The sequence below is a fragment of the Burkholderia sp. Ac-20345 genome, from assembly GCF_017104825.1.
GTDB classification, from domain to species: domain Bacteria; phylum Pseudomonadota; class Gammaproteobacteria; order Burkholderiales; family Burkholderiaceae; genus Burkholderia; species Burkholderia lata_B.
The window spans coordinates 1-225,617 of record NZ_JAAGPO010000002.1 but is presented as its reverse complement, the minus strand read 5'-3'; the positions used below and the strand labels follow the sequence as shown (position 1 = coordinate 225,617).

The 225,617-nt window shown below is 59.8% G+C and carries 230 protein-coding genes and 1 pseudogene; 185 read left to right on the top strand and 46 right to left on the bottom strand.

Going from position 1 to position 225,617, the window contains the following annotated elements:
• From G3O06_RS02210 to G3O06_RS02155, 12 genes are all read left to right on the top strand, one after another.
• A partial coding sequence (locus G3O06_RS02210; protein WP_205814791.1) for a DEAD/DEAH box helicase occupies positions 1 to 1,156 on the top strand: 1,156 nt, incomplete at its 5' end.
• A 371-nt stretch (positions 1,157 to 1,527) separates the two neighbouring features.
• Positions 1,528 to 2,280, top strand: a complete 753-nt coding sequence (locus G3O06_RS02205) for a hypothetical protein (RefSeq protein ID WP_205814790.1) — start codon at positions 1,528 to 1,530, stop codon at positions 2,278 to 2,280.
• A gap of 72 nt (positions 2,281 to 2,352) precedes the next feature.
• Complete coding sequence (locus G3O06_RS48835) at positions 2,353 to 3,093, top strand: hypothetical protein (protein WP_241019454.1); 741 nt, start codon at positions 2,353 to 2,355, stop codon at positions 3,091 to 3,093.
• A gap of 220 nt (positions 3,094 to 3,313) precedes the next feature.
• On the top strand, positions 3,314 to 3,589 hold the full coding sequence (locus tag G3O06_RS02195; protein ID WP_205814789.1) for a DUF4031 domain-containing protein: 276 nt from the start codon (positions 3,314 to 3,316) through the stop codon (positions 3,587 to 3,589).
• 8 nt (positions 3,590 to 3,597) lie between these two features.
• Complete coding sequence (locus G3O06_RS02190; protein WP_205814788.1) at positions 3,598 to 4,299, top strand: hypothetical protein; 702 nt, start codon at positions 3,598 to 3,600, stop codon at positions 4,297 to 4,299.
• A gap of 170 nt (positions 4,300 to 4,469) precedes the next feature.
• Positions 4,470 to 4,931 (top strand): hypothetical protein, encoded by a 462-nt coding sequence (locus G3O06_RS02185; protein WP_205814787.1) that lies wholly within the window; start codon positions 4,470 to 4,472, stop codon positions 4,929 to 4,931.
• A gap of 152 nt (positions 4,932 to 5,083) precedes the next feature.
• A complete protein-coding gene (locus G3O06_RS02180) occupies positions 5,084 to 5,269 on the top strand; it encodes a hypothetical protein (protein ID WP_241019461.1) in 186 nt (61 codons plus the stop codon).
• Between the two features lie 120 nt (positions 5,270 to 5,389).
• On the top strand, positions 5,390 to 5,737 hold the full coding sequence (locus tag G3O06_RS02175; RefSeq protein WP_205814785.1) for a hypothetical protein: 348 nt from the start codon (positions 5,390 to 5,392) through the stop codon (positions 5,735 to 5,737).
• An 86-nt stretch (positions 5,738 to 5,823) separates the two neighbouring features.
• Positions 5,824 to 5,973, top strand: a complete 150-nt coding sequence (locus G3O06_RS02170; RefSeq protein WP_205814784.1) for a hypothetical protein — start codon at positions 5,824 to 5,826, stop codon at positions 5,971 to 5,973.
• A gap of 338 nt (positions 5,974 to 6,311) precedes the next feature.
• Complete coding sequence (locus G3O06_RS02165; protein WP_176000337.1) at positions 6,312 to 6,530, top strand: hypothetical protein; 219 nt, start codon at positions 6,312 to 6,314, stop codon at positions 6,528 to 6,530.
• 113 nt (positions 6,531 to 6,643) lie between these two features.
• Entirely contained in the window at positions 6,644 to 8,491 is a 1,848-nt protein-coding gene (locus G3O06_RS02160; protein WP_205814783.1) for a hypothetical protein, read from the top strand.
• Between the two features lie 298 nt (positions 8,492 to 8,789).
• Positions 8,790 to 10,436, top strand: coding sequence for an ATP-binding protein (locus G3O06_RS02155; RefSeq protein WP_205814782.1), 1,647 nt, complete (start codon positions 8,790 to 8,792; stop codon positions 10,434 to 10,436).
• A gap of 157 nt (positions 10,437 to 10,593) precedes the next feature.
• Here G3O06_RS02155 and G3O06_RS02150 read toward each other — a convergent pair whose 3' ends face one another.
• Entirely contained in the window at positions 10,594 to 10,983 is a 390-nt protein-coding gene (locus G3O06_RS02150; RefSeq protein WP_205814781.1) for an HU family DNA-binding protein, read from the bottom strand.
• A gap of 240 nt (positions 10,984 to 11,223) precedes the next feature.
• Between G3O06_RS02150 and G3O06_RS02145 the strand changes: the two genes are divergently transcribed.
• The 15 genes from G3O06_RS02145 (at position 11,224) to G3O06_RS02075 (ending at position 25,114) form a co-directional block, all read left to right on the top strand.
• Complete coding sequence (locus G3O06_RS02145) at positions 11,224 to 12,021, top strand: phospholipase D-like domain-containing protein (RefSeq protein ID WP_241019453.1); 798 nt, start codon at positions 11,224 to 11,226, stop codon at positions 12,019 to 12,021.
• Positions 12,022 to 12,352: 331 nt separating this feature from the next.
• Positions 12,353 to 13,123 carry a hypothetical protein gene (locus G3O06_RS02140; RefSeq protein WP_176000342.1) on the top strand — a complete coding sequence of 257 codons (771 nt, stop codon included), beginning with the start codon at positions 12,353 to 12,355 and terminating at the stop codon, positions 13,121 to 13,123.
• A 174-nt stretch (positions 13,124 to 13,297) separates the two neighbouring features.
• A complete protein-coding gene (locus G3O06_RS02135) occupies positions 13,298 to 13,810 on the top strand; it encodes a hypothetical protein (protein ID WP_176000343.1) in 513 nt (170 codons plus the stop codon).
• Positions 13,800 to 14,591: a hypothetical protein gene (locus G3O06_RS02130; protein ID WP_205814780.1), complete on the top strand. Its 792-nt coding sequence runs from the start codon at positions 13,800 to 13,802 to the stop codon at positions 14,589 to 14,591. Before G3O06_RS02135 ends, G3O06_RS02130 begins: the two co-directional genes overlap by 11 nt.
• Entirely contained in the window at positions 14,572 to 15,264 is a 693-nt protein-coding gene (locus G3O06_RS02125; RefSeq protein WP_205814779.1) for a hypothetical protein, read from the top strand. The genes G3O06_RS02130 and G3O06_RS02125 overlap by 20 nt, the downstream gene beginning before the upstream one ends.
• A 262-nt stretch (positions 15,265 to 15,526) precedes the next feature.
• Positions 15,527 to 16,765: a site-specific DNA-methyltransferase gene (locus G3O06_RS02120; RefSeq protein WP_137962520.1), complete on the top strand. Its 1,239-nt coding sequence runs from the start codon at positions 15,527 to 15,529 to the stop codon at positions 16,763 to 16,765.
• 6 nt (positions 16,766 to 16,771) lie between these two features.
• Positions 16,772 to 18,859 carry an EAL domain-containing protein gene (locus G3O06_RS02115; RefSeq protein WP_241019452.1) on the top strand — a complete coding sequence of 696 codons (2,088 nt, stop codon included), beginning with the start codon at positions 16,772 to 16,774 and terminating at the stop codon, positions 18,857 to 18,859.
• Entirely contained in the window at positions 18,856 to 20,358 is a 1,503-nt protein-coding gene (locus G3O06_RS02110; protein ID WP_241019451.1) for a 3'-5' exonuclease, read from the top strand. Before G3O06_RS02115 ends, G3O06_RS02110 begins: the two co-directional genes overlap by 4 nt.
• A 151-nt stretch (positions 20,359 to 20,509) precedes the next feature.
• Positions 20,510 to 21,391 carry a DUF5131 family protein gene (locus tag G3O06_RS02105; RefSeq protein ID WP_205814778.1) on the top strand — a complete coding sequence of 294 codons (882 nt, stop codon included), beginning with the start codon at positions 20,510 to 20,512 and terminating at the stop codon, positions 21,389 to 21,391.
• Positions 21,392 to 21,421: 30 nt separating this feature from the next.
• The gene (locus G3O06_RS02100) at positions 21,422 to 21,835 is read left to right on the top strand and encodes a hypothetical protein (protein WP_205814777.1); all 414 of its coding nucleotides are present in this window, start codon (positions 21,422 to 21,424) and stop codon (positions 21,833 to 21,835) included.
• Between the two features lie 52 nt (positions 21,836 to 21,887).
• Positions 21,888 to 22,166, top strand: coding sequence for a hypothetical protein (locus G3O06_RS02095; protein WP_205814776.1), 279 nt, complete (start codon positions 21,888 to 21,890; stop codon positions 22,164 to 22,166).
• 237 nt (positions 22,167 to 22,403) lie between these two features.
• Positions 22,404 to 23,552 (top strand): hypothetical protein, encoded by a 1,149-nt coding sequence (locus tag G3O06_RS02090; protein WP_205814775.1) that lies wholly within the window; start codon positions 22,404 to 22,406, stop codon positions 23,550 to 23,552.
• 263 nt (positions 23,553 to 23,815) lie between these two features.
• On the top strand, positions 23,816 to 24,358 hold the full coding sequence (locus G3O06_RS02085; protein WP_241019450.1) for a DUF1643 domain-containing protein: 543 nt from the start codon (positions 23,816 to 23,818) through the stop codon (positions 24,356 to 24,358).
• Positions 24,358 to 24,786 carry a hypothetical protein gene (locus G3O06_RS02080; RefSeq protein ID WP_205814773.1) on the top strand — a complete coding sequence of 143 codons (429 nt, stop codon included), beginning with the start codon at positions 24,358 to 24,360 and terminating at the stop codon, positions 24,784 to 24,786. The genes G3O06_RS02085 and G3O06_RS02080 overlap by 1 nt, the downstream gene beginning before the upstream one ends.
• The gene (locus G3O06_RS02075; RefSeq protein ID WP_205814772.1) at positions 24,773 to 25,114 is read left to right on the top strand and encodes a hypothetical protein; all 342 of its coding nucleotides are present in this window, start codon (positions 24,773 to 24,775) and stop codon (positions 25,112 to 25,114) included. Before G3O06_RS02080 ends, G3O06_RS02075 begins: the two co-directional genes overlap by 14 nt.
• 33 nt (positions 25,115 to 25,147) lie before the next feature.
• Here the strand turns inward: G3O06_RS02075 and G3O06_RS02070 are convergent, their stop codons facing one another.
• The gene (locus G3O06_RS02070; protein WP_205814771.1) at positions 25,148 to 25,546 is read right to left on the bottom strand and encodes a hypothetical protein; all 399 of its coding nucleotides are present in this window, start codon (positions 25,544 to 25,546) and stop codon (positions 25,148 to 25,150) included.
• Positions 25,547 to 25,768: 222 nt separating this feature from the next.
• Here G3O06_RS02070 and G3O06_RS02065 point away from each other — a divergent pair, with 222 nt between their 5' ends.
• From G3O06_RS02065 to G3O06_RS01990, 16 genes are all read left to right on the top strand, one after another.
• Positions 25,769 to 26,041 (top strand): hypothetical protein, encoded by a 273-nt coding sequence (locus tag G3O06_RS02065; RefSeq protein WP_176000352.1) that lies wholly within the window; start codon positions 25,769 to 25,771, stop codon positions 26,039 to 26,041.
• Positions 26,042 to 26,173: 132 nt separating this feature from the next.
• Entirely contained in the window at positions 26,174 to 26,902 is a 729-nt protein-coding gene (locus G3O06_RS02060; RefSeq protein ID WP_205814770.1) for a hypothetical protein, read from the top strand.
• Positions 26,903 to 26,976: 74 nt separating this feature from the next.
• Positions 26,977 to 27,408 carry a hypothetical protein gene (locus G3O06_RS02055; RefSeq protein WP_205814769.1) on the top strand — a complete coding sequence of 144 codons (432 nt, stop codon included), beginning with the start codon at positions 26,977 to 26,979 and terminating at the stop codon, positions 27,406 to 27,408.
• 30 nt (positions 27,409 to 27,438) lie between these two features.
• Positions 27,439 to 27,906 (top strand): hypothetical protein, encoded by a 468-nt coding sequence (locus tag G3O06_RS02050; RefSeq protein ID WP_205814768.1) that lies wholly within the window; start codon positions 27,439 to 27,441, stop codon positions 27,904 to 27,906.
• A 63-nt stretch (positions 27,907 to 27,969) separates the two neighbouring features.
• Entirely contained in the window at positions 27,970 to 28,686 is a 717-nt protein-coding gene (locus G3O06_RS02045) for a hypothetical protein (RefSeq protein WP_241019449.1), read from the top strand.
• Between the two features lie 660 nt (positions 28,687 to 29,346).
• Positions 29,347 to 29,832, top strand: coding sequence for a hypothetical protein (locus G3O06_RS02040; protein WP_205814767.1), 486 nt, complete (start codon positions 29,347 to 29,349; stop codon positions 29,830 to 29,832).
• A gap of 140 nt (positions 29,833 to 29,972) precedes the next feature.
• Positions 29,973 to 30,155 carry a hypothetical protein gene (locus tag G3O06_RS02035; RefSeq protein WP_205814766.1) on the top strand — a complete coding sequence of 61 codons (183 nt, stop codon included), beginning with the start codon at positions 29,973 to 29,975 and terminating at the stop codon, positions 30,153 to 30,155.
• 316 nt (positions 30,156 to 30,471) lie between these two features.
• Positions 30,472 to 30,708, top strand: coding sequence for a hypothetical protein (locus tag G3O06_RS02030; RefSeq protein WP_025496473.1), 237 nt, complete (start codon positions 30,472 to 30,474; stop codon positions 30,706 to 30,708).
• Positions 30,709 to 30,917: 209 nt separating this feature from the next.
• On the top strand, positions 30,918 to 31,172 hold the full coding sequence (locus G3O06_RS02025) for a hypothetical protein (protein ID WP_205814765.1): 255 nt from the start codon (positions 30,918 to 30,920) through the stop codon (positions 31,170 to 31,172).
• Positions 31,173 to 31,267: 95 nt separating this feature from the next.
• A complete protein-coding gene (locus G3O06_RS02020; RefSeq protein ID WP_205814764.1) occupies positions 31,268 to 31,771 on the top strand; it encodes a hypothetical protein in 504 nt (167 codons plus the stop codon).
• A gap of 309 nt (positions 31,772 to 32,080) precedes the next feature.
• A complete protein-coding gene (locus tag G3O06_RS02015; RefSeq protein WP_205814763.1) occupies positions 32,081 to 32,341 on the top strand; it encodes a hypothetical protein in 261 nt (86 codons plus the stop codon).
• A gap of 334 nt (positions 32,342 to 32,675) precedes the next feature.
• On the top strand, positions 32,676 to 33,200 hold the full coding sequence (locus G3O06_RS02010) for a hypothetical protein (RefSeq protein ID WP_205814762.1): 525 nt from the start codon (positions 32,676 to 32,678) through the stop codon (positions 33,198 to 33,200).
• A gap of 247 nt (positions 33,201 to 33,447) precedes the next feature.
• The gene (locus tag G3O06_RS02005; protein ID WP_241019448.1) at positions 33,448 to 33,840 is read left to right on the top strand and encodes a hypothetical protein; all 393 of its coding nucleotides are present in this window, start codon (positions 33,448 to 33,450) and stop codon (positions 33,838 to 33,840) included.
• 222 nt (positions 33,841 to 34,062) lie between these two features.
• Entirely contained in the window at positions 34,063 to 34,515 is a 453-nt protein-coding gene (locus tag G3O06_RS02000; RefSeq protein WP_205814761.1) for a hypothetical protein, read from the top strand.
• Between the two features lie 142 nt (positions 34,516 to 34,657).
• Positions 34,658 to 34,945, top strand: coding sequence for a hypothetical protein (locus tag G3O06_RS01995; RefSeq protein ID WP_205814760.1), 288 nt, complete (start codon positions 34,658 to 34,660; stop codon positions 34,943 to 34,945).
• A 133-nt stretch (positions 34,946 to 35,078) separates the two neighbouring features.
• Complete coding sequence (locus tag G3O06_RS01990; protein ID WP_205814759.1) at positions 35,079 to 35,525, top strand: hypothetical protein; 447 nt, start codon at positions 35,079 to 35,081, stop codon at positions 35,523 to 35,525.
• A 134-nt stretch (positions 35,526 to 35,659) separates the two neighbouring features.
• On the opposite strand, the gene G3O06_RS01985 is transcribed toward G3O06_RS01990, so the two are convergent.
• From G3O06_RS01985 to G3O06_RS01970, 4 genes are all read right to left on the bottom strand, one after another.
• Positions 35,660 to 35,920: a hypothetical protein gene (locus tag G3O06_RS01985; RefSeq protein ID WP_205814758.1), complete on the bottom strand. Its 261-nt coding sequence runs from the start codon at positions 35,918 to 35,920 to the stop codon at positions 35,660 to 35,662.
• Positions 35,898 to 39,056 carry a helicase-related protein gene (locus tag G3O06_RS01980; RefSeq protein WP_205814757.1) on the bottom strand — a complete coding sequence of 1,053 codons (3,159 nt, stop codon included), beginning with the start codon at positions 39,054 to 39,056 and terminating at the stop codon, positions 35,898 to 35,900. Before G3O06_RS01980 ends, G3O06_RS01985 begins: the two co-directional genes overlap by 23 nt.
• The gene (locus G3O06_RS01975) at positions 39,053 to 39,877 is read right to left on the bottom strand and encodes a hypothetical protein (protein WP_205814756.1); all 825 of its coding nucleotides are present in this window, start codon (positions 39,875 to 39,877) and stop codon (positions 39,053 to 39,055) included. Before G3O06_RS01975 ends, G3O06_RS01980 begins: the two co-directional genes overlap by 4 nt.
• Before the next feature lie 113 nt (positions 39,878 to 39,990).
• Positions 39,991 to 40,815, bottom strand: a complete 825-nt coding sequence (locus G3O06_RS01970) for a hypothetical protein (RefSeq protein WP_205814755.1) — start codon at positions 40,813 to 40,815, stop codon at positions 39,991 to 39,993.
• Between the two features lie 329 nt (positions 40,816 to 41,144).
• Here G3O06_RS01970 and G3O06_RS01965 point away from each other — a divergent pair, with 329 nt between their 5' ends.
• The 12 genes from G3O06_RS01965 (at position 41,145) to G3O06_RS01910 (ending at position 50,583) form a co-directional block, all read left to right on the top strand.
• Positions 41,145 to 41,786, top strand: a complete 642-nt coding sequence (locus G3O06_RS01965) for a hypothetical protein (RefSeq protein ID WP_205814754.1) — start codon at positions 41,145 to 41,147, stop codon at positions 41,784 to 41,786.
• 10 nt (positions 41,787 to 41,796) lie between these two features.
• Positions 41,797 to 41,997: a hypothetical protein gene (locus G3O06_RS01960; RefSeq protein ID WP_025496801.1), complete on the top strand. Its 201-nt coding sequence runs from the start codon at positions 41,797 to 41,799 to the stop codon at positions 41,995 to 41,997.
• Position 41,998: 1 nt separating this feature from the next.
• Positions 41,999 to 42,856 (top strand): hypothetical protein, encoded by an 858-nt coding sequence (locus G3O06_RS01955; RefSeq protein WP_205814753.1) that lies wholly within the window; start codon positions 41,999 to 42,001, stop codon positions 42,854 to 42,856.
• Between the two features lie 206 nt (positions 42,857 to 43,062).
• Complete coding sequence (locus G3O06_RS01950; RefSeq protein WP_205814752.1) at positions 43,063 to 43,800, top strand: A24 family peptidase; 738 nt, start codon at positions 43,063 to 43,065, stop codon at positions 43,798 to 43,800.
• A gap of 178 nt (positions 43,801 to 43,978) precedes the next feature.
• Entirely contained in the window at positions 43,979 to 45,766 is a 1,788-nt protein-coding gene (locus G3O06_RS01945; protein ID WP_205814751.1) for a PRTRC system ParB family protein, read from the top strand.
• A gap of 112 nt (positions 45,767 to 45,878) precedes the next feature.
• Positions 45,879 to 46,361 carry a PRTRC system protein E gene (locus G3O06_RS01940; RefSeq protein WP_205814750.1) on the top strand — a complete coding sequence of 161 codons (483 nt, stop codon included), beginning with the start codon at positions 45,879 to 45,881 and terminating at the stop codon, positions 46,359 to 46,361.
• Positions 46,362 to 46,373: 12 nt separating this feature from the next.
• Entirely contained in the window at positions 46,374 to 46,586 is a 213-nt protein-coding gene (locus G3O06_RS01935; RefSeq protein ID WP_021158830.1) for a PRTRC system protein C, read from the top strand.
• A gap of 130 nt (positions 46,587 to 46,716) precedes the next feature.
• Positions 46,717 to 47,859 (top strand): hypothetical protein, encoded by a 1,143-nt coding sequence (locus G3O06_RS01930; protein ID WP_205814749.1) that lies wholly within the window; start codon positions 46,717 to 46,719, stop codon positions 47,857 to 47,859.
• 1 nt (position 47,860) lies between these two features.
• Positions 47,861 to 48,601, top strand: a complete 741-nt coding sequence (locus G3O06_RS01925) for a PRTRC system protein B (RefSeq protein WP_205814748.1) — start codon at positions 47,861 to 47,863, stop codon at positions 48,599 to 48,601.
• The gene (locus G3O06_RS01920) at positions 48,601 to 49,239 is read left to right on the top strand and encodes a PRTRC system protein A (protein ID WP_205814747.1); all 639 of its coding nucleotides are present in this window, start codon (positions 48,601 to 48,603) and stop codon (positions 49,237 to 49,239) included. Before G3O06_RS01925 ends, G3O06_RS01920 begins: the two co-directional genes overlap by 1 nt.
• A complete protein-coding gene (locus G3O06_RS01915) occupies positions 49,229 to 49,984 on the top strand; it encodes a PRTRC system ThiF family protein (protein WP_205814746.1) in 756 nt (251 codons plus the stop codon). The genes G3O06_RS01920 and G3O06_RS01915 overlap by 11 nt, the downstream gene beginning before the upstream one ends.
• A 161-nt stretch (positions 49,985 to 50,145) precedes the next feature.
• On the top strand, positions 50,146 to 50,583 hold the full coding sequence (locus tag G3O06_RS01910; protein ID WP_205814745.1) for an SET domain-containing protein-lysine N-methyltransferase: 438 nt from the start codon (positions 50,146 to 50,148) through the stop codon (positions 50,581 to 50,583).
• Positions 50,584 to 50,589: 6 nt separating this feature from the next.
• Here G3O06_RS01910 and G3O06_RS01905 read toward each other — a convergent pair whose 3' ends face one another.
• From G3O06_RS01905 to G3O06_RS01885, 5 genes are all read right to left on the bottom strand, one after another.
• On the bottom strand, positions 50,590 to 51,909 hold the full coding sequence (locus tag G3O06_RS01905) for a DUF1173 family protein (RefSeq protein ID WP_205814744.1): 1,320 nt from the start codon (positions 51,907 to 51,909) through the stop codon (positions 50,590 to 50,592).
• Between the two features lie 88 nt (positions 51,910 to 51,997).
• Positions 51,998 to 52,510, bottom strand: coding sequence for a hypothetical protein (locus tag G3O06_RS01900; RefSeq protein ID WP_205814743.1), 513 nt, complete (start codon positions 52,508 to 52,510; stop codon positions 51,998 to 52,000).
• 1,336 nt (positions 52,511 to 53,846) lie between these two features.
• Entirely contained in the window at positions 53,847 to 54,875 is a 1,029-nt protein-coding gene (locus tag G3O06_RS01895; RefSeq protein WP_346779477.1) for an autoinducer binding domain-containing protein, read from the bottom strand.
• Positions 54,876 to 54,886: 11 nt separating this feature from the next.
• Positions 54,887 to 56,878: a diguanylate cyclase gene (locus G3O06_RS01890; RefSeq protein WP_205814741.1), complete on the bottom strand. Its 1,992-nt coding sequence runs from the start codon at positions 56,876 to 56,878 to the stop codon at positions 54,887 to 54,889.
• A gap of 66 nt (positions 56,879 to 56,944) precedes the next feature.
• Positions 56,945 to 57,307, bottom strand: a complete 363-nt coding sequence (locus tag G3O06_RS01885) for a hypothetical protein (protein WP_205814740.1) — start codon at positions 57,305 to 57,307, stop codon at positions 56,945 to 56,947.
• 1,224 nt (positions 57,308 to 58,531) lie between these two features.
• Between G3O06_RS01885 and G3O06_RS01880 the strand changes: the two genes are divergently transcribed.
• Genes G3O06_RS01880 through G3O06_RS01870 form a run of 3 tightly spaced genes read left to right on the top strand, consistent with a single transcriptional unit; the run spans position 58,532 to position 59,546 of the window.
• Positions 58,532 to 58,804: a hypothetical protein gene (locus G3O06_RS01880; RefSeq protein ID WP_205814739.1), complete on the top strand. Its 273-nt coding sequence runs from the start codon at positions 58,532 to 58,534 to the stop codon at positions 58,802 to 58,804.
• On the top strand, positions 58,795 to 59,259 hold the full coding sequence (locus tag G3O06_RS01875) for a hypothetical protein (protein WP_205814738.1): 465 nt from the start codon (positions 58,795 to 58,797) through the stop codon (positions 59,257 to 59,259). Before G3O06_RS01880 ends, G3O06_RS01875 begins: the two co-directional genes overlap by 10 nt.
• A complete protein-coding gene (locus tag G3O06_RS01870) occupies positions 59,256 to 59,546 on the top strand; it encodes a hypothetical protein (RefSeq protein WP_205814737.1) in 291 nt (96 codons plus the stop codon). The genes G3O06_RS01875 and G3O06_RS01870 overlap by 4 nt, the downstream gene beginning before the upstream one ends.
• Before the next feature lie 174 nt (positions 59,547 to 59,720).
• Here G3O06_RS01870 and G3O06_RS01865 read toward each other — a convergent pair whose 3' ends face one another.
• Positions 59,721 to 59,987, bottom strand: a complete 267-nt coding sequence (locus G3O06_RS01865; RefSeq protein WP_205814736.1) for a hypothetical protein — start codon at positions 59,985 to 59,987, stop codon at positions 59,721 to 59,723.
• A 38-nt stretch (positions 59,988 to 60,025) separates the two neighbouring features.
• Here G3O06_RS01865 and G3O06_RS01860 point away from each other — a divergent pair, with 38 nt between their 5' ends.
• The 4 genes from G3O06_RS01860 (at position 60,026) to G3O06_RS01845 (ending at position 63,749) form a co-directional block, all read left to right on the top strand.
• The gene (locus tag G3O06_RS01860) at positions 60,026 to 60,796 is read left to right on the top strand and encodes a hypothetical protein (protein ID WP_205814735.1); all 771 of its coding nucleotides are present in this window, start codon (positions 60,026 to 60,028) and stop codon (positions 60,794 to 60,796) included.
• Between the two features lie 232 nt (positions 60,797 to 61,028).
• Positions 61,029 to 61,667 carry a hypothetical protein gene (locus tag G3O06_RS01855; protein WP_205814734.1) on the top strand — a complete coding sequence of 213 codons (639 nt, stop codon included), beginning with the start codon at positions 61,029 to 61,031 and terminating at the stop codon, positions 61,665 to 61,667.
• 148 nt (positions 61,668 to 61,815) lie between these two features.
• Positions 61,816 to 62,598, top strand: coding sequence for a hypothetical protein (locus G3O06_RS01850; RefSeq protein WP_205814733.1), 783 nt, complete (start codon positions 61,816 to 61,818; stop codon positions 62,596 to 62,598).
• A 140-nt stretch (positions 62,599 to 62,738) separates the two neighbouring features.
• A complete protein-coding gene (locus G3O06_RS01845) occupies positions 62,739 to 63,749 on the top strand; it encodes a site-specific integrase (RefSeq protein WP_205814732.1) in 1,011 nt (336 codons plus the stop codon).
• Between the two features lie 329 nt (positions 63,750 to 64,078).
• On the opposite strand, the gene G3O06_RS01840 is transcribed toward G3O06_RS01845, so the two are convergent.
• From G3O06_RS01840 to G3O06_RS01810, 7 genes are read right to left on the bottom strand one after another with little or no spacing between them, the layout of a single operon-like run.
• The gene (locus G3O06_RS01840; protein ID WP_205814731.1) at positions 64,079 to 64,306 is read right to left on the bottom strand and encodes a hypothetical protein; all 228 of its coding nucleotides are present in this window, start codon (positions 64,304 to 64,306) and stop codon (positions 64,079 to 64,081) included.
• 30 nt (positions 64,307 to 64,336) lie between these two features.
• Complete coding sequence (locus tag G3O06_RS01835; protein WP_205814730.1) at positions 64,337 to 65,455, bottom strand: type VI secretion system ImpA family N-terminal domain-containing protein; 1,119 nt, start codon at positions 65,453 to 65,455, stop codon at positions 64,337 to 64,339.
• A 2-nt stretch (positions 65,456 to 65,457) separates the two neighbouring features.
• The gene (tssG, locus tag G3O06_RS01830; RefSeq protein WP_205814729.1) at positions 65,458 to 66,525 is read right to left on the bottom strand and encodes a type VI secretion system baseplate subunit TssG; all 1,068 of its coding nucleotides are present in this window, start codon (positions 66,523 to 66,525) and stop codon (positions 65,458 to 65,460) included.
• Positions 66,525 to 68,414 (bottom strand): type VI secretion system baseplate subunit TssF, encoded by a 1,890-nt coding sequence (tssF, locus tag G3O06_RS01825; RefSeq protein WP_205814728.1) that lies wholly within the window; start codon positions 68,412 to 68,414, stop codon positions 66,525 to 66,527. Before tssF ends, tssG begins: the two co-directional genes overlap by 1 nt.
• A 38-nt stretch (positions 68,415 to 68,452) precedes the next feature.
• Positions 68,453 to 69,010, bottom strand: a complete 558-nt coding sequence (gene tssE, locus G3O06_RS01820) for a type VI secretion system baseplate subunit TssE (RefSeq protein WP_205814727.1) — start codon at positions 69,008 to 69,010, stop codon at positions 68,453 to 68,455.
• The gene (locus G3O06_RS01815) at positions 69,003 to 69,854 is read right to left on the bottom strand and encodes a type VI secretion system accessory protein TagJ (protein ID WP_205814726.1); all 852 of its coding nucleotides are present in this window, start codon (positions 69,852 to 69,854) and stop codon (positions 69,003 to 69,005) included. The genes tssE and G3O06_RS01815 overlap by 8 nt, the downstream gene beginning before the upstream one ends.
• The gene (locus tag G3O06_RS01810) at positions 69,851 to 70,513 is read right to left on the bottom strand and encodes a TagK domain-containing protein (protein ID WP_205814725.1); all 663 of its coding nucleotides are present in this window, start codon (positions 70,511 to 70,513) and stop codon (positions 69,851 to 69,853) included. Before G3O06_RS01810 ends, G3O06_RS01815 begins: the two co-directional genes overlap by 4 nt.
• 547 nt (positions 70,514 to 71,060) lie before the next feature.
• Here G3O06_RS01810 and tssH point away from each other — a divergent pair.
• The 19 genes from tssH to G3O06_RS01710 all read left to right on the top strand — a co-directional run bounded on the left by tssH (position 71,061) and on the right by G3O06_RS01710 (position 101,603).
• Positions 71,061 to 73,742, top strand: coding sequence for a type VI secretion system ATPase TssH (gene tssH, locus G3O06_RS01805; protein WP_205814724.1), 2,682 nt, complete (start codon positions 71,061 to 71,063; stop codon positions 73,740 to 73,742).
• 39 nt (positions 73,743 to 73,781) lie between these two features.
• Positions 73,782 to 74,324: a type VI secretion system contractile sheath small subunit gene (gene tssB, locus G3O06_RS01800; protein ID WP_205814723.1), complete on the top strand. Its 543-nt coding sequence runs from the start codon at positions 73,782 to 73,784 to the stop codon at positions 74,322 to 74,324.
• A gap of 27 nt (positions 74,325 to 74,351) precedes the next feature.
• Positions 74,352 to 75,845 (top strand): type VI secretion system contractile sheath large subunit, encoded by a 1,494-nt coding sequence (gene tssC / locus G3O06_RS01795; protein WP_205814722.1) that lies wholly within the window; start codon positions 74,352 to 74,354, stop codon positions 75,843 to 75,845.
• Positions 75,846 to 75,942: 97 nt separating this feature from the next.
• The gene (locus G3O06_RS01790; RefSeq protein WP_205814721.1) at positions 75,943 to 76,428 is read left to right on the top strand and encodes an Hcp family type VI secretion system effector; all 486 of its coding nucleotides are present in this window, start codon (positions 75,943 to 75,945) and stop codon (positions 76,426 to 76,428) included.
• Between the two features lie 80 nt (positions 76,429 to 76,508).
• Positions 76,509 to 77,012, top strand: coding sequence for a type VI secretion system lipoprotein TssJ (tssJ, locus tag G3O06_RS01785; RefSeq protein ID WP_205814720.1), 504 nt, complete (start codon positions 76,509 to 76,511; stop codon positions 77,010 to 77,012).
• 31 nt (positions 77,013 to 77,043) lie between these two features.
• Positions 77,044 to 78,390 carry a type VI secretion system baseplate subunit TssK gene (tssK, locus tag G3O06_RS01780; RefSeq protein ID WP_205814719.1) on the top strand — a complete coding sequence of 449 codons (1,347 nt, stop codon included), beginning with the start codon at positions 77,044 to 77,046 and terminating at the stop codon, positions 78,388 to 78,390.
• Positions 78,391 to 78,441: 51 nt separating this feature from the next.
• Positions 78,442 to 79,704 (top strand): type VI secretion system protein TssL, long form, encoded by a 1,263-nt coding sequence (gene tssL, locus G3O06_RS01775; protein ID WP_205814718.1) that lies wholly within the window; start codon positions 78,442 to 78,444, stop codon positions 79,702 to 79,704.
• A gap of 25 nt (positions 79,705 to 79,729) precedes the next feature.
• The gene (gene tssM / locus G3O06_RS01770) at positions 79,730 to 83,791 is read left to right on the top strand and encodes a type VI secretion system membrane subunit TssM (protein ID WP_205814717.1); all 4,062 of its coding nucleotides are present in this window, start codon (positions 79,730 to 79,732) and stop codon (positions 83,789 to 83,791) included.
• An 18-nt stretch (positions 83,792 to 83,809) separates the two neighbouring features.
• Positions 83,810 to 85,075, top strand: coding sequence for a type IVB secretion system protein IcmH/DotU (gene icmH, locus G3O06_RS01765; RefSeq protein WP_205814716.1), 1,266 nt, complete (start codon positions 83,810 to 83,812; stop codon positions 85,073 to 85,075).
• 39 nt (positions 85,076 to 85,114) lie between these two features.
• A complete protein-coding gene (locus G3O06_RS01760; RefSeq protein WP_205814715.1) occupies positions 85,115 to 85,366 on the top strand; it encodes a PAAR domain-containing protein in 252 nt (83 codons plus the stop codon).
• Positions 85,367 to 85,385: 19 nt separating this feature from the next.
• On the top strand, positions 85,386 to 88,148 hold the full coding sequence (gene tssI / locus G3O06_RS01755; RefSeq protein WP_205814714.1) for a type VI secretion system Vgr family protein: 2,763 nt from the start codon (positions 85,386 to 85,388) through the stop codon (positions 88,146 to 88,148).
• Complete coding sequence (locus G3O06_RS01750; RefSeq protein WP_205814713.1) at positions 88,145 to 89,335, top strand: hypothetical protein; 1,191 nt, start codon at positions 88,145 to 88,147, stop codon at positions 89,333 to 89,335. The genes tssI (G3O06_RS01755) and G3O06_RS01750 overlap by 4 nt, the downstream gene beginning before the upstream one ends.
• Before the next feature lie 28 nt (positions 89,336 to 89,363).
• A complete protein-coding gene (locus G3O06_RS01745) occupies positions 89,364 to 90,224 on the top strand; it encodes a hypothetical protein (RefSeq protein WP_205814712.1) in 861 nt (286 codons plus the stop codon).
• Between the two features lie 2 nt (positions 90,225 to 90,226).
• Positions 90,227 to 91,381 carry a hypothetical protein gene (locus G3O06_RS01740; protein WP_205814711.1) on the top strand — a complete coding sequence of 385 codons (1,155 nt, stop codon included), beginning with the start codon at positions 90,227 to 90,229 and terminating at the stop codon, positions 91,379 to 91,381.
• A 2-nt stretch (positions 91,382 to 91,383) separates the two neighbouring features.
• Positions 91,384 to 94,119: a type VI secretion system Vgr family protein gene (tssI, locus tag G3O06_RS01735; RefSeq protein WP_205814710.1), complete on the top strand. Its 2,736-nt coding sequence runs from the start codon at positions 91,384 to 91,386 to the stop codon at positions 94,117 to 94,119.
• 47 nt (positions 94,120 to 94,166) lie between these two features.
• A complete protein-coding gene (locus tag G3O06_RS01730; protein WP_205814709.1) occupies positions 94,167 to 98,879 on the top strand; it encodes an RHS repeat-associated core domain-containing protein in 4,713 nt (1,570 codons plus the stop codon).
• Positions 98,880 to 98,892: 13 nt separating this feature from the next.
• The gene (locus G3O06_RS01725) at positions 98,893 to 99,321 is read left to right on the top strand and encodes an NTF2 fold immunity protein (protein WP_205814708.1); all 429 of its coding nucleotides are present in this window, start codon (positions 98,893 to 98,895) and stop codon (positions 99,319 to 99,321) included.
• Positions 99,322 to 99,362: 41 nt separating this feature from the next.
• Positions 99,363 to 99,797: a hypothetical protein gene (locus G3O06_RS01720; RefSeq protein ID WP_205814707.1), complete on the top strand. Its 435-nt coding sequence runs from the start codon at positions 99,363 to 99,365 to the stop codon at positions 99,795 to 99,797.
• A gap of 1,524 nt (positions 99,798 to 101,321) precedes the next feature.
• Positions 101,322 to 101,603: a hypothetical protein gene (locus G3O06_RS01710; protein WP_205814705.1), complete on the top strand. Its 282-nt coding sequence runs from the start codon at positions 101,322 to 101,324 to the stop codon at positions 101,601 to 101,603.
• A gap of 106 nt (positions 101,604 to 101,709) precedes the next feature.
• On the opposite strand, the gene G3O06_RS01705 is transcribed toward G3O06_RS01710, so the two are convergent.
• The 7 genes from G3O06_RS01705 to G3O06_RS01675 form a co-directional block, all read right to left on the bottom strand.
• Positions 101,710 to 101,898: a hypothetical protein gene (locus G3O06_RS01705; protein WP_205814704.1), complete on the bottom strand. Its 189-nt coding sequence runs from the start codon at positions 101,896 to 101,898 to the stop codon at positions 101,710 to 101,712.
• A gap of 13 nt (positions 101,899 to 101,911) precedes the next feature.
• Positions 101,912 to 102,274 (bottom strand): hypothetical protein, encoded by a 363-nt coding sequence (locus tag G3O06_RS01700; protein WP_205814703.1) that lies wholly within the window; start codon positions 102,272 to 102,274, stop codon positions 101,912 to 101,914.
• Positions 102,264 to 102,764: a hypothetical protein gene (locus G3O06_RS01695; RefSeq protein WP_205814702.1), complete on the bottom strand. Its 501-nt coding sequence runs from the start codon at positions 102,762 to 102,764 to the stop codon at positions 102,264 to 102,266. Before G3O06_RS01695 ends, G3O06_RS01700 begins: the two co-directional genes overlap by 11 nt.
• 56 nt (positions 102,765 to 102,820) lie before the next feature.
• Positions 102,821 to 103,891 (bottom strand): hypothetical protein, encoded by a 1,071-nt coding sequence (locus G3O06_RS01690; protein WP_205814701.1) that lies wholly within the window; start codon positions 103,889 to 103,891, stop codon positions 102,821 to 102,823.
• Positions 103,888 to 105,000, bottom strand: a complete 1,113-nt coding sequence (locus G3O06_RS01685; RefSeq protein ID WP_205814700.1) for a toxic anion resistance protein — start codon at positions 104,998 to 105,000, stop codon at positions 103,888 to 103,890. Before G3O06_RS01685 ends, G3O06_RS01690 begins: the two co-directional genes overlap by 4 nt.
• 17 nt (positions 105,001 to 105,017) lie before the next feature.
• Positions 105,018 to 105,782, bottom strand: coding sequence for a toxic anion resistance protein (locus G3O06_RS01680; protein ID WP_205814699.1), 765 nt, complete (start codon positions 105,780 to 105,782; stop codon positions 105,018 to 105,020).
• Between the two features lie 244 nt (positions 105,783 to 106,026).
• A complete protein-coding gene (locus G3O06_RS01675; RefSeq protein WP_205814698.1) occupies positions 106,027 to 106,839 on the bottom strand; it encodes a hypothetical protein in 813 nt (270 codons plus the stop codon).
• 168 nt (positions 106,840 to 107,007) lie between these two features.
• On the opposite strand from G3O06_RS01675, the gene G3O06_RS01670 reads away from it, so the two are divergent.
• The 4 genes from G3O06_RS01670 to G3O06_RS01655 all read left to right on the top strand — a co-directional run bounded on the left by G3O06_RS01670 (position 107,008) and on the right by G3O06_RS01655 (position 114,545).
• Positions 107,008 to 108,288, top strand: a complete 1,281-nt coding sequence (locus tag G3O06_RS01670; RefSeq protein WP_205814697.1) for a site-specific integrase — start codon at positions 107,008 to 107,010, stop codon at positions 108,286 to 108,288.
• 162 nt (positions 108,289 to 108,450) lie between these two features.
• Positions 108,451 to 109,695, top strand: coding sequence for a hypothetical protein (locus G3O06_RS01665; RefSeq protein ID WP_205814696.1), 1,245 nt, complete (start codon positions 108,451 to 108,453; stop codon positions 109,693 to 109,695).
• A 2,483-nt stretch (positions 109,696 to 112,178) separates the two neighbouring features.
• Complete coding sequence (locus tag G3O06_RS01660) at positions 112,179 to 113,678, top strand: RepB family plasmid replication initiator protein (protein WP_205814695.1); 1,500 nt, start codon at positions 112,179 to 112,181, stop codon at positions 113,676 to 113,678.
• Positions 113,679 to 114,260: 582 nt separating this feature from the next.
• On the top strand, positions 114,261 to 114,545 hold the full coding sequence (locus G3O06_RS01655) for a hypothetical protein (protein ID WP_205814694.1): 285 nt from the start codon (positions 114,261 to 114,263) through the stop codon (positions 114,543 to 114,545).
• Here G3O06_RS01655 and G3O06_RS01650 read toward each other — a convergent pair.
• The 4 genes from G3O06_RS01650 to G3O06_RS01635 all read right to left on the bottom strand — a co-directional run bounded on the left by G3O06_RS01650 (position 114,508) and on the right by G3O06_RS01635 (position 119,381).
• Positions 114,508 to 114,750, bottom strand: coding sequence for a hypothetical protein (locus G3O06_RS01650; protein WP_205814693.1), 243 nt, complete (start codon positions 114,748 to 114,750; stop codon positions 114,508 to 114,510). The genes G3O06_RS01655 and G3O06_RS01650 overlap by 38 nt on opposite strands.
• A gap of 120 nt (positions 114,751 to 114,870) precedes the next feature.
• Positions 114,871 to 115,911, bottom strand: a complete 1,041-nt coding sequence (locus tag G3O06_RS01645) for a ParB/RepB/Spo0J family partition protein (protein ID WP_205814692.1) — start codon at positions 115,909 to 115,911, stop codon at positions 114,871 to 114,873.
• Entirely contained in the window at positions 115,904 to 116,695 is a 792-nt protein-coding gene (locus G3O06_RS01640) for a ParA family protein (RefSeq protein ID WP_241019447.1), read from the bottom strand. Before G3O06_RS01640 ends, G3O06_RS01645 begins: the two co-directional genes overlap by 8 nt.
• Positions 116,696 to 117,974: 1,279 nt before the next feature.
• Positions 117,975 to 119,381 carry a replication initiation protein gene (locus tag G3O06_RS01635; protein WP_241019446.1) on the bottom strand — a complete coding sequence of 469 codons (1,407 nt, stop codon included), beginning with the start codon at positions 119,379 to 119,381 and terminating at the stop codon, positions 117,975 to 117,977.
• A gap of 995 nt (positions 119,382 to 120,376) precedes the next feature.
• Here G3O06_RS01635 and G3O06_RS01630 point away from each other — a divergent pair.
• Positions 120,377 to 120,580: a hypothetical protein gene (locus G3O06_RS01630; protein WP_205814691.1), complete on the top strand. Its 204-nt coding sequence runs from the start codon at positions 120,377 to 120,379 to the stop codon at positions 120,578 to 120,580.
• 136 nt (positions 120,581 to 120,716) lie between these two features.
• Entirely contained in the window at positions 120,717 to 121,295 is a 579-nt protein-coding gene (locus G3O06_RS01625; protein ID WP_205814690.1) for a DUF882 domain-containing protein, read from the top strand.
• Positions 121,296 to 121,306: 11 nt separating this feature from the next.
• Here the strand turns inward: G3O06_RS01625 and G3O06_RS01620 are convergent, their stop codons facing one another.
• The gene (locus G3O06_RS01620; protein ID WP_205814689.1) at positions 121,307 to 122,209 is read right to left on the bottom strand and encodes a PD-(D/E)XK nuclease-like domain-containing protein; all 903 of its coding nucleotides are present in this window, start codon (positions 122,207 to 122,209) and stop codon (positions 121,307 to 121,309) included.
• A gap of 124 nt (positions 122,210 to 122,333) precedes the next feature.
• Between G3O06_RS01620 and G3O06_RS01615 the strand changes: the two genes are divergently transcribed.
• The 6 genes from G3O06_RS01615 (at position 122,334) to G3O06_RS01590 (ending at position 127,748) form a co-directional block, all read left to right on the top strand.
• Positions 122,334 to 122,735, top strand: a complete 402-nt coding sequence (locus G3O06_RS01615) for a hypothetical protein (protein WP_205814688.1) — start codon at positions 122,334 to 122,336, stop codon at positions 122,733 to 122,735.
• A 112-nt stretch (positions 122,736 to 122,847) separates the two neighbouring features.
• Positions 122,848 to 123,486, top strand: coding sequence for a hypothetical protein (locus tag G3O06_RS01610; protein ID WP_241019445.1), 639 nt, complete (start codon positions 122,848 to 122,850; stop codon positions 123,484 to 123,486).
• Between the two features lie 65 nt (positions 123,487 to 123,551).
• Positions 123,552 to 124,820, top strand: coding sequence for a hypothetical protein (locus tag G3O06_RS01605; RefSeq protein WP_205814686.1), 1,269 nt, complete (start codon positions 123,552 to 123,554; stop codon positions 124,818 to 124,820).
• Positions 124,821 to 125,120: 300 nt separating this feature from the next.
• A complete protein-coding gene (locus G3O06_RS01600) occupies positions 125,121 to 125,732 on the top strand; it encodes a hypothetical protein (RefSeq protein WP_205814685.1) in 612 nt (203 codons plus the stop codon).
• Positions 125,729 to 126,418 carry a polymer-forming cytoskeletal protein gene (locus G3O06_RS01595; RefSeq protein ID WP_205814684.1) on the top strand — a complete coding sequence of 230 codons (690 nt, stop codon included), beginning with the start codon at positions 125,729 to 125,731 and terminating at the stop codon, positions 126,416 to 126,418. Before G3O06_RS01600 ends, G3O06_RS01595 begins: the two co-directional genes overlap by 4 nt.
• A gap of 139 nt (positions 126,419 to 126,557) precedes the next feature.
• A complete protein-coding gene (locus tag G3O06_RS01590; protein ID WP_241019444.1) occupies positions 126,558 to 127,748 on the top strand; it encodes a hypothetical protein in 1,191 nt (396 codons plus the stop codon).
• Positions 127,749 to 127,804: 56 nt separating this feature from the next.
• Here the strand turns inward: G3O06_RS01590 and G3O06_RS01585 are convergent, their stop codons facing one another.
• Genes G3O06_RS01585 through G3O06_RS01575 form a run of 3 tightly spaced genes read right to left on the bottom strand, consistent with a single transcriptional unit; the run spans position 127,805 to position 130,834 of the window.
• Complete coding sequence (locus G3O06_RS01585; RefSeq protein ID WP_025647481.1) at positions 127,805 to 128,203, bottom strand: hypothetical protein; 399 nt, start codon at positions 128,201 to 128,203, stop codon at positions 127,805 to 127,807.
• A gap of 42 nt (positions 128,204 to 128,245) precedes the next feature.
• A complete protein-coding gene (locus G3O06_RS49915; protein ID WP_205814683.1) occupies positions 128,246 to 130,087 on the bottom strand; it encodes an ATP-dependent helicase in 1,842 nt (613 codons plus the stop codon).
• A 3-nt stretch (positions 130,088 to 130,090) separates the two neighbouring features.
• Positions 130,091 to 130,834 carry a hypothetical protein gene (locus G3O06_RS01575; protein WP_205814682.1) on the bottom strand — a complete coding sequence of 248 codons (744 nt, stop codon included), beginning with the start codon at positions 130,832 to 130,834 and terminating at the stop codon, positions 130,091 to 130,093.
• 676 nt (positions 130,835 to 131,510) lie between these two features.
• On the opposite strand from G3O06_RS01575, the gene G3O06_RS01570 reads away from it, so the two are divergent.
• The 15 genes from G3O06_RS01570 to G3O06_RS01500 all read left to right on the top strand — a co-directional run bounded on the left by G3O06_RS01570 (position 131,511) and on the right by G3O06_RS01500 (position 148,206).
• Positions 131,511 to 131,774, top strand: coding sequence for a hypothetical protein (locus G3O06_RS01570; protein ID WP_205814681.1), 264 nt, complete (start codon positions 131,511 to 131,513; stop codon positions 131,772 to 131,774).
• On the top strand, positions 131,771 to 132,394 hold the full coding sequence (locus G3O06_RS01565; RefSeq protein ID WP_205814680.1) for a hypothetical protein: 624 nt from the start codon (positions 131,771 to 131,773) through the stop codon (positions 132,392 to 132,394). Before G3O06_RS01570 ends, G3O06_RS01565 begins: the two co-directional genes overlap by 4 nt.
• A 58-nt stretch (positions 132,395 to 132,452) precedes the next feature.
• Positions 132,453 to 133,568 carry an AAA family ATPase gene (locus G3O06_RS01560; RefSeq protein ID WP_205814679.1) on the top strand — a complete coding sequence of 372 codons (1,116 nt, stop codon included), beginning with the start codon at positions 132,453 to 132,455 and terminating at the stop codon, positions 133,566 to 133,568.
• A gap of 2 nt (positions 133,569 to 133,570) precedes the next feature.
• Positions 133,571 to 134,176, top strand: a complete 606-nt coding sequence (locus tag G3O06_RS01555) for a hypothetical protein (protein ID WP_205814678.1) — start codon at positions 133,571 to 133,573, stop codon at positions 134,174 to 134,176.
• 10 nt (positions 134,177 to 134,186) lie between these two features.
• Complete coding sequence (locus G3O06_RS01550; RefSeq protein ID WP_205814677.1) at positions 134,187 to 135,215, top strand: hypothetical protein; 1,029 nt, start codon at positions 134,187 to 134,189, stop codon at positions 135,213 to 135,215.
• 16 nt (positions 135,216 to 135,231) lie between these two features.
• Complete coding sequence (gene ssb / locus G3O06_RS01545; protein ID WP_025584639.1) at positions 135,232 to 135,705, top strand: single-stranded DNA-binding protein; 474 nt, start codon at positions 135,232 to 135,234, stop codon at positions 135,703 to 135,705.
• 112 nt (positions 135,706 to 135,817) lie between these two features.
• Positions 135,818 to 136,045, top strand: coding sequence for a hypothetical protein (locus tag G3O06_RS01540; RefSeq protein WP_205814676.1), 228 nt, complete (start codon positions 135,818 to 135,820; stop codon positions 136,043 to 136,045).
• Between the two features lie 401 nt (positions 136,046 to 136,446).
• Positions 136,447 to 139,287 (top strand): ribonucleoside-diphosphate reductase subunit alpha, encoded by a 2,841-nt coding sequence (locus G3O06_RS01535; protein ID WP_205814675.1) that lies wholly within the window; start codon positions 136,447 to 136,449, stop codon positions 139,285 to 139,287.
• A gap of 80 nt (positions 139,288 to 139,367) precedes the next feature.
• A complete protein-coding gene (locus tag G3O06_RS01530; protein ID WP_205814674.1) occupies positions 139,368 to 140,441 on the top strand; it encodes a ribonucleotide-diphosphate reductase subunit beta in 1,074 nt (357 codons plus the stop codon).
• A gap of 86 nt (positions 140,442 to 140,527) precedes the next feature.
• Positions 140,528 to 140,962 carry a hypothetical protein gene (locus G3O06_RS01525; protein ID WP_205814673.1) on the top strand — a complete coding sequence of 145 codons (435 nt, stop codon included), beginning with the start codon at positions 140,528 to 140,530 and terminating at the stop codon, positions 140,960 to 140,962.
• Positions 140,963 to 141,383: 421 nt separating this feature from the next.
• Positions 141,384 to 142,712 (top strand): hypothetical protein, encoded by a 1,329-nt coding sequence (locus G3O06_RS01520; protein ID WP_205814672.1) that lies wholly within the window; start codon positions 141,384 to 141,386, stop codon positions 142,710 to 142,712.
• A 212-nt stretch (positions 142,713 to 142,924) separates the two neighbouring features.
• Positions 142,925 to 144,025: a DUF3150 domain-containing protein gene (locus G3O06_RS01515; protein WP_205814671.1), complete on the top strand. Its 1,101-nt coding sequence runs from the start codon at positions 142,925 to 142,927 to the stop codon at positions 144,023 to 144,025.
• Positions 144,026 to 144,082: 57 nt separating this feature from the next.
• Positions 144,083 to 146,236: a VWA domain-containing protein gene (locus G3O06_RS01510; protein ID WP_205814670.1), complete on the top strand. Its 2,154-nt coding sequence runs from the start codon at positions 144,083 to 144,085 to the stop codon at positions 146,234 to 146,236.
• Positions 146,237 to 146,295: 59 nt separating this feature from the next.
• Positions 146,296 to 147,369 (top strand): primase-helicase zinc-binding domain-containing protein, encoded by a 1,074-nt coding sequence (locus tag G3O06_RS01505; RefSeq protein WP_205814669.1) that lies wholly within the window; start codon positions 146,296 to 146,298, stop codon positions 147,367 to 147,369.
• A gap of 132 nt (positions 147,370 to 147,501) precedes the next feature.
• Positions 147,502 to 148,206 (top strand): hypothetical protein, encoded by a 705-nt coding sequence (locus tag G3O06_RS01500; RefSeq protein WP_025647493.1) that lies wholly within the window; start codon positions 147,502 to 147,504, stop codon positions 148,204 to 148,206.
• Here the strand turns inward: G3O06_RS01500 and G3O06_RS01495 are convergent.
• Positions 148,154 to 148,834 (bottom strand): helix-turn-helix transcriptional regulator, encoded by a 681-nt coding sequence (locus G3O06_RS01495; RefSeq protein ID WP_205814668.1) that lies wholly within the window; start codon positions 148,832 to 148,834, stop codon positions 148,154 to 148,156. The two genes, G3O06_RS01500 and G3O06_RS01495, sit on opposite strands and share 53 nt — an antisense overlap.
• 466 nt (positions 148,835 to 149,300) lie before the next feature.
• Here G3O06_RS01495 and G3O06_RS01490 point away from each other — a divergent pair, with 466 nt between their 5' ends.
• The 32 genes and pseudogenes from G3O06_RS01490 (at position 149,301) to G3O06_RS01335 (ending at position 182,869) form a co-directional block, all read left to right on the top strand.
• Positions 149,301 to 149,513: a hypothetical protein gene (locus tag G3O06_RS01490; RefSeq protein WP_235996278.1), complete on the top strand. Its 213-nt coding sequence runs from the start codon at positions 149,301 to 149,303 to the stop codon at positions 149,511 to 149,513.
• A gap of 2 nt (positions 149,514 to 149,515) precedes the next feature.
• Complete coding sequence (locus tag G3O06_RS01485) at positions 149,516 to 150,070, top strand: FlhC family transcriptional regulator (protein WP_025647500.1); 555 nt, start codon at positions 149,516 to 149,518, stop codon at positions 150,068 to 150,070.
• Positions 150,071 to 150,290: 220 nt separating this feature from the next.
• Complete coding sequence (gene mobH, locus G3O06_RS01480; RefSeq protein ID WP_205814667.1) at positions 150,291 to 152,459, top strand: MobH family relaxase; 2,169 nt, start codon at positions 150,291 to 150,293, stop codon at positions 152,457 to 152,459.
• Positions 152,456 to 154,345, top strand: a complete 1,890-nt coding sequence (gene traD, locus G3O06_RS01475; protein WP_205814666.1) for a conjugative transfer system coupling protein TraD — start codon at positions 152,456 to 152,458, stop codon at positions 154,343 to 154,345. The genes mobH and traD overlap by 4 nt, the downstream gene beginning before the upstream one ends.
• A gap of 35 nt (positions 154,346 to 154,380) precedes the next feature.
• Entirely contained in the window at positions 154,381 to 155,004 is a 624-nt protein-coding gene (locus G3O06_RS01470) for a hypothetical protein (protein ID WP_205814665.1), read from the top strand.
• Between the two features lie 44 nt (positions 155,005 to 155,048).
• Complete coding sequence (locus G3O06_RS01465) at positions 155,049 to 155,642, top strand: DUF4400 domain-containing protein (RefSeq protein ID WP_303294256.1); 594 nt, start codon at positions 155,049 to 155,051, stop codon at positions 155,640 to 155,642.
• 129 nt (positions 155,643 to 155,771) lie between these two features.
• The gene (locus tag G3O06_RS01460) at positions 155,772 to 156,824 is read left to right on the top strand and encodes an ATPase, T2SS/T4P/T4SS family (protein ID WP_205814663.1); all 1,053 of its coding nucleotides are present in this window, start codon (positions 155,772 to 155,774) and stop codon (positions 156,822 to 156,824) included.
• A complete protein-coding gene (locus G3O06_RS01455; RefSeq protein WP_205814662.1) occupies positions 156,763 to 157,134 on the top strand; it encodes a TrbC/VirB2 family protein in 372 nt (123 codons plus the stop codon). Before G3O06_RS01460 ends, G3O06_RS01455 begins: the two co-directional genes overlap by 62 nt.
• Positions 157,135 to 157,144: 10 nt before the next feature.
• Positions 157,145 to 157,465 carry a VirB3 family type IV secretion system protein gene (locus G3O06_RS01450; protein WP_042975973.1) on the top strand — a complete coding sequence of 107 codons (321 nt, stop codon included), beginning with the start codon at positions 157,145 to 157,147 and terminating at the stop codon, positions 157,463 to 157,465.
• Entirely contained in the window at positions 157,459 to 159,993 is a 2,535-nt protein-coding gene (locus G3O06_RS01445; RefSeq protein WP_089454650.1) for a type IV secretion system protein VirB4, read from the top strand. The genes G3O06_RS01450 and G3O06_RS01445 overlap by 7 nt, the downstream gene beginning before the upstream one ends.
• The gene (locus tag G3O06_RS01440; RefSeq protein ID WP_205814661.1) at positions 159,986 to 160,747 is read left to right on the top strand and encodes a conjugal transfer protein; all 762 of its coding nucleotides are present in this window, start codon (positions 159,986 to 159,988) and stop codon (positions 160,745 to 160,747) included. Before G3O06_RS01445 ends, G3O06_RS01440 begins: the two co-directional genes overlap by 8 nt.
• Positions 160,748 to 160,774: 27 nt before the next feature.
• The gene (locus G3O06_RS01435) at positions 160,775 to 161,560 is read left to right on the top strand and encodes a conjugal transfer protein (protein WP_205814660.1); all 786 of its coding nucleotides are present in this window, start codon (positions 160,775 to 160,777) and stop codon (positions 161,558 to 161,560) included.
• 158 nt (positions 161,561 to 161,718) lie between these two features.
• Positions 161,719 to 162,933, top strand: coding sequence for a type IV secretion system protein (locus G3O06_RS01430; RefSeq protein WP_205814659.1), 1,215 nt, complete (start codon positions 161,719 to 161,721; stop codon positions 162,931 to 162,933).
• Between the two features lie 37 nt (positions 162,934 to 162,970).
• Positions 162,971 to 163,261 carry a hypothetical protein gene (locus G3O06_RS01425; RefSeq protein WP_205814658.1) on the top strand — a complete coding sequence of 97 codons (291 nt, stop codon included), beginning with the start codon at positions 162,971 to 162,973 and terminating at the stop codon, positions 163,259 to 163,261.
• A 64-nt stretch (positions 163,262 to 163,325) separates the two neighbouring features.
• Positions 163,326 to 163,472 carry a hypothetical protein gene (locus G3O06_RS01420; RefSeq protein WP_155836362.1) on the top strand — a complete coding sequence of 49 codons (147 nt, stop codon included), beginning with the start codon at positions 163,326 to 163,328 and terminating at the stop codon, positions 163,470 to 163,472.
• The gene (locus tag G3O06_RS01415; protein ID WP_241019442.1) at positions 163,469 to 165,415 is read left to right on the top strand and encodes an ATP-binding protein; all 1,947 of its coding nucleotides are present in this window, start codon (positions 163,469 to 163,471) and stop codon (positions 165,413 to 165,415) included. Before G3O06_RS01420 ends, G3O06_RS01415 begins: the two co-directional genes overlap by 4 nt.
• A 208-nt stretch (positions 165,416 to 165,623) precedes the next feature.
• The gene (locus tag G3O06_RS01410; protein WP_205814657.1) at positions 165,624 to 166,322 is read left to right on the top strand and encodes a type IV secretion system protein; all 699 of its coding nucleotides are present in this window, start codon (positions 165,624 to 165,626) and stop codon (positions 166,320 to 166,322) included.
• Positions 166,322 to 167,089, top strand: coding sequence for a TrbG/VirB9 family P-type conjugative transfer protein (locus G3O06_RS01405; RefSeq protein ID WP_205814656.1), 768 nt, complete (start codon positions 166,322 to 166,324; stop codon positions 167,087 to 167,089). The genes G3O06_RS01410 and G3O06_RS01405 overlap by 1 nt, the downstream gene beginning before the upstream one ends.
• Entirely contained in the window at positions 167,086 to 168,414 is a 1,329-nt protein-coding gene (locus G3O06_RS01400; RefSeq protein WP_205814655.1) for a TrbI/VirB10 family protein, read from the top strand. The genes G3O06_RS01405 and G3O06_RS01400 overlap by 4 nt, the downstream gene beginning before the upstream one ends.
• 4 nt (positions 168,415 to 168,418) lie before the next feature.
• Positions 168,419 to 169,930, top strand: a complete 1,512-nt coding sequence (locus G3O06_RS01395; RefSeq protein ID WP_346779476.1) for a TrbG/VirB9 family P-type conjugative transfer protein — start codon at positions 168,419 to 168,421, stop codon at positions 169,928 to 169,930.
• The gene (locus G3O06_RS01390) at positions 169,927 to 170,406 is read left to right on the top strand and encodes a TcpQ domain-containing protein (RefSeq protein ID WP_205814654.1); all 480 of its coding nucleotides are present in this window, start codon (positions 169,927 to 169,929) and stop codon (positions 170,404 to 170,406) included. The genes G3O06_RS01395 and G3O06_RS01390 overlap by 4 nt, the downstream gene beginning before the upstream one ends.
• A 303-nt stretch (positions 170,407 to 170,709) precedes the next feature.
• Positions 170,710 to 172,479, top strand: a complete 1,770-nt coding sequence (locus G3O06_RS01385) for a hypothetical protein (RefSeq protein ID WP_241019441.1) — start codon at positions 170,710 to 170,712, stop codon at positions 172,477 to 172,479.
• Positions 172,476 to 173,777 (top strand): hypothetical protein, encoded by a 1,302-nt coding sequence (locus tag G3O06_RS01380; protein ID WP_205814652.1) that lies wholly within the window; start codon positions 172,476 to 172,478, stop codon positions 173,775 to 173,777. Before G3O06_RS01385 ends, G3O06_RS01380 begins: the two co-directional genes overlap by 4 nt.
• Before the next feature lie 4 nt (positions 173,778 to 173,781).
• Positions 173,782 to 174,363 carry a hypothetical protein gene (locus G3O06_RS01375; protein WP_205814651.1) on the top strand — a complete coding sequence of 194 codons (582 nt, stop codon included), beginning with the start codon at positions 173,782 to 173,784 and terminating at the stop codon, positions 174,361 to 174,363.
• 65 nt (positions 174,364 to 174,428) lie between these two features.
• On the top strand, positions 174,429 to 176,282 hold the full coding sequence (locus tag G3O06_RS01370) for an ATPase, T2SS/T4P/T4SS family (RefSeq protein ID WP_346779475.1): 1,854 nt from the start codon (positions 174,429 to 174,431) through the stop codon (positions 176,280 to 176,282).
• 27 nt (positions 176,283 to 176,309) lie between these two features.
• Positions 176,310 to 177,461 (top strand): hypothetical protein, encoded by a 1,152-nt coding sequence (locus tag G3O06_RS01365; RefSeq protein ID WP_205814650.1) that lies wholly within the window; start codon positions 176,310 to 176,312, stop codon positions 177,459 to 177,461.
• 192 nt (positions 177,462 to 177,653) lie between these two features.
• Entirely contained in the window at positions 177,654 to 178,250 is a 597-nt protein-coding gene (locus tag G3O06_RS01360; RefSeq protein WP_241019440.1) for a type 4 pilus major pilin, read from the top strand.
• A gap of 213 nt (positions 178,251 to 178,463) precedes the next feature.
• Positions 178,464 to 179,981, top strand: coding sequence for a hypothetical protein (locus tag G3O06_RS01355; protein WP_205814648.1), 1,518 nt, complete (start codon positions 178,464 to 178,466; stop codon positions 179,979 to 179,981).
• Positions 179,982 to 180,049: 68 nt separating this feature from the next.
• Complete coding sequence (locus G3O06_RS01350; protein WP_205814647.1) at positions 180,050 to 180,337, top strand: hypothetical protein; 288 nt, start codon at positions 180,050 to 180,052, stop codon at positions 180,335 to 180,337.
• A gap of 50 nt (positions 180,338 to 180,387) precedes the next feature.
• The gene (locus G3O06_RS01345; RefSeq protein WP_205814646.1) at positions 180,388 to 180,852 is read left to right on the top strand and encodes a transposase; all 465 of its coding nucleotides are present in this window, start codon (positions 180,388 to 180,390) and stop codon (positions 180,850 to 180,852) included.
• The gene (tnpB, locus tag G3O06_RS01340) at positions 180,852 to 181,205 is read left to right on the top strand and encodes an IS66 family insertion sequence element accessory protein TnpB (RefSeq protein WP_205814645.1); all 354 of its coding nucleotides are present in this window, start codon (positions 180,852 to 180,854) and stop codon (positions 181,203 to 181,205) included. The genes G3O06_RS01345 and tnpB overlap by 1 nt, the downstream gene beginning before the upstream one ends.
• 63 nt (positions 181,206 to 181,268) lie before the next feature.
• Positions 181,269 to 182,869, top strand: a pseudogene (locus G3O06_RS01335) (IS66 family transposase).
• 182 nt (positions 182,870 to 183,051) lie between these two features.
• On the opposite strand, the gene G3O06_RS01330 reads toward G3O06_RS01335, so the two are convergent.
• The 4 genes from G3O06_RS01330 to G3O06_RS01315 all read right to left on the bottom strand — a co-directional run bounded on the left by G3O06_RS01330 (position 183,052) and on the right by G3O06_RS01315 (position 185,453).
• The gene (locus tag G3O06_RS01330) at positions 183,052 to 183,477 is read right to left on the bottom strand and encodes a lytic transglycosylase domain-containing protein (protein ID WP_205814795.1); all 426 of its coding nucleotides are present in this window, start codon (positions 183,475 to 183,477) and stop codon (positions 183,052 to 183,054) included.
• Positions 183,477 to 183,890, bottom strand: coding sequence for a hypothetical protein (locus G3O06_RS01325; RefSeq protein WP_205814644.1), 414 nt, complete (start codon positions 183,888 to 183,890; stop codon positions 183,477 to 183,479). Before G3O06_RS01325 ends, G3O06_RS01330 begins: the two co-directional genes overlap by 1 nt.
• A gap of 70 nt (positions 183,891 to 183,960) precedes the next feature.
• Entirely contained in the window at positions 183,961 to 184,386 is a 426-nt protein-coding gene (locus G3O06_RS01320) for a hypothetical protein (protein ID WP_205814643.1), read from the bottom strand.
• Between the two features lie 11 nt (positions 184,387 to 184,397).
• Positions 184,398 to 185,453 carry a PRTRC system protein D gene (locus G3O06_RS01315; protein WP_205814642.1) on the bottom strand — a complete coding sequence of 352 codons (1,056 nt, stop codon included), beginning with the start codon at positions 185,451 to 185,453 and terminating at the stop codon, positions 184,398 to 184,400.
• Positions 185,454 to 186,967: 1,514 nt separating this feature from the next.
• Here G3O06_RS01315 and G3O06_RS01310 point away from each other — a divergent pair.
• From G3O06_RS01310 to G3O06_RS01285, 6 genes are all read left to right on the top strand, one after another.
• Positions 186,968 to 188,452, top strand: a complete 1,485-nt coding sequence (locus G3O06_RS01310) for a site-specific integrase (protein ID WP_205814641.1) — start codon at positions 186,968 to 186,970, stop codon at positions 188,450 to 188,452.
• Positions 188,433 to 189,227: a hypothetical protein gene (locus G3O06_RS01305; RefSeq protein ID WP_205814640.1), complete on the top strand. Its 795-nt coding sequence runs from the start codon at positions 188,433 to 188,435 to the stop codon at positions 189,225 to 189,227. Before G3O06_RS01310 ends, G3O06_RS01305 begins: the two co-directional genes overlap by 20 nt.
• A 588-nt stretch (positions 189,228 to 189,815) precedes the next feature.
• Entirely contained in the window at positions 189,816 to 190,388 is a 573-nt protein-coding gene (locus G3O06_RS01300; protein ID WP_205814639.1) for a hypothetical protein, read from the top strand.
• Positions 190,389 to 190,414: 26 nt separating this feature from the next.
• Entirely contained in the window at positions 190,415 to 190,903 is a 489-nt protein-coding gene (locus tag G3O06_RS01295; protein ID WP_205814638.1) for a hypothetical protein, read from the top strand.
• A 1,100-nt stretch (positions 190,904 to 192,003) separates the two neighbouring features.
• Positions 192,004 to 192,501 carry a hypothetical protein gene (locus G3O06_RS01290; RefSeq protein WP_205814637.1) on the top strand — a complete coding sequence of 166 codons (498 nt, stop codon included), beginning with the start codon at positions 192,004 to 192,006 and terminating at the stop codon, positions 192,499 to 192,501.
• A 162-nt stretch (positions 192,502 to 192,663) separates the two neighbouring features.
• Positions 192,664 to 193,365, top strand: coding sequence for a hypothetical protein (locus G3O06_RS01285; RefSeq protein WP_205814636.1), 702 nt, complete (start codon positions 192,664 to 192,666; stop codon positions 193,363 to 193,365).
• A 133-nt stretch (positions 193,366 to 193,498) separates the two neighbouring features.
• On the opposite strand, the gene G3O06_RS01280 is transcribed toward G3O06_RS01285, so the two are convergent.
• Positions 193,499 to 193,861: a hypothetical protein gene (locus G3O06_RS01280; protein ID WP_205814635.1), complete on the bottom strand. Its 363-nt coding sequence runs from the start codon at positions 193,859 to 193,861 to the stop codon at positions 193,499 to 193,501.
• A gap of 14 nt (positions 193,862 to 193,875) precedes the next feature.
• Positions 193,876 to 194,118 (bottom strand): hypothetical protein, encoded by a 243-nt coding sequence (locus G3O06_RS01275; protein WP_205814634.1) that lies wholly within the window; start codon positions 194,116 to 194,118, stop codon positions 193,876 to 193,878.
• A 214-nt stretch (positions 194,119 to 194,332) separates the two neighbouring features.
• On the opposite strand from G3O06_RS01275, the gene G3O06_RS01270 reads away from it, so the two are divergent.
• The 15 genes from G3O06_RS01270 (at position 194,333) to G3O06_RS01200 (ending at position 205,108) form a co-directional block, all read left to right on the top strand.
• Positions 194,333 to 194,917 (top strand): hypothetical protein, encoded by a 585-nt coding sequence (locus G3O06_RS01270; RefSeq protein ID WP_205814633.1) that lies wholly within the window; start codon positions 194,333 to 194,335, stop codon positions 194,915 to 194,917.
• A 114-nt stretch (positions 194,918 to 195,031) separates the two neighbouring features.
• Positions 195,032 to 196,312, top strand: a complete 1,281-nt coding sequence (locus tag G3O06_RS01265; protein WP_205814632.1) for a hypothetical protein — start codon at positions 195,032 to 195,034, stop codon at positions 196,310 to 196,312.
• A 47-nt stretch (positions 196,313 to 196,359) separates the two neighbouring features.
• A complete protein-coding gene (locus G3O06_RS01260) occupies positions 196,360 to 197,241 on the top strand; it encodes a hypothetical protein (RefSeq protein WP_205814631.1) in 882 nt (293 codons plus the stop codon).
• Complete coding sequence (locus G3O06_RS01255; protein ID WP_205814630.1) at positions 197,231 to 198,247, top strand: Lar family restriction alleviation protein; 1,017 nt, start codon at positions 197,231 to 197,233, stop codon at positions 198,245 to 198,247. The genes G3O06_RS01260 and G3O06_RS01255 overlap by 11 nt, the downstream gene beginning before the upstream one ends.
• A gap of 183 nt (positions 198,248 to 198,430) precedes the next feature.
• Complete coding sequence (locus tag G3O06_RS01250) at positions 198,431 to 199,729, top strand: hypothetical protein (protein ID WP_205814629.1); 1,299 nt, start codon at positions 198,431 to 198,433, stop codon at positions 199,727 to 199,729.
• Positions 199,726 to 200,289: a flagellar transcriptional regulator FlhC gene (gene flhC / locus G3O06_RS01245; RefSeq protein WP_205814628.1), complete on the top strand. Its 564-nt coding sequence runs from the start codon at positions 199,726 to 199,728 to the stop codon at positions 200,287 to 200,289. The genes G3O06_RS01250 and flhC overlap by 4 nt, the downstream gene beginning before the upstream one ends.
• 49 nt (positions 200,290 to 200,338) lie before the next feature.
• Positions 200,339 to 201,760, top strand: coding sequence for an N-6 DNA methylase (locus G3O06_RS01240; protein ID WP_205814627.1), 1,422 nt, complete (start codon positions 200,339 to 200,341; stop codon positions 201,758 to 201,760).
• A 199-nt stretch (positions 201,761 to 201,959) separates the two neighbouring features.
• Positions 201,960 to 202,169, top strand: coding sequence for a hypothetical protein (locus tag G3O06_RS01235; RefSeq protein ID WP_205814626.1), 210 nt, complete (start codon positions 201,960 to 201,962; stop codon positions 202,167 to 202,169).
• A gap of 56 nt (positions 202,170 to 202,225) precedes the next feature.
• Positions 202,226 to 202,531, top strand: a complete 306-nt coding sequence (locus G3O06_RS01230) for a hypothetical protein (RefSeq protein ID WP_205814625.1) — start codon at positions 202,226 to 202,228, stop codon at positions 202,529 to 202,531.
• 63 nt (positions 202,532 to 202,594) lie between these two features.
• Positions 202,595 to 202,885 (top strand): hypothetical protein, encoded by a 291-nt coding sequence (locus tag G3O06_RS01225; protein WP_205814624.1) that lies wholly within the window; start codon positions 202,595 to 202,597, stop codon positions 202,883 to 202,885.
• Between the two features lie 19 nt (positions 202,886 to 202,904).
• Positions 202,905 to 203,165 (top strand): hypothetical protein, encoded by a 261-nt coding sequence (locus G3O06_RS01220; RefSeq protein ID WP_205814623.1) that lies wholly within the window; start codon positions 202,905 to 202,907, stop codon positions 203,163 to 203,165.
• A 26-nt stretch (positions 203,166 to 203,191) separates the two neighbouring features.
• Positions 203,192 to 203,611 carry a hypothetical protein gene (locus G3O06_RS01215; RefSeq protein WP_205814622.1) on the top strand — a complete coding sequence of 140 codons (420 nt, stop codon included), beginning with the start codon at positions 203,192 to 203,194 and terminating at the stop codon, positions 203,609 to 203,611.
• 17 nt (positions 203,612 to 203,628) lie between these two features.
• Positions 203,629 to 204,030: a hypothetical protein gene (locus G3O06_RS01210; protein WP_205814621.1), complete on the top strand. Its 402-nt coding sequence runs from the start codon at positions 203,629 to 203,631 to the stop codon at positions 204,028 to 204,030.
• Positions 204,031 to 204,205: 175 nt separating this feature from the next.
• Positions 204,206 to 204,565: a hypothetical protein gene (locus G3O06_RS01205; protein ID WP_205814620.1), complete on the top strand. Its 360-nt coding sequence runs from the start codon at positions 204,206 to 204,208 to the stop codon at positions 204,563 to 204,565.
• Between the two features lie 99 nt (positions 204,566 to 204,664).
• Positions 204,665 to 205,108 (top strand): hypothetical protein, encoded by a 444-nt coding sequence (locus tag G3O06_RS01200; protein WP_205814619.1) that lies wholly within the window; start codon positions 204,665 to 204,667, stop codon positions 205,106 to 205,108.
• A gap of 20 nt (positions 205,109 to 205,128) precedes the next feature.
• Here G3O06_RS01200 and G3O06_RS01195 read toward each other — a convergent pair whose 3' ends face one another.
• The 5 genes from G3O06_RS01195 to G3O06_RS01175 form a co-directional block, all read right to left on the bottom strand.
• On the bottom strand, positions 205,129 to 205,395 hold the full coding sequence (locus G3O06_RS01195; protein WP_205814618.1) for a hypothetical protein: 267 nt from the start codon (positions 205,393 to 205,395) through the stop codon (positions 205,129 to 205,131).
• A gap of 113 nt (positions 205,396 to 205,508) precedes the next feature.
• Positions 205,509 to 205,934 carry a hypothetical protein gene (locus G3O06_RS01190; protein WP_241019439.1) on the bottom strand — a complete coding sequence of 142 codons (426 nt, stop codon included), beginning with the start codon at positions 205,932 to 205,934 and terminating at the stop codon, positions 205,509 to 205,511.
• Complete coding sequence (locus tag G3O06_RS01185; RefSeq protein WP_205814617.1) at positions 205,888 to 206,847, bottom strand: SOS response-associated peptidase family protein; 960 nt, start codon at positions 206,845 to 206,847, stop codon at positions 205,888 to 205,890. Before G3O06_RS01185 ends, G3O06_RS01190 begins: the two co-directional genes overlap by 47 nt.
• 274 nt (positions 206,848 to 207,121) lie before the next feature.
• Positions 207,122 to 207,448, bottom strand: coding sequence for an H-NS histone family protein (locus tag G3O06_RS01180; RefSeq protein WP_205814616.1), 327 nt, complete (start codon positions 207,446 to 207,448; stop codon positions 207,122 to 207,124).
• A 512-nt stretch (positions 207,449 to 207,960) separates the two neighbouring features.
• Positions 207,961 to 209,058: a hypothetical protein gene (locus G3O06_RS01175; RefSeq protein ID WP_205814615.1), complete on the bottom strand. Its 1,098-nt coding sequence runs from the start codon at positions 209,056 to 209,058 to the stop codon at positions 207,961 to 207,963.
• Positions 209,059 to 209,439: 381 nt separating this feature from the next.
• Between G3O06_RS01175 and G3O06_RS01170 the strand changes: the two genes are divergently transcribed.
• The 24 genes from G3O06_RS01170 to G3O06_RS01050 all read left to right on the top strand — a co-directional run bounded on the left by G3O06_RS01170 (position 209,440) and on the right by G3O06_RS01050 (position 225,321).
• Entirely contained in the window at positions 209,440 to 209,805 is a 366-nt protein-coding gene (locus tag G3O06_RS01170) for a hypothetical protein (protein WP_205814614.1), read from the top strand.
• A gap of 30 nt (positions 209,806 to 209,835) precedes the next feature.
• Positions 209,836 to 210,417: a hypothetical protein gene (locus G3O06_RS01165; RefSeq protein ID WP_205814613.1), complete on the top strand. Its 582-nt coding sequence runs from the start codon at positions 209,836 to 209,838 to the stop codon at positions 210,415 to 210,417.
• A gap of 92 nt (positions 210,418 to 210,509) precedes the next feature.
• The gene (locus G3O06_RS01160) at positions 210,510 to 211,154 is read left to right on the top strand and encodes a hypothetical protein (RefSeq protein ID WP_205814612.1); all 645 of its coding nucleotides are present in this window, start codon (positions 210,510 to 210,512) and stop codon (positions 211,152 to 211,154) included.
• Positions 211,148 to 211,390, top strand: coding sequence for a hypothetical protein (locus tag G3O06_RS01155; protein WP_205814611.1), 243 nt, complete (start codon positions 211,148 to 211,150; stop codon positions 211,388 to 211,390). Before G3O06_RS01160 ends, G3O06_RS01155 begins: the two co-directional genes overlap by 7 nt.
• 10 nt (positions 211,391 to 211,400) lie before the next feature.
• Entirely contained in the window at positions 211,401 to 212,141 is a 741-nt protein-coding gene (locus G3O06_RS01150) for a hypothetical protein (protein ID WP_205814610.1), read from the top strand.
• A 17-nt stretch (positions 212,142 to 212,158) separates the two neighbouring features.
• Positions 212,159 to 212,812, top strand: coding sequence for a hypothetical protein (locus G3O06_RS01145; RefSeq protein WP_205814609.1), 654 nt, complete (start codon positions 212,159 to 212,161; stop codon positions 212,810 to 212,812).
• Between the two features lie 54 nt (positions 212,813 to 212,866).
• Positions 212,867 to 213,079 carry a hypothetical protein gene (locus tag G3O06_RS01140; RefSeq protein WP_205814608.1) on the top strand — a complete coding sequence of 71 codons (213 nt, stop codon included), beginning with the start codon at positions 212,867 to 212,869 and terminating at the stop codon, positions 213,077 to 213,079.
• 26 nt (positions 213,080 to 213,105) lie between these two features.
• Complete coding sequence (locus tag G3O06_RS01135; protein WP_205814607.1) at positions 213,106 to 213,249, top strand: hypothetical protein; 144 nt, start codon at positions 213,106 to 213,108, stop codon at positions 213,247 to 213,249.
• A 55-nt stretch (positions 213,250 to 213,304) separates the two neighbouring features.
• Positions 213,305 to 213,586, top strand: coding sequence for a hypothetical protein (locus G3O06_RS01130; protein ID WP_205814606.1), 282 nt, complete (start codon positions 213,305 to 213,307; stop codon positions 213,584 to 213,586).
• Entirely contained in the window at positions 213,583 to 214,005 is a 423-nt protein-coding gene (locus G3O06_RS01125) for a hypothetical protein (RefSeq protein WP_205814605.1), read from the top strand. Before G3O06_RS01130 ends, G3O06_RS01125 begins: the two co-directional genes overlap by 4 nt.
• Positions 214,006 to 214,060: 55 nt before the next feature.
• Positions 214,061 to 214,420 carry a hypothetical protein gene (locus tag G3O06_RS01120; RefSeq protein WP_205814604.1) on the top strand — a complete coding sequence of 120 codons (360 nt, stop codon included), beginning with the start codon at positions 214,061 to 214,063 and terminating at the stop codon, positions 214,418 to 214,420.
• A gap of 200 nt (positions 214,421 to 214,620) precedes the next feature.
• Positions 214,621 to 215,199: a hypothetical protein gene (locus tag G3O06_RS01110; RefSeq protein WP_205814603.1), complete on the top strand. Its 579-nt coding sequence runs from the start codon at positions 214,621 to 214,623 to the stop codon at positions 215,197 to 215,199.
• Between the two features lie 106 nt (positions 215,200 to 215,305).
• A complete protein-coding gene (locus G3O06_RS01105; protein ID WP_205814602.1) occupies positions 215,306 to 215,671 on the top strand; it encodes a hypothetical protein in 366 nt (121 codons plus the stop codon).
• 15 nt (positions 215,672 to 215,686) lie between these two features.
• Positions 215,687 to 216,310, top strand: a complete 624-nt coding sequence (locus G3O06_RS01100) for an NADAR family protein (RefSeq protein WP_241019437.1) — start codon at positions 215,687 to 215,689, stop codon at positions 216,308 to 216,310.
• Positions 216,311 to 216,423: 113 nt separating this feature from the next.
• A complete protein-coding gene (locus tag G3O06_RS01095; RefSeq protein WP_205814601.1) occupies positions 216,424 to 216,771 on the top strand; it encodes a hypothetical protein in 348 nt (115 codons plus the stop codon).
• Between the two features lie 116 nt (positions 216,772 to 216,887).
• On the top strand, positions 216,888 to 217,100 hold the full coding sequence (locus tag G3O06_RS01090) for a hypothetical protein (protein WP_176000154.1): 213 nt from the start codon (positions 216,888 to 216,890) through the stop codon (positions 217,098 to 217,100).
• Between the two features lie 156 nt (positions 217,101 to 217,256).
• Positions 217,257 to 218,513, top strand: a complete 1,257-nt coding sequence (locus G3O06_RS48830) for an HNH endonuclease signature motif containing protein (RefSeq protein ID WP_241019436.1) — start codon at positions 217,257 to 217,259, stop codon at positions 218,511 to 218,513.
• A 208-nt stretch (positions 218,514 to 218,721) separates the two neighbouring features.
• Positions 218,722 to 219,012, top strand: a complete 291-nt coding sequence (locus G3O06_RS01080; protein WP_205814600.1) for a hypothetical protein — start codon at positions 218,722 to 218,724, stop codon at positions 219,010 to 219,012.
• Between the two features lie 278 nt (positions 219,013 to 219,290).
• A complete protein-coding gene (locus G3O06_RS01075; RefSeq protein ID WP_205814599.1) occupies positions 219,291 to 219,695 on the top strand; it encodes a hypothetical protein in 405 nt (134 codons plus the stop codon).
• Positions 219,696 to 219,703: 8 nt separating this feature from the next.
• Complete coding sequence (locus G3O06_RS01070; protein WP_205814598.1) at positions 219,704 to 220,090, top strand: hypothetical protein; 387 nt, start codon at positions 219,704 to 219,706, stop codon at positions 220,088 to 220,090.
• Complete coding sequence (locus tag G3O06_RS01065) at positions 220,087 to 220,629, top strand: hypothetical protein (RefSeq protein WP_205814597.1); 543 nt, start codon at positions 220,087 to 220,089, stop codon at positions 220,627 to 220,629. Before G3O06_RS01070 ends, G3O06_RS01065 begins: the two co-directional genes overlap by 4 nt.
• 64 nt (positions 220,630 to 220,693) lie before the next feature.
• Positions 220,694 to 222,745, top strand: a complete 2,052-nt coding sequence (locus G3O06_RS01060; RefSeq protein WP_205814596.1) for a hypothetical protein — start codon at positions 220,694 to 220,696, stop codon at positions 222,743 to 222,745.
• A gap of 6 nt (positions 222,746 to 222,751) precedes the next feature.
• Positions 222,752 to 223,984, top strand: a complete 1,233-nt coding sequence (locus G3O06_RS01055) for a hypothetical protein (protein ID WP_205814595.1) — start codon at positions 222,752 to 222,754, stop codon at positions 223,982 to 223,984.
• A gap of 290 nt (positions 223,985 to 224,274) precedes the next feature.
• Positions 224,275 to 225,321 carry a hypothetical protein gene (locus G3O06_RS01050; RefSeq protein ID WP_205814594.1) on the top strand — a complete coding sequence of 349 codons (1,047 nt, stop codon included), beginning with the start codon at positions 224,275 to 224,277 and terminating at the stop codon, positions 225,319 to 225,321.
• The last annotated feature ends 296 nt before the right edge of the window (positions 225,322 to 225,617 follow it).

Genomic DNA, 225,617 nt, shown 5'->3' with positions numbered 1-225,617 from the left:
CATTTTCCGGATCAGCCAGATCTTCGGGTGGACCGATATTTTCGCGACGGACTACTTCCGCGCGATGATTATCGATGAACCGCAGAGCCTGCGCACGGGTACGGGCACGGCGAAGGGCGGGGCGGCAAAGGTACTCTACGAGCACACGCTCTACCATCTCGGCCTGACGGCTACGCCAATCTACAACTACGGCGTCGAGATGTGGAACGTTATGCAGTTCATCGACGACACGGTGCTCGGCTCGTACGCGGATTTCTGCCGGGAGTGGGTCGACAACAACGGCCACATTACCGATCCGAAGGCGCTCGGCACGTATCTGCGCGAACAGCATGTCATGCTGCGTCGCCTCAAGTCGGACGTCGGTCTGGAACTGCCCAAGGTATCCAGGATCGTCGAGTACGTCGACTACGACGCGAAAGCGGTGGAGTCGATCGAGGAAATGGCAAGGCGGCTCGCGATTCGGGCAACGACAGGCGCATTCGTCGAGCGTGGCCAGGCTGCGCGCGAACTGGACATGATGGTCCGGCAGGCGACTGGCGTTTCCAAGGCGAAATCCGTCGCGCAGTTTGTGCGCCTCATGGTAGCGGCCGGAGAGCCGGTGCTGCTGATGGGCTGGCATCGAGCCGTGTACGACATCTGGCTGGAGGAGCTGAAGGACCTCCGCCCGGCGATGTACACCGGTAGCGAGACAGCGGGGAAGAAGAATGCCGAGAAGGACCGATTCATGTCGGGCGACACCGACGTGATGATCATGTCCCTGCGCTCCGGCGCCGGCGTGGACGAACTGCAGCATCGCTGCTCCGTTGTGGTGTTCGGCGAGCTCGACTGGTCACCGGGTATCCACCAACAGGTGATCTGGCGGCTTGACCGGGAAGGACAGGAGAATCCGGTTACCGCTTTCTTCCTGGTGTCAGAGGAAGGCAGCGATCCGCCGATCATGGACGTGCTCGGAATCAAGGCGAGCGAGGCTCGCCAGATTGTCGATCCGCATCTTGGCGTCGAACGCGTCGACGACGACATGAGCAACGTGATGCGCCTTGTCGAGCGCTACCTCGCGAAGATGGGAGGCAGGGCGAAGGTAACCGCTACCGTCGCCGCCGAGGACAATCAGCCGCCGTCGACGATGCCGACTGAGCAGGAAGAACTCTTCAACTGACCGGCGGGTTCCGAAAAGGAATTTGTATGGTCGCGCAGGGTGTCCGCGGAAATCCGGTCGACGCTGGCTGATCGGGTTACGCGCACTTGATTGCCCTCATCGAGGGTGCTTCCCATCAGGAATTTCTTGGTCAAATTTCCGCTATAATTCTCACCAGCTTTCCAGCCGGTAGCTTGGTCCGTTATCCAGCCAGGCACGTCAGTGCCATCTTCACGCCTGCACAGGGCTCCTCTCCGGTTACCCCGGCGGGGCTATTCAGCACGTTTTGCGAGTTCAGCACCGGTCGGTGCACGGATTCGTCATGCCTTTTTCATTCACCCCATAGGGACGCGTATCCCTATGGGATGTGCTCCCTTCATCAGGAGCACCACATGAAAATTGACTTTGATCTTGTCCGGTTGCTCGGTCCCACGGGCGTTGTTCCGGACAACCAGATCAACGCCTGGCCGCCGGACGAATTGCAGATGCGAGTTGGTATTCCGCACCGCGGAGGCAAACTCGCCATCCACGCATTCAACAGCGGTTATCCGGTCATGGTTTCCGCCAACGCGTTCTTCAACCATGAGACTGGGCAGTTCGACATCCCGCAGTACTCGCCGCTGCAGGATCTGGATGTCGCACTCGATTCGGCCGGCTTCGTCGCGATGATGAACTTCAAAGCGAAGGGCCGGCAGAACGGCGTCGGAGGTATCTATCCCTGGACTAGCGACGAATACGCTGCGAGTCTCGACCTGACGATGGAAGTGTGGGCGCGGCATAGCTGGCTCGCACCGCCCGCGCTCCTCGGGCTGGGCTCAGTTTGTCGACGTGACCTTTCCCATAAGAAGCATGGTCTCTTCGCGATCTTAGACGGACTGGAACCTCGTCTGCCAAAGGGGACGAAGTTGCATCTGTTTGGGGTAAAAGGCGCTGCGCTCGATCGGGTGAAGATGTACCCGTTCGTGGCCTCCTGTGACAGCATGGCGTACGACTACGGTGCCCGACGTCGTGCTTTTGCGAGTGGCATCTCTAACTCGATGGAGCATCGGTCGACCGAGATGACCAACTGGATGCAGGCGGCCGAAGCTCGCATGCGTCCTCAGGCGGGTGATCAGTTCCGCTTGTCGTTCTTGGAAGCCGCGTAAGCAGGCTTCTTTCCCTCACGGGGCACGCTCCAGTCGGGGGTGTGCTTCGACAAATCTATGGAGCACATGAATATGTCCAAGCAAGTTACTCCGCAGCAACTCGCGGAAATTGTCACGAAACTGTTGACCGGAGATTCGGGCGAGGTGGATAGCCACGAGTCGTTCAGCGGCTTCATGACCGATATAGCCAAGGTGGTCTGCGACTACTGTGGTGGCGAGGTAGTAACGGATGCGGCGCCGCTGGACGATGTGTGGTACGTCCCGATCCGCGGCAATGAGTGTCTGCCTGATGCATTCGGCGGTATCTGGCGCGACTGCGATCCTGAAGGTCAGTTGTTCGACCAGCCGGAAGAAACGGGTCAGGCAGCGGAAGTCAACCCCGCGCCGATTCCAGCCGTCCCTGTCGGCGTCAACCAGCGCAGCACGTTTGCGACCGATGGCTATCGCGATGCGAAGGCAGGACTGCCGGCCAGCGCGCCGGCCGGAGACCCGGTCTGCGTCGTCGAATACCTTGCGGGTTATCGTGAAGCAAAGCGCGAGCTCGCCCAAGTCGAATTCGAGAAGTACGATTTCGGCGATGGTGTCTCTGCGCATGGGCACGATCTATGGGAAACCGGCGACGACGCCGATTTCACCAAGATCACGTATCTCGAGTATCCGGAGGATGGCCAAGACACCGACCTGCACAAGGTGACGTTCCACGTTCGCTTCAACGCGAACGGCACGTTCACCGAGGCGTATGCCCTGGAGGTCGCGTCTGGCAACCTGATCGGTGTCCGTGCGGTCCGCGAAGAATCGATCGCATCGGTCTAACGAGGTAGCTGACAACTACGCTTGTGTGTACCCCGCCCGCCGCGGCTCCCTTTAGGGAGTCGGGCGGGCGTTTTCATTGGTGCGCCCGGATCCGTACTGGGCGAAAGCACTATCGCTTGGCGCCTGTTTCGGGAAGGCTCCGGGGAGTTGATCCCTCTACACTCGGAGGCTTCGGCCGCAGTTGTCGATGGCGGCGCGGTACCTGACAGGGAGAGATCTGATGGCCGTGTACGTCGACGATGCGGCAATCGTGTGGAAGGGGAAGCCGCGCTTTCATCTGTCTGCGGATTCGGTCGATGAACTGCATGGGTTCGCGCAGGCTGTCGGGATAAATCGATGCTGGTATCACGCGGGCGCAAGACATCCGCACTACGATATCACCGAGCCGCAGCGCGCCACAGCCATTGCAAACGGCGCAATCGCCGTGTCGCAGCGGGAATTGATGCAGGTAGCACGGCGAATCAATCGAATCTCTGTTTCGGGTAACGCCCGGTAAAGACAATTATGGATGTCACCACGATCGCGCTTCGTCTGTTCCAGAGCCAGGCGCAGATTCTCAAGGCTATCAATGGGAGCGCGATATATGGGCATGCGCGGCTGATGGCCATGCTCAGTACGGGTGTCAAGGTGGCTGACTGGCTGGAGCACGATGCCGGGGGCATGCTTGCGTTAGACCATGCCGCAGAGGTGCGACGCAGCCTTCGCCAGTCCATCGAGATGACAAGCGAGAATCTCGAATGGATTCGGGAGACTCTTCGAGCCAATGGCCGGTGGACCTTGCCGGACGGTGATTCCATGCGAAAGCTGATGGCGGATTTCGATTCGGTTTCGACCTTTCCGTCGCCTGGAGCCAATCCGGACATGGAGGTGCTGTTCAAGTTGTTCTGGGCGCAGGCGCTGACGATCGAAAAGCTTGATCATCTTGCTCAAGTTCTTCCATCGGATGGCCAAGAGGAGCGTAAGCATCTCGTACTCACTGCATTCCAGATAGCCGAGTGCATCGAAGCGAACTGCAGGCGGGCGCTCGAGGGCACGCGGCGAGGCGACCAGAAGCGGAGCTGGGTAGTCAGCATTGACGCTTTGCGCAATGTCTATGCGCGGGAGGTTCCCACATTGCGCAAAGGGCCGGGGGGGACGCCGAGCGATGCAGAGCTGATTCTGATGCTCGCAGACTGCGTACGAGAGAAGACTGAGGCTTCGATCTGATAGTTCCTGTCAGGAATTTCGGCTATACTCGAAGCCGATCATTGATCCGGTAGCTGACCGCACTCAGCCTAATAGGCCAGAAATGGCTTTCTTCACGCCGATTCGGCGTTATCCCTCGCGGGGCATTCTGCCCTGCGGGCCGTCTGCTCCGCCTTACCCAGGAGCAGAACATGTCCACCCCCGTTTTGATTTCCCGCGAACTGCTGCGGTCACTGATCACCATGTCGAAAGATCAGGTGCAGGGTCACGCCGGCGCTTCCGGCGATCTCGATCTTCCAGCTAGGAATAGCGCGATAGCCGCAGCGGAAATCCTGCACGGCCAGTCGGAGATTGCATTCTCGGATCTCAACGTCTGCCCGAGAATCGCGACGAACCACATCATGCGCGAAACGAACGATCTCCTGCAGTCCGAGGGTGACAACAACCCCTGGTGCTACTGCGGGGAGTACGAGTTCGGTTTCTTCCTGTCCGTCCCATCCGACGGGGCTGTCGAGGATTACGCGAGCCAGGGCTACCCGGTTCCGGCGGATCTTCAGGCCTTGTGGGCATGGGCGCGGGAACGCAGTTTCAGCTGGATTCAGCTCGACGCCGACGGCTCCGATGTGGATGGACTGACGGCGTACGACTGGTAGCCACGAAACGCAGGGGCTTGCGGGAGCGCTCGACATGCGTAGAGTCGAACGCGCTCGCAAGCCGTGTGCGCAACTTTTTCTTTAAGAGGAAAGTGATGAAGCAAGCAAAGTTCGGGAAGGCTCTGGCAATCGCGCTCGCTCTGAGCGTGCCCATGACGGTCGTACATGCCGAAGGCTGCATGAAGGGCGCGGTCGCTGGCGCGGTGGTTGGCCACGTCGCCGGTCACCACGCGATTCTCGGTGCGATGGCAGGTTGCGCAGTCGGTCGCCACATGGCAAAGAAGGAGCGTGAGCAGCGCGCGATGCGTGAAGCGCACTACAACGCCAACCGTCAGTAGGGCACCTGATTCCGCGATCCGTAGTGTGACGCCGTCGGCACGAGGCGTCAGTTTTTTTACCCGGAGGGGCGTATTCCCTTCGGGAGTGCGCTTCTCCTCTTTTCGACGAGGAGTAGCAAAATGCATGTTCAGTTGCAAGATGCGGCGGTTCAGGCTGCGATCATCGGGGGTTTTTTCACCCTGACATCGGCGATGATCGCTGCGGTGGCTGCGGCGGTGATCGGCAAGCGGTTCGACAATCAGCGCAAGCTGAAGTTTCTGCTGGACCGCGCCGTCCGCGATCTCGCCTTCGCCCTTGCGGTCGAGGACGAGCATTGCGCGATGCATGTCCAGGAGCGCGGTGAGTCGTTCAAGAAACGCGTCCGGGACAAAGTCCGGGAATCCGGCCTGGAGTGGTCGGGTGATTTCACGCCGGGCCGGGCCCGACACATGATCGCGCGATACGCGCAACGAAGTAACGCAGAGTAGTTTCGACACGGCTTGTGTCGGTCTGATGCCTGGGCGCCGCTGCATAGCGCCCAGGTATCACCCCTCAATCCAATCCATCGCCCATCATGAATACTGGCGAGAAAATCCAGCACCTTCTCGACTCACCCAGCACGTCGTACTGGCTGAAGAGCGCGCTCCGGGCGCTGCTCGAACGCGACGCGCTGGATGCTGCCAGCGATGCCGAGGTGCTCGCCGAGGTGATGGGGCACGGCTGAACGAAATCCTGTCCCAAGCCCAACCGGGACGCGCGTGAGCTTGACAATACCGGTTGCTTCCTAGCTGGAAATCTGCGGTACACTATGACCTGATCCTTGATCCGGTAGCTAGACCGTCACCTAGCCAATGGCCGATCCGCCCGGATCATGGCGTCATCGTTGGTCGTTCTGACCGGTTGCCGCTTGCAGCCAGATTTTCCCCACTTGGTTACCTCGACGTGCCTCCCATGCGGGAGAAGGGCGCATCCGCGTTCGGCATCGACAAGTAACCGTTTTTACCCACGCGGGTTGCAGTCTCCGCGAGGGGATTGCTCCTCGCATCTCTCAGGAGCATTGGCATGACTGTTTCTCAAACGACTTTCCCGTTGTACATCCGTTGCGCTCTCGACGTGTTCTCGTTGTCGGGCGCACGCACGAAGGCACGTTTGCGCGAGTTGCTGGACTTCTATTTCCGGTCCGCCGGCGAGCCGCTCGGTCGCGAGCGTTCCGCGGTGGAGGCTACGGCGATGTCGTTCGCAAGTAGCTACTGGAATCTGGGGGCGGCGGAAGGTTTTTGATCGCTGCAACCAGGCATCGAAGGTCACTAGTTTCACGGCCTCGATCATTCATCTATCCCTGCGGGACACACTTCCCGCAAGGGAGTGTTCTCTCGCATCAACCGGAGAACACCATGTTTGAAGAAATACTCGCGAAGATGGAAATCGTCATCGCGATCCTGATGCAGAAGATCGCAGCAGGACACGTTTTGCAGTGCGGCTATAGCGGGGGCAAGGATTCAACGTGCGTTGCGCTTCTGATGCTCGAGGCGGTACGCCGTTCGAAGACGGCCGGCGTTCCGCAAGCCCGGCACTACGTCGCGACCTCGGATACGCAGATCGAGAACCCGTCGCTGTCCAACCACCTTCACATCGCACTCGAAGAAATGAGTGCGTTCTGCGAGGACCACGAGCTGGACGTAGAGGTTCATGTCGCAAAACCTTCGCTCAGCGCGCAGTTCGTCGTTTCTCACATCGGTCGGGGAACGCTGATCCGCACACCGGAGAACGGCGTAAAGAAGGATAAGGCGAGCGGAGAAAGCAAGACTGCTCGCGCGTGCGCCTCCGATTGGAAATTGGTCCCACTCGGTCGCCTTCGTGCATTGCTTGAGCGCGAAGCTACTGGTTTCGGATACCGCGAAACCATTGTGCTGTTGGGTACGCGCTTTTCCGAGAGCCCTGTTCGAGCGGCGCTGATGTCTGAGCGTCAGGAAAGTCATCTGGAACCAACGCGGCATAAGGATGGATACCTGACTCTCTCGTGCATTGCCGACTGGGATCTCTCAGACGTGTGGGACATGGTGTCGCTGTTTTCGGATGTGCGTTTCATTCCGTTTGCCTCGCCACTGTCGATTCGCACGATCCAGCGCATGATCGATCTCTACCGTGCCGGTAACGAAGGTACCTGTGGCGTGACGATCGGCGATGGGGGAAACAAGTCGGCGTGCGGCAGTCGATTCGGCTGCGCCTTTTGTTGCGTGACCGGCGAGCGCGACAAGTCGATGGAGTCGATGATTCAGGAACCCGATCACGCGCACTTGGCAGGGCTCAATCGATTCCGGAACTATCTGCTTGCAACGCAGTGGGACATGTCGAAGCGAGAGCTAGTCGGTCGCAAGATCAGCGCGGCCGGCTATACGAGGGTGCAACCCGATGTGTATTCGTACCAGCATCGGGTGAGCTTGCTGAAGTATCTCCTGACGCTCGATGTGCTGGAGCAGGAACGTGCCGAGCAGCATCAGGCCAATCTTGCCGAAGGCATGATCGAGGATACGGAAAGCAATCGTGAGCTGTGCGAGGTGCAGTTCCAGTTCGTGACGCCTCAGCAACTCGTGGCGGTCGACTTCTTCTTGTCGATGCATCACTACTCGCCACATGCTTTTCCGGCCCTCTCAGTCTGGCACGACGTGTACACGCTGGGACGTCGCTATCATGTCCCGGTCGTTGAAACGAAGCCCAAGGTACCGATCCCGCTTCACGGATGGTACCGGGTGGGGAAGTACGATGCCGAGGCGCCCGTGGATGGTCTTCGCGACTACCTGGCAGAGCAGTGGAATCGCTTTCTCCATCCCGACCGTGTTTCCGCGTACGCCGTGACCACCAATGGTGAGCGCGTCGCGTATTTCGAGGAATGCGATCAGATGGAGGTTGACGCGGAAGAGGCTTGCGCGTTTGTGACCTGTACGTTCGATACCCGTTTCATGCTGGAGAGCCAGGTGTACCCTGCAATGTATTCGGCCCGCTTCTGGCTGAATGAAGGGATTCTCAAGCTGCCGGCTGGGATGGCTCAACGCTATCAGGAGATGGCCAAGCGCGGGCAGTACTTCGCCCGCTTGGCAGAGCGGCTGAACGTGACGCCTCGCGAACTGGATGAACACCTCATCCGCAACGCGATCAGCGACAAGGAGCACGATGCGCTGCTGAACGACGAGAAGAACGATATCTGGGATCCCCAGATGAACCTCTTCGGCGAAGCTGCCTGATCGAACGAAGCCCGCCCCATCCGCGAGGATGCGGCGGGCATTTTTTTGAGTGCGCGGTAGGGCGAACGCCTTGCCATAAACACGGGCATCTCTCCGTACGCACCTTTCCGCACGATCTGTATAATCAACGGAAGATGTACGGTAGCTGGGCCGACCAGCCTTTTTTTCTGCTGCGACTCGCTCGCAGTTTCAATGACCGACGCCTTCCCATCGAACGATGGCAGGTCATCGGTTCTACCCTCGCGGGGCATTCGATCCGCGAGGGTCGTCTGCTTCGCATTTCCTTTCCGGAGCAGATATGACCTCGAAAGTACGTGTTGCAGTCAACCAGGAAAACTTCGTCAAGAACCTGAAGTTCGCGTTCTCGAACTTCTCAACGTTCCTGGCAGAACTGATCCAGAACAGCCGCCGCGCCGGCGCCACGAAAGTGGAACTGACGTTGGAGGGCAAGACCCTGACGGTCGTCGACGACGGCCACGGGATCGCTGACTTCCAGAACCTTTTCACGATCGCCGAGAGCGGGTGGGATAATCAGACGCGATCCCTCGAAAGCCCTTTCGGCATGGGATTCACCAGTGCGCTGTTCGCGTGCGGCCAGATCCGTGTGGAATCGTGCGGGCAACTGCTGGATGCCCATACGCGAGCGCTGCTCGACATGCATGACCTGACCGTCGTGCCCGGGACCGTCACGATTGGGACGAAACTGACGTTGAGCAATTTGACCTTCGATGAGACGCGCATTAAGTCGGCGCTGGAGGCGATCGCACTGGGCTATGAGATCCCGGTGATATTCAACGGGGAGGAACTGCCGCGGCCGGAAGCCATCGACGCTGCCGAGTTCTTGCCCACGCCCATTGGGTCAGTTCTGGTGCGCGATCTCGCTGGCTTCCGGTCCAATTCCAGCATCGTGGTCTATCTCCAGGGCATTCAAGTGTCTGGCCCGGCGCATTACGGCCGGAGTGCGGCAGCGATTGTCCACCTCGACAGCACTCGTTTCCAGGCCAAACTTCCGGATCGAAATTGCCTGATCGATCAGGCCGACAAGGACGTGGAAATCAGGAAGCATGTCGAGTCACTTGTACATTCGATGCTGGTGGAAAAGCAACGCGAGTTGGACGCCGAAGCCTTCGTGAACGCATACTGGGACGCAGCGGGCAGCGTGGCGCCGGACTTGGTTCGGGATCATCCGGTTGTGCCGGCGAAGGTGCTGCTGAAGTTGGTCGAGGCGCTTTGCTTTGCAGAGTGGCACGAGATCTACGAGTACCGATACTCCAGCCCCGAACCGAAGTCGTTCCGTCGGGATGCCTTCGATCGCGGGGAATTCCGTGTAGTCCGCGGTAGCGGCTTCGTCGATCTCGAGGATGATGCCGATAGCGCAGTGCAGCGCGTCTACGCCATGCAGCAGGGTGCTCTGGTTGTTGTGGGGCAACTGCCGAAGGGGCATTGGCTTCTGAACGCCCCGCAGTTCGACGAGCTTCAGGTGACCTACGACATCGTGAACGAGGGTGCGATCGCGGGGTCCGACTATGAGGCCCACGACTTCGACATCCAGATTTGCGACTCGATCGCGATTCGCGGGATCTGGGGAGAGACCATCGTCGACAACATGGAGATTTCCGTGGCCTCGTCGGATGGAAACGGTACGGTCGAAAAGGTGACGGTCTTTACGCCACTGAACGTCGGCAGTATGGGAGTGGGTGTCCAACAATTCCAGGCCTTTTCATCCGATGACCGTGAAGACCAGGATTACCGGAAAGAGTGCATGGCTCGGTACCGCCGTTGGATCAAGCAGGCCCGTAACGTGAATCCCAGGGACTTGCTGAACGATCTGTTGGCGGATTTGTTCGTCGACACGGAGACGGTCAGAAATACGCGCTTCATCTTGGAAGTCTCGGGGACCGGTAGGCTGTCGGTCGTTGAGAAAGTCGAGGCGGTCGCTGTCTGACTGTCAGTTGTTTGATTTCGCCCGCGCATCCGCGCGGGTTTTTTTGCCTGTGCGGCGGAGGATTCACGGGGGCAAAAATTGAAAGTGTAGGCCCCCAAAAAAGCCGGACCAGGCTTGGAGCACTGGCCCGCAGATTTCCAGCGATGAATGAAATCGTTCAGGCGGCCGCGTCTTTCAGCTTCTTGAGCGCGCGAGCCTTGATCCGCACGGTCGCTGGCTTGGCCGAGAACCAGCGTTCTTCACCCGTGAACGGATCCTTGCCGAAACGCTTCTTTTTGGCCGGAACCTGCTGGACCGTAATCTTCAGCAGGCCGGACAGCGTGAACTCGCCGGCGCCCTTCTTGTGCATGGCGCCGAGGATGGTTGCCTCAAGCGCTGCGAGTGTCGCTTTCGCAACCTTCGGCTCGACGCCGGCCTGTTGTGCGACGTGCGCGGCGAGCGATGCTTTCGTGAAGGTTTCCTTCACCGGGCCGGCCGGTTTCGCGGCGGGCTTCGCCGCCTTGGTTGCCACGGATGCCTTCTTCGCGACTTTCTTTGCGGGTGCCATTCTGGAGGGTTCTCCTGTCGTTGAGGATGCGGTCGGGCGAAATGCCCGCGCGAATTGATTCTAGCGCCGCAGAAATCGTAATCCACCTCTTCAGGCACTTATTTCGAGGGGGACGTTGTGCATAAACATCGAATTTTCCCGGGCGGATCGCTGTAGCAGCCAAAGGGGAGTGAGTGTCATGCGAAAATAGCTTCCTGATAGGAAGTAAAAGGGAGGCGCGACACGCCCCCTAGAAACTGATTGGTCGGGCAGTACGATTCACGCATCTACCGGGGGAAACCCAAAGGACTATCCATGAAAAAAGTGCTCGTCTGTCTCGCCGTGGCCACCGCGCCGATGTTTGCCCACGCTGGCCTGCTCGATTCGGCGCTCGAGGACATTGGCGTCTGGCACCATTCCGACACGTCTTCGCAGTCGGCAGCAAGCAAGTTCGGCCCGAACGATGGCCACGAATACAAGAGACCGTATTCGCGTGAACATGGCGGCGTCCACAAGGCCAGCTATGGCCGCAGTGGCGACGATAACGGGAACGAGGACCAGGCGGCGCGCAATGCGCCTCATCATCGCGCCGTGATGTACCAGGCGGCGGGTACGGTCGAGCTCGGCTTCTCGCCGAACCGCGGTGCAATGGACGTCGTGATCGACGTGATCAACAGTTCCACCCGCACTCTGGATGTCGCCGCCTACGAATTCACCAACAAGCGCTACGAAAATGCGGTGCTCGCCGCGATTCGTCGCGGTGTGAACGTGCGCATTGTGGTCGACGCGAAGGAGAACCTCAACAATCCGAAGTCGATCGCCGGTGCGCTGGCGGAGGCCGGCGCGAAGGTGCGCTATGTCGACGACGCACCGTTGATGCACGACAAGTACACCATCGCTGACCGCGACACTGCGGAAACGGGCTCGTTGAACTACACGGTGCGCGCCGAGAAGTACAGCCACGAGAACGCTCGCGCCGACTGGCACAACCAGCAGGTCGCTGCGTATTACGAATCCGACTTCGAATACATGTGGGAAAACGCGCACCCGTGGCGCTGATCGGCACGAGCGTGGTATTCGAAGAGCAGGCCAAGCGAACGGGCCGAGCCGGATGTTCGGCCGCATGAGAAAGGCGCTGAAGGCTCGCCAATCCGAGCCTTCAGCGTCGCCCCAAGGATCAAAAGCGCGTCAGTCAGCATACTTCCTGACAGGAATGAAACTCGTGCTATAGTTTCCGCTGATCCAACGGCAGCTGGACCGAATCCAGCCTAAGTGGCCTCTGCGCAGGACACTGTCTACTTTACCGCTTGCCGGTAACTTTCAATTCAACCCATGTGGGGCTCGCAGCCCAGCATGGGCTCTTGCTCCACGACACCTTAGGAGCAAGAAAATGACCCACGTGAAGAACGGCTTCGGAACGGACGTTACTGCCGCATTCCGCGCGGTTGCAGAACAGGCGGCTGGTGCGTTTTGGCAGCAAGTCATGCTCGGCTTTCCCGAAGTCACCACAGGCGATTCGCTTTTGTCCGGGGAGGACGAGGGCGCCATGTATCTCTGGCTGACCGGCAAGGTTGGTGACTATCCTCAAAACGAGTGCATCGACAAGGCTCCCTCTTGTGTCGAGGCTGCTCGCGTCGATTCGGTTGTCGAAACAAGTCTGCAGGCCGCCGCGGTGGTGCTCAAGCAATCCAATCCCGAGTTGACAGAGGTTCCCGATTCGGTGCGATCGCTACTGGCGAGTTGTGTTCGCCATCAGCTTCGCTGGAACTATCCGAGCGGTGGCGAGGTTGCTGGGCACAAGCAAGCTCTCCAAGCCCAGGGTTTCCAGGTTGAAGCCTCGGGCGAATCCAATACGGAATCGGATGGTCCTGCGAATGAGTTTGCCGATACCGGCGGACTGAATTCGAGTGGTGATCAGTCACGGCCTTGCGGCGCGTCCTCCGAGCCGCTGGTTCGCGATCGTGTCGATATGGCGACCTGGAAGGATCTGGATCCCGAAGTCGCTGATCTCCCTGTCAGTACGCACGTAGGTGGCGTCGTGTCCCAGCTGCTCACGCAGTTGCAGGGCATCATCCAGACACAAACGGAAATGGAGTCCGAGTTCATCCAGCAGTTGAAGGAAATCGGCCGGCGCCAGTCCGAAATCTGGTTGTTCGGCTAACCGCCGACGAAGCGCCACGCTTTCGCGTGGTGGCTCACGAGTTCAGTCAAGTCAGTTTGCGAGTCACGCCCGCCATCCCTTCGTATGGGACGGCGGGTTTTTTTTTGAGGATGGCGGCATCCAAAACTGTCTGGAAGCCCTTGTTTTCACGCACGGCCGCTTCAGAATCGACGCATGGACATTCAGTTTGCCCCCGAACGCCAGCACCCTGTCAGGCCAGCCGCAGACAGTAGCCGAGAGCAGGGTGCTACACGGCGTCAGCCGATCTCCTCGGCGCATAAAAAGGTCTTCAAGATAGAGGATCGAACATTGACGGCTCGCGTGCATACGCCGACATGGGCGGCCCTGGGTTGGCCGCTCCATGTTGCGGTCACACTCGACCTTGGCGAGATGAAGGTGTTCCGCTCGTCCGTGAGGCTTGGTGATGCGACAGCTGACGATTTCGATGCTATTTGCTCGACAGTGCGGCTGGTGCCGTGCTGCAAGTGCGGGACGGTCACGTTTGGTGCTGCAGCTTACGAGGAGGCTGGAGACGAAGTGTGCATGCTATGCATCTGCAAGGATGCGATAGACCCTGGTTTGCTGATGGGATTGCGGCCCATCGACCAAAAGGAATACGACAAACGGTTGCTGGCCAGGATCACCGCCAACAATCGCAAAGAATCGGGAGAAGCCAGTGAGCGATAGAAATCATCTGAAAGGGCGGCGCCGTCCCGAGAGCAAGCCGGGCCATGGCGACGATGCGTTCCGGAAGGGCGTGCGCGTCGAGTTCAAGGCATATTTCGGTGGCGTCGAAGCCGGCACCCGCGGAGTGATTCGGCGGGTCGATGAATATCGGATCTCGGTCGAGGTCGGTGATCGCCGCGCCAATGTACCGCCCAAGCTGAAGCACGACGTTCTGCGTGTCGTCGATGAGAGCGAGAGTTCGCAGACCACGGTCGTGATGTCGCTGCGATGCCCTTCGTGTATGGCGTGGCACGTCGATTCGCCGGGTTGTGAGCCGGGCCCGCACAAGACGCACCGCTGCCGCGTGTGCGATCACGAGTGGACTCCGCGCGAGTTCGCGACGCATGGAACCGACGCGGCTTCGTACAGTGACGTTTTCCTGACGCGTGTGATTCGCAAGACGCTCGATACGGTTGCGCCAGACGAAGGTCTCGAAGTACAGGACCAGGACGTCGAGATGTTCCGTACCTTCCTCGAACTGCTCGAGGAGGAGGCTCATCTTCGAATGCGAGCGCGAATCGATGGATTGTGCGACGCGTCGCGTATCATCGACGCCGTCGTGCAGCACAATGAGAGCCAGTCGGCGGTTAAGCTGTCCGAGGCGGCGCTGCTGTTCAAAAACGCGATCGCAAGAAACCGTCATGGCAAGCCTGCGATTCTCCGGTCGGGTGAGGTGGATGACGTGCAGCACACGGATGCGGGCGGCGAGGAGACTTCGGAGGATGGTGACGGTGCTGTTTGAACTGAGCGACAAGGACACCGCAGCGGGCAGCGACTCGTTCGGGCCGGCCCCGACCGGTCGCGAAAAGCCCCGGGCCCGCGTGTCCCGCGCGGAGGCAGCAGCACAGCCCTCGCACGTCAGCCCATATGACGCGCTGACTGCGGCGTTGCTCAATCTCTACGAAGAGGTCAGCTCGAGCAACCGGAAGCGGATGCAGCGCGGCGGCGCCCCGGAGCACGCTGTCTCGGTCGCGACCATCGAGCGAGTGCTGGTGCCCGATTTGCTGTCCGAGGCCATTACGCTCGATGCCGGGTGCCGCGTGCGCGTCAGGATGGACGTGACTTTCAAGCCACGATCTGCGTTGAACGCTTCGCGCGGTCGGCTCGGTACCGTGCTCACCGTTGCCGAAGATGGAGAGGTGACCGTCAAGCTCGATCCGACAGGCGACCGAGCTGCAGACGTGCTCAAGTACCAGCGACTCACGCTGCTTCCTGTCTTGGACGTCAACGGAGATGTGCTGCGCGCGGTCGACGCGATTCGCCCGAGCGAGGCACAGATGGTGGCCATGATGCAGGTGTTGATTGCCGAACTGGGTGCGGGTCGCGTCAATCCTGACATGGCGCGGCGCATCCTCGTTGCGGCGAACGTCGCACTCAATCAGAACCCAGCCGCCGGCGTCGTCACGCGAAACTGACGCGGGGCAGACACGCTCATTGCTTCGCGCCTGGAAGCAATCGAACCCCAATTTCCATTTCGCTGGATCTTCTCTTTACGAGGGAAAGAGCCGGCGAATACGCACTATTTCGAAGTGGTTCCAGATAGGAATTTCTGGCCCAATCGGCGTATTGCGGGGTAACGCGCCCCGTATTCGGAAGACCTAGAAATACGCCATGACCCGGGCATGCTGAGGTTGTCGACGCCAACACGTGCGTCTTTCCCTCGAGTGATTTCAAGCGATGCAACTGGACCTCTTCTCTCACGCCGCGAGTGCTTACGCCGACGCCCCCAACGGACGGCTGACGAACGCCGAGTTCTATCAGGCGGTGGCCGAGCGCGCGAACATCGACCCTAGCGAGCTCCAGAAGAAGGGGGTAATCGGCCGGGACGGCAAGGAATATTTGACGCTCGCACATGTGCTGCGCTGGCGACAGCAGGACCTCAAGCGCATGGGAGTCATCGAGCGGGTAGCAGGCAAGCGCGGGATCTGGCAACTGACCGAGTCGGCCGGTCGCAAGATGGACGAGGCTGGACGCGCGGTTCGTCTCATAGCGTTTTCAACCAAACTGGGTGTCGCGATCTTCGGCGATTGCCGGGACGCGTTCACCGGGCTCGACGAGCCGATCCACCTGATTTTCACGTCGCCGCCGTTTCTTCTGGCCAAGCCACGAGCGTACGGGAATCCGGCGACGCTGCAGGAATACATCGACTTCATCTGCTCCGCGCTCGGCCCGCTCATGCTCCATATGGCGGCGGGCGCTTCACTGGTCATCAACCTTTCGAACGACTCGTTCGTGCAAGGCAAGCCTGCACGTTCCACGTATCTCGAACGCCTCGTCTGCGCGCTCGAAGATCGTCTCGGTCTTGTTCTCATGGATCGCGTGATCTGGAAGTCGGGGAAGGCACCGGGCCCGACGCAGTGGGCGTGCAAGCATCCGATCCAGCTTCGAACCGGTTACGAGTTCTGCTACTGGTTTTGCAATGACCCGGAAAAGGTCCGATCGAACAATCGGCGCGTGTTGCTGCCGCACACTGACCGGCATATCAAGCTGATGACGAGTGGCGGTATCCAGCACTCGGCGACCTATGGCGACGGCTCGCAGGTTCATCGGCCGGGGCAGTACGGCACGCTGACCGAAGGGCGCCTGCCGACCAACGTCATTGAGATCGGTACCGGCTGTGCGGATACGCGCGCATATCGCCGACGAGCGAACGAGCTCGGACTTCCGTTGCACGGGGCGATGATGCCGACCCGCGTGCCCGACTTCTTCATCCGCTTCCTGACGGAACCCGGCGATCTCGTGGTCGATACATTCGGCGGAACTGGCAAGACAGCGCTGGCGGCCGAACGTCTCGGCCGGCGCTGGGCAATGGCCGAAAAGATGTTGCAGTACATCCGTGGCTCCGCAACGCACTTCGAGCAGTTCGAAGGCTTCCAGATGAATCCCGCTTTGGAAGAGGTTCGATATGCCGCATAAGGACTGATGGTGATCGGTACGCAAAATGCCCTCCTCGTCGCGATGTCGATGGTCGTTGCGGCCTTCTCGTCCTACACGGCACTGGACATTAGCGGCCGAATCCGGGCGGCGCGGGACCGCGCCACAAGGATTCGGTGGCTGGCCGTCGGCACATTCGCGTTTGCGACAGGACTGTGGGCGTCTCAGTTCATCGGCATGCTCGCGTACACGCTTCCGTTTCCGGTCGGTTATAGCGAGTGGATAACCGTCCAGTCGTTCCTCGTCGCGTTGGCGATCGCAGGTTTGACTCTCGAGGTATCGACTCGGCCGTATCAGACCCGGCGCCTCATCACTATGACCGGGCTTGCGACAGGCCTGGGGATTTCCGTGGTCAGCTTTCTGGGAGTCCAGTCGCTAAGGATCGAGCCGCACGTCGAATTTTCCAAGGTGGTGTTTGTCTGTGCAGTCATTGTGGCCATCGCTGCCACGACAGCGGCACTATCGGCCCGTATTCGGCTGGTAGGAGCGGGGGCCCAACTTTCGATAGTCCGCCGCGCCATTGCGAGCATTCTGATCGGCACCGCAATCGGTGGCAGTCACTACATCGCGCTATCAGCCGTCAAGGTCTCGCCGCGCGCTGCCTCTCGTGCGATTCACGCTTTCCAACCGGATCGCAGCGGATATGCCGTCATCGTCATCTCCATCTTTGTTGTCTTCCTCACGTTGGCGCTTTCGATCCTCGAGTTCCGGCACGAGCGCGAACGCATGAACCTGACGTCCTCTCTGGACGAAGCCCGCCGGCGGCTGAGAATGCTCGCGTTGATCGACGATCTGACGTCTCTGCCGAACCGGGGAAACATATACCGACGGGTGCAGAGCGAGATAGACAAAGCGCGTGTCGAGGATTCCAATCTGCATGTGCTGTACATCAACATCGACTCGTTCAAGGTGTTCAACGAATCGTACGGGTTCGCGTTGGGCGACAGCCTACTTCGTGAACTTGGCGCCAGGCTGACCAGCGTAGCGCCCCCAGGCTGTGCGGTTGGTAGGATCGGGGGCGACGAGTTCGCGATCGCTGTGCCGGACTCAACCTCGGAACACATATTCGAATTCGCGCGGAAGCTAGTGGCGCATGCTCGACAGGGAATTCGCGTCGATACGGGCGACGTCCTCCGGGTCACATTATCGATCGGGTTCGCGGTCGGGCCGATGGACGGCGATACGGCCGATGTCCTGCTCAAGAATGCTGGGCGGGCGATGTCCGCCGCGAAATCTGCGGGCGGCAACGCTTATCGGATCTATAACCAGGACATGCAGGCGAGCCCCCTTCGGCGCTTACAGATCCAGCATGCACTTCAGGACGCGCTTGAGAGTGATGGATTCCGGCTGCATTTCCAGCCGAAGTTCGGCGGCGACGGACGGTCCATCGAGGGCGCTGAAGCTCTGATCCGGTGGACTCATCAGGACCTCGGTGTAGTTCCTCCGCTGGAATTCATTCCGGTTGCGGAGAGCGTGGGTCTCATCAACCAAATCGGGAACTGGGTCGTCGAGCAGGCCTGCATTCAGATTCGGGAATGGGACCGGGAAGGCTTACCGCCGGTTCGCCTTGCCGTGAACCTGTCGCCCCAGCAGCTAAAGCAGCAGGGGCTGGTCCAGGTGGTCAAGAGCATCGTGGAGAACCATGGGGTTGACGCGAACAGGCTCATGTTCGAGATCACGGAAACGGTGGCGATGGAGGGCGCAGAGGAAACCTCGGCAAGCATTCGGGAGTTTCAGGCGGCTGGATTCGATATTGCCATCGACGATTTCGGTACCGGCTATTCGAGCCTCGCGTACTTGCAGCGATTCAGGGCGCGGCAGCTGAAGATCGACCGTTTTTTCACGCGCGGGTTGGACGACCACGGCGACGAGGGATACGCGATCGTCTCGGCCATCATCGGGCTGGCCCACACGCTAAAGATGCAGGTAGTCGCCGAGGGTGTCGAGACACGAAGCCAGTTGGAAAAGCTTCGCGAGCTCCAGTGCGACCAGGTTCAGGGTTACCTGCTCGGCAAGCCGATGGATGCCAAAGCGTTCAAGTCGTTTCTCCGCACTCACGTGCCCGAACCGGCATGATGAAGCTCAAGCCTACGTTGGAACAGGGCGCAGCCATCGACCTGTCCATGACTGGCGCCTCATTCAAGGTCATTGCGCGAGCGGGGTCGGGCAAGACGTCGTTGCTGAACATGATCGCGACGACCAAGGGCAAGGCCCGCGGCGTCTATCTGGTTTTCGGTCGGGAGAACGCCGCGGAGGCCCGGCAAAAGCTGCCGAAGTCCGTAACGTGCAGCACATTCCATGCGCTCGCATTCCGGAGCTTGCCGCCGGGCATTACGGGCAAGATCAACAACACGACCGAAACGCTCGAGCTGCTCGGCGTCCGGATGGGCTTCAAGCCGATTGTCGTGCCGAACATCATGGGGCGCTTGGTCGAGTTGACCGGATACCACCTCGCGCAGATGGTGAACGACGCGGTAGCCCGATTCTGCAAGTCGGCTGATCTCGCCCCATCCCAGCGGCATTTGGACTGGAATCCGGTGATCGTGCCGGAGGCGATGGAGCAGGTGCAGCTTGAATTGATGCCGTACGTGCAGGCGCTGTGGGCCGAGTTCCAGAACCCGACGAGTCAGTATCGGATCAATCACGACGTTTATCTCAAGATCTGGCAATTGTCCCAACCGGAGATCGAAGCACGATTCATCCTGCTCGACGAGGCCCAGGATAGCGATGACGTGATGTTGTCGATTCTCGGAGGCCAGTACCACGCGCAGGTCATCTATGCCGGTGATCCGCACCAGCAGATCATGGAGTTTCGAGGCAGCGTCGACGCGATGCAGCGTGTCGAAGCGCCGGAGACGTGGCTCACCGAATCGTTCCGGTTTGGAAAGAGCATTGCCGACGTGTCGTCACTGGTGCTGAGAAAGCTGGGGGAGACGACGCCAATCCGCGGGCAGGATTCGATCCATTCGGTCGTGATCGACGAGACACCCGACATCGATATCCCCGTGAAAGCTGTCCTGTGCCGCACGAATGCGACGGCCGTCGCGCAGATGGCCGACGAACTGCGCGCGGGGCGGCGGGTCGCGCTACGTGCAAACATCTCCGAGATCCGGAGTTTCTGTGAGGCGGCGCGTCAGCTGATGTGCGGCGTGTCGCCGGATTCGCCGAAGTCGCTCGCATTGTTCCGCGACTGGATGGAGGTCCAGGACTACGCCGAGACCTTCGCCGGCCGGGAGATTGCTCCCTACGTGAAACTGATCGACGACCACGGCCCAGATCTGCTCGAGGAGATGGTTCGAGCGTCCGTGCCGGATCGACACGCGGACATCACGATCAGCACGGCGCACAAGGCGAAGGGGCTGGAGTTCGATTCAGTCCGTGTTGAAGGGGATTTCAAGTTTTACGTTGACAAGGAAACCAACCGGCTCGAGCTGACTGAGGAAGAGACGCGCTTGCTGTACGTGGCGATGACGCGGGCCCGGCAATGGCTCGACATCTCGCCGCTGGCTGGGAACCTCAAGATGATGCTGGCGGATGCCCGGATCATCGAATCCCCGCAGGAGTGCCTGATGTAGCGGGTCGCAATAGTAGACGTGCCGGCGGAAACACCCCCTGAATGCGGATTCTATTCAGCTTTCTGGCCCGCCGGGGTTCTGTTCAACTTCGAGTCTGCGAAGGAGCGCGGCGAATAGGCGCGCGGGCGCGGAAAAGACAGGCGAGGCAGGCATGGCAATCGAAACGGGCATTTCCTATGTGAAATCCAGCTTGAATGGCTGGATCGGCTGCACGCAGATCAGTCCGGGCTGCGATGCGTGTTACGCGATGGCAGGCGATCTCCGGTTTCATGGCGGGAAGCACTGGGGGCCAAGCGCACCGCGGCATAGGACGGCGGAGTCGAACTGGAAGAAGGCGGAGTCATGGAACCGGCAGGCGGTCGCCGCGGGTACGTTCTGGCCGGTGTTCTGGAACACCCAGGCGGACATGTTCGACAACGAAGTGCCGGACGAGTGGCGAGCCGATGCGTGGAGCCTGTTCGCACGCACGCCGAATCTGACGTGGTTGCTGGTCACGAAGCGGATCGGGAATGCAAAGCGAATGCTGCCGCCGGATTGGGGCACGGGCTATCCGAACGTCTGGATCATCTCGACGGTCGTGAACCAGGAGGAAGCCGAGCGTGACGTCCCGAAACTGGCCGAGCTGGATGCAGCCGTCAAGGGGATCAGCCACGGACCGGGGCTCGGAGCGCTCGATCTGTCCATCCAGATTGGAAGCGGGCGGCACGCGAGCAAGCGCGCAATCGACACGCTTGACTGGATCATCACCGAAGGGGAGAGCCGCCAAGGCCGTAAGCCCCGCGAATACAAGCTGGAATGGGCCGAATCGCTGGCTGAGCAGGCGAGCGAGGCGGGCGTTCCGTTCTTCATGAAGCAGATGGGGCATTTCCCGACGCGGGCCGGCGAACGGGTCAAGTTCACGGGGAAGGGGGCTGACGTCCGAGAGTGGCCGAAGACGCTTCAGCGACAGGAATTCCCGCAAGGGAAGATGCTCGTCGCGGAGCCGGAGCGTGCGCCCCGTACCGTGCTTCCAATTATCCCGATCGCGGCATGATCGGCTGAGCCATTGGAGTTCAGAATCCAGATGGAAAAACAAGCGTTGCTGCAGTCGGCCGGAGACGTCAGCGAAGAGGGGGGAACGCTGCGGACCGTCAGAACGGCGGTTAGCTGGCTGATTCCGTTAGCTATCGGGGTGGGAATTGCCATGTGGCTCTTTCACCAAGTCCGGTTCGAGCAGCAGGCAGACGGCGTGATGTCTCCGGCGGTGGCCGTTGATTTGGGCTTGATCCGCCCGGAACAGGTGGGTCATGTCGGGCAGGTCTGGTTCGTCCGGGCACAGGATGGCTGGTTTCAGTACCGCGCGGTCTACCGTGGTCTCAAGAGTAAGGAAGGCGTAATCCACGCCAGCACGCACGTGGATCTGGGCAAGTTGTGCGCAAAGATGTCACCGACGGATTGCAGGCTGCTGCATCCACGTTCCCCGCAGTTTGAACAGTGATCGGGCGCCCGTAAGGGCGGCCAATAGATAGACCGCTTTGTTGGAGTTCGAGATGGATATGTCGTTGCTGCACTATTCCCGGATGGATATGTCCGTCGAGATCATCGCCGGCCTGGTTCTGGTGGCGAGTTACTTCTTATATCGGCAGCAGTACCGGCTGGTGTGGCTGGCCGTTTTTCTCGCCATGTCCGCGTACTACACCTACGTCAGCAACGTGCCGATGCGGGCGATCCTCACGGGCATCTTCGCGCTCTATCAGGGCATCAGGATCGGCCGCTCCGAGCTGAAGGCGAAAAAAATGAACGGTGGTCCGAGAACATGGCCGAGGTAGGCGTCGGAACGTGAGCCAAGGCTGACTCTCACGATTTTCCTGACAGGAATTAAAGAATCGTGAAAAACAGCCGATAAGTTACCAGTCGAATTTCGGATCAGGGATTCCGACGAGCCACGCCACAAGGCCGCGCCGGAGTTCTATGTCCTCACATGCGATGCCCGCGTTTAAGGGGGCTAGAAACCGCGGTCTGACCTGAGATACTGGACTCAGTTGGACTTCTAACCCGGAGAGAACATGAAGAAGAATCTGATTTTGGCTTCGTTGATTGCTTCTGCGGCCCTGGCTGCTTGCGGTGGCGGCGGTGGTGGTGGCGGCAGTTCGAGCGGCGCGAGCTCGACGCAGGCGGCGCCGGTCCCGATGAACCCGTACACCAATCAGCAAGCCCCCGGCGCGTCGACCACGACGGTCACGGGCGAGGTGTACAACAGCGGTGTCACGAACGGTGCGACCGTGGCCGCGTATCTGGTCAACGCGGACGGCTCGAACGGTACGCTCATCGGCACGGCAACGACCGGCACGGACGGCACGTTCAGCATGACGCTGAATCAGGCGCCGTATGCGACGGCAAGCTACGTGCGCTTCGTGGCAACCGGCGGCACGTACACTTCGACGGCCGACAAGACGAAGCAGACGAACGGTTCGCTGGAACTCGTGACACCGTACATCACGACGGCCTTCAACAACTTCGTGATCACGCCGCTGAGCCATGTCGCTTCGCAGCGCATGACGCAGGTGGCTTCGACGGGCGGCACCCTGGCGCACGCCTACACGAGCGCTGCGGGCATGGTGCTGCCGCTGATCGGCTTTGGCGACCCGATTCTCCCGCAGGACACGAATACGGGGGGCGTGGACTACCTCGCGCTGGTGCCCGGTTCGTCGGGCGATACGTTGAACGCCTACGCAGACGCTTTGAACGCCGTTGAAGCCTACGGTGTCAAATACGATCTGCCGTCGTCGGTGGTCGAGCAAGTGCTGTCGCAGAGCCAACTGACCGGCCAAGCATCGACGACGCTGCCGAACGGCGCGGCCATCAACATCGGCCAGTGGCAGAGCGGCACGTTCAACACGTCGGCGACGTACACGCTGGCTACGCTGGAAGCGGCGAACGCGAACGTCCCGCCGTATGCGGACATGCACCAGTTCATGCTGTGGGAGTACGGCCATGCGGACTGCGCGAGCGGCAACTATACGCCGTATTTCACGCGCTTCCCGCTGGCACCGGGTGAGCCCAACCTCTTCACGTCGGGCGGCGCCTGCACGGCCTACAACGGCTACGTGTCGAACATCGACGCCAAGGTGTCGACGAACCAGCGAAGCCTCGCGCTCGTCACGGGGCCGGGCTACGTTCCGCAAACGACGCCTGTGGTCGGTGCGGGCCAGTAACCCGCCCGGCGATGTATGAAGAGCCGTCCGAAGTCCCCGGGTCTCCACCGGGGATTTTTTCTGGTATCGCGCCGAACTCACTGGTACGGCTTGTCTATACGTCGAAATCGACGCTTACATGTGGGGCGGTAACGATGCCCTATGTTCAGCATCGGCACCCCCTGAGCGGAGCCATCGGCTAGAATGATTCCTATCAAGAAGTTGAGGAACCGAAGGTAGATCGGAACCGCTACACCGCATCCCCCAAGGCCATGAAACCATCTATGGAAGTCGAGATTCCGGATTGGGTCGAGGAAAACGCCCATTTTTCGGACCCACAACATCGGGTCTGGTTGCGGCGCCGACTCGCCATGTTCGGCGTCCCAGTCGGATTCATCCTCCACAACCCCAGCCGGGCTGGGTTTGTCGAGAACGACCCAACCGTGCGGCGCGGCATTTCGTTCGCGGCCTGTGTCGGGGCGAGCGACATGATCTTCGTGAACGCGGCGATCGGTGTTGCGACTGATGCTGACAATTTGGCAGCAATGGATGATCCGATCGGGCCGATGGCCGACGAGGCGCTGCGCGTCGCAGCAGAATTTTGTTTGTCACGTGGTGGCATGCTGATCGCGGCGTGGGGTACGCCAAAAGGGAAGGCGAGCACGCGTCGCCTGATGGACTCCCGGTTCCGGGATATTCTCCGGCTCGGCTTGCCACTCCATGTGCTGCGGCTGACTGAAAGCGGATATCCGGAACATCCGGTGCGGCTTCCGGGTGATCTACGGCCGCAACCCTGGGAATACTTAATTCCCGATGTGGAGTGGTGATGGTTACGAGCAAGCTATCTAATATCGCCAAAGCGACCCGCGAACAGTGTTTCAGCACGCCGGCGCAAAGTCTGCGCACGCTATGCTGCCTCGTCAGCGTGTTCATCCTGGGGATCGCGCTTGGCACGATCGAGGGCAGTGTGGTGGTCGTTACATTCTGCATGCTGCTTGTCATGGCGATCGTGCAGGGTATGTCGAGCGAAGAAAGCCCGCTTCTCGGTCCTATCGCGGCCGTTGCCTTCGGGGTCGGCGGCGCGATCGGCCTGGTCATCGTGGCATGCGCGGAGCAACTGCCGGCGGATCGTATCGGTTGGTTCGCCGCAGCGGGTGGCGGCGCGGTGGGCGCAATCTGGTGGGTCATGCTGACGTCGAAGTGGATCCGGCGTCTGGTCTCGAACAACTCTGGAGGCAGTGGTGGATCTGATTGAACTGAAAAAGGGCGGCGCGAACGTGGCCCTTCAATTCCGCAATGGGAACCGCATCGATTTCACTGTCGGTGAGCCGGTCGGACTGAACTTTGTCGAAGGGTGGCGCGACGACCCTGATGGTCTGATGAAGCTGCTTCAAAAGGCCGTGCCGGTCTTTCTCGAGGTGGAAGCAACGCGTCGGGCATCGGGGCTGATCGCCCAACTGATGCTTGAGAAGCCCCGCGCGAATCTGATGGATCTCTACCGGACGCTTCATGCTGATCCGGAATTTTCTGCCTTCGCCAACGCAATGCTTCAGGGCTTCGTGCCGGGCAGACACGCCGACTGAAAGTGAGTTTGGCCTGGCCAGCGATGTGGCGGATCAGGCCGCTTGCTGCATTTTTTCGTCGTGTCCGCTATGCACGTCCCCTTGCATGATGCGCCGCTTGATTTCTTGCTGAGACAGGAGAATGTCCTCGGTAGGCGCCGTAGCGATCTGCGCGTCGAGCACCGCAATTGCAGTGCATGAGGCGTCGAGCGGTTCGCCACTCATGCGCCAGTTCCCGCGGCTTGGGCCACTGTCCAGCCAGCCCACAAAAGCCTCCTGCCCCTCTTTCACGATATCGATCAGATGCGGGAAATGCCCCCGTTCGCAGAGGATTAGAGCGAGGTTCAGCGCGTCGGCGACCATCTCCACTTCGGTTCTTCGCCCGGTGCCCCGCTTGATCTGGTCGAGTGCGATGTGCCAAGCGGTAGCGATCGAGATCCGCTCCTGAGACATAGGAAAGGATCCGATGATCGGGGCGAGTGCCCGAGACGCATTCGGTGGGGTCCGTTTCCGGCCGATTCCGCGTTTTTTCATCCGAGTGGTGAGCCGGCCGCACAACGCGGGATGGCGTTGATAGTTCCTGTAAGAAAACATTCTACGAGCGAACTAATCTTCTGTCTAAACCTGTCGAGACGTAGGCCGATATCACGTCTAATCTGGACTTTTCATACCTACATGGACGTTCTATACGCAGCGAGCTTCAACTTCATACCGACGGATAACCTTGGCAAGAAGATCGAAGGTGTGCCGACGCAAGTGCGTGCCTTCACGGTTACCGGCGCGACGCGCCAGAGCTGGATACTGGAAGGCGGGTTGAAGGTCAGGAAGAAGCACATGGTGCTTGAACTGAAAGAGTTCAGCACCGGGCTGTTCCGATCGCTCGATGCGGCGTGCCGCTCGATCCAGGTAAGCGGGAATAACCCCGGGGCCGAAAGAGTACGCGGTTAGGCGACGTCTTGCGCTATCTCGCGCGCTGCGATCGCTGTTCAATGGAAGGCGATCGTTTTGAGCCAACCGTGGCACGTACCGAGGATCTCAATGCCCATTCGGGAACAACCGTCCAATCTACCGATGTCTTCCTTGCCGACGCTCGAGAAAGCGCTGCACTTCGGGCGCATGAAGCGGCTGGATACCACGCGGGTTCGCGCCGCGCTCGCAATGGCTGACCGTACCAACGTGATCGACGTCCGGCGTGTCACGACGATGGTGCTTGACCGTGTCAGCCAGTACTACGACGTGGTGGGCTACTGCGCGCCGCGTGCCTCCTTCTCGAAGAGTGAATCCGAACTGCCCCGTGCGATATCAGCCGACTCCGAGGCCATCGCGCCCGACGGCGGTCGACCCATGCATGCGCGGCCTGGCCTCGATACCGATCTGACGGAGGAGAACGTCGAACGACTGTGGAAGTTCGCGGGGATGATCTCGCTCAACCTGGCATTCAACATGGCGGAGTGGGAGATCACGCGATGTGCGCCTGAGTCGCGCACGATCGTAACGGTCGCGACGAAGTTCGCTTACCGGATCTGCCAGTCACCCGAATGGACAGGGTCACCGTGGGTCAATATTCGGCGCCGGATCGGCTCGCCGGCAGTCCGCCGGATTCTAAAGTCGGCCAGGGCAGCAATTCCTGACCGCTGGCTCGTGATTCACCCTCAGACCGGGCACCCGATCCTCATGGAAGAGCAGGAATATCGGGATGCAGAGCCCAGCCTTCGTGCGAGAGCTCGCCAGTTCGACACGGAACTGCGCGTGTCACCTCCCGTGAGTGTGGCCGATCAGGCGATCCTTGAGGTAGCCGAGGCCGCTTGAGGCGAGATCGCTCTTCGGTAAACTGGGAATGATGGTCATGGCCATGACCGCATTTCGACAAGAAGAGGACAAGCATGAAGAATCTGCTGATGGTGGTCGTTGTCGCGCTTCTCGCGGCGTGTTCGCACAAGGACGAATCGGTCTCGCAGGCTCCGGAGAGCCTCGTTGGGACGTACTCGGCGCTGGACGCCGACGGGAAGTACTACGCCCGCCTGAAGGTCACGCAGGAGAACGGCAAGTACGTTTTCTACGAGATTGTCCCGTTCTCCTCGCAGCCGGGCCCGCATCTGCTCGAAGGCGACGTGGCGCCGCTTACGCAGGACACGCTGGGCAAGATCGTGAATCAGAAGATCGATTTCCCGGTGAATGGCCTCGAGGACCACTACCTCGCGATCGTGAAGGTGCCGGTGGGCTGGACGTGGAAACACTTCACGTCCAAATCGGGCTACGTGATGATCGATCGAACCGGTCCGCGCGATGTCAAAAAGTCGGACAACCAGGGTTGACGAATGAGAGAGCGGCCGCCTCGCGGTAACTTGGGATGGCAGATCGGATCGATCCTGATCGTCTGCGCGTTGGTGTTCTGCGCAGCCGCCAAGGTTGTCGTAAGAAACGAGACCGACTTCTCGAACTGGATCGACGTGCAAACGCGCGGCGTACAGGTCATGCGACAGGGCGTGGGTACGCTCGTGACGGCCGTGCGTGATCCGCGGGACAAGGTGAAAAGCGCGATCATGGTCAGCGCGTATCCGGGGACGCTGGCCGCCGCGGTTGAACTGACTCAGGGGTATCTTGCCGCGTCCCCGTTTCTGTTCCGTAGCGACACCTCGCCCAAACCTTCCGAGATCATCGTGACGTCGGCCGCGATCGAACCGGATGGCAATGTCCTGGCAGTGGCCACGGCGATGGGCGAGCATTGCAAGGTGAAGCTGCTGCTCGCGCGAAAGAAGGACTTTGTGGGCGCAGGATGGACGATAGGGGACGTGCATTGCTCCTCGAGATAGGAAGGTGTCAGTCAGCCCCGTGGGCCGCGTGAGCGGCCCATTTGCTATGCGGAGAGAAAACCCATGCTTCCCCTTGAGATTCCTGCTCCTGAAAGTCGCATTGCGCCGGCGCTCTATCTTGAGCTCCGAGAATGGCTCTTGGCCAACGACCCCGACGCGCCCCGGATGGTGGAGTGGTCCACACACCGGCGATCGCCCCCAGACTCTCCGGAGAAGATGGCAGCCGAGATTATCTGGATCGTGCTGTGCGCTGGGCGATCCGCCCAGGCGGCGCGTACGATCGAGCAAAAGGTCTGGACTGCCATTCGTGAGGGCCGACCCGTGGTGGAGGCATTTGGGTTTCGCGGAAAGGCGGCGGCCATCGAAAGGGCGTGGGCCGAGCGAGCCAACGATTTCGAGGCGCTGCAGGCGGTCCTCGCGCTGAACGATCAGGTTCGGCTCGTCGAGTGGTGCGGAGCATTGCCATGGATTGGGGATGATACGAAATTCCAGCTCGCTAAGAATTTCGGTCAGGATGTCTGCAAGAGCGACATCTGGTTGTGCCGCCTGGCGGGTCTACCCGACAAGCCGCGCCGGCCGGCACCGGTCCGATTCGAGGCATGCATGAATCTCTGCCGGCTGTTGTCGAAAGCGTCTGGTGACAGCATTGCGACCATCGACAGTGTGCTCTGGCTGGCATGCAATAAGGGCGTGCTGCAGGTCGACGTGAACGCCGGGCCCGTCCGCTTCTCACCGGGAACGATTACGCGGGCCGAAATCATTCCGGAATCGTCTGTCTAGAGATCCATTGCTCAAGTTGTGAGGGCTAGAACGGGTTGGCCAACGACGTATTCTGATTGTCATAAAACGGCGTTAAGCCATGAAGCCCGCGGCGGCAATCGGCCGGCGTGGACCATCGATCGTTGACAGGACAGGTGCATGACAGGGAACAGCGGGGCAGAGGCTTTCGGGCGCCGTGCAGTGCAGGGGGGCACGGGGCTGCCGCTAGGTAGTGACGAATGGAAAGTATTGAACGTCGTGGCCGAGTACGGAGAGATCCGAGGGACGGGCCGGGTCGGGGATCTCGCCTTCGGGAGCGTGAACGGCTCAAGGGAGGAGCGGATCATGCGCGCGTCGAAGGCACTAACCGGATTGCGTGATTACCGGTTGTTGGAGTGGTCGGACGATGATGGTTGCGCAGTAACGTGGAAGCTCGCGCCGGGCGTCCACATGACGAATCTCGCGCTCATGTTCGGGCGGGCACGGACTGGTCAAGTATAAGCTGAACTTCCTGTTGAGAAGGTTTCGACGAAACAGTATTGGCACGGTTGATGCAGAAGTGAGCAAAGTAACAGCCGCCCAGAAAAAGCGCCTGGACAGGCCGATTCAGGGGGTATTACCCACAGAGATATCCACAGTATTTGTGGATAAATATCGGAATTTTCGAGGGAGGAATCGCGCGTGGAGAAGTCCGATGTGTTTCATCAGACGTGCGTGGCGGGGCATGGATTTGAGGGAGTGATCGCGTCGACCAGCGTGCCGTTTATCTGCTGCCGATCGACCGGCGAAGGTGTGCCGCTCCACCTCGCCGTGCTGAAGCGTACGGCCGTTCCCGCTCACGATCCGGGCCCCGCGCGAGAAGGATGGTGGCTGCTTCGTGGTGAGAACGAGCTGGGAATCTTTCTGGCCGGATTCAATGCGGCGGATGCCGCTCAACTGGCGGACGAATTCGGCATTCCTACGGTGACAGCCGAACGCGATTCGCCGGCGGTCAGGCAAGAGTACTTCCTGTCGTCACCGGCATGGGATGGGCTGCGCTCATGGGTCGAGCAGGAGCAGCGCAGCGGGGCTCAGTCGGAGCATCATGCTTCAAGACGAGCCTGGTGGTACGCGCGGGCGGTGCAGCAACTCGATGTGCTCAAAAGGATCGAGGTACAGACCGGTTAGGCCGTAGCCGCGGGTTTCCGCCGGCGCTCGAAAATTGCGCCACAATAGATGACTCGCTGTCTGGCTAACCTGGCCGCGAGTAGCGCACCTGTCCGGCATGGCTGGACGGGATTTCCATACGAGTCTTACGGGAGATCACGATGGGAAGCAATCTTGGCATCTACGTGGTGATACTGCTATGCCTTGCTGCGATCGCGAGGTATGGCATCAAGAAAGGAAAGACCAAGCAAGAGGCGGTGCGAGCATTCGTAATCCTGGCTGTGGTGGCTGGGGTGCCGATCGCGGCGCAGGCAATCGGATTGCTGTTCCAGCCATTCTCTTGATCACCTGAAGGCACGAGCCGCGCGGAGGTTTCGCGCGGCTTTTTGCTGGGATGAAGCAACGCTTCCGGTCAATTGATAGCGTGAAGCTATCGAGCTTGACGGAAACATTTTGACGGATTGTTAGCTCGGTGAACAAAGGTATAGCATAGAGGGCGATTCAGGCTTGCCAACTGAGGTAGAAAATCAAGAATTTTTCGGGGCATCAGTAACCGTTTGCTGCGCGAGGCCTGCTGAACGAGCAAGAGCGGCAGGATTCAGAGCCGGGCAGGACCAAGCCCCCAACAATCACCGGCATGTACTCGGGGAGTGGTAAATCATGAATGGGTTAGTGCTTAGTTCGTCGACGCTGATTTTTGTGCTGCTGACGGTCTTTTCGCTGTCTCTCGTGATGGGCACGGAAGTGCTGCATTTTGTGGCGGCCCGCGTCAGCAACATGACGCATGCGGCCTTCATCGGCCTGCTCATCGGTCTCTATCTCTACATCGACCACAAGGGCTTCCCCGCGTGGCTCGTGGTGCACCTCCCGTCGCTAAAGAACTTCACGTTGACCTGATGCTCTGTGTGCGGAAACTTCCCATTGGGAAGTAGTCGGAGTAGAATCAAATCGCTTTCTGAGGTCTGCGGACCTTGCTGGTAGCTGGGCCATATCCAGCCTTCTCTCAAGTCTTGCCTTCGGTAGCTTGCACGTTCAGTGGTTCATCCCTCGGGGGCTTTAGTCCCTTGAGGGAGTAAGTCTTCGATTTTTTCAATCTGGAGGCTTACATGTTCCATTCCCATATGTTCTACGGTGGCCACGGTTTGGGCTCGATGGTGGCCGATGCCGTCATCCGCTCGGTGATCTACCACCTGGTCGGCGATGCCATGCGCAGTTTGGGCGGGCATGGCATCGCTTCTTCCGGTTTGTTGCTGATCGGCGTCCTGCTGATCGTCGTGGTGCTCGCTCTCTTCGTGTTTCGTTTCCTCGGTACAGCGCTTAACGCGGTTGGCCGGAGCGTTCGCGGTGGTAGCCGGTACTAGTTCGTTGACGCATTTCGCGTCGTGATTCCTTGTAACGACATGCTGCCAATGGCTACGTGCTGTTGGTCGTGGGTCATTTTTCATTGGAGGTTGATATGAAATTGTTCGCAAACATGGGCCGTGCAGTGTTCGCCATGGTGATGCTGCTCTCCCTTTGCGCTTGTGCTCAGCCGTATGGTCCCCTGACCCAATACGGAGAACCCGTCTCGAGGTCGACATCGACATACAACTCGGGCGACGCGTTGCGGAGCGGCGGTACGGCCATACTCGGGCAGCTCCTCCACGTTCGCCCGGTCATGATCGATTCGGGCTCGTCTCGCCAGTTGGGCGTGACTGCCGGCGGGCTTATCGGCACGCTGGTCGCTATGGGGCATCACAATCGCCAGGCTACGCTCATCGGCGGGGCTGTTGGCGCCGCAGTCGGCTACGCCGCGGGAAGCGTCGTCAGCAAGGTGCCGGGCGTCGAGTTGATCGTCCGTACGCAAGACAAGCGCTTGCTTACGGTCGTTCAGACCGTCGACGACGGCAGCGACTTCGCGGCTGGTCAACCGGTGGCGGTCGTGGTGGTCAGTGGTCGTTTGCGCGTCGAGCGCGTTTGACGGTAGTAGAGAAAGAGGCGGCCCGCAGCGGCCGCCTCTTTCGTTTCAGGCGCTGAAAATGAAGAGGAAATTGGGATGTCCGGAATGTCCGCAAGATTTAAATAAGCGGTAAGAATCCCGGCCGGATGCGACAAAATATGGGTTCAACATTTCGTGTACCCACACATATAATGGCCACCTTATTAAAATCAGCAGCCGGGGCGTGGTGGCGCTTAGACGCCATCAAAAGAGAAAAATGCCGACAATAATCGGAATTCTTGATGGGGAAAAGCCGGTGGATTCAATCTCGTGCACGAGGAGAGTGGATTCATGAGCGAGACAATCAAGCTCCCCGAGGGTTGGTCAATGCGCACGGATACGCCGTACGGAGTCGTCATCGATGCGCCACATGGAAGCGTCACCGTCGACGTCGGGATGCGTAACTTCACGCTCGGCGAGCAGCACGTGAAGCGATACGGCACCTATGAGCGACTGGGCTGGCGGGACAGGCTATACCGGGACGCCATCGATGCGCTCGTCACGCTCGGGAAGGAACTCGAGGAGCGCAAGCGCACCTCAGGCAGATCGTGATTGGCCCGGGCGGGCAACTCAGCGGGTGACCCACCACTTCCCAATAGGAATCAGTGCGAGTAATATACGCACATCGCTTTTCCCTGATGTCCCATGACCTTTGTGTCTGGGCGTCCGGCAGCTGGGCCGTATCTAGCCTCCTGGCAGTTGCAGCGTGTTTTTCCCTTTTTTGGGAGCACGTGAATCCTGTCTGCTTCACCCGTCGATAGCTGAACGCTTTTTCGCGTTCGACATCAGTTCTCTACACCGTTCGGTGTTCTTTCCTTTGTCACCCCTGGGGCGCTACTTTTTCCCTAGGGAGACGTGGTTGCTCCAAATTCCCTTGGAGAACCACATGTTCCAGAAATTCCTCCGCACTCGTCTCGTCTCCGTTGTCGCCCGTCAGGCGATCGAATCGAACGAAAAGCGCGTCTGGTTGATAACGTCCAGTGGCTCTCCTTACGGAAGCCACAACTTCGTCAGCTCGAAAGAGCCGACGGAGATCCTTGTGAGCTGGACTCTGGTATCAAAGCACGACTCGGACATCGTCCGTCGTCTGCAGGTATTCCAGACCACGATCAAGGGCGCATCGGCCGTGATCTTCGTGGATTCCCACGAGGATCACAAACTGCCCCGCCATACCTGGCTCAACGCAATCGGCATCAAGTCGGCTCCGACGTTCTCCGCCAAAACGAAGATCGTCGTTGCATCGACCAACGTCGAAACGCTGTACCAGGACCCGGTGAACGAAGCGCGCAAGCGCCTTCTGGATCTGGTTGAAATGGGCAAGTGGGTGTCGACGACGCCGTTGCCCAAGTCGGATCCGAGTTTCAAGCGGTTTCTGATGAAGGTTACGTCCCTCGCTACCGCTATTCGTTGATTTTCCCACCGGGGCATCTCTGTCCCGGCCGGGATGGGGATGTTCCATTCACCTCGAAAAGGAGCATCACCATGCTGACTTCTGTCAACGCGACTGTACGTTCTCACGTGATTTCGGCATCGGAATCGGTGCGTGTTTATCGTTTCAACGGGTCTGTACTCACCGATGTAAGGGTCGACGGCAAGTGGGTCACCATTTGCGTTGCTTGAAATCACGTTGTGTTGAACGCGGCTTTCCCGAGGATTGTATGGATTCTAGCTCTGAGCGCGACTGGTCGCGTCAAGCGTTGGAAACGACACCCAGTAAGGGAACCCGGCCCGCGATGGCGGGCGTGATCGATCGAGACTGGAGAATGAAAATGCGTGGCTTAAATGTCCGAGTGGAGTACGCAAAGGCGACGATTGCCAAAATCGTTGATCCGAACACCGATGCGTTGTGTTTTGCGTTGCACGAAGCGGAAGCGGAGGGGTATCGTGATTATCACGCTCGGCTCTACAGCGTGCCGGTGATGTTTGCCGATGTTCCGGGCCTCGTGACCGCGTGGCAATCCGGGCAGAACTTCGCGACGGACTGCGAGGAGTTGGAGAACTGCCCTTTGTGCGAGGCCGCACACGGCGACCCCTGCCCGGTACACGGTTGAATAACCCGATCCGGCTTCCAATTCCAGCGATGAGCGCGACTGGTGGCGTCGAGCGTTGGAAACGACATCGTCAGAAACGGGCGTGTCGAACTTCATCACCTGTGTCGCCTGTCGTAGGTGTGAAGTGGTGTTGAGTAAGGTTTGAACGTTTTCCCCACCCGGGGTATCACTATCCCGGAAGGGGTAGTGATATTCCAAATCATCCATGAAAGGAGTATCACCATGCTTCGTCTTACCCTCATGTCTGCTTCGATGTTCAAGTTCGCTGCCGCGTTCGATCGTCGTGTCAACGATCTCGTTCGTGGTATCGCTTCGTGGAATGTCATGCTGGTCTTCAGCGTCGTGTTCATGCTCGGCTTCTACCTGATCCTCGGATCGGGTGCGTACGAAGAGCACGCGAAGTTCATGCTGCTGGAAAACGGCGGCTTCACGGCGCTGCAAGTGTATCGGGACCAGGTCATCGCGCATCGTCTGCCTCTCCAGGCATTCATGCTCGAGTCGATCACGGGTCACGGCTATGCGGCCGGCGCCACGATGTTGGGCCTCGGCCTCTGGATGACGTTCGTCGTGGCTCCGCTCGTCGCCAGCATCATTTTCCTCGCCCGTTTCGAGGTTCGGATGACGCAGCGTGCGCGGATCCGGCAACGTCTCAACAAGATTCTCGCCAACGTGTAACCGTTTCGGGTTGCACGCCACGCGCAGAAGGAGAAAGCCCCGCGGGGCTTTCTCACCTCAGAAATCGATCACTTGTCCACCCACGCGGGAAACCACTTCCTGCTGGGAGTGGGGTGTCTCGCATTTCTGAAGGAGAAGTACCATGTCGCAGCAGCATCAGCATCAGCAGGATCTGTCAGGTCTTCCGGCGAAACCCGCCGAGAACTGGCAGCTTGCCCGGCAAAAGGGCATCCCGGTCGGTCCGATGGATGTGGTGGGGCGGTGTGTTGTGTTCGGCAGTGGTGGTCAAACGACTACCATCGTTGCATACGACCCGAAGTCTCGCCGTGTCCGGACAAAATCCGGGTCGGTGTACCAGCTTCTTACCCCTCGCATCACCTGCGTAGTGATCGAGCGCGGGTTGTTGCAGAAAGTCGGTTTCGAGTTGTAAAAGAACGCCGTGCTTCCCCTCGGGGACGCGGCGTTTTTTCATTGCGCAAAAAAATCTGAAAAAAGATTGCCGGTTTTTCGATGTCGTTGCCATTTCTCAGTATGGGCAATCGTGCCCGACACTGGAGATGACGATGAATCAATTTCTGCTGCGCCCGCTCAATGCCCTCGGTAGGGTCACCAACGAGCAGGTCGACCAACTGCGTGGGATTCCTGGAGTGCGTGTTTCGCGCGTCCTGACCTACATCGTCGCTGTGTGTTTCGACGGCGATGCTGCGGCGCTGCAGTCGCTTCTTGCCGGGACAGCATGGGACCCGGATCACATTGGGAAGAGCCGGACGTATCGTCTTCAGACAGTCATGTGGCCAGTCTCATCTCGGGCCGGCGCCATCAACGTTGGACCGCAACTCGACGACGTTCTTATGCAGTTTGCGATCGAAAAGAGCCTTCCGACGCGAGCCCATCTGTATCGCTATCTTGAGGCCTTTCCGCAGTTCCGGCAGGAGCTCATCGAGTTTGCGGTTTCGCTTGTCGAAGACCAGTTTCACCCTGAGCCGGTGGACCCCGGCCAGGCCGACTGACGCAAGATGCCCATCTCCTCGCGCGTACCGGTCACCACTGGTGGCGCGTCGATCGGGAGCGCTGCAAGATTCGCATACCGCAAAAAACTAACCCCGGTGATCTTGCGATCCCGGGGCTAATTCGTTTAAGGCAACTACGCTACTTCTTCGGCTGTCTGGCGATGCAGCTCGGTTACCACTGCACCTGATACTCGCCAGCCTTCAAACTCACTCTCCTTCAGTCGGTGAACGACGCGATCGAGAACCACGCGTGTGATCTCTCCCTTGTCGTCCTTGAACTGCCCGAGAATGCCGGAGATGATCGGGCTGGACTGCCCCGAACGCCGGATAACCACCGAATCCGATCCGACCGAGACGGTAGGCAGGACCGGTTTAAGCCGCGATAGGCTGGACATGCGATGTCTCCTTTTCGAGATGCTTGCGAAGGTCGTGGCTGTGAACCCCAATCAGCTCCGACAACTCACGGCAAAAGCGCCGGAAAATGACGTCCAGATGCAGGAACTCCTCATCGGAGGTCGTCGGCGTGCCCCAATCGAAGCCGGCGTTGAAGCTGTCGGCCTTGAACGAGACTACCTGCTGCATGTAGGTGTCGATCGAGTGTTCCGTGATGACGTGATGCGCCTGCACGTCCCACTCGTTTTCCCCGCGCAACGCACGCGCGATCGCCTGGCTCTCCTTGCGGGCAGACCAGCTCTTGTCAGCCAGCAGGACATCGCTGCACTGGGGAATATTGGTGCCTTCCCCGATGCTGCCATACGTCACCAGCGCGACCGGCACATCTCCCTGACGGTACTTCGATTCGAACTCGGCGTTTCGACGTTTGATCGTCTTGCCGCCGTGGATCACGACCGAATCGATGTCCCGTTTGGCGAGGTGCCGGGCAACCAGCTCCGCATTACCGGGATACCCGGTGAACATCAGTGGGCGCCGGCCGGCCAGAACCAACTCCTCGAGCTTGTCGATGCAGAACCGTTGCTTGCGCGTCAGCTCGGCATAGACCTTGGCTGCCTTCGGATGCTGCGGGAAGTTGTTCGCGATCTCCACGGCCTTGATGCGCGCGAGGATGGCCACGAGGTTGTTCCGCTTGCCTTCATCCAGTCCTGCCATGTACCAGCTCGAGAAGTCCTCCGACACGACCAGGTAGTGCAGCAGGTGGCTCATGTCGAACTCGATCAGGTGCTGGACATGCGTCGGCTCGGGAATCGTGACGCACGAAGCGACGTCCGGTTCCTTGGGCACGCGGCGCTTGACCCACGGAGCGAGCATCTGGCGATACTCCGCCAGATTGGCGATCCGGGGCACTTCACGCTTGGCACCCTTCAACTCGTCTTCGAATTCCCTGGTGACCCAGACGAAGTCGCAGAACGTGTTGAGAACACGATCGATTCCACGCTCGGCCAGCGCCATCGAATGACGCAGGCCGGGGTCGAGATAGTAGCGGCGATACCCGTAAGGCTGGGCTGCCGTACCATCGCCACCGGCGAATGCCAGAAGCCCGTGGCAGTCCCGCGGGTAATTGCCGGCGGGCGTTCCCGTGAGCGGGAAACGTCGCTTGGCCGATACCTGCCAGACTGCGCTCGACTGCTCCGTGTCGATATTCCCGAGGAAATGAGCCTCATCGGGAATGATCGTGCCGACCCGGCGCCGCAGCTTCTTGGCGTACGTGATGCGAGGATGCGCGCTCGTAAGCGGCCCCTTGAGACGATCAACCGAGATGATGTTCACCGGGCGCAGCGACTGCAGCTGCTCCGGCGACTCGATCACCTGCCAGACGGCGGGATCGAGCTTGATCTTGTCGATCTCGATCAACATCTCGTCGACGAGCGCAGACTTCAGCACGATCAGCGCACGCTTGCCGCCGAGAAGCAGGGCGATAGCGAGTGCTGCACGCGCCTTGCCGAGCGCCATCGACCACGCCACAACACCGGCACGCTTGATCGCGAGCTCGACCAGGTCATCGATCTGGTAGCCGCGGTTCAGCCACGTATCGATGCCGAGTTCCTGTATCCGGCAGCGCCACGTTGCTGCAAGGCCGGGGAACTGCATAGCGAGACCGGAATAGACCTCTTTCCACTCGCTCTGGGCTTCCGGCTGCTTCAGGTCGAATCGCGCGAGGATGTCTTCGTACGGCAGGTTGAAGGACTTCCCGTTGTGCTCGAACTGATAGCGGCCGTGCTCGACCTCGGTGAAGGTGACCTCAGTCCCGGCCTTGATGACCGGAGACCCCCAGCGCGTCGGATCGATCAGATGATCCTTCTTCGCTGTACCTTCCGTGGCCGATCCCTTTCCGCTTCCCGCCCCAGGCATTAGGACGGTGTGACGGAACGGAGCCTTCTGTCGGGCGGTAACCCGGATCTGGCGCCGCAGGTAGCCCATCAGGCCGGCTTCGACGTGCGGCGTTCCGCCGGCGCGGCCGATGTCCGAAACGAAGGCCCAGAAGCTGGCCATCGGATCGGGCTGCGCCAGGTGGATCTGCAAATCGAGTGCCCCTTGTCCCACGTACGCAACACCCTTGGGATAGCGGTGCTCGGCGTGGGGGCGGTGCGCTCCGATCCTGTCCTGGTAGATCGCGTTCAGAACCGTTGCTTCCGTCAGGCCGCACTGGAACGTGAGGCGGATCCACCGGCCGTCGTGGCACACCCGGACTGTTGAGTCACCCGTAACCGGCCGAGTGATGGCAGGCTGGGATACCTCGGCAGACAGGTGAGCGAGCGTTGGCTGGCGGCGCGCTGCGATCGTCAGATTCGGCGTCGCAACCGGTTCCTCCAGCTTGTACACGCGCTGGCGGTTCGGAGCATCGTTGCGGAGCGAGACATCGAACACGGCAACACTGACCCGCACCGTCGCATTTTCCTCCCGGAAAACATCGAGCGGCATGTCGTACAAGGCGACGAGACGCTTGAACGGATGCGATTCCTTCCCGCATGCGGTCATGAACACCTCGTCAGCCACGGTCGTCGGCAGAATCGCGACCACCCACTTCGCTGCATCCAGCGCCTGATACAGAGCATACGCATCGCTGCGCGTGCTCGTGTTCGGCCCGAACCGCCCGTACGACGTGCATTCGTACGGGGAGAGCAGGGCGCTCTGCAGGTTGATGGAGAACGGCGGGTTGGCAAGACAAAAGTCGAAATGCCGCGGCCGCACATCTTCCATGCCGGCATGGATGAACTCGTAGGTAAAGCCCGCGTTCATTGCAGCCTGACTGAGCGAGGCGATACAGCCCTCGTCGACGTCCACCCCGTACAACGAGTGGATTTCGGGGGTTGCCCAGTGCAGAAGCCGGCCACTCCCCACGCTGTTGTCCAGAACGCTGATCTTGATAGATTCACCAGCCAGGATGCGTTCCCGGGCAGCGAGCCTCTCCATCAGCGGCTCCACGAGACGCCAGCAGAACTGCGACAACGGCAGTGTCGTGAAGAACTGGCTCTGGTGAGCCTGTCGTGCTTCATGCAGGCCCGCGAGGGAGCCCGCCTTGACCGTTGTCGAACCCTTCGACTGAATCTCCAGCAGACCGTCAGCCCAGCTCATGCTGCCTCCGCGAGTTCGGTGAAGCCATACTCGCCGAGGAACAGTTGCAGCTTCTCGGAGACCTTCGCGTCGAACACGAACTCGAACCGGGAATGGAAGGTCGTCACCTTGACCTGGCCATTTTCCGGGTTTCCGAATGTGTACGACTCACGCGACTCGACGTAGCCTTGACCGAGCTGGAATTCGCGTACCAGACGGTCGAGGCTGCATTGCAGCGTGAGCATTTCGGCCCATGATGCAAACGACTTCAGTGCCAGAACTGTGCGGCCAATGGTTTCCTGGCAGCCGTACGGTAGTCGGTAGCGCTTGTCCCATTTCGAGTTCGTTGCATAAACTCCCAAATCGAGCACGATGCAGCCCTTGCGCCGAGCAATACCCGCTTCCGGTTTGATCCGGAACTCCTTCACGAGCGCCGCTCCTGCCTGCCGGAAGGCCGTCACGACACCCTGGTTGCCGCCGAATCGCGACTCCAGGCACGTCCAGAACGTGAGGGCATTGAGCTTGCGGAAGTCGCCGCCATCGCAACCGGCCGCCTCCGCGATTTCGCTCACCTCGATCTTGATCGGCGCCGCCGCACTGGGAGAAAACTCCCGCACGGCCACGTCAACCAGATGCCTCATCAGCCCCTGAGCCACGCGCTTGAGATGTTCCTCTTGCTTGTGGTCCGCGTACTCACGCAGGCTGACCATGTAGCCTTCGCAGCCGAAGAGTTCCTGTTCAGCTTTACGCAAGCGGGCGTTTTCTGCGGCATACACCGTGATTGCATTGCAGACGTCATCCCAGTATTTCTGGGTTGCGGCAACGAGGTCACGAATTTCCATGTTTTTCTCCATCAGCAAAGTGGAAAAACACATGGCCCCCAAGGGCGCATGTGTTCCCCCGGGGTTTTGGTGCTAGGCACCTCAGAGTGTCCGGCGGGAAGGCCCGCCCAGACTCAGGCTGCCATCTCTGGCAGCGTAAAGAAAAACTCGCTCAAGAAAAGGGTGAGCGGTTCAGCAACAGCAGGCTCGAACGTCCACTCAAACGACGTGTGGTATGTGACAAGCTTGATGCGACCTTCTTGCGCGTTTCCCATCAGGAACGACTCGCGGGAAACGACATCGGCAGGGTATGAAAACCGCGTCGCGATCGGCGCAAGCGCCTCGGCCAACGCCGGTTTGCCAGCCCAAGCTGCGAAGCTGATCAGCGCCGGGATCAGGTCCCGCCGCATGGTCTCGCAGTGAGACGATCCCAGCCGGATGCGAGAGCTGAATTTCTCGACGTATGCGCTCTGCGTCAGGACAAGTCGCCCGTTCTTCATCGTCATCGGCTCGTCGGCCGATATCCGAAAAGTCCTGGCGATTGCCTTGGCTCGCTTGCGGTACGCGAGCACATGACCAACCCGGTTTCCGTAGTGCTTTTCCAGTACGGCCCAAAGGCGAGTCGAACTGAAGGTTTTCGGATGACAGGGGTGACCGACTTCGAAGTTGATCTCCCTTTCCTCGATGTCCACGGGTGTGGAAGCATTGGGAGAGAAGGTCGATGCGGCGAACTTGAATACGTCATTGATGAGGGAGCTCGCTCGCTCTTCGATGCCATCTTGGGCAAGCTCAGCTGCGACTTCATCCAGAGGACGAAGCGGCGTTTCCGGAGTGGAATCGGTATTGGCGTTGCGGTATTGCCGGCCAAGCTCGATCCGTTCTCGGGCATGTCTGAGCGCGAGTGCCTTGTAGGCGGCCCAGTACTGCTCCATCCGAGCAATGAACTGCTGGGGATTCATGGGTGTCTCCAAAGAAATTTGGAGGCATCCTGCGCGCCTGAGGGGGCGGACAGGAGGCCCCCAGGGACGGCGATATGGCAGTTGAACTGCCGGGAAAATGACAGGCTAGGTACGGTCCAGCTACCGGATCAGAGATCGGGGCAAAGTATAGCAGGGAATTCCTGACAGGAAATTCGATTAAGAAAATTCGCGATATTTGCCAGTTTCAGCGCTGAAAGATGGCGGGTATGGGCCCTGTTTCCCGATAGTTCGCGAGTGCGGCCGTCAGGATAATCCGTGGGGTGCTCAATGTGACTATGCGAGCAGCACTCATCTCATTCGATATCGACATGGACTTCGACGACGAAATCACGCTCCCCAATCCGATTCGCTGGAAGGTACTTGGCCGCACGATTCCCACGAACCTGCCGCTGACGGTATTCCTGGTGATCGCCGTGCTCGTGGTGTCGTGGATGACGTATTTCGGTGTGCGCGCCGATGTCAAACTCCCGACCGGCAGAGTTCCGCCGGCCGCAGCTTCCGGACCGCAGGCGACGGCGCAGTCCCAATCGTCGTCGGGGCTTCCGAAGATCGGGAGCAACTCGTCGCTCCCGCCGCAAGGTAGCACTCAACTGCGGCGCCAGTTCTATTTCGCCTACCTGGCAGCCTGCCAGGCAAATGCCAAGGCGGGTAGGGCGCTGTTCGACAGCGACATGAACAGCCAACTGGCTAGCCAGAAGCTGAATACGGTCTTCAACATCGGAATCTCGTATTCGCGCATCGACGACACGGCGTTCAGTCTCACACTGACCGGCAATATTCCGGCGGACGTTCTCTCGTCGGCAGAGTACGCGGAGATCACGCAGTACGGCCAGCATGTGACACCGGGTTTGTGTGTCGACGTGACCAGTCAGATTCATGACATGGCAGACCAGCAGGGTGCCGGAGCGTCCTCCGGGCGCGCTGCGCCGGCGCCGAGCCCACGTTCGTAAGGGGAGCAAGATGTCCGTGATAGAAACGATGAAGGAAGAGGACGTGCGTCGCGGCCGCGAGTATCAGTGCACGGAAGAGGACTTCGGGGGCATCGTCAAGGTGACCGAGGTCGGTAGTGACATGGTCCATTACACGGGTGATGCTGACGGCTTCGCGGTGATGAGCGAGTTCGTGCGGGCCTATCGTCCGTACCACCGGAGCAAGAACTGACATGCTGCTCGGCCGGCTGCTGAACTGGAGCGCAACGACGTCCGGCGTGATCGAGCCGGAGATCTACGGCGAAGCGCGCGAGCGCTACGAGGACATCTGCCTGGAGTTGGGTATCCGCAATGCGCCCACCCTTCGGCTTGCAAAGAAGGTGACGCTTCTGAGCAAGATTGTCATCGGAGACTGGCGCCGGTCGAAATCGATCCGCGTGGCGGCGCGCAAGAGCATCCCGACCGACCATTTCTTTCTGCATGAGCTCGCGCATGCCCTTTGCCTGAAGTATGTTGGCTACCGTGGATACCACGGTGCCCCGTTTCTCGTGTTGCTCCAGTTGCTCTACGAATTCCACTGGGAAGGCGAGTTTCCGGACGTGATCACGGAAACCGTTCGTGAGGATTGGCCTCGCTACGTTTCCAGCGAGGAAAAGGGCAAGACGATTTTGGTAGCTTGGGAAACCGTCACTGCGATCAAGGCCGACCTCGAGGCGCGGGAAATATTCCGGCCGAGCGCCGACGTGCTTGCGCACGAAGTGCGCAAAGCTTTCCCCGCTCAGCTGTCGGTGCTCGAACGACGGTTCGAGCCGGCGGTGTTGCGCGACATGGTTCGGACGCAACGCGACGGACTCTTTACGCTCGCGCTCTGGTCAAGCGGCGCAGCAGCTCTGACGTTCGGTGCCCTGTATCACTTTCTCCCGAGTCCCGCGACCGCATGGCCCGGTGTCGGCTCTGGACTTCTTCTGCTGGCGGTCCTCGCGACAATCGCAGCCACGGACATGTCGAGGCGCATCAGGCGGCTTTGGGATCGGCTGGTCGATCGGTTCAGCCCGAAGGATGATGACGTCATCGGGACGCCGGAAATCTAATCAATGCTGCGGGGGTAGTAAATGTCCGTGCTGAACGGCTACGGCGATAAACGAAATCCGACGATCAGCAATCATGGCGTGGATATCGCCTCGCAGCGTGCAGACGATCTGGACGGTATGCGGTCGTGTTCGAGACCGAGGCGTTGAGCAACGAGTCGTGATTCAAATTTCCCCGGCAAGTTCGGTATCAGAATCAGGGCATTGAAATGGATGTATCGTCCATCATGGAAGCAACACTACTTGGCCTGCTGACAGGCGGATGCAGCGTAATGCTTGCGGGTTGGTTGCCGCGTTTCCTCGAAGCACACTACAGCCTGGACGAGGACCGGATCGGTGCCGGGCTGGGCGAGTTCATGAGCGCGCTTGCCTGCATGAAGCCGGCCAGCAATGAGGTTGCGTGGATCACGGGCAGCGTGGTGTGTTTGCTCTTGGGTGCGGCCGGCTTTTATGCTGAATTGGAGTGGGGCACGACAAGCCAGGCTGGCGCGTTCATCCTTTTCGCGGGTGCGCTGGCCTCGGCTGCACTTATCGACCTCGAGCACGAGATCATTCCGGACATTCTCATCATCCCGTTGCTCTGGGCCGGCCTGATCTTCAATGCGTCGGGGATGTTCGTGCCGTTGTCGTCGGCCGTGTTCGGCGCCGCGGCGGGCTATTGCTCGATGTGGGTGTTGAACTTCCTCTTCCAGATCTTCGCTGGGCAATCCGGCATGTACGGCGGGGACTTCAAGATGTTCGCGGCGATCGGCGCGTGGGCAGGATTGAGTGCGCTGGTGCCGACGTTGATCATTGCCCTCGTTGTCTTTGCGCTCACGGTCGGCGTGCGAGTGATGACGAAAAGTACAAACAGGGAAATGCCCTTCGGACCATATCTCGCAATTGGCGGCGCGGTGTCGCTGGGCCTCGGAGAAAGTGCGAGATTCTTCATTCACCTGTTGCGGTAGCACTCTTACCTCTTCTAGAATGACACCAGTTTCTCGACTGGAAGCAGTACTTTCCACGTCGAAAATCGCAGCTGGGCGTAACTAGCCAACGACGGTCATCCGTCATTTTCCAACCCGGGTGGGATCCTTGATCCCGCAGCGGGGCATGGATTCTGCCATCGTTTCATCAGGAGAATCCATGCAAGTCAGTACCGAAATTTCGCAGTCTCAATCCCTTCCGCCGGCGATCGCAGGTGACGTTCAGTCGTCGTCGAGCATCGTGGACGTTGAGGAAGGTGATGATTGCGCGCCCGAATATGAGGGTCTGGTGGTTCGTATTGGAGACGTGCGCGTGGTCTACAACCCGCGGACGTACTTCGAGCCGAAGGCAATGGCTGAACTGGCCGCGTCGATTCGGGCGCAGGGCCTCTTGCAACCTCTCCTGGTTCGCAAGATGGACGATCACTACGAGCTCATCGCCGGCGAACGACGTTTGCGGGCGGCGAACGAGGTGTACGGCCCGGACGGCGTCATTCCTGTCCTCTCCCGGTATATGACCGATAAGCAAGCGGCCTTGGCTGCTGCGACCGAAAACATCCAGCGGGAGGGAATGTCTCCCACGGAAGAATCGGCAGGGGCACTGCATGCGATGGCCCTCTACGGGGGCGATCGCGACGAGGTCGCGCGACGCATCGGCTGGTCGCGTTCGATGCTGGATAGCCGTCTGGCTCTCCAGAACTGCATTCCTGCGGTCCAGACTGCGTTGAACGAGCGAAAGATCATGCTCGGGCACGCGGAGCTTCTGGCGGCCGTGGTGAAGAAGGTTCAGGCGGAGATCCTGCCGATGATCATCGAGCGTAACATCTCGGTGGCTGATCTGAAGGCAGAGATCGCGGCGCAAGCCTTGCGCCTCGATACCGCCCGCTTCGACAAGACCGAGTGCCTCACCTGTCATCACAACTCGTCCAATCAGCGAACGCTGTTCGCTGAAGCGATCGACGACGCGCGATGCACGCAGAAATCGTGCTTCGACGCGAAGAACGACGCGCTGATCGGGTCGGTGAAGAAGAGCCTCGAAGGGCAATACCAGCGCATCCAGGTGGTGCGCCCGGGGGACAACCTCACGGTCATTGCTCTGAAGCCGGATGGCGATACGGGCGTTGGCGCCGAACAAGCAGAAGCCTGCAAGGGCTGCGCGAACTTCGGCGTGCTCATATCGGCCACGCCGGGCAAGGTCGGCCTTTCCTATCCGAACTACTGCATGGATGTCGCATGCAACAAGGAGAAGAACGCTGCCTATCTGGCCACGATCAATCCGCCGGCGGCAAAGGTGGGTTCGACCGGAGGGTCGGGTAAGACGGCGGCGGGTCAGTCAGCCAGCAAGGGTTCGTCTGCCGGCAAGGCGACGTCGAGCGCCAAGCCTGCCGTTTCCGCCGAGTCCAATCGCGTGAAGGATTATCGCGAGAAGACGTGGCGCGAAGTGGTTCGCACGGTGATGGTTCGTAGTTCGGCCAAAACCGAACTGCTGATCATCACGCTGGCGTCGATGGGGCTGTTACGCCACATCGACACCACGGCGCTGGCCGAGCAGATCGAGAAGGCTGGCGGGAAGCCGGTTGGTGCCGGTATCGGTCTGTTCGACAGCCTGACTGTTGTGGCCGGCCTCGAGGAAACGCCGCGAGGCCGCATCCTCGATCTCGTCGCGTCGTCGGTCGTGGGCGATATCCAGATGCGTGATGTCAAGGATCTCGCGACGTTCCTCGATGTGGATCTTGCCGCTCACTGGCAAGTCTGCTCGGGTCTGCTGGATGTTATGACCAAAGCCGAAATCGAGGCCCTGAGCCAGGAGATCGGTCTGAAGGAATTCCTCGGCAAGCAGTTCGCCAAGATCATGTCGGGCAAGCGCGACGAGATGATCAAGGGGCTGCTCAAGGCTGAAGGGTTCGAGTTTCGCGGCAGGATTCCTGCCGTCATGCTGCTGAAGTAAGCAGCCGTTGTCTGTTCGCTGGCCACCGTTCTGGTGGCCAGTATCCATCTTTCCGTTCGCGGGTGCTGTCCCTTGTGGGGCATGCATTCGCATTTTCATTCCAGGAGTTTTTATGTCCACGCTGTTCAAGCAGTTGCACGCTCTCGTCTGTCAATCGGACGGCGGTCTCATGATGTCGATCGTCGCAGGCAAGGCTGGGAAGATGACGGTAGCAGTGATGCCGAAGTCGAACCAGAAGGAAGCGAGCGAAAGCGGGCTTCTGACGCCGCTTGCGCTGACCGGCACGCCGGAAGAGCTCGATGCGGAGTTCGTTCGCTGTCTGGGCGAGTTCACTGGCCAGCGTCAGTCGCTCGTCGATCAGCTCGCGGTGACCACCGCGGCGCTGGAGGCAGCGAAGGGCAAGGCAGTAGCCAAGGGTAAGCCTGCTGGCAAACCGGCGGCACTGCCGGCGCCGACTGCGCAAGCTGGCGTCACGTCTGCTGCCGATCTGATGGAAGCTGACGAGGAGTCGGATGAACCGGGTAATGCTGCCTCCGAGGCAGCTCAAGCGGGTTCGACCGGCGGCCTGTTCGGTAACGCGGCGCTCGTGGGCTAAGGGGAGACGAACATGGCATTGGAAGTCTCTCTGATCAAGCGTGTCTTCATGTATCACGGCACGCAGTTCGCAGATCCTGGCCCGTCGTTGTCGATCCAGCAGGTTCAGGATGTGCTTTCCATGGCACACCCGGACATTGCAACGGCTGAGTTCGAGCAGAGCGAGGTCCGTCAGGATGGCACCGTCGTCTACAACGTCCGCCGCAAGGTGGGTCAAAAGGGCTGACCATGAAACCGGTGATGTTTGACGCCTGGCTTGCCAGGGCAAACGACTCATCGGTGGAAGCGGTCAAGGGGGCATCGGGTTCGGAAGATCCCGGTGCCCCTACGCCTATCCCACTTGAGGAGGTCTACGGATGCGCATGCATTCTGAAATCCATGATCGATCGATCGCAGCAGGATCAGCCTGCCGGCCGATTAAGTCTGATGCCGTTGGATCTGCCCATTCTTGGATGAGGTTGCCGGTGCTCGATCGGGCTATCCCGGTCGAGCAAAACAGCCAGCGGAGTCTTTGCTGGCTGGAGGCCGCCAAATCATTGCATGCGTGCGGATTGGTCGTCCCATCGGACATCGAAGGTTGGAACTCGCCGGGCAAGGTAGTCGAAGCGGCGCTGTCCCGATGGTTCGCGAAACGGACGGAGGGGGTAACGGCGATCGAGCTCGATATCTGCTTTGCTTCGGCCACCAACATGGTCGATGAAGGCTCGATGGAGGAGCCTGAAGAAGACGAGCCGAACGATCTTGGCGTATGGGTCGAAGTGTCTCGTGACCAGCCGAATTTCCGGAGTCTGCGTCGCGGATTTCTGGAGTTGGAGGGGATCGCGGAAGGGCTCGGTATTGCCGCGACGACGATTCTTTCGCTGGCTGGGCACATGATCGGTTTTACCTTCGATCATGACTACGTGACCCATTCTGCAGGGTTGCGCATCTACGGCTGGGAAGATTGCTGGCCCGATGGCACCTACGATCCGTCCGAGTTCGGACCGGAAAACGAGGATGGTTCCAGCGAGTACTTCGCCTATACAAGGCCGGCATTCGACCGGGACTGCCCGCGACGGGAACTGCTTCGGCACCCACCGATTCGCGACATGGAGAAGTTCGTTCTTGCCGTCGCGAAGCACAACGCGGCGATGGCGCCGGTGCTGGAGGACCTGGTTGGACTCGTGAAGGCGAGGCGGCATCGCGAAGCGATGTGGCCCACGCTGAGCGGGACTGACTACAACTCCATGATTCCGGCCTTTTCGCTCGCCTGGGATGCACCGGGTGAGGCAAAAGATGGGAAAGAGGACAACATTTACCGTGTTTGGGACGACTACGCCAACATGCTCCGCAACGGGGGTGAAGGGTGGGCATACGGCCTCGGCTCGGAAGTGTTGGCCTGTCGAACCCCGGAACTACTACGGGGGACTTTGAAAAGTTGGGATAGTCGTCTTCGACTGCTGAGGGCGACTGATCGCCTGCTGCATTCGATGACGGATCCCGTTATCTACGGTGGGTGACATGATCAATACGCAAGTTGTTGGTTCCGGGTCGTCATTGAAGCTGGAACACGCCATCCTCCTTTACTCACGTTCCGGGCATCCGGGAAGTGCTTCGGGGAATGGCTTTGTCACGATCAATCCTGTCCGGATTGAGAAGGGAAACGCGGTGATCGGTCCCGGGCAGCCTGCAAGCCGGGCGGCACTGGTCGACGCACTTGATCGGCTTGCCGAACGGGAGCAGACACGGGCGCTGTATCACCCGCGCCTGCTTGGACGTGGGGCGGACTATGCAGTCTGGTACGTCCCGCCCGGAAAGCGCCACCTTGCCTTCAATCACCCCTCCGTGGGAGGAAAGAAGGCGGGAATGTGCGCGTTACCGGGCCTGGTGTTCTTCCTCGTGCGCGAGGATTGGTACGTGTTCGCATATCGGGGAAAGCGACGGCCGTCCGCGCGGACGCAGCTCTACCGCGCGCCGTTTTATAACGTGTGGGCGGAGGGGCGGATCTGCGTCGGCAACATCGATCTCCCGAAGCAAGGGGCATCGGCGCCGCTGGAGCAATGGGAGGACGCGTTTTTCGGAACGTGGTTCACCCACCCGAACATCCCGGAGGCGCAGCTCCTGCGCAAGGGGGAGAACTGCGGGAAGCTGTGGAAGGCACTCCTTGCGGGAAAGCACGAGACGTTTCCGTCCGCGCTTCTGGCTCGGATGGGCATGCGACTCGAGGACGCGTTCGGGAATCTGGTTGGAGGGGGTGTCTGATGGATCACCGTGACTCGTTTCTCCAAACCACATTCCCGACGATCCCGGTGCCGCGGTTCGGCTCGCTCGAGGAACTGGCGTCGAACGGACATCGGTTCCTTGTCGGAAGCAACGGCGTGGCGCTGGAAGTCCGTCGGCCATGGCTGTACATGCGGAAGATCGCGATGAAGAATGAAAGTGGTCTTGCGCTCCCGTACGGTTCTGTGTCGGAGGTGTTCGAGCTCCGCTGCGGTCCGATTCCGCGGGAGTTGCTGATGGAGTTTGCCTGGCAGGCGAAGGCATGGGGTGAGATCGAAACGGCCGCGTGGATCACGTGGCGTGAGAGCACCCGTTCCTTCGTCTTTCGGCGACTCAGTGAGCGGACCGCGTCCGCGCACTCCGTGGTCGTTGACCGGCCGGCGCTGGATGCGGACGAGCACCTGGTTGTGGACCTCCATAGCCACGGTCTCTCGGACGCGTTTTTCAGTCCAACGGACAACGACGACGATCAGGGGGAGGTCAAATTCTCCGTGGTTGTCGGCTCTTGTCACCGTGATCGGCCGGAGGCGTTCGACGTCGTTGCGCGGCTTTGTGCGCTGGGATTGACGGTCCCTGCGAATGAGGCGTTCTCGTTGAAGGAGGTGCAGCATGCAGCGTGAGCACATGGTGCATTCTTCGCTTCTGACGAGCGAGCCGCATATCGTGGTGATTGGTGCCGGCGGTAATGGCAGTGCGATGCTGGCTTCGCTGGCGACGCTCAATCATGCGATGCAGGAACTCGGTCACCCGGGTTTTCGCGTGACGGCCGTCGACGGCGACACGGTATCCCCTTCCAATGTTGGGCGGCAGGGGTTCTATCCGTGCGATGTGGGCCAGTTCAAAACCGATGTTCTGATCCAGCGGATCAACATGGGGTTTGGCACGCGATGGGCTTCCATGCCAACCATGTTCACCGGGAATGACTCCGGTGAGCTGGACGCTGACATGGTGATTTCCTGTGTGGATTCTCGCCGCGCAAGAAGTGTTATCGCCAAGTCCTTTCAGCAAGGGTACTACGTGGATCTGGGCAACAACGCGGCGACTGGGCAGGTAGTCATCGGGGAGTTCGGAGCGCGACGTGGGAACGACTTTCGTCTGCCCCATGCCGTCGATCTCTTTCCGGAGATTGCCGATACCTCGCTTCCAGAGGACGATCAGCCATCATGCTCGATGGCTGAAGCGCTCGAGCGGCAAAACCTGTTCATCAACCGGATGATCGCGGGTTGGGCGGCCGAGTTGCTATGGCAGATGTTTCGCAACGGCAAGTTGAACTTCCACGGCAATTTCGTCAATCTGAGTTCGGGGCGTGTTGCGCCGATTCCGGTCGACGAAGAAGTGTGGTCGAGGATGGGATACAAAGCCTGACGAGAGAAGCATCACGCGGTACCGAAGCCCCGGCCTTCCATTACGGAAGAGCTGGGGCTTTTTTTCGCATTGGCGGCGCGCATGCGTGTTCGTACTCCGATATGGTAGCGAGGTTGTTTCGACGAACGTATACTCGCGAGCCAGGGAGAAAGAGGTCAAATATGCGGCGCATTGCAGTACGTCAGTCGAGTGTTCATGGACGCGGTGTCTTCGCCCTGCGTGATATCCCGGCCGGCGAAAGGATCATCGAATACAAAGGGCGGGTCATGTCGTGGCGATCCGCGATCGCGGGACACCAGAAGCTGGCGTGCGAGGACGGGCACACGTTCTTTTTCGGGCTGACCGATGGCCGGATCATCGATGGCGGCGCGGGCGGCAACAGCGCCCGATGGATCAATCACGCCTGCACGCCGAATTGCATCGCCGAGGAAGATGATGGCCGCGTGTTCATCTTCGCAAGCCATGCGATTCGAACTGGCGACGAGATATCGATCGACTATCAGTTGAGCGTCGACGGCCGGCGTACAGCCGCAGTACGGGCCGCCTATACCTGCCGCTGCCAGTCCTTGGAATGCCGTGGGACCATGCTGGCGCGGTAGAGTCGATCAGGCCGCCGTCCGCTCGATGCGGGGAGGTAGTGCCGGCATCTCGCGTGTCCTGGTCAGATCCCATTCCCAAATTTCGACGCCATTCTGCCGGTAGATGTGCTGCTTTTCGCGCTTGCGGGCATCGTATTCCTCGCGGCCCTCCACGCCGTACACTTCCATGTAGCAGCGACGCGACGCCGTGTCGTAGAGGATGAAGTCGGCCAGAACCTTCCCGTCCAGAGAATCGGTGCCGGTCTCGATCTTGACCGGCTTGGAGAAATCGCGGTTCGCCGTCACGAGCGCATCGGCGACGACTTCCTCATAGGACGAGTCGACCGGAATGAAGCGGCTCGACACGCGCATCAATCCAGCATCGAGTAGCTGGAGATGGCCGCGTGGCGTACCCTCGACGTGGAATATGCCGATCACATGGCCATGCTCCGCGTTCAGGGTGTTGAGCACTCGGCCGAACCTGCGCTGCAGACGCTGCATGAGGGGAGCTTTGCAGTAGACCGGTTGGGCGATGTGGCCAAGCTGGATCTGGTAACTGTCGAACTGTGACTCTTTCACGCCGCGCAGTGGGGCGATGATGAATAACGTCTCGCGCACCGCCGATGCAGCCTTTCCCGCGGCAATCCGATTCTGCGCGTCGATAAACTGGCGTGCGCTCGTGAAGAGTGGCTCCTGACGAGCGGCGAACTCGGCCTTGTTCTTGTCAGCGGCCGCCGGCGTGTATCGAGGCGGGATATAGAGCACGTCGGCGAGAGGGCGCTTTCCGATCTGGCCGTCCTCAACCTTGCTCATGAGCTCGTACCGGACACGGCCCCAATCCCGGTTCCATCCGGCTCGCCAGCGGTGCAGCCCGGTCTCGTTCCAGAGATACTGCAGCATGGCGAGCAGCGTAGCGCCGCGCGTCGATTCGGATGGACGGGGCGACGCCTCGATCGGATCCTTCTTTCGGACAACCGTGTCGACCTTCAGGGATACGGAAAACTGCGGGGTGATCCGGAATGTCCCGTCAGCGCCTTCCTCGAAGCACGACTTGCTCTCGGATGATTTACCGGACTCGTCCTCCGGCTCCTTGTAGAACGGACAGTCAAGATCGTGCGCCTCTCCGCCTTCTGGCCAGCCCGCGAGGAAGAATGCGGCCGCGGTGCCGGCGTGGGACTTCCGACGGATGACAAGTCGCTGGGGAGTGGAGGAATTGCAGAGACACCAGGCGTGGCCGGGTTCGATCCGCGCTTGTTCGAAATCGCGGGAATAAGAGGCGGGTGCCTCGCGCACAGCCGAAAGTCGGACGCGCTGCGAGGCAATGCGAACATCGGGATCTAAGGACATACCTCCTCCTGCCAGCCTGGAAGGCTGTTAGCCAGTCATACCGGACGTGTACTGGCAGGCCGAGAGGACGCGCGAAGCGCCCATTCGGTCAAGCCAGAGGCACGTGCGCGTTGGGATCGTATTCGCGAGCGAAATAGTTCTCGATATCCTGAACCGGCGTGCCGTACGGGAACGTCCGGGTGATGAAGCGCATTTCATCTTCGAAGGCGAGACAATACGCGCCTTCGGCCAGAATGGTGGTCGAGTTTTCGTTCAGGCTGAACGTCAGGTCGATCGCATACACAATGCGGCCGTGCGAGCGGACGTGCTTGATGAGGCCGATGGCGGTCGAGCTTTCGCGCAGAACGCTGAAGCCCCGCGCCTTAAACGGCGCGGAATGGTCGACGCCGTGAGGACCCGTGGGACAGTTCTCGCGAATCTGAGACTGTGCTGACGGCTTTGGGCGCGCCTGTTCGGTCGACGTGCGGGAGGGAGTACTGGGATACTCGAATCGAGCGGCCGAGACGACGGGCGTTCTCGACGACGAATGCGTCCGGTGCGTTTCCCTCACGCGTGAAAAGGACAACGTGGGTGCTTTGGTCAATAAGTTGTAGTTGTACATCTCGATCTATTCCCTTGTTCGAATTCGTTCCGACATAGTGAATCGGAAACAGCTTTTCGGCGGCCCATTGATGGAGCCCCGTGTCCATCTTCCGACCAGCGAACGCCACGTACTGGCAGTCTTCGCGTTTGCCGATCAAGCGTTCAAGCGTGGCCTGAACGTGAACCGCCGGCGCCGCGCTGGAACCAATTGCAAGCAATTTGAATGGTTCGCTAATTTCGCGACGTAAAATAGCTATTTCCGTTTTGACGAAAGCGGGAGGAATTCCCCATCTGCCGCAAGCGTCGAGTAAGCCAAATGGACCGAGCAGCTGAGGTTCGAGATCTGGATGGGCCTGAATTGCGTACAGTAGAGCGCTACGAAATACTCGACCCCGTATCTGTTTCCAATCACCGCGCCAAGTCTCAGGTAGTTGTCTGCTCAGCTTCTTCAACTCTCGAATCGTTGGTGCGTTGAGGACTTCCTGTCGCGCTTGTTCATCAACACCTCGGTACTTCTCGCTCTCCCAATAATGGAAGATGGATCTATACCCCTCGCGGCAACGCGTGAGGGTATCCAAAACGCCCATAAAGAAGATCTCAGTGTCTAGCATAAATCCTATTGTGTTGGCATTCCCTCCGTTGAGAAAGTCAGAATCGTCGACCAATGAGGGGGGGATTTGCCCTCCTTAGGCGATAGGCGCCATTCCTCAAGCACCGATCGCGATGGTTGATGCTGGGAAGTCGGGTCGGAGCTCGTGACGGCGGTGCTTACCTCGTCGCGTGCAAACGCGTGGCGTTGGCTCGATGGACCGCAACTGAGTTTCAGTGCTCGGTCGATGATCTTGGAGGCGCCTGTCGGCGAGGCCGCATGGTCGACGGGCCGAGGAGATTCCGCTTGCGCACTTTGCGGTGACACCATACGAACTAGCGCGCAAGTCATTGGCATGTGCGCTCCAGCAACACTACCGGCATTCATCTTGGAACTCTGGTCGAAAATTTATGGATGCTTTTGTGGATCGGGCATATCAAGGTTTCCCGCGCGGTGTGTCCGTTCGATTGTGCATCGCGCTCCAGCGAACGGACCATCCGCGAACCTCCGATCCAGTACGAACTTTCTCGCATATCCAGATACGAATTCAAGTCGGACGTTTGGTATTGAATTTGCGAAGGCAACGTGCTAGGCGACACATATAGGCGGGATTGGGGGTGGCGTTGCACGCAACGAATGGCCTATGGACGCAGACGAGGGTGCTGGAAAGTTGCCCCCCCCAGACACGTCTCCGGCCGCCGGCGAGAATAGAAGGGGGCGCTCGTTGCGAAAACCGTCGAGGAGGCGGCGAAAGCCGTGGTGTGGGTCAGTAGGTGACCAGGCCAAGTCGTTCGGCCTTTGCCACCGCGTCTCCAATTCGGTGGACGCCAAGTTTGTGATTGATTCGTTGGAAGATCGTCTTGTAGACGGTATGCACGGAGAGACCCAGCCGGTCGGCGACATGAGATGCGCCACCACCGCTGTGGAGGGTCTGCAAGGCGAGAGTCTCAGAATCTGAGAGATCCACTTGTTCCGTCGCTTTTAGGCGTGATTGAGCCACTCGCCAATCAAGAAGTTCGGCGGCTAACGCGCGCAGCAGTACCTTGTTTTCCCAAAGTTGGATCACCGCTTCGGGGTTCGGCGTTGGAGCACTGACGTAGAGAATGCCAACCACACCGTTTCCGGGCGTGTGTACCGGGGCAACGACTCCGTGATACAGGCCGTGATCATGCCCCTGGGTGATGAACCAGTGATCCGTCCGGTGAAGATGGATTCTAGATGTTACGGTCGGCTCGACATTGTATCGAGCATATTGAACCACCGGATCGTTCATGTACCAGAGCTTTGCGAGGTACTGCTGCAGCCACGATGGCCGACAGCCCACGAGATAGCGCGAATCGAGGAAATCGAACGTGCCAGTCTTATCGGCGGAAAACCTCGACCATTGAAAAATGAAGTCTCCTCCGCCAACCGCCGTGATGACAGTTCTGGCAAGCGCAAGCAGTTCGCCTTCTGTTCGACATTGAGCGATTCCATAAATCGCCTCGAGAGGCGCGCCGGGCGTTTTTACGGCACTGCTACGCTCCTGTTGATGCTGAGCCTCCACATACTTCTGGTGCATCAAAGAATAGATACGCTCAAGTCTCTGGGCATAAGGATCTGCGGTGGCGAAGTCGTATAGGTCGGCCGCATGTTCGATACCAACCACCTGAGTGAATGAGACACCATCGCCTCGAAGGCTTTGGCGATCGATGATCGAAAGCCCCTCCGAGGTTTGGTACAGACGAAGACTTACCCGTTCAGTACCGATTTGGGCACTCTCATCATGTAAAGTCGCAACGCACGAGCAGATCACGGTCAATACCTCTAGGTTTCGGTGCGTTGTGCTATAGAACCGATGGACCGATATGGGGAGAACTCACCACCGTTGATTCCCTCGAATTCGAGCTGCGGAAACTGACTTACCCATCCAGCATGGCCGCTGGTCTCGATCCCGCACACGAGCGTGGTCAGACCGAGTTCTTCACAGGTCCGCAACATGCCGCGGACTGAAGCTTCGGCAGCGCTGCTTTCGAATACTCGGGAAAACAAGCAGCGCGTCACGATAACGCCGTCGACCGTGAGAGCCGCGAAATTAGGAAAGGGCGCCGTCGCACCGAGAACGACGAGGACTTTTGCGCCGGCGTCACGGATCGATCGCAATTTCATTTCGACCTCTGGCGTCATGGAAGCGATCAGGTGCCCACAGACAGCTACTCTGATGCGACTTGCATCGAATGCATAGGTGTCCCGCCATTGGCCGATGCAACCACCAATATCGCCGCGTAACAACTGATGCGCAGTAACGTCAATGGTGACGGAGGAGTGATTTTCTGTGAGGTCGTGAAGTCGCTGGCATACGGCGGTAACAAGATGTTCACTCACCTGAACACCAAGCCCAGCCGAGTCCGCTTGTTCCATGGGTTTTTCCGCTGGCACAGGCTCTCCAGCGTCGTCTTGCCATGAGAAGCGCGCGCGAAATCCAATTTTCTGCCGGCTAGTCGCGTCGAAGATCGGCGTGTAGAACACGTCAAATTCCTTCTTGACAAGCGCGATTTGGAGCGTTTGATAGAGTTGGAGGTCGCGGTCGGCTTGTCCAGCAAGTTCGGGAGTATGACTGCAAGCGTGACTCGTCTGCCTTGCTCTGGCAATGCTCTTTGCGGCGTACATGGCCTGATCCGCACGAGTCATGATGTCGAGCTCCGAAGCATCGTCGTCACAGAACAAGGCTATACCAATGCTCATGTTGACGAGATAGCTGATGCCACTCAAGACAAAGACGACTTCAAATTCCTTCATTAAACGCGCCGCTAACGCGTGCGCCCACGATCCTGGGCTCTCGTGACGAATGGTGATCACAAATTCATCACCCCCGATTCGCATCACTTCATCACCATCAGCTAACAGGCCGCGTATACGGTTTGCGACTTTACGGATAAGCTGATCGCCGCCCTTGTGCCCGATCGAGTCGTTAATATCCTTGAAATTATTTAGATCGATGTAGAGGATCGCAAAACGATGGCGATGCTCGGTGTTGAAGAATTCACGTTTCAGAACCTCGGTCATGAAGAACCGATTCGGAAGCCCGGTAAGTGAATCCGTATTCGCGATAACGGAAAGGCGTTCTCGTGCGCGTCGCTGTTCCGTAATGTCAATACCCGAGCAGATCAGATAGCGTTCCTCTGTCCAACCAACGCTCAGTGCGAACTTGTTACGAAAGAGGAAGAGGCGTGGTCCTTTGAGCGTACTGACGACTCGTTCAACCTCAAATGAAGTGCCCGTCTGAAAGAATGCCTTGATGTTGTTCTGCGAGGCTTCCTTTTCCGCACCCACCATAAAGAGGTCCCACGCGTTTCGTCCAATTAGGTCTTCCTCCTTCATGCCTACTGCTTCCTCCGCATGTCGATTGAAGCGTTGGATCCGTCCGTCCTGATTTAGGATGACCAGAAGTGTGTTCGCCTCAGAAACGACCTGCTCTGCAAACGCTAGCGCACCTGACAAGTTTCGTGCCACGGCGGCCGAATCGGCCAATTCAGCAGCTGTTCCGGCCCAGCTAGTCTCACTGACTCGCTTACCGACGAGATGCAGCGTGGTACGACTTCCGAACGCAACGGTCTCTACGCAGAGCGCCGAAGTTACGCCCGTGATCGCGCGTATTTGTGAAGCCGTCTCATCGCCGACCTCAAACTTGAATTCCGTAACAGATGAGTCGGCCGATGAGCTGAGGAGAAGCAGGTTGTTTTCTAATGAAAACAACCAAATTGGCGTCGACGTACCGAACCTCGTATTCAGGACGGAATGATCAGTTTCGCATGTCATGTCGGAATCCGGGAGCGGATGTGCAATACGTCTGGGGGTGCGGGGGTATTGATCGACCTCGGTGCCTCAAGCCAGCTCGCCACAATTCTTGAGGGTGCTCGCAAAAGCACCAGAATCGTGCATGTCCTCGAGAAGGTGCGCGGGATCGACTGCTGCACGTCCGGACCACTGAGAGGCGTTCTCCTTTCTGCCCTCGAGCAACAGATTGAGTTCCACGCCATCGATCGCCATAGGCAGCACAACGCGCGTTTTCGTATGATCAATAGTGCGAATCACGTCGGCTTGGTGCGCGTCGAGTTTGACGGCGACAGTGACATCACCGTCGATGGACGCCAGACGAAGCGCATTGCTGTCCGGCGCAAAGTACCAACGGGCGGTGTTCCCGCCGAAGCGTGCGAAGAGAAGTTCTTGAACGTTTGCAGAGTCCATAGTCCGGGTCCTGGATGCGGTGAAAGGGCTTTCGGGTTGCGAAAGGTGCTGCGGGTGTTTACGGCGTTGTTGCACGAAACCTTTAGCCTGACTTGTGAGCTGCGGCGCGCAGGTCGTGTAAACCGCCACGGTCCCGAAAGGCAGCTGCCCAGGCTCGCCGATGCAATTGAGAGCACCCCATCGAGCTTGTCGCGCTCGCCGGACGATGAAACGCATTTCGATCGCGCCCGTATGAGCGGTGAGCTCGTTCTACCGCGTTCCAGTTGCGCGGCTACGCCGAGCACGTCGACACTCGCGCGTCATTCGTGAGGATCGACGATGAGGCCGTATCAGTTACACCGCCCGTCAGTCGCCCGCGGCTCACGCGAGGGCTCGGACGTCGCGATGTTCTATGAGCGCAATTTCCCGGTCACGTATTCGTTGCTCGACAACGTCACGGCGTTCGCGCTGGCCGCCGGCTGTGTTGTCGTCAGTCGATGCTGCCACGTTCCGCTGAGCCGACGATGGACTCCGACCACGGGCTCCCCGCTTGCTCGGCTGGACAGCGCGTCGATCGGGTTGTACAGAAGCACGAGGCGAGACGTGGGCCAGTGAAGCGGGACACCATAGACGGCGTTGACGTTGCTTGTCACGTTGCGGTATTCTGGATCCCATTCGGAGCAGCTTGTCTTCGTTTCCGATACCAGCTAGGGTCGCTAGCCAAACTCAGCAAATCGTAGTTCCTATACCGCTGCGTCGTTGATCTGATCGCGCCGCCGCGCGTCCCTTGCCTCTCCAGGCATGCTTTGGTGATGGCAGCACATATCGTTCTCGTGCTTCTCTAAGCCGGCATCTCGCAAGCTCCTTTGTGACAGTTTGGCCATCCATTCCATTTGAGCTACGAATCGTACGGACGCAAGAAGCGACCTCATCGGATCTAACCGCCGGCGGGTGGATTGCGAGGCAAAGATCACCATCATCGCGAGACGGCGAATATCAAAAGTGAGTTTTTAAAGGCAGCACCCTTACCGTTCGCTTACTGAATTCAGGTCGGGTTCGCCAATATCCCTTGATCAAGGGATATTGGCGAACCGGATCAGTCGAAGAGCACTGAACTTCGGCGCCTTATTTTTGGACGCTCTGTCCGAGATGCGAGCTGACGCTTTCAGCAAATCCCCACGGGAGATCCATTTCCCGTGCGGGGAGTGGGTCTGCCTGTGGAGTCATCACAGGAGGATCAATTTCATGCTGTTTCAAGACGTCCATAGCGCGGCTAAGCGTGCGGATGACGAAGGGGAAACCCTCGTTATGGGCTTCAAATTCGGTAAAGTGATCGGAGATCAGGGCATCGTTAAGCCGGAAGGCGACTTCCTGCGATTCCACTACGTGGAAGACCTGGAGGCACGGCTCCAAAGCTCGATCTTGCTCGATGAGGGCAAGTTCACGAGCGGCGGTTTCGCGAAAATGGTCCCAACGTCTCCGTTTGCTGGCTACTTCATGGAGGCTCAATGCCTGTAGCTCAAGCAGTTGTCAAACCCAAGACGAAGCTGTCCGGCTACAAAGCCGAACTGCAGCGTCGTGATCCGGCCGTACGGAGAGACTTCTTTCCGGCAACGACCGTGGTGATGAGCGTGCCGAACTACGACCCCGATCCGTACTACGCGACGATTAGCAAGGAGTTCGGCAAGCAGTACGAGAAGGTGCATCGCAAGATCGAACGAGAAGCTCGTGCCGTAGCCCGCGCGGAGAAGGCCGCGGTGAAGGCGCGGGAAGCGGCGAGGGCGCAGGCGAACGCGAACGCGAACGCCAACAGTCAGGCGATGTCGGAGGCTCACTCGCAAGAGCGAGCTCCTGAGCGTCAGACTGCTGAAATCCACGCGTTCATTGCTCCGGAGGAATGCACCTTTGCCTCACCGTGGGAGGACATTCCGCCGATCTCGGAAGAAGAAGCTCGTCGCTTCGCTGCACGATGAGCACCGCTCCGATGTCGTGTTGGGGCGGCCGCATCAAGCAAGGTCTCGCGACACTGAAGGCTCGACCTCTCCTGCTCGTTGAGTGGGGCGCGGCGATCTCCGGTGTAGTGGGTTCGGAAGTGTTGGCACAGAAGACGGATTACTCGCCGTACGGCTGGTTGATCTGGATTCTGTCCAATGTTCTCTGGATCACATTCGCGATCAAGCGGCGGGCCTTCGGCCTGTTGGCGATGCAGGTCTTCTACACCGTCATCTGCATTCAAGGTGCCATGAACTGGCTGCATTGATAGCTTCAACCCTTGCGGGGACCTATTCCTCGCAAGGGGCAGGTCTTCGCACTAGCTGGAGGTGTGTATGGATCTGAATCTGGTTTGGGGTTGTTTGACGGCGTTCGGTTTCCCCATCGCTCTCGCGATCGCATCCGCGTGCGAGGGCATGATGAAACCCAAGCTGTAAAACACTCACATGTTCTGTCTGGGGCCGACGTTGTCGGCCCTAATTTTTGGGCTATTCGGAAATTCGTGTGTAAAGGATAAAAAATGGAAATGACAAAAGATGAAGCAGCGGCCATTTGCAGGTTGGCCCAAAAAGGCGCGGGCGTGACGCTCAGAGACGGCAGGACTGGCGTAGTAGTTGATGCCGATGAGGACCGTGGCTGCTTGTGGGTTCTCCCGCAACAGGGGCCGCACGACATTCGAGTTTGGGCGAGCCGGGTGCAGCGATTCCACACGGTAATCCGTTGAGCCAATTTTTTGGAGAGTCGGAGATGTCCGACATTTTTCAAACGTACTTTGCGTTCATCCTGGCCAGCCTCGGCTATCCGGTCGACGATGTTCGCTGGAGTCTCGGTTACTGCCAGGGCGACGGCATGCGTTTCACCGGATGCGTCGATGCGAAGGTCGTGGCGCGTCGCCTGCTGGCCGACAAGCCGGTCTTCATGAGCCTGGTGTTCAGCGCGGTGGGAAAAGGCGAGCGGATCAACATCACCTCGAGCGAACATCGCTACGTACACGAGCACACGATGACGGCCGATCGCAGCTACGATACCGACCTGACGCTGGCGGAAGACAAGGCGATGTCGCTTCTGCTGTCTCTCGTCGAGGAGGACATCGTCAGCGTTTCGCAACGACTCCGGGATGACGGCTATGCGTGCATCGAAGCGTCGCCGAGCGACGCCAGCGTTGTTGTCGATCGCACGTTCGGCGACTTCGGATTGAAGGTCAGCGTTCAACAGGAAGAGGCGCAGTATCTGGCCGACAGCGGCGACCGGCTTTACGACCTCATCGACATGATCGAGATCGCCAAAGGTCGGCAAGGGGCGGTGATGGTCTCCGTTCAGCTCGAACATGACGGGGAAGAAGTCGGTTCGGCGCAGCTGGGTGGATTTTCCTTCACGGGCGACTGGCAGGCTCTGGCCAGTCAACGAGACTTCCGAAGCTATGTGCGCGAGCTGCTGGGCGGCGCGTGTGCGGAAGTGAGGGAGATTCTCGGTATGCAAAAGCGGGGACATCAGACCGCATTGGTCATGGCGGCATAGCTGATCCGCCCATGGTCAGGAAGGATGTATCCAGCAGTTCAAAAGCCACTCCTTGCGAGTGGCTTTCTATTTTCCGCACCAGAAATCCTGCTGAAAGTGCTTGCGAAGGAAACAGGCCGCACATTGAACATGTTTCGCGATAGCTGAGAAGCGTTCTCGGTGCGAATATCCTGGCAGGATCCTGCCCACGAGCAGGACAAATTCAAAGTACGGCCATGGATCACGCAAATATATGACGACGGCTCTACGTTCCCAGGTGGATGCAGCAACTCTCATTCGGAAGGGCTTCAGCGCGGAGGATCTGGCGCGCTGGCCGCAGAAATCCTTGCCTCAATTCATGCTCGAGGACATGGCCGACCAGGAACTGGACCTCCTGGGAATCAAGCGAGGGCATCGGGTGTACCAGCAGAGACGAAAGAGCATCCTCGAAGAACTGAGTCAGCCCCTTCCGACAATCGAACTGCCCTGGGGAAGAATCATCGCGCGTTACGACGATTCGGATTCCCCTCCCTCATTCTCTCTGGTGTTTGCCTTCAATTCCACCGACGGCTTTCCCCACCGTCAACGCCCCGGCCTTGGGAGCGAGTGCGATATCGAAGCGATCCAGTTCGCGATCGGGAAGGTTCTTGAAACGAAGTTCGCCGATATCGAGCGTGCTGGTGCCGAACTGACGGACAGCTACGTGGCGGGTGAAATTCTCAAGTTCGAGGTTCTGGACGCGACTCGGGCGAATTTCAAGGTATTGAGCGAAAGCATCGCCGACTTCGTCGAGCATTACGACATGGTTGGCATGCTCGCTGACGAGTCCGTTGTTGTGCACGGGAACGAGGCATCTGCGCGGCGCTACGTTGCTCACGGGTGGGTAGCGTAAGGCGGCGAGGCGATTTCCTAGCGAGAATTCCTGTATGGCGCCAGTGATTGAGGGCGCTTGTTTTTCATCAGTCGTTCGGCATCATTCAATGGCGGCGTGTCAAATCGAGGCACGCGAGGATCATTTCACATTGCGAAGGAATCAGGGTATGCGCGGGAAAGTGAAGGTCGTCTGGGTGGCGACCGCTGTCGCCATGGCGTCGTTGCTTACGGCATGCGGTCCGGATCCATCCATTCAGCTTCGCGCCAATGCCGAGGCCGCCGTCAAGCGGCAAATGGGCAAAGACGTCGAGCCGGCCAAGAGCTTCACAGGAATTCGCATCGCACGTGAATCCGTTGCGGAGCAGTGCGACGACTACAACGGGATCTATCACTTCTCGATGCAGAAGGCGTGCTCGGAAGAGCTGGCGTCGATGAAAGCTGCCGCAATTGGCCTGCTCCAGGATGCACTCCTTGCTGGGAACGTCGGCGCCGGCCGAGTCGCCATCGGAGCGCTGTCTGCCAATGCAACCGATGATCTCAGTGAGGATATCCGGAGCATCATCGCGCGGCCGGAGGTGGCTACAAGCATCGTCTCGACGGCCGGATCGCTCGACGGGCAAGTGACGGACCAATCGAGGACGTACGAGATGCTTGCGGCGGCCGTGTTGGTCGCGGGCCAAGGCGTGCCGGCGGATCGCGTGCGTGCCGTGCAACTCTACGACGCAGCGTGGTCGGCCGGCGAGACCTTGGCCGCGGCGATGCTCGCGAATGCGTATGTGCAGGGCAGGGACAGCGTGAACGCATACCTCTGGAGCCTACGCTGTGCGGGCGCGTGCCAAGCCGGATTGACGCCCGAAGCCGCAAGGGTTGTGCTGGAGCGATCGCTTGATCGTCAAACCGTCAGCAACATACAACAGAAGGCAATGGACCAAACCGTCTTGAATCTGTAACCGGCTAACACCAGGAGGCGGGGAATTTTTGGCGAAATTTGCGTGGGTTATATACGCTTAGGCGATTACAATCCACAACAAGGCGAATCTACGATTCGCCAAACCCCGTCTACAGGATCAGGGCCGAGGAGGGCTCGAACATGGCAGAGCCGACAGTCAACTGGGATAGCGTGAATTCAGCCGCATTTGTCGAATGGCAACGCGAGCTCGTCGACGGCCGTGGGAACCCCTTCAGTTCGCAGACGCTGAAGCAACGCGCGTCGATGTACGGCAAGTTCCTGAAATTCCTCTACGGTCGGGACGTGCCGGCCTCCGTTCTGTCGGTCGGCCCCGACGAGATACAAGCGTTTCTGTCGACGCTGGCAGGGAAGCGGGAAGCCGGTGAGGGCAATGCGCCCAGAAAGGTAGCGGCTGAGCGCGGAACCGCGCAGCGGTACGTTCGGTTGATCAACGACGTGTTCGAGCACCTGGTTGATCTCGGTCTTCGAGAGGCGAACCCCGCGGTCGCGTTGCTGGCCGAATTCAGCAAACGCACTGGAGTTCGGTCAGAAGGCAAGCTTCCCGAGTGCCTCGATTCAAAGCAGGATGCTCACCTGCGCGAGAGAATCCTTTCGATGCCAACCAACACTTGGACTGCGTGCCGAAACCGGGCAATGCTGGCGCTTTTCGCTGGGGCAGGTCTCACGCTGTTCGAAGGCATCCACATCGAACTCGAAAAGGTAGAGCTCACGAATGAGCGACTGGTCACGCCCGGTACGGCGAGCGGTTCACGCCGTGCTCACGTTGTGCCCCTCGCCGGATGGTGTGTCGAGCCTCTTACGACGTGGATCCGATGCCTTCAAGAACGGGGCGGTGAGTGGCGCTATCTGTTTCCATCAAGCGCGGGCGGCGGCGATCCCGTACCGTCAGATGAGCCGTTGGCTGAGAACAGCGTGTACTCGCTGATCAGTACCGCGCTCGAGGCGGTCGAATTCAACGGCCAAGACAGGGGCGCCGCGGTGCTTCGCAACACCTATGCCTTGCGGAACCTCATGGCTGGCACGAACCAAAACGATCTCCGCTCATGGATGGGGCTCGAGACCGACTACCAACTGTTTCGTATCGCGCGACTTCGAGGGCTATGGAGTGCCGGCGATCGCCGTCCTGTTTGATCCTTCCAAAGGGTATTCGATGCAACCTCTCTTGCTACTGGACTTGCTGGACCGCGTTCACATTCCTACATGGAGTGTCGCCGGGCTTGCCATGGGGACCTGCGTGGCTGTCGCCGCAGCGTTCTACTACCGACCGGCTGCGCCTGATACCACGCACGAGTAGCACTCACTCTTCCACATCTTATTCGCGGCATCGCGATGCTTTGCATTGTTCTCGGTGCAGGTCACTCTTTCGATCAATACCGTCCAGCTAAACGCCGGCGCGAAGAGTGCGGTGACCAACGCGGGACGGTTCCTGCACAAGTTCGCGCGAACAGGAAATCTCTACGTCAGCGGTGGGCCGGAACCGGCCTGTCCTGAATCAATATCTCATCCAGACACACCCACGTGAGCAACGCTGAAACCGCAATCGCGGCCGTGAGCACCAGCAGTCGCGAATGCGTTCGCGACTGACGCGGTTCGTTCTCGCGTGGCTTCGGCGGGAGTTCCCGGACTACTCGCTTGAGGTCACCGATGCCCGTCGAAAATTGGAACTCGGAAGATCTGTCGATTTTCATTCTGTATGATCCGTTCGAAGTTTATCGGTATCACGGACCTTCGGCCTCGTCCCATTGCGCCAGAAGGTCAGCAGGGATCGCCTTCACAGCTTCCGCGTAGCGCTTCCCGACAAACTGCTCGGCGCGCTTGAGCAAAACCGGAACCGGGCTGCTGGGCTCATGTGTCTCGAACCAGTGACGTGCCGCGTTAATCAAGGCCAGCGCCGCTTGTCGGTCGGCGGGCGCGCCATCCACGCGCGCCGCGACGGACGGCGGTTGGGTAGTGTCGAGCTGCTCGCCGTTGTGCGGCACCAGCGGGGATTCCGCCGCATGCGCTCCTGCCGTCAGGCTGCCATCGTGATCGGCGGCGCCGAAGGTGGATGTGTCAGTCGGTGGGGATTCGATGTGCTGGTCGCTTTGCTGGAGCAGCTGGAGGAGGCGGATCAGGGACGAGAAGTCGGGTAGGTACGACTCCAGATGGGCGGCGCACCACATGTTGATCGCAGCGAGGTTCGAGATCGTCTCGTCAAAGGCGGCCATGGTCGCCGGCTGCTGCAGGCGGAGATCCTGCAGCTGCTGCTCGACTGAGTCGGGTGCGATGGCGTCGGCCGGGCGTGGATGCGCGAATGCGCGCTCGACATCGCGCACCTGCAGCCGCGTGGCGGTCGACTTCATCAGCACGATTTCCCGCACGTCGGCTAGCAGGCCATCGGGGTCCGCGAGCCCCTGCAACGCATTCATCCGCATGTCCATTGCGGCCTCGCGATCATTGTCAATGCCTGCCCGTGGATGGAGGTTGTCCGGAAACGTCTGTAGCCATGTCGCGAGCAGTCCGGTTCCTTCCGCGAGGCCGACCGCACCGCCCAGGCGGGTGCGGCAACGCGTGTAGAGCGCTGCGACACGCATGTCCTTCGTGCGCAGCATCAGGCGCCGGCAGTCGCGTTCGATCTCGCTCCAGTTGAGCGGATCGGGTCCGCCGACGAACGCGCCGTACTGCACGTCCGGCCTGGGCGCAGCGCCCGCGAAGAGGACCACGAAATCGTGGTCGTATTCGAGATCCGGGCCGCAGGGCGCGCTGTCGCTCACGGGCGTGAGCCAGTCGAAGTGCGACGCGCCCGTGACCGGGGCGTGGCTGGGTTTGCCGTGCGTGGCGGATTGCTTCTTGCTCATGGTCAATTTTTGGAGTCAGTGGCGCGGCGATCGAAATGGCGCACGTAACGCTCGGGCTCGAAACGCATGCCTGTAATGGGTTTATGCGGGTCCGGACGTCCCAGCCATCCGGACCAGCCCATGCGCTGCCGGCCGCCCATCACCGCCGGTGGTGCACTCTCGGGCTTGATGCGCAGCTCGAGCTCCCATTCCAGCTCGTAGCCGACGAACGCCCGTACCCATTCCACGAGCCGCGGCAGATCCTCGCCCTGGGGCGTAAAGCGGAGATAGGCGTCGAGATCGACTGGCCCGATGACGATCCGAAACCGATGCTGACGATCCGGGGCGACGCGGCCGAGCATCGCGCCTTGTCCCATCGTCGCCGCCGCGCCAGGACGTCCCATGCGGCCACGGTCGGCTGGATCGATTTCGATCCAGTGAAACACGTGCTCCTCGATTGCGACCGGCACGCCAAAGTAGCGTTCGAGCGTCGCGCGCAAACCGTCCGGATTGCGCGACTCGCGCACGAGGTGCGGCGCCGCGGCCAGACACGCGTGTGACGGAAGGGGGCGCTGGCGACACTCACCGACGTCCTGTCCGGTGAGGCTTGCGACGTAAAACGAAAACTGCTCTTCGCCTGGTCGGTCAAGCCCTGCGGCCGACTGGGCCGAGGCCCATGCGCGATAGAACAGCGTGAAGAAGCGGTGATGGAAGATGTCGAAGAAATCAACCGTCGTCGTGTCCCGCCGACTGTCCTCGCGATCCTTCGCGATCTCGGTGACGTGGATGGGCAGCGGGCCATTGGGGCCGAGCATGCCGAGACCGAACAGACGCACTTTCAGTCGTCCGTCGGCTTCTTGCGCGCTCGCGACTTCACGCGGTGCAAAGGCCAGGCTCGGCTGCTGGCCGAGCCGGAACGGCTCGGAGCGCGGCCGGCGCGCGGTGCCGATCGGATCGATCGCTGGGTTCGCGCCGATGCGTCTCAAGAGAGACAGGAACCCGAAGCGCCACGGTTCGGCCTGCAGCCGTTCGAGCAGCTCGGGCGACAGCGTGCTGTCGCGCAGCAGCGCGGGTAGCGTGGCGCGCTTCATCACAGGACTCCGCGCGTGCCGGTGCGCACGGGCCAGCGCGCGATACGGCCGCGCTGCATCGAATGCAATTCGGTCTGCGTAAAGCTGTTGATCGAGACGTGCCGCGCGAGCCAGTGCTCGAGAATGACCCCAAAGAGATAGGGGCTCACACCCGAGAAGCCGGTTTCGTCGACCGTCAGCGCGCACTCGATGCCACGCCCAAACGTCATCGGGCCGGCCCCCGGCAGTTTGCGCGTCACCGGGCGCGTCTTCACGCCGACGAGGCTTTCCACTTGCCTGCCTTGTCCGGAATCGCCGTCCGCAAGGTATAGGCGAAGCAGATCACGCAGACCCTGGCCACCTTCACGGTGATCAAGATCGTCGAGCGGCAGGTAGTTGAAATTGAGCTGGCGGATCAGACGCCAGGCCATCTCGCGCTCGGCATACGGCGGCAACGGCGGACTCGGCGCTCGGATCAGGCCAATGCTCTCGACCGGGGCGGACTCGGCGGTCTCCAGATCGTGCACCCCATCGCGCGGCACGAGCGTGGCGAGATCGCGGTTGGTCAGGAGCGCGTCGACCGACAAGAAGCGGATGTTCTCGTTATAGGGCGCCTCTTTCTGGTCGACAAGCGAGAGAAATACCTCGGTGCCGACGTAGGGCGTGCGCGTACCGTAGCGGCGCGCCGAATCGGACACGAGCCGTCGTTCGCGTCGCGTCGAAAAGTAGCGCCCATGGTTGCCTTCATCGTTGTTCAGCGTCTGGTAGAGCGGACGGAACTCGAGTTCGGCGGACGTCGCGGCCACGCGGCCGTACACGGTCTCCACCGAGAATACCTCGTAGTCGAGGGGCGCGAGCCGCGCCGGCACCAGATGAAACTCGGTTTCGCGCGGCGAGAGCTCGATCCGGTCGGTATGCTTGCTGAAAAGGTTGATGACGGGTGTGCAGAACAGGGCGAAGCGTGACGCGTCGACCAGGTTCGCGAGCTCGGCCGGTGCGCGGTCGAGCAGCACGACGATCTCCACCTCGCGACCCTCCACTCTCGAGAGGCCTTCGGCCAGGCCGGTCAACGCGAAGAACCAGAACCGTGCCGGGCACGCGAAGTACTCGTGCAGCAGGTTGTGCCCGTGAAATTTCGTCCACGTCAACGGCAAGAGGTTCTGATCGGTGCGCAAGCCTTCGTGCTCCACCGCGTTTTGAGTGACCGCCACGGGCGGACGGCCCGATGCACCGAACTCTCCGGGTGCGCCAATCACGGAGGCGATTGCGCCGACATGCAGCAGCTCGAACAGGTGGGAGGCGACCTGCTCATCGCCGGCCAGATAGACGGGGAGCCGGTCGAGTCCCTTCAGGTCCGCGATCCGGACGTCACCCGTCGTCGCCAGCCGGAGCCGCAAGGCGCCGCGCACCTGCGTATCGGGCGGGACGTATCGCGCGAGTCCCGGAATGTCCGGCGGGATACCGGTCAGGCGGGCTTCGGTGATCGTGAGCGGCCACAGCGTCACGTCCTGTCCGCTCGTGAACTGGCACGCCGTTCTCTCTCCGTCGGGAATGCGTGCGGTGAAGGAGGTGCCACGCGCGATGCGATACCCTTTGGCGAGGTTGCCTTCGGTCCTGCCGGGGTACAGGCGCGCGACGGCAATCGACGGTGTGGGCGCGACGTAGTTCGGGTAGATCACCTCGAGCAGTCGCTCGGTAAAGCGCGGAAACTCCGCGTCGAGCTTGATCTGCATGCGTGCAGCCATGAAGCTGAACGACTCGATCAGGCGCTCGACGTAGGGGTCGGCCACTTCGCCGGCCTGCATGCCCAGGCGCCGCGCGATCTTCGGGTGAGCATGCGCGAATTCAGCGGCGAGCTCGCGCATGTAGATGAGTTCTTGGTTGTAGTAGTCGAGCAGTCGCGGGTCCATCGGAATGTTCTCGTTGTTGTCGTTGTGCCGCGCTGCGCTCAGCTGGTGCGCATGCCGGTGATTCGAATCTCGCTCGTTTCGAGATCCAGCGAGCTTTGCACCATGAATTCGAGTGGATACGGATCCATGTGAATCAGCCCGCGAACTTCGAATGCGAGGACGTTGTGATGTTCGCCGGCGGCGTCATTGCCGGGGCGAGGGGACACCACAAGGGAATCTGGAAGCAACCGCGGCTCGAAATCCGTGATGGCCTGCCGGATCATGCGCTCGACGTCGTTCCACTGGCGCGACGCGATAAAGGCTCCCGCGAGCGGCGGCACGCCAAAGTTCACTGTCGAGGCTGCCGCATGCGGATGGCGCGTGCGATCGATCTGGTCCTCGATGCTCGTCGTGTTGAGCAGATAGGCGAGGTCGCGCTGCACGATGTCCCGCATCTGCTTGCGCGTGACCGTATATTCCTCCGGAGCTTCAACCTGTCGATGCGGCGCGTCGTCGCGCAGCCGGTCGAGCAAAGTGGGCATCAGGTGCGCGTTGACCCGCCGAGGTGTCCGGACCGCGAGCGCATCCATCGGCGAGAGCTTCTTGCGCTCAGTCATCGACGTGCTCGCCAATGGTCGCGCCGTCGGCAATACGCGCGCCGAACTCGGTGTTCGCCAGCTCGAACAGACTGAAGTCGCCTTGATCCGTCGCCCAGGTCTTTTGCCCAAGTGCTGTGACGCCGGTTCGCCCGTTCTCCAGCCAGACCGTTTCGCGCCCGAGGCGCATGGCGTCGCCCCCCGTTTCGGAGCTCGGATACCGGGCCGGCATGAAGCCGTGGACGAGTGCGCCGTCGACGAGCGTGAGCGTACAGGGCGCCCACACCAAGTCGACAAGCTTTTCCGGTGGCGACACGTGCCATGCTGCGAGATCGCTGAACGGTACCCATCGGTAGTGTCCGGCGGTGATGACTTCGCAGACGGGGCCGAAACTGGAATCGCTATCGGCAATCCAGGCGGCCTTTCCTTGAGGGGTCCTGACCGCGACGTTCGGCGCGGCGTCGAGTGCGGTCTCACGTGCATCGTCGGCCTGTTCAATCTGTCCGCCGGCAGTCAAGTGAAGCGCATTCAACAACCCGTCGACCCACGCCGGCGGTTCTAGCACAAAGCCCGGGCGCTCGCTTCCCTCGACTACGAGTTTTCGCCAGCGCTCGGCCCGGATCAAGTCGCGATACACCTGCGCGGTTGACGCCTGGCCTGGCTCGAGCTTCGCCCATGTCTGCAATTGCTGGATCGCGCGCGTCCACTCACCGGTGACGCACAGCAGCTGGAACAGCGCCCAACGATGGGATGCGGTGGTCGGCTGAGCCCGCAGGCGTGCCGAGACGCGCTCGATTTGCTCGCTGAGGGGAGCCTCACCCAAGCGATGGGTGTGGGGCGTGTCGGAGGCAGTGAGCCGGGTCATCCTTCGTCCTTGCGTGAGGGGGCGGATAGCGGACTGTCCACGGTCAGCGCGTGGTGTTCGCGCCGGGTGAGCGCGGGCGGTAGAGCCGGCCCGCGTCGCGCGGCCGCTGCTTGATATTCGGGCGGGGCAAAGAGCCGCAGGATTTCCGGAACGGGTTCATCGCCGAGTGCGGCCTCGGCCTGCCCATCCAGTCGTTCGAACACGTCCTCGAGCGTGCGATTGCCAAACAGCAACGCTTCAATCGAATCGGAACCTGCGAGGTCGCCGTGCGCGTGAAGAGCGTCCTGGGGGTCCGGGCTGGCGGCATGCGCGGCTGGTTCATCCACCATCGGCGCCCACTCGGTGCTGACCGCCGCGTGCGGATCGGTCAGCGCGCGCCAATATTGCGCGTGCAACGTATCTACCAGGGCGTCGGGACTGTCGGCGGCAGCAGCGGGCGCGCGAGCCGAAGCGCGAGTATGCGCCGACGCGCTGTCCATGCTCCCGATGCCGAGCTGGTCAAGCACGTTGTCGCTGGTGCGCAGATGCCCGGCCATTTCGTCTGCCGCGAGGTCGGACCCGGCCACATCGGGGGTGCGCCACGCCTGCCTCTCGCCAAGCACCGGCTCGGTTTGCGAGAAGTCTGGTTGGCGGTGCCAGGGTAGGCGAAGGGAGCGCATCTAGATGTCCGATGACGAGGGTTCCGCATTTTAAACACGAGTACCGGTGGCTCGTCCATCGCAGTAGCAATAATCCAGAGTTCAAGTGGGGTGGTTAACGATTTTTGAGTGTCGTCAATAAATGTCAGAGATCGTCAATTGTTAAATGCGAGTCCTTTGAAAATCAACGGGTTGCGAAAATGTGTGAAAATATCAAAAATACTCAAGTCTCAATTTATCTCAAAAAACAAGGACTTAGATTAACTTCTTCTGGTGCGGAATCGTCGGTACGGCCAAGGTCGGCGTCGGGGATTACGATGCTGGCAAGAGAGAGCGCGAATGAATTGATCGCGATTCGTTCTCAATGCGATTGACATCGAGAATGCGTTGACGGCGTTTCGGTTTCGTGCGAATAATGCGGCACCAATCCGAGTGGGCCGTTTGACTCGGATCGGAGAGAGAACGATATATCGAGTGTTTTCGGTTCCATCAGGTAAGGTTTCCGTGTAGGAGTCCTGATAGGTCTGACGGGGTGCTCGGGGCATCGTAGCCAACAAAAAAGACCATCATGACCATTTCACGCCAAGCATTGTTCGGTAAGCTCGGGGTCCAGCTTTACCGCGGCATCGAATCCGCAACCAGCTTCTGCAAGTTGCGCGGAAACCCGTTCGTTGAGCTCATCCACTGGCTGCACCAGCTACTGCAGCAGCCGGACGGCGACCTCCAACGGATCGTGCGCCACGCGGACATCGACCGGGATGCGCTTGAGCGCGATTTCGCACGGGCACTGGCCGCATTACCCGCCGGCGCTAGCTCGATCAGCGACTTTTCATGGCAGATCGAATCGGCGATCGAGCGCGCTTGGGTCCTTGCGACGCTCGAATACGATGACCGCCGTGTGCGCGGCGGGTGGCTGATCGCGGCACTCGTGTCCACGCCCGACCTGCGGCGTGTGCTGCTGTCCATCTCTCCCGCGTTCGGCAAAATCCCGGCCGACGGCCTCGACGACGTGCTGCCTGCGTGGATCGCTGGCTCACCGGAGGCGGCCGACGGCCCTTACGACCATAGCGATTTGTCGCCGGCCACGCCGGGCGAGGCGTCCGGTGCGATGCCGGGTGCGCAAAAGAGCGGATCCCTCGAACAGTACTGTACGGATCTGACGGCGCGCGCTCGAGCCGGCGAGATCGATCCGGTTGTCGGCCGCGAACTCGAGATCCGCACGATGATCGACGTGCTGCTGCGTCGCCGGCAGAACAATCCCCTGCTGACCGGTGAAGCCGGTGTCGGCAAGACGGCCGTGGTGGAAGGACTCGCTCGCGCTATCGCGTCGGGCAACGTGCCGCCGAACCTCGCTGACGTGCGCCTGTTGAGCCTCGACGTTGGTGCGCTGCTCGCCGGCGCCAGCATGAAGGGGGAATTCGAGGCCCGCCTGAAGGGGCTGCTCGAAGCGGCCGCCAAGTCGGCCGTGCCGGTGATCCTGTTCATCGACGAAATCCATACGCTGATCGGCGCGGGCGGCCAGGCTGGCACGGGCGACGCCGCCAACCTGCTGAAGCCGGCCTTGGCACGCGGCACGATTCGCACGATCGGCGCGACCACATGGGCCGAGTACAAGCGGCATATCGAGAAAGATCCCGCATTGACCCGGCGCTTTCAGGTGCTGCAGGTCGCGGAGCCGTCTGAAGCCGCCGCCATCGATATGGTCCGCGGGCTCGTGCAAACGTTTTCGACGCATCACGGTGTCGTGGTGCGGGATGAGGCTATCCGCGGCGCGGTAACGCTGTCGCATCGCTACATTCCGGCGCGCCAGTTGCCGGACAAAGCTATCAGCCTGCTCGATACCGCCTGCGCGCGGGTGGCGCTGTCGCAACACGCGACTCCGCGCGAGCTCGACGACGTGCGCCAGCGGCTCGCTGCCGCGCGCGCTGAAGAGGCGCTGCTCGTGCAGGAGGCCCGTATCGGTCTGGAGGCGGACAAAGCGTTGGCCAGCGTACGCGCACGTATCGACGCGCTGGCGACGGACGAGGCCGCGGTCGAGACGCGTTGGCGTGAGCAAGCCACGGCTGCGCAAGCGTTGCTCGCAGCACGTGAGGGCACGGAGGTAGAGCACGACGATTCGCCGATGCGACTTGAGCGGCTCCGCGAGCTTGAGCGCGCGCTGGCTAACCTGCAGGGCGATGCGCCGCTCGTGTTTCCGGAGGTCGACGAGGCGATCGTGGCGGAGATCGTGTCGGATTGGACCGGCGTTCCGGTCGGTCGCATGGTTACGGACGAGGTCGCGGCCGTGCGCCGGCTGCCCGAAACGCTGGAAGCCCGTGTGATCGGCCAGACCGATGCGCTGCGCGTAATCGGCGAGCGCGTGCAGACCGCGCGGGCCGGCCTGACCGATCCGAAGAAGCCGCTCGGGGTGTTCCTGCTCGCGGGCCCGTCCGGTGTCGGCAAGACCGAAACCGCGCTGGCGCTCGCGGAGGCGTTGTACGGTGGCGAGCAAAACCTGATCACGATCAACATGAGCGAGTATCAGGAGGCCCACACCGTGTCGGGCCTGAAGGGCGCTCCGCCCGGTTATGTCGGCTATGGCGAGGGCGGGGTGCTGACCGAAGCCGTGCGCCGCCGTCCGTACTCGGTCGTCCTGCTCGACGAGGTTGAGAAGGCCCATCGCGACGTCCATGAAATGTTCTTCCAGGTGTTCGACAAGGGCTACATGGAAGACGGCGACGGTCGCCACATCGATTTCCGCAACACCACCATCCTGCTGACCAGCAATGTGGGCTCCGACCTGACTGCGAGCCTGTGCGCCGATCCGGCGCTCGCGCCGGATATGGACGGGTTGCGGGACGCGCTTACCCCCGAACTGCTCAAAGCCTTTCCGGCGGCCTTTCTTGGTCGGGTGGCGGTGGTGCCGTACCGGCCGCTGGCCGACGATGGGCTCGCCCGCATCGTCCGCTTGCATCTGGGCCGTGTCGTGAAGCGCATGGCCGACAGCCACGATATCGCGCTGACCTTCGATGACGCGGTGGTCGACTACATCGTCGGCCGCTGTCTCGTCCAGGAGACCGGCGCCCGCGTGCTCATTGGCTTTATCGAGCAACACATCCTGCCGCGCCTGTCCGCCGTTTGGCTCGACGCCTTCACGTCGAAGGCTGCGATCGCGCGCATCGCAATCGGTGTTGCCGATCCCGCTGCCGCGCCGCTGCGTGCGCTGACGTTCGATGCATCGCCTATCCATTTGGACGCGTCGCTCAACTGAGCGTCCAGTCCACTTCCCACCGTCCAGGAGAGCCTGTCCATGTCCGCTTCCAGCAGTTCGCAGAAATTCATCGCGCGCAATCGTGCGCCGCGCGTGCAAATCGAGTACGACGTCGAGGTCTACGGGTCGGAGAAGAAGGTTGAGCTTCCGTTCGTCATGGGCGTGCTCGCCGATCTGTCCGGCAAGCACCCGTCCGAGCCGCTGCCGGCCGTGACGGATCGACGATTCTTGGAAATCGATATTGACAATTTTGATGAACGCATGAAGGCCATCCGGCCGCGCGTCGCATTTGCGGTGCCGAACACGCTGACGGGAGAAGGCCAGATGATGGTCGACATGACCTTCGAGAGCATGGAGGACTTCTCACCTGCAGCGATCGCACGCAAGGTCGAGCCGCTGCGCCAGCTGCTCGAGGCACGCACGCAACTGGCCAACCTGCAAACGTACATGGATGGCAAGTCGGGTGCCGAAGCGCTCGTCACGCAACTGCTGCAGGATCCGGCGCTGCTCAAGTCGCTGGCCGCGGCACCGAAGCCCGAGCGTCACGACGACGGTGCAGCCGACCAGAACGAAGCGAACTGACCGACGGACCGATCGAGGAACACCATCATGGCGAAACAGCAAGCACAGGCCGTACAAGCGCAGGCGGGCACCCAATCCGATTTCACGCAACTGCTTGAGAAGGAATTCCGTCCGAAGACCGAGCAAGCACGTGAGGCGGTCGAATTTGCCGTACAGACGCTCGCGGAACAGGCGCTGAGCCAGTCGATCACGATCAGCGACGATGCGTACAAGAGCATTGCGGCCATCATCGCGCAGATCGATCACAAGCTCTCCGAGCAGATCAACCTGATCTTGCATCACGAGGACTATCAGGCGCTGGAGTCCGCGTGGCGCGGCCTGAACCATCTTGTCTCGAACACCGAGACCGATGAGCACCTGAAGATCCGTGTGCTGGACGTCTCGAAGACCGAACTGCATCGCACGATGCGTCGGTACAAGGGGCTGGCGTGGGATCAAAGCCCGCTCTTCAAGCAGATCTACGAGCAGGAGTACGGCCAGCTTGGCGGCGAACCGTACGGGTGCCTCGTCGCCGACTACTATTTCGACCATACGCCGCCCGATGTCGACCTGCTGGGCTCGATCGCGAAGGTCGCCGCGGCCTCGCATACGCCGTTCATCACGGGCGCGGCGCCGTCCGTGCTCCAGATGGAGTCGTGGCAGGAGCTGGCGAATCCGCGCGATTTGACGAAGATCTTCACGCAGAACCTCGAATACGCGGCATGGAATTCGCTGCGCAACACGGAGGACGCGCGCTACGTCGGTCTCGCGATGCCGCGCTTCCTCGCGCGTCTGCCGTATGGCGCCAAGACCAATCCGGTCGACGAGTTCGATTTCGAAGAAGACACGAACGGCTCGAACCATAGCCGCTACGGTTGGGCGAATGCCGCGTACGCGATGGGCGTCAATATCAACCGCTCGTTCAAGCAGTATGGCTGGTGCTCGCTGATCCGCGGCGTCGAGTCCGGCGGCACCGTCGAGAACCTGCCGTGCCACACGTTCCCGACGGACGACGGCGGCGTCGACATGAAGTGCCCGACCGAGATCGCGATCTCGGACCGCCGTGAGGCCGAACTGTCGAAGAACGGCTTCATTCCGCTCGTCCATCGCAAGAACACCGACCACGCAACCTTTATCGGTGCGCAGTCGCTGCAAAAGCCGGCCGAGTATCACGATGCGGATGCGACCGCCAACGCGAACCTGTCGGCACGTCTGCCGTATCTGTTCGCGTGCTCGCGTTTCGCGCACTACCTGAAGTGCATTGTGCGCGACAAGATCGGCGCGTTCAAGGAACGTGAGGACATGCAGCGCTGGCTGAACGAGTGGGTCATGCACTACGTCGATGCCGATCCCGTCAACTCGTCGCAGGACACCAAGGCACGCCGGCCGCTCGCGGCCGCCGAGGTGCTCGTCGAGGATGTTGAAGGCAACCCCGGCTACTACCAGGCGAAATTCTTCCTGCGCCCGCACTTCCAGCTCGAAGGGCTGACGGTTTCGCTGCGACTCGTTACCAAGCTTCCGTCGATCAAAGAAGCTGCTTGAGTTTGAGAGGTAAGCTGGCCCTTTTGGCCGCGCATTAAGCCATCACTCTCGTGGTGCGCGGCATCTTTTTATTGATTTAAGAAAAGGAGTACTACGTATGGCACAGGATATTTTCCTCAAAATCGACGGCATCAACGGCGAATCGCTCGACGACAAGCACAAGGACGAAGTCGAAGTTCTGAGCTGGGAATGGGAAATCCTTCAGGAGTCGACGATGCATGCCGGCAGCGGCGGCGGCGCAGGCAAGGCGACGGTCAAGGATCTGACGTTCGAGCACAACATCGATCGCGCGAGCCCGAACCTGATGAAGTACGCGCTGACGGGCAAGCATATCGACCAGGCGACGCTCGTGATGCGCAAGGCCGGCGGCAACCCGCTCGAGTACCTGAAGGTCACGATGAGCGACGTGATCGTCACGCGCGTGAAGCCGTCGGGCAGCAAGCTGGACGCAGAAAAGAGCCGCGAGACGGTGTCGCTGTCGTTCGCGAAGGTGAAGCAAGAGTATGTCGTGCAGAACGCGCAGGGCGGCAGCGGCGGCGCCGTCACGGCCAGCTTCGACATCAAGGGCAACAAGGAAGCGTAAGCAGGCGTTGCGCTGCGCGTCGGCACGGTTGTCTTGCCGCACGCGCAGCGCCTGCCTCCGTCTCCCAAGGTGATATCTGCATGCGTTCGATCCTGACTGCCGCCTCGCTCGCCAGCGTAACGATTCTCTCGGCCTGTGCGAGTGGCGAGCCGAAGCCCAAGGAGCCGATCCGGCTTGAGTTGACCGTCAACGCCCAGGCCGACGTCAACCCGGACGATCGTGGCCGCGCGGCGCCGATTGTCGTACGCCTCTATGAACTGAAGAACGACAACGCCTTCAAGGCAGCAGATTTTTTTACGTTGCAGACGCAGGACAAGACGGTGTTGGCGGACGATGTCGTCAAGCGCGACGAGCTGCAGCTGCGTCCCGGCGAGCACCAGACGATTGTGCGGCGACCCGCGGCGGATACGACCGCCATCGGCGTGATTGCGGCCTATCGCGACCTGCCGAATTCGGTCTGGCGGACGGTCTACACAATGCCTGCGTCGCCCGACAAGGCGTGGTACCGCATCTCAACGCCAAAGCTGAAACTGACTGTCGATCTTGAGGCCAAGGCCGTCAAGATCGAGGAAACCAAGAAATGAATCACGTCGCTCAACGAAACGGACGATACGCATGAGCTGGTACGCCAAGGTCGCCTGGCAGGAAGGGCTGTTTTTCCGTCCGCAACTGTTCCAGCAACAGGATCGCTACTTCGAGAAGTATGCGCACATGCGTGCGGCGCCGCTGTCGCCGTTCTTCTTTGGCTTTGCGCATTACGCGCTCGACCTGGAATCGCTGGCGCTGGGTAAGGTGATCGTCAAGTCCGCCGCCGGCGTCTTTGCCGACGGCTCGCCGTTTGATGCGCCGGGCAACACGCCGCTGCCGCCGCCGTTGACGATCCGGCCGGAGCACCTCGATCAAGTGATCTATCTGGCGGTGCCGGTGCGTCTGCCGAACTGCGAAGAGACGACGTTCGAGAACACGCCGGATTCGCTGGCGCGCTACCTCGTGTTCGATACCGAGTTGCGTGATACGAACTCGATTGGCCTTGCGCCCGAGCCGGTGCAGCTGTCGAACCTGCGTTTGCGCCTGATGCCCGAAAAGGAGCTCGGCGATGCGTGGATCGGCCTTGCGCTCACGCGTGTGAAGACCATTCGCGCGGACGGCAGTATCGAGCTCGACGACACGCTCGTTCCTCCGGTGTCGGGCTATGGTGCGAGCGGCTTGCTGACGAGCTGGGTCACGAAGATTCACGATCTCGCACGCCTGCGTGCGAATGCGCTTGCGCAACGGCTGGCGGGCACCGACGAGACCACTGCGAGCGCCGCGACGGTCACCGACTACCTGCTGCTGCAGATCCTGAACCGGTATGAGCCGCTGCTGCAGCACATGCTGCGCGTGCCGACCACGTCGCCGGCCGACGTCTATGCGCTGTTGATCAGCATGGCAGGCGAACTGTCGACACATCTGCGCACGGATACGCGCCGGCCGCTCGACACGCATCCGCCTTATCAGCACACGACGCCGCACCTGTGTCTGAAGCCGGTCGTCGACGATACCCATCGGCTGCTCAACGCCGTGCTGGTGCGCAGCGCGCAAAGCATCGCACTCGAAGACCGTGGCCATGGCATGCGAAACGCCGTGGTCGATCCGGTCGACATGCAGGGATTTACCGCCGTCGTGCTGGCCGTGCATGCGGCCATGCCGCCGGACGTACTGCAGCAGCAATTCCTTGCGCAAGCGAAGGCCGGCCCGTCCGACAAGCTCCCGAGCCTCGTGCGCAGCCACCTGCCGGGCATTGGCTTGCAGGCGCTGCCCGTGCCGCCGCGGCAGATTCCGTTCAATGCGGGCTATATCTATTACGAGCTGACCCAGGGTGGACCGCTCTGGGACGAAGTGGTGCGCCACGGCGGGCTCGCGCTGCACGTGGCGGGCGAGTTCCCGTCGATCAAACTCGAACTGTGGGGCGTGCGCGCGTAAGCACGAAACGGCAACCATGAATTCACGAAACGCGATCCGCTACGTCTGTCCATGAGCAATTCATCTACCGGCACCGGTGTGTCCGAGGAACGAACAGCGCCTGCATCCGTTCTCCAGCAGTCCGCTTCAACGGGCGGGACCGTCGTTCCATTTCGGGAGCGGCTCATTGCGGTCGAGCAGGCGTCCAATCCGTTGCGGGAAGCGGCACGGCCGCTCCTGCGTGCGCTCGCGGACATGCCGGACCGTCTCGCCCCCGAGGAGACCTTCGCACTTCGAGACCTTCTCGAACAGGAGGTGCGCACGTTCCAGAAGCTTTGCGAGCAGACGAACATTCGCCGCGACCACACGATCGGCGCGCGCTACTGCCTGTGCACGGCGCTCGATGAGGCGGCGACGCAGACCGCATGGGGGAAGGGGGGATCGTCCGGGATCGAATGGATCAGCAACGGCCTTGCCACCACGTTCCATGAGGACCGTCAGGGCGGCGAGAAAGTCTATCTGCTGATTGGCCGACTGCTCGCCGAACCGCGCGAGCATCAGGATTTGCTGGAAGTCATCTACGAGATTCTCAGCCTGGGCTTCGAAGGGCGCTATCGACACGAGGCGAACGGCAAGCGCAAGCACGATGCGATTCGCCAACGGCTCTACACCGAGATCACCTCGCAACGCGGGATCGCACCCACGGCGCTATCGCCTCACTGGCAGTCGGATGTGAAAGGCAAGCGGATGTCTTTCTATGATTTTCCGGTCTGGATCACCGTCACGTTGCTGTCGGTGATTCTGCTGGGTCTGTTCGGCTGGTTCAAATACGAACTCATGAGCCGCAGTGCCGCCGTGGAAAAGCAGATCGCCGATATCGGCCGGATGACGCCCCCGCCCGCACCGCCGCAATTGCATCTGAAGCAACTGCTCAAGGACGAAATCGCGGCAGGGACCGTCAGCGTCGACGAGGATGCACGTCACAGCGCAGTGACGTTCCGGGGCGATGCGATGTTTCCGCCTGGTGGCGTCACGATCAAGAGTGCGATGGCGCCGCTCGTCGCAAAAATCGCGGGGGAGATCGCGAAGGTGCCGGGTAAGGTCACCGTCCTGGGGTACACGGACAACCTGCCGATCCGTAGCCGCCAGTTCCCCTCAAACGAAGCGCTGTCGGAGGAGCGGGCGACGCAGGTACTGCAGATGCTGCAAGCAGCCGGTGTACCGGCCAACCGTCTTGAAGCAGTCGGCAAGGGCGACGCCGATCCGATTGGCGATAACCGCACTGCTCAGGGCCGCGCGCAGAACCGGCGCGTCGAGATCGTCGTCGCGCAATAGGCCAGATCTGCTTCCGGAATAGACCATGAAGAAGTTTTTGTCATTTCTCGCATCGCGCCAGTTTCTCGCGTTCCTCGCGCTGATCGTTGTCGCGCTGGTGATCTGGTTCGTCGGACCGTTCTTCGCGTTCGGTGGGCTCAAGCCGCTGGCTGGCGCCGGCATGCGGGTGCTGCTGATCGCGCTGGTGCTCGTGGGCATGTTGCTCTGGCTCGGGGGCTCGTCGACGAGCATCGTGTTCGTCGCGCTGTTGTGTCTGCTGATCTGGTATGCGGCACCCTTGCTGTCGTTCGGCCACACTGCGCCGTTCGAACCGGTGTCGGCCCGGGTCGGCGCGATTGCGCTGGTGGTGGTGGTGTTCGCGCTGTTCTGGATGTTTCGGCTTTGGCAGAAGATGCGCGAGGACGAGGCATTCCTGAAAAAAGTGCTGCGTTTCGGCGGCAAGACGGAGGAATCCCCTGCTGCATCGCGTCTGAAAAAGGTCGAAGCAATCGTCGCGAGCGCGCTGGCGCGGCTGAAATCGATGCGCACGGGGGCGCGCGGACCGGGCAAGCTGTTCCAGGGCAAGCGCTACCTGTATGAATTGCCGTGGTACATCACACTCGGTTCGCGAGGGACAGGAAAGACGAGCGCGCTGCTCAACGGTGGCTTGGCGTTTCCGATCGCCGAGCAAATGCAGCGGGCGGCCGGAACCTCGACGGGTGACGCCGCGGCCGTGGACTGGTGGCTGACCAACGATGCGGTGCTGATCGACACGGCCGGCTATTACACGCGCCATGGCACCTCGACGGCGAAGGAAGGTGAGGGGCTGGCCCCACCCTCGGATCGGCCGACAACGGCTGCATCGGGTGAGGGTAAGGCAAGCAGCGAGGCAACGAAGGCCGATGCGTCCGGCGATACCCAGCCGGCGGCCGTTGCCAAGTCGAGCGCCAATATCGTTCCGATTCGTGCCGATTCGGCTGAGCAACGCGAGGCGCTTGATCGCGCGGAATGGCTGGGTTTCCTCGGCATGCTGCGCCGCCACCGCCCCCGTGCCCCCATCAATGGCGCGCTGCTGGCCGTCGATCTTGACTCGCTGGTTGGAGCAGATGAGCAGAAACGCCTCGCAGAGGCGTCGGCGCTGCGTGCGCGACTGGGCGAACTGCGCAGTGAGCTCGGCATCCGTTTCCCGGTCTACGTGCTCATCACGAAAATGGACCGCCTGACGGGGTTTGCCGAGTATTTCAGCGGCCTGACGGCCGAGAGCCGCGCGCAAGCATGGGGTTTCACGTTGCCGTACGGCAAGGAGACGGTTGCGAAGGAAGGCTTGCGCGCGCGTTGCCGCGATGAGCTGATGCAGATGGCGGGACGGCTGTCCGGCATGATTCACACGCGCCTGCAGGATGAGGATGAGACGCACAAGCGTCGGCAGCTCGCCGCGTTGCCGGAGGAGTTCGCCGCGCTGGTCGGGCCGCTCGTCGACCTGATCGATCGGGTGTTTCTGGATTCCCGTTACGACGATACGCAGCTTCATTCGACACTTCGCGGCGTCTATTTCACGAGCGCGCAGCAAGGCGGCGGCCCCGTTGTTGCCGAGCGCGACACGGTCGTGCAACGCCTTGCGCCGAAGCAAGGGCAGGCAGTTGCCGCCGACAATGAGGGCAACCGGAGCTTCTTCCTGCACGACGTCCTGACTCGGGTCGTGTTTCCGGAAGCGCACCTTGTCAGTCCCAACTTGCGCTGGGAATACCGCTATCGGCTGCTGCGTCTGGTCGGCCATGCGCTCGCCTTGCTGCTGTTCGTCTGGCTCGCACTCGGACTGCGCGTGAGCTTTGGCAACAACAGCGACTACCTCGACGTCATTGGTCGCAAGGTCCAGGCATTGGCGGCCCGCGTGACCCAGCTGTACAAGGACCCGAAACCGGAGGCCGTGCCCGACACGCTGACCGAAGCGCGCTATTTGCCGACCTTTCCGAATCTGGACCTGTCCGATCCTGGTAGTGCATGGCGGTATGGCCTCTATACGCCACCGAACATCGTGACGGAGAGTGGTCACACCTATGATGCGCTGGAGGACAACCTGCTGGTGCCGCAAATCGTCCATCGGATGGAAGACGTGATGTCCGGTGCGATCGCCAACAAGGATCCGAAGGCCGCTTACGATGCGCTGCGCGTGTACCTGATGCTTTACGATAAGGCGAAATTCAATGCCGGCGACGTGAAGACCTGGGTGCTCGACGACTGGGCGAAAAACGACAGCGCAGCGATTTTTGGCGGTCGTGCGTCGATGATCGACCACGTGCAGCAGCTCTTCTCCGGCGACCGTGTCGTGAAATCGCCGCTCATCCGTAACGATGCGCTGATCCAGCAGGCTCGTGCGTTTCTCGACGGCAGCAACGCGACGGATCGCCTGTATCAGCGCGCGAAGGCCGCGATGCTGAAGGAGGCGCCGGACGAGTTCACGTTGCTGCGCGCGGTCGGGCCGCAGGCCGGCACCGTGTTTACGCGGGCGAGCGGCCAGCCGCTCTCGCGCGGCGTGCCGGGTCTCTTCTCGTTCGATGGTTACCGGAACCTGTTCGACAAGCGGCTTCCCGAGTTTGTGCAGATTGCGCGCGACGATGATGCATGGGTGATGGGCCGCTCGTACCTGGGCGAGGCTCAAAAAAAAACGGCTGAGATCGTGAGCACGGTAACCGGCGCGGACGATGCATTGACAGACGCAGTTCGTCGTGAGTATCTGCTGGAGTACGCGCAACAATGGGACGCGTTTCTCAACGATATCCGGACGGTGAGCGGCACGAGCCTTGCGTTCAACCTTCAGGTGCTGCGCAGCTTCGCGGCGCCTGACTCGCCGCTCGGCCGCCTCGCTCGCGCGGCCGTGCATGAAACGACCCTCACGGCACCGGTCACCGGATCGGACGGATCATTTCTGCAGAAGGCGGCCGACCAACTCAACCAGAAGGCCGACAAGGCGCTTGGCATCCGCGCATCGGAGCGTGTCGAACGCGAACTCGTCGACAACCATTTCGCCGCGCTGCGCGAGGTCGTGACGGGCAATGCCGATTCTCAGGCCGGCTCCCAAGCGGTGGCCGCCCAGGCCGGAAAGACCGGTCTCGACGGCGTGACGAACTTGTTGAACGACTACTACACGGCGCTCACGGTCTCCGACAACGCGCTGTCGAACAACAGCATGCCGCCGGCGAGTGACACGGCCGCGAAGCTCAAGATGACGGCCAACACGATGCCGGCGCCGTTCCGTGCAGTGCTGCTGCAGCTTGCCGCGGACGGTTCGCATGAGGTCAATCAGGGGATCGGTCAGCTCCTGTCGCGTCAGATGCAGGCAGTCGTCGGTGACACGTGCCGGCTCACCATCGAGGGAAACTATCCGTTCTCGCCCGACAGCAAGCGCGATGTCAGCATCGACGATTTCACCCGTGTGTTTGCGCAGGGTGGCGTGATCGATGACTTCTTTGCGAAGACGTTGGCGCCGTTCGTCGATACCTCGGCGAAGCCGTGGCGTTACAAGACACTGGCCGGCGCAACGGAACCCGTCCAGGGGCCGAGCCTTGAGCCGTTCGAGCATGCGAAAGCGATCCGTGATGTCTTCTTCAACGACCCCGGCCATAAACAGCTGACGTGGAAGGCCGATATCCGCATTCCGGAACTGGATCCGACGATCACCAGCCTGTCGCTTGACATCGACGGGCAGACGACGCTCTATCAGCACGGTCCAGTTGCACCGTTTGCAGTGACGTGGCCCGGGCCGCGCGGCGGCGTTCATACGGAAATCACTGCCAATCCTCGCATCCGTCCCGACACGTCGACAAGCGCGGCCGATGGCCCATGGGCGCTGATGCGCTTGCTCCAGAAGGGGCAGGTGATTGAAACCGCCACGCCCGGCCGTACCCGCGTCGCCTTCGATTTTGATGGGCGCAAGGCTGTGCTCGATATTGCCAGTACAGGGAGCGTGGCGAATCCGTTGACGAGCGACGTGCTGAGGACCTTCCGCTGTCCGAGTTCGATGCCGGTGTTCAACCTGTCGGATAGCGGGCCGCCCCCTGGGCTGCCGCGCGGTATGACGCCGGCGAGCCCGGCAAATGTCACCCAGTAACGGCAAGGGGCAGGCACGGTGACGACTTCGACACTCGACTCGCGAAACTACGCCGGCGTTCTGGCGTCGCCGCCGCTCAGCGCGCGACTCAAGGCGGCGGTGCAATCGGTCAATCCGTTGCTTGAATCTGCGCGCGTCTTGCTGCTCGCGCTGGCGGATACGCCCGCCGCACTGGAACCTGACGCCGTCTTGCAGCGGCGCAAGTGGCTTGAACAGGAACTGCGGATGTTTTTGCGGGTGTGTCGTGAGCTGGAGTTGCCGTCGGACCAGGTTGCGCGGGCGAGCTATTGCCTGAGCGCCGCCCTTGACGAGGCTGCGATGCAAACCCGCTGGGGCAGAGGCGAAGGGACCGGCACCGAGTGGCAGGCCAGCAGCCTCGCTGTGGCGATGGGCCATGATCGACAAGGCGGCGATCGCGTCTTCCATGTGATCGACGAGGTGCTGAACGACCCGCGCGGTCAACTCGACCTGATTGAACTGTTCCAGAACGTCCTCGATCTTGGCTTTCGTGGACGATATCGCTTTGAGCACGATGGTGCGCGACGGTTGCTGAACATTCGCGAGCGCGTGCACGGCGTGGTGATGGCAGGAGAACAGGGCGCGGAACCTGTCGACGCGCCAAATGCAGCGGTGGATCGCCTTGCCCCCGACCATCGAGGCGGCCAGTCGGTCGCATCGTCGGGACGGATGGTCGATCCATGGGTACGCCCGGCTCGCGCGCGTCGGTCACGCTGGTGGATTGTCGCCGGTGCCGTGGCAGCGCTGCTGGCGGGTGCGGGAGGCTACGCCGCAGTCAACGGATGGTTGCACACGGAGCCATCCACGCAGGCGCCGTTACCGATCGATCGGTTGGGGGAGGTGTTGCGCGAGCAACTGCGCGACGAAGTCGCCGCCGGGAATGTCGAGCTGATCCAGGACCCGATGGCCAACGCGCTGACGCTCAGATTCAACGGAATGTATGCGTCGGGCGATGTGACGGCGGCCCCGTGGTGGGCGTCCATGATGGCATCGGTCGGACGGGCCATCGCGGCCTCGCCGGCCACGATGCACGTGCTCGTCACGGGATTCACCGACAACGTGCCGGCGAACTCCGCCCATCAGGGTTCGAATCACGCGCTGTCCAAGGCCCGTGCCGAGCAGGTCGCGCAGATCTTCGCGGCGGCCGGCGTGCCGAAGGACCGCATCAGCGTGGTGGGACAGAGCGATGCCGATCCGCTGGCCGATAACGTATCGAAGGAAGGGCGGTCGAGAAACCGTCGCGTCGAAGTGACCGTGTCGAATTGATGCATGTAACGGAATCACCCATTTACATCGGAGCTGGATATGCAGGATGCGCAAGGTCGAAATATGGTGCGCCTGGGCGACACCACCGATCACGGCGGCAAGGTCGTCGAGGCGACTGACGAGTTGAAGCATCACGGCATCTCTGTCGCGCTGGATCAGCACGGGGTGATGTGTCCGAAATGCGGCGGCATTTTTCCGCTGCTGGCGACGGGTCCGCGCACGCATCGCGGTCGCCTTGTCGGCTACGTCGGTGACAAGACGGGCTGCGGCGCGACCGTGATCGGTTCGTGACCGAGGGAGAGGCTTCATCATGGTGACATTCGCCCAAGCACGCACGCTGTCGATTTCAGGCGCGGCGCTGCCCACCTATTCGACCGGCGGGCTGCCGGTGTTCGCGCCAGTGCGACTGCAGGGTAGCGAGGCGATCGGCCGGCTCGAAGCCTGCCGCTACCTGGTCACGCTGCGCACCGACGACGCGTTCGCGTTCTCGCCGAGCGTCACCGCCAACCTCGATCTGGACAAGCTCGTCGGCACCGAGGTGACGGTGTCGATCCAGCTCGAAGGCAAGGGCCAGTTCATCCCGGGGCTTGCGGGCAACGCGGGGCTCGGCAACATCGGCGCGGGCACGCGCGAGATCACGGGGCTGGTGACCGCGGCGCGCGTCGCCGGCGAGGACCGCCACTCGATCCTGTACGAGCTCGAGCTTCGCCCGTGGCTGTATCGCGCGACGCTCACGCAGGACTGCCGGATCTTCCAGGACATGAGCGTGGTGGAAATCACCGACGCGGTGCTCGCGAAGTATCCATACCCGGTCGACAAGCGCCTGGCCGGCGCGTTCCGCGGCATCTATCCGAAGCGCGACGTGCAGCGGCAGGCGTTCGAGACCGACTGGGCGTTCCTGCAGCGGCTGTGGGAGGAATGGGGCATCTGGTGGTGGTTCGAGCATGAGGGCGGGCACCAGCGGCTCGTGCTGTGCGACACGACGGGCGGGCACCATCCGCACGGCGCCGCTTACGAGACGGTGCGCTACCTGTCGGCGGACGGCAAGCGGATCGACGAGGAGCACATTCACGCGCTGTCGGTGACGAGCCGGCTCACGTCCGGCAGCGTGACGGTGGTGGACTACGACTACACGCGTCCTCGGGCGAACCTGACGGTCACCGAGGAGAATCCACGCAAGACGGCGAGCGCGGACGGCGCGGTCTACGACTGGGGCGACTACAGCCAGCCGCTGGCAGGTGCACAAGGGGTGGCAGGCCAACCGAACGACACCGAGCAGGAGTCCCGGCACCTGGCGCGCGTCCAGTTGGAGGCACGCCGCTGCGCGGGCCTGCGCGCGAACGGCCGCGGCAACCTGCGCGGGCTGACGGTGGGCCGCACGTTCGCGCTGACGGGCTATCCGCAGCAGGCGGCGAACCGGGAATACGTGGTGCTGGCGTCGACGCTCGACATCGAGGAGGTCGCGGACCGTGCCGGTGCCGGGCAGACATACCGATGTGAAGCGCAGTTCGAGCTGCTGCCGGCGAACGAGCCGTTCCGGCTCGAGCGCAGCGTGGCGAAGCCGGTGCTGAGCGGTCCGGAGAAGGCGATCGTGGTGGGGCCGGCCGGGCAAGAAGTCTGGACCGACCGCTTCGGCCGCGTGAAGGTCCAATTCCAGTGGGACCGGCAGGGCAAGCTCGACGAGCATGCCGGGATCTGGCTGCGGGTGGTGTCGCCGTGGCAGGGCGCCGATATGGGTGCGACGTTCCTGCCGCGCATCGGCCACGAAGTGGCGGTGAGCCACTACTACGGCGATCCGGACCTGCCGGTGATCACGGGCAGCCCGGTGAACGAGTTTCGTCAGCCGACGCTGGACTTGCCGGCGAACCAGGCGGTGGCGGTGCTGCGTGGCCGGGAGTTCCAGGGCACAGCGTCCGGCCACGTGGCGATCGACGATACGCAGGGGCAGATCCAGACGCAGCTTGCGAGCGACGCGGGCACCTCGTTGCTGGCGCTGGGGAACATCCGTCGGATCGTGAAGAAGACGGGCCGGGCGGACGCGCGCGGCAAGGGCTTCGACCTGCGCACCGACGACTGGGGCGTGGTGCGCGCGCTGCGGGGACTGTTCGTGTCGACGGACGGCCAGGCGAACGGCGCGGGCCAGGCGAAGGAAGCGAAGGCGGCGGTGGGCCGGCTGACGCGGGCGCGGGAGCTGCAGGAGAGCCTGTCGGGGCTGGCGCAGCAGCACGAGGCGCAGCAGCGCGACGCGGACCAGAGCGAGGTCGCGAAGGCGATCAAGGCGCGCAACGACGCGATCCGGGGCGATGCGCCGGCGGGCGAGACCGACTTCCCGGAGCTGAAGGAAGCGGATCTGGTGCTGGCGAGCGCAGCGGGTATCAGCGTGGCGGCCGAGCGTAACTTGCACGCGGCGAGCAATGAGGACGTCGCAGTGACGAGCGGGCGGCATGTGGGGCTCGCGGTGGGGCATTCGCTGTTCGCGAGCGTGTCGAACGCGTTCTCGCTGTTCGTGCACAAGGCGGGGATGGCGCTGGTGGCGGCCGCGGGCAAGGTACGTATCGAGGCGCAGACCGACGGCATCGATGTGAAAGCGAAGCAGTCGATCAAGATCGAGAGCACGACCGACAGTATCCATCTCTACGCGGCGAAGGAAATCCTGCTGCACGCCGGCAGTACGCAGATGCGTATCAGCGATCAGGGTTACACGGTGCATACCGCCGGCGAGCACACGGTCCACGCGGGCAGCCACCAGACGGTGGAGCCACAGGCCAAACCCGTGAAGATGCCGCTGACGGATATCAAGGATGCAAAGGTCGCGGAGCATTTTGTTCTCGTCGAGGGTGGCTCGGGTTGGGTGATGCCGAACCTGCGGTATCGAATCACACTGAGCGACGGGCAGGTCGTCGAAGGTATAAGTAGCGCGACCGGCGAGACATCGCTTGTGATGGGCGAGAGCATGCAGATCGCGACGATCGAGTTGATGCGCAAAGATGGATCAATCATTTCGACCCATCAGACTTCAGTGACCCGAGACGCCAAGGCGACGTTTGACTCTTCGAGGAGCGATCGAGCATGAGCAAGACCAAACTTGGCAAGCACTCGACCGCCAAAAACAACGCAGGGCAACCGACCAGCGAGAACAAGGCCGCCTTGTATCCGATTTGCAGTCCGGATAGATGGGGCCTGCGTTTTTCCGATGCGGATTCCGATCCGAAGCGCAAGGGAGCGCTTGCCTACCCAGTGGCCCGTGACTACGCAAAGCTCATGGAACCTTTGCTGACCGGAGTGCAGTGGGGCAACGCATATTACGGACCAGTCGGCAGCACGCCAAAGCTCAAGTTGCAGTGGCCGCTGGACACGAATGCGAAAAAGGGGCTTGTTGATCTGATCATGCCTGTCATGGCGGCAGCGCTGACTGCCCGGTCGCCGGATGGTGGTGGTATTCCGGTTGAAGCCGTTCCGCAGGGGATCACACTGGGCGATTCCCAGGGCGCCAGTGACGAAGACGGCCATTTCAATGCACAGGATTGGAGCTTGGTTCTTGTGTTGAGCAAACTCAAAGGACTGTTTGACGTCACGTCTGATTCAACCGACGCTGGAACGCGGTACGAAGCACTCAAAACACTGAAGGCATTCGCCGACACGATTTATCACGAGTCACGACATTGCCAGCAGTCGTTCTGGATTTACGCGTTTGTTCAGCAGCACCCCGATAATTTCCCGGGCACCCAGATCGACAAATGGCCAGGTGCTAGTACCGCAACACACAAGAATGCAATGGCGATTGCATCGCAGTCCGCGACAACGCCTATTCCCGACGATCCGCCGATGATCGCGGGCATCAAGCGTATGGCGGTCGCCCAGTACCTCTACTCGCTCAGCGTATGGCGTAGTGTGAAGGGCTTTCACCCGCTATACCTGCCGGATGACGCTTCCCTGCAGAAGGAATACGAAACGGTCCGCGCGCTCGCGGTCGACTGGCTAAAAAACGTAGGTCACGGAGGAACTCCAATTGATATCGATGGCATGGTGGCAGAACCAAACCGTTGCTCCGTGGCTTACCGGGCGAGGCCGTGGGAAAACGACGCGTTCTTCTGCGGCGACATGGCGAGCGCCTATTGGGACGAAATCGCTGGGTACGGCTTTCAAATCCATGCTGCTGACCAGTGCAGCAATGCTTATGACTTTGCCTACGCCCACCCTGAGCCGGGCAGAAACCCAGACGGCACAACAAAGCTCGGTACCAGCGGGGAGGGGCAGTGAGATGGGTGAGTCGGCAACCAAGAAGCAGATGGACGCTTCTCAGCAGGAGCAGTTGCTGCGAATTTTCGGTATTGGCCTGCAATGGTCCACTGGAGAAATTTCCTTCGATGAAGTGACGCGAAGTCTGGGGGCACCTTCTCGCTATGATGCAAATGCATGGGATGCGGGCGCTGGCAAGAGCGAATATTCCTATTTTCTGGATGGGATGACTGTAGATTTTATCTACGACAAAGCGCGGCTCGTTGACGGAAAGCCCGCAGTGAAGGAGTTGCGGATCGACGTGGACGAACACGTCCAAACGAACATACCGAAGGAGAGCTACGAAGCGCGGCTTCCACTGCATCGGCTTGTGGTTGGGGAATCGATCGACGGCGTGCGTATCGAAACATCTCCCTACTTTCTCCCGGCCGGTATCGTCGCCGCAGATAACCCGAATCGCGCACGGTTCAGCTATCGACAGGTTCTTTCGCCTGACTCGCCTTTCGACGTCTACGTCGGTGTCGACTATCTCGGCAAATTCGAGAATGACGGCCCCGAGTTTCGTAGCCTCAAAAATTCGGTGAACCTGCGTGCTATCCAGATCTATCGCGTGTATCTGACGCCCAAGGAGTTGCAGCAGCGAGAACAGGCCAAGCGGCAGAAGTATGGCGAGATGGGCCTGCGTACGGGCATGCCTTGTCCGGAGACAGGTGTCTGGCAGGGCTTCGCGGAGAACTGCACGCCGGACGTAACGGTCGTTTGGAAGGACAAGAAATTCCCGAGCGTGCGCACGTTGACCCATCAGGAGGAGCGCGATCAGCGCAGAGCCACGAACTGGGTCGATGGGCAGTGGATGTGGTTGAGGGAATTTGACGACAGCAAGCCGCACGTGAACGACAAGGGAATTTGATCATGCTGACACTGACGCAGGTGTGCACTCGGTCGATTCCGGGTGCGGTGTTGTCCGCCTGTTATTCCGAGCGAGGCCATGGGAGAACGCTGCATTCGCGTGTGGCGAGATGGCAACTGCTTACTGGAATGCACGCATGGGGCTCGGCCTTGCGACCTAAGCGCCGGATCAGTGTAGCCACGCTTATCAGTTCGCTGATTCTAAGCGCTTTCGTCGCCGAGCCGACGTGGGCTCAGGAACGGGTGGGACTGGCGAAGGGCAATGAGATGAGTGCGAGGACGGTAGGCAAGCCGATGACGGATGAGCAGCAAGCTGCACTCATGCATTTCGCCGAGATTGGCCTGAAGTGGGTCTCGGGAGAGGTCTCGTTTGATGAGGTCGTGAAGGTTTTCGGAAAACCGGACTATCAAACGGAAGACTCAAATTCGATTCAATATGCGTTTTATCCAGAAAAAGTAATGTCGGTCCGATTTACGCTGGACAAGCTGAACTTGATCGATGGAAGGCCACGCATCGGTGCGTTTTCGATCAAGGTGAACGACGGTATACATACGGACGTCCCGTATGACCGGTTCGAAAAACTAGGTCTGCGTCGCGTGGAACGCGGCGAGTCGATCGATGGAGTTCGTGCCGAACAGGGTGATTTCTTTTATCCCGCAGGTGTCGCAGATGTTAACGGCACGCGCCCACGGAACTATGCGACGTTTAGCTACCGCCTTCCGCTATCCGCCGATTCACCATTCGATGTGTATGCCGGGTTCGGCTATCTCGGCGATTGGATTAACGAGGCGAGCCGCGCCTGGACATTGAGCAATTTCCGCAATGCGGTGGATCTACGGATCTTGAACATTGCGCGCAATTATCTGACGCCGGCGGAGTTGCAGCAGCGGGAGCAGGCGAAGCGCCAGAAGTACGGCGAGATGAACCTGCGTACGGGCATGCCTTGCCCGGAAACGGGAGTCTGGCAGGGCTTCGCGGAGAACTGTACGCCGGACGTAACGGTCGTGTGGAAGGGCCGGAAATTCCCGAGCGTGCGCACGTTGACCCATCAGGAAGAGCGGGATCAGCGCAGATCCACGAGCTGGGTCGACGGGCAGTGGATGTGGTTGAGGGAATTTGACGACAGCAAGCCGCACGTGAACGACAAGGGAATATGATCATGCTGACACTCACGCAGGCGCGCACGCTGTCGATATCGGGCGCGGCGCTGCCCACCTATTCGACCGGCGGGTTGCCGGTGTTCGCGCCGGTCCGGCTGCAGGGTGGCGAGGCGATCGGCCGCCTCGAGGCCTGCCGCTACCTGGTCACGCTGCGCACCGACGACGCGTTCGCGTTCTCGCCGAGCGTCACCGCCAACCTCGATCTGGACAAGCTCGTCGGCACCGAGGTGACGGTGTCGATCCAGCTCGAAGGCAAGGGCCAGTTCATCCCGGGGCTTGCGGGCAACGCGGGGCTCGGCAACATCGGCGCGGGCACGCGCGAGATCACGGGGCTGGTGACCGCGGCGCGCGTCGCCGGCGAGGACCGCCACTCGATCCTGTACGAGCTCGAGCTTCGCCCGTGGCTGTATCGCGCGACGCTCACGCAGGACTGCCGGATCTTCCAGGACATGAGCGTGGTGGAAATCACCGACGCGGTGCTCGCGAAGTATCCATACCCGGTCGACAAGCGCCTGGCCGGCGCGTTCCGCGGCATCTATCCGAAGCGCGACGTGCAGCGGCAGGCGTTCGAGACCGACTGGGCGTTCCTGCAGCGGCTGTGGGAGGAATGGGGCATCTGGTGGTGGTTCGAGCATGAGGGCGGGCACCAGCGGCTCGTGCTGTGCGACACGACGGGCGGGCACCATCCGCACGGCGCCGCTTACGAGACGGTGCGCTACCTGTCGGCGGACGGCAAGCGGATCGACGAGGAGCACATTCACGCGCTGTCGGTGACGAGCCGGCTCACGTCCGGCAGCGTGACGGTGGTGGACTACGACTACACGCGTCCTCGGGCGAACCTGACGGTCACCGAGGAGAATCCACGCAAGACGGCGAGCGCGGACGGCGCGGTCTACGACTGGGGCGACTACAGCCAGCCGCTGGCAGGTGCACAAGGGGTGGCAGGCCAACCGAACGACACCGAGCAGGAGTCCCGGCACCTGGCGCGCGTCCAGTTGGAGGCACGCCGCTGCGCGGGCCTGCGCGCGAACGGCCGCGGCAACCTGCGCGGGCTGACGGTGGGCCGCACGTTCGCGCTGACGGGCTATCCGCAGCAGGCGGCGAACCGGGAATACGTGGTGCTGGCGTCGACGCTCGACATCGAGGAGGTCGCGGACCGTGCCGGTGCCGGGCAGACATACCGATGTGAAGCGCAGTTCGAGCTGCTGCCGGCGAACGAGCCGTTCCGGCTCGAGCGCAGCGTGGCGAAGCCGGTGCTGAGCGGTCCGGAGAAGGCGATCGTGGTGGGGCCGGCCGGGCAAGAAGTCTGGACCGACCGCTTCGGCCGCGTGAAGGTCCAATTCCAGTGGGACCGGCAGGGCAAGCTCGACGAGCATGCCGGGATCTGGCTGCGGGTGGTGTCGCCGTGGCAGGGCGCCGATATGGGTGCGACGTTCCTGCCGCGCATCGGCCACGAAGTGGCGGTGAGCCACTACTACGGCGATCCGGACCTGCCGGTGATCACGGGCAGCCCGGTGAACGAGTTTCGTCAGCCGACGCTGGACTTGCCGGCGAACCAGGCGGTGGCGGTGCTGCGTGGCCGGGAGTTCCAGGGCACAGCGTCCGGCCACGTGGCGATCGACGATACGCAGGGGCAGATCCAGACGCAGCTTGCGAGCGACGCGGGCACCTCGTTGCTGGCGCTGGGGAACATCCGTCGGATCGTGAAGAAGACGGGCCGGGCGGACGCGCGCGGCAAGGGCTTCGACCTGCGCACCGACGACTGGGGCGTGGTGCGCGCGCTGCGGGGACTGTTCGTGTCGACGGACGGCCAGGCGAACGGCGCGGGCCAGGCGAAGGAAGCGAAGGCGGCGGTGGGCCGGCTGACGCGGGCGCGGGAGCTGCAGGAGAGCCTGTCGGGGCTGGCGCAGCAGCACGAGGCGCAGCAGCGCGACGCGGACCAGAGCGAGGTCGCGAAGGCGATCAAGGCGCGCAACGACGCGATCCGGGGCGACGCAGCGGCGGGCGAGAACGACTTCCCGGAGCTGAAGGAAGCGGATCTGGTGCTGGCGAGCGCGGCGGGCATCAGCGTGGCGGCCGAGCGCAACTTGCACGCGGCGAGCAACGAGGACGTCGCGGTGACGAGCGGTCGGCACGTGGGGCTCGCGGTGGGTCATTCGCTGTTCGCGAGTGTGTCGAACGCGTTCTCGCTGTTCGTGCACAAGGCGGGGATGGCGCTGGTGGCGGCTGCGGGCAAGGTGCGCATCGAGGCGCAGAGCGACGGCATCGACATGAAGGCGAAGCAGTCGGTTGGCGTCATGAGCACCACGGACAGCATCGAGCTCCACGCGGCCAAGGAGATCGTCCTGCATGCCGGCAGCACCGAGGTCCGCATCAGCGACCAGGGCTACACGGTGCATACCGCGGGCGAGCATACGATTCACGCGGGTAGCCACCAGACGGACGGGCCGCAGGGACAAGGCGGGGGATTCCCGCCATTTCCCAAATCCGGACCTGGCCAGCTGGAAGTGTTGCGCCACTACGTAACAGATGCGCCGGTCGATAAGAACACCATCTCTGTGAAAGACAGCCTCGGCGCAGTGCACAAGGGAACGCTCGATGCATCCGGCCGCGCGATTGTGAGTGGGTTGGCACCCGGCGCGGTCAACGTGCAATACGGGCACGATCCGCACGATGCCTGGGTCATGAGCAGCTACCTGAAACAGTCCGGGTGGCAGCCGGCAGGTGCGGCCTGACACGAATCGGCCAGTCCCTCTATCCATTCCACAGTCCGAACAAGAACATGGCTGACAAACAGCAGTCCCTTCCGTCCGTCGACGCGGCGATCGTGCCGCTCAATCAGGTTCACATCGCCGATCTCGAGGCCGGGGCATCACATTTCGACAACTGGCTGCGAACGGCGAGCGGCGGCTACGTTACGCTCGAGCGCATCAAGGAGGTGTCGGCCGCAATGCCCGTTTTGGGCAACATCATTGCCGCTGTCGACGTGTGCGGCGATGTCTCGAAGCTGATCGAGAATCGGAACGTTCAGCCTCGGTCCGAAGCCGAGAAGATCGACCGGGTGCTCGATTGGGCGAACCTGGCGATCAACCTGATCGGGGTGCTGCCGATTCCACCGGGGACAGCCGCTGCTCGCATGTCGTTGCGCCCGACGCTCGGTCTGGTGCGCCAGGCCGTCAAGGCCGGCGCAAAGGATCTCGCCACTGCGTCGGTCGCCGTGATCGCTGGGCATTTCACGGCCACCCTGATGGGTGAATTGAAGCCGTTTGTCGAGCAGGCAAAGGCAAGGCTGACCGAGCTACTGAAGGAAGCGGGGAGCGAGGCCGAGAAGCGGCTACATCAGCTGGCCGACGGACTGGATGCATTGGCCTCTGGGCGCTTGACCGATCCGAATGCGAATCTCGCGGCGGCACGCCAGAAGGCATCGCGCGTTTCGGCCAGCTCGCTAATTCACGACCCGACCAAAACGCTCGGAGACCTGTTCGGCGCCGTGTGGGAGGTATACAAGGCGGGCGCGAAGGCAGAGGTGAATTTCGTCGTTTCGCTGACTCCGGATGAGGCTCGATCGACTGTCCGACATCTAGCGGCCGATATTCGCGCCAGCATCCCGGACGTCAAGAAGCGGATCCAGAGCCTGTCCAGCGACGATGTCGGTACGGTGATGTACATGCTGAACATCCTCATTCGCGCGATTCAGGTGTACGAAGACAAGAAGCATCATCTCGCTGCGACGGTCGACAGCAACAAGAGAAACCAGGCGAAGCGTAAGGAAGGGGGCGAGCAAGTTACCAATGTCGGCAAGGAGGCCAAGGCCCAGAAGCCTGGGCCCGGTTGTCTTTGCGGGATGGCCCAGCCGCCAGCGCGAGTCGGTGGTTCGATCGGCTTGGGACTCGGAGACGAGTCGTTCACGCATACGGATTTCGTATTGCCCGGAATCGTTCCGGTCGAGTGGGCGAGGACGTATCGCTCGAACTTCGATGCGCATGATGAGCAGGGGCCGCTCGGACCGCGATGGACGACGCCATATCACGTCGCATTCGAGGCGAAGGACGACGGGTTTGTCTATCACGACGCCTCGGGAAGAAGTCTCACCTACCCGGCGTTTCAGCTGGGCCAGCCACATCACGATTCAATTGAGTCTTGCACGATCACCCGTGATTCGGACGATTGCATCCGGCTCGTGCGCAGCGAAACGCTGACCGAGACCTACGAGCGGCACGGAACGCGTTTCGTGCTCGGAAAGATCGAGGACCGTTCAGGTAATGCGGTGACGCTGGAGTGGGTGGAAGGTTTGCTCGCCCGGATCAAGATGGCGGACATAGTCGCGGCGGTGACGCACGACAACGTCGGCCGCATCATGCGCGTCGCGCTGGTCGACAGCGCGGGAACGGCGAACCGCACGCTCGCGCGGTATCGCTATGACGAGGCAGGCGATCTGGTTGAGGCAAACGACGAGAATGCAGCGTCGTGGAGCTACGCCTACGTGCATCACCTTGTCACGCGTTACAGCGACCGCACTGGACGTGGGATGAATTTGGAGTGGGACGGCACGCACCTGGACGCGAAGGCGATTCACGAATGGGCTGACGACGGCACATTCGACACCCGTCTGACCTGGCACGATCAACTGCGCTTGACCTTCGTGACCGACGCGCTTGGCAATACGACCCAGCAGTACTACGACATCGACGGCTATGTGTACCGGATCGTCTATCCCGACCACACCGAAGAGTGGTTCATGCGTAACGCGGACAAAAACGTGACGCGGCACGTGTTCCCTGATGGCACTGAGGAATCGTTCACGTGGGACGGGGCAGGACAGATGACTTCGCACACGCAGCGTGACGGACGCATCGCGTATTACGTGTACGACCGGCACGGGAATTTGACGGGGTTGCAGGATCCGGAAGGTCATCGCTGGGAGCGGTACTACGACAGTAAGGGTCGCGTGACCGAGGCGCTCGACCCGCTCGGCCGCGTAACGAAGTATGAATACGATCGCGCCGGCCTGCCGGTCGCGATCACTGATCCGAAGGGCGGTACGACGAAGATCGCATGGCAGACCGACGGACAGATCGCGAGCTACACAGACTGTTCGGGCAAGACCGCCACGTGGAAATACGACGACCGCGGTCAGCTGGTTCAGCAGCAGAACGCGGTCGGCGAAATCATGCGCTACGGCTACGAGGCTGGTCAGCTTGCGTGGGTAACGCGGCCAGCGGGTTTGCGCGACACATTTGCGCGCGATGCCGAGGGCCGGCTGCTCGAACACGTGGATGCGCTGAACCGATCGACGCGTTATACCTATACGGCGGCTGGCCTGCTGGCTAAGCGACTCAACGCCCGCGGCGATTCGGTCGAGTATGGCTGGAACCGGCTTGGGCAGATCGCTACGCTGCGCAACGAAAACGGACGGGAGTATCGGTTCGGCTACGACACGGAGGGTCGTCTCACCAGCGAAACGGACTTCGACGGACGCGAAACCCGGTACTACCGTGCTGCGGGCAGCGGACTCGTGACGAATCGTCTGTACGGCGGCGTTATGCATGCGTTCGAATACGACGCGATGGGTCGGCTTGAATGCCGACGTGGTTGGTCGGCGCAGTTCACGGACCGTGGGCAAGTCTTCCTGAATCCGCAAGGTGAGGCGGCTGTCGAGAGCGAGTCGTTCAAGTACGACGGTCTGGGCCGGCTGGCGCTTGCGGTCAACGATCAATCACGCGTGCACTGCTTCTACGATCCCGTAGGAAATCTGGCGCGCGAGCACATGCACATGCGGGTCGAAGGCAACGAATACGAGTTCGTGTGGCGGCACGAGTACGACGAAGTTGGAGCGCGAGTTGCGACCATTCGGCCGGATGGCCATCGGTTGGACTGGCTTACCTACGGTTCCGGTCACGTGCATGGCGTCATGCTCGACGGGCGGACCGTTGCAAACTTCGAGCGCGACGACACGCACCGTGAGACGCAGCGCGAGCTCGGTAACGGACTGACGCAGTCGACACATTACGACGAGGCCGGGCGACTCGCGCGGCAGCTGCTGCAAGGCACGGGTGGCAAGGTGATGGAGCGGCGCTACCAGTTCGACGCCGCAGGCCAGTTGACCCAGATCACGGACCTGCGTCGCGGCGAGATGCAGTACGCGTATGACCCGATTGGCCGACTGACGCGCGCGCAGTCGTCGCTTGGGGTCGAGACGTTCTCGTTCGACCCGGCGAGCAACATCGCCGAAGCGAAGGAGCGCGACGAACACGGCATCGGCGTGTTGGGCGGGGCACGATCCGCACCGCTGCTGGACAATCTGCTGAAGGGCTATGCGGGCACACACTTCACATACGACCAGCAGGGCAATCTGAACGAGCGCATGCATAACGGCGAACGCACGGACTTCGAATGGAGCAGTCTCGGCCGGATGGTGTCGGCACGCGACCGGCACATGCACGCGACGTACACGTACGACGCGCTCGGCCGCCGGATCGCGAAGCTGACGGAGCCGCAGGTGCCCTATCTGGCGGGCGCCGGTAGTGGCTGGCGGGATGCGGAGCGTCAACGTCTGAAGCTGGAACGTGGTTACGGCTTCACATTGTACGGTTGGGATGGCGACACGCTGGCGTATGAGACGTCGTGGGAGAAACGCGAGACGACACACTACGTGTATGAGCCGGGGAGTTTCACGCCGCTTGCGCTGGCCACCGGGCCGGCGATGTTAGACGACGGCGATGTCGCCGCGTCAGCGTTTGCGCGCATCGCTTACTACCATTGCGATCAGATCGGCACACCACAGGAGGTCAGTGACGAGTCGGGGGAGGTCGCCTGGTCCGTGCGCTACAAGGCGTGGGGCGAGGCAAGAGAGGTTATCAGCGAAGCGGCACGCAAGGCAGGAATCAGTAACCCGCTGCGCTTCGTCGGCCAGTATTTTGATTCCGAGACGGGTCTTCACTATAACCGGCACCGGTACTATGATCCGAGTAGCGGACGGTTCGTATCGAAAGACCCCATCGGGCTCGCCGGCGGCATCAACGTCTATCAATACGCACCTAACCCGGTCGAATGGGTCGACCCTCTTGGCCTCTGGGGCTCGAATCCGCTTACGAAATATCGATACAACCAGAACGGCACACTCAAGAGCGCAACCGCTAAGATTCGTCCCGAGGATCTGGGCACTGGTACCACGACCAATGCAAGCTCACGCGCGGCGGCTCGGGCCTTTGGATGTGCTAGCGATGATGCTGGGCACCCGATCGCACGCAACCTTGGCGGTCTTGGTGGCGTCAAGGAAGTCTTTCCTCAAGATCCGAGCACCAATCGAGGGCCATTCAGAGATTTCGAAGGCGACATTGCTCAGCACGTGAGCAATGGCAGTAACGTGATCGTCCGGGTTGTGCCGCAGTATGGATCAGGTTCAACTCGCCCTGATTCGATTCTCTATCAAGCCAGAGTAAATGGCGTAACACACTCACAAGTATTTAAAAATCCTTGTCCGTGTTCTTGCTGAATTGGAGGTAACTATGACATCGCTTGAGCGGCTTCATGCTTTTATTGCGGATATGCTGCAATGGGAAACGACCTTCCATGCGAAACGTAGATCGCAGGAATACAGGCAGAATGCCGCTCTGCGCGAACAGAGCGATAAGGAAGCGAAGGAGAAGTTGGAGAATATTTTTAAAGAGTATCTCAGTATGAATGCACTAGAGACTAGGGCAAAGGGGCGACTAGATCTGTTGAATACCGGTCAACCTCCAGAGTTTGCGCAGCGGGTGCTGAACGATACAGAATGCAAAGTTGGAAAGGTGGTTTATATCGAAGCTCTGAACGAGAAAGATCTGGCGCCGCATCGTCGCTATGCGATAGTGATGGAAAATGATGTGCCCAAGATCGATGCAGTGTTTTCGCGTCTGAATGAAGGCGCGAAATGGGGCAAGCGACATTCAATCTGAGAGGGGCGGTCTCGAGATATGTGTCCGCGATTGGAGGTGAAATGACACCAGTTGAGCGGCTGCGGGTATTTGTTGCAGAAATGCTGGAGTGGGAAACCTCGTTTGACGCACAAAGGCGTGCGCAGCAAAGCGAGCGGCCGCAAGATGCGGCCTTTCGAGAAAAGATGATGCAAGAGAATAAAGATAAGCTTCGGAGAATATTCGCGGAGCATCTAAGTACGTCGGCTTTGGCTACGAAGGCAAACGCTCGTCTCGACACAATGGGGACGGGCCGTCCCCCAGTGTTTGCGCAGCAGGTACTGGAAGACACCGAAATTCGTTCTGGCAAGAACGTATATGTAGAAACGCTGAATGAGGGAGACATTACTCCGCGTCGACGCTACGCTCTTGTCATGGAAGACAATGAGCCGAAGATCGATACGGTTTACGCTCGGCGCGACAGTATGGGTAAGTGGGACAAGCAGGATTCCATCTAGCGGCGGCCAACGTTCAGGTTCACCTGGAACCGGCAAGTTGAGTTTCCCGAACCCGACGTGAGTCGACGGCAATGCGTGTACGAGCCGGGCAGCTTCACGCTGCTCGCGCGGGTGATAAGGCCGGCGATGTTTCACGACCGGCAAGTCGACCCGTCGGCACATACGTGCTTGCGGACTACTATTGTGATCAAATTTTCGCGGCATTCGAAAAAAATGCTTGGACGTCACGGATGATTGATGTTTGCGGTGACACTGTGGACGGGCCACTCGACGCCGCGACGCCCGTGCGGCATTTCGATCTTACTGTCAGTGGGTTCTCCCTAGCTGACTCGGTCGACGGTGAGGCGGCCGAGGATATCGTACTCACGGACTTTCTGACGCGGGCATGGCTTGAGCTGGCCAGTTCGTCGCCGACGCCGGTTCCGCGTTGCCCACATTGTGATGGGCTTCGCGTTCGGCCACGGCAATTCGGTGGTCCGAACAAGCAGCTTCCCGGGTATTTCTGTCACGCGTGTAGGCGCAGCTTTAATCGACTGACGGGCACTCCGTTTGCGCGTTTGCGGAATCAGGCAAAGGTCAACGCATTAATTCCGATGCTTTCGCGTCAGACGGCGTTGACGAACGTCACAGAGCGGATCGGCATGTCGTATGAAGGGGTCCTTTCGTGGCTCTTGGCATTTCGCAGCTACGTGCTCGAGCTTGACCCGTCGGGTGACTGGGAATCTCGGATTCGACTAGGGATTCACGCTCTCCCGCATGCACTGTGCATGCGCTGCGGCTTCGAGGGCGGGTTCCTTTCCGGTGGGTTCGATGCGCAGCGCCGTCGCCGCATCCGATGTCCTCAGTGTGGGCGTCATCGGCTACTGGATGTAACCCAACGCGAGGGACGGGCTCTCGACGCAGTCGTTGTGCGCGATTCGATTGTGCCGGCCGTTCGCCGGCGTCGAAAACACCATCCGGACATGGCCATGCCGCCCGTTCAACGGGCGGCCCGCGTGGACGACGCGACACCGAACGTTGCTGTTCGGTCGCTGCGGAAGCTCGACAGTGTTCTTCTACCAACGCGGCGTCTGCCTCGGGGGGCGGTGCAACGCGGCGAAGACGCGGTGCTTTCGGTCTTTTTGCTTGAGCAGATCGACAAGGTGCTGAGTTCGGACGCAACTCCGGTCCCGTGTCCATGGTGCGGTGGCGGCCGTACCAGTTACCATCCATATCGGCGGCCCAGCGGACTTCCTGGCTTCCGATGCCAGTCCTGCCTTGCGTACTTCACCCGCGTCTCGAATACGCCGTTGCTGCTTCCGCAGGCACGCGTACATGCGCGGCGATTCGTAACCATGCTGGGATGGCGCGAGGGCTTCGACGCGGCCGCACGTGAACTTGACCTGGGACATAAGGTGGTCAGGCGGTGGGTTCGGGCGTGGCGGCAATGGCTGATACTGCTTGATCCAAGCGGAGAGATGGAAGCTCGTGTGCGGCTAGGAGTACCACCTCAACCGCGGAGATCCTATACTTGACCGAAACGCGATGACGCATACCGATGCCGCCGATCCGGGACTGGTGCGTTCGGGATCGGAGTGCCCCTGGGTGAAATCTTACTTGGTTCGAGGGATCGATTTGACTGATCATCGTTACGTCCAGATTTCGCCCGACGTCATTTTCTCGGCCGATATTTTCACTCCCGCGTACCTCGGGTTGCCAGCGAATCGGACGAGCAACCGTGCGGAACGGGCATCTTCTGACAAACCGGACATCGATTCGCGTCAGATTGACATGTGGGCCGACGACGTCGATCACTCACCCGTGTAGAGGAGAAGGAGGCGTCTTGAACCTAGGCTCTGAGGCATTAGATAGGACTGCAAATTAGATTTTACATAACCCCAAGAAGCGAACCGTAGCCGTTCAGAAACCATGCTTAGGCGTATTCGAATTTCATGACTGCGATGATGGAACGAAGCACGACCGTGCAGTGCTCCATCGTTACCGCCTGTTCGAGCAGACCGCCGGAGTCGACCGCATTGAGCGATGCTCTGGGTAAAGTAACCGTGACGACCGCGCTCTTCAACATGACATCCACAACTTCTCGGTCTTCGGGATTGTTCATTTCGCGCTGAATCCTAATGGGAATTCCGAACCTTCGCAACCAGCCGTTCGCGTGCAGCCTGCACGGGATAGTCGGTCGTGGAGACTGTGTATCCGCCGGTGTCGTGCATCAGCGCGTCGAAGAGCGCGGGCTGATACTCCCACCGTGAAATCGTCCCATGTGCGCTGAGAAGGTCGGCGATGGTCCGTTGTGTTGCAGGCGATAGGCGGTCCCAGTTCTCGCTCAGGGCGGTGTACTCCCACGCGTCGACTTCGTGGCTCTGGTGAAAGGCACCAAAGGCGATCCCGGCCAGCGTAAAGGCGATTGGAATGGTCAAGTTTTTCAGTACCCAGTGACCGAGTGTCGGGAGGGTTCCACTAGCTGCGTCATTTTTCATAGCCGACGTACGTTCGTGTGAAGGGCCAGTAAGAGAAGGGATCGCAGCGAACAACAATCTCCCCGCCGGCCTTATGCAGAATCATCCTCGGGCCGTGCCTGCCGCGGCAGATACGATCCGTCATGTCATTGAACAGCGGGCTCTCAGTGTTCGCGCTACCGAGCGCCAGGTGGCCGTTCGCCAGCCACGCCGGATACGTTTCGGCGTTTATGAGAGTGAGGCGTTCCGCTATGGAAGCGACCGTCATCGCAATGACGGTAAAGAACACCGCAAGCAGAGCGATTGCTGCCACTTTCGCACCGCGCATTTCCCGGCGCCAGGCTCTGCGAGCCAGTGCCGGCAGAAACAGGAGCACACCGATCGCGATCGTCCAAATCAGGGTCACCCACGACTTGTCTATGATAGAAGACGATGCCGCTATCGAAAGGCAGGCGCCCCAGTAGCATTGATCGTTGATGCTGATTGTCAGCCGCTGTGAACTGTCGCTCATTAGTATCTGCAGGTATGGAATGTGACTGCGGCCAGGAAGTCCTGGCCGCACGGGCGTCATGTTAGCACTGCCTCCAACGGCTCTCGCCGATGTACGTTGCCTTCGTCGTCAAGAACGTAGTAAAACGGTTGCTCGTTGTTCACGCTTGGGAATAAGCGGAGGGCTTGCTCTAGCTGATTCCCGGAAAGATCGGAAAAGCGCATCATTCGCGTGTGCTGTTGCAGCTGGTCGATGCGCCGCAGGCGAGCCGTGATCGATTTACCGAAGCCAAGCAGACCGAGAGCGATGGCTAAAAGGATGCCACACGAAGCGAGTTGGGCGTCTTCCCAGGATTTGAACCGACGAACGCGGCCCATTGCATCTTGGACGTACGATTTTGCCCAGTTCGATCGAGGTTCTTTGAAGTATGCCTCGTCGATCGCGTATGCAACGTCGAGACGCGGCGTCAGACCAGCGTGTTGGAGCGATTCCGGGGATCTGCTCATCGTCTGCGCGAAGGCCCCCAGATGGTCGGCGCTGCGGTCGATGACGGCCAGCTGTGCCAGCACATATTGGTCAGCAACGGTCGACGGTTTTGCGAACGCCTCCCGCAGCCATTTCGTGTCCAGAGAATCAACGGCCTGCATGAAGACCTGCCGCTCGCTCATCTGCGGAGCGCTGTCACTACTAGGCGCACCACCGACCATGGAGAACATCAGCATTGGTGCCGTCAGAAGTATTCCAACTCCGACGGCCAGCTTGCCGAGCACTCTCATTCCGCCGTCTTCACCGAGGAAAATCATCGGAAGGCCGACAATGAGAGACAAAGGGGCAAGGACCTCACCTACCCCTGTTAGCATGGAAGCCATCGATTCCAACGCACCGGAAAGCGGTGAACCAGAAAACGCGGAGCCGTCCCCGCCGCTGGGCACGGCATCGGAAATATGGGCGATGATCGTTTGTGGAATGTCGAGCGAGGTGATCACGGCCACCGGCACCGCCCAATGAGCCTTGAGCCCAAAGTACACGGCCAGCCCCGCAGACACGGCAGCGGCGACACCCGCGAGCGCCCCCCACTTGACGAATTTCGACGCCCGTTTTCCGAGCGTAACGATCTCCGCGTTAAATTCGGTTACCTGTGCGCTCACGCAACCTCCCGCACGCCCTGATTCGTGAGCTTGGCACGCAGGTCGATACGCATGGCTTCGATCTGCTTTTCGGCTGTAGCGCGCTGAGCCGCGCCATTTTTCTGAATACGGATGACGTCCTGGACCGTGCTGATCAACTCGGACTGGACGGTCTGCAGCGTGTCGACGTCGATGACCAGGCGCTGGTTCGCACGGGCCGTTTCGACCGAGTTACGGTGCAGAAGGGCTGCGTTCCGCCGGAGCAGGTCGTTCGTGGTGTCGTCAATCGTCGTGGCCAGATCCACCGCGTTGCGCTGCTCATTGAGCGACAGCGCGAGCATGAACTGGCGCTTCCAGGCCGGCACTGTGATCTCGCGGATCGTGTTGAACTTGTCGACCAACATCTGGTTGTTGGCCTGGATCATGCGGATCATCGGCAGCGTCTGCATCGCGTTCTGCTGCAGAGCGGTCAGGTCGCCGATCCGCTTGTCGAGATTCGCGTTGAAGGCGTCGAGATCGGACAGTTCCTGCAGGCGGGCCGGGTCGTTGCCGACCTGTTGACGCAGATCCTCGGCCTGCTGGGTAAACTGCGCGTACTGGATCTTGCCGGCCGCGATATGGATGCCGAGCAGACGATGCTCTTCGCGCACGGCGCCGAACATCTGCTCGAGGCCTTCGTTACGTTGTGCGACGTTTTCTTGGGTGGTCTGGACCTCGGCGACAAGGCTTTCAATTTGTCCGCGCGTCGTGTCGAACTGGCCGATGAAATTGCGCGTTCGAACGCGGAACTTGTCGATCAGGGGTCCGACAACCGGAATCTTCGAGCGATTGTTGGAGAGCGCCGAGACGTTGAGCTCACGTGCGATGTTCACCACCTTCGTGAGCTTCGCGCCAGCCTCGTCGAGATCACTGTTTCTGACTTGCTCGAGCAGGCCGTCGGCGTAACGCGACGTATGATCCGCGACGTCGCGGCCGAACTCGGCGACGCTGAGTGGATTCGTAGGCTGGAGGCGAAGCGCAACCTGCTGCACTTCTGCGACATCGTCGTCACGGAGACCCAGCGCGTTGAGGTTCGAAGCGGTGAGGTCGAAGGTGGCCGCGGTCGTGCGCGTTTGCAAATCGAGTTTCATCGTCGTTCTCTCCATGGTTACTGTTTGATCCCTTCGAGGCTCTTGGCGAGGCTGGTAGCGAGCGCACGGTGCGCCTTCGTCGCCTCGTTGATCAGAGCCGAGTTCATGTTGGTGGTAGTGATCAGCGCCAGGGTATGCCGGCGCCAGACAGGCACCATGACCGAAACGGCCTCGTTGTAGCGATCCAGCATGTCGACCGCCTGGGCACGGGTCATCTTCATCTGGATGATGCTCATTTCATTCGAGGCGAGCAGGGTGGCCATGTTGGCAAGCTTGCGGGCGAATCGTTCGCGTGGCCGATCGAACTCGACAACGCCTCCCTGAATTTCGCCCGCGGCCGGATTCTCGTCGAGAAATTCACGGCCTGCCTGAATGTACAGGCGCAGCTCATCCGAATCGGCGGTATGCGTTGAGATGACTTCGTCGATCCGTTTGAGCGTGTCGCGCACGCGCTGCGCGATGCCTTCGGTATCGGAAATGAGCTCATCGAGGGACTTTCGAGCCACCTGATACCGCAACTGCCGCTCGAGCGGCTTTCCCGTCAGGCGCTCCAGCCACGTCGAGGGGCGCGAGATCCGTTCCGGATCTGCATCCTGAAGTTTCCCGACAATCTGGGCGATCCGCTCAGCAAGCTTCCCGACAGACCCGCTTTCCATCAGGTCGGATATCTCGTTGATTGCAGCGGCACCGCCGGCGGTATTGCCGTATTCCGCGATCGCGGCCGAATTGGCGAAGAGCCGCGGGAGCATTTCCGCCTTGATGTGTTCAACGCTCAGCGTCATTTACGAACTCAGTTATTGGTCGACCACCCAGCAAGGGGCGGGGAAATTTCGGGAAATTGAGTACTTCCCGTCACGAACTTAAACCCAGTCTGACACGACCCAAACCCAATTCAAGCCCCCTTATGAGGCTTTCTTGAGCGTCAAGATGTGAAAAATACCCCAGTCTGTTAACGTCAGTGCTGTTCAAGTTCTGAAGGGGAAGTGGCCGATTCCAGAGTGCCGCGTCAACCCAAACGCGCTAACTCTATTGAGAAAGTGCCCGATTTCCCAGTATCCGGCGCATCGCATCGGACTGCGTCCTTTCGACTGCGAGAGCTTTTTCCGCAGCCTCGGCCCGGGCCTTATACAGATCTCGCTGCTGGCCGAGATCCTGACGTAGCGCATCAGTCTGGAGGAGAAGATGCCGCTCAAGTCCCGAAAGGCGGGTGACGGTGGCGCTTAGATCGCCAAGTCGATCAGTCAACGCCTGGGCCTGCGCGGCGTGCTCGGTACGTTCGTTCTCGATCTGCTCGCCAGCAACTCTTGCCGCAGCTTCCGCGGTCATGGCACGGTCGAGTAGCGAGGCCCGCTGCGCTTCCAATCCGGAGATTCTGGCGTAAGCGTCTCGAAGCACCGATTCGGCCACCTGTACCCGGGTTTTCAGCTCGAGGAGTTCGTCATTGGAAATTTGCTGGCCGACGGCGATCTGCGGTACCGGCGCGGCGACAGCCGGCACCAAAGCCTGCTGGTCGACGGGGAGAGTCTGCGCGGTAGCGAGTTCGGACGTGGGCGCGGTCAGGGCGATGCCGGAAGCGTGCGCCCGCTGGATGGCCTTGCTCCAGGTCTGCGCCGACGGGCGCCGGCGGATCAGGAAGGCGTCGAGCAGCCGCTCATAGGTCGTTTGTCCGTAGATTCGACCGGTACAGCGCGTGACACCGACGATGAATTCGTCGAGAAACCGGCCGTTATCGCCGGGCGCGGCGTTCCGATCGGCAGCTTCGGCCGCGGGGATCATCCCGCGCATCTGGGCGTCGGTGAAGGAGATTCGAGGGCGAGCCACGGAATCCTCGGGAAGCATTGTACCGAGCCAGTATAGGCGGGCGCGTGAATTGAGTAAATAAAATCGTAGTTTTAACTACGATTTACATCTACTTTGCATCATTATTTGTATAATGGTGCGTTCTGTACGGATCAGGCTTTATTCGGAAAACTCTACTCTCCGCCGCTGGACAAAGCAAAAACAACCATGCCCAAAGAACTTGCGATCGAAGCCTACGTGGTCGAGCAGCTGCCCAGCTCGGCGCCGCCCAACCGAGCGACCAGTCCGATCCTGCCGCTCGGACTCACCGAACAGGAAGTCGTGATCCAGTGGCTGAAGACAAAGGAAGCTGGCGACGGCCGTCTGGCCGAGACGACGCTCGCCCAGTACGTGGTCGAGGCGCGGCGGCTCTTCTGGTATGCGCGATGGATCGACACGCCGATCTCGGAATGGACGCTCGAGGAAGCCGGCGACTATCTTGCGTTCCTGAAAGCTCCTGACGACGCTGCAATTTGCGCCGAGCGTGTCCCGCGCGGCGATGCTCGCTGGACCCCGTTCCGCAAGGCCCTGAGCACGGCATCCGCACGCCAGAGCCAGGTCATCGCCGGCAGCTTGTTCAAGTGGCTGGTGGCGGTCCAGTACCTTCGGGCCGATCCTTTTGCCGGGTATGGTCTTGCGGGAAAGAAACGTCAGCGAGGCAAGAAACAGAAGCGGTTCGTCGGTCCAGACGGCCTTGAGCTCGCCCGGGAGGCGATCGTCGGTCGGAAATTCGGCACTAACCCGGACGGCAGCGACCGAGAACCTACCGACCGCGAACGGGCGAAACAGGCTCGAGATCTTTTCGTCTTGGATCTCTTCACAAAGACCGGCTTGCGCACGTCGGAGGCAATCAGCGCGACGATGGGCTCGATCCAGTACGTGCGCTTTACCGCCGCGCAGCGGGCGAAGAACCCCGACTATCCGGAGGGCGTCTGGGTGATCGAGGTCGAATCAGGGAAAGGCGGCCTGGCACGGACGGTCTCGTGCGCTGCCGTCATGGGTAGCCTCCAGGATTATCGGCTCGCCTATGGCCTCTCCTCCCTGCCCATCACGGGCGAAACGACCCCTCTCATCCTTGGCGCCCGGCGGCGAACGCCCAAGCTCAACAGGCAGGTCAGTGACCGGGGGCTTCGCGCCCTGCGCCGGGATCTGGGAACGATCGACGGCGTCACGGACCGGTCCTCGCTGTACCGGCTGGTGAAGGCGATTTTCAAGGAGGCGCTGGCTTGGTGGGATGCTCGCGATCCTGTCGAAGCGGACAGGCTCGAACAAGCCTCCACGCACTGGCTGCGTCACAGTTTTGCCAAAAGTTTGGTCGCGTCCGGCGCCGACCTAATTACCATCGCCCGAAACCTTGGTCACGCCGACGTGAACACCAGCCTCGTGTACATCGACGACGAGGAAACATCTCGTGCGCTGGAAACTGAAAAATTGCTCTCTCGGCGATAGGAGCCGCTAGCGCCAACTGAGGTGTTGGCACCCTCCTCGGCCGACTGTTGCGACCCTTTTTGATATGGGGTACGAAATGATGCCACATTCGGCAATGCATGACATCGCAGCACAGGGCGTGGCATCCTATGTCGACGTTCCGGAAATGGTTCGGGAAATCATATGGGCAAAGCCAGCAGACGCAAGGCAGACCTCAAAAGATTGATTGAGCTTGACCAGCGCTCGCCAGGACCGAAAGGTGCCGCCAAGACTTCATCTGAGGCTTTTCCAGATGGTCTGCCGCTAGATTTCGTCGACTTATTGCGCTCGGTAAACCACCCGATGTTCCAATTCGCGGAGGTCGACCTGGCGCGCATGCGCGAGAGCGACGAGACTCCCGAAAAGATCTTTCCGCCAAACGGCACCTGCGCCGAGGACGACTTTGTTCAAGCGTGGATCATGGCCATGGCGAACCGCCCGCAGGAAAACCCGTGGGTGTTCGACCCTCGCTTGCTCGAAGCCGCCTCTCTCAACGCTCTACGCCAATATCGGTGTGTCGTCAGCTTTCTTCACGGGGGCAGCAAAACATACTATTTCAGTGCTGGCTTGACTGAGAGTTTGTCGTATACAGCGTTGAACATGCCTGCGCCGGCTTTGAAGTTGCCGGTGCCCGGATTTGTGTTTGTTTTTCGCTCTGACGCAGCTTCAGAAGCATTTCACGCGATGATCGGAACTCCGATTGACAGGGTTCACACAATAACGGTCTTTGTCCGCGAAGACACATTGAAGGAATTCGGGTTCCGACGATTGCTGATTGTCGCGTATGAACACGAGGACCACTGGGGAGGGTCTTCCAATGGGATTTCCCGGCAACTTGCAATGAAAGATGACTGGGATCTGGAACAGGCGCTCAATACTGACTGGGACAAGCCGGACATGCGCGGTACCGCCAATGTTTCAACGACTAATATTGGTTGGTCGAAGGCGCCTGATGGGTCGCTTGTCCCAGAGGACGGGGCCGTCGAGCGATTCCTCGACGAGAAAGTCCGTTTTATCAGGATGGTGGTGAATGGCATTCTTTACGTGACCTCGCGCGGAGCAGAAATCACCGAGCTACTCGCGCCCCGCCCAATCCACGCCGGAGGTCATCGGGACCACAAGTCACCGACTGGCTCGTCATCTAGCCGCCCGTACTCGCTCGTTGGCGAGAGCATCAAACACATCCCCATAGTCATCGACCCGACGGTGCATTACGACCCGAGCTCGCTGGGTAGCAAACGCGCAGTCAAGGTCCGCTTCCTTGTCCCGGGATTCTGGCGACGCCCGCCCAATAGCAGTCCGGACGCGAAAAAGGACGTTTGGGTCAGTGCACATTACCGCGGTCCCGAAATCGCTGACTTGGTCAACAATCCTTACATCGTTCGCTAACGCGGCGTCAGCAGCCCCTCGCCTCGCCCAGGGAAGCTCCCGAATTCGCACTAGGAATGCGCTCCGGACGTAATTGAGTTGCGTGTGTGTGATCAACCGAACCGCACCGTTCCGCTCGGAACGCACCGCAGCCTCGTTGACGTTCAGCAAAAAACGAAGGCACTGCAGCGGATATCATGGGAAACCTCCGGGACTGCCGGGTGGCCTATGCTTTGCCAGCGCTGCCCGTACCGGGCTAACAGATTCCCCTCATCCTGGGAGTTCGCCGGCGGACGCCATAATTCACGGCACTCCCCTTCTCCTACGGCCGGTCGATCTATACGGCGATCGCGGGCACGGCGAATTCAGGTGGAATGGGGCCATTCTTCGCGTTCTAATCGGCGCCCTTCTCTTCCTTGAAAACCGGCCAAACAGGCCGGTTTTTTTACGCCTTACTTGCTGCAGAATCGGGGTCTTCTCCTGAAGACCTGGGGTTCGGACGAATCGAAGATTCGTCCGCATCGGTGCCTGATAAGCGCCACGGCGTATATAACCCACAAAGGTGAGAAGTTTCGGGATCACTTCGCGCCAAAGAAGTCCCCCCATCCGCCCACGCTCCGGCGGCGTCGGTCGTGCGCGAACCTTTGGGTATTCTGGACCCTCGGATGCGGGCCCACGAGAAGAAGGAAGAATCCTCACTGCGCTAAAAGTGCCATCGTTAGTATTGTGAAGAGGTCGGCACGCGACGCATTCGCGAATCTGACATTCGTGTAAAGGCCTTATCCAGCATGGGTTTCGCGGCTCTCCTGTCGCCTGGCGGCTTTAAGCCCGCGGCAAATGTGCCATCGTTAGAAAGACGGCTTGTCCTCGACATACCGGCGCTGCCAATTTCCCCGCAGGCAAGGCGCTTTCGCAAATGTGCCATCGCTAGAAACTCGAGCGGCCGACAAATGTGCCATCGTTAGATAGGGTAGGCAGAACGCGCTCAGCTCACGCAGCGACTGGAAAGCCTTATCCAGCAACGGTTTGGGCTATTGTGTTGCGCGCCACGGGCTCAGATCTGGGGCTTGTTCATAGAAACCACGGGCGGTGCCGGCCTCAAATGTGCCGCCGTTAGAGAGCAAGTCCCCATCGGGCAAGCATGCCCCGGGGTCTCCGGGAGTGTTTTCCAAATGTGCCATGCTTAGATGCCTCTTACGGAACGCATCTCTGCGCCGAGACTGACATCGAAGCTCCAAGCGCAGGCACCTTGTCTAGATCCTCATAAGCCTTGTCCAGCAAGGGTTTGACGGGACTTTCACAGAGGGCACTACACGTTGCCTAGAACTGCTGCACATGTGACGACGTCCCGAATTTAACGTCAAATGTGCCATCGTTAGACAATGCAACTCTCCCTGCGCTCCAGCGGCCGGCAAGACCATCATCCTTTCGCCAAATGTGCCATGTTTAGAAACGAAGGGAGCATCCGCCCCCGCTCTAATGTGCCATCGTTAGTACGAGACTCGAAGGCCCTCCGAGGAGCTCGCAAGCCTCCCAAGCTTTCCTCAAACCCTTTGTCTATAAGGGACTTGAGGGATTTGTCCACGCTGCTGGCCATGACGAGACGCCCACTGCAGTGGCACTGACCGACCGCAAATGTGCCATTCGTAGAGAAAATTCATTGGGGCGCTCGAGCGTCACTGCGCGAGTCGCTGGGCGAGGTCTTCGCCTGAAGACACGCAGGCCGCGGGCACAAATGTGCCATCGATAGAGTGGCTCGTGAGATTAGGTTGCCTACCATCAGGCCTACGGCAGTCCCCTCCAAACCCATATCCGACACGGGTTTCGCAAATTGTGCCGTCCTGGTGTGGGTAAGGCTTTGCGGCATATCGATGCACCGCGACACCCACCCGGACGGTATATGTGCCATGGTTAGAAGACAAGCGTAGCGTGCGATGTCAGTCGGCTCGACTTTTCATGTGACGTGGATAGAGTGTTGTGTGCCGTGGCTAGTGCTGTGAGCGCCTTCGACCTCCATCTCGCCTCCTCGTCCTGTGTCCGCAAACGCTTGCCAGATAAGGCTCTCCGGCTAATGTGCCACACTTAGAAGCAACGATCTAAGCATGGCACAATTCGCGGGACTCACTCTATCCATGGAACAACAGAGGGTATCCATGGAACCGAAACCTGGCCTTGGCACCGAATTCCTCTGAACATGGCACAGGTGCATGCTGGAGATGGCACATTGAGGCACTAACGGCGGCACGCAAAAGTGCCCCAACCCACTGAATTCATTAGAATTTCTGTGGTCACCAATAAGGTTTACAAGGTTTATTCAATAAACCACAAGCAGTGTTTTTAGAAACGTTGGACACCTCAACCACATCCGTCCCGAGACCTCGCCAGGAAGGACGATTCTAACAATGGCACTGTTGGCACTAGCCGTGGCACCAACATCTCGTTGACACAGACGACGGAACCCTCTTAAATGTGCCTCAACTCAACCTCTGATGGCACATTTCCTCATGGCCAAGGCGAAGCCTTCCGCTCAGACTACTGTTGACCTGACGGAGATTGAGGTCCTGCCGGCAGAACAAACAGTCCCCGTAGCCAGAAAACGCGCGCCGCGCAAGCCGCGGGCCGTCGGCTCCTCGCAGACAAAAGTAGTTGTTGTAAAGGAAAGCTCCGAGCAGTCGGATAGACCCGTCGAGCTGCGTAAGGCGCCGGAAGCAATCACGATACGCAACATGTCGACATCTGGCGAGATCACGTTCTTGCAGCGTAAGGCGTATAACGTCATGTTGCATATCGCGCAGAAGAACCGCCAGGAGGACGAGATCACCTTTGAAGTCAGCGTGACCGAGTTCGCTTCTCTTGTCGGGCACACGAGCGCAAACAATCGTGAGTACCTCAAGGAGATAGCCCGCCAGCTTGCTTCCATTCAGGCTGAGTTCGATTTCCGTGGTGATGCGAGCGGCCAGCGAAAGAGCAGCTGGGGTATCGCCAACATGGTGGCCGAGGTCTACATCACCGAAGACGGCCAGAAAATCCGGTTCTCGTTTCCGCCGGAACTCGCAAAGAAATTGCTCGATCCGGAGATCTACAACCGTATCGACATGCGAATGCAGAACGTCTTCACGAGCTACTCGGCGCTGACCCTGTGGGAGACCGTGAGTCGTTATCACGGCTTCGCCCAACGTGAGACGTTTCATGAACACTGGACGACTTGGAGCGTACTTCTCTCCGGCTCAAAAACGGCACACAGCCAGTTTCGAGATTTCAACAAAATGCTGCTTCGCGCGGTCGATCAGGTGAACGCACACGAGCAGCGGTTCAAGATCGTTCTGCACCTCTCCAAGCGCGGCAAGAAGATGGACAAGATGTGGTTTGTCCTCGAAAACAGCGATCAGGCCCAGTTGCCGATGGAGGGCCTGCCGGCCATCGTCGGTGAAGAACTCCTCAAGCGACTACGCGCTTTCGGATTGCAGGACGAGGAGATCACGGCCACGGCGATGCGATTCGATGAAGAATATCTACTTGCGCAAGCAGACTACACCGACAAGCGCATCAAAAAGAAAGGCGCTGAGCCTGTCGCAAGCCCGAAGGCTTTTTTCATGGCTAGTGTAGAGAACAACTACGCGGACGCGCCGCGGCGCCCGCCACGCACGGCTGAAGAACCTCGCGCACCAAGCTCTCCAAAGCTGCTGCCCAAGGCGGAGCCGAGGATGACTCTGACGACGATGAAGGACGCTTACAAGAAGGCCAAGGTCGATGAAATTCGAGTACGCTTTGCGGCCCAAAGTCCCGAGAAACAGCGGGAAATCATCGCAGATGTCGAAGATGACCTGCGCAAGAACTCCTTGGCTTGGCAGCAGTACACAAAGAAGGGACTCACAAAGTTGGTGGAGGCCACGATCATCGAGCTGATTTACCAGAAAAACGTCTCAGAGCCTTCAGCGGAGGAGTTGCTCCACTTTGCGTTCGAGATTGGTGCGATCACCGCGGCCGCAGGTGCAGCCTCCTGATCGCCCGATGGCAGGTTGCGGCTCAAGCAAAGGAGAGATCAGTCTAGCCCGTTGTCGTGGTAGTTGATCTAGATTCGCCGGTGTCGGGGAGCAATTTAGATTCCTGTCAGGAACTAATTTGTTGACTTTCCAGCAAAGCTGAAAAACAATACGCACATTGTCGTACCGAGCAGCTGGAACTCGCACCCTTTCGAGCCCTTCCTAGAACGCAGATCCTCTCGGGGAGATCTTGGGAAAAGCATCAAGGCCTTTCCCAAGATTTTCTCCAAGCCCTCCGGGGTTTGCGCGCTTCCTCCGTTGCAAGCTGGATTCGGGACACGGTGCGTGCCTGGTTTTCCCGCGAGATCCCTTGGATCTTGCTCGTCCCTTGGTGGACGGCTTGCTACTTCGGTAGCCTAGAAAGTCCCCCTCGGGATTTTCCTGTCTGACGTCGTCGTTTCTGGCGACTTGTCATCTGCAGTGCCACGGCTACGGCTGTATCTCGATTTGATCGGGATACCGCTCAGGCGTGTTTTCAACCCATGCGGGGACTCGATTCCCTCGTGGGGAACGACGTCTTCGCAAGCTCCTATGGAGATTGTCATGACGAACGTCGTTATGTCGGAACGTGCCCTGCGTCGCCAAGCTATTTCGGAAGCCCACAGTCACCTCCTCGAGGTGGCTGGCAAGTATCCGGAAAAGCTGCTCGAGAACTTCCGCCGGTATCCGTCGCTCGTCGGCGATCTCTCGTGCCTCGAAGAGGTGGTGGAGATTCTGGTGGAAAAGGGTCTTGCAAAAGAGCTGACAACGCTCTGCGACGCGCCTGGAATCGGGCGTTATGCGAGCAGCGTCATCGCTCGTCTGGTTCTGATGCCGGCTCAGCCGTAATCAGTTCCCCTTCTGCTATCCGCGCAAGAAGCTCCGCATCTGCGGAGTCTTCCTGCGCGGCCAGCAGGTGGTAGTGCTCGGCGGTACGCTTAATCGCACGGTTGTAGTCGTCGACCGACGTCGGCGACAGATGGCTACCAGTGAGCACCTTGAAGAATCGAGCTTCATTCAAGGTTAGCCTCAACTTCTTTCCTAGCTGTAGCATTCCCCCTGCCCTCCTCCAACTCGACTCACACTAGCCCCCGCCTGGGGTACGCACGCCCATATCTGCCATAAGGTGGACATGTGCCCCCTCCGCGTCATCTACTTCCCGAGGCAGACCGATTCAAGCGCTCTGATCACCTTCTGCCGGGCTGGCAGTAATGATCTCCCGGACAACGGCCTCTAGGCGCGTGGCAAGCACTTGCTGCTGCTCATCCGACAGTCCGGTCAACTTGAGCTCCGTGCGGCCGTCACGGAACCGCTTCAACTGCCCAATCTCCTTCCCTTCCGCACTCGAAAACTGGACTCGCGCACTATAGTGTGATTTCGTGCGCGGCGTCGTGTCGCCTGCGTCTGCTCGCTGATTCATTTCCTGAAGACGTTTAACCGTCAGCTCGCCGGCCAGTAGCCTTTCGAGAACGTGCTCGGCGTCCTGCAATCCCTTCCGCTCATAGATCAGCTTCAGGTTATACGCATGGGCGAGACCAATCTCGGGGCACTCGGCCATTCTCCGCAGCAGGTTCTCAGGAAGGGATGTGAGTTGCAGCGTCTTGGAAATCTGAGCTTTGCTGAGATCGAGGCTCGCCGCCAAAGCCTCTTGGTCCGCGAAGATGCCCTCCTGAATCAATCGGGTCCAGGCGACTGCATCGTCGAACGGAGTTTGGGCAGTACGATCCTTGTTGATGCGGTTTGCGATCAGGTAAAGATCCTGATCGGACAGATCTTGCAGGATTTCGGCGGCGATGTACTCCTCGCCGAGGCTCTTCTTCGCCCGAAAGCGATACTCACCGTCGACAATGACATACTTGTCCGGAACGCGGTGATTACGCGTCACCTTGATCGTTTCATACTGACCGTCTCGTTTCAGTTTCACCGCGAGCGCGTCAATTTCTTCGGGGCTATAGAACGTCCGAGGATTGAACGGGTTCGACACCAACTCCGCGAGGGGCAACTGGATACGCGGGTTGACCGATGCAGTATTACCGCGTCCTCCGTAAGGTGCGATCTCTGCTGTCAGCGCCGGCGCGGGAAAGCCATTCGGAGCGGTTGGCAGGCGCAGGGCGTCCAGCCGTGCATCGACCTCGCCCTTCTCACTTCCTAACCCTTTTCGGAGCGCACTGCCCAGGCGGTTTCGAGTTTGTTGATTACGAGCTTTGTCATTCATTCTCGGAATTCTCCATCAATCCCATAATTCCCAACATTTCCAATGCTACAGACATGATTTCGTCCCGGGCCTGTTTGGTCGAGCGCTGCCCCTTGACGGTAAAGACCGTGGTCCCAGTCCCAATCGCAGTCTTATAGACTTCTCTCAGGGCGATCGTGCTCTTCAAGATCGGATAAGGGTTACCCTCAGACATTATCTCGCTGATCTCGGAATATGCGATCGTCTTCGTATTAACTCGATTGAAAACAATTCCGCATTTCGTGGAATCCGGGCCGACGAGCCGGCGCACCAACTGAAGCATTCCTTGTGTACTCCAAGCATCGACGACCGACGCGTCCATCGGGACCAGGACAAAATCCGCGATTCCAACAACAGTTTCGGTATTGTGGTTATCTACGCTCGGCGGGCAATCGACTAACACTAAGTCGTAATCCGAGGCAAAACGCTGGATCTCCCGTCCGAGCCCTTTGCCAGCCGCCGCGAGATTTGCAACTGCGAAAGGATACCGGGTCTCCCCTGCCCCCGACGCACGAGTCGCAGTGTTTTGAGAATCGGTATCTACAACAAGTATTCTCGAGTCCGGACTTTCGTGGGAGAAGGCACCAGCGAGGTTCAGGGTGATCGTGGTCTTACCACTCCCGCCCTTTTGGTTCGCAACCGCAAAAATTTTTCCCATTCTTTTGCCCCAATGTTGGTTAGGAGCACAGTAGCTGGCCGAGCTTATGGAATCAAGAAGCGTCAGGCTCTTTTTCGAAAAATGACGCTTAGACACAACGGGTTTCAACGTTGAAACCTGCGGGCATCGCAGAGCAACCTCCACGCCACCCAACTGTTCGACGGTGCCTGGGTGGCATCCCGTCCCGCTTCTACCAGAACGGCGCGCAGCAATAACGACATCGGGCGCGAGTCACCTACCCCATCTAGAAAGCACGCCGCGATCAGGATGCCTTTTTGTACAGAGTGCGAAGTTGTCAAATTGAATCTGGATGCCCGTAAACTAAAAGTGATGCCACGAAACACTGGGCAACTTGGGAGCACATTGAACCATCGGAAGCCATCGGCGGCTGCACGGTGCGGGGCGTCTCGATGTCTACGTCCAACCTCACGCGCAGATCAATCCAGCTATTGCGGAGTGGCATTTCACCAGGAGAGATTGCCTGACTGCGATTTCAACGTTGAAATGAGGAAGGCGCAAGCTCGACGTACGTCTGATGCCATGTGAGCTCGGCCGAGAAAGCCCACGTCCCGTCTGGGGTTGAGTTGGTTTCAACGTTGAAACCGCGAAGGCGCACGCGGCGTGATTGGTCGTTCGTCTCTATGGATGCGAAAAAAGATGCGGGTCGTCTAGTCGCCGCCGGTTTCAACGTTGAAACCAACAGCCTGCGCAGCGCAACCTTAGGGTAAAGGAGATTGAGCTAGATGCGTGGTCGGAAGACCGGCACAGCCCTGCGGGGGATGGGGATGTTCTGTGCGCTTCTTCTTGTTCAAAGGGAGTCACATTGAGTTCGATTTGCTCGACGCCACTTGTGAATGTTGCGACTGGCAAAAAAGCGGTGCACCGCGTCGTCGTAAATGGTCTGTCTATGGGCGAAGATTGGGCAGAAATTATTGGATTGTGGTCAATTCGAAAAAACTTATGGCGTTCGGTCTTTGGATGCCTAGGACATTCGATTCCGGAACCGAAACTTTCTATCGGCCACGCGCCAGATGGGGTGCGGACATTTGGTCGTCTTGCATGATATGCATAGCAAGCGTCGACTAGGTCGGGTTAATAATAAGTTGATTTCATGGTCTTTGATTGTTTTTCGGTTGTACTTACTGATGATCTAGAGGTGGGCCATTTATCGGCCGTTACTGGCCAATATGAGGCCTACAAAGGATTGTGAAGGATCAAACCGATGCTTTATCCATCTCTGCAGTAGTTGGTGTGGCCGGAATATGACCAGAATTGGCCAATAACTGGCCGGCGCCTAATTTCAATTCTAGGCATCAGACTGGGGGAGGGCGAGTCGCCCGGTAGCAGGGATGCTAGTTAGGCGGCGCAGGGGGCTGCAAGAGTCGGGTCACGCTACCGCTTTGGGGAAGTGGAAGGCATACACGTCCGCGTCAGAGGGTTCGCCCCAGAGACGAAGATTCAGATAGCGAATAAATGCAGTTTTTGAAAGCTTCGCCTTTTTTGCGGGGTCGTAGCGCAGCTGCTCGTGGGGCGCACTCGAGTTGTAGTCGTGTAGGACGTTGGCTTGTTCATCGAGCGCCATTGCAAGAAACGAGGCCTCCGCCAGAGGATCGCGGCTTCGCATGAAGCTTTCGCGAAGGGACGCATCGGTCAACAGCGGGGCTGCCGGTTCAGTCGGGGCGGCAGCCGGCGTGAGAGAAACCGGCTTCGCATACCCTTTTTCCAGGCTGCAGATGAAGAAGGATGCACGATTCTTAAGCGGCTCCTTGTTGGTGGCGGCGTCGCGGAGAACGGTATGGTTCAGCGCTGCGCGAATGTCTGACGGTGTGTATTCGTTGATGATCTGGGCAGCTCGGTTCGGGGTTACTCCGATTCGAAGCACGTCCTCGAGGAGGGCCGTCACGGATGGGACGCTAATCAACTCATCGGGATCGCTCTCGACGGCTGGCCGGGCGCCGTTCTTCCGCCGAACCTCGAACTGAATTTGCTCGACAACCCGTCCGTTCTTGTACTCCTTCAGGGTCACTTCAATGTCAGAGAGATCGTTCACTTCCGCGATCGCTCGCTTGAGAATTTTCGATTTGAAGAACTTGTACTGCTGGTAGATCGATTCCGCCTCAACGATGCCGACGACGGCGTGGCGGAAGTCTTCCCAGGCCCAGCGACTCGTAAGTCCAGTCCGCTCGTAACGTTTGCACCATTCGTAGAGCGGCGCAGTGCCCATCGAACGGAATCGCTGGGAGATGGCGAGGTCGATGCGTTGCCAAATCTCTGGATTTAGGAGGACCTCTCGAAGCTTCGGGCTGAAAGAGAATTCATAAGCTCGCTGATCGACCAGGTGGGTCACATCGGCGAGAAGGGTAGAGGCCGAGAGTCGTCTGTCTTGTGGATTGACTGTCGCGTCCCAGATCACATGGGCCTTCATCAGGCTGATGAGCTCGCCCATGATGTACCGACGATTACTCGAATCGTTATACCCGATGATCGGCTCAAGCTGAGACAACTGAACGACCCAACTCTGAAGGGCTGGATTGCGCTGCGCGAAGTAGACGCACGCGTTGAACAAGCGACGCTGCAGTACGGACAACGGCTTTTCGGGAAAGACGAAGATCGCCTCCTTAGCCTTGCGCATCGTGACTGGCGTGCCGCGCTTCTCTGCAGGAATGCTCGTCTTGCTAGTTGTGACTGCCAGTTGCCTATTTGAACTTGTACTGATGTCGCTCATTTCCTGCCGATCCCAATACCGAGTAGCGCCCAGAGCGGGCACGAAACCCTTCGTCAATACGAAGTCCATGCGATGCGCATGGGACGCTGTTTTACGAGTACCGTTACGCTTCGATGGCAACGGTAACTTCCTGACTGGAAGCAAAAAATATACGGACGGCAAGACGGAGGGAAGAGGGAAAGGAACGCCCATTCGGGGGACTATTCGTAAGTCAAGGCGAATTTGACCCGTTCGCCGCTACCACGGTGGAACGAAAAGCTTCTGACGGAAGGCCCTTCTTGAATCCATAAAATTGGTTACCAGTTGGGTCTGAGGACACCCGGCTAAACCCCGCCCCGACAGATTGGTAACCGCTTTTACGGATGCCGACGCCTGATTTGACAGGCTCTCGACCCGCAGACGGCAATCGCGGTATAAACGGTTACCTTTGCCAGCAAGCTTCTTCTTGCTGAGAACTCAATTAGTTCTCTTCCGTCCGAGAGGATTTCGTTGCAAATTTTCCACACCTTGACCGCTTGGAACGTGCCACACGCAGCAAGAACGCAGTCCGGCGGTAAATCCAGTTACCTGACGCCCATGCAGCAGCATGCTCAACATCTGTGCAACGTTTGTCCGCAGGTAACCGCTTTTACATGACGTGCCGTAATTTCGGGTACCGTGTTCTCGCAAAGATGGCAACCTGGAGCCAACGAGGTGCCGTGTGAATGGCACCCTTTCCTGTATGACTGGTTACCCTTCCTCCCGATAACGCTTGTCGCACAACGGACCCGGGCACGCTAAACACATAAACAATGACTGTAATATTTAAAAGAATGTATACAAACGCGCCGCCACGCCTGTAGAACCGGCTACCTATCGTCCGACCTTGTGGACAATTCCTGCCAAGAAGCTGTTCTTCGTTGCCATCGCACGGACCCTTCGATACCATGAGGGCTCACACTGAGACGAAGATTCTTGTTTCAACTGACCAGCTGGGGATCCAGCCCATCCGGGAAACCGGCTTACCGACCTACGGGGCATCTCACCCCCGGGGTTGAGCTGCTCCGCAATACTTTGGAGCAGATATGAAAACGTTGTTTGAATGGGCTGTCGGCCTGTTCGTGCTGTTCTGCTTCTTCGCGGGTTTTTTTGACCTGGGCGAGACGCCAAAGCAGAAGCGTGTGCGAGAACAAGCAGAGTGGAACGCCGCGGAGGAAGATCGCCGCAACTCCGAAGCTGATGCCGCGTACTACGCTGAGCAAAACGGGCATGATCATCACCACGTGTAAGAAGGGGAGGGGCTTAGGCTTCTCCCCTTTTCTTTTGGGGCTCCCATGCACCAACTGCGGCCGCGGTTGGAAAGCTGCCCTCGATGGGCTTCGTTTCGCGCTGGATGGTATCTGAAAGTCCAGAAAAAATGCGGGGATGGAAAATCTCCTCATCCCGTCTCCGATCGAATGCTTGCCCCGCCGGCGGTTCCTTCAGAGCACTGCTCTGTTGACCGCAGCCGCATGGGCTCCGGAGATCTTTGCGCAACAGAGTGTCGACTACTGGTCACGGCCACGGACGCTCTGGCTGAAGAGAAAGGAGACCGGCGAAGAGGTTCGGACGGTGTATTGGGCGGACGGTCAATTGGTCGTTGACGCTTACGTGCAGTGTTGCACGTTGCTGCGGGATGTCCGGGCGGGCTCTGTCGTTCAGATGAACCCGACGCTCCTGGACATTCTCTGCGGTGTGTATGGGTGGTTCGCGCAGGCCGGGATGGAAAGGCCGATCGTCGTAACGTCTGGATATCGAACGAACGCCACGAACAGCACGACGGAGGGGGCCGCTCGAAACTCCATGCATCTTGTCGGTCGAGCAGCCGATATACGTGTTCCTGACGTTCCTACCGACTATCTGGCGAGGCTCGGTATGTATTTGCGTGGAGGTGGCGTGGGGTACTACGCCACCAAGCATTTTGTGCACGTCGACAGCGGTCGGCTTCGGACATGGGCAGGCTAGTAGCTCACGGCTCAGTCGCCGAGAATGTGGTGGTTCGATTTGTACTCGTGCCACCGATCGATCTCGAGCACATATTCCCCCGCGTATCCCGGCCACGAGTCGTGCTCGCGCGCGTGCTTGAGCCGATTCAACGCATCCTCAAACTTCTGCGCCCCGTTGTCGAGCAGAGAATCACCCGCGGTGTACGTCATGACGCTATAGGGCGCATCCTTTTCGACGGGCACGAAAATGAACGGACGCTCGTCGCCGGTAAAGTACTGCACCCCCGTCTGGTAAATGAACGCAGACATATCGTAGTGGTAGTTCTGTACGGCCGAGCTGAACGAGCGGGGGAGCACGTCCAGAGTCGACTTCAGATCGAAGATGAATTCCGGGTGCAGACAGTCGACCTTGACCCGGCATTTGACGCCAGTGACTCTCTCGACAAAGTAGATTGCTTTCTCCGGCTCACCCTCATCGAACCAATCCCCGAGCGCACGCCCGCGAAACCGATGCGAGCGGACAGCATTCCGCATGGCCAGAAGTGCGTCGTACTTGTCTTGGCCAATGACGGTGTGATTCGGATGGTCTGCGACGAACTTTTTGCACTCGCGATAGCGCCGGTTGAACTCGCCGTCGAAGGGGAGGACAAGGTCCTCGAAGCGCCACGGTTCGAACACGGCCATGTGAGCCAGCCTGCCAAACTCAAGCGCGGCCGTATCCTTTCCTGCGCCCTGAACAGCCGCAAGAAAATGCTGCGGCGTCTTCAGAATCGATTTGAGTTGCGTCGACGAGACGTGCTCGGTATCTCCGTGATACTCATCGTCGGTTACCGACATGGTGTAGCTGTCCGGATCGCAGCCGAACGTGATTTTCTTCTGTCCGCTCCAGATGGTCTGGCCGACTTGATGCTGGATCTGCGCGCGTGCGTTCATTCGATACCTCTCCTGTTTGAATACAGCGTACAGGCGAGCGTCGAGGTTTCAAGGGGCCTCGTGAGTCAGTTGTCCCATCGCGAGAGGACTAGATATCGGAAGGTGATCGCGTATCGTCGATCCCATGAAACGAGTGAACTCTCTATCCCGGCCAGGCGCCGCGGATCTACAACGATTCGTCGAGCAGACGTTCAGGCAGTTCGGGAAAACCCACTTCGCGCAGCCAACCGACGTCTGCCAGGAAGTGCGATCCCTCTACAACAACGTGGGCAATCCTCCGTTACTTCGTGCTCGGGCACTCGCAACGCTCTTGTCTGCAACGGACAGATATCCGGAACTCTTGACGCTGAAAGACGAGAAGGGCTGCGTGGTGACATCGCAGACGGTTGGATTCACCGAATTTTGTAGGGAGTTTCCGCGTCTGGATCAAGCGGAGGTTGCTGTGATCTTTCGTACAGTGGGGCTTGTTCGCGATGTTCCGAACGCGCTCGAACATACCAACAATTCATTCTTTCTGGGAATCTGACATGACCGAACACGTAACTGGAACGCATAGCGGAGCTCTGTTTGGTGTGCCGATCCTCTTGCCGAGGAATTGCCGATGCGAGACGGAGTCGATTCGCGGACAGTATCTTTTCATGTCCGAAGTCACGCGGATCCTACGGGCCGCAACGCCCTACCGTGTTCGCACATTGGATCGTCTGATTCCCCTTACCGGTGCAACGGTGATCTCGCCGGAGACCATGAAGGAATTCGAGCGCGAGATGGTGTCGCTCGCCATGCACAACCGTACCGCAAGCATTGAACAATATGTCCACGCGATTGCACCAGGCGAGGTCTGGCCCGAGGTCGTCATGGCGATCGGCGTGGTAGCGCGAGAGACGAGCGGAAGCTCGCGATTCAGCCTCCCGGCGCCGGACGTTTGGCAATCAGTTGTGCTGAAGCTGCAGGGTTACCTGGGTTTCCATATGACCGAACTCGGTGGCGCTGTTATCGGCCAGGCCAAGTGGATCGACGCGGCAATCGATGACGCGCGCCGAATGTTGATCAGCACGGGTACTCGAACAATCGCCGACGAGAGCGAAATCGACGGTGTCACGATCACGACTGTCGATCAAGCCTACCGCGTCCATCTCCACAACGGATCCAGTGTCAGTGTGATCGATGTGCCGGCGCGGAATGGTGGAGATGTCGGTGGGGAGATTGCGCGACTGGACGAAAGCATTCGCTTCCTGACGGGAAAATCGGCGGTGTGGGGTCACGAAACCCGCCACTGAACGAAAGGGCTAGAAACTGGATCGCAATCTGATGAAATGACCTCCACTGACTTACGGAGGAAGCAATGGTTACCGGACTCGAATTCGACACCCCTATTCTCGGCACGGTTCGCATGGGCGATGTTCGCCCTGGCGAGGCCGGGGCAGCAGACGAACTCCTGCATTTCGATTACTTCGAGGTGCATACCCGGCGAAAGGAACTCGACGGAACATGGGTCAAGCATGCTCTTCACGAGAAGCTGCTCAAAATGCAGAAGGAGACCAGACAGGCCGACGGCGAAAACCAAGATCCGAATCTGCTGCGTGAGATCCCGATCCTGCTGCCGTACAACAACCCGGATCTGCTTCTCACGCAACAATTCGAGGCCCGCCGTCTTTCGGACGGCAAGCGGGTCTGTGTTGGCGATGGCAAGAGAGCGATTCGGATTGTCGACGCGAATCGGACCGGCGAAGCTGAGTGCCCGGGCTGCGACCGATGCCCGTTCGGCAACAGCCGGGATGTGCTTTGCCAGCGCAGGACCACGTTCAAATTTCGTATCGACGGTCAAGGTGACCAGTTCTCGGTCTTTGTCCTGCATTCGGCCGGCAAAAACACTGGACAGACGCTGGTCGCCAAGCTTCACGCGATGCATGGTGCGTTCGGCGGAAAACTCGTCGGTATTCCGATGTCTCTGAAGATGCGGAACACTGCATCGGTGGACTCGGCCCAAGGTCCGGTTTTCTACGCCGACTTGGTGCTACGCGGCGTGTGCCCCATCGAGGCGGTCAAGATGGCCAAGGAGCACGAAAAGGAGCAACTGGAGGCCGGCTTCGATCAAGAGGGACTCGAGGCTGCCATGCTCGAGCTGAAGAAGCACTCGCAGTTTGCCCCGCCGGAGGAATTTGGCCAGGTTCGAGACTTCTACGCAAGGGATGCCCGACGTTCTTCGCAGGAAGCTAGCGCTCAACATTTCGAGGGCGCCGCCGTTAACTCCTGTGAAAAGTTGTCGGATGGGCAGGCGGCGGCCGGCGTACTCGAAACTGACGTTGCAACGACGCGCTGGTCGGCTGTGGGGCCTGCTGCCGGAGCTCGCGAGCGGATGCGTGCAGCCGCATTGGCGGGCGGACAGGAAGGCGAAGCGGCGCCGACGCAGACTCAGGATCCGCCTGTAGAGGTAAAGGTATCCGAAGACCGCCCGAAGACTCTTCAGCTCGTCGAAACGGCAGTCAAGAGCATCGGGGCCGCGGCGATCATTCAGAGGCCGGCGAGCGCAGCGATTCCGCGAGTCGTAGCCACCGCCCTGTCCGGTATCCCGGAAATGCCGCGTGCGAATGCGGCGCCTGCAGCGTTTTGATGGATCAAAAGGAAAACTATGGCCTTTGAAGAACTTGATTCGCGGGTGATCGGGTCGAGGATTTCGATTCGACTCGATGGCCTTTCGCCTGGTGTGTCTCCGCGAACTCCTGCCACGCCCACCCCTCCGAGGCCAGCCGCGGCTCCGGTTCAGCCAGTTCAGCCGAAGGCGGATGCGCCGGACGTCGCCCGAGCTCCGCGCGCGGTGAGTCCCCGACCGGCTCCGGAAGCTGTCGTTCGATCTGCGCCGAGTTCGCCTGAACCTGTCGCAGCACCGAAAGGCAAGTGGCGAGCGCTTTTCGTGATGAAGCCGCTGGATGCCGAGCGGATGCGAACCGCCTGGGCAGTCGTGGCCGTGGTATTCGTGGTGATGGTCGGCGGGGATTTCTGGTTACATGGAGGCGGGAAGCTCATCGAAGACTTCCTTCCGACCGTCCATGTGCCGTTGAAATCCGGCCAGAACGCGGTGACGACGGTCACACCGCCCCAGCGAGCGGCTCCGGCGACGGAAACCACAGGGCAGCCGAAGGTGCAGCCTGCCGCTACCGCTTCGACGCCCGTTGCTCAAGCAAGTGCTCCCGTCACGCCGCAACCGCAAGTTCAGCCGGCCGCCGCGGCCCCGCAAGTAGTCCAGCCGGCAACGGTTACGTCGGTGGAGGTGAAGTCTGCACCCGTTAAGACGGTGACGGTCAATCCAGTGCCGGCGAACGTAATGGCGTCGGCCACTCCGGTTCTGCCAATTCCGCCGGCGCCGCCGCTGCCCGTTCATCGTCGAGGTCATCCGGTCCCGGAGGTTCGGCGGCATGCAGAGCGTGAGGTCAGTCAGCAGCCTTCAGAACAGAATTCCCCCATCTTGGTGGGTGGCCAGTCCAGTAACAAAGCGACCGATTCGAAAGGGAGTGACACCAAATGAGTGATGCAACGAGCAATGATCAGCAGGTCGATATCGTTCAGTACGTCCTGAGTATCGACCCCACGCTTGAACGCGTGACAACTATTTTCCCGGCTGGAGCGACGATCGAATCGGACGGATCGCTACGCCTCAAGGAGGGCGGCCGTATCGGCGGCGTGATCAAGGGCAACGTCTACAGCGAAAGCGGCACGCTCGTGATCGATCAGGACGCGATCATCGAGGGCAGCGTGTTCGCGAAGGGGCGGTGCCTCATATTCGGCCAGGTTGGGATGCCCAATCGCAAGGCGGTGATCCGTTGCGAGATGGCAGACGGTCTCTTGGTGAGCCACATCGCCCAGTTACACGCAGACATCCAGCACAACGGCATTTCGTCCACGAACGTGAGCGGCCAGATTCAGCGTATCGCGGAAGCAGACACGCTGGCGGTGCAGCCGGCTCCGCAGCCGTCGACCGCGACGTGGCAGCCACCCGGCCAGCAGCCTCAGCGCGATCAGGTACCGCAGCAGCCCCCGGTATCAGGGGCACCTCTGGCATTGCCCAACAACCCGTCGCCGGTCGCGAACTTCAACAATCACGTCCCGTTACGGATCGTCATGCCTGTCGAAAACGAGCAGGGATCGGCGCAGCAAACCCACGGTCACCAAGACGGCTATGCGGCCGGGAACGGTGTGCGATACACCAACTGACCTGGTATTCCGGTTTGCGCATTGAAGCCGCGGCGATGTCTTGTAAGACCGTCGCGGCATTTTCTTTCTGGAGCAAGGTGGGATGGTGGATCACGTTCAAAGGTATGCAGGGGAGTGGCACAGACGCCTCGAGGATCTCTTGAAGAACACGGCCGTGATGTACGGATGTACGTTTCTTCTCGGCGTTGCGGTCTGTGCGATTAGTTGGCGCAGCGGCGCTGCTCCGCTACTGGCCGCGCTCCTCCCCGTTTTCATGGTCATGTGTCGTTCTCGGATGCAGGCATGGCTGCTCGGAATCGGGTATGGCCTGGATATCGGAATCATGGGGTTTGGTGGCGCCGGACAGTTCTTCGGCGGGTCCTGGCTCTTGGGAATTGCAGCCGGATCTGCGTACGGCCTTGCCTTCAGCGCGACTGTTGCGGCGCTGTACCCAAAGAACACGCAGAGCCCAAAGAAGAAGGGCATCGCAATTCTGGCGTGGACGGTCCTGTGGGCATACCCTCCGGTCGGAGCATTTCTCCCTGGCACGCTGATCGCAACGTGGGGATTTTGGTTTCCAGGAACGAAGTGGCTCGGCCTCGGTCTTGGCCTCGGTTTGACGATGTTGCTCGGTGCCTACGCGCACACCACGCGAGGACGGTTCGCGGTGGCCGCTGCGGTGGTGCTGTCACTCGTCCTATCGCCCCTGCAGGAGAGGCAGCATTCGCGGGTCGGGGACTGGTTGGCCGTGTCGACTACGTGGGGAGTGCAAACGCCGGAGACTGTTCCCGATACGCTGGTCAAAATGAATCGTGCGATCCACGAGTCTTCAAAGACGGGGGCCAAGGTTATCGTGTTCCCCGAGAGCATCATCGGCACTTACGATTCGTCCGAGCAGGGCGCCATCGACATCATGATTTCGCAGGAAGCCGAGAGGGACAAGGTATCAGTAATATTCGGCTCGAACGAGCTCACGGATGCCGGGATGGCTAACCAAGCACGGGAGTACGAATATTGGCCGGGCGGTGTGCATCAGTCAATCTTCGAGGCACGCCAAACGGTTCCCGTTGCCGAGTGGAATCCGCTGTCGAAGTACCACTACCCGGCTAACTGGTTTGCGCGCGGCGTGGTGCCAATTGACGGTAGGAGCGCGCTCTTCCTGTTCTGTTACGAGGAATTCCTGCCTTGGGAGGTGCTGTATTCGATCGGCCGCGAGAAGCCGGATATGATCGTCGGCTTGTCCAATCTGTGGTGGACGAAGGGTACGGGAGAGCCCGTATTGCAACACCGGTACGCGGAAGGTTTCGCGCGGCTCTTCAATCTGCCGCTGCTGATAGCGATGAACCAGTAGGCCATTGGCAAGGCGAAGTCCGTAGATGCGGGGACCTCGCCGTATAGAGAAGCGGCTTAACGGCCGCTTCGGATGTCGTCCTTGATGTACTGCGCAACGACCTTTGCGGTAATTCGGCGCTTGATCTTTGCCGGGAGGGTCCAGCGGTAGAAGAGTGCATGACCGAAGACACTCAGCGCGAAGAAGCCGACGAAATAGCGGAACAGCAGCGCCTTCACATCGTCGACGCTGCCCTGATTGAGAATTTCACGGGCATGCTGCAGATCCGATGCTGCGACCCAGAACGCGACGACCGGGACGAGCACAACGGCATATACGAGACCCTTCCACGCGAGCACGCAAGCGTCGTAAATCCACGCCGTATCGGCCCACTTGTCTTCGGAATAGACTTCCGCCTTTTCCTGCTGGTAGAGGCGCTTGTAGTCGTCAACAGTTGGTAGCGCGATGCGGTTCATCGGGGAGTTTTCTCTTGGATGAGCGTCTATACGGGGAAGGCGTTACGCCGGGTAGACGGTCGCAGGGTTGGAAACCAAGCCAGCCTCAGCGATATAGAGGGTATCGTTGGTCGGCGTGTGAAGGATGAAAAGACGATTCTTCGCTCGAGTCATGGCGACATAAAATAGCCGACGCTCGTCGACCTCGGTGCTGCCCTCGCCAAGTGATGGAACGATGTCCTTGTCGGCGCCGACGATCGCAGTGTTACCGAACTCGAGGCCTTTGCAACTGTGCATGGTGAACAGGCCGACCGATGCGGGATCGTCCTTGCCCTTGGGCTTCTGCACGCTTTGGACACGCGAGACAAGTGAACCGTTGCGGCGCTTCAGAATGTCACCCGCTTTGCTGAGGTGTCTGGCCACGCGATCGCGGAAGTTGCCAGCACGCAGCCCCATCGTCAAATAAGTCGCCGCGGAATCGATCGCTTGGTTGACAGCCCGCATCGGCGTCGTCGTGCCCGGAATTTTTCGGAACAGAGCATCCTGACGCCACGTGACGAGTAACTGTTGGAGCGCGCGCATATGCTCAGCGTCAATCTTGGCGATATCGCCGTAATCGTCGAAGTCCCGCTCGAAGAACGGCGCCATCGTTGCGCCTGGCATGCGCTTGTGAAGCTGGCTTAGTGCTTCCTCGCTTGTACCGACAAATGCCAGCGCGTGGTCGATGCCGCTGCGGTTCATCGTTTCAACCGAAATAAGCAGCTGCAGGTAGGTGTTGATGTAATCCTTGTCCCAGAACGACGCGCCGTTTCTCCTCGACCGGATGTTGAAGTCGTCCAATACGGCCTCAACGGAGTCGAGAAGGAAGTTGGTCCGGGCAAGAATAGCCCATTCGCCAGGACGGACTGCGAGCCGTCCACCAGGCTGCTCGTCGTCGGGCAGCACGGCTTCCATGATGTATGGAACGAGAAATTCCGTCTGGAGCGCGACCGAGTCGTGTTCTTTACCGTCTTCGCGGTTCGCGGCCGAAACGGCATAGACGTGCGTTGAGCCACCGGGCCCGCGCTTCGCCACGAGATCTTTTTCGACGCGCTGGCCGGCATTGTGACGGATCAATCGATCGGCAGGGGCAAGGATTTCCGAGTGGGAGCGATAGTTTTCGCCCAGTGGGATGATTTCGGCGCCAGTCTGCTCAACGAAATCGATCATGCCTTTGTAGCCGAGTGCGCGCCGCCAGGCATAGATGGACTGATCGTCATCTCCGACGATCGTGACCGGAATATCACGCTTGGCGTGCGCCATCATCCATACGAACTGGATTTCGTCGCTATCCTGAAATTCGTCGACGAGCAGGTGCGTGACGGGCAAAGGAGGCAACTCCCCATTGCTCATCTTCGTCGCGCAGTCACGCATAACGTCGTACAGATCCACGACGCGGTTGCGCTTGAGCATCTCGTTGTAGGCCAGGATGAACGGCGGAATCTCGCTCCCATCGGGCTCGATTGCGCACTTGTAGTTCTCGAAGAGCTTGAATGCTTCTTCGTTGTCAATTTCGGTATTCGTTGCCGAGATGGCCCGGCGCAGGAACGTCTTCTGCTCGGGCGGAGTGGCAATCTTCCCCAGCATCTTATGCCGGCGGAGATGGTCGATCGACAGCTTGTGGAATGTACCGAGATCGACGCGCTTGAGCACGTCCGGGCCGAACTCCTTCACCAGACGTTCGCGCATTTCGTTCGCGGTGTCGCTGGTGAAGGTGACGGCACCTACCCGGAACTTCCGATCGGCTTGCAGGATGACGCCGATCTTCGTGATGATCGTCTTGGTCTTTCCCGAACCTGGCCCGGCTACGGCAAGCATATTGCCGAAGCCATGGGCCACACGGTGTTGGGAAGGATTGAGGCTCACGGATTAAGCTGCCTGCGCGTGAGCTTCGTCGGACGCCGACGACTCGGTCGCAGCAGCGTCCTTCGTCGGCGCAGCCGGTTCGACTTGCGCAGCTGCTGCTTGAGCGGGCGCGGCGCCGGCCGTCGTGGAGCCGGTGCGGGTCTGCTCGTGCGCCTGCCACGCGTTGAACTTCTTGTACGTCTGGAACTTGACGTCACGAGCGAGGTTCGTGATGGAGCGGATGCGCTTGCGCACCTTGAGCTCTTCGCCGTGGCGATCGCGGGCCGAGACGAGGCCGTTCAGGTAGGCGGACCAGAGGAGCAGCATGTACTCGTCGGCGATGCGGAGCAGCTTGATGTAGTTCTTCGCGTGCGGCGAGACGTAAAACAGATCCTGCCGCAGGACGCTCGGGAACTCGGCCTTCGGGTCGACGGCGTTGGCCTGGAACAATTGCCAGAGTTGCTGCTTCAGGTTGTTGACGTAGGTGATCGATTCGCCGATCTTCTTGCGGAACAACTCGTCGACTTCGTCGCAGGTGGTCGTGTCGTATCGCGGCAGCGTGCGCGGCGCGTCGATCGCGAAGTGCAGGTTCTTGTTCAGGAGCGTGTAGTCACGCCGCACGAACGACTGGACGATGCTCGATCCGAATTCGACCGGCTCCTTTTCCAGCGCGCCGCGCATTTGGCGGCCGAAGGTCTCCCGGGCGAATTCCGCGACCTGCATGGTCACGGACGGGCGCAGGAGGTTGACGCTTTCCGCGGTGGTCATAATATTTCCTCATAGGAAGTGGGTCAGCGTAGGTTAATTCTCGGACTTTGCTGTAACAACGCTGAAACGTGATCTAAGAGGGCGGTCTTTCCACGCTGCGGGCGGGTGCTATTCGGGACGGCTGGTAGGGCCTGATGGCACAGGATAGTCAAAAGGTGGGCGCATTTCTTGTCAGGAATTTGCTTGCAATTTCCCGTAGGCCAGTACAGAATCGACTCCGCGCCGGTAGAGAATCGGTGCCCAGCAGCTGGAGCTGGTACTCATCTCGAGCCCCCTTGTTGCGGACTGACGACGGTCGGTTCCTGGCAGGAAACTGCCAAATCGCTTTGTAAAAGGGTCCTGCGGACCCGGGAGTGCCTCAAGCACTGCCAGAAGTACTCGCCCCCGGGGTGGTTCCCGGGGGCTTTCGAATAGGCGTTGATACGCTTTCTCATCTCCTCCATTGTCTATTCCAAAGCCAGTATTTCGCGCGACGTAGCTGTTAGACGTCGTTGAAATGCCCTCTGTCCGTTGTCGTGTCAGGGGGTGAGTCCGGGGTTCCCCGGCATAGCTGGTCTTCCAGCCAATCTGTCTCAGGCATCGCCTGGCGTAGCTTCGCGCTGCGTTTTCAACCCTTGCGGGAATCTCATTTCCGCAAAGGGGATGGGCTTCTCGCGTCTCTGTGATGGAGAAGCCTATGAACTGGACGGAAGTCTCTCGTCTGCAAGGCAATTCTCGTGTCGAGTCACGCGTCGAGGTCGACGACATCACCCGGGATCGGTTTTTCACGGTCTGGGAGCTGTCGAATCCCCGTGGATGTCTCATTTTCCACCGGGAGAAAAAAGACCACGGGCAGCATCACTACCTTAGCGTCAAGAAAGATAACCGTGGGATTACGGATATCGTTCAGGCGCTGAGAGAGGGTGCGGATCTGTTCACCGATAAGGAGAGCGGGTCATGAACTCGATCGAGATGGTGCCTGTCCAGGGTACGTTCTTCTTTATTCCCGAACATGAGCAGGTTGTCCGGGAAGCGAAGGCGGATCAGGCGGCACGCGAAAGAAAGGCCAGGCAGTCTGCCTACGCCCTAAGCAAGACGAAGGTTCGCTCGATCCCCGAAGGATTCGATGACCTGGATATGCCACTGCTTCGTGAGTCGTTTGCCGAGATTTTCGAGGTGAGCGAAAGCGAAGTGGCGGTTCCGGTCGTTGGTGTCGTCGGCGGAGATTGTGCAGGAGAGGAGTGGAGTGAAGAGGGGGTCGAGTGGCTCCACGCTTTGCTTCTCGAGCGTTCAATCGAGCTGCTGTCGATGCGCGGTAACCTGGAAGAGAAGCAAGACATCCTTGACTGGGTGTTGAAGCCGAACTTTATGGGATACCGTGACCAATTCCTTTCTGAAGCCAAGGAAGAGATCGTCGACGGTCAGAAAACCGAGGTCGTTGAGAAGCGTCGGATGCGGGTCAAGCTCTATCAGAGCGAGATCCCGTTCACCTTCGTCACCTGCTGCCGAGTCGCCGGCCTGAACCCTGATGAACTCAGGGAGCAGATCCGCGCGAGGAAGTCGCAGATTCTGAGTAGTTAAGCCCTGGGGGCTCCAGTCCCCGAGAGGGCTGGAGTCTCCAAATTTTCTGGAGAATTCCATGACGACCCAAGCAACTCAAGCTGCCGCGGCTCCGACGAAGTCCCGCAAAAAGGCTTCGCAGGAACCCGCGCCGGCCGCTGCTGCTGCGGCACCTGTTGAACAGCAGGCGAGCCCGCAATGGGTTCACTTCGATGGGTTCGCGTGCTTCGGCATCGAACGCATGCGTGGTGCAAAGATCCTCGGTCTGAGCGAACCTTCGGTGTTCACTCCGGCAAAGGATCCGACGTACAAGTGGCCGATCGACAACCTGCGCGATCTGCTTCACTTCTACATGGCGGGCGGCAACGCCTTCTGTGCAATGGGCCATCCCGGCACCGGCAAGACGATGGGCGTCCAGCAGTTTCACGCTTCCCTGAATCTTCCGCTGCTGAGTATGTCCGCCAATCCGCGAACCCAGGCCTATCACCTGATTGGCCGCCTCGTCCCGAACAAGGACGGCGGGGTTTCGTGGGTCGACGGGCCCGTGCTCATGGCGGCACGCCTCGGCATGTCGGTTCTCATCGACGAGTACAACGTCATCGATCCGGGCGAAATGACCGGGTTGAACCTCCTCTTGGAGGGACGGCCGTACCTCGTTCCCGAAACCGGCGAACTGGTTGTCCCGCGTCACGGGTTTCGCGTCTACGCGACCTGCAATCCGAAAGACGACAAGGGGCTGGTGCAAGGACGTCATACGCAGGACAACGCGAATGACGAGCGCTTCGAGTTCAGCTGGTTCGGGTATCTCCCGCAGGAGACCGAAGTCCAGTTGATCACGGAGATGATCGCACCGTATCAGCCGTCGTTGCCGGCCCATGTCCTCGCTGAAAAGTTCGTTTCCGTCGCGAATCAGGTCCGCAAGTTGTACGCGGGCGTGACCGACGATTCGGGCGCACTCGACAAGACGATATCGACGCGCGTTTTGCGTCGTTGGGTCTCGAAGGCGATGAGTGCTTCGACGCAGGGCAGCTTGGTCGAGTCGCCGATGCACTACGGGCTGGAGCGCGCGTGGTCGCTTTCCTGTTCGGATGAAGTCCGCGTTGCTGTGCATGAGCTCGTGACGCAGACGTTCGGCGGCGGTGACTACAAGTCCAGCAAGGACAACCTGCACACGATGCAACCCGCAGGTGCCTGACCATGATTCCCGTCCAGCTGTTTCGCAAGATCTCTGACGGGATCGACATCGCTGTACCGATGGCCACCGACAACACGACACGCATTTTCGTCGGCGTTACCGGTGGCCGACTGAAGGGCGAGGACGTGGCTTCGGCGACGTCGTCAGCGCTTCAGAGTCAGCTCGAGTCCATTGGGTTCGAGTTGATCGGTGAGCGATCGTTGAACGAGGGCTGTGTCGAACAGGATCAGGCCTCGGATCTGCTGGTGGTCGTCAACGGCTCGATCGATTCCACGTTCCGCGAGATGGTGGCGGAATACGTCGGGAGCGATCCCGACTGGAGTTTTGTCGAAACCTACGAAGGTGTCACCGTTGTAGGGACACGTGCAAACGCGCAAACCGTGATCGGAATTCTCGGCGCAGCGATGCGTCTGGGTATTCAGGTAGCGAAACCGGATAGCACGAATGATGATCTCGATGAAGTACCCATCCATCGTGGTGGGAAAGAGATGATGTCGTTCTTTGGACGCGATCTCCTGATGGGGGAGCACCACGGAACATCTGTCAAAGCTGGACTGATTACCACTCCAACGGTTTTTACGGTGGGGAGGTCATTGGTCAATTTCTAAAGAGGTAGATATGTCTCAGCAAGCTAGTACGGCACGGAAGCGGCAGACCATTTCCGAATCGCTGGTTGACTTACTGTTTGACTCGGTTGAACTCGTGTTCAAACTGGCTTACGTTGCGCTGCTCCGTACCACCCTTGGTGTTGCATGGTTGGCGCGTGCCGTCCTGCGGTATGCGAAGTCTTCCCGCAAAAAAGATGTATCGGAAGTGGGGGCGGAGGAAGTCGCATCGGTCAAGCCGGCAGAGACGTCGAACCCTCAAAAGGTGGAGACGGCGAAGTGCGTGTCCACCGTTGCGGTATCGAAACGGCCGGTCACGGCCGCTTTCACCCGGACGATCACGTTCGAGAGGGCGTTCGGGGCGGTCCTGTTTTGGTTCTACCCGGGCGGTAAGGTCAAGAGGCTGGTGAAGATCTATGACCGCACCCTTTCCGAGCGTCTCGGCTTCGAGCGCCGGGAACTGGAGGAGATCTCGTATTCGGGTATGTCCGAGATCGAGTCGATCCTCAAGGCTACCGTTGCACAGGTGAACAAGCTGTTGCGCGGGGAGCATGAGGTGAAGCTGCGAGTCGTTGCGTCGGGTTCTTCGGATCCTGTTGCTGCGTCGGGCCCGAAGTCGGAATCGAAAGACCAGGATTCCACGAAACGTAATGCCGTCGATTCTTCGGAAAATTCAGCAAAGCGTTCCAAGAAAGAGGATGGCGATGTTGCAATCATGCCGAGCTCGTTCAAGGAAGCCGTGGAAAAGAAGCAGAAACGTAGCCGTCCGTCCAAGGTGTACACGGGCCAAATTGTCGAGATCGGGGTCAAGCCTCGCAAGATCGACAACAAGGAGATCGAGCAGTACTGCGTGACTATCGAAGCTGATGAGTTGCACGGTAACGTGCTTCCGGTCTTTGGCACGGACCTTGAACGTGCGATCGCCGATTGTGGGGCGGAGGTTGGAAGTCGCGTCCGGATCGAACATCTCGGCCGTATCGAGTGGGAAGAACCGAACGGACGGAAGGCCTGGAAGAACGCCTACAACGTCGTGAAGCTTTGAAAGTAAAGGAAACCGTATGCGCAATACGAACGTCTGTTTTATTCACGGCCGGATCGGCAAGGACCCGGAAGTACGGTTCCTTCCGTCAGGTACGCCGGTAGCGAAGTTCTCGCTCTGTTCGAACGATGACTACTTCGACAAGAAGGCGGGCAGATGGGTGGAGGTCGCGGAGTGGCACGACTGCGTTGTGGTCGGCGACTTTGCTGAGAAGGTGGCTGAGAAGTACCAGAGGGGCGACGTTGTCAACATCACCTGCCGCGTAAAACCTCGTAACTACGAGAAGAACGGGCAGAAATTTAAGGTGGTGGAGATGTACGTTCAGTCCATGGAGCTGATTGCCAAGAAGGGCGAGTTGGTTCGCCAACAGTCCAACGGGCACGCAGGTTCGCGAGGTAACGGTCAGCAGCAAGGTGGCAACGAGCAATCCCGTGACGAAGGTCCGTCATATGCGGGTGGCTATGGCGATGAAGATGGTGGTCCCGCCTTTTGAAGGTTTGGTCGCTATCTGAATCGATTTGAAACTGAGTTTTTCCCGGAAGGGGGCACGTCCCCCAACCGGGGGACGTGTCCGCCTACGACAATTCAATTTGACGGAGATGGACATGAATACTCAACGTGTGAAGACGGGCGCTGAACTGGTCGAATTCATCAAGAACGAGCAGGTCATGCGCAATACGTTCGCGTGCGATGTGACGGTCAACGCCGACGGCAAGTCGATGGTGAAGAAGGTCGCGTTCGACGGTATCGGTCTGGTGGTGGAAAACGAGTCCCTCGATCCCGACCAGTTCGTTTCCACGAACAGCGTCTTCGTCGCCGCGGTGCTGGATTGACCGCATGTTCTGTGTGTGGTGCGTGTGCCGCACTCAAACCGAAGCCCGCTCGAAAGAGCGGACTTCCCCAAGCCGATCCAGTGGATCCGCTTCGGGAAGTAACCGGTTTTATTGAGCGATGTTCGCTCCCGAGCTGACGGATTTAGCCACGGTCACGTAGGTGACTATCGTTTTGAAGCATAACCTGCTTCGGGGATTTCGGTCCTTTTCTTTTGTTGTCGATCATCGAGGTCGACGTTCTTTAACCCGGCGGGGATTCACTTTCCCGTTGGGAAAGATTCCTGCCGAATTCTTGTCACCCACTTGATTCGGGATCCACTTAAGCGATCTCGATGCGAGGCCGTTTAACTGGGCCTCGCGCCTTCTCACCTGGGTAACAACTTTTACAGTAGGAGTATGAAATGAAACGCGAAGATCTGATTGGTGCACACATGGTCATCCGCCGTAACGGTGAGACCGTACCGTTCGACAGAGCGAAGATCGCAAACGCGATCGCCAAGGCATTCCTGTACGACGCACACGGCAATCTGTATCGCGCCGGTGTGTCGTCCCTGAGTGCCGCGCAGCGTGTGAAGGTCGAGGAATTGACCAACGCCGTCTGTGCTGCCCTGAATCGTCGTGGGGAGAGCGCTGCTTTCCGCATCGAGGACATTCAGGATCAGGTGGAACTCTCGCTCATGCGTAGCGGTGAGCATGAAGTCGCACGCGGGTATGTGCTTTACCGCGAAATGGCTGCGCAGAAGCGCACGCCGGCGCCGACGATGGGTCAGTACGATCACATCAAGTCGTATCGCCAGCGTGACGGTGCAGTGGTGCCGTTCGATGCAGTCTTCTGGATTGCGATCGTACAGTCCGTGGTGTTTGGGCTCGAGAGCGTGTCTGCAAAGGAGCTGTTCGACGAAGCAGTCCGGAACCTCTACAACGAGGCGAAGGAGACCGAGATCGAGAATGCGCTGGTTCTTTCAGCGCGTACGAAGATCGAGGTCGAGCCGCAACACGCGAAAGCGGCCGCTCGGCTCGTGCTTGCGTTCCAGCTTGGCCAAGACGTTTTCGGCAAGCCGGTGACGTTGGACGAGGTAGCGGCAGGCTACGGCGAGGCGTTCATCCGCGGTATCGAGGATGGCGTCGAAGCCGAGCTGCTGACCGAGGATATGTCCAAGGGGTTCGATCTCGGCCGTCTTGCTTCGGCAATCCGGCCGGAGCGCGATGGGCTTCTCGACTATCTCGGCATGCAAACGCTGTACGACCGCTATCTGCTGCACGTCAACGAGCGTCGCATTGAACTGCCGCAAGCGTTCCTGATGCGTGTGGCGATGGGTCTGGCCCGGGGCGAAATCGAGCGCGAAACGCGTGCGATTGAGTTCTACGAAGTGCTGTCTACGTTCGACTACATGTCGAGCACACCGACGCTCTTCAACACGGGCTCGCGCCGGTCGCAGCTGTCGAGCTGCTACCTGACGACCATATCGGACGATCTCGAAGGGATCTACGACGGTCTGAAGGAAAACGCTCTGCTATCGAAGTTCGCCGGCGGTCTGGGCAACGACTGGACGAACGTCCGAGCCATGGGCGCCTGGATCAAGGGTACCAATGGCAAGTCGCAGGGTGTCGTCCCGTTCCTCAAGGTGGTCAACGACACTGCTGTGGCCGTCAACCAGGGTGGGAAGCGCAAGGGTGCAGTCTGTGCCTATCTGGAATCGTGGCACCTCGATATCGAGGAGTTTCTGGATCTGCGCAAGAACACCGGGGACGATCGTCGCCGTACGCACGACATGAATACGGCGAACTGGATTCCCGACCTGTTCATGAAACGCGTGATGGAAGGCAGCGACTGGACGCTGTTCTCGCCGAACGACGTGCCGGACCTTCACGATCTGTATGGCGCAAAGTTCGAAGAGCGCTACGTGCAGTACGAGGCGCAGGCGGATGCCGGCGTTATCAAGCTGTACAAGCGACGTCCGGCCGTTGAACTGTGGCGAAAGATGCTCGGCATGCTGTTCGAAACCGGCCATCCGTGGATCACGTTCAAGGACCCGTGCAACATCCGTTCACCGCAGCAACATGTTGGCGTGGTGCATAGCTCCAACCTGTGCACCGAAATCACGCTGAACACGAGCGACGTGGAAATTGCCGTCTGCAACCTGGGCTCGGTCAACCTGGTCAACCACGTCAAGGATGGCCAGATCGATCACGAGAAATTGCGTCGTTCCGTCCGCATTGCGATGCGGATGCTCGACAACGTGATCGACATGAACTACTACGCGGTGGCGAAGGCTCGTGCGGCGAACCTGAAGCACCGTCCGGTGGGTCTGGGCCTGATGGGACACCAGGATGCGCTGTACATCCTCGGCATCCCGTTCGGCAGCGAAGCGGCGGTCGAGTTCTCAGACCGTTCGATGGAGGCTCTGGCGTATTACGCCTATGAGGCTTCGTCGGATCTGGCAGTGGAGCGCGGCGCCTACTCCAGTTTCAAGGGGTCGCTGTGGTCGAAGGGTGTCCTGCCGTTCGACTCGCTGAAGTTGTTGGCCGAAGCTCGTGGCGAGCAGTACCTCGAAGTCGATCAGAGCATCACGATGGACTGGGACGGCCTGCGGGAGAAGATCCTGAAGCAAGGTATGCGCAACTCCAACTGTATCGCGATCGCGCCGACGGCGACGATCTCGAACATCGTGGGGGTGTCGGCGTGTATCGAGCCGCAGTTTCAGAACCTGTACGTGAAGTCCAACCTGTCCGGGGAGTTCACTCTGGTCAACGAGTACCTGATTGCCGATCTGAAGAAGCTCGGCATCTGGGACGAGTTGATGCTGGCCGACCTGAAGTATTACGACGGGTCTGTTCAGCGCATCGACCGCATTCCGGAGGAGATCAAGGCGCGCTACGCAACGGCGTTCGAGATCGACCCGAAGTGGCTCGTGGAGGGAGCTGCCCGCCGGCAGAAGTGGATCGACCAAGCTCAGTCGCTGAACATCTACATCGCCGGCGCGTCGGGCAAGAAGCTGGACGAGGTCTACAAGCTGGCGTGGGTTCGCGGTCTGAAAACGACCTACTACCTGCGCACGATGGCGGCCACGTCCGTGGAAAAGTCGACCGTGGCATCGGGAACGCTCAACGCGGTTACCCCGTCGGCTCCGGCCGCTGTTGCTCCGCATGTCACCGCGGAACCGGCTCTGGAAGCGGACGGACCGGCTTGCACGATGCGTCCGGGCGATCCGGGCTTCGACGAGTGCGAGGCCTGCCAGTGAAAATTGCTGGTGGACTCGTGATGTCTTAATCGCAGGACGGCCTTCGGGCTGTCCTGCCTCTTCTCGTTTTGGAGTTTGAGATGGAAATATCTTCATCCTTCAGCGCGGTTGCTCACGCGCATGCAGGTGGCGCCACCGGTCGTGTCGATGCTGCTGACAAGAGGATCATCAACGGCAAGACCGATGTGAACCAGCTCGTACCGTTCAAGTACAAATGGGCCTGGGAAAAGTATCTGGCCGGTTGCGCGAACCACTGGATGCCGCAGGAGATCAACATGGCGCGGGACATTGCGCTGTGGAAAGACCCGAACGGCTTGACGGCCGACGAACGTCGGATCATCACCCGGAATCTGGGGTTCTTCACGACTGCCGACTCGCTGGCTGCGAACAACATTGTGCTCGGTACCTACCGGCACATTACCGCACCGGAATGTCGCCAGTTCCTGCTTCGGCAGGCGTTTGAGGAGGCCGTGCACACGCACGCCTACCAATACATCGTGGAGTCCCTTGGACTGGACGAAGGGGAGGTCTTCAATGCCTATCGAGAGGTTGCTTCGATCAAGGCAAAGGACGATTTCCTGATCCCGTTCATCGAGACCTTGACCGATCCGTCGTTCACGACGGGAACGGTCGAGAACGATCAGAAGCTGCTTTTGAGTTTGATCGTTTTCGCATGTCTGATGGAAGGCCTGTTCTTCTATGTCGGCTTTACGCAGATCCTGTCGTTGGGCCGGCAGAACAAGATGACGGGTGCGGCGGAGCAGTACCAGTACATCCTCCGGGATGAGTCGATGCACTGCAATTTTGGTATCGACCTGATCAATGCGATCAAGCTGGAGAATCCGCACCTGTGGACGGAATCGTTCAAGCAGAAGGTGGACGAGGTATTCAAGGAAGCTGTACGCCTCGAATATCAGTACGCGGAGGACACCATGCCTCGCGGCGTCCTCGGTCTGAATGCCGATCTGTTCAAAGGGTATCTGCGATTCATTGCCAACCGGCGAAAGACGCAGATCGGTCTCAACCCGGATTTCGAGGGCGAGACGAACCCGTTTCCGTGGATGAGCGAAATGCTCGATTTGCGGAAAGAGCGCAACTTCTTCGAGACTCGAGTGATCGAGTACCAGACGGGCGGCGCTCTCAGCTGGGATTGATGGTTGCGGTCGCTGGCGTTGCCAGCAGCAGTGACTACGTGCGGCACCCGGGTTTCCGGGTGCCATTTTTTTTAACGGAGAAGTCTATGAAACACAACCGCAGTAAAAGCAAGAATCCACGGGCAGTTCGCGTGGAGCAGGCAAAGGCTCGCGAGGCCAATGCCAGTTGTCACCTTGAATCGACGAGAACCGAGCTGAAGCTGGCTCGCAAGCGAATCGGGGAATTGGAATCCGAAGCACAAGGTCTTCGCGAGAAGGCTCTGGAAAAGGGTTCCAGCAAGAAGTTGGGTAAGGACGTGTTCCTGGACGGACTGTTCTTCTTCGTTATTGCCCTGCTTCTTGAAGTCGGGAAGCCCTTTCTGGAAACGGAGTTTGAAATCCAGGGGGAGAGCTCCCAGATTGCCACCATCGTGGTAGTCATGCTCGCGATGGCAATGTTGTACTGGGGTGCGAAGAAGGTCGATTCCTGGCTCGAGGCTCGAGGGAGGCTACTCCTGAAGCATCAGCCGTCGGGAACGTAAAAGTGGTTACCTATTCGACATCCCGTGTGACCCGAGACCCTGCTTGGCAGGGTCTTTCTACATGGCCGCGAAAATTTCCCGTCAAGAATTCACCTGTACTATAATTTTGCTACCTAGCTGGGGGTCGATACTAGCCTGAGCCGGAAATCGGCACTTTTCCCTTCCCGAGACATCACAAGCATGCATGAGTTGGATGCTTGTGAAGTTTTTTGTGCTCCGGCACAGAAGGGCTGCCTGGTATGCCCGTCCTGCGTTTGATCTGGACTCCCCAGGCCTCAGGGTTTATCCCTCACGTCCTGCCTTTCCGTTCTGGATAGGCAATTCTCCTTTCGAGTGTTCTTGGTTTCGAGGCCCCCCAGAGCGATTCCCAACGTTCTGGGGGGCCCCGATTCCGGGGTTCACGTTCGACAAGGAGATCAACATGAACGTCCAACCCCAGGTGTCTGATACCCAGATCATGGTGCAAACGGGGCGGGGGCTCCCCAGCATTGCTGATGGGCTTCCCCAACCCCGTTCCGCCTTTCCTGCGTTGGCCCGTCGCGCGTCCGAAGAAGAGCGCGCCTCGGACCCATGTCTGAGCCCAAGACTGGCAATCAGTCTGGCTACTTCAAGCGAGAGTTCTGCATATGATGTCCTGGCCGATGTCGTGATGGCCGGACACGAGGGTTTGCCGCTGCTCGTCGATACGTCGGCGCCAGTGACATCCACGGATGAGACGATTTCCATCGATTCCTCCCGCGGGTTGCTTCTGCACTCGATCGGACGGCTCTATGAGTCGTCGCGACGGGGCACCCTGTTGGATGGTTCGTTTCCGATGGTCGTGATCAGCGAGAATCATCTTGCTGACGCGGCATCGTTGGGAACCGCGGAAACGTATGTTCGTGTCGGCAACGGCCGGCGCGGATCAAGCGCGGTAGTCGCGCAGTCGCTGATCGCATTTGAGTCTCTCGGGACGGGGGTCAGCGGAGTATTTTTCGACGAGAGTTCAGTGGTTCGGGATGGTTGCGGCGGCATCTTCGGAACGGATTCGGAGTTTGTCGGCGCGAGCGAGGCGGTCACGGGGATCGTATTGAACCTGTGTGATTACCTCGTGGAAATTCCTGGCAAGAACACCCAGCTCGACGACAGGCGGCTCAAGGAGCACGTCCGCCTGGCGGTTCGCGATCTTGACGCGATGCACGACGTTCATGCGATCGGCGGGAACCTGGAGCGATCCGGTGAGGCCCGACGCATCGCCATCGGAATCTCGGGCATTGCCTCGGCACTCCAGAAGCTTGGGAGTGCAGGGGTTGCGGATAAAGCCAACGCGGCGCTTGTACAGGTGGCTGGGATGATCCGTGATGAAGCCTATGACGCCTCGTGCGATCTTGCACAGGAACGTGGTGCTTCGGCATGGTTCGATTGCGCGGAATTCGATGCCGGACCCATGTCGGAACTGCTGTCGCCAGAAGTGGCGGAGCGCGTCCGCATGTATGGACTCAGGAACGTGCAGATTTTCGGGTGGGCCCTGGTTGCGGACCGTCCGGTATCTGCGCACGCCGTCGGACTGACGTCGGACGGATGTATCGATGCGGTGCGAACCGCGGAGGGGGTCGGCCAGCAGTTGCAATGGCATACTGCGATTTCGGAAGCCTTCGGCACGAAGTACCTTGCAGAGGTACTGGTACCGGACAACTGGGGCGCTGAGCAGGTGGGGAAACTCGCTGCGCGGTGTCAACAGGGAGGCCTCTGGGGCGTGTCTGTACGCTGATAGCGTACGGCGGCCGTGCATATGGGCTTGGCCGGCCCATTTAGTCGCGAGACTTCTTTGCAAAGCGAGGCGTTTGCAAAGAGGTTTTTTGCGCGTAGCGCAGAAAGGGTAGCTGGCACACCTATCTAAGCCAGCCATTCGTTTGTCAACCCTACCGGGGATTTCATGCCCGGTAGGGAGCATGGAGTCTTCGGGGTTTCCAGGAGATCTCCATGTCGCACCAAAACGAAGTCCGAACCCTCGAAAGGGTTCTCTGTTTCAGTATCGAAGCCCATATCTGGTCCGGCCGGCGCAAGCTGAAAACGACCGATATCGGCGAAGTCGAAGATCTGCCGCATGGTGACCTTGCGTCGCTGGGTAGCAAGAAGGTCATCGACAGCGAATACCTCAAGGTGTTCGACAAGCTCAAAAAGCGCGCGCAAAAGGCTTGTGAAAGCCGCGGAGTGCGCTTCCTCGGTGGCTATGCCATCCCGGCCGGGAAGGCAAAGCTGGTCGCAGATGATCTCGATGCAATCGCAGTCGAATATGAGAAGGAGCGTAACCATCTCGTATCGAACTACGACCGTCTGATCATCGAGTGGCAGAACGCCCCGCAAAACCAGGAATGGGCCCATATCATCAAAGACGAAGCGCCCGAAAAGGCGTACGTCGAAGGTGCTCTGGGATTCCGCTGGCAGGCGTTCAAGGTTCGCTCCGTCGGCGAGTCGGAAGAAGATTTCGACCAACTGTCGGGCGGCCTGAAGCAAGCCGAGCAGGGGCTGGCGGGGACGCTCTTCCGAGAGATTGCACAGGAAGCGGCGGTGTTCGAAGAACGCACCCTGTCGTTCGGCGGCCAGAAGAACGGCCAGGCTCGGGAATATGTCACGCAGCGTTGCAAGAACGCGCTGCAGGCGATTCGCGAGAAGATGGAGGGCCTCGCCTTCCTCGACCCGTGTGTACGTCCGATCATCGAGACCATCGACTACAGCATTAAGTTGCTGCCGGAGAAGGGCAAGATCGAGGGCATCCATCTGACGACCCTTTGGGGGCTGACGGGGATCCTCAAACGACCGGAGCGTATGCGCGCGTTTGGCCAGCAGTGTCGTGAGTCGGGTGACGTCGCCGCGACGTTCAACCTCGCCGTCGGTCCGCGCTTCGGTGCGGCGGACGAAGAGGGGGATGCACCGCCGGTCGCTGTGCCGATGGCTGCACCCATGCAGCCTGTTGTGAGCGCTGGTTCGCCAGCACCTGTCGGCCGTCCTGGCCCGGCAGTTCCGTCGATGCCGTTGCCTTTGCCGCCCCAACCGGGCATGGCGACGGGCTTCGGGATCTAAACCCGAAGGGGCGTAACAATCGCCCCTTCGGGGGCGATTCTTTCTCGAAGGAATCGCATGAACATCAATACGCTGAAAGGCGCCTTGCCGATCGCGGCCAGGCTGCTTGCGGAGAAGTGTGGTCTGAAGGTGCGCATAGGCGGCAATCGAGCCTACGCGAATCCCAGCGAGATCGTGCTTCCCGATCTTCCAATCGAAGTGGAAAAGGCTCGAGTCCTCGGTCTCGGTTTTGTTCTCCACGAAGGGGCGGGGCATATCGTTCATACCGACTTCGAGTCGGTTGCGGCGATGGACCTCCCGGCTTTCACTTTTCGGATCTACAACGCGCTCGAGGACGTGCGCATTGAAGGTCTGGTGGAGCGGCGCTACCCTGGTGCCAATCGGATCTTTATGGCAATGCGCGAAACCCTGTCGAAAGACGGGCAGCTTCGCGAAATGTCGAATTCCTCCGATCTGGCTGAAGCTCTGATTACCGCGACGGTGCATACGTTGAACTGGCGGCAGCTCAAGCGAACCTTTTTTGAGGCTCGTGAGGCGATCGCAGTGCAATGGCTTACGAGTGCGTTCGATAGTTCTTTTGCGAACGCATATCTGACGGTCATCAGCAAGGTTCAATTCGCACACACGTCGGCCGATGCCGCCCGGATCGCTGTCGAGGCTGTTTCCCTCCTGCAGCAGTATGCAGAGGAGAACTCGGAGCCGGATCAAGATTCGAGCGACACGGAAGACGGCGGTAAGGATGAAGCCAACGGGGATTCCTCGAAGGCTGATTCCGATCCTACTGGCGAAGCAGGATCCGGCGGCGATAGCGATCAGCCCGAGGACAGCGGGCAAGACCGTGAATCCGGTGGTGACGGTGACGTTCAGTCTGCTCCTGCTTCGGATCAGCCTGCCTCGGCGGGCGCCAACGGTGACGATTTAGCCGCGGATGATGGTGCGACGTCGACCGAAGAGGGAGACGCTTCGCAAGGTCTCGCGAACGCTGATTCCGATGCGGCCGAGGATCCGTCCTCGACACAAGGTGGTTCTGCTGACGCCGGCGGTAAGGCCGAATCGCAGCCTGACGGTGTTAAGCCGGAAAGCGTCGCTGGATCTGCAGCTGATCCTGGCGACGGTTCGCAGCCGGGCGACGGTTCGCAACCCGGTGACGGTTCGCAGCCGGGCGACGGTTTGCAATCCGGTGATGGTTCGAGTCAAGAACCTGGCTCTGTCTCTGCTACTGAAGACGGTACGGGCGCGTGCGCCTTGGCCGACGACGGGCAGCAGCAGGACCAGGTGAATGATTCGAGCGCGTCGTCGTTGGACCTTTCCCAGAAAGCGACGTCGCGAGAAGTTCGTGTCGCGTTAGGCGCTGGCTATAACCCCGGAGAGGATCTCGGGGAAATAGTTCAGGGCATGCTGAATGGGATGGCAGACGAGTCGGATGCGCCTCCTGTCCTGTCGAACGCGATCCCGTTCACGGAAGAGATCGATGACAACGGCGAAATCGTCCAGCGCGTCAAGCGCGAGTCGATCGCGCTGCGTCGGAGATTGACGACGGCTCTGGAAGCGGTGACGCAAACCAGAAGCTGGGATGCGTATGCGGGTGAACGGCTTTCCAATCTGGGTGCTCTCAGGCTGTCGACTGGCGACCTGAACATCTTCGAGCGGGAGTCATCGCGCACCAGCATCGACGTGGCGATTCATCTGCTTCTCGATCGTTCCGGAAGTATGCGACAGGAGGAGCGGATGATGTTGGCGATGGATACCTGCACCGCGCTCGGTATTGCTCTCGGGCAAATCGATGGGGTACAGGTGGCTACGTCCGCGTTTCCAGCCGGATCGGAGGAGTGCGATCGGAATGTTCTCGTGCTGAATAGCTTCGGCGAGACGGTGCGGAAACGTGCAGGCCGGATTGCGGCGGTTCGCGCGGACGGTCACAACACGCCGCTCGCAGATGCGATGCTGTATGGCCAGTACTCGCTGTTGTCGACCAAGGCCACCCGGCGGATTCTTCTGCCGATTACCGACGGTGTACCGGACAGCAGGGAAGGCGTGGTGGATGTGGTTGCATCGTGTCAGCGTTGGGGGATTGAGGTGATGGGTGTTGGTATCGGCCTCGATATCTCCGGTGTGATTCCCAACAGCATCTGTATCACGGAGGTTGCAGATCTGCCGACCCAGATGTTCGAGCTGCTTCGCAAGCAGCTCGTTCTGAAGAAGGCGGCGTAGGCCAGGCCCGGGGGTAGATCCCCCGGTTTTTTCAACTGCTGTAGCAAAAGGAGTAGACGATGAGTGTTGATGTGCTCGAGCGTCGGCTTGAAAATGAAAGGCAAGTCGCCGAAGCTCAGTCGCGTTCGCATGATCGTTGGCCTGACTTGCTGCAAGTGGCCGGCCTGGACGAACAGTATCTGCGACTGAAGCGAAATGGTCCGTGTCCCTTTTGTGGAGGCAAGGACCGATATGCCTTTACCGACAAGTACGGTGATGGAAGTTACTACTGCCGCGGATGCGGCGGCGGCAACGGCCTCAAGCTGCTGAGCGTGGTATTCCCTGATAAGACGTTCATGCAACGTGTTCGCTGGGTGCTGGAGTCGCTTGGGGCGGGGTTGCCCGAGTCTCCGGTACGTCCACGCAGTGCAGATGCACCGCGCCGGTCTGGCGAGCCGATGAGCAAGGAAGAGTTTGCTCGACGCAAGGCTCGCCACGTAAAGCTTTGGAACGAGGCTCGGCGAATCTCGGTAGGTGACCCGGTCTGGAAGTATCTGACCGGTCGCCTTCCCGAGCTTGATCCGGCCGATATTCCTGCTGTCCTTCGGTTTCACCCTGCGCTGCCGTATTGGGAAAAGGACGAGGACGAGAAGTTTGTTCTTGTCGGGAAGTTCCCCGGCATGGTGGCGGCAATCCAAGGACCGGATGGTGTCTGTTGCAATATCCATCGCACCTTCCTCACGGAGGATGGTGCGAAGGCCCCTGTATCGAGCGTGAAGAAGAAGGAACTCTCTCTGGAAATTAAGGGAGGGGCCATTCGACTCTACGCTCCGACTAGCCGGGAACTGAGTGTTGCGGAGGGCATCGAAACGTCCCTGGCTGTCCGGGTGTTTCGCCGTGAAACTTGCTGGTCTATGGTCGACGCCGGCGGGATGGAGGAGTTCGATTTCTCCGTGCTCGACGACATCGATCTGCTGCGGATCTACCAGGACAATGATCTTCCCGACAGTCGGGGAGTTCGTCGTGGCTTCCAGGCAGGCGAGAAGCTCGCTGAGCGTGCGAAGGCGATGGGCAAGCGAGTGATCAAGTACGCACCAGCCAAGGCCGGAACGGACATGCTGGACTTTGTTCGTTCGCTACCAAAGCGGTCATGAAGCTCGGTCGGAAACGACCTGAACAGGAAGCGCCGGGGGAAACTCTCGGCGCTTTTTTTATGGGGGCGCGGACATCCCCTTGCAAGCCTGTTCGCAACCAGTATCCTGTCGCTATTACGTCAGGCATATTCAATGAGCAATCAGATCGATCGTCTTACCATCCATACTCAAGCCGAAGAAGAGCGCTTCGTGTGTACGTGGCGTCTCGGGCGCAAACAAGGCATCGTGTACGTCACGGTGGATGCCGATGTTGCCGAGAAGGATGTTGTCGCGGAGTTGAGCGCGCTGCACTACCTCGTCGAGGAGGTCCAATTGATGGGGGACAATCGGAGCGGATCGAGCATCGAGATCACGATCTCCAACCCGACGATCCTGGATCTACGAAGCGGCCGGAGCAAGAAGTCGCACCTTTATCCGTACGCGGTGCTGCTTCTGACGAAATTCCTTGAAGTCCCGCTCAACGTTGAGAAGGACTGCTCGTGGGTGGGTGAGGGCGCCAAGACCCGTGAACGGCATCTGTCTGTATCTGAGCCGCTCAAGCTCTTCTTGGACGTCAAGGGGCACGGTAAGGTCGGCGTGCGGCAGCACAGCTTTGATCAGTTCCGCGCACGGCTGAATCATGTCAGCGCGGTCGTCGCCTGGAAGGAGATGCAACGGGTCGCAAAGGCCGGAATGTCGCCTATTCGGAATCCAGAGCGTGGGAGCACCAAGCTATACCACGCGGAGAGTCATTGGGTGTTCGTGGTGGGCGACGACGGATACTTTGTCACCGCCTACACGGACTTCAACGTGGGAAAGCATGCCCAGCAGGCAGGCGATACACCGGCGATCCGATGACGTGGAGGCTTTGAGACGCCTGATGGGCGGCATATCCAAAGCCAATGTCCGACTGAGCCAGCTGTATCACGGTGTTGTCCTCGAAAGAGAACTCCCACTGAGAAGCGCCATCCGCTTGAGTGACCAAGGCCTTTAGCTTGGCGATGTACATCAATCCATCATATTGGACGATGTAATGCCGATCGGCCTCAAGTCCCAGATTCTGGGTCGTGTAGACAACTTTGTCACCGGCTTGGAGGAGATCCATTGCCTCTCGGGCGGAAACGCTCCAATAGAAGAACAGCCCGATCCAACCAATGGTCGAAAATTCCTTGATGCGTTCGGGCAAAGACATCTGAATCGGGTTGTGCCCGGAGGGATCGTAGAGGAGGTAGCTGTTCACGCTTCCCACGCCGATCAGGTAGTCGGGCGTGACGTTTAGACGTCTCGACAGTTCGATCAGGATGTCATAGCTCGGGACGAACACGCCGGACAAGTACTTATATGCCGTCGGCGATGTGACCCCAATTAAGTCGGCAATGTACCGACTCCGGGCAAAACCGGTAGTCGGAAGGCCTCTTGCGTCAAGAATCGTATGCAGACGCTTCCCGAACGTCTGCCTGACGGCGTCGATGCCGCTCTTTTCCATGGTGGCGCACCCAAAAAGTGAGTTTTCTGCTGAGTATTATGCCGCAGGTCAGTTACCCCGGACGACAAAGTCGAGGGCGGATACCCCTGAATCCATTTTGTCAAGCGTTTTTGTCAAGCCCTCTGCACATGCGAATTTTCTGTCCAGGTCGTCGGATCGCCCAATTTCGCCGACGTCCGAAATCGACCAACAGTTAACGGCACGGTAAGGAAGAACTTGAGTCTTGTCGAGTGCGGTACCTAACATTGACGAGCATAAAGGACTTGACGCTTGCATTCCATCGCGGACTTGGGTAGATTCCCGTCAGGAACACTTCCTGGCAAGAAGTTGTTTCCCCAAAAAAGGATGTTAAGTAAAGGTTATCGACCAGTGACCACGATCGAGGGTTTCAGAAATGTGTCCTATTCTTGAGCTTGCCGCGCTTGAAAACGTAAAGGCTGTCGAGAATCGCTGGAACGCGGTTCGCATGAATCAGACGCGCGCCATGCTCGTTTACAAGCTGAGCAGCGAAGCCGTTGATGTCCTTCTCTCGACCCCGCTCGAAGTTCTTATTGAGAAGGTGAAGGATGCAAACCAGGCAATTTTCGTGGACAACCAGTTCACGGATCTCCTCAAGGTTGTGACCGTTCAGTCGGCGCCGAAGTCCACCGTCCAGAACGTCATTGCGCTGCGCGGCTGATCATGAAAAATCTGCAGCTTCGCTTCTACATCGAGCACGAGCAGAGGCTCAAGCGGCTGTGCGAGTTCGGCGCCCGTCCCAAAACGATGCAGGCACTACTGTCTCCTCGTGGCGGTGTGCACATCCAGACCTTCCGCGAAATCTTTACCCAGCTCACCGGTCGTACACCCAAGCCGGGCATGTCTCCGGCGCAGGACTACGCGTTCTTGCAGAAGCCAGGCTGGCGCTTCAAAGGCAGCCTGATCCTTCAAGCCTACATACGCCTCTGCGAACTCGGAGCTCACCACATCGACTCCCTGATCGAAGCTTACGCATTCTTTCTTGAAAGCTCCGAACCGGAAAAGAGTTCTGAGTTCTCGTTCGAGCGGGCGCTGATTCTAGTGCGCGGGTTCGAGACGGGCGATCTTCGGTTCACGAAGTGCGCCTGCTGCTCATCCCATCATGTGCATGAGCGAAACGAACCGGTGATGTGCCCGGTGTGCAACAACGGGAACTTCGGCGGATCTCGAAAGCGCCACAGGAACCGCGTTCTTGCGACATTCCATCAAGCGGGGTAAGTGATTGTTTCCGGCTGCTCGCGCAGCTCCCACTATTCTGCATCAAATTTCGGAAGTTGTAAGCATCTTCTTTCTCATCAGGAAGAATAGTTGAATCTTGGTGAGGGGGCTAGACAATCCGTCTCAGATTTCTGTCAAGAAGCGTAAGGCGAGGAAAGCCTGTTCTTTTGACGAACGTTTCGCGCTTTCTCGGGTAGGTGGCAGAGCATAGACTTTTTTTATGCTCAAAAAAATCCTACAGCGGCTGACAGGCCGATCGGACGAGACGTCGCAGGAAGCCCCGGCTGTCGCGCCGGTTGTTCTCCAACGGCATGCTGCGTCTAAAGTTCGTGTGGACACGGTAGCGTCGCGTATTCCCGTTTATCCCCCTATCGATCCGGGCATTGAGGTCCTGCCGGTCGATAGCATTGTGGAAAGCCAGTCCGCCATGGTTGCGCGGATTCGCACCGTGGCGGGGGGGACCGATGCTGATTTCGCCGACATGTACCTGTCGGTGATTCGGAACCTTGCCGAGTACATCCACCTTCTTCCAGCTTCTCGCCAAGAAACGCACACGGGCGCCGGTGGCCTGTTCCGTCTGTCGCTGGAGATGGGCTTCTACTGCTTGCAGGCCTCTGAGGGGGTGATTTTCACCCCGACCGAAGGAGTGGAGCGTCGTCATAAGCTCGAGCCGCGGTGGCGCTACGCAGCGTTCCTGGCCGGGGTCTGCTCAGAGTTGCACCGGCCGCTTGCGTCCTTGATCGTCAGTGGGCCCGATGGCGCTCAATGGCCCAAGTACCTGCTCCCTTTGCATCGGTGGTGTAGTGAAGGCGGCATTGACCGGTATCACATTTCCTGGCAACCCGAACCGCGCTTTGAGACCGCATCAGCAAAGGGCGAGGTGTCGGCGATGATCAGTCGTATCGTTCCCGATCGCTGTCTCCAATACCTCGAAGCCGGTTCGCCGGCGATCGCTCCGATCGTGTTCTCCGTTGCGACTGGTGCGGCCCGAGACAACGAAAACTCCGTTGCCGAGCTCGTCGCGCGCATTCGAAAGCGCGTCCTGGATCGCGACAAGGCGGTTCGGCCGGATTACTACGGCACGATGGTCGTGGGTAACCATCTTGAACCCCATCTGCTCGAGGCGATGCGGACGCTTATCCGAGATGGCAAGTGGAAGATCAACCAGGATGGCGGCCGCGTGTGGTTCGGGGCGGACGGGCTGTTCGTGATCTGGAAGAAGGCTGCCGAGGAATTGTCGCGGGAAATTGCTCAAAAGGGAACTCAGGGTGTGCCGACGGAGGCAAACACGCTCGCGGAGGCCCTGCTGAACGCGAAGGTCTTTGCGGCAAAAGTGGACCGCGATCCGTACTGGAAGGTCGTCCTCCCCAACGGAAAAGAGTACGTCGCGACAAAGCTCGTCAACCCGCTCAGCCTGCTCGGCGACATCGAGGTAATGCCGCTACCTACCGCGCTGGCGGGCGGGGTTGCTGCTCCGGTCGCAGCCCCGAGTGGCGGAAGCGTTTCGCAATTGCCTGTGGCGACACCAACTATTCCGGCGTCTCCAGTGCCGGCGTCTCCGCAGACTCCCGCGCCAGCTGAGGCCATCTCCACTCCGGGCGAGGGTCCGAAACCTCCGGCACCGGCCGGAAAAACACCGGATCGTCTAACGTCACTGATGCAACAACAAGCTCAGTCCCGGTCGGCGATGCGGACGCTGGATCCGACGGAATTGGGCGAGAGGACGGCAGAAGAGGCGACCGCGGAGCGTGTGGCAGAGGGTGCAAATCCACCCGCTGCAAAACCGGACGGCGAGGTGGCTAAGGTGGATCAGGCTGCAAGCGCTAACGGGACGCCCGGCATCGCGGCAAGTACGCCGAGGCGTGCCGATTCAGGAGCGGCGCAGGAGGGGCGTGTCAGCAAGAAAGTGCGGGCGGGCGGGGATGACGGCGCAGCAGTCGCGCAAAAGGAAGTTCCACCGTCGGCGGGCGCCGGGAATCGGGGTGCCGCTCAGAAGCAAGATGCTGCTGCACAAGCCAAGCTCCCGGCACCAGCCGAGCAGGCCGAGTTCTCATACGTCCAGCTTTTGCCCGAGCAATTCCGTCGCAAGTTGAAGCCGTTCCTTGGCGAAACGTTAGGGCATTTGATTGCGGACTATCGATCGGGTGAGTTCAACGACAAGTTCTTGCTCGACCGCGATGGCTTGTGCGTGAGCTTCAAATACGCGGGAACGCTCGGCGCCCCACTGCCGGCCGTTATTGAGGAGCTCGATTACCTGAACATGCTCTACGTTGACCCCTCCAATCCGGGAAAGAAGCAGCACCATCGGAAGCTACCGGGCTCGGATAAAGACACTCCGTGCCTCGTCTTGGCGTCACACGCCGTTCAGTATCTCGAGATCATCCAATGATCATCAACTACCAGAATTTATTCCGGCCGACCTATGAGGCACGATCGGCGGTCGCGTGGGGCGTATCGCTTGCCTCGATGACGGGTATCGCATTAGCGTCTGATGTTCACACAAACGCATTCGTATGGATGGGTGCAGGTTCAGCCGCAATGATGCTTTGGCGAGCCAAACAAACGCAGAGCATCTGGAACTTCAAAGCCAATCTTGCGGGCAAGCCCTTCACTTTTCTGAAGGCCGATATTGTTCGGGTCAATCTTCCTAAGTTCGGGGACAACCTGTGGCTTGGCTGGGGTTATCGCTGGGAGCCTAGTCATACCCAACAGGCAACCGAGATTATGAAGCGGGATCTAGCGGCCGTGTATCCGCCGAAGTGGTTTCTCAAGGCTCGCGGCCTGAAGGGACCGCAGCTCGACCCCACTAACGCGAAAGGCCTCCAGTGGATCCACGGGCTCGCGGAAGAGACGGACATGTTGATGCCGCTTTCGGCGATGCAGGGCCACACCGCGGTGCTGGCGACTACTGGCGCTATTAAGACGACGCTGTATAGCCTGCTCGTTTATCAGCTTGCCCTGCGCGGGTACACGATCATCATCATTGACCCGAAAGGGGATCACGATCTGAAGGAGATCGCGAAGAACGCCGGCACTCTGTCGGGGCGACCGGAGAAGGTCATCACGTTCCATCCGGCATTTCCGTCGGAGTCCGTGCGTATCGACACGCTCAAGAACTGGGACCGGGAGACTCAAGTGGCGTCGCGAATCTCGTCACTTATCCCCAGCGACGGGGACGAATCATTCCGCTCGTTTGTGTGGATGCAGGTCAATCACGTCGCCCAGGCGTTGATTTATACGGGCACGAGGCCGTCCTGGTCTTCATTGCTCGATGCGATCCAGAACCTCAATGGCGCGCAAAAGTTGCTGGAAAAGGCGCTTCGTATCTTCTTCAGGCACAACGTCCCGGGGTGGGAAGCGCAAGTGGCGCCCGCGATCGCGAAATTCAACAAACCGGAAAGCAAGAAGAACAACGATATGGACGGCGCTTCAGCCGAGTTGCGCGCCTACGTGGAGTTCTTCGAATCCGAAATCCCGCTCAACGATCAGCCACGTCAAATCAAAGGCCTGATCAGTACCGTGCGCTCGAACCGTGAATGGTTCGCCAAGATGATGGTGCTGTTGCTGCCTTTGCTGACCAAACTCACGGCTGGCGAGCTCGAAGGGCTACTCAGCCCGGATTACGACGATATCGACGATCCGCGGCCGATCTTCGACACGAAAAAGATCGTCGACGGCGGGTACATCTTCTACGCAGGGCTCGACTCTTTGAGCGATCCCGAAGTGGGTTCTTCGATCGCGGCAGCGCTCCTGTCCGATATGCAGGCCGTTGCTGGTGAACGATACAACTATGACAAGAACATCAAGGAAAAATCCCGCATCGTCGTCTTGATCGACGAGTGGGGCGATGTCATGTGCGAGCCGGTGATTCAGGAGTTGAACAAAGGCCGTGGTGCCGGCCTCGACATCATCGCTTGCGGCCAAACGTTCGCCGACCTTTCCGACAAGCTCGGTTCGGAGGTCAAGGCAAAGCGGATGATCGGCAACTTCAACAACCTGATTGCGGGCGCTACGCAGGACGAAGAAACGCAAAAGATCATCGCCGAGAAGATTGGCGAAACATACATCAAGAAGATTTCGCGCAGCCACGGACGCAATTCGAAGACTGAGGACCACGGTATTGAATTCGGCGGGTCGATCAGCGAGACAGTATCCGAGGAATTGGTCGACCTGTTCCCCATCACGTTAATGAGCAAACTGCCGGACTTGCATTACATGGCCGTTTGGAACCGCGGGACGGTTGTCAAGGGACGCATTCCGAAGCTCGTTTTGTGACGAGTCGGACACACTAAATCGGTTGAAAGAGAGTTATGGAATCGCAGGTTATCGATCTGTCATGCGTGGAATTTCGTAGGCGAACGAAGGGCGCCGTGGAAGTGCCGGTGTCCAGCATCTGCAAGCAGGGTGATGTGATCCTGTCGAGTGTGCTTCGTTCGACCGAGCGAAAGGCCGCGGCCAAACCGATTTTCTTGCAGTGGCCGACGCTGCAGCAGTCGGCCCTGAAGTTTTGCGAAATCCTGTCTGATCGCTACCCGGGCGCGGTGGGTATGTCGCTGGTGGAAGAGGCGATCCAGCGCGCGATCGAGCGCTTCGTAGAGGTCTATGAAACTTCACGGAGAAGTACCGATTCGATGGTTGCATTTCTCGAATCTTTGGCGCTCTCTGCTGACGTTGCCATGGAGTACAGCGCCGTTGGTTTCGATGAGGCAGGCAACCGCCGGGTATGGCCGCCTTTCGAGGAACCCATTGGTTCGTGGGCAAGGCGCCTTGGCCTCCAGAAAGTGCGATTCGTCCGTGTCCCGCCGGCGGAGCCTGATGTGCTCGTCGGGAATCGCTTTCTGCTGTGCAGTCGGATTATGACGGCCAAGGACATCGGTCGGGTCAGTGAGCTGCCGGGCGGCTCGCTGGATATTCGAGCACTTGGGAGGCAGTGATGAAGTGGGGCATACATCTTAAGTTTTGGATCCTCTTGACACTGGTGCTGATCCTTGCCGTCCCGGCGATCGTCTCGGTACAAGACGGTCTTGACCGGATCTCGCGCGAGGTGGAGATGACGAGGGCGGTCTTCGGGGATGAAAAGACCGAGACTATTGTCGACAGTGCAAAAAGTGTCTACGGCACCGCCTTCGTGAAATCCGGGTTCATCGCGGACCTGAACAAAACTCACTTTTCACAAGCTGACTACAGGAAGGCACATGCCCTGAGCGGAGCGCTCAAGCACTTTGGAACGGTCACAAACTCGTACTTCGGTTCGATGGTAATCAATCTCTACGGGATGATGATCCGCCTGTTTATCGTGTGGCACTGGCTCGCTTTCGTTGGTCCCTTCCTGATCGCGTGCGTGGTCGACGGCTATATGACCCGTGCAAAAAAGCTTGCCGAATTTGCCTATCAGAATCCCAGCGCATTCTCGCTGGCTGCGCACGTGCTTCTCTGGATCGTTTTCTTCCCAGTGATGTACCTCGTGGCACCTATCCCGGTGACGCCTCTGTTTGTGCCGATTTGGGCGCTCGTGATGGCCCTTCCTGTGGCGGTGATGCTCTCCAACTCGCAGCGCATTTTCGGTTCCTGAGCAATTGTCGGGAGGAAACCCCCCCGCTTTACGTTGCGTTTCCGGGTAGTTCCTGACAGGAAGCTTGGGTAGATTACGCAATGACTGAATAGGGCGAGGCTGTAACGCGTCGTCAAAATGAGGACAGCGATGAGCGATTTGAAGAGAGATGGCCGCAGTAGTGGCCGAAACAGTCTGCTCGAAATGGTCATGAACTGTTTGGGCACGATCCGGGAGTGGCTCGATGACGCGACCGTGACGGACATCATGATCAACCGCCCGGACGATGTCTGGGTTCAGCAGGGTGGGAAGAAGTTCTGCAGCGGGGCGAAGATCTCGGCCGCCCAGATCGAGGCCGCCATTACGCTTCTCGCTTCCAATTCGGACATCCAGGTGAGCAACGAATCGGCAGACGCGATCGTGAGTACGAAGCTCCCCGGTTTTCGTGTGGAAGCAACACTCCCGCCGGTCGCGGTCGATGGTCCGACCATCTCGTTTCGTCGCAACAACATGGTCGTCAAGGCCATGTCCGAATGGATCGAGCAGGGCGCTCTGCCCCAGGAAGTGGCGGACATTCTTGTGGACACGGTACGTCGTCGTCTCGGCGTCGCGATAGTCGGAGGTACGGGTTCGGGCAAGACAACATTCGCTAACACCCTGCTGGGATGCTTTCCGCCCGACGACCGAATCATCACCATCGAGCAGGTTCCGGAACTCGTCGTCAAGTCGCCGAACAACGTGCGGTTGCAGATCAACCCGCAGCTCAAGGTTACCGCTAAACGCCTGCTGGAGAGCGTGCTGCGGCAAAACCCTGACCGAATTGTGCTCGGCGAGGCGCGCGGTGCTGAAGCAAACGACCTTCTTCAGGCGGCCAATACCGGCCACGAAGGTCCGTTGGTGACATTGCACGCGAATAACGGTGCGGAAGGCCTGAATCGCTTCGAGGACATGGTGGCGCAATCTGCCGATGCTCCGGATAGCCGGGAAGGCATTCAGGCTCGAATTGCCAGTGCTTTCCAGGTGATGGTCTTCATGAAGTTGGTCGGCGACGACCGGATCGTGGCAGAAGTAGTAAAGGTCGACGGCTTTGATCGGCAGTCGAAAGAGTACAAAACCACTCTCATCTATAGGAGTAGCAGATATGAAACGTTTGATGTCCCGATGCTCGGCGGCGATCAAGGCGACCTCGCCCGAGCAGCGTAGGGTCGTACTCGGGTCGATGCTGGCTGTTGCGCTGGTCTCGTCGTCGCAGGCTTTTGCGACGCTGACGCTGCCGATTACCGGCATCCTGTGCGACTTCTTCAACCTCATGACGGGCCAGGTCGGCTACGCGATCTCGGGGATCATCGTGGTGATCCTCGGCATCATGTGGGCGGCTGGCGAAGTCAGTGGATGGGTCGGTCGTGGTCTCGCCGTGATCGTCGGCATCTCGATCGCGCTGCAGGCGGCAACATGGCTCGGCGCGATTCAGACGGACGGCGGCGGCACGGGCAGCGGCTGCTCGGGCGCGTAAAGGGGATGAGATGGATTACGAACCTCGAACTACTGTAATCCACTCGTCCCTGATGCGTATCAAGACGATCGCCGGGGTGGAAGAGCGCCTCGCAAAAGTCCACCTGGCGATCGCGATCGCAATGTTGGGAGTGTGGCGGATCTGGCTGTATTTCCCGTTTTGTGTAGCAGTGCACCTTTTCCTGGTGTGGCTGACGAAGCGTGACGAGAACATCTTCCTGATCTACACGCAGTACAGCCGACAGTCCGACGTCTATGACCCCTGGGTCCGGATCGATCGGAAATCGAAAGTCAAACGGCCGCATGGCTTTGGGCGTGACATCTTATGTTGAGTATCAAGGCAGTCCTCGGCTCATATCTGAAATCGGTAAAGAGTTTTTCGGAACTCGTACCGTGGATGGGTATGAACGCCGCAGATATGGTGTTCAACCTCGACGGATCGATGATGGTCGTGTACGAGGTTGCGGGTATTGATGCCGAGGGCCGTCTCCCGATCGAAACGGATGGGTTTGTCGAAAACTTTGAGCGAGCTCTCAAGGGATTTGATGAACATATCCTGGTTTGGTCCATCATGGACCGCCGTCGTACGGAGTACTATCCGGACGCTGATTTCCCGACGGCGATCGGCAAGTTCTTGGATCTGTCGTGGAAACAACACCTGTTCGGCCAGCGGCAGTACGAGAACCGGCACTACTTTGCAGTGGTCTACCGCAATCTCGGTGGCTCGGGTGGCTTTTTCGACAAGCTGACGAATCACATGGATCGGCACAAGGTTGGGATGCTCAAAGCCTTGAGTGCGATCCTGTTCTCCGCCACTTCGGCGAAGAAGAACGCGGCGCTCGCGTTCGAGCAGTTTGACGCACACGAAACTCACTTTCGCCAGATCCTCGAAGAGTTCGAGACGACGGTGAACTCGCTCGGCTTCCGCCGACTGCAGAGCAACGAGTTGATGACGTTCATGCACCAGCGTGTAAGCCCGCCGAACGATCACCACCGCGTGGCAATCCCGGATATTCCGGTGTACCTCAATACGTACCTGCCGGACTCGACGCTTCGACGGAAGAAGAAGCACCTTGAGTTCGAGGGTGACGTCACGCGCTACGTGGGCGCCATGAGCGTGAAGAACTGGCCGAACATCATCGCGCCGGGCGTGACTGATCCGCTACTGCAAATTGACGGTGAAATTACCGTCAGCCAGTGCTTTGAGTTCTGGGGCAACGAACGGGCGAAAAAGTACATCCAGGCCACGCAGGACCATTTCATGGCCAGCACCAAGCGTTGGACGACGCATTTGGTGGAACAGATGACGAAGACGGAATCGGACAAGATCGATGCCGGTAAACTCGCGTTGGCTGAAGACGCGTCGTCTGCGTTGGAAGATCTGACGGCGCTCGACCGTGCCTACGGGCACTACAACATGACCATTCTCTGCTACGGCGATACCGAAGAAGAGATGGAGCAGACGCTGAAAGACGTCGGCAGCACGATGCGCACCGCTGTCGGTGCGAAGGTGGTTCGCGAGCGAATGTACGCGCTTTCGGCGTTCACGGCGACTTTGCCGGGCCAATGGGCAAACATCGTCCGATGGGGCTTCATCAACGTGGGGAATCTCGCGGATCTGGCACAACTCCGCGCGATTCGGACCGGTGAACGTCGAAACTCGCACCTGTCGGGGCAACTGCAGCGGCCGATTCCGGCTTTGGCACTTTTGCCGACCGAGCACAACGTTCCATTCAACTACAACTTCCACCAAGGGGACTTGCCTCACTTCTTCGTGGTGGGCCCGTCACGTTCGGGTAAGACGACGCTGCTCAATTTCCTGATTTCGCAGTTCTTCAAGTATCACCCGTGCAATGTCCTGATCTTCGATAAGGACTATTCGTGCTATGTCGCCTCGGGTCTTCAGGGCGCGAAGCATATCGACATGAACCCCAGCACGGGCAAGGCACCTCGCATGAATCCCCTGCGCGTCGTGAACGATCCGACTAAGCGAGGATGGCTGATGCGTTGGTTGCAGTTGATTGTGACTCTTCGGCAGTACGAGTGGAAGACCGAAGACGAGCTCGACATGAACAAGGCGCTCAACATGCTGGCCGATCAGCCGGCGGAGAACTGGCGACTGTCGCGCCTCGCGGACTTCATGAAGGCGATTTCAAACGACCTGTACAAGGAGTTGCAGCCTTGGCTTGAGGACGGTGGCACATATCCGCATTTCGATAGCTCGGAGGATGACTTCAAGCTGTCCTCTTTCACCGACGTTGAGATGGGAGGGCTGCTCGAGGATGAGATCCTGGCCCCCGTCTTTATCGACTACGCGTTCTTCTGCATCGATGAGATGCTGGTTCTTGATCCGGAGCAAGGGATCAAACCGACTCTGATATACCTCGAGGAGGTCTGGTATCTCTTCAAGAACAAGAAGCTGCGTGAGCGCTTCGACAACTGGCTGCGCACACTCGCCAAGAAAAACGCAATAGTCGGGATGACTACACAGTCGCTTAAGGAAATCGCTGACAGCGACATATTCACCACGATCATCGACAACATTCAGAACCGGATTTTCCTGCCGAACCCGAGTGTGATGGCCCACTTGGACCTGTATCGCAACAAGTTCCAGCTCAACGACGAGCAGATCGAGCGCATCCGGACAGCGACGCGGAAGGTGCAGTACTACTTTGTGAATCCGGAGGGTATGTCGCGCATGGCAAACGTCCGTTTTCCGCCGGAGATGCTGGCCTGCCTTCGGTCGGATCAGCTCGCGATTCAGAAATACAAGGAATTCCGCGCCAAGCTGGTTCCGGATTGGGAAGAGCAGTACATCGAGGAAATGGTGCGCTTGGGAGAGGTCGCTAAAAATGAATAAAGTCGTTGCAGCTTTCTTGGCCGTCCTGTGTTCGGGTTCGTGCTATGCCGGCGGTATGCCGGTGTTCACGGGTGGTTTGGTGTTCGATCCGACCAATTTCTCGCAGAACGTAATCAAAGCCGCGCAGACCGCCCAGAAAGTGATCTTGGAGGGGCAACAGTATGCGTTGCAAATCCAGCAGTACGAGATGCAAGTCAAGCAGTTGGCGGCGATCAATCCGCAGCAGCTTGCTGCGTTGGGCGGGGCCACCGTTGCCGATCTGCTGGGTGTGAACAATTACGTGTCCAGCCTGCAGAACGTCGTTGGCGACTTGAAGAATGTGTCGACTGCGTTGAACAACCGTTTCACGGAAGCGCAACTGTCCGGACAGACGTGGCCTCAATATCTTGCATCTCAGCAAGCTGCGATCAAGGCCCGGCTCCAGTCGGCTCAAATTCGTGCTCAGAACGAAGCCGCGATGCTCCAAACAGTGCAGAACGACTACGCGATGGCAGCGCAGTGGCAGTCTCGAATTCCTGCCACGATGGGAACGAATGAAGATGTCCAGTTGCTGAATACCCAGATGAACCGAGTGCTCATGCAGAACTCGCAAATCATCAAGATGCTCGTCGACAAGAATGGCGCACTCAAGGCGAATAGCGAGGCCGATGAACTGGGTAGAAGGAATCAGGACGCTGCGGCACGGACTATTTTCAATGGCGCCATTCAGCAGGACAACCAGAATAGTCAGTCGTTGATCAACGGCCTGCAGTAGTTCTCACACGATAAGAAAGGAAATGCCATGAAAAAGATTTTTGGTGCTGTACTGTTGATGTTTGCTTCGACGGGGTCGTATGCCCAGTACATTGTTTTCGATCCGTCGAACTACGCGCAAAACCTGATAACGGCGGCGCAAACGGTCCAGTCTGTTCTCAAGACAGCACAGCAGTACTCGACACAGATCCTGCAGTATGAGAATGAGGTCAAGCAACTCGCATCGATCGGTCCGGAGGCTTTGAACACGCTGAAGAGCGTGGGCAACCTCAATCTGACGAATATCAACGGCTACATTAATTCGCTGAATTCGCTGTACGGAAACCTGTCCGGAATGTCGAACCAGATCGCTACTCAGTTCTCGGCCGCCCAGCTGAGCAACATGACGTGGGATCAGTTTATGGCGAAGCAAAAGCAGGATATCCAGAACGGCATTGGTGCTGCGCAGATTCGTGCGCAGAACGAGGTCAATACGCTTAATGCCATCCAGCAGGACTATGCGATGGCGCAGCAGTGGCAATCGCAGATCCCGACAACATCGGGCATCCACGAGTCGATGCAGTTGATGAACCAGCAGATGAACCGGGTTGTCATGCAGAACGCCCAACTGATGCAGCAGCTCCAGTCGACGAACGGTAGCGCGAAAGCCGTGGAAGAAATGAACAAGGCTATCGCGAAGCAGCGTAACAACGATGCACTTCAATCGATCGACCAGACCATCAGTACCGACAACGGAAACATGAGCTCATTGGTCAACGGCTTGAGGAACGGTTCGCCAATCTATAGGACCTCCGGCAGCGGATCGACGAACTGAAGGGGCCCGCCTGGTGCGTGGGCGGGTGAGTGGCGGTTAGGCGAAATGTCTCAAAGGAAGCCGGTATGTTCAGCATGAGTATGCAAATATCATCGAAAAGATCGTCCGACCGAGCCGGGAGATTCTGGCTGCTATCGGTCGTGGCGTTTATCGCGTGCATGCTTTTCGCGATCTCGGCTTTCGCGCAGAGCTCAGGCTCGTCCGGGATTTCGATTTCCGCGGCGGACTCGGGTTTCGTCTCTCAGGTGACGAATGATCTGAATCAACTGGAAAGCACGATTCAGTCAAATTTCAGCAATATGAGCGGTACCTTGGCTGCGGATGGTGCCGAACTGGAGTGGGTGCTCTTCAGCGTGATGTTCGTCTGGACCGCGATCACTGGAATGCTAAAGGGCGAGTCCTTGGGTGAGGTCTTCGCGCAGATCATCATCCAGATCCTAATGCTCGGCATTGTGATGGCGTGCCTGAATTCGAGTTCGCAGAACGCGCTTACGCAGACTTTCTCCAAAATTTCGAACCAGTTTGGCGCCGGTACGAATTTGTCCGGTGGCTTCAAGAGTTTTTTCACCGCGATCTCCGGTCTTTGGGCAAGTGCAGACGGAAGCTCGACGTCGTCGGGGTCGAGTGGGAGCAACTGGTTTTCATCGCTCTTCCATACGATCGGTGATTTCGATCTCGGCTCGATTCTCGCCGGTCTCGCAATTGTGATTCTGAAATTGGCGACGACCGTGATTGTGGCTGGCGCCGCGGCGTTGTGGGCAGGAAATTACATCCTCTCGCAGATGAAGGTATACATCGGCTTGGCAGTTGCGCCCGTGATGGTGCCTTGGCTCCTGATGCCGTACACCACTTTCCTGTTCGATGGGTGGTTGAAGTACATGATTGGCGCCGGCATGATGCAGATCGTCGGCGCAATCATGATCAAGATGACCAACACCTTGATGACCACCATGACGACCGTTGCGCAGGGGGCGACGGCCACGAACGTCATTCTGTATGTGGTCCTGGTCGTACTCGCTCTGGTGATCGCCTACATGATGTCGGAAATCAACGGCATTGCGATGGGCCTGCTCCAAGGCGGTTCGCGAGTTGGCATGGGCTTTAGCGCCTGGACTAGCGTGAAGAACTGGGGGCCGCATAGGGGCCTTGGTTCGGCCGCCCAGCGCTCGGGTCAGCTTGCGGGTAAAGGTGCTCGCGCGGCCGGTCAAGGCCTCCAGTCGGCCGGCCAGGCTGCGCTAAACCGGATTCGGGGTGGCGGTGGCGGGGCCCGTGGTGGCGGTGGGAGTAGCGGGTCCAGAAACACGATGGCCTCGGGCGGAGGTGTTCGGGCAACCATGGCGCAAGCACGCGGTGGCAGTACGTCCAAGCGGTAATTTTTCGACCTGTTGATAGGGACATGAAAGGAATGGCATGAGCACCACCGGGGCAGAAGGCGATGAACGCGAGACGAAGAGGACCTTTCGAGAAGCATTTGTGGAAACGCTGCACATGCTTCGCGCGGGTCCGGATACCGAAGAGGAATGGGATGCGAGGGAAAGCCAGTTGCACGCAATGGTTCGGGAGTCCGTCCCAAGTGCGATCGGCGTAACGCTGGCGCGGACGCTTATTGAGCAGCCCGTTGTCTTTCTCGTGGGGATCGGTGGGCTCATCTTGTGGACCGTCTTGGAAGCGATCCCCTTCATCTACCGCCTTCTCTTCTAGTCACTCGTGGGGGCTTGTTTCCGTATCGCCTTCACGTACATTAGGGGGTAAGGAGATCGAAAACATGACCACCCTCTACCGAACCATTCTGTTTGCTGCGCTTGCCTGTTATGGCTGGTACTACAACACCAGCCTGAACGTGGACCATTCGTCACGCAGCGCCCAAGTTCACTTCGATTCGGCTCGTTCGCCGGCGCATGGAGGCGAATGATGAACGGGCAATATCGTCGATCGAACCCTCTCGATACGCTTCTCGGCCTGGCGGTCATCGCCCTTCTGGCGTTCGCGGTCCTGTCAGCGATTGCATGGGCCTGGGAGACGTGGCAGCTGCTCACGTCGAACCAATCGGCGCATGACGTGGTTCTGTACGGCCGAGTCGCGTCGGTCGTCATTGTGGTCCTCGGACTTGCGGCTATTCGATTCCGGGCTATCGCTTACGTGGCAATCACTGTCTTTGCGTTTAGCTGGATCGCGCTGATGTCGGGTCATGCGGATGCCGGGGAGTTCTGGGGGTTCGCAGGTTTTCTGCCGATTCTTTCGGTCTACCCGTGGCTGGCCCGGAAGTTTCCTGAAGCCGCTGATGGTCGGGAGCGCGCCATGGTCGTGAACAATCCGCAGGAAACAGGCTCTACGCCGCTGCCGCATCTTCCGGTTGCGACTCCGAGAAAGACGCTTGATAGCCTCGTGGGGATGGAGGATCTGAAAGATCGTCTCCGCGGCGCTGTGTCGGACATTTTGGCGAAGCGCTCGGAGGGCGAGGATCCGCGCAACGGTATCCTTCTGCACGGTGAGCCGGGGAATGGCAAAACAGAATTTGCGGAATGCTTGGCCGGGGAATTCAAGCTTCCGCTGATCAAGCTGCGAAACAGCGACGTGGCCAGCCGTTGGAAGAACCAGACGACGGAAAGCATCGTTCAGGCGTTTGCGGACGCGAAGGCACACGCTCCGTGCATGCTCTTCATTGACGAAGCCGACAGTCTGCTCGTCGACCGGGCTGGAATGGCCGAGGCCGGCGGTGAGGAAGGGAAGATCACGAATGCACTGCTGACGGAGCTGGTGGACGTCCGTGCGCATCGTGTCGTCGTGGTTGCAGCAACGAACTACCTCGACAAGCTCGACGCGGCCGGGATGCGGGAAGGACGTTTCGATTTCAAAATCGAAGTTCCGACGCCGGACGAGCCTGCCCGTCTCGCACTTCTCGATGCCTCGCTCAAGCGTTATGTGCCGTATGTGGAAATTCCGCAAGCAGCAGTGGAACGTGCAGCCAAGCGTTGGGTCGGCTATTCAAGCAAGCGCATTCAGTCGGTTGGTGAGCAAATTCGGGAAGTGAAGCGAAAGACCAATCGGAATAGCTTTGACTTCGACGATTTGATGGCTGCGATGCGATCTCTGCAAGGTCGCGCAGGCAAGATCCCGGAGAATACGAAAGGGCTGGACGAGATCATCCTATCGGTCACGTCGAGCAAGCGTCTGAAGGCGATCGCAACCCGTATGTCCAAAATCAGCCAGATCGAGGAGATGGGCGGCAAAGCGCCGACTGGCATCGTGTTCTATGGTCCTCCGGGAACTGGCAAGACCGAAGCGGCTCGGGCTCTGGCAAAGGCGACGGGATGGGCGTTCTTGCAGACCACCGGCAGTACGCTGATGGCTGATCCGTCGTCGTGGGACAAGCTGATTCGCGAGGCCAAGGACATTCGTCCGGTGATCGTATTCTTGGATGAGGCTGACGATATTCTCCGGAACCGCCAGATGTCCAGCGTCTCTGCCCTGACGAACAAGGTCCTGGTCTCGATGGACGGCGCGGCAGGCAAAACACCGGATATCGTTTTCGTCGCAGCCACGAACTTCGTGGACGATATCGATGAGGCTGCGATGCGCGGCGGCCGCTTTACCGAGAAGGTACGTTTCGATCTTCCTGATGAAGTGGGTATCGAGACATACGTTTCGGGCTGGCTGGAGAAAAGAGGCATCGAGCCGTTGAACAGCTTCGTGGCTCGCGTGGTGGATGCCCTGAAAGGGGAGTCGATTGCAAACGTCGACGCAATCCTTCAGGAAGCTGTGAACCAGTGTGCCGTGAGGATGCTGGATGGCGAGGAAGCTAGTCTTACGGTCGACGACATTGTGGAGGCCCGGGAAACAATTTCTCGCAACTGATCTGAGTGCTTTCGCGATCGGGGCAGGTCCTTTTTCCACGGGCCTGCCCTTTTCTTTTGAGGTTAGTCGAGGAGGAATGTTACCGTCACCATCGGGTATCCGAGCAGTCCACACGGGGAAAGGACCCCTTCTTAGGCGTTCTTTTAGAATGGTTGACCACTAAGCCCCCATGTTTTACTTCCTGCTAGGAAATCTCGGAGCGGGGAGCATGCTGTTCAATCGGAAAGAAAAACCAGTCGACGCGCTGATGGCGGGAAATGCCGGGCCGGTCACGGCATACGACAAGGCCAAGCGCGAATTCTTCGAAATCATCGGCACAAGCCAGGCCAACGCCGCGCGATGGTTCATCATCGCCGTGGTCATGGGTTTGGGCTTGGTCGTCATGGCGGCGGATTTCTATCGTCTCTTGCCACTTAAGACGATCGTTCCGTGGATGGTGCAGCCGCAGGCCGATGGTGCGATTGCCAACGGTGGCGCTGTCGCCGCTGTGCAATTCACGCCGAATCGCAACATGCGCTCCTATTTCCTCAGGCATTGGGCGGAAAAAGCGCTCACCATCGACCAGTACACATCGCAGAAAGATCTAAAGGCCGCGCAGGCGCTTTGTCGAGGTGCGGCCGTCGGCGAGTTTGCCCAGATGATGAGGGACGACAACCCCTTCGGCAAATTGGCGCTCAACGCGCAATACACACGTGTCGTTCACGTCAAGAGCGTTGACCCAGGCGAGAACGGCGTCGGCTTCATCTTCTTGACGACTGTGGCCGGCGGCGGTACGGGCGATCCGGATACGAAGCAATATCGGATTACGGTCCACTACGCGATTTCCGCGCCGAAGAGCGAGGAGGAGATTGCGAGCAATCCCGTCGGCCTCTACATCACCCACTTCGCCCGCGTTGAGGACTTTTAATGATGTCGTTCATTGTGAGAATTCTCGCCGCGATTCTGTTTCTCGCGGGTCCGCTGAGCGCCCATGCGGTGTTGATTGCAACTCCGTTGCCAGGTGACACCCGACTCGTTCGTTTCGACTTCGATCCGAACAACACCTATCAGATCCTCACTCGCCCCAAGGCTGTTACGGATATCCAATTGGAGGCCGGTGAGGTTGTGAAGGGCGTTGCCCTCGGCGATTCGTTCTCCTGGGACTGCGAAACAGGCGTTGCGGGCCACATATTTATTCGGCCGAAGTACGACGATGTTGTTACGTCGGGTACGGTCGTGACAGACCGTCGCACGTATCAACTCATGCTGCGCTCGACGGAATCAGACGTGGGCAAGTGGTACCAACGGGTTACGTGGGGATATCCCGGCACGTCGATGTTGCAACCGCTCGCGACGACTGCAGCTCCCCAGGCATCTGGAGTGGGACCGACGGCAATCGACCCGTTGACGCGCGGCGTCGAAGTCGAACAGTTGAACTTCGACTACCGGATCAGCGGCAATGCTCCGTTCAAACCTGTGCAGGTGATCGACAACGGCACGTTTACGTGGATCCAGATGCCCGCAAACATCCAGGATTGGCCGGCAGTATTCTGGGTTACGCCGGATAACCGTTATGCGGCACTCGATCCTGTTGTCGACGGGAAGTATCTGAAGGTCACGAAGGTCATGCACAAATTCCTGCTGAAGATCGGCAAGGAAGAAGTCGAGATCACGAACAATAAGGTCGTTCAATGACCAACAAGTCGATCATCGATCCGGAAGCCAACGACGGAGGCTTGCCCAAGAAGAACATGCACTGGAAGATTGTGCTTCTTCTTGCCGCGGTAGTCCTAGTGGCCGCGTATATCAAGTTCGGCGGAAAGAGCGTGCATGCTCACGAATTCAATCCGACTCCTCCTCATGCTGCCGAGCTCGGTCCGGCAGCGGACCCGTCATCTATCGATAGGGACAAGGCGGCGGCGGAACAGAGTGTCCAGGTCGAGAAGATTCAGGAAGGCAAGCAGAAGGCAGATGCTCTGAAGAAGCAGCAGGAATTGCTGGCTGCTCAATCGGCGAATAGTGGTCGGATGGGCGTGGCGCCAGCGCAAACGCCAGGCGCCGCTTCCTCTACGGTGGGGCTACCTCCTGCTGGTGCGTTGCCCCCGTTACCACCGACGATGGCCTCGAATGGGGCGAAGGGCGGTCGAGCCGTGGCTGATCCGGACCGCGAGTCCATGATCAGAAACTCGCCTGTCTTGGTGAAATCGAATGCTGGTCAATCGGGATCGGCTCAGGGGAATATGCCGCCGGGTTATGTCCCGCCTCAGATGAGCGACCTCCAGCGGAGTGAACTCGCGAGTGCTTCGGACATGAGCAATATTCTGAAGCACATGCCCGGAATGCAAAGCGGCAACAACCCCGGGACAGGCGCAACAGCGAACTCGCAATGGCTGACGGATTACAACTCGAAGCTTTCGGACCACTCGGCTGAAACAGCGTATGCGCCTCCGGCGAAGTATTACGTGCGCAGCAATACCCTCATTCAAGCGGTTACCACGCGAATGGTGGATAGCGACCTTTCGGGCCCTATCGAGATGCGCGTAGTCAGCGATGTCTACGACTCTGTTACTGGCACGCAGGTCATGATTCCCGCGGGGTCGTCGATCAGCGGCGGGAACAACGGGGATATCCGTCTTGGCCAGTCGCGGATTGAGGTTGCGGTTGGTCGTATCTGCCGTCCGGATGGTGTTTGCGTGGACACGCCGAGTTCGCAAGGGGCGGATTCGGGCGGCGCAACGGGTCTGTCTGGCGATGTGAACAACCACATCCTGCAGATTTTTGCGACGGCCATCATCCCTGCCGCGATCGCATATGCGACGACGCCGAAGAATAGTGGCAATAACAACGTTTATGCGGGTAGCAGTTCGCCGCTCAACGCCGCTGGCCAGATCATGGTCCAGACGTCTCAGTCGGTGCTGAACCGCTACAACAACATTCCGCCGACGATTACCGTTCCTCCGGGTTCTCCCGTGAGTATCGTCCTCGGGAAAGATCTTGTGCTGCCGCCATACCATAGGTGAGATCGTGAAACTCAGTTTGAAATCCTTCGCGCAACTGCGCTTCATCGTTGCCGTTGTTTCGGGGCTGGCCATGTCCGCGTGTGCCACGGCGCCGTTGCCGGCGGCATCGAATCAGAACTACGACTTCGCGTATCGAACCACTGGTGGGTCTGACGTTCGTCCGAGCCAGGTGTTCGATGATGGTTCGAAGACCTATTTTCAGTTCCCTGTCGGGAAGACGGCGCCGGTAATTCAGCTCGACGATGCGGGAGATCACAAACTGCTCGAGCCGAACCAGGAAGGCATCTACTACACCGTGCCGTTCGTCGCGAATCGCTTTGTATTCCAGCGAGGCCAGGAGACCGGGGTCGCAGAGTACGACGGTCCCAAGCCGCACGTGGTCGACATGTCCCGGGTGAATCAGCCTGGGACGGTGCCGGCGTCGCACGTCGATATGGACGGCCTGTACGCCGTCACGCAGCGCAACCGCCCGGTGTACGTGCACCAGGCAATGCAGGCGAATAGCTATGCAACACCTGTGGTTGGGGACAATGCTTCGTGGGCTACGGAACTTCCGACGGAAGACAAGTTCGATGTCCAGTTCAAGCGCGGCAGTTCGAAGCTTCTGGTTCCGAAGCGATCTGCATCGTCGGAGATTTTGTCGGCAGCAAAGAAGGCGAGTCGCGTCGTCATTATGGGGCGCGACGACGACAGCATGATGGAAACGCTGGCAGAGAATCGCGCGGGTGCGGTACGAGACTGGCTTGTAAAAAATGGCGTTCCGCCGAGTGTGATCAATGTGACTGCTGATACTTCGGGAGCTGATGGACTCGACGCCGAGATTCGCGTCTACAGCAAGCCGGCGCAGGTTCCGGTGAACTACGCGTCGCCCGATTCACCGGCGTTCAAGGCGGATGCAATCAAGGCGGATGTTCAAGCGGGTGTGCTCTCTCGCGAGGAAGGGGCTCGACGTCTCGCATCGCTTGCCGGCTACGGGAATTCCAGCAATGGAGATAACTCGAGCGGAACCGGCGGGATCTCGCTTCGCTCGACCTTGGCGGTATTCGCGGAGAAAGAGCACTACCAGCTTACGTGGGGTGTGGGCGTCGCGGACAAGAAGATCACGGTTCCGCCGGTTGACCGTGAGCCGAATTTCGACGCCAAGCTTGTTGATCTGGGTAAGGCGGGTGCGGGCGCATGCAATCTCGGGGTGGACAAGGAGGCCAAGTTGATTTACGCGGAGCCGGATCTTGGCGGCCTGGCGAAAATTAATGGGAAGGCTGGGATCGAGACGCTCAGCGAAGCCAATTCTGTCCTGACGGTGAAGCTGCGGACGTCGCCGAAAACTATGTACGCCGTCGATCGTGTCGACAACTCGGACATTGCCGTGAAGTGGACGGATCCGACCGCATTCACGATGCCCGTACGGGAGAAGATGGAGCTCACCCTGGACGGCAAGACACTGGATCTGACTCACGTGGGGAACAGCCGCTACGTGGTCGTGCTTCAACCCACTGCCGGGACTACGACGAAATGAAGAAATCGACTTTACTGCGGCGTGGGGCCGCTGCCGCTCTCGCCCTCGTAGTGCCGTTCGCGGCGGCGCAGGGGCACAAGAATCAAGCATTCGTTCCTGGGGCGGCAGCTGCGGCCGTTGCTTCAGCATCCGGAGCTGCAGTCACCGTTGCCAATGATTCATCCGTCGCTATGGTATCGGCCGGCGGTGATACCGCGGTTCCTCGATCGACGCAGGAGTTCGCGGTTCGAGCGAGCGATGAAAATTTCCGGAAACTCATCGTACGCTGGGGGCACGAGGCTGGCTGGAATTCCGAGTGGGATGTCGATCGTGACATCGACATCACTGGCGAGTACACGTGGCGGAACATGTCATTTGTCGATGCCGTTCGGGCGACTTTGAAAGCCACCGAGCGTGGCGACCTTGCCGTGCACGGCTGCTATTACGCGAATAACTGGGTGCAAGTGGTACCTCTGACGACGCCGTGTAAAAGGTAGCAGCGTGCAGTCGAAGTCGCAGGACGAGGGCGCCGACGGCGCCCTTTCACATTTCTGGTCAACCGGTTGCCTCGAGTGATATTCCGAGTTGTGGCGACGTCATTCCGGCTGGAAAGGTGCCCGCAATAGGCGCTGTTTCTGCGTAGTTCAACCATCTGGGGCGTGTTTTACTTTCTGCTAGGAAAAGGTAAAGGTCGGGCGTCGAACCGCCACTCCCTTGCAGGAGCATCGATACCGACGTGGCCTTAATGACGCCCTGGTCGACAAGACCGACGATACCAAGGTAGACCGATGAAACGTGAGATGAAACGCCTCGTGCTTGCGCCGCTTGTAGCCGCCCTGACTCTTTCGGGATGTGTATCCCCCACTTTGGAGAGGGAGACGAAGGCAGCAACTGACGACAACTCGAGAATTCAGGCTGAATCACGACAGCAACTGTTCGATCAAATCGCAAACTCGGAAAAAGTGCGTGAGCGAGACGAGATGATCGATACGCCGTTTCTCGCGGGGAAGGCCGTCGCGTTGAGTCGCGACGTCGTGCTTCCGCGCGCACTCCAGAAGAATGTCAATACGGACATGATGTTCCCTGGCCGGCGCGTGTCGCTTCCGGTGGCCGCGGAGCGGATTACGTTGTCGACTGGTATCCCGGTCAAGATCGACAGCGACGTCTATCTGCCGGCGTCGGCCCTACTGCCGCGCGGCCAATCGAGTGAGGAACTCAAGACCGCCGGGGCTGGACAGGGAGCGGGCATGGCGCCGGCGGCACCTCTGCCGACGGCGGCAAAAGGAGTGCTTCCGCCGATTCCCACGACGGGGGAGGGCCTGGGTGGGTTGCAAGGATATTCGGGCTCGGCATCGATCGATACGCCGATGGACGTACAGTTCGAACCGGGCGAGATGGCATTGTCGCGCACCCTCGACCTTATAGCGACTCGCCTGGGGATCAACTGGAAATACGACGACCAGAAGGGCGTGATCCGTTTTTACCGGATGGTGACGAAAACGTGGCTGCTCCCCATCAAACCGGGATCCATGTCCTATACGACGGCATTTAACGGGTCGACGCAGCAATCGAACAATACGAACGCGCTGAATACGCAGTCGCAGCAGCAGGACGCGCCGATCAAGACCGAAGCGACAAACATCAACGAGGTGAATTCGGTCAAGGCGTCGATCCAGACGATCATGACCCGCGCCGGCGCGATCTCGGCGGATCCTGCTGTTGGTTCGATCACCCTCACAGATACAAAAGAGGCGGTCGACAAGGCAGAGGAAATCATCAAGTTCCAGACGCAAGTTCTGTCGAAGATGGTGCTGGTGCGTCTCCAGATGATTCAGGTGCACACAACTGACACTGGCCAGGCAGCAGTGGATTGGAACGCCGTGATGACGAAGGCTCTGCAAAGCATTCCAGGGTTCCAGTTGTCGTCGATTTCTCCCGTATCGCTAATCGGTCAGAACGGCGTCAACAACGCTGGGCAGTTCGGACTGAGCATTACGAGTGGCGCGTTCAAGGGTACGCAGGCCATCGTTCAGGCGCTTCAAGAAGTCGGGCGGGTATCGACGTCCACTGAGATCCCGCTGTCGATTCAGAACCGGCATGGCATGTACTACAACGTGCGCCAGACGTTCTCGTACGTGTCCGCGACGACGCCCGCAACGTCCACTGCCGGCGGAACTGGTGGGGTCCCGGGTATCACTACATCGCAGGATCAGGTCGGATTCAAATTGATGCTGTATCCGAGCGTAACCGCCCATAACTCGATCAATCTGACGGTGTCGATCGACCAGTCGACGTTGCAGTCGCTTCAGACCTTCACCTCGGGATCGGGATCAAATCAGCAGTCCGTCCAACTTCCGAACACGAGCGGCGAGGGTGCGACAGTCGACGCAATTGTACGCAACGGCGGAACGCTCATTTTGACGGGCTTCGAGCAAAAGCAGAACCAGTTCGATCGACGCGGTCTCGCACCGAACGTTCCGTTGATCGCTGGTGGCTCAAAGATTGCAGATTCTGAGCGTGTGACCACCATCATCATTCTGTCTGCCGCCGTTCAGGACGCTGACTCATGATCATTGACGTCAACGGGAAAAAGGTTGCATTTGGACTCGCGTGGAAGCGCCTGGTTGGCGGGGGCACACCTGAGTCGATGGCGATCTCGCGGGCCCGAGAACACAAGTCGGTGCTGATCTGGACTGACGATGAAGCCCTTCAAGTCGGATTGCTGCCCGCTGCGGACCTGACTGAGAAGGACGTTGGCGTGGTCAAGGTTCCGGTGTACGCGGCGGCAAAGATCGTCTCGCGGATCCCCGGACTCAAGAAGAACGTGTTGCTGGCGTTGAACAATCCGAACAAGGCCGGGACCTTTATCCTGGTCGGGATCTACAAAGGCAAACCGCGCGACAAATTCGACCTCGCAGACATCTCGGGCGAAATCCTCGAGCAAAAGGTCGCCGAGTATCGGGAACTGCTTAAGAACGACCCTTTCGATCTGATTGGCGACGTTCGCGGGATTGAAGGAATCTATTCGACGCCAATTGGTGTCCTGGCTGAGCACGCGGACGAAGGCAGTGCAATGCACCGCCCCAAGGCCCAGTTACCCGTTCGGAAGGTGGGGATCGCAGTTGGCATTGTGCTTGCGTGCTTTCTTATCGCAAAAGTGGCATCCCCAGTGCTTATGAAGAAATGGCGGGATTACCACGACCCCAAGCAACCCAATCCGCAAAAGCTGTACGACGACGTTATCGCGCAAACGCGTTTGATGCCGAGTCTCAAAGCGACGGACCTTGGACCTTGGTATCAATGGTTCCGCGAGCTCCCATGGGATGTCGGCGGATGGCGTTTAGCAGGCACATCGTGCTCGTTCACGCCGTCCGCCGTGATGGTTTGCGCAATCGACTACAAGCGCGCGTTGACCCAAGGAACGTATAAGACATTTGTCGCTGCGTTGCCTGAGCAGTGGAAGCACTCTTACAGGTTTGATCAGGATGTCATACACGTACAGGCTACGTCGCCTGTTGGGCCTGTTGGAAAGGTTGGTCAATTCCTCGATCAGGGGCCGACTGAAAACGCGGTGACGATGGATTTCGGTTCTCAGCTTCAGGGTTATCAGGTGGCGGGGAAGTTCACGATCACGCCGTTCGGTCTATTTGGGGCGGACGGACTCGACGCAAGTGCGTTGCAGAACACATACAGAGTTGCAACTTGGACCATGGAGGGACCGGTTCGCGACTTTGAACTGCTTGCTCAGTTTCCACCGTATGCGTTGGTCTCGTCGATTTCAGTTGTGGTGCAGTCCGACCCGCAGTCAACGATTGACAACTCGATGTTCAAGACAACTGTTAAGGGCCAAGTGCTGATCAGGGGATAGGAATATGAAGGTCGTGCATGTGTTTGCGGGTTTGATTCTCTCTTTGGCATGGATTGCTGGACATGCAGCCGGCCCTTCGGTCAACGATTTGATCGAAGCGGAGGCAACGAAGACACTAAAGTCGCTTACCGAGAGCGACAAGAGTGCTCCGACGCCGCCCGTGCTTTCGCCGGCGCAACAACAGCCTTCGGTGCTGCCGCCCGCACCAATCCTTGCTGCGTCTGACGCTGACGCGGGCAAGCCGAAGCATCGCGACGGGCTGTTTGCGCGTTTCGGCGTTGTCCCGAATCTGTCGGGGTATTTGATGTGGAACGACGTGATCTACCAGGTCACGGTTGGCAAGAAGATTAAAGGTTATACAGTCGTCGCGATTGACGCCGACGGGGCCAATTTGCGATCGCCGAAGGGAAAGATCAAGCACTTCGAATCGCTGGTGGACGAAGGTTTCGACAACGGCAATGACAAGACGCCCCAGCAACAAGCCCAAGTGACCGGCAGTCCGGGTTTCGCGGCGTCGCCGTTGCCGCCGTCTATGCCCACCATGATGCCTGGTCCTCGAGTCGGCGGAGTCAACGGAGTTCGCTAATGCTTAGTCGCTTTCTGAACAAACCCGATACGAACCTTCTGCAACGAGGGACGTCGAGAGGTGAGGTGATTGACGTCGTCGCGAACGGTGGGGGATGGGTTCCACCTTCCTCTAAATCGCCCGGTGCCGTTGTGGTGGATATTGCTGGAGACCAGCACGCTCAGGGTAGGGATGAGCGGAGAGACGAGTCGGCGTCGATGGGTAATGAGGTCGAGATCATTACCACGGTTGACGCACTTCCGCTTTTCACTCGGAAGATGTACGACGATGATCTGGTACAGATGCCGCCTTCGATGCGGCAAAACATTTGCCCGGTGGAGGTGACGCCACCAAACTCGGAGGGTGGAAAGAAGCACGGCGAGTACGCGATCATCCTCACGAAAGAGATGCTCAACGATGACTACGTCGATGAGCTAGTAGCTCATCTGGCCGTCAGGTGGGATCTGGTGGAGGAGGGGTACTATGTTGCGTCTGACCAGGTGCTGATTGACCTTGCGCGTGACAAGGTGATGGAGAATCGCCGTCGCAAAACGCTCAGCGTGTCGCTGGAACAGAAGAATGCAAGTACGCTCTACCGTCAGTTCGAGCTGATGGCTGAGTTCGCGATGGCGAATGAGGTGTCGGACCTTCATATCGACATGAACCGGCGGCTGGCGAAGTCGCAGGTGTCGTTCCGTATTCACGGGAAGCTGGTACACCCCCCGGAGTTCTTGATTGATACGCACACGCTGTTGGACATGGTTGCGTATCTATACAACAACAAATCGCAAAACGGATCACAGAACTCTTACAACGAGAATCTTCCTCAGCAGTGCCAATTGCAATTGAGGGTGAGGGACCGCGACTTGCTGTTTCGTTGGGCTTCTGGACGCACCGCACTGGGAAGTGTCGTTGTTCTGCGGATGCTTTACCAGGACGACATGCAGAGCATTAAAACGCTCGAGCAACTTGGGTACTTCGAGCAACAAGTCTGGATGTGGCGCAACGCGATCAGTAGGCATAAGGGGGGCATCTCGGTGGCCGGGATTGTGGGCTCGGGAAAATCCACCACGATGCAAACCAACATGGCGAATCTTCCGGATACGATGGCGAAGTACACCGTAGAGGACCCGGTCGAGTATTTGATCCCCGGCGTGCGTCAGTTCAACGTGTCGCGGTCGCTTACTGACACTCAGGAAGACTCGTTCATTGCATGGAAGCGACAGCTCAAGCGGATGGATCCGAGCGCGGTGCTTATCGGTGAGTGTCGAGATCTGGACAGCGCATCGATGTTCAGAGACATCGTGGAGTCCGGTCATTTGGGTTTCACGACCGTCCACGCGCCGTCTCACGTGGGCAGTATCGATCGCTTTTGCTCGAGCGAGCTCGGAATCCCTCGAGAGGTGATGGCAACGCCTGGATTTATGAACTTGCTCGTCTATCAAGCACTGGTGCCGATCAATTGCGAATGTTGCCGAGACTTTCCGGCCCGGCGACATGCCGAGGCGTCGTATCTGAACAGAATCGAGCGTCTTTTCGATCTTGACGTCGACGGCATCTACCTGACCAACAAGAGGGGTTGCCCGAAGTGTAGCAAGCCTGGGTTGGCCGAGTTGAATGGCATCGCCGGACGCAAGGTCGTTGCGGAGATGCTCGAGTTGGACACGTACATGCTCGAAATGATTCGAGATCACAAGAACATCGATCTCATCAAGTACGTGAATCAACTTCGTGTGGCGAAATTTTCGGAGGAGGACTCAAGCGGGAAGTCAGCGATGGAAGTCGCGATGTACCGGTGCTCCCGAGGCCAAGTGTCACCGTACGAGATCGAGGAGAAATTTGGCACCTTAGAGCAGTACGAGAACGAGCAGCGACGTTTCGGGCTCGGTAAGTTTGCAACGGGGGGCGAGCGATTCGGGACCACTGGGAATCCCCACTAGTCCGTCACTTTTTGAGGCCTTTTACAGATGAATTCGATATTGGAGCGGTTGTCGTTCGGTCGATCGAAAGGTGGCGACAACCCGACGGCAGGGCGGGGACTCTTTCTTGCCATATATGAGTTCAAGCAACGGCGGGGGGAGTTTTACTCTGACCTTGCCGGGCTAATGGCGGCGCAACCTGGCAAGAACATTCGTGAACTCCTTGAGCCGTACGTGGAGCGGTACGGCTCAATGCCTGAAGGAAAGCTTGCGGCGTACTGGTTGCAACGGATGGACGAGGATGTCGCGACATTCTCGGAAGCGCTCGTCGGAACGGTCCCTTCGGAGGACATGACAGTGCTGGCCTTTGCCGAGCGAGCGGGGGATCTCAAGGTCGGCCTCGAGCAGTTATCAGAGAACATTCGCGGCATGGAGGACTCGAAGAAGGTTGCGCGTACCGTGTTGTTCACTGCGGTGGCAGCTGTTGTGATCTTCCACATTTTCCTCGGCGTTGAGGGCTTTGTGTTGATGCCTCGGACGCTCAAGTCTATCGGGGGGATGATTCCGCCGGAACACTGGGGCCCGGTTGGAAAGATGTTTTATGGGCTCGGCGAAGTTGTACGTGGTTGGGGTTGGGCGCTGATCCTGCTGGAGGTGTTCATCTTCGGATGGGTGAAGTGGTCATTTCCGAACTATGTCGGTCGTTTCCGACCGTGGCTAGATCGGCACTTCCTTCCGTATCAGTTTTATCGCGACTTCCGTGGTGCGGCCTTCCTTTCGTCGCTGGGCGCTGGGACCGTCAGGGTTGGCACGCAGGTCCAGACGGTGCCGGATGTGCTGGAAAAGATGGAGGCCGAGGCCTATCCGTGGCTGAAATGGCATATCAAACGAATTCTGAATAATTTTGAGCACGAGCCGAATTCAAAGGGCGAGGCGTTCAACACGGGAATTGTCAACGACCGAGCGTATTACCGGATCGTCGATATCGCGGAATATAGCGATATGTCCACAATGCTTTCGAAGGTCGGAGAGATCGTCCGAAAGGCCGCGCCGGCGGAGATGGAGAAGAAGGCTACGATCGTCCGCTACATCGTCGTCGTGATCGTCATAGTGATGATGTTGGGTATGTACTTTGGGACGTTCAAGATGGCTGACGAATTCAAGGCAATTATTCAACTCAATATGATGATGCGCGGCTAACGGGCTCGCGGTTTCGTTGGGCATGAAAGATACCCTGGATAGCGGTCGTTTCGGAGTTTCTGCTTGTTGAGTTGGATGTTGTAATCGGGTCAACGTCCGATTTGGGGCGCGTGACGCGCGAGGATGGACGCTAACGTTATTCGTCTAGTCTGAGCAGAGACGGCGAAGCAATACTTTTAGAGGAGCATGAGAATGGCAAGAATCAGTGATGTCGACGTGGCGCAGTGCGACGCGCCCGCTCTTGTAGAGAGTTGGGCGTTCAAGAATAAGCGTCGCAAGGCGGCGCAACGGGGTAGCGTGCTGGTTGAGTACGGCCTTTATCTTCTCGTCGCATTGATCGCCGTTGTCGGGCTTTATGCGTACTTCAATACGAGCAGTGTCGGTGAGCAAACGAACCAACTCGGCTCGGATTTGACGGCGCTCGCCGGCAAGGTCAAGTCGTCGTATGCCGGCCAGTACGCAAACGTGACGAACGGAAACCTCGACACCGGCGGTTTCTTCAAGGGCCTCACCTCGATGTCCGATAACGCCGGCGCTGTGACTACGGCGCCGGGTGGCGGGCAACTCACGGTGAGCTCCGGTACGCTGATCGTTGCGGGGGACTCGGTTCAATACAAGGTGACGAACTTGCCGGACGCCGCATGCCAGCCGATCTTGTCGGCGATTCAACGCGGTGCCGCGAAGATCACGATCAATGCAACGGTTATCAAATCCCCGACGGTCACGTTCAACCCGGCGAATATGACTTGCACGGGCGACACAAACACGTTGACTTACCTGATGAGCTGAGCGGACCGCTTCGAGAGCAGGATCGCAGCAAAGGCGCCCCTCGGGCGCCTTTTTTATGAAAGGCTTGCGACAACCGGTCGTCGAAGATTCCAAAGCCGGTGAGACGGAATATGACCGACTTTCTGGCATCGTGGGCTATACTTCCTGATAGGAAATGACTCGGCGGACGCCGGCGCCCAATTGTGAATGGGCGGTCTTTGTCAAGGGGCTTGCATGGACCAGATAGTGAGTTTTAAAAACCTCAACCGCCCTCTGGCTACGAAGGGACGTCATGGCACGTCGATTCGTCGCTGGAAGCTCAGGCAACGCGGGTCGATGCTCCTCGACACCGCGCTCGCACTTACTGTTGCGACAATCGCTCTGACTGGACAGATGGCGCAGACGTCCGAAGCCATCGATGAGTCCCTTGCGAAAGCAACGGGGCAATGGGCTGTCGAATACCAGGGGGGGCTCAACGGTTACTACAGTACAAACGGTCAGGCCATTATGGCCAACCAGGGTGTTGCCGGTGTGGTCAATCCTTATGCCCCGACTATCCCGGAGCTCGTCAATCTAGGCTATTTGCCGCAGGGCTTTGGATCGAAGGCACCGAACGGCCAAGTGTTCACATCGAACGTTACCCAGGTTTGTCCCGGGGGGAACTGTACTCTGGCGGGGTATGTTTATTCATCGACCCCGTACAAGGACGGCACCGGGGCGGTACGAAACGACCTGGCCGGGATTGCCATGCAAGCCGCGGGAGCAGATGCTGGCATGACGCCCCCGGGGCAGGCTGGTCAGTTGGTCGGGACGGGCAACGGCTGGCAGACACCGATGGCAGGTGTTCAGGTTGGTACTTTGGCAATGCGCGTTGGTTCCTATTCGGCAACTGATGCGATATTGAGCCAGTTTTACATGCTTAACGGATCACGCAAGCTGACGGGTCCGATGAACGCGAACGGCAATAACATCAACAATGCTGCTTCAGTCTATACGCAGCACGTTGGTGTCAATGAAGGGGGAGCCGGTTCGGGCACTATTGGGTTGGCGAAACAGGCGCTGTACGGGGACGCTAATAACATCGTTCTCCAGAGCAGCGGAACCGTGTACACGCGCAGTACCGATTGGTCGCGAGCTGCCGATCTCCAAGCACAAAATATTTACGCTTGGCAGGGTAGTGTTACTGCGGACAGCAACGTCAATGCAAACGGAACGTTGTGGTCAAACGGCGGCGTCGTTACCAACGGGAATATGACGTTGGCTACCAGCGGCGCACAGATCACGAACCCAGGTCGAATGCACATCAACGTTGGCGAGAATCTTTACCTGCAACCCTGGTCCGGCGGCACGACGATCGTCGGTGGTGGTGGCGGCAGCGGTAATCTGCAGGTGAATGGTACGACGTGGATGTATGGCCCGACGGTCAACCAAGGTTATACGTACCTCAACGGCGGCGGCGTGGTGAATAGCTCGCTGTCGATGGCTGCAACAGCTTGGGCGGGTTGGGGCTGTTCCGGGAACGGGATTACGACGGATCCTAACGGCCAACTACTTTCTTGCCAATCCGGTGTGTGGAAGGCGGCCGGCGCGACACATGGAGGAGCGTACTACTACCGCTATACCGATGGGGCGTGTCTCGGGCCTAACCCCGAAACTGGCGGATGCTCATGCCCGTCCGGAACATCGGCATACACCGTTATTACTGCCGTTGGAACGTACATGGGGGCACTGACCGGACTGACGTGTAACTGATCGCGTCGCCTTGCCAATCCGGAGTGTGGAAATCCGCGGGTTCGTCGGGTTCAAACAACTACGTTTCGATGGATTTCGGCAACGGCGGCGTCTTTTGGCTACCCGCCAACACGACCCGCGTGGATGGATGGGTCTTCGTTCAGTGGACAGGCAGCAATGCCGGCGTAGCTGAGTTCATCGTACGCGATACGTCGGGGAACATTCAAAACTATTTCTACGCCGGGGACAATGGCTGGAACGATGGCGGCAGCGGCTCTCAATGGTGGCTGCCCGTTTCGATTCCGGTTGTTCAAAACACTGCCTCGATCCAGATGGTCGTAAGCGCGAAATTCCCCGCACATAGCGCGGGAGCCTGAGAAACGTCACGCTTGCGTCCGCAACCTCCACACTTGCGGACGCAACCACGATGACACTTGACACGATTGACCGCGATTTCCTGCCGCTGAAGGTGACGCACGTAGCCCCGAATGGCAAACGATCATTCGATCCGGACGGCAAACGGCGCCTGATCGAGGCGTGCTTGCAACCTGGTGCGTCACTGTCTGGCCTTGCGCTGAAGGCTGGGGTGAACGCAAACCAGTTGCGTAAATGGGTCGAGATGTATCGGAAGGCATGCGCAACCCCTGTGTTTCCCAGGCTCATGGAGTCGGAAGCGTCGGCATTCGTTCCAGTGGTGACGATCGACAACGGTATGCTGGAGACGGTAGAGACGGCGCCGGTGTGTCGAGAGGTGCCGCCAGCGTTGGCTACGGCATCGTCGCGAGCACGGCTGTCTGTACGGCTACCCAGCGGCATCACGATTGACCTGGAATGCACTTCGCAGGACGCATCGCTCGTCAAGGCGATGATCGTGGCGCTGGGGGTGGGTTGATGTTCCGCTTCGATGGTGATCTGCGGGTCTATTTGCACCGCGAGCCGATCGACTTCCGCGCTGGGCTGAACACGCTGGCGACGATGGTCGAGCAGTCGATGCAGCTCGACCCGCTCGCACGAGCCGTCTTCGCGTTCCACAACCGCAAACGCGATCGTGTGAAGCTGTTGCTCTATGATCGCGCCGGTTTCTGGCTGATGTTGAAGCGGCTCGAGGCGGATCGCTTCGTCTGGCCTCGTCGTGAGCAAGCGGTGGTCGAGCTTACGACGGGGCAACTTCACCTGTTGCTCGACGGCATCGACATCGACGCAATGCGCCGCCATCCTGCTCGCCGGTACCAACACGCGACGTGACTGACACTCGTTAACACTTGGCCGTAAACCTATTTGAGCGGCCGAGTCGCTATCGTGGGCGGCATGAACGCACACGAATCTGCCCAGTTCCCGCCGGCCGCTCAGGCTTATATCGACACGCTCGAAACGAGCCTGGCTGAGCGCGACGCCAGGATCGACGAACTGATGAAGCGCCTCGATGCGCTTGAAGAGCAGTATCGTTTGGCGCTGGCCCAGCGCTTTGCGCCGAAGAGCGAGAAGCGCCGTGATCGCCTGTTCAACGAGGCCGAGCAGATTGCCGAGACCGAGCCAGCCGAAGAGGATAACGACCTGCCCGTGCTGCCGGACACGGGATTGCCGGACGCTGCGCCAGTGCTCGGCAAGCGCGGCCGCAAGCCCCTGCCGGCGCACTTGCCGCGCGAGCGTGTGGAATACGATCTGCCCGAGGATCAGAAAACCTGTACGTGTTGCGGTAACACGCTGCACCGCATCGGCGAAGACGTGAGCGAGCAGTTGCACTACGAAGTCAAGGTCACGGTTCTCCAGAATGCGCGCTTTAAATACGCGTGCCGACATTGCGAAACCCATGGCGAACGCACGCCGATCGTGCTTGCCCCCATGCCGGCACAACCGCTGCCGGGCAGCCACGCGAGCGCATCGATGATCGCCACCGTTACGACCGGGAAGTACGTCGACGGCACGCCGCTGTACCGGATGGCGGATGTGCTGGCTCGCTCGAACGTCCCGGTTAGCCGCGGCACGCTGGCTAACTGGATCATCCGGCCCAGCGAACTGCACTATACTCGACTGTACGATGCACTGCATAAAACGCTGCTGTCGCAGTTCCTGATCCACGGCGACGAAACGACGGTCCAGGTGCTCAAAGAGCCCGGCAAGTCGGCACAGAGCAAAAGCTTTATGTGGTGCTACCGGAGCGCCGAAAATTGCGCCGAGCCGGTCGTGCTGTTCGAGCACCAGCCCGGTCGCGCTCAGGAATATCCGAAGGCGTTCCTTGGCGAATACGCGGGCATGTTGATGTCCGACGGCTATGCCGCGTGGCGCACGCTCAAGAAGGCGACGCACTTCGGGTGCATGGCGCACGCGAGACGGGCGTTCACCGACGTCCTCAAGGGCCAGAAGAACAAGCCCAGCCCACGCGTCGCCAAGGCGCTCGAGTACTTCCAGGCGTTGTATCAGGTCGAAGCCCTCGCCAAGGGCGAACTGCCCGATGGCGAATCGCGCGTCGACTACACGTATCGCCTGCGTCAGCAGCACAGCGTGCCGTTGTTGAATGCGTTTAAGGCATGGCTTGAGGAGCTGGCGCCGAAGGTGCTGCCTGAGAGTCTGCTCGGTAAGGCGATCAGCTACTGCCTGAATCAATGGCCGTACCTGAGCCGTTACGTGATGGACGGTCGCGCGGCCATCGGCATAACATCATCGAGCGAGACATCCGGCCGTTCTGTACCGGAAGAAAGTCGTGGTTGCACTGTGACACCGTCGCCGGAGCAAAGGCGAGTGCCATGGTCTATAGCCTGGTGCTCACGTGCCGCGCCTGCGGTGTCGAACCGTATGCGTATCTGCTGCATGTGCTGACCGAATTGCCACAGCGAGCGCCTGACGCCGACATCAGCGACCTGCTGCCGTTCAACTACGCGAAGCGGCAAGCCCAGGCGAGCGTGAACTAACGCAGCGAGCGCGCCTCGGCCATCGCGCCGGCGCGCTCTACCGAGACCCAGTTGCGGACATCGCCGGTCGATCTCGACCGTCGCGATGCGGCTATGCTCGCCCATCGGTTGCAAATGAATCTCCATTCGGTGTGCTCAAAATACCGCTTACGTTCACACAGCATGGCTATGTAGAGAGTGGGTCAGCCGGGAGGAACGAGTCCCCACGCCATGAGGATTCGCTGGATGGCGATGGCGTACTGATCACGGTAGCGCGGGGTTTCGGAATGGTACGAACCGATGGCCGTCCACGTGTTCCCGTACTTGACCATTTTCTGCTTGAGTTGCCAAGCGGCAACGTAGATGTTGACGCACTGGTCCCTCAGGGAGGAAGGGCTTACTCCATAAGCCTCGAGCTCCGGGAAGTGAATTGAGTTGATCTGCAATTCACCCACGTCAATTGAACCGTTGGAGTTGCGATGTACGGCTGTGGGGTCGCCCTTGGACTCGTACCACGCGATTGCCCGAAGAACGTTCGGGCTCACCGATTGATATGCGCCTGCGTCGTCAAAGCAATCCGCCAGGGTGGGTTGTACTGCGGTCAGCAGCACGAGAGCCACCCCGGTCATCAATCCCGCAAGCCGACGGCGGACGCGAAGGCTGGTGTGCAAAGCGAGCTCCTCGAGAGGGTGGTGGATCGGATACCGCGGCCGCGCGAGTTGTCGGAGTCCGACGAGTCGATGTCGTACTTCGAGGCAACCTTGGACAGCTGTGCGTTGAGGCTGTCGAGCTTGACCAGCAGGCGGTTGAGGCGAACCAGCAACCACGCGGTGGCCGGCGTGAGCTTCGTGCCGGACATCGCGGCCGAGTAGGTGTCGACCACATCGCCGTTTTGCTCGACCAGGCCGTTTTTCACGCCCTCCATACGCAGGAACAGGTCGTACAGATCGGCCCGGCCGTCACCGTTGCCGCGCAGTTGGGCCGGGACACTCCGGCGATCGAGTTGCGCGAATTCGCACACGTATTGGTTGGTCACACTCATGGTTTTCTCCTTGATTGGTCTTACAGGAGTCAATGTACCGAGGTGCTTTTCTGTTTCTAGCCCTGTTGTGTTAGTCGGGTAGCCACGCGAGCGCGGCTTGGGATTCGTCCACCATAAGCCCACCAGTCGGTTCGGATGGGGAGGGGACGGCAGAGGGCGGATCGGGTTGCGGTGCAGCCGAGATTGGTACAGCGGTTTTCCGAGCATCACCGCTTTGCGGCGCGCTCTGTCGCTCAGTGGATGCAGCCGGCGTTTGATCTGCCGGCATCAGCGTCGCTGTGACGACATTTCGCGAATGAACCAGCTTGACGATATCTGCGACCGACTTGATCGGCCCGTGCAGGTCCTCAAGGTGAGCGCCGAGCTCGGCCAGACGAAGAAGCTCGATATTTGCATCCGAGCCTTCTTCGAGGTCGAGGCGTTCCATATGGCGGAGAACGGCGTGATGCGCGGGAACCGTGATCCGAAGTCGCATGGCGGAAGGAGGGCGTGCCATGGTCGAGTTCCTCAGGCTGCAGCTCGGCTGCTCGCGTCTCGCGCCGCCCAAAATTCGCCGGCGTATTGGAATCCGCGAACGTTGCTATAGACCGGATCGGCATCGGTGTGGATCTGGCTGTGCGACTTGCCAAGCTCCTTCTTCACATAGTCCGCGAAGAGATGCGCGCCGCCACCGGTGATCAGGATGTTGTCGATGTCGGAAATGTTTCCGATCGACAGCAGCATTTCGCTGATCGCGTCCTCAACGATCTGCGTCACGATCGGGCGCATCGGCGTGATGTCCACCTGCTTGCCATTGATATTCAGCGGGGCGCTGACCCGAAGAGCGTTGTCGATCCGTTGCATCGTCCGCGGGTTCTGCGTGAGATCCGGAGCGATGTGTTCGGCTACGGCGCTGATGACGGCCCACACCGATTTCGGCGTCGCGCTGCATCGGCCGGTCAGCGGGCGGGCACCCTCGGTGACGAACCAGTCGAGCGTGCCGTATCCGGCGTCGATGACCAGGTTCGTCTGATATTGCATCGACTCCAGAAGCTTGCGGGGGACCGCGTAGTTATAGAAGGCGCCGCTCGGCTGCGGGAAGACCTTCACGCGGCGCACGTCGACCTTGAGGATTTGTTCGGGCTTGACGGGATTCGGGACTTCGTGAACTCCGGTCAGGAGGCCCTTAAGTTCATCGGCGTAGCGATCGTAAGTCGTCAGCGGGAGGCCCACGACCATGTAGTCGACTGCCTGCAAGCGCATCTTCTGAAGAGCGCCGAGGAAGAGTGCGCGATAGATGCGGGTCGTCGAGTAGGCAGCAGCGACCTCACGCTTATAGATGCCCTTCGATTCCGCGAGGGCATCCGCGCCGACGGCATAGCTCTCGCCGTCGACCGCGACGACGATCCGATCAGCCTTGCTCATCAGGCCGCCGGTGAAATCCGATTGAGTGGCTCGCGGGGCGAGGGAAGGGAACAGACCGACCTGGGCGTCGCTGTCGATGTTGCGCTGGGAGGTGGTGTACTTGGTGTTGCCGTAGCCGACGTCGATGGCACGAACGATGGGCGGGGTTGCCTTGCTCATATAGGTTCTCCACAAGAAGTACACAAAGCATATGGACTAATAAGATTCGTGGCAAGAAGTTTGGCCGGAAATCGGCCAGTTATCGGCCACGGGTTGGCGATACATGGCCCATATCCGGCCCGTTGCGTGGATTGAGAGACAGAGGAGAGCTTGAAACGGCGCCGGGCTGGGCCAGAAATTGACCACTTACCGGCCAAGTGTGGCCAATTTACCAGCGTTTGCCGGCGACGTTGGCGAGATGATCGACGAGATCGGTGAACTGCCCTATCGTACTTCGTCTGACTTGCAAAAGGTATTGCAAAGAGAGTGTCCTGCCATGTGGCGCGAGACACATGAGCACCGGGGGTTTCGGGAATTTGTGTAAAAGGTAACGGTGTAGTGAAGCGATTTAGATTCTTGACAAGAAGCGATGGCGTATCTAATCTGCGAACCATCGACCGCACCGCACGGTGCGTTGATCGGCAGCTGGGCCGTATCTAGCCACCGACGCTAGCCCGTAGGTAGCGTCGGGACCGGACGCGCAACGCGTCCAAAAAGCAGGACAGTCGAGGCATCAGCCTCGCCCGAAATCCGATGAGGATCGCTCGGGCAAACCGCAACTCGTGGATCCCTCGCGGATTCACACGGCTCGCAAATCAGCGCAGCCGGGCATCGCCCCGCTAGAACCTTTCATCTTGACAACGACTTCTGATCGCACGAAGACCTCCTGCGCGAATTGCGCCGGGTTGGTCCGGCAAGCGTCACGCATTGAGCGTGCGATCAGCGTCAACGTCAGCACTGGAAGCCTCTGGCTCAACAAAAGATCTCGCCGCTTACATTCCGTCAGGAAGCGTACGGCGTGAAGTTCTCGCAATACGGAATCGGTACACACCACCGACCCAAAATGTGTGATTGCTCCTCCTGGAGCAGCCCGCCAGACGCCTGACCTACACGGGCGTAATCCACTGGCGCGAAGCGCATGCGCTTCTAGTCATTCCGATGACTTTCATTCCGCTGGACGCGGCTTCGTGCGAAACGCATGGAAGCCGACCTACTCGTTTTCGAGCGCCCGTCGAGGCGTATCGGGGGCGAGCCGGGTATCTGGCAACTTGCTCGAACCTCATCACGGGTTCGGAGGCTGCAAGGGAAGGAATGGGAGGAACCAGATTCGTTCGGGAAGCGCTTGGGGCGCTAACCGAGAGTCAGGAGGACGTTGCACCTCTTAAAAACGCGACAAAGGCTCCCCGCTCAGGACACAAGCGGGGATGGCGCGAAAGCGCATCTGTACGGCCGAGGGATCGGTTGTGCAGTTCCAGAAGTTTCTAACGTACAGGCACTGCCATCCCCCGTCGCTCCGGAAGGCGACAAGAAGCACCCCGTAGGAACAGAAGCAAAGCCCCGGCCTCAAGCCCGGAGGGATTGGAACGCCTATGCGCCGATTCCTGCGGGAATGAGACCGGTTGAACAATCGACGTGCTCACGCGCCTACCGTCAGAGCACACCAGGGCAAGCAGGAACAGATCAGGAGTGCAGGAATGACGGACTTCTTCGATACGGACGGTAAAACAGCGGATGCGCCGAGGGCGGGTGCTCAGGCTTCTATTCCTCACGGGAACTGGAAGAAGCAGCTGTCCGACCTTCTCAAGCAACAGGAGAACCTGCGGACGGTTCGCGGCGACCGGCGCGCATCGGACAAGACGCTCGAAGCTCGTGGCCATATCCTCTATCAGGGATTTCAAGAGCTGCGAATTCTCGGATACCGGTTCGACACGATCACCAGCTTCCGGCAGAAGCACATGCAGGCGCTTGTGGATAAGTGGGTCGACGAGCGCAAGGCCGCGTCGACCATACAGAACCGGATCACGACCTTCCGTATCTTCTGCAACTGGATCGGTAAGCCGGACCTTATCGGCCCGACCGCGCAGTACGTGAAAGACCCAAAGCGGGGCACACGCGCGCTCTCTGCGCAGACGGATAAAAGCTGGTCTGGAAACGGCGTGAACATCGACGAAAAGCTGGCCCAGATTCGGCAGGCCGACGAGCGAGCCGGGCTGATGCTGCTCGCTGGCCGGACGTGGGGGCTGCGCCGCCTGGAGATGGTCTGTATCCGTCCATATGCGACCGTAGTAGTGGGCGGTACCACGAACATCGTCGCGTTCACCGATGTGAAGGTGTCGCGTGAGGAACTGAAGGTCGCAATTGCCGCGAGCGGTTCGGGGCTTCCCATCAAGAAAGGCACGAAGGGAGGCCGGTATCGTGTGCTTCCTCTCGACACGCCGGAAAAGCTCGACGTACTCCGCCAGCTTCAAGCCGTAGTGCAGGACCGTGACGGCTTTCTGGGCTGGCCGGGTGAATCGCTCAAGACCAATGCCCGCCGCCTCTCGTACATCGCCAAGAAGTTCGGGCTGACCAAGGCCGATCTGGGCGTCACGCTCCACGGCCTGCGCCACGAGGTCGCGAATAACGAGTTCGAGCACCTGTCGGGTGTCCAGAGCGCGATCAGGGGTGGCAATAGCCCGTTGCGCGGCGAAACGCGCGTGGCGGCTCAACTGGTGGCGCAGCTTCTCGGCCACTCACGCGTGTCGATCATCAGCGCCTACTGCGGCAGCGTGGTCAACATGGGCGAAATCCAGAAGAACCGCGCGATCGCGGAGCTGGATGCGCTTCAGCCGCAGCTTGATGCGATCCGAGAGGCGCTCGAGCGTCATGGCTTCGTCAGCCTCTACATGGTCGGTGCTCGTGCGATGGGTAAGCGTCGCCCGCAGGACGCGGCCGTTCCGTACGAGTTCATGACATTCGGGGAGGCCGGCCAGCCCACGGTTGCGCTGCGGACTGAGCTCGAGGCGCTGCTTTCGACGCCTGTGTACGTCCGGATCATGTCCGAGGAAGGGGATGAGGCGAGCGCGACCTACCTGAACAACATGCTTCAGGTAATCGATGGCACGAACGGCGTGACGGACCAGAACGCCGACGATTTCGGACTGGAAGATGGAGGCATCGATGCTGCTCTTGAGTCGTGATGGTATCGGGGAGAACGTGCGCGAGGTTGCCTCCGAATGGGCGCGTGACGGCCGGAACTGGGTTTGCCGCTCGGCCGAGGATCCGGTTCGCTGGATGCTCGGTCAGGAAGTAGGCGAGGTGAAGGCCAAGCTCGTCGCGGATGGCGTTGACTATCGCCTGGTGCGCAATGGCTCGCTGCTCGATTTTCTGGCTGAAATCCTGACTGGAGCGACCGACGGCATTTATGGCACTGCGGCGATGCCGATTCCGGTCAGCGATAGCCTGATGGGCGCAACGGCTCGGGAGTTCCGCGACGAATTCGGTGTGGACCTCCCCGGTGCGTGGGGAACGCTCATGGCGTGGTGCGACGGGTTCCAGATCGGACGTATCGAAGTGTTCGGCACCGGCGCCGGCAGGGCGGCCTACGTTTCGGCGGATGCTCCGCGCGGGATCGTGGCTGCGAATCGCTCTCTCCGGTCTTCTGTTTCCGCCCGGGTGCTCTGGCTCGGCGCGATGGTCGGTGTCTCGTTCGGGATCGATCTCGATTCCGGGCTGACCGTGGGTGTCACGGATTCCGACCGGAGTGTGTGGATCGCCACGCGCCGGCCAGGCGAAATGCTCGCGTGGCTGCTCGGCCTCGTGACGATCCGCGAGGTTGCCTTCCTCCATCCGCTGACCGAAGGCAACTGGCCTTCCCATGTGCCTAACGTGCTCGCCTCTCCCAATCCTGTCCCAGCCATTCCGGAGGGGCGCTTCCCTGGTCGCGCGGGCGAGCAGGGGCGGTTTGGACTGTAGGTAACCGGCTTCACGGCGCGTGCCGGGATGATTGGTGGCGAATGGTGGATTGTTGCGTACCACTCCCGAGCGCCGCGTAAGAACTCGCTAACGAATCGATGTTTCGCGCAATCCAGTGTCTCGGAATGCCGGTCTTTAGATGGATTCACGAAGTTTTGACCTGAAAACGCTTCTTCCGGTCGTTGATTTTGGGTGTTTTCGGGTATTTCCCCGGGATTTTCGAGACTACACGCCTCGAATGCTGATCCCGGCCCTGTAGAACTGGTCACCATTGGAAGGTGAGGAGAGAGGCTCGATGCGCGAGGTCTGCGTACCCGCCGCGATCGTGGATCAACGGAGCCTGCGGTTTCGAATGGTCCGGGGCAAACGGCGCGGGCCGAAGCGCGTGGCGGCGTAAGGCGCCACGGCGACAGCAAGCCGTAAATGTTGGGAATGCCCCCGGGATAGATGGCCATTCGGGATTTCTGTATGGCGGCCCGCTCCGTACACTGGCGGCAGTAGTGTACGACCGTCTTCCCGACGCCTGCTGTCTGCTTGATCCAGCGCGCCGCGAATCATCAACCCTTCAAAACGGACGCAACGATTCCCATGAAGAAACTCGTTTCCCTGATCTTCGCGGCATGCGCCGCGAGTGTGACCACGGCCCACGCAGCGGGAGCCATTCAGCCATCTATCCACCTGACGGACTCGCCCAGCGCCGCGTTCATCGGTGATTCGATCGACTGGAACGTGGATTTCGGCAGGGATCCCCGGGATGTCGTTCTCAGGCTCCGCGGCTCGAGCGCGTCCGCAACGAACGTGATATTTCTGACGCCCGGCGGCCCGACGGTGTACGACATCGCGAAGAGCGGTGCCGCTACGACTAACAACGATCGTCGGATCGTGCGGGACGGCGGCACGCTGGAAATCGCCCCGGTGCGGGTTTCCATTCTCGAACTGCCGGGCGAGATTACCAAGGTCGAAGCCTCGAAGGCGCTCAGGTTGCGCATCAAGGGCGTGATTGATCATCGGTATATTGCGCTGAAGTACCTGACGGTCGATGACACCGGGATCAAGGAATCCGGCCGCCTGACCGTCACCACGGATTCCGGGAAGTATTCGTTCGGCGTAGCCGTCGGCGCCGGCGGAGCGCCGGTGTACCGTGTGGCGACCGGCATCTGATTGGCCAGCGTTTGCGAGATCAGGCAATGACCCAGCAGCGAAGCCCGGCAGCGGCATCACGCCCACTCGAACCCGATCCATTCGCATTTGAGCTCGCTGGAGCCATTCTCGGGAAGCGCATCGAAACGGACCACCGCGACTACAACGCGTTGATCGCGCGCTTGCGCGATGCTGGTTGGCCGGTCGAGCTGGCGTTCTATGGTCCGGATGCCGCGACCGCCTGCTGTGTGATCGAAGCGGTTGCAGACGCGAATCTACAGGCTATCCCGGCTTTCCGGATACTCAGCCGCATCGCGAGCCTCGAGCGACGCAAATCCGCGTCAGTGTCCGCTGATATAGCGCGGTTCGATCCGTCCAGGCTGGGAGGACGTGGTGCCGCTGGCCGCCAGCGCGATCGCGCCCGCTCGTCCGAGCAGCGGCAACTGCTGGCGAATCGAATCCATCGGCTGACTGCGGAGCTTGAGCGTCGCGAGAAGGTTGAGCAGGGGCAGGCGGTCGCATTCCCCTGCGCGTGATTCCTTACTGGAAGCGTCAGAGGTAGTGATGGAGTCGAATGGCCGCGACGCCTAAGGTCAGCCAGAACATGAGCGGCGTGAAGGCACCGAGAAGTGTTGCCGCAAGGAATGGCAGACGCGAGGCCCGTCGCGGCGACGCTGCATATTCCCGCGCCCGGTCGATGGTTGCACTGACCGTGTTTCGCACCGGTTCGTCCGGGGCCGTCTGTAAATTCCAACCGGAATACTACGTCATGTCCGAGTTATGGATCTCGCCCACGAAAAGCTAGATCTCGTCCGCGTTGGTCAGCCTTGCGCGCTCGACGGCGTATTCGAGAATGTGGATGCTGCGCCGCGGTAAGTTGATCTACGGCTCGATGCGCGCCAGCCAGAACCAGTACCTGTCCGGAAATACCGGTCCGAAATTGGGGTTCTATGATCGCCCGAGTCTCGTCGGACAACGCGCTTTGTGTCGACAGGAAGCGGCCGAAATAATTCGTCATATAAAACAAAACGGGCCCCCAGTCTGCAAACCGGGAGCCCGTCTCTCGTTGCCGCGAGACTAGTGCTACGAGTGGAGGCAGGCAGCACAAAATCATGTTCTGCCCAATCGAGGCTACTGTCAAGTGCCTCGAACGGAGGCAGGTATTAGATCGTCTATGCGTGTTGTCAGCGGTGGAGAATCAGTGCAGCGCCATACTCCCGGCTCGGTAACGACGTCGAAGTGGCCCGTGCGCCGGCGCCGATGGCAGTCCTCGACGAGATAGGTGCGGCGGCTGGAGCCCGGCAATGCAACGGCGCTCGCAGCTTCCCATACCGGGGCGTGCAGTGCCACGTCCACGGCGTGGTACGACGAACGCACGGTATTGCAGTGGTGTCGAGCTGTTTCGGCAGCGGTTGCTCGCTGCCGAGCAGGTCGCTCACGGCCACGTACGGAGTGTGTTGCGCAGGGTGCAGGTCGCGGCGCATGGTGGAGTGCGTTTGGAGGGGATTCTGGCCCGTAGGCATATATACTTCCTGGCAGGAAGCGAGAAGCGCAGGATAACCGATGTGTCTGTCGGACGGGGATGCAAGGGATTTCGCTGCGCTGATGTTTCCGGAACCGAAACTGCGGAGATCCCGTGCCAACATCACCTGACAATCCAGTCTGTAATGACAGCCTGTTCTCGCTGGCGCTCAATGCGTGTGTCGAAGCCGTTCTGATGCGGCTGCTCGTCACGGCCGGCGACCTCCATACGGAAGCGTTCGACCGTCATCGCCGCCGCGTTTGGGAACTTGCCGACCGGGCAGGCTACCTGTACGCCGACGAGCCCATGCCGCATCTGCTCGATGGCGATTCCGAGACGGTTGATGGATGGGCGCAGGGCGTCGAGCGCCGGCGGAAAGAGCGGCAGGAAGCGGACGAATGCGTCCGGCGCCAGGCGCGTGAGGTGCTGATCCGCGCAAAGAACTGGGCCGCGTTCGGACTTCCCGCACCGGAGCAGCTGCTGGTCGACCTTCAGAGGGGTGAGTCTCGCCTCATCTGCGGCATCGGCTGTTTCCGGACGGGAACAGCGTGCGCTTCGCCGATCCTTTCGGTGATCACGGCTTCTTTTTCCTCGGCGATCCGCTGGACATGACGGTTGCCAATATCGAGCCCTTCCTTACGGACATGGCCCACGGCGAGGAATGGCACGCTTGCCTCTACTGATCCACCGGGCGTAGTGGGCTTGATCTGCCGTGCTGACCCGGTATGGTCTTTCCAGAACCACGGATTTCACGATTCAACACGGATGAATGACATGAACGGACAGGGCAACGACGAGGAACCTGACTATCAGGCCGCGTTCAAGCGGGCGTGCGCGGACATCGGCGCGATCAGCGCGCTGCTCGGCTTCGAAGATCATCCCGGTATCGATCGCATCCTTCGCGCGATCACCGATCTCCATCTGGCCAGAGGGACCATTTCGATTCCGGAAGGGTTGACGGCCGCACTGACGCGATACGATGCCTTGATGGCATCCGTAGAAGGCTGCACGGACGGCGGCTGCGTGATCCGCGCCCCGAAGGGGATGCACACCAACGGCGGATGCCGCTGCACGCGCGCAGAGCACAAGATGCGACGCGCAATGTATGCGTCGCAGGAATTGCGCCGCGCCGTCGCCGCGATCGCCGAGCAGCCGGCCGCCGGCGCGAGCTCGGCCGATGTGCGGGAAGCCTCGGGCGGAACGAGCGACGCGCAGGCGGCCCGCGCTATCGAGATTGCCGACCAGAGCATGGTCGAGCTGCTCCTTTCCCACGCGGTGCGCTCCGAAGCGCTCACCCCGGCATTTGGGCTGTCGGCCGAAGACGGCACCGAAGTGGAAACGCTCGAGGAAGCCGACCCTGCCATCCAGGAGGCGTTCGAGTGGCTTGAGTCGCGGGGCATGGCCGAACTCCTGGAAGAGGCCGGCGGCACGTGCATCCTGCTCAAGGGGCACGCGCTCGAGTATCTGAACCTCTGATCAGACGGCACCTTAGACAAGCAGCGCGGCACCGCGGAATGGGGCAGGCGCAACTTTACTGGGGGCCGCGTGTCGCGGTCGCTGCGCCAGCGTCAATGGCGGATGCAGCGTTTTCCGACTGATCGTCCCGGCTTCATTCGAGGGTTTCGACGATATCGAAGATGCCGTCGAACTGATGTGTCGGAAATGCCGTGCGCCATGCGTGCACCTCTCGCTCCAGTTCCTCTCGCGTGGGAACGGGCTCCCGTCGTTCACCATTCTGCGCGGCGATCATCGCCCGATAGGCTTCTGCGATCGCCGGGCCGAGTCCCGGGCAATGCATCGCGGCGCCGCCCGACATGCAGATCCGCACGCCTTCGATCGCGCAGCCGTGTTTCGGTGCGACCTGGACGTACCAGTCGCCATTGCCGCCGGGAAAGATGACGAGCGCGCGCTGCTCATCGTCGGGCAGATCCCGATCGTCTGTCACGTACAGGGCCTTCACGATATCGGACATGGAAACCTCTTCGGTTACGCAAGCAGCGGCTCGGGCTTGCATTTCCGGACATGAAACAGCGCGTTGGTTGCGTTGATCATGCGACGGATGACCTGAATTTGCTCGGTTTCGGGCCGATCCGCATACGCGTTGCATGCCCTCCAGGCCTCCGAGGTGTCGGCGCTTTCGAACACAACCAGGTCGCCCAGATTCTTGCCGCCGTTGAAAAACGTCGCGATTACTTGGTGTGCCATCGTCGTCTCCGCTGGAAGGTCCACGTTCAAATCATACCGATCATGCCCGGCATCTCAAGCCGGAGAACCAGCCCCGCGAGCGCAGCCCGGCTGACTTCCTGACCGGACCAGCACCTCACCCAAGTCGCTGCACTGGCGCTCGGTGCCGCAGAAATAAGTGCCGGGCGGAAAACTACTTCCTGACGGGAAGTATCGGAATAGAATGCGCCTTGTGACAGAACGATACGAGGGTGCAGGTATGCAGGGCACGTCTGTAAATCCTGAACGGAACGATGCGAATGGCGGGGAGGTGGAAAGCCTTTTCTCGCTGGCACTGGACGCGCGGTGCGAGTCCGCGCTGATGTGGCTGTACGTGACATCGGGCGACGTGGGAACGCCGGCGTTCGACCGGCACCGACGCAGGGCGTATGAGCTTGCCCGCCGCGCGGGGTATCACTACGCGGACGAGCCGAACCCACATCTGCTGCGGGACGATGACGAGCTCACCCAGGCATGGGAGCACGGCATCCACGACCAGCAGGTCGAGCGACGTGAAGCGCAGGCGGCCGTCGAACGCGAGGGCATCAAGAAGCTGATCGCGGCGAAGGACTGGCCTGCACTCAAGCTCCCGCTTCCGGAACAGATTCTCGAAATGCTTCGTGCTAGGAAGTCCGTTCACGTCGAAGACCACGGCCTTTATTCCGAAGAGGACTACATCTACTGCGCGAACCCATACGGCATCGAACTCCTCGTGAGCCATGTCCAGGATCTCACTCCCGACCATATCGAGCGCTTCCTTGCGGATATGGCGCTCGGCGAGGAATGGGGCCCGGTACCGCATTGACGCTCGACACCTTGAATTCCGCGCTTCGTCCGGCACGATGGGATGACACCGTGGATTCCCCCGGGCTATCCACCGCGGAGCACCCACGAGCACTTTCGCCGGACCGAAGAGAAAATGACCGAACCGAAGAAGACACCTCGCAAACCTCGTCACCTGCCTGACCCGAACTTCGTTTCGTCGACGGTGGATCAGTGGGGTGGAACGCTCGTCGAATGCCGCGACCTGTGGGACGGATACAGTCTGGACGATGCGGTCCTCGACAGTACGCCCCTGAAGAAGTGCCAGTGGGCGACGCTCTTTGCGTACATGCATCGGCGCTTCGGTCCGCCGCATATCGGCGGCGACGATTACAAGGATCTGTCTGCCAGTTGGATGCTGACGACGCCGGACTGCGAGGTCTTCGTCCGCGTCAATCCGTCATTGAGTGGCCCGGGCTTTTCGTTTTCGCCTTATCTGGTGATGCCGCGGGATGCCACGAAGCAGGCACACCGCGCCAGTGAGCTGAACTTGCCGGCCGATCGGGTGGCCGCCATCCGGAAGGCGTACCGGGCAACGCTTCTCGATCTCCTGCGCCCTGTTTGCGTCCGCGACCACCACATCAACGCGCTGGGGGAACTCGGAGATACCGCTCTCGATCAGGCTCTCCTGGAATGCGACGACGACGACGCGAGCGATGCCTTCGAGTTGCGATTCCATCCTTCCTGCGGTTACGCCATGCCACTGGGGCTGTTCGGTGGCAACGAGTGGCCGATCTTGTGCGCCTTGATCCGCCACCTGGGCGATGGTGACCTGGAGGCTGGGCGCGTGAAAGCGATCCAGGTGCTTCAGCGCGACGTCTATGTCGAAGCAGCGAGCGCCGGATGGCAAGTCCACCGGCTCATGCTGCTCGGCGCCTGGAAACATCGTGATGCGGTCGCCGCCGGGCTGGGACTCGGCCCGGACGAAGTTGCTCGTTTCGATGACGAATTGAAATCCCTTCACGATCGCGAAAACCCGAACCGAGCCATCGTCGACGAGATGACGGACGCGGCTGTCGATTCCGCATCGGAATTGTTGCGTCGGCTTGGCATACCCGACTCGGAGCTTGAGCAGACCGTCAACGGAATGCGACGCGACAAGGCTGTTTCGGAGGCGTGGGCCGAACTACTGGCGATCGCCAAAGAAAATTTTCCCGACGACGCGGTGTTGCCGAAAGCACCGCACTCGATGGACGGCGAGCTCCCCGTGCAGTTGAAGGCGACATTCAACGGGATCGGCCGCACTGACCTTGCAGACTGGGTGGACAAGACCGTGGCGAGACCGCAGGGACTGGGGGCGCTGGCGGACATTACGTTCCACCTTTCCTCTCAGGCCCAAGAGTATCAGACCGACGATGCCACCGGCCTCTCAACCTGATCCCGGTAGGAACTGGCTTTTCAACCCGAATGGGATGGACAACACAAATGGCTGACATGGACACGAATGCGATCGCGCAAGCCCTCAAGGATCTCGACTGGACGAGCGTGCCGGTGCGAAACCGTGAAGCAATCGAGCAAGCGATCGTCGCCCTCGATCGGGGTGATCCGAACAAGCTCGTCGCCAACGATGCGGCTGCAGCGCTGACGGACGAGCGTGTCGAAGCTGCGGCAATCGCAATGCATGCCATACGCCGCGACTTGGCAAAAGGCGTCGGCGACCTGTCATTCGATATGGCGTTCGATACGCTTCCCGACGAAATCAAGGATGTCGACCGTGCCTTGGTGCGTGCGGCTATCCTCGCCGCTTCCCCTATCGCGCCGCACGAAGCAGCGCCGGCCGAAAAGAACACGCCGATCGAACGACTGATGGATGAGTATCGCGGCAACGGCTTCAGCTTTGCCGATATTGAAGGCGTGAAGCGATGTGCGCTGCGGTATGTGCAAACTATGCCGGACTCCCAGGTGCGGACGCTGCTGTATGCGCTGGCCGCGCAGCCCGCCCCCCCAGTGGTGGACGAGCGGGCGGCGTTCGATTACGACGACGTGGTTTCGATCTGCGATGCGCATGGAATCTGCTTGCCGGTCGATTGCGTCGAAGTAGTTGTCGAGATCGTGAAGCTGTCGGGGCTGCTCGACGCCCGCGCCTCGTTGCCCAATGCGGCGGAGGCGGAAGGAGCGGTCGATCTCGTGTGCGCACTCGCCCGCCCCCCGCAGCCGCCCGCGCAAGCACCTGCTCGGGTGGGGCTGACGAGCGACGACATGCGAGAGCTGAAAGGCATGTCGAGCGATCCGCGACTGTACGAAAGCGAGCGAGCTGCGATCCGTATCGCCGTTGCCCTTCTCGAAGGAGCCAACCATGCCGAATAACACAGCACTGACGGACGATTTGCTGCCGTGCCCGTTCTGCGGGGCGAAGGCGATGGCGCACGAAAAAGGGAAAGGCGCATCCTGGCATCCGATCATCGCCTGCGTGAACTGGTGTTGCAGCGTAAGCGGCACCGGCGGAACACGCGACGGCATGCGTGCATCGGCCGTACGACTCTGGAACACGCGCGCCGCTATCGCCGCATCCCTTGTCGAGCAGCACGAAGCAGCGCCGTCCGGCATGCCGTCACCGATTTGGTGGATCAACCATGGCACGCATGGACAGATCACCACCCGGCCCGATGAGGCTGAACGTGCGCGAGAAGCTGGCTCGAGCGTTCATAAGTACTACGCCGCAGCGCAGCCCGAACCGCCAGTGGCGGACGAGCGGGCGGCGTTCGTCGAAATCCGCAAGAAAATCGAACTCATCAAGGGTGGCGTGGAGCACTGGCCCGGCGGCTGGAGCGGCACGATCGGAGCTTGCGACGACGTGCTCGCAGAACTGGACCGCGCCTCGTCGCCCAATGCGACGGGGGCGGAAGCTGCGCGTGACCAGAAGGAAGGCCGCTGGTGTCCTGATGAATGCCCCGTCACTGGGAAGCCATTCTTCATGTGGATCGATCACCCGGAACTTGGTTATGTCCCGACCTACGGTGGTCCGTACGACAGCTACACGATCGCGGTGCCGGACCAAGATGGATATTTTCGGTCCGAGCGCTACGATCATGACGAGGGTAGTTGGGTCGAAGGCGGCGCACCGATGCGAGTGCGGCGCGAACTCGTCGTCGCGGTCGATCTCGCTACCGCTCCCACGCAGGTGGCGATCCCGGCCGGCTATGCGCTCGTGCCGATCGAGCGCTCCTACGATATGCGCGCGAAGGCGCTCATTGCCTTCAACACCACTGAGCATGCCGGGAAGGACAGAGACGACGCACTCGATGCCGCTCACCGGGCCACGATAGCCGCCGCCCCGCAGCCTTCTGCTACTTCCCCGTCTGCCGAAGGATAAGTGCCCCGCGCCGATGGCCGAGGCTCTCGAGCTGATTCCTCCGGCCGCAGTGCGGGCAGAAGACATAGATGCCGAACGAATCGATCCCGATTTTCTCAGCGTCAACGGCCCATTCCTTGTGGCAACGAATGCATAACCAAGTATCCATTACGACCTCCTGAACAGGTCAAGAGGACATTCAAGATGAGCGACGTGACAAAATCGGGGCAAACTGTCCCCCCGCAGGCGGCGCAACAGGGGGCGATCCCGGTGGGATGGAGGCGCGTACCGGATATTCCCGCAGCAGAGACGCTGGAGTTCTACGGCGACCAGTACAGCGTGCCGGTCCTGCTTCACGACGGCGAGCGAATTATGCCGGTCGCCGCTCGATGGGACTTCACTGCAGATGGATGGGTGGATGCCCAGTTCCGCGACGGCCCATCGCCAGAAGACTACGAATGGATGAACAGCAGCGCGAAGTGCTGGATGCTGCTCGACGCTACCCTGGAGACGCCCGGACAGGCCATCATCAGCCAGCCGATACCGATGCTGCTGTTCTGCCCGGCATGTGGTCTGCAACACGTCGACGCGCCCGAGCCGGCGCACGATGGTGAGGAGGCTTGGGATAACCCCCCGCATCGGTCGCACAAGTGCCATGCGTGTGCGACGGTCTGGCGTCCTGCGGACGTGCCGACGGTCGGCGTAGCCAGCATCCAGACGTCCGGCCAGGCGGATAACTGGGACCGCGCCGCCCGCACCGTCGCAAATGACGCTCCGGAAAAGTGCGCGGGGTGCGTTGCAAGGTGCACCAATAACCCGCCTGATTGCTATGCCAGGCCCGTCGCCGATGATGCGGCAGGGGCACAGGATGAGCGCACCGGGCCGTTCGCGAATTGCTCGTTCCGCCACTGCGATCTGCCGGGCCAGTGTAAGAGCGAAGGCGCATGCCATCATCCGGCCCGTGCGGCAGGGGCGCAGAGCGATGATCGGCGCTACACGCAGATCGACATGGAGCGGTACGCAAGAGCGTGCATGCATGCGCGCGATACCCGTGTGGCAGTAGCGCAAGCCGGGGCAACGCTGACCGAAAAGCAGGCCCACGCGCTATACGGATCGGCCATGCGGACGATGGAACTCGGAGGTCCCTATCAGACCGTAGAAGCGGCATCTGCAGCGATTGTCCGCGCGCTGCTCGGCTCCCTTCCCATTGAGAAAGCCGGTGCGGTACGGACGGTAACCATCGAAGAGGTCGAAAAGGACCTCCTGCGTAAGCTGCTCAGTTTTGCGCGGGAGATCGACATCAAGTGGCATCGCGATCGCAACGAAATCTGTCGCATCAAGCTGGACGTGTGCGATGGCGAATCGATGGCACCACGCCTGATCGAGCATCGTGTCGATCTCATTCGGGAATTCGTGTCGACGGCCAGGAACGCATTTTCCGCGGGCGGCGGCGCGGAAGGCAAGCTCGTGGCGCCGGATCAAACGACCGAGGCGGCGCGGTGAATCAGGTAACGCGTAGATCGAACACTGGCGCGGCCCGAAAGAGCGTGCTCGGGGAGATCAAGGAGGTCACTCTTGCGATCGAACTGATCGAGCTCGGTGCGCGATTGCAGCTACTGGAGTCCGAGACCAGCCTGTCGCGCGATCGCCTGATCAAGCTCTACAAGGAACTGAAGGGCGAATCGCCACCGAAAGGCATGCTGCCGTTCTCGACTGACTGGTTCATGACGTGGCAGCCGAACATCCATTCCTCGCTGTTCTACAACATCTACCGCTTCATGCTGCGGGAGGCGCGCTGCGACTCGATTCAGGCGATGGTGAAGGGTTACCGGCTCTACCTCGAGAACATCGAGCGGGACGATGACGAAGCGGTGCTGACTTTCACGCGCGCCTGGACGCTGGTGCGCTTCTTCGATTCGGGTTTGCTCACGATGGCGCCATGCGCGCGCTGCGGCGGGAATTTCGTCATGCACGCGCACGATCCGCACCACAGCTTCGTGTGCGGCCTCTGCGCGCCGCCGTCGCGAGCCGGCAAGACCCGCAAGGCAGCGGCGACTGCCTGAGGCGCCCTACCGGACTGATTCCAGACAAGAACCCTTCACGACCGAACCCATGCACCATCAAACCCAATCCGCCGATTCTCAAGGTCTGCTCCTGTTCGAAGACGAAGAAACCGCCGCGCGGCGCGCCGCGATCGACGAGCTGCACGTCAGGACCGCGATCTACACCGCCAGCCCCGTCGTCGATGACCTGCTCAAGCGCCTCGGCTGGCCGGTCGGGAACGGCCGTCTCGTGGATCCGAGTTGCGGCGACGGCATGTTCCTCGCACGTGCGCTCGACGCGCTGCTCGCAGCCAGGCCAGCAGGGTTCGATCCGCGCGGCCAGATCGAGGGGTGGGAGATTCATCCGGCGGCGTGCGTCGATGCACGATCGCGCGTCGCGGTCGTTCTTGCCTCGCACGGCTGGTCGCCAGCCCGCGCGGCGATGCTGGCCAACGACATGGTCCACAACCGGGATTTCCTGACGGAAGGGCCGACGACGCCACAGTGGGACATCGTGGCGGGCAACCCGCCGTATCTGCGCGCCGCCAACGTGCCCGATCTGCTCCGGAACGAATACAGCCGCCACGTGCCGGACTACGCGCGGGGCGACATGCTGCACAGCTTCCTCGAGCGATGCAGCCGCACGGTGCGCCCGGCGGGCCGTATCGGGCTGGTAACGGCGGACAGGTGGATGGTGAATGCTGGTGCGAGTCGTCTGCGCGAGCGGCTTGGCCAGCGTCTGTCGCTCGCCCACGTGGAGCGTCTGAGCGCCGAGACGGCGTTCTACCGGCCCAAACAGCGCCGCGCCGGCTCGCCGCCGCGCGTGCATCCGGTGTCCGTGGTGCTCGTATCCGACGACGGCGCCGGGCAGAACCTGAGCAGAAAGCCGATCCATCCGGGCGTGGATGAGTCCCGCTACGAGGGCATGCAGCTGCTCGGTGACTTCGCGGACGTCCGCATCGCGCCGTGGCTCGGTACTGAAGGGGTGTTCGTGGTCGACGCCGCGACGGCTCGCGGCCTGCCGCCTGAGTGCCTGGTGCCGGCCATCGACACGGACGATATCCAGAACGGAAAGCTCGGCACGCCGACGCGCTGGGCGATCCGCACGTACCCGCGCGAGGAACCCGCGCCAGAAGTCGTGGCGCATCTGGCGAGCCGGATGCACCTGATGGCCAAACGCGGCCGGCAGGGCAAGGTATGGATGCCGCCGGAGTCCTTTCATGCGCTCGATCTGTCGCGTGAGTCGCTGATCGTGCCGCGGATCGCGAAGACGCCCAAGGCCGTGCGCGTGCCGCCCGGCGTCCTGCCGATCAATCACAATCTGAGCATCGTTGCCGGCGGCGCGGTCACGCTCGATCAGGTCGAGGAAGCGCTGGCGTCTCCAATCGCGGCGGAGTGGGCGCGGGACCACGCGCAGCGCCTTGAAGGCGGTTACCTATCTCTTACGACGACGCTCCTGCGGCGCATGCCGATGGCGAATGTGCCGGCCTGACGGCGCCCGGTTGCCGGAGAACGTCCTCGTAACAGGTAGGCAAACCGAACACCTTACAGGGCGGTTACCTGTCCAGCGAGCTCAAGATTCGGTGCTGAAAGCCGTTATATCGGGGCGAAAGTTGTCCGCTATTACTGTACGCAATGCGCACCACAATGACCGAGTCTTCATAGAGCGCAACAACATGGGAGCAGTCTCAATGACGAAGCAAAAGCGGCCATTCAAGTTCAACTTTCACTCGGGCGATGTGGGTCATACCCTTGTGATCGGATCGATCAGCAATGGCAAAACAGCGCCCGCTGAACTGGCAAAGACGGGGGAATGCGGGCATCCGGGCGGCAAGGTTTCCGTCGCGCAGGCAGGCACGCTGGTCGGCATGGAGCCGAGTGATGTTGCCAAAACCGTGTGATCGGAAAACAGACGATGCGAATCTCGATAGGGACAGCGGCGTTAGCAGGAGTGCTGGTGCTAAAGGCGATCGCGGCCAACGCCGTGATTCCTCTTTCAGATCCTCGACATGAGGAAGTGATCTCGCTTGGGGTTGTCGCTCACGCTGCGCTTGAATACCAGATGCGACGCGGAATGCTGCCTCGGGACGTGAGCGACCTGCGCGCCGACCGAGCTTCGCTCTTGCCAACCGACTGGCAATTGCAGGGTAGCCTCTATTTTTACCAACGCGACGGCAAGCCGTGGCTGAGCTGGCACGGGGTTGACGCGGCGGCTGCCTGCTCGCTGGAAGATGCGACGCACGCCCGCTGCATCGCCGACTAGGAAAACAATCGGTGCGTGAGTGCCCTGGACCGGCCAGTAGCCGGGAGGAAAAACAATCAGACCATGAAGATTTTCATTGCCTCGACTCTCATTGCGGCTTGCGCCATCGCTACGTCTGTCGGCGCGCAGACCCTGAATCCTGCAGATCGGTATGACATCAAGAGCGCGGCTGAATGGGCCGCGCGAGACGCAACCATGAAGACAGGTGAACCGGTCGCTGGTCAAGGCGGGTACAGCGTACCGGTCACGGTTGCGGACACGAAATGCAAAGTGTTCGTGCGTCCGTACACGCCGAAGTCCGACATGGAGCCGCCGCGTCGCTGGAAGGCGGACGCGGCTGTCTGTGGCAAGTGACCGGAAATCGGAGGGATAAATGGATATCACGACGGTGGCAGCGGTGTCGTTGGGCATCATGGGCGTGTGCCTACTCATCGGTGGAAAGACGCGGGCACGCCCAAAGCAAGCTTGGGTTTGGTACGTCTGCGGTGTATTTCTGATTGGAGGCGGCGTGCTTTACAGATTCTCCGAGCCGGCAGAGGGGCGGCTTTGTGCGACCGGTCAAGCCCCCAAGATGTCCGCTGATGGCAAACTGCTCGTGTGCGTCCAGGACATGAATTGGAAGCGCGCTAACTGACATCTGAGAACAGAAAAGAACAAGCTATGAGCGATTTCAGCATCTTCAACGATCCGCCGACGCAGGCCGAGATTGACGGCGCGTTTCACGCAGATAGCCGAGGTCTCACAACCGGCGAAAAGATCGCGCTTGGACCTGGCGTTCTCGGTCTTGAGGTTCTTGTTGGCGCGGCCGTCGATGCGTACAACGGCGAGTTGACGCCGAAAAAATCTCCCTGGAAGTCGCAGCCAGGAGCCATTAGTTGGGACTGGTCGAAGTCGATCTTCACTGAGAGCTACGCAAAGAAAGTGCGTGCGATGAGCCGTGAGCTGGTGCGAGGTGAGGTCAGCGCGATGACGCGTCAACTCCACATGGAAGAACAGGCTTTATCGGCGGTTAAAGACGCCGGGAAGGTTGTCGGGAATATCGCGGGAACGATTATTTCCGGTGTCGTCGGCAAGAAGTGAACGCATGGAAAAACAGGATGAAAACTTGGTTTGTCTTTCTGGTAATTGTAGGCACTCCACTTTGGGTCTTTCGGCACGACATCATTGCTCGGGTCAAGGGGATGGACCACCTGGAATATCTTGACGATCGCATCGGGAGATTGAAGCGTGCTGTCACGTTCGGCAGAGTAAAGGGATCGCCCGAGTGGTGTCGTCTGCAGATGACTGCGTTCGCTGGTTGGTGGACCTTCGTCGCGATCGTGTACGCCGTCCTCTGGAAGCTTGGATTCTTGGCGACGATGTCCGCGATCGCGATGGCGGTCGGATGCGGAATCGTCGGCTTTGGGTTGGGATTTATGCAAATCAAGCGAGCACGCCGGGGCTTCCTGGATGGGAGGCGCATCATCGAGCCGGTTCGGCGCTTCTCAAGAAATCGATAGGCCCGACGGCGCCTGACATAGCTGGCGAGTCTTTCTGTAGCGACTGACTTACGGTAGTCTGGCTCCGATCATGCGGATTGCTGGAAGCACCTGTTTGCAGGTGGCAGGACAGCTTTGGCCCGATTTTCCCTCGGAAGATGATGTCGAACGCGACTAAGCCCGGTGAGAAAACATCATGTCTCGGTATGAATTTGTGAGCAAGACAGTCATCGCGGCGAGCGTCGATCGGGATCGTGCCGATGGAGGCGTACAGTGCGTCACCATTGTTTCCATCCAATACCCAACAGGCGAATCACTTAAGCTTAGGAGTATCAAGTTGAAAGCCGAGGTCACGTTGACTGGTGATCCAAAGACGAGTGTCGGAGAGGTTTTCGTTTGGTCCTCGGCTGGCTGGAAGCTCATTTATAAGAAGCCGTACCGGGATCTCGCCGTTGGTTTCGAAGTGCTCGAACAGGTTGCCTCGGCTGAGTACGCAATGTTCGATACTGACGTACAGAAGCTCCTCCGGATCGGATTCGACACTGCAAAACCGTAGCCTCTTGGAAGCGATCGACGGGTTGCTGTCACCCCTGCGTCCTTAGCCGCTCGCGCTCATCTGGCACAATAGGCGTTCCAACCCTTCCGAGGAGCGTCCATGCCCGCCCGAATCCCGCTCGATCCGAAGCTCCCGCGCGGCTTCGACGACACACGAAACGAGGATCGAACCAAAGAGGAACTGGACGCCTGGTGGGACCATCCTTTCGGCGTGACGCGATCTGACGGAAGCATTGAAGTCCGATGCCTGCATGGCGGCGCGTGGGACCGATCCTCGTTCCTCGGTGTCGCCGAGGATTACGACAAGGCCTGTGCTCTGGCGGCCGAAAAGCTGGCGGAATGGCTCAAGTATCGCGAGCGGCCGACGTTGTTGCTGGATCTGAAGCCGTGCCTCGCGTTGATGCCGCAGCGGCCCGACGAGAAGATGCGGATCCTCGCGACATTCGAGACGACCGAGGAAGCAAGCGCCTATATCAGCGAGCACTACCCACAGGCGCCGACGGGGTCCGGTACAACCGGGCGGACGGACGGCGAGCCCGCGTGAGCACGTCGCCCGGCTGTCGGTCACGCGCCGCCCGGAGCGTCGTCAGCGGCCACGCGTGCGATATGCAGAAGTCCCTGCGCGATGACGACGTTCGCGTTATGCGAGACGTCCTGCGCCCCGTTTTTGAGGACCATGAGCGGCATCTGCGAGGCGATCTTCTCCCACTCGACAAGGAGGAGGGCGGGGTTCGGGTGCGTCTTGAACAGCACGCCCAGCGCCGCGGTGAATACCGACGCCGGGTCGGTGCCGTCGGCTTGAGGCAAGTCTGAAAGAGGTAGGTTCGTCACGATACTCTCCGATATGGGCGCTGCCGATGCCAGCCGATCAGGCTTGAGGTTCCCGAAGCGGGTAGCCGGGCTGCTGCGGTCGTGAAGGGTGCGTGCGCCTGGCCGCCGCGCGATCAGCGTGGCTTGTCGAACCAGAGTGGCGGCGTGCCCGGTGTCCAGCGAGGCAGCTCTGTGAATCCAAGTCCCAACAGGAACTTGCGAACCTCCCCCTCGTCCTTGAACGGCGTGAAATACTGGGTGCCGGAACTCCAGCCAGGCTGGAGGGTTTCAACGACGGGATGACGTCCATCCGTCGACATGCGCCCCATGCGAAAGGCCGCGCCCGGCGCCGCCCGTTTGCCGACCTCATCGTTCATTGCGATCAGCCAGCCGTCCACCACTTCTCGAACAATTACCGCCATCATCATCCCGTCGAAAAGGCGGCGCACGCGCGCCTGAACGGATTCTACCCGCGCTGCGTAGGCAGATTCGAATGCGATGCCAGGGACGGGTTCAGGCGGCGAGTCGGTGCTCGTAATAGGGTCGGTCGCGATCTTCAAGAATTGCGTACTGGGCCGCGAGGTTCGCCGGATCAGGGTTGAGCCAGGCGTCGACGTTCTCGGGCTTGATCGGGATGATGCATCGGTTGTGGCCGGCGGCCGCCACCTCGGGTGGGGGCTCGTCGGTGATGGCGGCGAAGGAGAGTAGGTCAGGATCTTTGCCGTTCGACCAGTGCGACCACAGGCAGGCGACAAGCATCCGGTGTTGCGGGGTCGGCGCGAATTCCAGCACCACGTTTTCTTCCTCTTCGCCCTCGGCGAGCTCCCGGTGCTCCAGATTGTGACGCTTCACGTTCTCGAAGAACTTGTCCACGATCAGTATGCCGTGCGTGTGGCCAAAGAGCGGCTTCCAGAAGCCCTCGAGGTTGTCGAGCCGCGAGTTATATGTCCCCGGGAAGCGCACATCGTAATTGGCCGGCTTGCCCGCAATGCGGCAGAGATACCGCATCGGCTTGATGACGCGCCGGCCGTTCTCCATCACCATCACCGGCGCGTAGTGGCTGCGGAAGATGCGCGAATCGCGGTCCTTCGGCGTGGTGCGTCGAAGGTCCTCGAGCTGGCGCAGCGACCAGTCAATCTTGTTGGTCGCGATGCGCTTGTCTTCGGTAGCGGCCTTGGTCACCTTGGTCTGCAGCACGCGCTCTGCCTTGGCCAGCCGCTCGCGCTGCTTGAAGATGGCCTGCTCGAGCTTCGTCACCTGCTGCGCACGAAATTCGTCGATGAACGTCTTTGCCTGACGCTCCTCGTCCGTCGCCGGATGGGCGAACGCGTCCTCGACACCTTTCGGCACCAGTGCCTTGCTGCCCTGGACGCGCTCAAAGAACAGGCGGGTGAACTCGTCGATGTCCATGTCCGCACCGAACTCCCTCACGTACTTCCGGTAATCCGCCTCAATCTGAGCCGAGTAGCACACGGCAACCTCCGGTCTGCTGGGTTCACCCGATGATAATGGACGAGACGCAGACGAGAGCGACATTCGCGCCGTGCGCTCGGGATAGGACTGACTCTAGCCACTGGAAAATCCAAAACGGACAGGGGACGAAAGACGAGATGCCGGCCAAGCTCGTTCCGCAGGCACCAAAACGGCAGGTGCGTGCGGACGACGAGACGAAGAAATGACGTCTAAATTCTCGGAATCGCCTGATATCCTGCCGGGAAGATGGTGATGGCTATCCCCGCGCTAAGTTCTATGCACCGTCGCCGGGCCACCACGGCTTCGGGGCTCGGTCGACCAAGTAGTCGTCAAGCGCCTTGCCCTCGAGCCATTTGGGGCGTGGGCCACGGCCGGACCACGACTTTCCCGTGGACGGATCATAGTATTGCGCTGGCGCCTGCTGCTTGCGCGCCTTCCGGAAGCCCGCCGCATGCAGCAGTTCCTCTTCCGTGATGCCATATAGCGCAACATGCTCTCGCACGGTTGCCAAATAGGCCTGCCTCTCATCCTTCTTGATGTCTGCGAGACGTATATTCAAATCGCGCAGTTGTGCCTGGAGATTCTGGATTTCGGTTGTCACGATGTTTCAAAGAGCAGTTCAAAAACAACGAGATGGTAAAGGAATTGCTTCGATCGGCGGAATATCTCAAGAAGCTGGAGATTCCCATAACAGACGCACGATGGACCTAGGATTCCGGCCGGAGATCTCAGCGAGTTCGTCGGTTGCTAACGGCGGCAAAGCGTTTGTGTGGAACTCCCCGCGTTCGCCATCAACTGGATGCTGGACGTTTATCCAGTGTGGAGCGCAGGCGGAACCTCCGGTCGACGGCGAAGCTCAATGGGACTGTAATTCTGCCTCGCTTTATGACTGGGGGGAACCAGCCTGATCGTCGGTGTCCAATGTCCGCAGATCCGTAATGCTGCAGTAAAGCACCGTGATGAGCGCTTGCAACAAGGCTAAATTGAGTCGCGCGGGTACCTGTCGCTGACAACGACGCTCCTGCGGCGTAAGTCGATGCGAACGTGCCGGCCTGACCGCACCCCGATGCCGGAGACGCGCACGAAACGTCCCCGGATGAGCTATGAATTTTCTCAAGGCGCGATCGTGCCGCGGAACTTCAGGCCCGCCAACCCCGCTTCTGACATTTCGGCTTCGTCGGCAAGTAGGGACCCAGGGACCACACTTTCCAGTTCACGCACCAACGCCCACGTCAATTGGCTCTCGCTCTCAGAAAGAAAGTCGACTTCGATACTCACGCCCGGGTTGAGAACGCGAAACCACATCAACCTTCGAAGGGGTTCGCACACGGTGCCAGCCAGCGACATGACGAGAGCGTCAAAAACCTCCTGAGTTTCGAGCGCGGTCCAGGCTTCGTCGACAGTAACTTCGACGCTGATGTCGTTTGAGTCAGACGAAGCAAGTGCCCAAATCTTGAGGACTGCAGCTCCGATAGGCGACTCGTTTTCCAGCAGAAAGAACCGATACGATCTTGTCTGAGACGCTAGGAAAATCTCCTTGTCGGGCTCGTAATCATCGTAGGGCTCAATGTCGAATTGCGTGATTCCGAAATGGCTTCCGCGCAAAGTGATCTCCAGGTCAGCGTCGTAGCCGCGGAATGGAACCTTGGCTGTGCGCATTCGCTGAGTAAGCCGGGAAATCAAGTCGTCCTCATCGACACCGAGTGGCAACCCCAGATAGATGTCGATGCTATCGCCCATCATGCTACCGTTGTGGCGGCAACCGCCGCCGGCGCCGGGTGTCTCCCCCTCAAACTGGAAGAGGTCATACTCAAAGCCTCTGAAGCAAGGACTTCCCTTTCCCGTCTTCCCTAACTTCTTGAAACGCACGTCAGTAAAGTTCGGGTCCACATGGAGAAACAGAGTATCCATACCGGGCATCGGCTCGCCGATGAGACGCTCGAGTACTTCGCGTTGATCCAAGCCGCGCTTGAAGAAGGCGCGGTCTTCGTCAGACCAATTACCTGACGTCATCGATTCGACAGAGACGATGTGGTCAGATGTCTCTTCGACAGTGGGACCCACGGATTTGGATAGTTCGTGCCAGTTACGGTATCCGAGGATTTGCGAGGCCCACTCCTGTGTCTGCATGTGCGACAAGGCGGGGAATACGACTGAAAGGTGTTCCGCGAGATGCTTGGGACGCGTCAGCGTGCGAAAGTGCATGCGCATGAGAGTTCCTTTTCGTCTCAATCCAGCGAGCCCACTTAACCGGGTTGCAAAAAAGAACTGTCGAGGGCACTACGGTCTGCTCTTAGTCAGCCGATCACTCAACGGAGATTTGCCAGTGTGGGCGGCCGGGGTCGGAGCTCCCTTGCCGGTTTTGTACCTGAAATTGCCTGCCACAGCAAGCTCAGCACCTTGCTCTGACCCCGACATAACAGCGGGCACATGACGGCCGCGACAATCTCGGCGCCGGCGACGTCGCAACGGCACATCGGCTTGCGCAATTGAGCGAAACATGCCCGAATGGACGCTCATTCGGGATTGCTGTCGAGTCGAGCTCTCCATACCCTGCCATCTTGGCGCATAACGCGCGAAGCGGGGATGAACATGGAAGTCCAGAGCGAGGTTCTGATCGAAGCGGGCCCGGATAACAATCCGGTCCCCAGTTCCGAGGCGAAGCGTTTTGTCGAGGACATTCGCAAGGCAATCGAAGCCAGCTTGCCTTCAGGGCCACGGAAAGTCTCGATGATGCCGTATCGGTACGGCAGTGGCGAATTGCTCGGATTCGACTGGTCGGACGGCGAGAACAACGTTTTCGCCGTGACGTTCCATATCGCGGAGGCACCGTCGCTCCCGAGTGCCGAGCTCGGCACGGTCAGCGTGGACGTGGGGGTCACCGACGCGACGGATGCGCTGCTTCTCGCGCGGCTGATCGCCCAGGCGGTCAACGGCAACACTGGCGTCGATCTGTAAACGCGGCTCGCCGCGCGCTCCGGAGAGGACATGGCCCGGCCACTGGAAAATCCCGAACGGAAAGGGGACGAAAGCCTCTTCTCGCTGGCGCTGAACGCGCGGTGCGAGTACGCGCTGATGCTGCTGCGCGTCGTCGCGGGCGAGATCGGCAGCGACGCGTTCAACCAGCACCACGCCGAAGCATATCGGCTCGCCGCACGCGCGGGCTACCTGTATGCCAGCGAGCCGATCCCGAACCTGCTGCGCGATGGAGATGAGCTCGAGGACGCATGGAACGATGGCGTCAAGAAGCGTGAGGAGGAGCGCCGCGCGGCCGGCGAGCAGATCCGCCACCTCGATATTGAGAAGCTGATCGAAGAGAAGGACTGGTATGCCCTTGGTCTGCCGTATCCGGAACAGATTCTCTGGAGCCTGAAACGCGGTGATCTCGTTCGTATCCGGTGGCACTTCCTGATTCCGGACGTGAACAGCGTGACCTACGACTACCAGTACGGGGAAGCCGCGTTTTTCGGGGCTCTCGACGACCTGTTGGTGGAGAAGCTCGACGTACTCCTGGCCGATATCGCACGCGGCCAGCCGTGGCGGCACGTTCAGTACCGGAGCGAGGAGTGAGGCCAGCCGGAGCCTTGAAACGCAGCGACGTTCCGGTACGGTGAAGCTTTGCCGGGCCTGACCGATGGGCAGAGGACACCAGGGGTGCTGAGATGAGTGATGAATTCAGGATGCAGTTGGGCGGGATCGATGGGGTCGGCGATGAAGGATTCACGATCAAGACGATCTGCGGGTGCCGGATCGTCTATGGGTCCGTGCCGCTGTCCTCATTCGCGATGCTGACCCACGGTTTCAGCAAGAAGGCGCTGATGGCGACAGATATTGCAGACCTCATCGGTGCGACGTTCGTCATCGGCGAGCCGACCGCGCTAGACGAACTGCGTCAGATGGATCTCCCGGTTTCGGCAAAGCGCCACGCTGACTACCTCGCTGCGACAGACCTCAGTCTGATTGCTGTCGCCATGTGGCTGCGCAAGGGCGAGCGCGGCAAGTCGTCGAACGCGATGTGCAAGGCCATCTACGGCGTGCCGGCGGATGCCGGAACGGAGTACCCCCACGATCCGGACGATCTGCGGCGCTGCTTGTTGTTCCTCGAGGCGACCGGCGCGCAGGACCAGTTGCAGAAGATGGCCGAGGTTTCCCCCGAATGGTCGCGACTCGTTTCCAGATGGGAGGAGCTGGCGGCGCGCTTTGCCGAGGAGACGGCAGCGGGCAAGCAGGCGCCGAAGACCTACGCGCTGATGCAGGAACTGGTTGGGCAGACACGATCGGCCAGATGGGAGAGAGCAGGATGTTGACGCGAGACCAGGACACGTGCCCACACACCGAGCAGCGGCCCGCCGAGAACCGGTCGATTGACCCGGATGGAAACGAGGTTGTCGACGTCGAGTGCGTTGAGTTCTCAACCATGGACGATATCGACCTGCACCGCGTGAAATGCCGGCTGTGCGGCAAGATCGACTACTACTCGGGGGCCGCACGACCGTTCTATGAGGACGGCATCAGATCGCCGGGGATTTCCGGCCTGGAATAGGAGAAGGGTGATGTTGGAAAGGGTTTGCAGGTTTCCCGTGCAGAACGAAAGCTTGGTTGTCAAAGAGCATTCGCTCGCCGGCGCTATCTTTGCCGGGAGCGTTGCGCAGGGCAAGTCCGCGATGCCGGATCACAGCGCGCTGACGCTGAGCCTGGCGGAAAAGGCCTTCGCCATCATCGGTGCGGACACGTTCACCGTGAGCGCCCGGTTGTCGGTGGACGATCCCAGGACCCTTCGCAATTTCGGGTTACTGGAGAGCATGCTGCTGATGGCCTACAACGATGGGAAGGCGGACGCGCTGCACGGTCGCGGCGGCGCGGTCGGCGATGCGATGTCGAGCGAGGAGCACGAGCATTTCGGTGCGATGGCCGCGGAGGTCGAGGGCGATCTGAAGGCCGAAGGTGCCAAGATCTACCGGATCACCCATCACTACGACATCGGCAATCAGGATGTGTACGTCGAGCATCCGACGGGCGAGGTCGATGGCAAGCGAGTTGCGCTGTACCTCTGGTTCAAGGCCTGGGACTGGTTCGGCAGCTCGGTCCTGATCTCGAACCTCGGCATCGCGTCGGTCATGGTGGCCTTCTACGGCTTCCGGCACCGCGCAACCCATCCCTTCAGCACCACGGTCGATCTGTATTCCGATGCGGAAGGGTTTCCGGGCTACGACGCGCTGATGAGCGACGCATCGCTGCATCGCGAAGGGCTGCGCGAGGCGATGGCGCCGCACGTCGTGGGTTCTGCAGGCTGACACAGGGAAAAATGGGAATGATGTACTGCCTTTGGATTTCGATCACTACCAATGCGCTGCTCTGCCTTGCATTGGTGGCTACGATCCGTATGTACCGGTCGGACAGGCGGTTCACGGCCAACTGCCAGCTCAAAGAACGAGAGGCAGCGGAACGCGTTGTCGGGGAGTTGAAGCAGTTGAGTTCCGACTACTTCACGCTCGCCGGGGCAGTTTCAACGAGCCTTGAGGCCATCCGCGCTGACATCGACCGGAACTATCACCACACACACGATGGCCACGTGCTGGACACGATTGCCTCCAGACTTCGAAGACAGGTGGCCGACCGCGCCGGCGCCTATGAGGTTCCGCTGTACGACTACGAAATCCGTCAAGTCAAAGCTCTGGGCGGCGAAATTTCCAACCGCGACACGATGTCCTTGGGGCAGATGCTCGAGTTTGCATGGAGTCTGCACACGTTGTCTCGTGAGCGGGCTGACCAACTGACAAGGGTTGTCCAGCAACCGTGTGGCAATCATGGGCACGCCAATTGGTTGGGGAAGATGCTCGCGATCTATGAACTCATGTGCGGTCGGGATAAGGAACTGGCGGTAGAGCGATTGTCTGCGGTTGTCGAGGCATGGAGGTACCAACCAGCAGATTCTGCGCCGAGATACGTCGAGGACGTACGCTGACACGGATATCCCGTCCCGAGCATTCGTCGGATGGGGAATTAGGAGAAAACTGGCATGGCGTCAACGACGTATCACATCCATATCCCGATCGCCAAATTGCTGGCGATGTCAGACGCCGAACTGGCAGAAACACTATCGCCAGGAACAGGTGTCGAGTTGCGGGAAATGCTGGTGCTCAAGAAGGCGGCTGGCAAGACGGTATTCACGGGTGACAACTGTGATCAACAGGATGCCGATGGTGCGTGCCTCGGACATCGCAGAGATTGAAGGAAAATATGGAACCCAAATTCCACATGAAGAACCCCGACGGCTCTTACTTGCCGATTCTGAATGACCCGAAGTTCGATCCTGACGTCGACACGGGGCGGGCGGAGTGGTTTCGCCGACAGGCGACCGAACGGAAGGCACTGATCGCAGCGGGCAAGAAGGTCAAGTAATCGCAGCCAGCTCTCAACTGGTTAGTCAAAGGCTCTTATCAAAACGGAGTGCCCCATGATCATCGTCAAAAACTTCTTCTATGCCGTCGGGATTGCGTTCTTGCTTGGGTTGCAGGCCGTCAATGCGGACAAGGATCTGCTGCGCCAGTTCGTGCTGATCCTTCAGTCAGACAACTTCTGGATGATCGTGATGCTGGGCACGCTCATTCTTACCGCATTGGAATCGGCCTTTTGCGGGCCGGTCTCATCATCTTCCGCGACCGACGATCTCAAGGGCTTCTGGGGGGTACTTAAGAAGCTCGCTGCGAAATTCGCGCCGGCGCGGGGAACCCGATGAACGAGACGCTGAAGGCGCTTTTCCTCTATATCAAGCGGGAAAACTGCGATCCGACGTGGCAGGGAATTCGCGACAACGTGCTTGGTGCGATCTATCACCCGGAGATGCGCTACGTCGACGTGCTGAAGGTCCTTCTGACCGCGTACACGCAAGCGCTGATGGAACCGCGCTTCGAGTTGCCCGGCAGGCACAACGCGGCCGAAGATTTGCTGCTCGCGCCGATCAAGGGTCACCAAGCCATCGACTTCATGGGTCCGTCCTCGCTCGAGACGCGCTACAAGGTCGAGCAGTTCTACGGGGCGATGATCGAGAAAATGATGGGTGATCTTCGGTGCTGCAGGATCGACTGGTGCCGCGGCGAAATCTGGCCCGAAGAGAACGCGTCGGCTGCGGCTTCGCCGGCGCTGGAGAGCAGGTAGCCGGGGAAATTCGATGTGTGGGTGCCGAACTTAGGGCGGCGTCCGAAGGATTGACATGATTTCAGACGACCGAATCTTCTGGCTTGACGACATGCCAGAACCGGAAGCCCGCGAGAAGCTGGGCGGAGACTTTGCCTATGCGATCTCGCTGGGGCGAGCCTACTGCGTACGCTGTGTGCAGGAAGCCCGGCTCGCGGACGACATTGAGCGATACGCCGCCTACCAGACAGCCGTCCGCGTCGCCCGCCTGATCGAATGGATCAACGAGCACGATCGACCTGAACCGACGCTTTTCAACGGCGACGGCACGCTGACCGTGGCGACGACTGCGGTCGAAGCCAGCGGCCGGATCTATGTCGAGCATGACGTGATTCCTGCGACGACGCGTGCGGCTCGCGATTTGCTCGGTTACTGACGGTTAGGGGGAATCGTATGCCTGAGCGCGTGCAGCTGAAGCGAACCAAGTGAGCGGCTTGTCGCTGCCGCCCGCGCCGAGCTTCGCGGGAAGAATCTCGGGTGTTGGTGCCCGAAGCCAATGCAGCCATACGAGGACGATTGCTGCCACGCGAGCGTGCTGTTGAAGCTGGCGAACGAAGAGGAAGGAAAAAATGAGTGATGACGGCAAGTGAAAATATGAACGTGCGCGCAATGACAATCGCGGTAGGTGATGCCTCTCCGCTCGAATCGCCCGGCCCGGGTGAAATGGCTCTGGCCGCGACGATCGTCAGTGGTGTGCTGACGATGGTGCTCCAGTTGCCGGATGTCTCGGACGAGGATATCGCCGGCGTGCAGGGCATTCCTCACGGCCTCGCGCTGCTGCAGACCCCCGATCTGCCGGTCGGCATCCTGATGCTCGTGCTGCGTACGGGTGGAGAGAGGGTCTGGCCGCTGGCAGCGCCGATTGCGGCCCATGTCGACGTGATGCAGGCGTGGGCAGAAGAAAAGCCGGACAGCAATGTCGTGCTCGTCATGCTGGTTGACTCGAACACGAACACGGTCCGCGCGTTGCGCACGATCGGTGCGCCGATGGATCTGTTCGATCTGATCCAGTCGGGTATCAGGTCGTGTAGGCGCTTCGATCCTGCGGAATTCGTCATGCGAGCGGGTGAGATCCCGCCCGAGGACGTCTGGGGTAAAGGTCGGCGCTGGCTGCGAGACGACGAATCCGACGAGTTTCGAGGAACGGGTACCTGACAGCTTCCGAAGCAGAAGCTAGGCAATACGTAGCCGCCGTGGTGGTGAAGGAGTTCGGCGTGCTGGAATCCAAGGTCAGAAGCATTTAAAGCATCGGAGCAATTCTGTGAACGAAGCCCGAAGCCCAGATGGTCGGCCAATCCCGACGAGCTATGCGGAGATGCTCCTTGCCATCGAGCGAGGCTATACGCATGTGCTGTTATTGAGGGAGGCGGGCTTCTTCGTCACCCTCAAGCACGCCGACAAGATGCCCGATATCCGCATTGATGCATTCCTCGCGGTGAACGATGGCGGCTACCCCTTCCTTTTGGGATTCGCGCGTGGAAGCCTCGGCATTCGTCTCGTCTTCAACTGCTATATCCACGCCAGTCTATCGCGCGACCTTCACGACGTGCGCGAGGTGGAAGTCATCGAAATTGCCGAAGGAGTTGAGCGGAAGTACCAGGCTGAACTGCTGCATTCATTCGACTAGGGAAACGACTGCGTTATGGACGAGATGAAACAGACGATCGAATTTTACCGGGCCAATGAAAAGCCTTACGGCGCGTTCAGCAACCTCTTTCGGCGCGAGATCGAGATCAACGACTTGCGGTTCCCGACCGTTGAGCACGCTTACCAGTCACTCAAGCCACGTGATCCGCGCGTGCGCGCCTGGTTGATGTCAGCGCCGGCTCCGTCGCTCGTGGCGCTCGCCGCCCACGTCGTGCCTTCGAACGATGCCGATCCTACCGAGATCATGGGGCGGACGGCCGACGCGCTGCTTGGCTTCCATACCCGTCCGGGCTGGTCGCGGCTGCGTTACCCGTGGATGCTTGCCTGTCTGCGTGCGAAGTTCGTACAGCATGCCGATCTGCGCGAGTTGCTGCTTGCAACAGGCGACGCCCAGATTGTCGAGGCCGGCCGAATCGACGACGACGCCGGTCGTCGGTGGGGCATCGTCAATGGACGTGGCCAGAACTACCTCGGGCGGATGCTCATGCGCGTTCGCGCCGAGCTCGCTGGGACGGTGTTCCCGGACGCTGACCTGGATGCCCGCCTTCACGATGGCGCGGAGCCCCTGGGTGCAGCGCTGATCATTACGGACGCAGCAGCCATCGCAAGTGCAGTTTGAAAATGAATCGGCAACCCCAAAACCCGGATACGGGCTAACCCCTCGGCGACCAGACACGCGTAATTTCGGTAACCAGTCGTCGCTTTGTAGTCCCCAAACCACCAGGAGAACCTATGCCTCAAGCCGCCGCGCTCGCAAATCTCGTCAATCAGACGCCAATCGATCAGTTGATCTTCGGTATGTACTCGTCCATCTGGATCCAGGTGAAGGCAGGCAGTTATACCGTCTCCGGTCGGAGCAAGGGCGATGACGCTGTCGGATCGCTGCCGGATGATGGAGCATCGACCCTCGTGAACCATCTCGACGGAGTGCTGGGCGGTGTGGAAACCGTCGATGTCCAAGTCGGCGGCGCGGCCTACGGCATCACGAAGATGACGATCGTCGGGGGGACCGAATACACCATGACGGAACATGCCCGGATCCCGCCGGCGGCCCGCGGCGTGCCGACCGTCGTCATCTGATCGGGAAACCGCGTCACGCGGAAGTGTCCAGCTACCGGCCGGTCGCCGTCTTGCGTCGTAGCGGGCGCGGCGCCGGCGGCCGGCAAGCGCCAATTGATGCGAGGAGGGCAGAAAACATGGGCATTCTCGAAAGGGCAGCGCTCGTACCGCTGACGGCGAACGAGATATCGCAGGCAAGACAGATCATCGCGTTCGATGGGGTGTGCGTGGCGCATATCCAGCGGCAGATGGGGATTGGCTGGAACAGGGCGGCTGACCTCGCTGAAGCGATAGTTGGAAGGGACGCCCTGCCGGACGTCGCGAAGAACCGCTACGCGCGGTGCTCGTGAATCGTTGAAGGTGCTGGACGGGTTCCTGCAGGGAAGGGAACTCGCCGGTCGTGTCGTGCTACGCTCTGCGCCTGCAGGGATATGCGTGAACCCGCCTGGGCAGTCTGTCTGGGCGTCGACTGCGGTCCCCGTCGCTTCCAACGTGCGAGCAAGACCATGTCCAAATACGCCCCCCTCGCAGACTACCTCCGAAATCTGGACGGGAACGAGGTCACGTTCTCCTTCGAGGAGATTGAACGGATCCTCGGCTTTTCCCTGCCTGCGACCGCCAGTCGGTTCCGACCATACTGGTCAAATTCCGGGGTGAAAGACGGACATCCGGGCCGGCTATGGCGCGGCGCGGGTTGGCGCCAGGTCCGTCTCGACCTCACTGGCCGGCATGTCTCCTTCCGCCGCGCCGATGCGATGACGTCCGACCTGGAGGGCCTGAAGCCGCAAACCAAGGGGCTCCTCTACGACCTGTTGCAGGATGCGGGTTTTTCGGTGGATGAGTGGCACCGCACCTCGCATGGCGACCCTGTCGAAAATTACAGGTCCAACCCGAGGTTCTGCTACGAATGGTGCTTTGGCTCGGTGAGCGAGGGGTTCGCCATGTGCTTCTGGTACGAGAACCTGACGGCCGATCCACTCGGTCGGATCGTCTTCGATGGCAATGTGCGGGAAACGCTCGATGCCCTGTTGGCGATCGCGAGAGACGATGCGTCCGACGCTTCAATGCGCTTGCGCGCGCACGATCAAGCGGCGCGGGCCAAAGCCCTCGAAGATGCAATTCACGAGTCGTTCCGGAGGGGGCTGGCGGCGCGTGTCATCCTCTGCGAAGGCAATCGCCGCCGGGTTGACGAGCTGGGAAAGGGTGCCTCGTCGGTCGCACGACGGCATCTCGACGTCGCGGAGTGGTACGTCCACGCTTACGATAGCCGTACGGGTGACTGCCTTGTCGTGAGAGAGGTGGAACCGGAGGATTCGGGCGGCGCCGCTGACGGCGACATCGAGTACGACGAGGACGCCACCTACGACGAGGTCCAGAATCGCGCGATCAAGACGCGGCGCGGGCAGCAGCGGTTCCGCAGGCAATTGCTCGACGCGTACCGGAAGTGCTGCGCGGTCACCGGCGCCCGCGTGGTGGAACTGCTCGAGGCCGCGCACATCGTGCCGCACTCGCTCATGACGGACTACTCGACCCGCAACGGCCTGCTGTTGCGCACCGACATCCACACGCTTTTCGATCTCAACCTCATGTCGGTCGACGAGCGATGCGTCGTCCATGTGTCCAGGGCGTTGTCCAACACGGACTACTGGCAGTATCACGGAAAACGCTTGAAGACCATTCCGGATCGATCCGAGGACCAGCCCTCGGCAACGGGCCTGGCGTGCCGCCACGAGAGCTTCCGCGAGGCTGAAAGTAACCGATAGTCGCGCCGCCTCGCGGCGAGCTCGCCGTCAATCGCGGATAGATTCCTGGTAGGATCTTGGGGTATATTGGAGTCTCACTTCGACGGTAGCTGGGCCGACAGCCAGCCAGCGGGATATCCCGCGATTCAATCGCACGTCAATGCACATCCAACCCAGCGGGGCAGATTCCCGTTGGGAGCCTGCTTCGCAATTTTTTAGGAGCAGGTCTATGAACAATCACGACGAATCGGTCCAGAAGCTTTCTGATCGAGATCTCGACGAGCTGAATCTTCCGGCGGCCAGTATTCCTGTTTCGCTACGCGGCCGGCTCGAAGTCGAAATGACGGACAACAGCTATCCCCAGGTCGGTATCACGTGCGACGGCGTCTTCATTACCGAGCCGTACTTCGACGTTGGTATGGCTGATTCCGCCGTCCCGAGCGACTATGGACTGACCGCGGAGGAGGCGGACTTCATCGTCGAAACCAATCAACGGCTGGCTTCTCGACCGCAAAGTTGACGATTCGGCCAACTGGTAGCATCTAACCTTAAACCATGCCCGCTGCGCCCCTTGGGAGCAGCGGGCTTTTATTTTTTCGACGCCCAGCGGCAGGTACACTTTGCACGTAATTTCCTGATAGGAAGTATATTGGATGCAGATTCGAACACGGTAAATCAGGCCACCTGTACGGCTCGCGCGGTTACCTTGATTTGCCTGGCACAACGGGTATCGTGAGCTTCCAACTTGGGGTGGCGGAATCGCCGCCACTTGCGGCAATGCTCACTGAGAAGAGGTCGATGGATACGAACATCAAGAATGCGCCGCAGCGCATATATCTGAACGTCGGCGATCTGCCGCCCGGTGAATTCGAATTCGCAGGCCTCCACGAAGTTTCGTGGTGCGCCGACAAGCAGGGTGACAGCGACATCGAATACGCGCTCGTTGCTCCCGCCCCTTCCGCCTCCCGACAGGAAGCGGGGAAGGCATTGTCGTCGGAGGGTCCGCTGGAGCGTCCGTTCAACGATGTCATGGCCGAGATCTCGGCCGTGCGCCCGCTGGTGGACCAGTTCATCCAGGCTCGCGGTGGCGACATCAGCGGTATCAGCTATGCGGATTTGCTGGCGTTCGCCTCATCGGTCCGTCGCGAGACGCTGTCCGGCGATCGCGCGGCGGTGCCCGCCGGCAGTCTGGATGATGCGTAGAGGATTGTATGGTGACCATCGTTTTCGATCAGCCGGGCGATTTCGAGGCGAGCAACGCTGCCGAGAAGTGGTGCCGCGAACGCGGGATCTCCGTTGGCGAGATGCAAGGCCCCGCGCCGCGCGGTCTGCTGGTGGGCGACTTCTGGATCGCGAAGTGGCGCAACCTTACCGCTGCCGAGAAGCGCGCCCTCAACGGTCGGATGACGGGCGACATGCGCCACGGGCCAGTCACGATAACGTTCGACGGCGATGAGCACGGAAATCCGGTCGGGAAGCAGCGTGAACGTGCGACCCGCACGAAAGGTAGCCACTTCCCCATAAACGGGAACCAGTCGGACACTGCGCCAGGCGCGACACTCGCCGCCAACGTGCTTGAATTGGGAGACAAATCTTGAACCTGCGCATCCTGAAGAAGCTGTCGAAGCGCGCCGCGCCGTTATTGCCGCTACTTGGCGATGAGCGCGAGCAGTTCCGGGCGGATGACTCGTGCAAGTCCTTCACCAACGTCGGCGGACACGACTTCAAACATTGGGACCGGATGAGCGTCCCTCATGGCAGACGGGATCGCGGCTCATTCAAGTACCAGCCGAAGCACGGGCGTAACTGGATCGTGATGAGCGAGCCCTGGCAGCCGTGGAAGGGGACGGTGATGCTCGGAGAGTCTGTCGGCTATTACGAGCCCGAGTGGGAAGAACACACGGCATGGGAAGCGCTTCAGTGCGCTGTCATCGAGCACTACACCGACTGGAACGAGGATGGGCCGATCGCCCTTCGCACGTTCGACACACCGAGCGACTACTTCCGGGCCGCGCACGAAATCATCGCTGCGGCCGCGCGGGCACAGCAACAGCGGGCCGCGGCCGATCGAGAGCGCGCGGTAGCTTCTCCGGTTGGCGCCGGCGCGTCCGTGGCGCGCGAGCAGGTCTTGATTTGAGGGGCGTCCCCGGTATCGTGGTCCATGTAACCCCGGATGGTCCGGGTCAACACGAATCGATGAAATGAACGCGACCGACATTGCGCAGGCATTGAAGCAACTCGACTGGACGGGTGTCCCAATCGGGAACAAGGCGGTTATCCAGCAGGCGATCACGGCACTGGAACAGGCGTCGTTGCAATTCCCAGGCGAGGCGGTCGGCTACGTCACGCCGGAGGTGGCCGGCGGCTCGAAAGACTGGGAGCAGGCGACGTTGCTGGATGCTCCGGAGGGCGTCAGCACCGAGCCCCTGTTTGCTGAGCCGGTCGCCGCCGCCGCGGCTGTCGCGATCGCGCGTATCGACGCGCACTCGAAAGGCCTCGGGGAGGCGCTGCACGTCTGTCTCGACAGGGTCAACGAATACGAAGCGCGCGAGTGGGCGGGCGATGCGAGCGGCGCCCGCGCCTGTGTGCATGTCATCGAGATGCTGCTCCGGGAGCTTCCGGACGAGCGCGACGAGGCCATCTCGCTGAGCGAGCTCGCGCAGCGCGTCATCGAATACGGCAATGCTCGTGAGGCGCGCGACGCCAACGCCATCCAGGCGACGTACCACGCGATTCTCGCGGCGCTCCCCGGCGCTGCCACCATGCGCGACGCCAGCGGGCAGACGGTGAGCGCCGACGGTCAGGCACTGCGCGAGCTGGTCGCACGGATCCGGAGCGCAACGTACAGTCAGGAACCGCTCACGCTTGGTGCGGAGGAGGTAGGCGTGCTCGAGCGATGCGCCGGCCTGCTCGTGCAACCTGTCACCGAACCGGAGTTCACCGATTGGGGCCGCGCCGCGCTGGTCTGGGTGCTTTATCACAACCAGGACCGCCGCAGCCCGATCGGACGCGCCATTCGGTTCGCGCTCGGCATGGGCGAGTCGCAACCGCTCAACGCGGTCCAGGTCGACGAGGCGCTGCGCTGGGCGCAGTCGACGAACACGCCGGCGGCCCGCGGCGCGCAGGTTTTCGACGCGAAGGGGTTCTATGTCGCGCTGAACGCCGTTCGTGAGCAGCGAGACCTGCAGTGGAAGCAGGTCACCAACGAAAGTGGCGTCACCAGCACGCAGTTGACGCAGCTCGCGATGGGGCGACGTCTGGAAGACGAGCCCACGCGCAGGCTTGCCCATTGGGCGAATCTTCGCCTCGCGGACTTTGACGGCTCGGTGGCGATTCCCGAAGAGATCCAGCGCGACCTCGAGCGGAACGACTGGACGCCAGAGGCGGCGCTGCGCTGGTACGCCGCCGGTAAGCACTTCGATACGGTGGCCGGGCGCACGCGCATCATCGATACCGGCGCCGTGGCTTCGATCGCGCTGAAGCGCTCGGACGCTGCCTATCACGCGTTGAAGGGCGCAGACGCGAGTTTCCCGGCTCCGGATGCGGCGCACGACGGTGAGAGCGTGGCCCTGACGTTCGCCGAGTGGCGCTGCACGTACGCCGACGAGATCAGCGACGAGAAGGTGGCTCGAGACGCTTGGGACGCCGTGCAAGGTGCGGCTGCCGCACGCGGCGGAGTGCCGACCCTGCAGCAGATCAGCAACTACTTGCATGGGCTCGATGCCGTGCGGCGCGAAGTGGTCGAGCGCGAAGGTCGTGAGCTGGCCGCCGGTAGCGTGTCGGGTGCCCCGACGATGGCGGCGCGGGGTGAGGAGAATCGGGCGATCTACGTGAGCGCCGAGAATCTCCGACTCTTCGACGCGGGGCTGTACAGCATGTTCGACGTCGGTGTGGAGACGCCCAACCGAACGATCAGCCTGTATCGCGCGGCCGCGCTGCCGGTAGCCGCTGGTGCTGCGCGCAAGGTCACGCTCTGGGAAGCGTTCGAAATGGGCTTCTCGTTCCGCAGCGCACTGCTCGGACACGTCCTGGACGGACGGGACGTCGGCCGTTTGACGACGTGCGAGTTCTGGGCTGAGCCGATGCTTGGCATGCACGAAGGCACGGATCTCCACGTTGGGTTGAGCGTAGGGCAGGCCATCGTGAGGCTCAAAACCGAAGTGCGCCGCCGCCTGGATGCGCTTGACGCCGCTTCGAACGAAAGCGTCACGACGCCTTCCGCCAAGACAACCGCCGCAACTCAACTGGATTGACCCGCGATGAATACGACCCAACTGCCCGAATCGCGAATCGAAGCAATCATTTCGACGGCCTGCGGCCAATATCGCACCGGCGACAGCTACACGTTCGAGGACGTCTGGAACTGCATCGAAGCGGCGCTTGCCTCTGCCAGCGTGAAAGTGGGATCCGTGCCGGTCGGCTTTCGCACTCGCGTGCCGGGTTTTGACTGGACGCCGTGGATTACCGACGATCAAGCCACGATCGACAAAGCGATCAACGATGCGCACGACCACGGCTTCGAAGGCGAAGTGCTTTTCGTCGCATCAGCCACCCCTGCCGAGGCGCCGCTGAACGATGCGCGTGTGAATATCGAACACACCATGTGGCGCATCGCCACGCATGGAGAGCCGCAGATTTCCGTAACGGATGACGCGGACGAAGTGCGGGCAGCCATCACTGGAGCAGAACGCAAAGCCTTCGAATATGGACTGCAACGCGGATATGCGCTCGCCTCTGCTTCGGCTGTGCCTACGGAAGCCGAGCCCGACGAGACGCTCTCGTCGGAGGCCCGGGCTTTCCTCTACCCCGATGTTTCCGATCTGGTGGCCGCGGCGCACGCCGGCCGCGCGGCGCGATACCTCTGCACGCCCAACGCCGGCGGTGAGGGCGTCGTGATCGATCGGGCGCCCGATTCGTTCGAGCTCCGGGAATGCGCCATCGTCGAACTTCGGGCAGACGAGTCCTCCATCGTTGCGCTGGTGCAGAACGCCATCCGCACGGCGAGCCGTGGCGGTGACATCCTCCGGTGCGCGCAGACCGCGGCGAGGGCAATCGTGCCGCTCTTTGCCGGTGCCGCCGTAGCGGAACAGGCAGCGGTGACCGGCCGCGAAATGTTCGCCTGGCAGGACGATCCTGCGAACACGGGCATCGGCCCTTACTGCCAGCCCGGCGATCGCCGCGATCCGCGGTGGTTGCTCATGTTCGACGACGCGGATCGAGGTCTCGCCATCTACGAATCCGAAAAGGAAGTGCGTGAGGCGTTCGCACACTCGGAAGGACGCGGCTGGAACTGCTGGCTGTTCTCGCCCACGCCCCGAGTGGCATCGCAAGCCGAGGTGACGAGCGAGGACACTGTGCGCAAGATCTTCGCTGCGGCAGGATGCAACGGGTGGTTCGCGTCGGACCCGCTGAACGCTGCCGAAGTGGTTCGCGTGGCCCGTGCATCGATCACCGCCGGACCCGTGAAAGCCGAGTCGATGGACGAAGGTTGAACCACGAACCAGAAACGGTGCAGGGAGGATTGTTGGGTTGGCCTGCCGTCCAGAGGTCGGTGCTTCTCGACTGCAGGTCACCCAACCGGAGTAGGCACAATAATTTCAAATTCCCATCACGAAGTCAGGTGCTATATACTCGTCCCGCATAGGGAAGACCGGTCCCTACCTCCCACGTCATGGTGAAGCCTCAAGCAGGCCCGGTGCAGCAAAATTTCGCCGATTTCTCAGACCCCAGAGAATGCCCGGCCAAGTGGGAACGCAGGCGTTCAACCTACTGGAGTCCGTCCATGCGTACCTACTTTCGCAACACGAAGCGACCAAAGCTTGTCGCCGAGAGTCTCACCGCCGCTTTCCCCAACCTCCAATATGCGACTGCGCTTGAATGGGTAGCGACGATCTTCGGGTATCGGAATTGGCATGAGTTGCAAAGCTCGGTCAACGAGTTTGCAACACCTACACCCCTGTTCAGTCTACTCGATCCTGACGCAGAAGATTTTGAACGGTTGCACGAGCTCTACGAGCACCAGGTCGAAAAGCTGCAGGAGCTACTTGGCGACGAAGCACCCTATGCCGAGGACGTGGTGGCCTGGACACTTCGTGCAGACAATCAGTTCATTCTGAGTCGGCCCAAGCGACTGATTGACGTGCCGCATGGCACGCCGCGGCTTCAGGCATTTGCGGCCGACGATCGCTTTTTCCCTTGCGAATCCCCTGGGGTTGACTACGGCTCGAATGATTACGGGAAGGGAGAATGCTTCGCCTGCTACGAGACCCTGCCGCAGGACATGGACGCGACCGAGATGATCGCGGAATTCGTTGCGCGGATTCGAGCCGTGCGCGGCGCGAGCGTGGCCGCCCTTGCGGAGACGGTGTGTCGGGCGGAGGTGACATCGCCAGTGGTCGAATGCGATGCGAGTCTGTCGTCCGTGATTCAATACAAGGATCTCCGCCTGATTTTGGTAGACCGAGAAACCAGGAATATCCGCGGATGTGGTGTGTTTCGGATTGGAATCTATGTTGGGCCGCCAGGGAAGGGCTGCTTGATCACGTGCGACGCCAAGGCCGTAGTGGTCGAAGGCGGATACAACTATCTCAGCCTTCAGCTTGCGACGGTCGTACTTATGTTCTTTAAGTACGCGTTCGATGTCACGAGGTGGATGCAATTCGGTGAAAAGTCCGAATCGGTAGCGGTCGAAATTGATGAAGACGTCGCCGATCAGCCAGAGGCGACGGAGGTATTGGACGCCGTGTACGAGCTTTGGAATGACGAGATCGACGAGCACACAAGCGAGATAGCGGAGCGCGGATCACTGTCGCCGCGCGGTGCCCGCTGACACTGGACGAGGTTTCCAAGGCATACGATCTCTCGAGCGTCAGTACGCAATAGACAGCGCATCCTGATCGGTAGGCCCACCGCATTTTCAACTTCCGATCAGGATGATTCCCACCAGGAAATCCAGTGCTATACTCGTAACCGCTTTCCATCGGTAGCTGGTCCGTTTTCCAGCCTGCTCGGTCGATTCCTCGTCCGTGCTTCGTGTTGCCGCCTGCCGGCATCTTGTCTTTCCCTCTGGGGCTCCGTTCCCCAAAGGGATCGGTTTGCCCCTATTTTTCATTCAGGAGCAAACCA

What these genes read in the sequence shown, in the direction of transcription:
- G3O06_RS02205 (WP_205814790.1), top strand. Translation starts at nt 1,528, where the DNA reads ATGAAAATTGACTTTGATCTTGTCCGGTTGCTCGGTCCCACGGGCGTT.
- G3O06_RS48835 (WP_241019454.1), top strand. Translation starts at nt 2,353, where the DNA reads ATGTCCAAGCAAGTTACTCCGCAGCAACTCGCGGAAATTGTCACGAAA.
- G3O06_RS02195 (WP_205814789.1), top strand. Translation starts at nt 3,314, where the DNA reads ATGGCCGTGTACGTCGACGATGCGGCAATCGTGTGGAAGGGGAAGCCG.
- G3O06_RS02190 (WP_205814788.1), top strand. Translation starts at nt 3,598, where the DNA reads ATGGATGTCACCACGATCGCGCTTCGTCTGTTCCAGAGCCAGGCGCAG.
- G3O06_RS02185 (WP_205814787.1), top strand. Translation starts at nt 4,470, where the DNA reads ATGTCCACCCCCGTTTTGATTTCCCGCGAACTGCTGCGGTCACTGATC.
- G3O06_RS02180 (WP_241019461.1), top strand. Translation starts at nt 5,084, where the DNA reads ATGACGGTCGTACATGCCGAAGGCTGCATGAAGGGCGCGGTCGCTGGC.
- G3O06_RS02175 (WP_205814785.1), top strand. Translation starts at nt 5,390, where the DNA reads ATGCATGTTCAGTTGCAAGATGCGGCGGTTCAGGCTGCGATCATCGGG.
- G3O06_RS02170 (WP_205814784.1), top strand. Translation starts at nt 5,824, where the DNA reads ATGAATACTGGCGAGAAAATCCAGCACCTTCTCGACTCACCCAGCACG.
- G3O06_RS02165 (WP_176000337.1), top strand. Translation starts at nt 6,312, where the DNA reads ATGACTGTTTCTCAAACGACTTTCCCGTTGTACATCCGTTGCGCTCTC.
- G3O06_RS02160 (WP_205814783.1), top strand. Translation starts at nt 6,644, where the DNA reads ATGTTTGAAGAAATACTCGCGAAGATGGAAATCGTCATCGCGATCCTG.
- G3O06_RS02155 (WP_205814782.1), top strand. Translation starts at nt 8,790, where the DNA reads ATGACCTCGAAAGTACGTGTTGCAGTCAACCAGGAAAACTTCGTCAAG.
- G3O06_RS02150 (WP_205814781.1), bottom strand. Translation starts at nt 10,983, where the DNA reads ATGGCACCCGCAAAGAAAGTCGCGAAGAAGGCATCCGTGGCAACCAAG.
- G3O06_RS02140 (WP_176000342.1), top strand. Translation starts at nt 12,353, where the DNA reads ATGACCCACGTGAAGAACGGCTTCGGAACGGACGTTACTGCCGCATTC.
- G3O06_RS02135 (WP_176000343.1), top strand. Translation starts at nt 13,298, where the DNA reads ATGGACATTCAGTTTGCCCCCGAACGCCAGCACCCTGTCAGGCCAGCC.
- G3O06_RS02125 (WP_205814779.1), top strand. Translation starts at nt 14,572, where the DNA reads ATGGTGACGGTGCTGTTTGAACTGAGCGACAAGGACACCGCAGCGGGC.
- G3O06_RS02120 (WP_137962520.1), top strand. Translation starts at nt 15,527, where the DNA reads ATGCAACTGGACCTCTTCTCTCACGCCGCGAGTGCTTACGCCGACGCC.
- G3O06_RS02115 (WP_241019452.1), top strand. Translation starts at nt 16,772, where the DNA reads ATGGTGATCGGTACGCAAAATGCCCTCCTCGTCGCGATGTCGATGGTC.
- G3O06_RS02110 (WP_241019451.1), top strand. Translation starts at nt 18,856, where the DNA reads ATGATGAAGCTCAAGCCTACGTTGGAACAGGGCGCAGCCATCGACCTG.
- G3O06_RS02105 (WP_205814778.1), top strand. Translation starts at nt 20,510, where the DNA reads ATGGCAATCGAAACGGGCATTTCCTATGTGAAATCCAGCTTGAATGGC.
- G3O06_RS02100 (WP_205814777.1), top strand. Translation starts at nt 21,422, where the DNA reads ATGGAAAAACAAGCGTTGCTGCAGTCGGCCGGAGACGTCAGCGAAGAG.
- G3O06_RS02095 (WP_205814776.1), top strand. Translation starts at nt 21,888, where the DNA reads ATGGATATGTCGTTGCTGCACTATTCCCGGATGGATATGTCCGTCGAG.
- G3O06_RS02090 (WP_205814775.1), top strand. Translation starts at nt 22,404, where the DNA reads ATGAAGAAGAATCTGATTTTGGCTTCGTTGATTGCTTCTGCGGCCCTG.
- G3O06_RS02085 (WP_241019450.1), top strand. Translation starts at nt 23,816, where the DNA reads ATGGAAGTCGAGATTCCGGATTGGGTCGAGGAAAACGCCCATTTTTCG.
- G3O06_RS02080 (WP_205814773.1), top strand. Translation starts at nt 24,358, where the DNA reads ATGGTTACGAGCAAGCTATCTAATATCGCCAAAGCGACCCGCGAACAG.
- G3O06_RS02070 (WP_205814771.1), bottom strand. Translation starts at nt 25,546, where the DNA reads ATGTCTCAGGAGCGGATCTCGATCGCTACCGCTTGGCACATCGCACTC.
- G3O06_RS02065 (WP_176000352.1), top strand. Translation starts at nt 25,769, where the DNA reads ATGGACGTTCTATACGCAGCGAGCTTCAACTTCATACCGACGGATAAC.
- G3O06_RS02055 (WP_205814769.1), top strand. Translation starts at nt 26,977, where the DNA reads ATGAAGAATCTGCTGATGGTGGTCGTTGTCGCGCTTCTCGCGGCGTGT.
- G3O06_RS02045 (WP_241019449.1), top strand. Translation starts at nt 27,970, where the DNA reads ATGCTTCCCCTTGAGATTCCTGCTCCTGAAAGTCGCATTGCGCCGGCG.
- G3O06_RS02035 (WP_205814766.1), top strand. Translation starts at nt 29,973, where the DNA reads ATGGGAAGCAATCTTGGCATCTACGTGGTGATACTGCTATGCCTTGCT.
- G3O06_RS02030 (WP_025496473.1), top strand. Translation starts at nt 30,472, where the DNA reads ATGAATGGGTTAGTGCTTAGTTCGTCGACGCTGATTTTTGTGCTGCTG.
- G3O06_RS02025 (WP_205814765.1), top strand. Translation starts at nt 30,918, where the DNA reads ATGTTCCATTCCCATATGTTCTACGGTGGCCACGGTTTGGGCTCGATG.
- G3O06_RS02020 (WP_205814764.1), top strand. Translation starts at nt 31,268, where the DNA reads ATGAAATTGTTCGCAAACATGGGCCGTGCAGTGTTCGCCATGGTGATG.
- G3O06_RS02015 (WP_205814763.1), top strand. Translation starts at nt 32,081, where the DNA reads ATGAGCGAGACAATCAAGCTCCCCGAGGGTTGGTCAATGCGCACGGAT.
- G3O06_RS02010 (WP_205814762.1), top strand. Translation starts at nt 32,676, where the DNA reads ATGTTCCAGAAATTCCTCCGCACTCGTCTCGTCTCCGTTGTCGCCCGT.
- G3O06_RS02005 (WP_241019448.1), top strand. Translation starts at nt 33,448, where the DNA reads ATGGATTCTAGCTCTGAGCGCGACTGGTCGCGTCAAGCGTTGGAAACG.
- G3O06_RS02000 (WP_205814761.1), top strand. Translation starts at nt 34,063, where the DNA reads ATGCTTCGTCTTACCCTCATGTCTGCTTCGATGTTCAAGTTCGCTGCC.
- G3O06_RS01995 (WP_205814760.1), top strand. Translation starts at nt 34,658, where the DNA reads ATGTCGCAGCAGCATCAGCATCAGCAGGATCTGTCAGGTCTTCCGGCG.
- G3O06_RS01990 (WP_205814759.1), top strand. Translation starts at nt 35,079, where the DNA reads ATGAATCAATTTCTGCTGCGCCCGCTCAATGCCCTCGGTAGGGTCACC.
- G3O06_RS01985 (WP_205814758.1), bottom strand. Translation starts at nt 35,920, where the DNA reads ATGTCCAGCCTATCGCGGCTTAAACCGGTCCTGCCTACCGTCTCGGTC.
- G3O06_RS01980 (WP_205814757.1), bottom strand. Translation starts at nt 39,056, where the DNA reads ATGAGCTGGGCTGACGGTCTGCTGGAGATTCAGTCGAAGGGTTCGACA.
- G3O06_RS01975 (WP_205814756.1), bottom strand. Translation starts at nt 39,877, where the DNA reads ATGGAAATTCGTGACCTCGTTGCCGCAACCCAGAAATACTGGGATGAC.
- G3O06_RS01970 (WP_205814755.1), bottom strand. Translation starts at nt 40,815, where the DNA reads ATGAATCCCCAGCAGTTCATTGCTCGGATGGAGCAGTACTGGGCCGCC.
- G3O06_RS01965 (WP_205814754.1), top strand. Translation starts at nt 41,145, where the DNA reads ATGGACTTCGACGACGAAATCACGCTCCCCAATCCGATTCGCTGGAAG.
- G3O06_RS01960 (WP_025496801.1), top strand. Translation starts at nt 41,797, where the DNA reads ATGTCCGTGATAGAAACGATGAAGGAAGAGGACGTGCGTCGCGGCCGC.
- G3O06_RS01955 (WP_205814753.1), top strand. Translation starts at nt 41,999, where the DNA reads ATGCTGCTCGGCCGGCTGCTGAACTGGAGCGCAACGACGTCCGGCGTG.
- G3O06_RS01950 (WP_205814752.1), top strand. Translation starts at nt 43,063, where the DNA reads ATGGATGTATCGTCCATCATGGAAGCAACACTACTTGGCCTGCTGACA.
- G3O06_RS01945 (WP_205814751.1), top strand. Translation starts at nt 43,979, where the DNA reads ATGCAAGTCAGTACCGAAATTTCGCAGTCTCAATCCCTTCCGCCGGCG.
- G3O06_RS01940 (WP_205814750.1), top strand. Translation starts at nt 45,879, where the DNA reads ATGTCCACGCTGTTCAAGCAGTTGCACGCTCTCGTCTGTCAATCGGAC.
- G3O06_RS01935 (WP_021158830.1), top strand. Translation starts at nt 46,374, where the DNA reads ATGGCATTGGAAGTCTCTCTGATCAAGCGTGTCTTCATGTATCACGGC.
- G3O06_RS01930 (WP_205814749.1), top strand. Translation starts at nt 46,717, where the DNA reads ATGCGCATGCATTCTGAAATCCATGATCGATCGATCGCAGCAGGATCA.
- G3O06_RS01925 (WP_205814748.1), top strand. Translation starts at nt 47,861, where the DNA reads ATGATCAATACGCAAGTTGTTGGTTCCGGGTCGTCATTGAAGCTGGAA.
- G3O06_RS01920 (WP_205814747.1), top strand. Translation starts at nt 48,601, where the DNA reads ATGGATCACCGTGACTCGTTTCTCCAAACCACATTCCCGACGATCCCG.
- G3O06_RS01915 (WP_205814746.1), top strand. Translation starts at nt 49,229, where the DNA reads ATGCAGCGTGAGCACATGGTGCATTCTTCGCTTCTGACGAGCGAGCCG.
- G3O06_RS01910 (WP_205814745.1), top strand. Translation starts at nt 50,146, where the DNA reads ATGCGGCGCATTGCAGTACGTCAGTCGAGTGTTCATGGACGCGGTGTC.
- G3O06_RS01905 (WP_205814744.1), bottom strand. Translation starts at nt 51,909, where the DNA reads ATGTCCTTAGATCCCGATGTTCGCATTGCCTCGCAGCGCGTCCGACTT.
- G3O06_RS01900 (WP_205814743.1), bottom strand. Translation starts at nt 52,510, where the DNA reads ATGTACAACTACAACTTATTGACCAAAGCACCCACGTTGTCCTTTTCA.
- G3O06_RS01890 (WP_205814741.1), bottom strand. Translation starts at nt 56,878, where the DNA reads ATGACATGCGAAACTGATCATTCCGTCCTGAATACGAGGTTCGGTACG.
- G3O06_RS01885 (WP_205814740.1), bottom strand. Translation starts at nt 57,307, where the DNA reads ATGGACTCTGCAAACGTTCAAGAACTTCTCTTCGCACGCTTCGGCGGG.
- G3O06_RS01880 (WP_205814739.1), top strand. Translation starts at nt 58,532, where the DNA reads ATGCTGTTTCAAGACGTCCATAGCGCGGCTAAGCGTGCGGATGACGAA.
- G3O06_RS01875 (WP_205814738.1), top strand. Translation starts at nt 58,795, where the DNA reads ATGCCTGTAGCTCAAGCAGTTGTCAAACCCAAGACGAAGCTGTCCGGC.
- G3O06_RS01870 (WP_205814737.1), top strand. Translation starts at nt 59,256, where the DNA reads ATGAGCACCGCTCCGATGTCGTGTTGGGGCGGCCGCATCAAGCAAGGT.
- G3O06_RS01860 (WP_205814735.1), top strand. Translation starts at nt 60,026, where the DNA reads ATGTCCGACATTTTTCAAACGTACTTTGCGTTCATCCTGGCCAGCCTC.
- G3O06_RS01855 (WP_205814734.1), top strand. Translation starts at nt 61,029, where the DNA reads ATGACGACGGCTCTACGTTCCCAGGTGGATGCAGCAACTCTCATTCGG.
- G3O06_RS01850 (WP_205814733.1), top strand. Translation starts at nt 61,816, where the DNA reads ATGCGCGGGAAAGTGAAGGTCGTCTGGGTGGCGACCGCTGTCGCCATG.
- G3O06_RS01845 (WP_205814732.1), top strand. Translation starts at nt 62,739, where the DNA reads ATGGCAGAGCCGACAGTCAACTGGGATAGCGTGAATTCAGCCGCATTT.
- G3O06_RS01840 (WP_205814731.1), bottom strand. Translation starts at nt 64,306, where the DNA reads ATGAAAATCGACAGATCTTCCGAGTTCCAATTTTCGACGGGCATCGGT.
- G3O06_RS01835 (WP_205814730.1), bottom strand. Translation starts at nt 65,455, where the DNA reads ATGAGCAAGAAGCAATCCGCCACGCACGGCAAACCCAGCCACGCCCCG.
- tssG (WP_205814729.1), bottom strand. Translation starts at nt 66,525, where the DNA reads ATGAAGCGCGCCACGCTACCCGCGCTGCTGCGCGACAGCACGCTGTCG.
- tssF (WP_205814728.1), bottom strand. Translation starts at nt 68,414, where the DNA reads ATGGACCCGCGACTGCTCGACTACTACAACCAAGAACTCATCTACATG.
- tssE (WP_205814727.1), bottom strand. Translation starts at nt 69,010, where the DNA reads ATGACTGAGCGCAAGAAGCTCTCGCCGATGGATGCGCTCGCGGTCCGG.
- G3O06_RS01815 (WP_205814726.1), bottom strand. Translation starts at nt 69,854, where the DNA reads ATGACCCGGCTCACTGCCTCCGACACGCCCCACACCCATCGCTTGGGT.
- G3O06_RS01810 (WP_205814725.1), bottom strand. Translation starts at nt 70,513, where the DNA reads ATGCGCTCCCTTCGCCTACCCTGGCACCGCCAACCAGACTTCTCGCAA.
- tssH (WP_205814724.1), top strand. Translation starts at nt 71,061, where the DNA reads ATGACCATTTCACGCCAAGCATTGTTCGGTAAGCTCGGGGTCCAGCTT.
- tssB (WP_205814723.1), top strand. Translation starts at nt 73,782, where the DNA reads ATGTCCGCTTCCAGCAGTTCGCAGAAATTCATCGCGCGCAATCGTGCG.
- tssC (WP_205814722.1), top strand. Translation starts at nt 74,352, where the DNA reads ATGGCGAAACAGCAAGCACAGGCCGTACAAGCGCAGGCGGGCACCCAA.
- G3O06_RS01790 (WP_205814721.1), top strand. Translation starts at nt 75,943, where the DNA reads ATGGCACAGGATATTTTCCTCAAAATCGACGGCATCAACGGCGAATCG.
- tssJ (WP_205814720.1), top strand. Translation starts at nt 76,509, where the DNA reads ATGCGTTCGATCCTGACTGCCGCCTCGCTCGCCAGCGTAACGATTCTC.
- tssK (WP_205814719.1), top strand. Translation starts at nt 77,044, where the DNA reads ATGAGCTGGTACGCCAAGGTCGCCTGGCAGGAAGGGCTGTTTTTCCGT.
- tssL (WP_205814718.1), top strand. Translation starts at nt 78,442, where the DNA reads ATGAGCAATTCATCTACCGGCACCGGTGTGTCCGAGGAACGAACAGCG.
- tssM (WP_205814717.1), top strand. Translation starts at nt 79,730, where the DNA reads ATGAAGAAGTTTTTGTCATTTCTCGCATCGCGCCAGTTTCTCGCGTTC.
- G3O06_RS01760 (WP_205814715.1), top strand. Translation starts at nt 85,115, where the DNA reads ATGCAGGATGCGCAAGGTCGAAATATGGTGCGCCTGGGCGACACCACC.
- tssI (WP_205814714.1), top strand. Translation starts at nt 85,386, where the DNA reads ATGGTGACATTCGCCCAAGCACGCACGCTGTCGATTTCAGGCGCGGCG.
- G3O06_RS01750 (WP_205814713.1), top strand. Translation starts at nt 88,145, where the DNA reads ATGAGCAAGACCAAACTTGGCAAGCACTCGACCGCCAAAAACAACGCA.
- G3O06_RS01745 (WP_205814712.1), top strand. Translation starts at nt 89,364, where the DNA reads ATGGACGCTTCTCAGCAGGAGCAGTTGCTGCGAATTTTCGGTATTGGC.
- G3O06_RS01740 (WP_205814711.1), top strand. Translation starts at nt 90,227, where the DNA reads ATGCTGACACTGACGCAGGTGTGCACTCGGTCGATTCCGGGTGCGGTG.
- tssI (WP_205814710.1), top strand. Translation starts at nt 91,384, where the DNA reads ATGCTGACACTCACGCAGGCGCGCACGCTGTCGATATCGGGCGCGGCG.
- G3O06_RS01730 (WP_205814709.1), top strand. Translation starts at nt 94,167, where the DNA reads ATGGCTGACAAACAGCAGTCCCTTCCGTCCGTCGACGCGGCGATCGTG.
- G3O06_RS01725 (WP_205814708.1), top strand. Translation starts at nt 98,893, where the DNA reads ATGACATCGCTTGAGCGGCTTCATGCTTTTATTGCGGATATGCTGCAA.
- G3O06_RS01720 (WP_205814707.1), top strand. Translation starts at nt 99,363, where the DNA reads ATGACACCAGTTGAGCGGCTGCGGGTATTTGTTGCAGAAATGCTGGAG.
- G3O06_RS01710 (WP_205814705.1), top strand. Translation starts at nt 101,322, where the DNA reads ATGACGCATACCGATGCCGCCGATCCGGGACTGGTGCGTTCGGGATCG.
- G3O06_RS01705 (WP_205814704.1), bottom strand. Translation starts at nt 101,898, where the DNA reads ATGAACAATCCCGAAGACCGAGAAGTTGTGGATGTCATGTTGAAGAGC.
- G3O06_RS01700 (WP_205814703.1), bottom strand. Translation starts at nt 102,274, where the DNA reads ATGAAAAATGACGCAGCTAGTGGAACCCTCCCGACACTCGGTCACTGG.
- G3O06_RS01695 (WP_205814702.1), bottom strand. Translation starts at nt 102,764, where the DNA reads ATGAGCGACAGTTCACAGCGGCTGACAATCAGCATCAACGATCAATGC.
- G3O06_RS01685 (WP_205814700.1), bottom strand. Translation starts at nt 105,000, where the DNA reads ATGAAACTCGATTTGCAAACGCGCACGACCGCGGCCACCTTCGACCTC.
- G3O06_RS01680 (WP_205814699.1), bottom strand. Translation starts at nt 105,782, where the DNA reads ATGACGCTGAGCGTTGAACACATCAAGGCGGAAATGCTCCCGCGGCTC.
- G3O06_RS01675 (WP_205814698.1), bottom strand. Translation starts at nt 106,839, where the DNA reads ATGCTTCCCGAGGATTCCGTGGCTCGCCCTCGAATCTCCTTCACCGAC.
- G3O06_RS01670 (WP_205814697.1), top strand. Translation starts at nt 107,008, where the DNA reads ATGCCCAAAGAACTTGCGATCGAAGCCTACGTGGTCGAGCAGCTGCCC.
- G3O06_RS01665 (WP_205814696.1), top strand. Translation starts at nt 108,451, where the DNA reads ATGGGCAAAGCCAGCAGACGCAAGGCAGACCTCAAAAGATTGATTGAG.
- G3O06_RS01660 (WP_205814695.1), top strand. Translation starts at nt 112,179, where the DNA reads ATGGCCAAGGCGAAGCCTTCCGCTCAGACTACTGTTGACCTGACGGAG.
- G3O06_RS01655 (WP_205814694.1), top strand. Translation starts at nt 114,261, where the DNA reads ATGACGAACGTCGTTATGTCGGAACGTGCCCTGCGTCGCCAAGCTATT.
- G3O06_RS01650 (WP_205814693.1), bottom strand. Translation starts at nt 114,750, where the DNA reads ATGCTACAGCTAGGAAAGAAGTTGAGGCTAACCTTGAATGAAGCTCGA.
- G3O06_RS01645 (WP_205814692.1), bottom strand. Translation starts at nt 115,911, where the DNA reads ATGAATGACAAAGCTCGTAATCAACAAACTCGAAACCGCCTGGGCAGT.
- G3O06_RS01635 (WP_241019446.1), bottom strand. Translation starts at nt 119,381, where the DNA reads ATGGACTTCGTATTGACGAAGGGTTTCGTGCCCGCTCTGGGCGCTACT.
- G3O06_RS01630 (WP_205814691.1), top strand. Translation starts at nt 120,377, where the DNA reads ATGAAAACGTTGTTTGAATGGGCTGTCGGCCTGTTCGTGCTGTTCTGC.
- G3O06_RS01625 (WP_205814690.1), top strand. Translation starts at nt 120,717, where the DNA reads ATGGAAAATCTCCTCATCCCGTCTCCGATCGAATGCTTGCCCCGCCGG.
- G3O06_RS01620 (WP_205814689.1), bottom strand. Translation starts at nt 122,209, where the DNA reads ATGAACGCACGCGCGCAGATCCAGCATCAAGTCGGCCAGACCATCTGG.
- G3O06_RS01615 (WP_205814688.1), top strand. Translation starts at nt 122,334, where the DNA reads ATGAAACGAGTGAACTCTCTATCCCGGCCAGGCGCCGCGGATCTACAA.
- G3O06_RS01610 (WP_241019445.1), top strand. Translation starts at nt 122,848, where the DNA reads ATGTCCGAAGTCACGCGGATCCTACGGGCCGCAACGCCCTACCGTGTT.
- G3O06_RS01605 (WP_205814686.1), top strand. Translation starts at nt 123,552, where the DNA reads ATGGTTACCGGACTCGAATTCGACACCCCTATTCTCGGCACGGTTCGC.
- G3O06_RS01595 (WP_205814684.1), top strand. Translation starts at nt 125,729, where the DNA reads ATGAGTGATGCAACGAGCAATGATCAGCAGGTCGATATCGTTCAGTAC.
- G3O06_RS01585 (WP_025647481.1), bottom strand. Translation starts at nt 128,203, where the DNA reads ATGAACCGCATCGCGCTACCAACTGTTGACGACTACAAGCGCCTCTAC.
- G3O06_RS01575 (WP_205814682.1), bottom strand. Translation starts at nt 130,834, where the DNA reads ATGACCACCGCGGAAAGCGTCAACCTCCTGCGCCCGTCCGTGACCATG.
- G3O06_RS01570 (WP_205814681.1), top strand. Translation starts at nt 131,511, where the DNA reads ATGAACTGGACGGAAGTCTCTCGTCTGCAAGGCAATTCTCGTGTCGAG.
- G3O06_RS01565 (WP_205814680.1), top strand. Translation starts at nt 131,771, where the DNA reads ATGAACTCGATCGAGATGGTGCCTGTCCAGGGTACGTTCTTCTTTATT.
- G3O06_RS01560 (WP_205814679.1), top strand. Translation starts at nt 132,453, where the DNA reads ATGACGACCCAAGCAACTCAAGCTGCCGCGGCTCCGACGAAGTCCCGC.
- G3O06_RS01555 (WP_205814678.1), top strand. Translation starts at nt 133,571, where the DNA reads ATGATTCCCGTCCAGCTGTTTCGCAAGATCTCTGACGGGATCGACATC.
- G3O06_RS01550 (WP_205814677.1), top strand. Translation starts at nt 134,187, where the DNA reads ATGTCTCAGCAAGCTAGTACGGCACGGAAGCGGCAGACCATTTCCGAA.
- ssb (WP_025584639.1), top strand. Translation starts at nt 135,232, where the DNA reads ATGCGCAATACGAACGTCTGTTTTATTCACGGCCGGATCGGCAAGGAC.
- G3O06_RS01540 (WP_205814676.1), top strand. Translation starts at nt 135,818, where the DNA reads ATGAATACTCAACGTGTGAAGACGGGCGCTGAACTGGTCGAATTCATC.
- G3O06_RS01535 (WP_205814675.1), top strand. Translation starts at nt 136,447, where the DNA reads ATGAAACGCGAAGATCTGATTGGTGCACACATGGTCATCCGCCGTAAC.
- G3O06_RS01530 (WP_205814674.1), top strand. Translation starts at nt 139,368, where the DNA reads ATGGAAATATCTTCATCCTTCAGCGCGGTTGCTCACGCGCATGCAGGT.
- G3O06_RS01525 (WP_205814673.1), top strand. Translation starts at nt 140,528, where the DNA reads ATGAAACACAACCGCAGTAAAAGCAAGAATCCACGGGCAGTTCGCGTG.
- G3O06_RS01520 (WP_205814672.1), top strand. Translation starts at nt 141,384, where the DNA reads ATGAACGTCCAACCCCAGGTGTCTGATACCCAGATCATGGTGCAAACG.
- G3O06_RS01515 (WP_205814671.1), top strand. Translation starts at nt 142,925, where the DNA reads ATGTCGCACCAAAACGAAGTCCGAACCCTCGAAAGGGTTCTCTGTTTC.
- G3O06_RS01510 (WP_205814670.1), top strand. Translation starts at nt 144,083, where the DNA reads ATGAACATCAATACGCTGAAAGGCGCCTTGCCGATCGCGGCCAGGCTG.
- G3O06_RS01505 (WP_205814669.1), top strand. Translation starts at nt 146,296, where the DNA reads ATGAGTGTTGATGTGCTCGAGCGTCGGCTTGAAAATGAAAGGCAAGTC.
- G3O06_RS01500 (WP_025647493.1), top strand. Translation starts at nt 147,502, where the DNA reads ATGAGCAATCAGATCGATCGTCTTACCATCCATACTCAAGCCGAAGAA.
- G3O06_RS01495 (WP_205814668.1), bottom strand. Translation starts at nt 148,834, where the DNA reads ATGGAAAAGAGCGGCATCGACGCCGTCAGGCAGACGTTCGGGAAGCGT.
- G3O06_RS01490 (WP_235996278.1), top strand. Translation starts at nt 149,301, where the DNA reads ATGAATCAGACGCGCGCCATGCTCGTTTACAAGCTGAGCAGCGAAGCC.
- G3O06_RS01485 (WP_025647500.1), top strand. Translation starts at nt 149,516, where the DNA reads ATGAAAAATCTGCAGCTTCGCTTCTACATCGAGCACGAGCAGAGGCTC.
- mobH (WP_205814667.1), top strand. Translation starts at nt 150,291, where the DNA reads ATGCTCAAAAAAATCCTACAGCGGCTGACAGGCCGATCGGACGAGACG.
- traD (WP_205814666.1), top strand. Translation starts at nt 152,456, where the DNA reads ATGATCATCAACTACCAGAATTTATTCCGGCCGACCTATGAGGCACGA.
- G3O06_RS01470 (WP_205814665.1), top strand. Translation starts at nt 154,381, where the DNA reads ATGGAATCGCAGGTTATCGATCTGTCATGCGTGGAATTTCGTAGGCGA.
- G3O06_RS01460 (WP_205814663.1), top strand. Translation starts at nt 155,772, where the DNA reads ATGAGCGATTTGAAGAGAGATGGCCGCAGTAGTGGCCGAAACAGTCTG.
- G3O06_RS01455 (WP_205814662.1), top strand. Translation starts at nt 156,763, where the DNA reads ATGAAACGTTTGATGTCCCGATGCTCGGCGGCGATCAAGGCGACCTCG.
- G3O06_RS01450 (WP_042975973.1), top strand. Translation starts at nt 157,145, where the DNA reads ATGGATTACGAACCTCGAACTACTGTAATCCACTCGTCCCTGATGCGT.
- G3O06_RS01445 (WP_089454650.1), top strand. Translation starts at nt 157,459, where the DNA reads ATGTTGAGTATCAAGGCAGTCCTCGGCTCATATCTGAAATCGGTAAAG.
- G3O06_RS01440 (WP_205814661.1), top strand. Translation starts at nt 159,986, where the DNA reads ATGAATAAAGTCGTTGCAGCTTTCTTGGCCGTCCTGTGTTCGGGTTCG.
- G3O06_RS01435 (WP_205814660.1), top strand. Translation starts at nt 160,775, where the DNA reads ATGAAAAAGATTTTTGGTGCTGTACTGTTGATGTTTGCTTCGACGGGG.
- G3O06_RS01430 (WP_205814659.1), top strand. Translation starts at nt 161,719, where the DNA reads ATGCTTTTCGCGATCTCGGCTTTCGCGCAGAGCTCAGGCTCGTCCGGG.
- G3O06_RS01425 (WP_205814658.1), top strand. Translation starts at nt 162,971, where the DNA reads ATGAGCACCACCGGGGCAGAAGGCGATGAACGCGAGACGAAGAGGACC.
- G3O06_RS01420 (WP_155836362.1), top strand. Translation starts at nt 163,326, where the DNA reads ATGACCACCCTCTACCGAACCATTCTGTTTGCTGCGCTTGCCTGTTAT.
- G3O06_RS01415 (WP_241019442.1), top strand. Translation starts at nt 163,469, where the DNA reads ATGATGAACGGGCAATATCGTCGATCGAACCCTCTCGATACGCTTCTC.
- G3O06_RS01410 (WP_205814657.1), top strand. Translation starts at nt 165,624, where the DNA reads ATGCTGTTCAATCGGAAAGAAAAACCAGTCGACGCGCTGATGGCGGGA.
- G3O06_RS01405 (WP_205814656.1), top strand. Translation starts at nt 166,322, where the DNA reads ATGATGTCGTTCATTGTGAGAATTCTCGCCGCGATTCTGTTTCTCGCG.
- G3O06_RS01400 (WP_205814655.1), top strand. Translation starts at nt 167,086, where the DNA reads ATGACCAACAAGTCGATCATCGATCCGGAAGCCAACGACGGAGGCTTG.
- G3O06_RS01390 (WP_205814654.1), top strand. Translation starts at nt 169,927, where the DNA reads ATGAAGAAATCGACTTTACTGCGGCGTGGGGCCGCTGCCGCTCTCGCC.
- G3O06_RS01385 (WP_241019441.1), top strand. Translation starts at nt 170,710, where the DNA reads ATGAAACGCCTCGTGCTTGCGCCGCTTGTAGCCGCCCTGACTCTTTCG.
- G3O06_RS01380 (WP_205814652.1), top strand. Translation starts at nt 172,476, where the DNA reads ATGATCATTGACGTCAACGGGAAAAAGGTTGCATTTGGACTCGCGTGG.
- G3O06_RS01375 (WP_205814651.1), top strand. Translation starts at nt 173,782, where the DNA reads ATGAAGGTCGTGCATGTGTTTGCGGGTTTGATTCTCTCTTTGGCATGG.
- G3O06_RS01365 (WP_205814650.1), top strand. Translation starts at nt 176,310, where the DNA reads ATGAATTCGATATTGGAGCGGTTGTCGTTCGGTCGATCGAAAGGTGGC.
- G3O06_RS01360 (WP_241019440.1), top strand. Translation starts at nt 177,654, where the DNA reads ATGGCAAGAATCAGTGATGTCGACGTGGCGCAGTGCGACGCGCCCGCT.
- G3O06_RS01355 (WP_205814648.1), top strand. Translation starts at nt 178,464, where the DNA reads ATGGACCAGATAGTGAGTTTTAAAAACCTCAACCGCCCTCTGGCTACG.
- G3O06_RS01350 (WP_205814647.1), top strand. Translation starts at nt 180,050, where the DNA reads ATGGATTTCGGCAACGGCGGCGTCTTTTGGCTACCCGCCAACACGACC.
- G3O06_RS01345 (WP_205814646.1), top strand. Translation starts at nt 180,388, where the DNA reads ATGACACTTGACACGATTGACCGCGATTTCCTGCCGCTGAAGGTGACG.
- tnpB (WP_205814645.1), top strand. Translation starts at nt 180,852, where the DNA reads ATGTTCCGCTTCGATGGTGATCTGCGGGTCTATTTGCACCGCGAGCCG.
- G3O06_RS01330 (WP_205814795.1), bottom strand. Translation starts at nt 183,477, where the DNA reads ATGACCGGGGTGGCTCTCGTGCTGCTGACCGCAGTACAACCCACCCTG.
- G3O06_RS01325 (WP_205814644.1), bottom strand. Translation starts at nt 183,890, where the DNA reads ATGAGTGTGACCAACCAATACGTGTGCGAATTCGCGCAACTCGATCGC.
- G3O06_RS01320 (WP_205814643.1), bottom strand. Translation starts at nt 184,386, where the DNA reads ATGGCACGCCCTCCTTCCGCCATGCGACTTCGGATCACGGTTCCCGCG.
- G3O06_RS01315 (WP_205814642.1), bottom strand. Translation starts at nt 185,453, where the DNA reads ATGAGCAAGGCAACCCCGCCCATCGTTCGTGCCATCGACGTCGGCTAC.
- G3O06_RS01310 (WP_205814641.1), top strand. Translation starts at nt 186,968, where the DNA reads ATGACGGACTTCTTCGATACGGACGGTAAAACAGCGGATGCGCCGAGG.
- G3O06_RS01305 (WP_205814640.1), top strand. Translation starts at nt 188,433, where the DNA reads ATGCTGCTCTTGAGTCGTGATGGTATCGGGGAGAACGTGCGCGAGGTT.
- G3O06_RS01300 (WP_205814639.1), top strand. Translation starts at nt 189,816, where the DNA reads ATGAAGAAACTCGTTTCCCTGATCTTCGCGGCATGCGCCGCGAGTGTG.
- G3O06_RS01295 (WP_205814638.1), top strand. Translation starts at nt 190,415, where the DNA reads ATGACCCAGCAGCGAAGCCCGGCAGCGGCATCACGCCCACTCGAACCC.
- G3O06_RS01285 (WP_205814636.1), top strand. Translation starts at nt 192,664, where the DNA reads ATGAACGGACAGGGCAACGACGAGGAACCTGACTATCAGGCCGCGTTC.
- G3O06_RS01280 (WP_205814635.1), bottom strand. Translation starts at nt 193,861, where the DNA reads ATGTCCGATATCGTGAAGGCCCTGTACGTGACAGACGATCGGGATCTG.
- G3O06_RS01270 (WP_205814633.1), top strand. Translation starts at nt 194,333, where the DNA reads ATGCAGGGCACGTCTGTAAATCCTGAACGGAACGATGCGAATGGCGGG.
- G3O06_RS01265 (WP_205814632.1), top strand. Translation starts at nt 195,032, where the DNA reads ATGACCGAACCGAAGAAGACACCTCGCAAACCTCGTCACCTGCCTGAC.
- G3O06_RS01260 (WP_205814631.1), top strand. Translation starts at nt 196,360, where the DNA reads ATGGCTGACATGGACACGAATGCGATCGCGCAAGCCCTCAAGGATCTC.
- G3O06_RS01255 (WP_205814630.1), top strand. Translation starts at nt 197,231, where the DNA reads ATGCCGAATAACACAGCACTGACGGACGATTTGCTGCCGTGCCCGTTC.
- G3O06_RS01250 (WP_205814629.1), top strand. Translation starts at nt 198,431, where the DNA reads ATGAGCGACGTGACAAAATCGGGGCAAACTGTCCCCCCGCAGGCGGCG.
- G3O06_RS01240 (WP_205814627.1), top strand. Translation starts at nt 200,339, where the DNA reads ATGCACCATCAAACCCAATCCGCCGATTCTCAAGGTCTGCTCCTGTTC.
- G3O06_RS01235 (WP_205814626.1), top strand. Translation starts at nt 201,960, where the DNA reads ATGACGAAGCAAAAGCGGCCATTCAAGTTCAACTTTCACTCGGGCGAT.
- G3O06_RS01225 (WP_205814624.1), top strand. Translation starts at nt 202,595, where the DNA reads ATGAAGATTTTCATTGCCTCGACTCTCATTGCGGCTTGCGCCATCGCT.
- G3O06_RS01220 (WP_205814623.1), top strand. Translation starts at nt 202,905, where the DNA reads ATGGATATCACGACGGTGGCAGCGGTGTCGTTGGGCATCATGGGCGTG.
- G3O06_RS01215 (WP_205814622.1), top strand. Translation starts at nt 203,192, where the DNA reads ATGAGCGATTTCAGCATCTTCAACGATCCGCCGACGCAGGCCGAGATT.
- G3O06_RS01210 (WP_205814621.1), top strand. Translation starts at nt 203,629, where the DNA reads ATGAAAACTTGGTTTGTCTTTCTGGTAATTGTAGGCACTCCACTTTGG.
- G3O06_RS01205 (WP_205814620.1), top strand. Translation starts at nt 204,206, where the DNA reads ATGTCTCGGTATGAATTTGTGAGCAAGACAGTCATCGCGGCGAGCGTC.
- G3O06_RS01200 (WP_205814619.1), top strand. Translation starts at nt 204,665, where the DNA reads ATGCCCGCCCGAATCCCGCTCGATCCGAAGCTCCCGCGCGGCTTCGAC.
- G3O06_RS01175 (WP_205814615.1), bottom strand. Translation starts at nt 209,058, where the DNA reads ATGCGCATGCACTTTCGCACGCTGACGCGTCCCAAGCATCTCGCGGAA.
- G3O06_RS01170 (WP_205814614.1), top strand. Translation starts at nt 209,440, where the DNA reads ATGGAAGTCCAGAGCGAGGTTCTGATCGAAGCGGGCCCGGATAACAAT.
- G3O06_RS01165 (WP_205814613.1), top strand. Translation starts at nt 209,836, where the DNA reads ATGGCCCGGCCACTGGAAAATCCCGAACGGAAAGGGGACGAAAGCCTC.
- G3O06_RS01160 (WP_205814612.1), top strand. Translation starts at nt 210,510, where the DNA reads ATGAGTGATGAATTCAGGATGCAGTTGGGCGGGATCGATGGGGTCGGC.
- G3O06_RS01155 (WP_205814611.1), top strand. Translation starts at nt 211,148, where the DNA reads ATGTTGACGCGAGACCAGGACACGTGCCCACACACCGAGCAGCGGCCC.
- G3O06_RS01150 (WP_205814610.1), top strand. Translation starts at nt 211,401, where the DNA reads ATGTTGGAAAGGGTTTGCAGGTTTCCCGTGCAGAACGAAAGCTTGGTT.
- G3O06_RS01145 (WP_205814609.1), top strand. Translation starts at nt 212,159, where the DNA reads ATGATGTACTGCCTTTGGATTTCGATCACTACCAATGCGCTGCTCTGC.
- G3O06_RS01140 (WP_205814608.1), top strand. Translation starts at nt 212,867, where the DNA reads ATGGCGTCAACGACGTATCACATCCATATCCCGATCGCCAAATTGCTG.
- G3O06_RS01135 (WP_205814607.1), top strand. Translation starts at nt 213,106, where the DNA reads ATGAAGAACCCCGACGGCTCTTACTTGCCGATTCTGAATGACCCGAAG.
- G3O06_RS01130 (WP_205814606.1), top strand. Translation starts at nt 213,305, where the DNA reads ATGATCATCGTCAAAAACTTCTTCTATGCCGTCGGGATTGCGTTCTTG.
- G3O06_RS01125 (WP_205814605.1), top strand. Translation starts at nt 213,583, where the DNA reads ATGAACGAGACGCTGAAGGCGCTTTTCCTCTATATCAAGCGGGAAAAC.
- G3O06_RS01120 (WP_205814604.1), top strand. Translation starts at nt 214,061, where the DNA reads ATGATTTCAGACGACCGAATCTTCTGGCTTGACGACATGCCAGAACCG.
- G3O06_RS01110 (WP_205814603.1), top strand. Translation starts at nt 214,621, where the DNA reads ATGACGGCAAGTGAAAATATGAACGTGCGCGCAATGACAATCGCGGTA.
- G3O06_RS01100 (WP_241019437.1), top strand. Translation starts at nt 215,687, where the DNA reads ATGGACGAGATGAAACAGACGATCGAATTTTACCGGGCCAATGAAAAG.
- G3O06_RS01095 (WP_205814601.1), top strand. Translation starts at nt 216,424, where the DNA reads ATGCCTCAAGCCGCCGCGCTCGCAAATCTCGTCAATCAGACGCCAATC.
- G3O06_RS01090 (WP_176000154.1), top strand. Translation starts at nt 216,888, where the DNA reads ATGGGCATTCTCGAAAGGGCAGCGCTCGTACCGCTGACGGCGAACGAG.
- G3O06_RS48830 (WP_241019436.1), top strand. Translation starts at nt 217,257, where the DNA reads ATGTCCAAATACGCCCCCCTCGCAGACTACCTCCGAAATCTGGACGGG.
- G3O06_RS01080 (WP_205814600.1), top strand. Translation starts at nt 218,722, where the DNA reads ATGAACAATCACGACGAATCGGTCCAGAAGCTTTCTGATCGAGATCTC.
- G3O06_RS01075 (WP_205814599.1), top strand. Translation starts at nt 219,291, where the DNA reads ATGGATACGAACATCAAGAATGCGCCGCAGCGCATATATCTGAACGTC.
- G3O06_RS01070 (WP_205814598.1), top strand. Translation starts at nt 219,704, where the DNA reads ATGGTGACCATCGTTTTCGATCAGCCGGGCGATTTCGAGGCGAGCAAC.
- G3O06_RS01060 (WP_205814596.1), top strand. Translation starts at nt 220,694, where the DNA reads ATGAACGCGACCGACATTGCGCAGGCATTGAAGCAACTCGACTGGACG.
- G3O06_RS01055 (WP_205814595.1), top strand. Translation starts at nt 222,752, where the DNA reads ATGAATACGACCCAACTGCCCGAATCGCGAATCGAAGCAATCATTTCG.
- G3O06_RS01050 (WP_205814594.1), top strand. Translation starts at nt 224,275, where the DNA reads ATGCGTACCTACTTTCGCAACACGAAGCGACCAAAGCTTGTCGCCGAG.